This window comes from Micromonospora sp. SCSIO 07396 (assembly GCF_053667945.1).
The window spans coordinates 6,107,493-6,332,285 of sequence record NZ_CM132210.1 but is presented as its reverse complement, the minus strand read 5'-3'; the positions used below and the strand labels follow the sequence as shown (position 1 = coordinate 6,332,285).

At 72.0% G+C, this 224,793-nt stretch carries 212 protein-coding genes, 4 tRNA genes and 6 pseudogenes (1 of these 222 cut by a window edge); 107 read left to right on the top strand and 115 right to left on the bottom strand.

Features of this window, described 5'->3' with window-relative positions:
* Positions 1–1,708, bottom strand: the 5' portion of a protein-coding gene (locus ACWCHM_RS27885; protein WP_421489717.1) for an ABC transporter. It extends 146 nt beyond the left edge of the window; only the first 1,708 of its 1,854 coding nucleotides appear in the window; its start codon is at positions 1,706–1,708; its stop codon lies beyond the left edge, outside the window.
* A gap of 207 nt (positions 1,709–1,915) precedes the next feature.
* Here ACWCHM_RS27885 and dnaK point away from each other — a divergent pair, with 207 nt between their 5' ends.
* From dnaK to ACWCHM_RS27860, 5 genes are all read left to right on the top strand, one after another.
* Positions 1,916–3,778, top strand: a complete 1,863-nt coding sequence (gene dnaK / locus ACWCHM_RS27880; protein ID WP_204958472.1) for a molecular chaperone DnaK — start codon at positions 1,916–1,918, stop codon at positions 3,776–3,778.
* 36 nt (positions 3,779–3,814) lie between these two features.
* On the top strand, positions 3,815–4,558 hold the full coding sequence (grpE, locus tag ACWCHM_RS27875; protein WP_281901468.1) for a nucleotide exchange factor GrpE: 744 nt from the start codon (positions 3,815–3,817) through the stop codon (positions 4,556–4,558).
* An 81-nt stretch (positions 4,559–4,639) separates the two neighbouring features.
* On the top strand, positions 4,640–5,821 hold the full coding sequence (gene dnaJ / locus ACWCHM_RS27870) for a molecular chaperone DnaJ (protein WP_281901466.1): 1,182 nt from the start codon (positions 4,640–4,642) through the stop codon (positions 5,819–5,821).
* Positions 5,822–5,849: 28 nt separating this feature from the next.
* Positions 5,850–6,293, top strand: coding sequence for a heat shock protein transcriptional repressor HspR (locus ACWCHM_RS27865; protein ID WP_204958475.1), 444 nt, complete (start codon positions 5,850–5,852; stop codon positions 6,291–6,293).
* 153 nt (positions 6,294–6,446) lie between these two features.
* Positions 6,447–6,704 carry a hypothetical protein gene (locus tag ACWCHM_RS27860; protein WP_372445971.1) on the top strand — a complete coding sequence of 86 codons (258 nt, stop codon included), beginning with the start codon at positions 6,447–6,449 and terminating at the stop codon, positions 6,702–6,704.
* A gap of 85 nt (positions 6,705–6,789) precedes the next feature.
* On the opposite strand, the gene ACWCHM_RS27855 is transcribed toward ACWCHM_RS27860, so the two are convergent.
* From ACWCHM_RS27855 to ACWCHM_RS27840, 4 genes are all read right to left on the bottom strand, one after another.
* Complete coding sequence (locus ACWCHM_RS27855) at positions 6,790–7,221, bottom strand: hypothetical protein (protein ID WP_204958476.1); 432 nt, start codon at positions 7,219–7,221, stop codon at positions 6,790–6,792.
* A gap of 175 nt (positions 7,222–7,396) precedes the next feature.
* Positions 7,397–8,602, bottom strand: coding sequence for a cation:proton antiporter (locus tag ACWCHM_RS27850; RefSeq protein WP_421489716.1), 1,206 nt, complete (start codon positions 8,600–8,602; stop codon positions 7,397–7,399).
* A 5-nt stretch (positions 8,603–8,607) separates the two neighbouring features.
* The gene (locus ACWCHM_RS27845; RefSeq protein WP_088641912.1) at positions 8,608–9,108 is read right to left on the bottom strand and encodes a cation:proton antiporter regulatory subunit; all 501 of its coding nucleotides are present in this window, start codon (positions 9,106–9,108) and stop codon (positions 8,608–8,610) included.
* Between the two features lie 138 nt (positions 9,109–9,246).
* Positions 9,247–9,471 carry a winged helix-turn-helix domain-containing protein gene (locus ACWCHM_RS27840; protein ID WP_281901460.1) on the bottom strand — a complete coding sequence of 75 codons (225 nt, stop codon included), beginning with the start codon at positions 9,469–9,471 and terminating at the stop codon, positions 9,247–9,249.
* A gap of 437 nt (positions 9,472–9,908) precedes the next feature.
* Here ACWCHM_RS27840 and ACWCHM_RS27835 point away from each other — a divergent pair, with 437 nt between their 5' ends.
* Complete coding sequence (locus tag ACWCHM_RS27835) at positions 9,909–10,190, top strand: hypothetical protein (protein ID WP_454220442.1); 282 nt, start codon at positions 9,909–9,911, stop codon at positions 10,188–10,190.
* A 57-nt stretch (positions 10,191–10,247) separates the two neighbouring features.
* Here ACWCHM_RS27835 and ACWCHM_RS27830 read toward each other — a convergent pair whose 3' ends face one another.
* Positions 10,248–11,300: a Fic family protein gene (locus ACWCHM_RS27830; protein WP_454220441.1), complete on the bottom strand. Its 1,053-nt coding sequence runs from the start codon at positions 11,298–11,300 to the stop codon at positions 10,248–10,250.
* 194 nt (positions 11,301–11,494) lie between these two features.
* On the opposite strand from ACWCHM_RS27830, the gene clpB reads away from it, so the two are divergent.
* The 14 genes from clpB (at position 11,495) to ACWCHM_RS27760 (ending at position 24,329) form a co-directional block, all read left to right on the top strand.
* Complete coding sequence (gene clpB / locus ACWCHM_RS27825; RefSeq protein ID WP_454220440.1) at positions 11,495–14,086, top strand: ATP-dependent chaperone ClpB; 2,592 nt, start codon at positions 11,495–11,497, stop codon at positions 14,084–14,086.
* Between the two features lie 475 nt (positions 14,087–14,561).
* A complete protein-coding gene (locus ACWCHM_RS27820; protein WP_204958483.1) occupies positions 14,562–14,966 on the top strand; it encodes a hypothetical protein in 405 nt (134 codons plus the stop codon).
* Positions 14,967–15,062: 96 nt separating this feature from the next.
* Positions 15,063–15,689, top strand: coding sequence for a DUF4178 domain-containing protein (locus ACWCHM_RS27815; protein ID WP_204958484.1), 627 nt, complete (start codon positions 15,063–15,065; stop codon positions 15,687–15,689).
* A gap of 2 nt (positions 15,690–15,691) precedes the next feature.
* Positions 15,692–16,273, top strand: coding sequence for a DUF2617 family protein (locus ACWCHM_RS27810; protein WP_454220438.1), 582 nt, complete (start codon positions 15,692–15,694; stop codon positions 16,271–16,273).
* A 114-nt stretch (positions 16,274–16,387) separates the two neighbouring features.
* Complete coding sequence (locus ACWCHM_RS27805) at positions 16,388–16,813, top strand: DUF4247 domain-containing protein (RefSeq protein ID WP_204958486.1); 426 nt, start codon at positions 16,388–16,390, stop codon at positions 16,811–16,813.
* 40 nt (positions 16,814–16,853) lie between these two features.
* On the top strand, positions 16,854–17,276 hold the full coding sequence (locus ACWCHM_RS27800; RefSeq protein WP_204958487.1) for a DUF350 domain-containing protein: 423 nt from the start codon (positions 16,854–16,856) through the stop codon (positions 17,274–17,276).
* Positions 17,276–18,028, top strand: coding sequence for a hypothetical protein (locus tag ACWCHM_RS27795; RefSeq protein WP_454220437.1), 753 nt, complete (start codon positions 17,276–17,278; stop codon positions 18,026–18,028). Before ACWCHM_RS27800 ends, ACWCHM_RS27795 begins: the two co-directional genes overlap by 1 nt.
* Positions 18,025–19,602, top strand: a complete 1,578-nt coding sequence (locus ACWCHM_RS27790) for a polyamine aminopropyltransferase (protein ID WP_454220436.1) — start codon at positions 18,025–18,027, stop codon at positions 19,600–19,602. The genes ACWCHM_RS27795 and ACWCHM_RS27790 overlap by 4 nt, the downstream gene beginning before the upstream one ends.
* 35 nt (positions 19,603–19,637) lie before the next feature.
* Positions 19,638–20,621 (top strand): hypothetical protein, encoded by a 984-nt coding sequence (locus ACWCHM_RS27785; RefSeq protein ID WP_204958943.1) that lies wholly within the window; start codon positions 19,638–19,640, stop codon positions 20,619–20,621.
* A 106-nt stretch (positions 20,622–20,727) separates the two neighbouring features.
* Positions 20,728–21,570 (top strand): hypothetical protein, encoded by an 843-nt coding sequence (locus ACWCHM_RS27780; RefSeq protein ID WP_281901447.1) that lies wholly within the window; start codon positions 20,728–20,730, stop codon positions 21,568–21,570.
* Between the two features lie 73 nt (positions 21,571–21,643).
* The gene (locus ACWCHM_RS27775) at positions 21,644–22,381 is read left to right on the top strand and encodes a hypothetical protein (protein WP_454220434.1); all 738 of its coding nucleotides are present in this window, start codon (positions 21,644–21,646) and stop codon (positions 22,379–22,381) included.
* Positions 22,378–23,187, top strand: coding sequence for an SDR family NAD(P)-dependent oxidoreductase (locus ACWCHM_RS27770; RefSeq protein WP_454220433.1), 810 nt, complete (start codon positions 22,378–22,380; stop codon positions 23,185–23,187). Before ACWCHM_RS27775 ends, ACWCHM_RS27770 begins: the two co-directional genes overlap by 4 nt.
* A 167-nt stretch (positions 23,188–23,354) precedes the next feature.
* Positions 23,355–23,894 carry an orotate phosphoribosyltransferase gene (gene pyrE / locus ACWCHM_RS27765; RefSeq protein WP_088641922.1) on the top strand — a complete coding sequence of 180 codons (540 nt, stop codon included), beginning with the start codon at positions 23,355–23,357 and terminating at the stop codon, positions 23,892–23,894.
* A gap of 57 nt (positions 23,895–23,951) precedes the next feature.
* On the top strand, positions 23,952–24,329 hold the full coding sequence (locus ACWCHM_RS27760; RefSeq protein WP_007454255.1) for an ArsR/SmtB family transcription factor: 378 nt from the start codon (positions 23,952–23,954) through the stop codon (positions 24,327–24,329).
* A gap of 179 nt (positions 24,330–24,508) precedes the next feature.
* Here ACWCHM_RS27760 and ACWCHM_RS27755 read toward each other — a convergent pair whose 3' ends face one another.
* The 7 genes from ACWCHM_RS27755 to ACWCHM_RS27725 form a co-directional block, all read right to left on the bottom strand.
* A complete protein-coding gene (locus ACWCHM_RS27755) occupies positions 24,509–25,438 on the bottom strand; it encodes a DedA family protein (protein ID WP_372445972.1) in 930 nt (309 codons plus the stop codon).
* Between the two features lie 163 nt (positions 25,439–25,601).
* Positions 25,602–27,161 (bottom strand): LPXTG cell wall anchor domain-containing protein, encoded by a 1,560-nt coding sequence (locus ACWCHM_RS27750; protein ID WP_454220432.1) that lies wholly within the window; start codon positions 27,159–27,161, stop codon positions 25,602–25,604.
* Between the two features lie 178 nt (positions 27,162–27,339).
* Complete coding sequence (locus ACWCHM_RS27745; RefSeq protein ID WP_454220431.1) at positions 27,340–29,850, bottom strand: polynucleotide kinase-phosphatase; 2,511 nt, start codon at positions 29,848–29,850, stop codon at positions 27,340–27,342.
* The gene (locus ACWCHM_RS27740) at positions 29,847–31,298 is read right to left on the bottom strand and encodes a 3' terminal RNA ribose 2'-O-methyltransferase Hen1 (RefSeq protein ID WP_454220430.1); all 1,452 of its coding nucleotides are present in this window, start codon (positions 31,296–31,298) and stop codon (positions 29,847–29,849) included. The genes ACWCHM_RS27745 and ACWCHM_RS27740 overlap by 4 nt, the downstream gene beginning before the upstream one ends.
* A gap of 157 nt (positions 31,299–31,455) precedes the next feature.
* Positions 31,456–33,054 carry an LPXTG cell wall anchor domain-containing protein gene (locus ACWCHM_RS27735; RefSeq protein ID WP_454220429.1) on the bottom strand — a complete coding sequence of 533 codons (1,599 nt, stop codon included), beginning with the start codon at positions 33,052–33,054 and terminating at the stop codon, positions 31,456–31,458.
* A 199-nt stretch (positions 33,055–33,253) separates the two neighbouring features.
* Positions 33,254–34,804 (bottom strand): LPXTG cell wall anchor domain-containing protein, encoded by a 1,551-nt coding sequence (locus ACWCHM_RS27730; RefSeq protein WP_454220428.1) that lies wholly within the window; start codon positions 34,802–34,804, stop codon positions 33,254–33,256.
* A 103-nt stretch (positions 34,805–34,907) separates the two neighbouring features.
* Entirely contained in the window at positions 34,908–35,120 is a 213-nt protein-coding gene (locus ACWCHM_RS27725; RefSeq protein WP_204928469.1) for a hypothetical protein, read from the bottom strand.
* Positions 35,121–35,244: 124 nt separating this feature from the next.
* Between ACWCHM_RS27725 and ACWCHM_RS27720 the strand changes: the two genes are divergently transcribed.
* Together ACWCHM_RS27720 and fbaA are read left to right on the top strand one after the other, a co-directional pair.
* Complete coding sequence (locus ACWCHM_RS27720) at positions 35,245–35,628, top strand: phage holin family protein (RefSeq protein WP_281901436.1); 384 nt, start codon at positions 35,245–35,247, stop codon at positions 35,626–35,628.
* Positions 35,629–35,772: 144 nt separating this feature from the next.
* Positions 35,773–36,795 (top strand): class II fructose-bisphosphate aldolase, encoded by a 1,023-nt coding sequence (gene fbaA / locus ACWCHM_RS27715; protein ID WP_204958498.1) that lies wholly within the window; start codon positions 35,773–35,775, stop codon positions 36,793–36,795.
* Positions 36,796–36,876: 81 nt separating this feature from the next.
* Here fbaA and ACWCHM_RS27710 read toward each other — a convergent pair whose 3' ends face one another.
* Positions 36,877–38,082: an LOG family protein gene (locus ACWCHM_RS27710; protein WP_204958499.1), complete on the bottom strand. Its 1,206-nt coding sequence runs from the start codon at positions 38,080–38,082 to the stop codon at positions 36,877–36,879.
* 307 nt (positions 38,083–38,389) lie between these two features.
* Here ACWCHM_RS27710 and ACWCHM_RS27705 point away from each other — a divergent pair, with 307 nt between their 5' ends.
* Positions 38,390–38,818 carry a DUF3151 domain-containing protein gene (locus ACWCHM_RS27705; RefSeq protein WP_454220426.1) on the top strand — a complete coding sequence of 143 codons (429 nt, stop codon included), beginning with the start codon at positions 38,390–38,392 and terminating at the stop codon, positions 38,816–38,818.
* A 100-nt stretch (positions 38,819–38,918) separates the two neighbouring features.
* Here the strand turns inward: ACWCHM_RS27705 and ACWCHM_RS27700 are convergent, their stop codons facing one another.
* Together ACWCHM_RS27700 and ACWCHM_RS27695 are read right to left on the bottom strand one after the other, a co-directional pair.
* Positions 38,919–40,547, bottom strand: coding sequence for a chromosome partitioning protein (locus ACWCHM_RS27700; protein ID WP_454220425.1), 1,629 nt, complete (start codon positions 40,545–40,547; stop codon positions 38,919–38,921).
* A gap of 1,002 nt (positions 40,548–41,549) precedes the next feature.
* On the bottom strand, positions 41,550–42,563 hold the full coding sequence (locus tag ACWCHM_RS27695) for a hypothetical protein (protein WP_454220424.1): 1,014 nt from the start codon (positions 42,561–42,563) through the stop codon (positions 41,550–41,552).
* A 123-nt stretch (positions 42,564–42,686) separates the two neighbouring features.
* Here ACWCHM_RS27695 and ACWCHM_RS27690 point away from each other — a divergent pair, with 123 nt between their 5' ends.
* From ACWCHM_RS27690 to purD, 3 genes are all read left to right on the top strand, one after another.
* Entirely contained in the window at positions 42,687–43,976 is a 1,290-nt protein-coding gene (locus tag ACWCHM_RS27690; protein WP_204958502.1) for an adenylosuccinate synthase, read from the top strand.
* Positions 43,977–44,210: 234 nt separating this feature from the next.
* Positions 44,211–45,137: a type IV toxin-antitoxin system AbiEi family antitoxin domain-containing protein gene (locus ACWCHM_RS27685; RefSeq protein ID WP_454220422.1), complete on the top strand. Its 927-nt coding sequence runs from the start codon at positions 44,211–44,213 to the stop codon at positions 45,135–45,137.
* Positions 45,138–45,551: 414 nt separating this feature from the next.
* Complete coding sequence (purD, locus tag ACWCHM_RS27680) at positions 45,552–46,802, top strand: phosphoribosylamine--glycine ligase (RefSeq protein ID WP_204958504.1); 1,251 nt, start codon at positions 45,552–45,554, stop codon at positions 46,800–46,802.
* 109 nt (positions 46,803–46,911) lie between these two features.
* Here purD and ACWCHM_RS27675 read toward each other — a convergent pair whose 3' ends face one another.
* From ACWCHM_RS27675 to ACWCHM_RS27665, 3 genes are all read right to left on the bottom strand, one after another.
* Positions 46,912–48,477: an AMP-binding protein gene (locus ACWCHM_RS27675; RefSeq protein ID WP_454220421.1), complete on the bottom strand. Its 1,566-nt coding sequence runs from the start codon at positions 48,475–48,477 to the stop codon at positions 46,912–46,914.
* 242 nt (positions 48,478–48,719) lie between these two features.
* Positions 48,720–48,989, bottom strand: coding sequence for a hypothetical protein (locus tag ACWCHM_RS27670; RefSeq protein WP_454220419.1), 270 nt, complete (start codon positions 48,987–48,989; stop codon positions 48,720–48,722).
* Positions 48,986–49,162, bottom strand: a complete 177-nt coding sequence (locus ACWCHM_RS27665; RefSeq protein WP_357925095.1) for a hypothetical protein — start codon at positions 49,160–49,162, stop codon at positions 48,986–48,988. Before ACWCHM_RS27665 ends, ACWCHM_RS27670 begins: the two co-directional genes overlap by 4 nt.
* 225 nt (positions 49,163–49,387) lie before the next feature.
* On the opposite strand from ACWCHM_RS27665, the gene ACWCHM_RS27660 reads away from it, so the two are divergent.
* Positions 49,388–49,612 carry a helix-turn-helix transcriptional regulator gene (locus tag ACWCHM_RS27660; protein WP_357925098.1) on the top strand — a complete coding sequence of 75 codons (225 nt, stop codon included), beginning with the start codon at positions 49,388–49,390 and terminating at the stop codon, positions 49,610–49,612.
* A 699-nt stretch (positions 49,613–50,311) separates the two neighbouring features.
* Here the strand turns inward: ACWCHM_RS27660 and ACWCHM_RS27655 are convergent.
* Both ACWCHM_RS27655 and ACWCHM_RS27650 read right to left on the bottom strand, forming a co-directional pair.
* Entirely contained in the window at positions 50,312–51,526 is a 1,215-nt protein-coding gene (locus ACWCHM_RS27655) for an acyl-CoA dehydrogenase family protein (protein WP_204958506.1), read from the bottom strand.
* Positions 51,527–51,528: 2 nt separating this feature from the next.
* Entirely contained in the window at positions 51,529–51,981 is a 453-nt protein-coding gene (locus tag ACWCHM_RS27650) for an SCP2 sterol-binding domain-containing protein (RefSeq protein ID WP_204958507.1), read from the bottom strand.
* A 78-nt stretch (positions 51,982–52,059) separates the two neighbouring features.
* On the opposite strand from ACWCHM_RS27650, the gene ACWCHM_RS27645 reads away from it, so the two are divergent.
* On the top strand, positions 52,060–52,698 hold the full coding sequence (locus tag ACWCHM_RS27645) for a TetR/AcrR family transcriptional regulator (protein ID WP_204958508.1): 639 nt from the start codon (positions 52,060–52,062) through the stop codon (positions 52,696–52,698).
* 34 nt (positions 52,699–52,732) lie between these two features.
* On the opposite strand, the gene ACWCHM_RS27640 is transcribed toward ACWCHM_RS27645, so the two are convergent.
* The 7 genes from ACWCHM_RS27640 to ACWCHM_RS27610 form a co-directional block, all read right to left on the bottom strand.
* Positions 52,733–53,350 carry a DedA family protein gene (locus ACWCHM_RS27640; RefSeq protein WP_204958509.1) on the bottom strand — a complete coding sequence of 206 codons (618 nt, stop codon included), beginning with the start codon at positions 53,348–53,350 and terminating at the stop codon, positions 52,733–52,735.
* 48 nt (positions 53,351–53,398) lie between these two features.
* Entirely contained in the window at positions 53,399–54,712 is a 1,314-nt protein-coding gene (locus ACWCHM_RS27635) for an adenylosuccinate synthetase (protein WP_454220418.1), read from the bottom strand.
* Positions 54,709–55,668: a hypothetical protein gene (locus tag ACWCHM_RS27630; protein WP_454220417.1), complete on the bottom strand. Its 960-nt coding sequence runs from the start codon at positions 55,666–55,668 to the stop codon at positions 54,709–54,711. The genes ACWCHM_RS27635 and ACWCHM_RS27630 overlap by 4 nt, the downstream gene beginning before the upstream one ends.
* 10 nt (positions 55,669–55,678) lie before the next feature.
* Positions 55,679–56,722, bottom strand: coding sequence for a serine/threonine protein kinase (locus tag ACWCHM_RS27625; RefSeq protein WP_454220416.1), 1,044 nt, complete (start codon positions 56,720–56,722; stop codon positions 55,679–55,681).
* Positions 56,719–57,471 carry an NUDIX hydrolase gene (locus tag ACWCHM_RS27620; RefSeq protein WP_454220414.1) on the bottom strand — a complete coding sequence of 251 codons (753 nt, stop codon included), beginning with the start codon at positions 57,469–57,471 and terminating at the stop codon, positions 56,719–56,721. Before ACWCHM_RS27620 ends, ACWCHM_RS27625 begins: the two co-directional genes overlap by 4 nt.
* A gap of 82 nt (positions 57,472–57,553) precedes the next feature.
* The gene (locus ACWCHM_RS27615; protein WP_454220413.1) at positions 57,554–58,621 is read right to left on the bottom strand and encodes a MaoC/PaaZ C-terminal domain-containing protein; all 1,068 of its coding nucleotides are present in this window, start codon (positions 58,619–58,621) and stop codon (positions 57,554–57,556) included.
* On the bottom strand, positions 58,621–60,054 hold the full coding sequence (locus ACWCHM_RS27610; RefSeq protein ID WP_454220411.1) for a 3-oxoacyl-ACP reductase: 1,434 nt from the start codon (positions 60,052–60,054) through the stop codon (positions 58,621–58,623). The genes ACWCHM_RS27615 and ACWCHM_RS27610 overlap by 1 nt, the downstream gene beginning before the upstream one ends.
* A gap of 56 nt (positions 60,055–60,110) precedes the next feature.
* Here ACWCHM_RS27610 and ACWCHM_RS27605 point away from each other — a divergent pair, with 56 nt between their 5' ends.
* A complete protein-coding gene (locus ACWCHM_RS27605) occupies positions 60,111–61,403 on the top strand; it encodes an acetyl-CoA C-acetyltransferase (protein WP_454220410.1) in 1,293 nt (430 codons plus the stop codon).
* A gap of 27 nt (positions 61,404–61,430) precedes the next feature.
* On the opposite strand, the gene ACWCHM_RS27600 is transcribed toward ACWCHM_RS27605, so the two are convergent.
* The gene (locus ACWCHM_RS27600) at positions 61,431–61,895 is read right to left on the bottom strand and encodes a hypothetical protein (RefSeq protein ID WP_454220409.1); all 465 of its coding nucleotides are present in this window, start codon (positions 61,893–61,895) and stop codon (positions 61,431–61,433) included.
* A gap of 297 nt (positions 61,896–62,192) precedes the next feature.
* On the opposite strand from ACWCHM_RS27600, the gene ACWCHM_RS27595 reads away from it, so the two are divergent.
* From ACWCHM_RS27595 to purB, 4 genes are all read left to right on the top strand, one after another.
* The gene (locus ACWCHM_RS27595) at positions 62,193–62,705 is read left to right on the top strand and encodes a GntR family transcriptional regulator (RefSeq protein ID WP_454223195.1); all 513 of its coding nucleotides are present in this window, start codon (positions 62,193–62,195) and stop codon (positions 62,703–62,705) included.
* 19 nt (positions 62,706–62,724) lie between these two features.
* The gene (locus tag ACWCHM_RS27590; protein ID WP_454220408.1) at positions 62,725–63,438 is read left to right on the top strand and encodes a GntR family transcriptional regulator; all 714 of its coding nucleotides are present in this window, start codon (positions 62,725–62,727) and stop codon (positions 63,436–63,438) included.
* 179 nt (positions 63,439–63,617) lie between these two features.
* On the top strand, positions 63,618–64,223 hold the full coding sequence (locus ACWCHM_RS27585) for a hypothetical protein (protein WP_454220407.1): 606 nt from the start codon (positions 63,618–63,620) through the stop codon (positions 64,221–64,223).
* 123 nt (positions 64,224–64,346) lie between these two features.
* Positions 64,347–65,771, top strand: coding sequence for an adenylosuccinate lyase (purB, locus tag ACWCHM_RS27580; protein ID WP_454220406.1), 1,425 nt, complete (start codon positions 64,347–64,349; stop codon positions 65,769–65,771).
* 468 nt (positions 65,772–66,239) lie between these two features.
* On the opposite strand, the pseudogene ACWCHM_RS27575 reads toward purB, so the two are convergent.
* Positions 66,240–66,805, bottom strand: a pseudogene (locus ACWCHM_RS27575) (YbjQ family protein).
* Between the two features lie 24 nt (positions 66,806–66,829).
* On the bottom strand, positions 66,830–67,513 hold the full coding sequence (locus tag ACWCHM_RS27570) for a S1 family peptidase (RefSeq protein ID WP_088641950.1): 684 nt from the start codon (positions 67,511–67,513) through the stop codon (positions 66,830–66,832).
* 462 nt (positions 67,514–67,975) lie between these two features.
* Here ACWCHM_RS27570 and purS point away from each other — a divergent pair, with 462 nt between their 5' ends.
* From purS to ACWCHM_RS27550, 4 genes are all read left to right on the top strand, one after another.
* Positions 67,976–68,236, top strand: coding sequence for a phosphoribosylformylglycinamidine synthase subunit PurS (gene purS / locus ACWCHM_RS27565; protein WP_067303294.1), 261 nt, complete (start codon positions 67,976–67,978; stop codon positions 68,234–68,236).
* Complete coding sequence (gene purQ / locus ACWCHM_RS27560) at positions 68,233–68,916, top strand: phosphoribosylformylglycinamidine synthase subunit PurQ (RefSeq protein WP_281901397.1); 684 nt, start codon at positions 68,233–68,235, stop codon at positions 68,914–68,916. The genes purS and purQ overlap by 4 nt, the downstream gene beginning before the upstream one ends.
* 70 nt (positions 68,917–68,986) lie before the next feature.
* On the top strand, positions 68,987–71,788 hold the full coding sequence (purL, locus tag ACWCHM_RS27555; RefSeq protein ID WP_454220405.1) for a phosphoribosylformylglycinamidine synthase subunit PurL: 2,802 nt from the start codon (positions 68,987–68,989) through the stop codon (positions 71,786–71,788).
* A gap of 4 nt (positions 71,789–71,792) precedes the next feature.
* Positions 71,793–72,548, top strand: a complete 756-nt coding sequence (locus ACWCHM_RS27550; protein WP_454220404.1) for a 2-phosphosulfolactate phosphatase — start codon at positions 71,793–71,795, stop codon at positions 72,546–72,548.
* 74 nt (positions 72,549–72,622) lie between these two features.
* Here ACWCHM_RS27550 and ACWCHM_RS27545 read toward each other — a convergent pair whose 3' ends face one another.
* Positions 72,623–74,986, bottom strand: a complete 2,364-nt coding sequence (locus ACWCHM_RS27545; protein WP_454220402.1) for a carboxypeptidase regulatory-like domain-containing protein — start codon at positions 74,984–74,986, stop codon at positions 72,623–72,625.
* A 150-nt stretch (positions 74,987–75,136) separates the two neighbouring features.
* On the opposite strand from ACWCHM_RS27545, the gene ACWCHM_RS27540 reads away from it, so the two are divergent.
* The 5 genes from ACWCHM_RS27540 (at position 75,137) to amcA (ending at position 79,843) form a co-directional block, all read left to right on the top strand.
* The gene (locus ACWCHM_RS27540) at positions 75,137–75,490 is read left to right on the top strand and encodes a sterol carrier family protein (RefSeq protein WP_454220401.1); all 354 of its coding nucleotides are present in this window, start codon (positions 75,137–75,139) and stop codon (positions 75,488–75,490) included.
* A gap of 168 nt (positions 75,491–75,658) precedes the next feature.
* Positions 75,659–77,194 carry an amidophosphoribosyltransferase gene (purF, locus tag ACWCHM_RS27535; protein ID WP_454220400.1) on the top strand — a complete coding sequence of 512 codons (1,536 nt, stop codon included), beginning with the start codon at positions 75,659–75,661 and terminating at the stop codon, positions 77,192–77,194.
* 59 nt (positions 77,195–77,253) lie between these two features.
* A complete protein-coding gene (purM, locus tag ACWCHM_RS27530) occupies positions 77,254–78,408 on the top strand; it encodes a phosphoribosylformylglycinamidine cyclo-ligase (protein ID WP_204958528.1) in 1,155 nt (384 codons plus the stop codon).
* A 129-nt stretch (positions 78,409–78,537) separates the two neighbouring features.
* Positions 78,538–79,641 carry a cyclophane-forming radical SAM peptide maturase AmcB gene (gene amcB, locus ACWCHM_RS27525; RefSeq protein WP_454223194.1) on the top strand — a complete coding sequence of 368 codons (1,104 nt, stop codon included), beginning with the start codon at positions 78,538–78,540 and terminating at the stop codon, positions 79,639–79,641.
* Entirely contained in the window at positions 79,610–79,843 is a 234-nt protein-coding gene (amcA, locus tag ACWCHM_RS27520) for a multiple cyclophane-containing RiPP AmcA (RefSeq protein ID WP_204958530.1), read from the top strand. Before amcB ends, amcA begins: the two co-directional genes overlap by 32 nt.
* A 181-nt stretch (positions 79,844–80,024) precedes the next feature.
* Here amcA and ACWCHM_RS27515 read toward each other — a convergent pair whose 3' ends face one another.
* Together ACWCHM_RS27515 and ACWCHM_RS27510 are read right to left on the bottom strand one after the other, a co-directional pair.
* A complete protein-coding gene (locus tag ACWCHM_RS27515) occupies positions 80,025–80,243 on the bottom strand; it encodes a DUF3073 domain-containing protein (protein ID WP_088641959.1) in 219 nt (72 codons plus the stop codon).
* A 340-nt stretch (positions 80,244–80,583) separates the two neighbouring features.
* The gene (locus ACWCHM_RS27510; protein ID WP_204958531.1) at positions 80,584–81,666 is read right to left on the bottom strand and encodes a Glu/Leu/Phe/Val family dehydrogenase; all 1,083 of its coding nucleotides are present in this window, start codon (positions 81,664–81,666) and stop codon (positions 80,584–80,586) included.
* A gap of 211 nt (positions 81,667–81,877) precedes the next feature.
* On the opposite strand from ACWCHM_RS27510, the gene ACWCHM_RS27505 reads away from it, so the two are divergent.
* Positions 81,878–82,717 (top strand): hypothetical protein, encoded by an 840-nt coding sequence (locus ACWCHM_RS27505; RefSeq protein WP_204958532.1) that lies wholly within the window; start codon positions 81,878–81,880, stop codon positions 82,715–82,717.
* A gap of 251 nt (positions 82,718–82,968) precedes the next feature.
* The gene (locus ACWCHM_RS27500; RefSeq protein ID WP_007073996.1) at positions 82,969–83,178 is read left to right on the top strand and encodes a BldC family transcriptional regulator; all 210 of its coding nucleotides are present in this window, start codon (positions 82,969–82,971) and stop codon (positions 83,176–83,178) included.
* Between the two features lie 115 nt (positions 83,179–83,293).
* On the opposite strand, the gene ACWCHM_RS27495 is transcribed toward ACWCHM_RS27500, so the two are convergent.
* Positions 83,294–83,683, bottom strand: coding sequence for a PPOX class F420-dependent oxidoreductase (locus tag ACWCHM_RS27495; protein WP_204958533.1), 390 nt, complete (start codon positions 83,681–83,683; stop codon positions 83,294–83,296).
* A 43-nt stretch (positions 83,684–83,726) separates the two neighbouring features.
* Between ACWCHM_RS27495 and ACWCHM_RS27490 the strand changes: the two genes are divergently transcribed.
* Positions 83,727–84,509 (top strand): class I SAM-dependent methyltransferase, encoded by a 783-nt coding sequence (locus tag ACWCHM_RS27490; RefSeq protein WP_204958534.1) that lies wholly within the window; start codon positions 83,727–83,729, stop codon positions 84,507–84,509.
* A gap of 32 nt (positions 84,510–84,541) precedes the next feature.
* Here ACWCHM_RS27490 and ACWCHM_RS27485 read toward each other — a convergent pair whose 3' ends face one another.
* The gene (locus ACWCHM_RS27485) at positions 84,542–84,844 is read right to left on the bottom strand and encodes a hypothetical protein (RefSeq protein WP_204958535.1); all 303 of its coding nucleotides are present in this window, start codon (positions 84,842–84,844) and stop codon (positions 84,542–84,544) included.
* Between the two features lie 169 nt (positions 84,845–85,013).
* Here ACWCHM_RS27485 and ACWCHM_RS27480 point away from each other — a divergent pair, with 169 nt between their 5' ends.
* Together ACWCHM_RS27480 and ACWCHM_RS27475 are read left to right on the top strand one after the other, a co-directional pair.
* The gene (locus tag ACWCHM_RS27480) at positions 85,014–85,868 is read left to right on the top strand and encodes a 3-hydroxyacyl-CoA dehydrogenase family protein (RefSeq protein WP_204958947.1); all 855 of its coding nucleotides are present in this window, start codon (positions 85,014–85,016) and stop codon (positions 85,866–85,868) included.
* Positions 85,865–86,608: an enoyl-CoA hydratase/isomerase family protein gene (locus tag ACWCHM_RS27475; protein WP_281901381.1), complete on the top strand. Its 744-nt coding sequence runs from the start codon at positions 85,865–85,867 to the stop codon at positions 86,606–86,608. The genes ACWCHM_RS27480 and ACWCHM_RS27475 overlap by 4 nt, the downstream gene beginning before the upstream one ends.
* 45 nt (positions 86,609–86,653) lie before the next feature.
* On the opposite strand, the gene ACWCHM_RS27470 is transcribed toward ACWCHM_RS27475, so the two are convergent.
* The gene (locus ACWCHM_RS27470; protein ID WP_204958537.1) at positions 86,654–88,006 is read right to left on the bottom strand and encodes an ABC transporter substrate-binding protein; all 1,353 of its coding nucleotides are present in this window, start codon (positions 88,004–88,006) and stop codon (positions 86,654–86,656) included.
* Positions 88,007–88,189: 183 nt separating this feature from the next.
* Between ACWCHM_RS27470 and ACWCHM_RS27465 the strand changes: the two genes are divergently transcribed.
* The gene (locus ACWCHM_RS27465; RefSeq protein WP_281901378.1) at positions 88,190–88,579 is read left to right on the top strand and encodes a hypothetical protein; all 390 of its coding nucleotides are present in this window, start codon (positions 88,190–88,192) and stop codon (positions 88,577–88,579) included.
* A 51-nt stretch (positions 88,580–88,630) separates the two neighbouring features.
* On the opposite strand, the gene ACWCHM_RS27460 is transcribed toward ACWCHM_RS27465, so the two are convergent.
* Entirely contained in the window at positions 88,631–89,044 is a 414-nt protein-coding gene (locus ACWCHM_RS27460; protein ID WP_281901377.1) for a hypothetical protein, read from the bottom strand.
* A gap of 126 nt (positions 89,045–89,170) precedes the next feature.
* On the opposite strand from ACWCHM_RS27460, the gene ACWCHM_RS27455 reads away from it, so the two are divergent.
* On the top strand, positions 89,171–89,887 hold the full coding sequence (locus ACWCHM_RS27455; protein ID WP_421489689.1) for a DUF2786 domain-containing protein: 717 nt from the start codon (positions 89,171–89,173) through the stop codon (positions 89,885–89,887).
* A 52-nt stretch (positions 89,888–89,939) separates the two neighbouring features.
* Here the strand turns inward: ACWCHM_RS27455 and ACWCHM_RS27450 are convergent, their stop codons facing one another.
* The 9 genes from ACWCHM_RS27450 to ACWCHM_RS27410 all read right to left on the bottom strand — a co-directional run bounded on the left by ACWCHM_RS27450 (position 89,940) and on the right by ACWCHM_RS27410 (position 96,272).
* Positions 89,940–90,464 (bottom strand): SRPBCC family protein, encoded by a 525-nt coding sequence (locus ACWCHM_RS27450; protein WP_204958541.1) that lies wholly within the window; start codon positions 90,462–90,464, stop codon positions 89,940–89,942.
* Positions 90,465–90,676: 212 nt separating this feature from the next.
* A tRNA-Phe gene (locus ACWCHM_RS27445) sits at positions 90,677–90,750 on the bottom strand.
* A gap of 102 nt (positions 90,751–90,852) precedes the next feature.
* Positions 90,853–90,929 (bottom strand) — tRNA-Asp (locus ACWCHM_RS27440).
* 31 nt (positions 90,930–90,960) lie between these two features.
* Positions 90,961–91,033: transfer RNA gene (locus tag ACWCHM_RS27435), tRNA-Glu, on the bottom strand.
* A 143-nt stretch (positions 91,034–91,176) separates the two neighbouring features.
* Positions 91,177–91,962 (bottom strand): polysaccharide deacetylase family protein, encoded by a 786-nt coding sequence (locus ACWCHM_RS27430; RefSeq protein WP_204958542.1) that lies wholly within the window; start codon positions 91,960–91,962, stop codon positions 91,177–91,179.
* A gap of 62 nt (positions 91,963–92,024) precedes the next feature.
* Positions 92,025–92,978 (bottom strand): MerR family transcriptional regulator, encoded by a 954-nt coding sequence (locus tag ACWCHM_RS27425; protein WP_204958543.1) that lies wholly within the window; start codon positions 92,976–92,978, stop codon positions 92,025–92,027.
* Entirely contained in the window at positions 92,968–93,603 is a 636-nt protein-coding gene (idi, locus tag ACWCHM_RS27420) for an isopentenyl-diphosphate Delta-isomerase (protein WP_204958544.1), read from the bottom strand. The genes ACWCHM_RS27425 and idi overlap by 11 nt, the downstream gene beginning before the upstream one ends.
* A 4-nt stretch (positions 93,604–93,607) precedes the next feature.
* Positions 93,608–95,089 carry a phytoene desaturase family protein gene (gene crtI / locus ACWCHM_RS27415; RefSeq protein WP_454220398.1) on the bottom strand — a complete coding sequence of 494 codons (1,482 nt, stop codon included), beginning with the start codon at positions 95,087–95,089 and terminating at the stop codon, positions 93,608–93,610.
* A gap of 28 nt (positions 95,090–95,117) precedes the next feature.
* Positions 95,118–96,272 (bottom strand): polyprenyl synthetase family protein, encoded by a 1,155-nt coding sequence (locus ACWCHM_RS27410; RefSeq protein WP_204958546.1) that lies wholly within the window; start codon positions 96,270–96,272, stop codon positions 95,118–95,120.
* Positions 96,273–96,336: 64 nt separating this feature from the next.
* Here ACWCHM_RS27410 and ACWCHM_RS27405 point away from each other — a divergent pair, with 64 nt between their 5' ends.
* The 3 genes from ACWCHM_RS27405 to ACWCHM_RS27395 all read left to right on the top strand — a co-directional run bounded on the left by ACWCHM_RS27405 (position 96,337) and on the right by ACWCHM_RS27395 (position 100,189).
* On the top strand, positions 96,337–97,248 hold the full coding sequence (locus ACWCHM_RS27405; protein ID WP_281901369.1) for a phytoene/squalene synthase family protein: 912 nt from the start codon (positions 96,337–96,339) through the stop codon (positions 97,246–97,248).
* A complete protein-coding gene (locus tag ACWCHM_RS27400; protein WP_454220397.1) occupies positions 97,245–98,567 on the top strand; it encodes a cryptochrome/photolyase family protein in 1,323 nt (440 codons plus the stop codon). The genes ACWCHM_RS27405 and ACWCHM_RS27400 overlap by 4 nt, the downstream gene beginning before the upstream one ends.
* A 137-nt stretch (positions 98,568–98,704) precedes the next feature.
* Positions 98,705–100,189, top strand: coding sequence for a dihydrolipoyl dehydrogenase family protein (locus tag ACWCHM_RS27395; RefSeq protein WP_421489686.1), 1,485 nt, complete (start codon positions 98,705–98,707; stop codon positions 100,187–100,189).
* 134 nt (positions 100,190–100,323) lie between these two features.
* On the opposite strand, the gene ACWCHM_RS27390 is transcribed toward ACWCHM_RS27395, so the two are convergent.
* The 3 genes from ACWCHM_RS27390 to ACWCHM_RS27380 all read right to left on the bottom strand — a co-directional run bounded on the left by ACWCHM_RS27390 (position 100,324) and on the right by ACWCHM_RS27380 (position 102,184).
* Positions 100,324–101,079 carry a crotonase/enoyl-CoA hydratase family protein gene (locus ACWCHM_RS27390; RefSeq protein WP_454220395.1) on the bottom strand — a complete coding sequence of 252 codons (756 nt, stop codon included), beginning with the start codon at positions 101,077–101,079 and terminating at the stop codon, positions 100,324–100,326.
* 155 nt (positions 101,080–101,234) lie between these two features.
* Positions 101,235–101,426 carry a DUF397 domain-containing protein gene (locus tag ACWCHM_RS27385; protein WP_454220394.1) on the bottom strand — a complete coding sequence of 64 codons (192 nt, stop codon included), beginning with the start codon at positions 101,424–101,426 and terminating at the stop codon, positions 101,235–101,237.
* On the bottom strand, positions 101,417–102,184 hold the full coding sequence (locus tag ACWCHM_RS27380; RefSeq protein ID WP_281901360.1) for a helix-turn-helix domain-containing protein: 768 nt from the start codon (positions 102,182–102,184) through the stop codon (positions 101,417–101,419). Before ACWCHM_RS27380 ends, ACWCHM_RS27385 begins: the two co-directional genes overlap by 10 nt.
* A 436-nt stretch (positions 102,185–102,620) precedes the next feature.
* Here ACWCHM_RS27380 and ACWCHM_RS27375 point away from each other — a divergent pair, with 436 nt between their 5' ends.
* Together ACWCHM_RS27375 and ACWCHM_RS27370 are read left to right on the top strand one after the other, a co-directional pair.
* The gene (locus ACWCHM_RS27375) at positions 102,621–102,878 is read left to right on the top strand and encodes a flavin reductase (protein ID WP_308447882.1); all 258 of its coding nucleotides are present in this window, start codon (positions 102,621–102,623) and stop codon (positions 102,876–102,878) included.
* A 192-nt stretch (positions 102,879–103,070) separates the two neighbouring features.
* Positions 103,071–103,910, top strand: a complete 840-nt coding sequence (locus tag ACWCHM_RS27370) for a Rieske 2Fe-2S domain-containing protein (RefSeq protein ID WP_239485277.1) — start codon at positions 103,071–103,073, stop codon at positions 103,908–103,910.
* A gap of 234 nt (positions 103,911–104,144) precedes the next feature.
* Here ACWCHM_RS27370 and ACWCHM_RS27365 read toward each other — a convergent pair whose 3' ends face one another.
* The 13 genes from ACWCHM_RS27365 to ACWCHM_RS27305 all read right to left on the bottom strand — a co-directional run bounded on the left by ACWCHM_RS27365 (position 104,145) and on the right by ACWCHM_RS27305 (position 117,242).
* Positions 104,145–107,180: an NACHT domain-containing protein gene (locus tag ACWCHM_RS27365; protein ID WP_454220392.1), complete on the bottom strand. Its 3,036-nt coding sequence runs from the start codon at positions 107,178–107,180 to the stop codon at positions 104,145–104,147.
* Between the two features lie 554 nt (positions 107,181–107,734).
* On the bottom strand, positions 107,735–109,030 hold the full coding sequence (locus ACWCHM_RS27360; protein WP_454220391.1) for a LysM peptidoglycan-binding domain-containing protein: 1,296 nt from the start codon (positions 109,028–109,030) through the stop codon (positions 107,735–107,737).
* 76 nt (positions 109,031–109,106) lie between these two features.
* A complete protein-coding gene (locus ACWCHM_RS27355) occupies positions 109,107–109,481 on the bottom strand; it encodes a hypothetical protein (protein ID WP_239485392.1) in 375 nt (124 codons plus the stop codon).
* 53 nt (positions 109,482–109,534) lie between these two features.
* On the bottom strand, positions 109,535–110,005 hold the full coding sequence (locus tag ACWCHM_RS27350; RefSeq protein WP_307821229.1) for a TadE/TadG family type IV pilus assembly protein: 471 nt from the start codon (positions 110,003–110,005) through the stop codon (positions 109,535–109,537).
* 155 nt (positions 110,006–110,160) lie between these two features.
* Positions 110,161–110,583 (bottom strand): TadE family protein, encoded by a 423-nt coding sequence (locus tag ACWCHM_RS27345; protein ID WP_454223193.1) that lies wholly within the window; start codon positions 110,581–110,583, stop codon positions 110,161–110,163.
* A 95-nt stretch (positions 110,584–110,678) separates the two neighbouring features.
* Positions 110,679–110,870 (bottom strand): hypothetical protein, encoded by a 192-nt coding sequence (locus ACWCHM_RS27340; protein ID WP_204958555.1) that lies wholly within the window; start codon positions 110,868–110,870, stop codon positions 110,679–110,681.
* Between the two features lie 26 nt (positions 110,871–110,896).
* Complete coding sequence (locus tag ACWCHM_RS27335) at positions 110,897–111,760, bottom strand: type II secretion system F family protein (RefSeq protein WP_454220389.1); 864 nt, start codon at positions 111,758–111,760, stop codon at positions 110,897–110,899.
* Positions 111,757–112,656 carry a type II secretion system F family protein gene (locus ACWCHM_RS27330; RefSeq protein ID WP_454220388.1) on the bottom strand — a complete coding sequence of 300 codons (900 nt, stop codon included), beginning with the start codon at positions 112,654–112,656 and terminating at the stop codon, positions 111,757–111,759. Before ACWCHM_RS27330 ends, ACWCHM_RS27335 begins: the two co-directional genes overlap by 4 nt.
* Positions 112,653–114,200, bottom strand: a complete 1,548-nt coding sequence (locus ACWCHM_RS27325; protein ID WP_204958558.1) for a CpaF family protein — start codon at positions 114,198–114,200, stop codon at positions 112,653–112,655. The genes ACWCHM_RS27330 and ACWCHM_RS27325 overlap by 4 nt, the downstream gene beginning before the upstream one ends.
* Positions 114,190–114,993 carry an AAA family ATPase gene (locus ACWCHM_RS27320; RefSeq protein WP_422753838.1) on the bottom strand — a complete coding sequence of 268 codons (804 nt, stop codon included), beginning with the start codon at positions 114,991–114,993 and terminating at the stop codon, positions 114,190–114,192. Before ACWCHM_RS27320 ends, ACWCHM_RS27325 begins: the two co-directional genes overlap by 11 nt.
* 2 nt (positions 114,994–114,995) lie before the next feature.
* Positions 114,996–115,646 (bottom strand): SAF domain-containing protein, encoded by a 651-nt coding sequence (locus tag ACWCHM_RS27315; protein ID WP_281901349.1) that lies wholly within the window; start codon positions 115,644–115,646, stop codon positions 114,996–114,998.
* 55 nt (positions 115,647–115,701) lie between these two features.
* Complete coding sequence (locus ACWCHM_RS27310; protein WP_454223192.1) at positions 115,702–116,583, bottom strand: hypothetical protein; 882 nt, start codon at positions 116,581–116,583, stop codon at positions 115,702–115,704.
* A 98-nt stretch (positions 116,584–116,681) separates the two neighbouring features.
* The gene (locus ACWCHM_RS27305; protein WP_454220386.1) at positions 116,682–117,242 is read right to left on the bottom strand and encodes a hypothetical protein; all 561 of its coding nucleotides are present in this window, start codon (positions 117,240–117,242) and stop codon (positions 116,682–116,684) included.
* Between the two features lie 532 nt (positions 117,243–117,774).
* Between ACWCHM_RS27305 and ACWCHM_RS27300 the strand changes: the two genes are divergently transcribed.
* Complete coding sequence (locus ACWCHM_RS27300) at positions 117,775–118,503, top strand: prepilin peptidase (RefSeq protein ID WP_454220385.1); 729 nt, start codon at positions 117,775–117,777, stop codon at positions 118,501–118,503.
* A gap of 6 nt (positions 118,504–118,509) precedes the next feature.
* Here the strand turns inward: ACWCHM_RS27300 and ACWCHM_RS27295 are convergent, their stop codons facing one another.
* Positions 118,510–119,133 (bottom strand): phosphatase PAP2 family protein, encoded by a 624-nt coding sequence (locus tag ACWCHM_RS27295; RefSeq protein ID WP_454220384.1) that lies wholly within the window; start codon positions 119,131–119,133, stop codon positions 118,510–118,512.
* A 163-nt stretch (positions 119,134–119,296) separates the two neighbouring features.
* On the opposite strand from ACWCHM_RS27295, the gene ACWCHM_RS27290 reads away from it, so the two are divergent.
* Entirely contained in the window at positions 119,297–121,642 is a 2,346-nt protein-coding gene (locus ACWCHM_RS27290; RefSeq protein WP_454223191.1) for a glycoside hydrolase family 65 protein, read from the top strand.
* Here ACWCHM_RS27290 and ACWCHM_RS27285 read toward each other — a convergent pair.
* Entirely contained in the window at positions 121,607–122,092 is a 486-nt protein-coding gene (locus ACWCHM_RS27285) for a hypothetical protein (protein ID WP_454220383.1), read from the bottom strand. The two genes, ACWCHM_RS27290 and ACWCHM_RS27285, sit on opposite strands and share 36 nt — an antisense overlap.
* Positions 122,093–122,277: 185 nt before the next feature.
* On the opposite strand from ACWCHM_RS27285, the gene ACWCHM_RS27280 reads away from it, so the two are divergent.
* Positions 122,278–123,060 carry an SAM-dependent methyltransferase gene (locus tag ACWCHM_RS27280; protein WP_454220381.1) on the top strand — a complete coding sequence of 261 codons (783 nt, stop codon included), beginning with the start codon at positions 122,278–122,280 and terminating at the stop codon, positions 123,058–123,060.
* An 85-nt stretch (positions 123,061–123,145) separates the two neighbouring features.
* Here ACWCHM_RS27280 and ACWCHM_RS27275 read toward each other — a convergent pair whose 3' ends face one another.
* The 3 genes from ACWCHM_RS27275 to ACWCHM_RS27265 all read right to left on the bottom strand — a co-directional run bounded on the left by ACWCHM_RS27275 (position 123,146) and on the right by ACWCHM_RS27265 (position 125,482).
* A complete protein-coding gene (locus ACWCHM_RS27275) occupies positions 123,146–124,372 on the bottom strand; it encodes an MFS transporter (RefSeq protein ID WP_454220379.1) in 1,227 nt (408 codons plus the stop codon).
* Between the two features lie 187 nt (positions 124,373–124,559).
* Positions 124,560–125,033: an RrF2 family transcriptional regulator gene (locus ACWCHM_RS27270; RefSeq protein ID WP_204958567.1), complete on the bottom strand. Its 474-nt coding sequence runs from the start codon at positions 125,031–125,033 to the stop codon at positions 124,560–124,562.
* 29 nt (positions 125,034–125,062) lie between these two features.
* Positions 125,063–125,482 (bottom strand): glutamine amidotransferase-related protein, encoded by a 420-nt coding sequence (locus ACWCHM_RS27265; RefSeq protein ID WP_454220378.1) that lies wholly within the window; start codon positions 125,480–125,482, stop codon positions 125,063–125,065.
* A 103-nt stretch (positions 125,483–125,585) separates the two neighbouring features.
* Between ACWCHM_RS27265 and ACWCHM_RS27260 the strand changes: the two genes are divergently transcribed.
* Positions 125,586–125,978, top strand: coding sequence for a Fur family transcriptional regulator (locus tag ACWCHM_RS27260; protein WP_145917370.1), 393 nt, complete (start codon positions 125,586–125,588; stop codon positions 125,976–125,978).
* A 67-nt stretch (positions 125,979–126,045) separates the two neighbouring features.
* Here the strand turns inward: ACWCHM_RS27260 and ACWCHM_RS27255 are convergent, their stop codons facing one another.
* On the bottom strand, positions 126,046–126,438 hold the full coding sequence (locus tag ACWCHM_RS27255) for an SCO5389 family protein (RefSeq protein ID WP_088642005.1): 393 nt from the start codon (positions 126,436–126,438) through the stop codon (positions 126,046–126,048).
* Positions 126,439–126,617: 179 nt separating this feature from the next.
* On the opposite strand from ACWCHM_RS27255, the gene ACWCHM_RS27250 reads away from it, so the two are divergent.
* Positions 126,618–127,562 (top strand): RNA polymerase sigma-70 factor, encoded by a 945-nt coding sequence (locus ACWCHM_RS27250; RefSeq protein WP_454220377.1) that lies wholly within the window; start codon positions 126,618–126,620, stop codon positions 127,560–127,562.
* A gap of 81 nt (positions 127,563–127,643) precedes the next feature.
* Entirely contained in the window at positions 127,644–128,831 is a 1,188-nt protein-coding gene (locus tag ACWCHM_RS27245; protein ID WP_454220376.1) for an NAD(P)/FAD-dependent oxidoreductase, read from the top strand.
* A 119-nt stretch (positions 128,832–128,950) separates the two neighbouring features.
* Here ACWCHM_RS27245 and ACWCHM_RS27240 read toward each other — a convergent pair whose 3' ends face one another.
* Positions 128,951–129,076 (bottom strand): hypothetical protein, encoded by a 126-nt coding sequence (locus ACWCHM_RS27240; protein ID WP_454220375.1) that lies wholly within the window; start codon positions 129,074–129,076, stop codon positions 128,951–128,953.
* Positions 129,077–129,146: 70 nt separating this feature from the next.
* Entirely contained in the window at positions 129,147–130,109 is a 963-nt protein-coding gene (locus tag ACWCHM_RS27235) for an NAD(P)-dependent alcohol dehydrogenase (protein ID WP_454220374.1), read from the bottom strand.
* Between the two features lie 96 nt (positions 130,110–130,205).
* On the opposite strand from ACWCHM_RS27235, the gene ACWCHM_RS27230 reads away from it, so the two are divergent.
* The 4 genes from ACWCHM_RS27230 (at position 130,206) to ACWCHM_RS27215 (ending at position 134,451) form a co-directional block, all read left to right on the top strand.
* Positions 130,206–130,874: a TetR/AcrR family transcriptional regulator C-terminal domain-containing protein gene (locus ACWCHM_RS27230; RefSeq protein WP_454220373.1), complete on the top strand. Its 669-nt coding sequence runs from the start codon at positions 130,206–130,208 to the stop codon at positions 130,872–130,874.
* A gap of 276 nt (positions 130,875–131,150) precedes the next feature.
* Positions 131,151–131,570: a hypothetical protein gene (locus tag ACWCHM_RS27225; protein WP_454220372.1), complete on the top strand. Its 420-nt coding sequence runs from the start codon at positions 131,151–131,153 to the stop codon at positions 131,568–131,570.
* Entirely contained in the window at positions 131,567–132,250 is a 684-nt protein-coding gene (locus ACWCHM_RS27220) for a DUF2637 domain-containing protein (protein ID WP_454220371.1), read from the top strand. Before ACWCHM_RS27225 ends, ACWCHM_RS27220 begins: the two co-directional genes overlap by 4 nt.
* Positions 132,251–132,594: 344 nt before the next feature.
* Positions 132,595–134,451, top strand: a complete 1,857-nt coding sequence (locus ACWCHM_RS27215) for an ATP-dependent nuclease (protein ID WP_454220370.1) — start codon at positions 132,595–132,597, stop codon at positions 134,449–134,451.
* A gap of 9 nt (positions 134,452–134,460) precedes the next feature.
* On the opposite strand, the gene ACWCHM_RS27210 is transcribed toward ACWCHM_RS27215, so the two are convergent.
* The 4 genes from ACWCHM_RS27210 to ACWCHM_RS27195 are packed head-to-tail and all read right to left on the bottom strand — an operon-like array spanning position 134,461 to position 142,026.
* Positions 134,461–135,171, bottom strand: a complete 711-nt coding sequence (locus tag ACWCHM_RS27210; protein WP_454220368.1) for a M48 family metallopeptidase — start codon at positions 135,169–135,171, stop codon at positions 134,461–134,463.
* The gene (locus tag ACWCHM_RS27205) at positions 135,168–138,419 is read right to left on the bottom strand and encodes a type I restriction endonuclease subunit R (protein ID WP_454220366.1); all 3,252 of its coding nucleotides are present in this window, start codon (positions 138,417–138,419) and stop codon (positions 135,168–135,170) included. Before ACWCHM_RS27205 ends, ACWCHM_RS27210 begins: the two co-directional genes overlap by 4 nt.
* A gap of 3 nt (positions 138,420–138,422) precedes the next feature.
* Positions 138,423–139,655: a restriction endonuclease subunit S gene (locus ACWCHM_RS27200; protein ID WP_454220364.1), complete on the bottom strand. Its 1,233-nt coding sequence runs from the start codon at positions 139,653–139,655 to the stop codon at positions 138,423–138,425.
* A complete protein-coding gene (locus tag ACWCHM_RS27195) occupies positions 139,648–142,026 on the bottom strand; it encodes an N-6 DNA methylase (RefSeq protein ID WP_454220363.1) in 2,379 nt (792 codons plus the stop codon). The genes ACWCHM_RS27200 and ACWCHM_RS27195 overlap by 8 nt, the downstream gene beginning before the upstream one ends.
* 174 nt (positions 142,027–142,200) lie before the next feature.
* Between ACWCHM_RS27195 and ACWCHM_RS27190 the strand changes: the two are divergent.
* From ACWCHM_RS27190 to ACWCHM_RS27175, 4 genes and pseudogenes are all read left to right on the top strand, one after another.
* Positions 142,201–142,452: pseudogene (locus tag ACWCHM_RS27190) on the top strand (NAD-dependent epimerase/dehydratase family protein); the annotation flags it as partial.
* Positions 142,453–143,173: 721 nt separating this feature from the next.
* Positions 143,174–143,356 (top strand): annotated as a pseudogene (locus ACWCHM_RS27185) (replication initiation protein); the annotation flags it as partial.
* A pseudogene (locus ACWCHM_RS27180) lies at positions 143,353–143,535 on the top strand (helix-turn-helix transcriptional regulator). The pseudogenes ACWCHM_RS27185 and ACWCHM_RS27180, both read left to right, overlap by 4 nt.
* A 1-nt stretch (position 143,536) precedes the next feature.
* Positions 143,537–144,613: a tyrosine-type recombinase/integrase gene (locus tag ACWCHM_RS27175; RefSeq protein ID WP_454220362.1), complete on the top strand. Its 1,077-nt coding sequence runs from the start codon at positions 143,537–143,539 to the stop codon at positions 144,611–144,613.
* 227 nt (positions 144,614–144,840) lie between these two features.
* Here the strand turns inward: ACWCHM_RS27175 and ACWCHM_RS27170 are convergent.
* The 6 genes from ACWCHM_RS27170 to ACWCHM_RS27145 all read right to left on the bottom strand — a co-directional run bounded on the left by ACWCHM_RS27170 (position 144,841) and on the right by ACWCHM_RS27145 (position 149,754).
* Positions 144,841–144,912 (bottom strand) — tRNA-Lys (locus tag ACWCHM_RS27170).
* Positions 144,913–144,996: 84 nt separating this feature from the next.
* A complete protein-coding gene (locus tag ACWCHM_RS27165) occupies positions 144,997–145,794 on the bottom strand; it encodes an ABC transporter ATP-binding protein (protein ID WP_454223189.1) in 798 nt (265 codons plus the stop codon).
* Entirely contained in the window at positions 145,791–146,858 is a 1,068-nt protein-coding gene (locus ACWCHM_RS27160) for a FecCD family ABC transporter permease (RefSeq protein WP_454220360.1), read from the bottom strand. The genes ACWCHM_RS27165 and ACWCHM_RS27160 overlap by 4 nt, the downstream gene beginning before the upstream one ends.
* Positions 146,855–147,904 carry a FecCD family ABC transporter permease gene (locus tag ACWCHM_RS27155; RefSeq protein ID WP_454220358.1) on the bottom strand — a complete coding sequence of 350 codons (1,050 nt, stop codon included), beginning with the start codon at positions 147,902–147,904 and terminating at the stop codon, positions 146,855–146,857. The genes ACWCHM_RS27160 and ACWCHM_RS27155 overlap by 4 nt, the downstream gene beginning before the upstream one ends.
* Positions 147,901–148,839: an ABC transporter substrate-binding protein gene (locus ACWCHM_RS27150; RefSeq protein WP_454220357.1), complete on the bottom strand. Its 939-nt coding sequence runs from the start codon at positions 148,837–148,839 to the stop codon at positions 147,901–147,903. The genes ACWCHM_RS27155 and ACWCHM_RS27150 overlap by 4 nt, the downstream gene beginning before the upstream one ends.
* A 63-nt stretch (positions 148,840–148,902) precedes the next feature.
* Positions 148,903–149,754: a siderophore-interacting protein gene (locus ACWCHM_RS27145; RefSeq protein WP_454220355.1), complete on the bottom strand. Its 852-nt coding sequence runs from the start codon at positions 149,752–149,754 to the stop codon at positions 148,903–148,905.
* Between the two features lie 196 nt (positions 149,755–149,950).
* On the opposite strand from ACWCHM_RS27145, the gene ACWCHM_RS27140 reads away from it, so the two are divergent.
* A complete protein-coding gene (locus tag ACWCHM_RS27140) occupies positions 149,951–150,511 on the top strand; it encodes a carboxymuconolactone decarboxylase family protein (protein ID WP_204958574.1) in 561 nt (186 codons plus the stop codon).
* A gap of 48 nt (positions 150,512–150,559) precedes the next feature.
* Here the strand turns inward: ACWCHM_RS27140 and ACWCHM_RS27135 are convergent, their stop codons facing one another.
* Positions 150,560–151,873 (bottom strand): protein kinase domain-containing protein, encoded by a 1,314-nt coding sequence (locus ACWCHM_RS27135; RefSeq protein WP_454220354.1) that lies wholly within the window; start codon positions 151,871–151,873, stop codon positions 150,560–150,562.
* Positions 151,874–151,887: 14 nt separating this feature from the next.
* The gene (locus ACWCHM_RS27130; RefSeq protein ID WP_454220352.1) at positions 151,888–152,574 is read right to left on the bottom strand and encodes a DUF7019 family protein; all 687 of its coding nucleotides are present in this window, start codon (positions 152,572–152,574) and stop codon (positions 151,888–151,890) included.
* Between the two features lie 94 nt (positions 152,575–152,668).
* On the opposite strand from ACWCHM_RS27130, the gene ACWCHM_RS27125 reads away from it, so the two are divergent.
* The gene (locus ACWCHM_RS27125; protein ID WP_454220351.1) at positions 152,669–156,244 is read left to right on the top strand and encodes a protein kinase domain-containing protein; all 3,576 of its coding nucleotides are present in this window, start codon (positions 152,669–152,671) and stop codon (positions 156,242–156,244) included.
* Here ACWCHM_RS27125 and ACWCHM_RS27120 read toward each other — a convergent pair.
* A complete protein-coding gene (locus ACWCHM_RS27120; RefSeq protein ID WP_454220350.1) occupies positions 156,234–156,899 on the bottom strand; it encodes a hypothetical protein in 666 nt (221 codons plus the stop codon). The genes ACWCHM_RS27125 and ACWCHM_RS27120 overlap by 11 nt on opposite strands.
* Positions 156,900–157,291: 392 nt before the next feature.
* Between ACWCHM_RS27120 and ACWCHM_RS27115 the strand changes: the two genes are divergently transcribed.
* On the top strand, positions 157,292–158,383 hold the full coding sequence (locus tag ACWCHM_RS27115; RefSeq protein WP_454220348.1) for a tryptophan dimethylallyltransferase family protein: 1,092 nt from the start codon (positions 157,292–157,294) through the stop codon (positions 158,381–158,383).
* Between the two features lie 21 nt (positions 158,384–158,404).
* Positions 158,405–159,814 carry a tryptophanase gene (locus ACWCHM_RS27110; RefSeq protein WP_307821188.1) on the top strand — a complete coding sequence of 470 codons (1,410 nt, stop codon included), beginning with the start codon at positions 158,405–158,407 and terminating at the stop codon, positions 159,812–159,814.
* A 59-nt stretch (positions 159,815–159,873) separates the two neighbouring features.
* On the opposite strand, the gene ACWCHM_RS27105 is transcribed toward ACWCHM_RS27110, so the two are convergent.
* The 7 genes from ACWCHM_RS27105 to ACWCHM_RS27075 form a co-directional block, all read right to left on the bottom strand.
* A complete protein-coding gene (locus ACWCHM_RS27105) occupies positions 159,874–160,428 on the bottom strand; it encodes a GTP-binding protein (RefSeq protein WP_204958580.1) in 555 nt (184 codons plus the stop codon).
* Between the two features lie 17 nt (positions 160,429–160,445).
* Positions 160,446–160,811, bottom strand: coding sequence for a DUF742 domain-containing protein (locus ACWCHM_RS27100; protein ID WP_088642016.1), 366 nt, complete (start codon positions 160,809–160,811; stop codon positions 160,446–160,448).
* Complete coding sequence (locus tag ACWCHM_RS27095; RefSeq protein WP_204958581.1) at positions 160,808–161,239, bottom strand: roadblock/LC7 domain-containing protein; 432 nt, start codon at positions 161,237–161,239, stop codon at positions 160,808–160,810. Before ACWCHM_RS27095 ends, ACWCHM_RS27100 begins: the two co-directional genes overlap by 4 nt.
* Positions 161,236–163,644, bottom strand: coding sequence for a nitrate- and nitrite sensing domain-containing protein (locus ACWCHM_RS27090; protein ID WP_454220347.1), 2,409 nt, complete (start codon positions 163,642–163,644; stop codon positions 161,236–161,238). Before ACWCHM_RS27090 ends, ACWCHM_RS27095 begins: the two co-directional genes overlap by 4 nt.
* Before the next feature lie 336 nt (positions 163,645–163,980).
* On the bottom strand, positions 163,981–165,894 hold the full coding sequence (locus ACWCHM_RS27085) for an EAL domain-containing protein (protein ID WP_454220345.1): 1,914 nt from the start codon (positions 165,892–165,894) through the stop codon (positions 163,981–163,983).
* A complete protein-coding gene (locus tag ACWCHM_RS27080) occupies positions 165,881–166,504 on the bottom strand; it encodes an RNA polymerase sigma factor (protein WP_454220344.1) in 624 nt (207 codons plus the stop codon). Before ACWCHM_RS27080 ends, ACWCHM_RS27085 begins: the two co-directional genes overlap by 14 nt.
* Positions 166,501–166,794: a hypothetical protein gene (locus ACWCHM_RS27075; RefSeq protein WP_204958584.1), complete on the bottom strand. Its 294-nt coding sequence runs from the start codon at positions 166,792–166,794 to the stop codon at positions 166,501–166,503. The genes ACWCHM_RS27080 and ACWCHM_RS27075 overlap by 4 nt, the downstream gene beginning before the upstream one ends.
* A gap of 381 nt (positions 166,795–167,175) precedes the next feature.
* Here ACWCHM_RS27075 and ACWCHM_RS27070 point away from each other — a divergent pair, with 381 nt between their 5' ends.
* Together ACWCHM_RS27070 and ACWCHM_RS27065 are read left to right on the top strand one after the other, a co-directional pair.
* Complete coding sequence (locus ACWCHM_RS27070; RefSeq protein ID WP_454220342.1) at positions 167,176–167,868, top strand: hypothetical protein; 693 nt, start codon at positions 167,176–167,178, stop codon at positions 167,866–167,868.
* A gap of 55 nt (positions 167,869–167,923) precedes the next feature.
* A complete protein-coding gene (locus ACWCHM_RS27065) occupies positions 167,924–169,006 on the top strand; it encodes an NAD-dependent epimerase/dehydratase family protein (protein ID WP_454220341.1) in 1,083 nt (360 codons plus the stop codon).
* A gap of 40 nt (positions 169,007–169,046) precedes the next feature.
* On the opposite strand, the gene ACWCHM_RS27060 is transcribed toward ACWCHM_RS27065, so the two are convergent.
* The 3 genes from ACWCHM_RS27060 to ACWCHM_RS27050 all read right to left on the bottom strand — a co-directional run bounded on the left by ACWCHM_RS27060 (position 169,047) and on the right by ACWCHM_RS27050 (position 171,841).
* Positions 169,047–169,796: a ZIP family metal transporter gene (locus tag ACWCHM_RS27060; protein WP_454220339.1), complete on the bottom strand. Its 750-nt coding sequence runs from the start codon at positions 169,794–169,796 to the stop codon at positions 169,047–169,049.
* 66 nt (positions 169,797–169,862) lie between these two features.
* Positions 169,863–171,071: a GNAT family N-acetyltransferase gene (locus ACWCHM_RS27055; protein WP_454220338.1), complete on the bottom strand. Its 1,209-nt coding sequence runs from the start codon at positions 171,069–171,071 to the stop codon at positions 169,863–169,865.
* 50 nt (positions 171,072–171,121) lie between these two features.
* Positions 171,122–171,841 carry a PP2C family protein-serine/threonine phosphatase gene (locus ACWCHM_RS27050; RefSeq protein WP_204958589.1) on the bottom strand — a complete coding sequence of 240 codons (720 nt, stop codon included), beginning with the start codon at positions 171,839–171,841 and terminating at the stop codon, positions 171,122–171,124.
* Positions 171,842–171,904: 63 nt separating this feature from the next.
* Between ACWCHM_RS27050 and ACWCHM_RS27045 the strand changes: the two genes are divergently transcribed.
* Positions 171,905–172,939 (top strand): LuxR C-terminal-related transcriptional regulator, encoded by a 1,035-nt coding sequence (locus tag ACWCHM_RS27045; RefSeq protein WP_454220336.1) that lies wholly within the window; start codon positions 171,905–171,907, stop codon positions 172,937–172,939.
* Here ACWCHM_RS27045 and ACWCHM_RS27040 read toward each other — a convergent pair.
* Positions 172,924–173,484 (bottom strand): helix-turn-helix domain-containing protein, encoded by a 561-nt coding sequence (locus tag ACWCHM_RS27040; protein ID WP_204958591.1) that lies wholly within the window; start codon positions 173,482–173,484, stop codon positions 172,924–172,926. The genes ACWCHM_RS27045 and ACWCHM_RS27040 overlap by 16 nt on opposite strands.
* 73 nt (positions 173,485–173,557) lie before the next feature.
* Between ACWCHM_RS27040 and ACWCHM_RS27035 the strand changes: the two genes are divergently transcribed.
* Positions 173,558–174,769 (top strand): benzoate/H(+) symporter BenE family transporter, encoded by a 1,212-nt coding sequence (locus ACWCHM_RS27035; RefSeq protein ID WP_454220335.1) that lies wholly within the window; start codon positions 173,558–173,560, stop codon positions 174,767–174,769.
* A gap of 505 nt (positions 174,770–175,274) precedes the next feature.
* Here ACWCHM_RS27035 and ACWCHM_RS27030 read toward each other — a convergent pair.
* The 4 genes from ACWCHM_RS27030 to ACWCHM_RS27015 form a co-directional block, all read right to left on the bottom strand.
* On the bottom strand, positions 175,275–175,634 hold the full coding sequence (locus ACWCHM_RS27030; protein ID WP_204958593.1) for a hypothetical protein: 360 nt from the start codon (positions 175,632–175,634) through the stop codon (positions 175,275–175,277).
* Positions 175,635–175,678: 44 nt separating this feature from the next.
* Positions 175,679–175,927 carry a hypothetical protein gene (locus tag ACWCHM_RS27025; RefSeq protein WP_204958594.1) on the bottom strand — a complete coding sequence of 83 codons (249 nt, stop codon included), beginning with the start codon at positions 175,925–175,927 and terminating at the stop codon, positions 175,679–175,681.
* 79 nt (positions 175,928–176,006) lie between these two features.
* Positions 176,007–176,477 carry a large conductance mechanosensitive channel protein MscL gene (gene mscL, locus ACWCHM_RS27020; protein WP_422753791.1) on the bottom strand — a complete coding sequence of 157 codons (471 nt, stop codon included), beginning with the start codon at positions 176,475–176,477 and terminating at the stop codon, positions 176,007–176,009.
* A 39-nt stretch (positions 176,478–176,516) separates the two neighbouring features.
* On the bottom strand, positions 176,517–177,200 hold the full coding sequence (locus tag ACWCHM_RS27015) for a FadR/GntR family transcriptional regulator (protein ID WP_204958596.1): 684 nt from the start codon (positions 177,198–177,200) through the stop codon (positions 176,517–176,519).
* Between the two features lie 157 nt (positions 177,201–177,357).
* Here ACWCHM_RS27015 and ACWCHM_RS27010 point away from each other — a divergent pair, with 157 nt between their 5' ends.
* Positions 177,358–178,512: an MFS transporter gene (locus ACWCHM_RS27010; protein WP_281903282.1), complete on the top strand. Its 1,155-nt coding sequence runs from the start codon at positions 177,358–177,360 to the stop codon at positions 178,510–178,512.
* Positions 178,513–178,521: 9 nt separating this feature from the next.
* Here the strand turns inward: ACWCHM_RS27010 and ACWCHM_RS27005 are convergent, their stop codons facing one another.
* Positions 178,522–178,878 carry an STAS domain-containing protein gene (locus ACWCHM_RS27005; RefSeq protein ID WP_088642031.1) on the bottom strand — a complete coding sequence of 119 codons (357 nt, stop codon included), beginning with the start codon at positions 178,876–178,878 and terminating at the stop codon, positions 178,522–178,524.
* Positions 178,879–179,036: 158 nt separating this feature from the next.
* Between ACWCHM_RS27005 and ACWCHM_RS27000 the strand changes: the two genes are divergently transcribed.
* From ACWCHM_RS27000 to ACWCHM_RS26960, 9 genes are all read left to right on the top strand, one after another.
* Entirely contained in the window at positions 179,037–179,897 is an 861-nt protein-coding gene (locus ACWCHM_RS27000; protein WP_454220333.1) for an STAS domain-containing protein, read from the top strand.
* Positions 179,897–180,316 carry an STAS domain-containing protein gene (locus ACWCHM_RS26995; protein ID WP_454220332.1) on the top strand — a complete coding sequence of 140 codons (420 nt, stop codon included), beginning with the start codon at positions 179,897–179,899 and terminating at the stop codon, positions 180,314–180,316. The genes ACWCHM_RS27000 and ACWCHM_RS26995 overlap by 1 nt, the downstream gene beginning before the upstream one ends.
* Positions 180,313–180,729, top strand: coding sequence for an anti-sigma regulatory factor (locus tag ACWCHM_RS26990; protein WP_454220331.1), 417 nt, complete (start codon positions 180,313–180,315; stop codon positions 180,727–180,729). The genes ACWCHM_RS26995 and ACWCHM_RS26990 overlap by 4 nt, the downstream gene beginning before the upstream one ends.
* Positions 180,726–181,742 carry a SpoIIE family protein phosphatase gene (locus tag ACWCHM_RS26985; protein ID WP_281903280.1) on the top strand — a complete coding sequence of 339 codons (1,017 nt, stop codon included), beginning with the start codon at positions 180,726–180,728 and terminating at the stop codon, positions 181,740–181,742. Before ACWCHM_RS26990 ends, ACWCHM_RS26985 begins: the two co-directional genes overlap by 4 nt.
* 23 nt (positions 181,743–181,765) lie before the next feature.
* The gene (locus ACWCHM_RS26980) at positions 181,766–183,091 is read left to right on the top strand and encodes an ATP-binding protein (protein ID WP_204958958.1); all 1,326 of its coding nucleotides are present in this window, start codon (positions 181,766–181,768) and stop codon (positions 183,089–183,091) included.
* A 1-nt stretch (position 183,092) separates the two neighbouring features.
* Entirely contained in the window at positions 183,093–184,631 is a 1,539-nt protein-coding gene (locus ACWCHM_RS26975; protein ID WP_204958601.1) for a SpoIIE family protein phosphatase, read from the top strand.
* A 206-nt stretch (positions 184,632–184,837) separates the two neighbouring features.
* Positions 184,838–185,647, top strand: a complete 810-nt coding sequence (locus ACWCHM_RS26970; RefSeq protein WP_454220330.1) for a helix-turn-helix domain-containing protein — start codon at positions 184,838–184,840, stop codon at positions 185,645–185,647.
* The gene (locus tag ACWCHM_RS26965; protein ID WP_454220329.1) at positions 185,638–185,829 is read left to right on the top strand and encodes a DUF397 domain-containing protein; all 192 of its coding nucleotides are present in this window, start codon (positions 185,638–185,640) and stop codon (positions 185,827–185,829) included. Before ACWCHM_RS26970 ends, ACWCHM_RS26965 begins: the two co-directional genes overlap by 10 nt.
* 123 nt (positions 185,830–185,952) lie before the next feature.
* Complete coding sequence (locus tag ACWCHM_RS26960) at positions 185,953–186,702, top strand: hypothetical protein (RefSeq protein WP_454220328.1); 750 nt, start codon at positions 185,953–185,955, stop codon at positions 186,700–186,702.
* Positions 186,703–187,061: 359 nt separating this feature from the next.
* Here ACWCHM_RS26960 and ACWCHM_RS26955 read toward each other — a convergent pair whose 3' ends face one another.
* From ACWCHM_RS26955 to ACWCHM_RS26945, 3 genes are all read right to left on the bottom strand, one after another.
* A complete protein-coding gene (locus ACWCHM_RS26955) occupies positions 187,062–187,241 on the bottom strand; it encodes a hypothetical protein (RefSeq protein WP_454220326.1) in 180 nt (59 codons plus the stop codon).
* Between the two features lie 463 nt (positions 187,242–187,704).
* On the bottom strand, positions 187,705–187,884 hold the full coding sequence (locus ACWCHM_RS26950; RefSeq protein WP_454220325.1) for a hypothetical protein: 180 nt from the start codon (positions 187,882–187,884) through the stop codon (positions 187,705–187,707).
* Between the two features lie 103 nt (positions 187,885–187,987).
* Complete coding sequence (locus ACWCHM_RS26945) at positions 187,988–190,084, bottom strand: S9 family peptidase (RefSeq protein ID WP_454220323.1); 2,097 nt, start codon at positions 190,082–190,084, stop codon at positions 187,988–187,990.
* 74 nt (positions 190,085–190,158) lie between these two features.
* Here ACWCHM_RS26945 and ACWCHM_RS26940 point away from each other — a divergent pair, with 74 nt between their 5' ends.
* Positions 190,159–191,595, top strand: coding sequence for an FAD-binding oxidoreductase (locus tag ACWCHM_RS26940; protein ID WP_454220322.1), 1,437 nt, complete (start codon positions 190,159–190,161; stop codon positions 191,593–191,595).
* Positions 191,596–191,661: 66 nt separating this feature from the next.
* Here ACWCHM_RS26940 and ACWCHM_RS26935 read toward each other — a convergent pair whose 3' ends face one another.
* Complete coding sequence (locus ACWCHM_RS26935; protein WP_454220321.1) at positions 191,662–193,725, bottom strand: SpoIIE family protein phosphatase; 2,064 nt, start codon at positions 193,723–193,725, stop codon at positions 191,662–191,664.
* 302 nt (positions 193,726–194,027) lie between these two features.
* Here ACWCHM_RS26935 and ACWCHM_RS26930 point away from each other — a divergent pair, with 302 nt between their 5' ends.
* Together ACWCHM_RS26930 and ACWCHM_RS26925 are read left to right on the top strand one after the other, a co-directional pair.
* Positions 194,028–198,392 carry a HAMP domain-containing protein gene (locus tag ACWCHM_RS26930; RefSeq protein ID WP_421489659.1) on the top strand — a complete coding sequence of 1,455 codons (4,365 nt, stop codon included), beginning with the start codon at positions 194,028–194,030 and terminating at the stop codon, positions 198,390–198,392.
* On the top strand, positions 198,389–198,946 hold the full coding sequence (locus ACWCHM_RS26925; protein ID WP_421489658.1) for a response regulator: 558 nt from the start codon (positions 198,389–198,391) through the stop codon (positions 198,944–198,946). Before ACWCHM_RS26930 ends, ACWCHM_RS26925 begins: the two co-directional genes overlap by 4 nt.
* 3 nt (positions 198,947–198,949) lie before the next feature.
* Here ACWCHM_RS26925 and ACWCHM_RS26920 read toward each other — a convergent pair whose 3' ends face one another.
* Positions 198,950–199,456 (bottom strand): GbsR/MarR family transcriptional regulator, encoded by a 507-nt coding sequence (locus ACWCHM_RS26920; protein WP_454220319.1) that lies wholly within the window; start codon positions 199,454–199,456, stop codon positions 198,950–198,952.
* A 95-nt stretch (positions 199,457–199,551) separates the two neighbouring features.
* Between ACWCHM_RS26920 and ACWCHM_RS26915 the strand changes: the two genes are divergently transcribed.
* Together ACWCHM_RS26915 and ACWCHM_RS26910 are read left to right on the top strand one after the other, a co-directional pair.
* Positions 199,552–200,487 carry an ABC transporter ATP-binding protein gene (locus ACWCHM_RS26915; protein ID WP_454220317.1) on the top strand — a complete coding sequence of 312 codons (936 nt, stop codon included), beginning with the start codon at positions 199,552–199,554 and terminating at the stop codon, positions 200,485–200,487.
* Positions 200,484–202,076, top strand: coding sequence for an ABC transporter permease (locus ACWCHM_RS26910; protein WP_454220316.1), 1,593 nt, complete (start codon positions 200,484–200,486; stop codon positions 202,074–202,076). Before ACWCHM_RS26915 ends, ACWCHM_RS26910 begins: the two co-directional genes overlap by 4 nt.
* A 4-nt stretch (positions 202,077–202,080) precedes the next feature.
* On the opposite strand, the gene ACWCHM_RS26905 is transcribed toward ACWCHM_RS26910, so the two are convergent.
* Positions 202,081–202,416: an STAS domain-containing protein gene (locus ACWCHM_RS26905; protein ID WP_088642049.1), complete on the bottom strand. Its 336-nt coding sequence runs from the start codon at positions 202,414–202,416 to the stop codon at positions 202,081–202,083.
* Positions 202,417–202,585: 169 nt separating this feature from the next.
* Here ACWCHM_RS26905 and hemL point away from each other — a divergent pair, with 169 nt between their 5' ends.
* The 7 genes and pseudogenes from hemL to ccsB all read left to right on the top strand — a co-directional run.
* Entirely contained in the window at positions 202,586–203,923 is a 1,338-nt protein-coding gene (hemL, locus tag ACWCHM_RS26900; RefSeq protein ID WP_454220315.1) for a glutamate-1-semialdehyde 2,1-aminomutase, read from the top strand.
* 6 nt (positions 203,924–203,929) lie between these two features.
* A complete protein-coding gene (locus ACWCHM_RS26895; protein WP_204958615.1) occupies positions 203,930–204,577 on the top strand; it encodes a histidine phosphatase family protein in 648 nt (215 codons plus the stop codon).
* 1 nt (position 204,578) lies between these two features.
* The gene (locus ACWCHM_RS26890; protein ID WP_204958616.1) at positions 204,579–205,154 is read left to right on the top strand and encodes a TlpA family protein disulfide reductase; all 576 of its coding nucleotides are present in this window, start codon (positions 204,579–204,581) and stop codon (positions 205,152–205,154) included.
* On the top strand, positions 205,154–206,080 hold the full coding sequence (locus tag ACWCHM_RS26885; RefSeq protein ID WP_454220313.1) for a cytochrome c biogenesis CcdA family protein: 927 nt from the start codon (positions 205,154–205,156) through the stop codon (positions 206,078–206,080). The genes ACWCHM_RS26890 and ACWCHM_RS26885 overlap by 1 nt, the downstream gene beginning before the upstream one ends.
* Complete coding sequence (gene resB / locus ACWCHM_RS26880) at positions 206,080–207,702, top strand: cytochrome c biogenesis protein ResB (RefSeq protein WP_454220312.1); 1,623 nt, start codon at positions 206,080–206,082, stop codon at positions 207,700–207,702. Before ACWCHM_RS26885 ends, resB begins: the two co-directional genes overlap by 1 nt.
* A pseudogene (locus ACWCHM_RS26875) lies at positions 207,702–207,863 on the top strand (c-type cytochrome biogenesis protein CcsB); the annotation flags it as partial. The gene resB and the pseudogene ACWCHM_RS26875, both read left to right, overlap by 1 nt.
* Before the next feature lie 69 nt (positions 207,864–207,932).
* Positions 207,933–208,703 (top strand): annotated as a pseudogene (gene ccsB / locus ACWCHM_RS26870) (c-type cytochrome biogenesis protein CcsB); the annotation flags it as partial.
* On the opposite strand, the gene ACWCHM_RS26865 reads toward ccsB, so the two are convergent.
* On the bottom strand, positions 208,669–208,890 hold the full coding sequence (locus ACWCHM_RS26865; RefSeq protein WP_421489653.1) for a hypothetical protein: 222 nt from the start codon (positions 208,888–208,890) through the stop codon (positions 208,669–208,671). The pseudogene ccsB and the gene ACWCHM_RS26865 sit on opposite strands and share 35 nt — an antisense overlap.
* A 298-nt stretch (positions 208,891–209,188) precedes the next feature.
* Between ACWCHM_RS26865 and ACWCHM_RS26860 the strand changes: the two genes are divergently transcribed.
* Positions 209,189–209,995 (top strand): helix-turn-helix domain-containing protein, encoded by an 807-nt coding sequence (locus ACWCHM_RS26860; protein ID WP_454220310.1) that lies wholly within the window; start codon positions 209,189–209,191, stop codon positions 209,993–209,995.
* Positions 209,986–210,174, top strand: a complete 189-nt coding sequence (locus ACWCHM_RS26855) for a DUF397 domain-containing protein (RefSeq protein WP_088642057.1) — start codon at positions 209,986–209,988, stop codon at positions 210,172–210,174. The genes ACWCHM_RS26860 and ACWCHM_RS26855 overlap by 10 nt, the downstream gene beginning before the upstream one ends.
* A 110-nt stretch (positions 210,175–210,284) precedes the next feature.
* Here ACWCHM_RS26855 and ACWCHM_RS26850 read toward each other — a convergent pair whose 3' ends face one another.
* Positions 210,285–210,761: a MarR family winged helix-turn-helix transcriptional regulator gene (locus ACWCHM_RS26850; protein ID WP_454220308.1), complete on the bottom strand. Its 477-nt coding sequence runs from the start codon at positions 210,759–210,761 to the stop codon at positions 210,285–210,287.
* A 48-nt stretch (positions 210,762–210,809) separates the two neighbouring features.
* Between ACWCHM_RS26850 and ACWCHM_RS26845 the strand changes: the two genes are divergently transcribed.
* Both ACWCHM_RS26845 and ACWCHM_RS26840 read left to right on the top strand, forming a co-directional pair.
* A complete protein-coding gene (locus ACWCHM_RS26845) occupies positions 210,810–211,385 on the top strand; it encodes a carboxymuconolactone decarboxylase family protein (protein ID WP_454220307.1) in 576 nt (191 codons plus the stop codon).
* Positions 211,386–211,506: 121 nt separating this feature from the next.
* A complete protein-coding gene (locus ACWCHM_RS26840; RefSeq protein ID WP_204958624.1) occupies positions 211,507–212,091 on the top strand; it encodes a type IV toxin-antitoxin system AbiEi family antitoxin domain-containing protein in 585 nt (194 codons plus the stop codon).
* A gap of 196 nt (positions 212,092–212,287) precedes the next feature.
* Here the strand turns inward: ACWCHM_RS26840 and ACWCHM_RS26835 are convergent, their stop codons facing one another.
* Positions 212,288–213,160 carry an alpha/beta fold hydrolase gene (locus tag ACWCHM_RS26835; RefSeq protein WP_454220306.1) on the bottom strand — a complete coding sequence of 291 codons (873 nt, stop codon included), beginning with the start codon at positions 213,158–213,160 and terminating at the stop codon, positions 212,288–212,290.
* 143 nt (positions 213,161–213,303) lie between these two features.
* On the opposite strand from ACWCHM_RS26835, the gene ACWCHM_RS26830 reads away from it, so the two are divergent.
* Together ACWCHM_RS26830 and mqnP are read left to right on the top strand one after the other, a co-directional pair.
* The gene (locus ACWCHM_RS26830) at positions 213,304–214,764 is read left to right on the top strand and encodes a menaquinone biosynthesis decarboxylase (RefSeq protein WP_204958627.1); all 1,461 of its coding nucleotides are present in this window, start codon (positions 213,304–213,306) and stop codon (positions 214,762–214,764) included.
* Positions 214,764–215,675, top strand: coding sequence for a menaquinone biosynthesis prenyltransferase MqnP (mqnP, locus tag ACWCHM_RS26825; protein ID WP_204958628.1), 912 nt, complete (start codon positions 214,764–214,766; stop codon positions 215,673–215,675). Before ACWCHM_RS26830 ends, mqnP begins: the two co-directional genes overlap by 1 nt.
* A gap of 208 nt (positions 215,676–215,883) precedes the next feature.
* On the opposite strand, the gene ACWCHM_RS26820 is transcribed toward mqnP, so the two are convergent.
* Entirely contained in the window at positions 215,884–216,849 is a 966-nt protein-coding gene (locus tag ACWCHM_RS26820) for a terpene synthase family protein (protein ID WP_204958629.1), read from the bottom strand.
* 202 nt (positions 216,850–217,051) lie between these two features.
* Between ACWCHM_RS26820 and ACWCHM_RS26815 the strand changes: the two genes are divergently transcribed.
* Complete coding sequence (locus ACWCHM_RS26815) at positions 217,052–217,678, top strand: UbiX family flavin prenyltransferase (RefSeq protein ID WP_454220305.1); 627 nt, start codon at positions 217,052–217,054, stop codon at positions 217,676–217,678.
* Between the two features lie 177 nt (positions 217,679–217,855).
* Here ACWCHM_RS26815 and ACWCHM_RS26810 read toward each other — a convergent pair whose 3' ends face one another.
* Positions 217,856–218,122, bottom strand: a complete 267-nt coding sequence (locus ACWCHM_RS26810) for a BldC family transcriptional regulator (protein ID WP_084261470.1) — start codon at positions 218,120–218,122, stop codon at positions 217,856–217,858.
* Between the two features lie 268 nt (positions 218,123–218,390).
* Here ACWCHM_RS26810 and ACWCHM_RS26805 point away from each other — a divergent pair, with 268 nt between their 5' ends.
* Both ACWCHM_RS26805 and ACWCHM_RS26800 read left to right on the top strand, forming a co-directional pair.
* On the top strand, positions 218,391–218,849 hold the full coding sequence (locus ACWCHM_RS26805) for an Lrp/AsnC family transcriptional regulator (protein WP_204958631.1): 459 nt from the start codon (positions 218,391–218,393) through the stop codon (positions 218,847–218,849).
* Positions 218,850–218,921: 72 nt separating this feature from the next.
* On the top strand, positions 218,922–220,013 hold the full coding sequence (locus ACWCHM_RS26800; protein ID WP_454220304.1) for a PLP-dependent cysteine synthase family protein: 1,092 nt from the start codon (positions 218,922–218,924) through the stop codon (positions 220,011–220,013).
* 51 nt (positions 220,014–220,064) lie between these two features.
* On the opposite strand, the gene ACWCHM_RS26795 is transcribed toward ACWCHM_RS26800, so the two are convergent.
* The 4 genes from ACWCHM_RS26795 to ACWCHM_RS26780 all read right to left on the bottom strand — a co-directional run bounded on the left by ACWCHM_RS26795 (position 220,065) and on the right by ACWCHM_RS26780 (position 224,793).
* Positions 220,065–220,685, bottom strand: a complete 621-nt coding sequence (locus ACWCHM_RS26795) for a putative glycolipid-binding domain-containing protein (protein ID WP_421489646.1) — start codon at positions 220,683–220,685, stop codon at positions 220,065–220,067.
* Positions 220,686–220,808: 123 nt separating this feature from the next.
* The gene (locus ACWCHM_RS26790) at positions 220,809–222,830 is read right to left on the bottom strand and encodes a DEAD/DEAH box helicase (RefSeq protein ID WP_454220302.1); all 2,022 of its coding nucleotides are present in this window, start codon (positions 222,828–222,830) and stop codon (positions 220,809–220,811) included.
* Positions 222,831–223,073: 243 nt separating this feature from the next.
* On the bottom strand, positions 223,074–223,523 hold the full coding sequence (locus ACWCHM_RS26785; RefSeq protein ID WP_454220300.1) for a hypothetical protein: 450 nt from the start codon (positions 223,521–223,523) through the stop codon (positions 223,074–223,076).
* Entirely contained in the window at positions 223,480–224,793 is a 1,314-nt protein-coding gene (locus ACWCHM_RS26780) for a hypothetical protein (RefSeq protein WP_454220299.1), read from the bottom strand. The genes ACWCHM_RS26785 and ACWCHM_RS26780 overlap by 44 nt, the downstream gene beginning before the upstream one ends.

Below are 224,793 nucleotides of genomic sequence, written 5' to 3'. Positions count from 1 at the left end.
CGTCGGTGCGGCCCAGGTAGCGGGCCGCCTCCTCGTCGAGCAGCGCGCGGACCCGCTCCAGCAGGTCGCCGCGGGCCTTCGCGGCGAGGGTACGCACCGCCTGGTCGCCGAAGATCGCCTGGAGCACGGCCTGCGCGGCGACGGTGGTGCCCGCCCCGGTGGCCACCTCCAGACCGGTGGGGATGAACGCGGTGGAGGCGAAGACGGCGATCATCACGGCCAGCCCGGTGGCGTTGACCGCGTACGCGGCCGTACGGGCCACGAACCGCCTGTCGCCGCCCTCGTCGCGGACCAGCTCCAGCACGGCCCGCTGCCAGTCCCGGACCAGCCGTTCGGCCCGTTCGGGCAGGTCGGTCGCGGCGTGCGCCAGCGGCGGTTCGAGCAGTGCGGCCCCGGCCGGGTGCGCCTTCCAGGCGGTGTACGTGTGCTCCGCCGCCTCGGCGGCGACCCCGCGTAGCAGGGTGACCAGTTGCGACTCGATGGCGTTGCGCAGGTCGGTGGCGGGCGTGGCGGGCCGGCCGGTGACTGCGGCGACGAGCCGGTCGCGCAGCCGGCCGATCCGGGCCTCCAGCGTCCGGAAGAACTCCCCGGTGCCGACGAACTCCTGCCAGCGGGCGAGCACCTCGCCGCGCAGCAGCCGGCCGTCCTTCAGCCCCTCGCTCACGGTGCGGTGCGCGCCCTGGTAGGCGGCCCGGACCCGGTCGTCCAGCGCGTCGGCGGCGGCCACCTGCTCGTCGGCGGCGTCGGCGAGGGCCTCGACCGTGGGGTGCAGCGAGGCGAGCGCGCCGTCCAGGGTCTGCCGGACCACGGCGGCGCGGGCCTCGGCGTCGGCGGCGAGCCGGGCGAACCAGCCACCCAGTGGCGCGGTCACCCGGTCGGGCAGCAGGCCCTGGCCGTCGACCCAGGTCTCGGGCAGGACGAACAGCGGCGCCGCGCCCAGCTCCTGGGCGGCGAGCATCTCGGACAGGTGGGCGGCGATCTCGTCGGCGGCCTCGGGGGGCACCCGGTCGAGCACCATGGCGATCGAGGCCCCCCGGGAGCGGGCGGAGCGCAGCAGCTCCCACGGGACGGCGTCGGCGTACCGGGCGGCGGTGGTGACGAAGAGCCAGAGGTCGGCGGCGGCGAGCAACTGGCCGGCGAGGGCGCGGTTGGCGTCGACCACCGAGTCGATGTCGGGGGCGTCGAGGAAGGCCAGCCCCGGTGCGAGCGCGGGGGCGGTGACCAGGTGCAGGGTGCCCGGGTCCTCGCTGGGCTCGTTGGTGCGGGTCAGGCCGGGCAGCAGGTCGCCCTGACGGAACCAGGCGGCGTCGGCGGGGTTGCAGACCAGCACCGGGGAACGGGTGGTGGGGCGCAGCACCCCGGCGGCGCTCACCCGGGCCTGGACCAGGCTGTTGACCAGTGTGGACTTGCCCGCGCCGGTGGAGCCGCCGACGACCACGAGCAGCGGGGCGTCGAGCCGGGCCAGCCGGGGCAGCAGGTAGTCGTCGAGCTGGTCGGTCAGCGCCCGGCCGGTGTGCCGTGCCGGCTCGGCCGAGGGCAGCGCCAGCGGGAACCGGGCCGCGCCGATCGCGGCCCGCAGGCCGGTGAGGGCGGCGGGCAGGCCGTCCCCGGTGGGGCCGGGCGGCGTCTCGTCGGTCTCCGACGACCCGGTGCGGGCGGCGACGGTGGGCGCGCCGGACCGGGTGGCGGGATCGCCGTGCGTCGTCACCGCTAAAGCGTGCCCGACCGATGCAACAGAGACAACCGGAGGGTAGTAACGGTCAGGTTGCGTCGGGTCGGCTCAACTCGACTTGCGCTTTGGCGATCGCGTGGCACTATTGAGTCAAGTTCACTCAACTTGTGGTGCGGTCGCTGCGGGCGGCCCACCGGGCAGGCCCTCTGACCTGCCCACCCGTTACGAAGCGAGGAAGCGAAGATGGCACGTGCGGTCGGTATCGACCTCGGCACGACGAACTCCTGCGTCAGCGTTCTGGAGGGCGGTGAGCCCACCGTCATCGCCAACGCTGAGGGCTCGCGGACGACCCCGTCGATCGTCGCGTTCGCCCGCAACGGCGAGGTGCTCGTCGGTGAGGTCGCCAAGCGCCAGGCGGTGACCAACCCGGACCGGACCATCCGCTCGGTCAAGCGGGAGATCGGCACCAACTGGACCGTCGACATCGACGGCAAGAAGTACACCCCGCAGGAGATCTCGGCGCGCACGCTGATGAAGCTCAAGCGGGACGCCGAGGCCTACCTGGGTGAGCAGATCACCGACGCGGTGATCACCGTGCCCGCCTACTTCAACGACGGCCAGCGCCAGGCCACCAAGGAGGCCGGCGAGATCGCCGGCTTCAACGTGCTGCGGATCGTCAACGAGCCGACCGCGGCGGCCCTGGCGTACGGGCTGGACAAGGGCTCCAAGGAGCAGACCGTCCTGGTCTTCGACCTCGGTGGCGGCACCTTCGACGTGTCCCTGCTGGAGCTGGCCGAGGGCGTCGTCGAGGTCAAGTCGACCAGCGGTGACAACCAGCTCGGCGGCGACGACTGGGACCAGCGCATCATCGACCACCTGGTGAAGACGTTCCGGGGCGAGCACGGCATCGACCTGGGCCAGGACAAGATGGCGCTCCAGCGGCTGCGTGAGGCGGCCGAGAAGGCCAAGATCGAGCTGTCGGCGGCCACCACCACCAACATCAACCTGCCGTACATCACCGCCGGTTCGGCCGGCCCGCTGCACCTGGACGTGACGCTCAGCCGCGCCGAGTTCCAGCGGATGACGCAGGACCTGCTGGACCGCTGCAAGGGCCCGTTCGAGCAGGCCGTGAAGGACGCCGGCATCAAGGTCGCCGACGTCGACCACGTGATCCTGGTCGGCGGCTCCACCCGGATGCCGGCCGTGACCGACCTGGTCAAGCAGCTCACCGGCCGCGACCCGAACAAGGGCGTCAACCCGGACGAGGTCGTCGCCGTCGGCGCGGCCCTGCAGGCCGGTGTGCTCAAGGGCGAGGTCAAGGACGTCCTGCTGCTCGACGTGACCCCGCTGAGCCTGGGCATCGAGACCAAGGGCGGCATCTTCACCAAGCTCATCGAGCGCAACACCACCATCCCGACCAAGCGCTCCGAGGTCTTCACCACGGCCGACGACAACCAGCCGTCGGTGCTGATCCAGGTGTTCCAGGGCGAGCGGGAGATCGCGGCGTACAACAAGAAGCTCGGCACCTTCGAGCTGACCGGCCTCCCGCCGGCGCCGCGCGGCGTGCCGCAGGTCGAGGTCACCTTCGACATCGACGCCAACGGCATCGTCAACGTGCACGCCAAGGACCTGGGCACCGGCAAGGAACAGAAGATGACGATCACCGGCGGCTCCTCGCTGCCGAAGGACGACATCGAGCGGATGCGCCGCGACGCCGAGGAGCACGCCGACGACGACAAGCGTCGCCGGGAGGAGGCCGAGGCCCGCAACGTGGCCGAGGCGCTCCAGTGGCAGACCGAGAAGTTCCTCGCCGAGAGCGGCGACAAGCTGCCCACGGAGAACCGGGAGCAGCTCAACGAGGCCCTGGGCGAGCTGCGTGGCGCGCTCGGCGGCCAGGACATCGACAAGATCAAGGCGGCCCACGAGAAGCTCGCCCAGGTCTCCCAGCAGGCTGGTTCGCTGCTCTACGCGCAGCAGGCCGAGCAGGCTGAGCAGCCGGGCGCGGCCGGTGCGGGTGCCGGTGCCGCCGGTGCCGCCGGTGCACCGAAGGCGGGCGGCCCGGACGACGTGGTCGACGCGGAGATCGTGGACGAGGACAAGAAGTGACGGTCCACGCCACCGCACAGGGAACGAGGTAGTCGTATGACGGAGAAGCCACGAGCCGCCGACCCGGGCACCTCCGGGTCGACGCCGGGTGGCTCCGCGCCCACCGACGACGGGCCGCGGGTCGTCATCCGGGACAACCGCAAGCTCGGCAGGACCGAGGAGACGCCCGCCGCCGCCGACGCCGGGGCCGACGTCCCGGCCGAGGGGCTGGTCGAGGAGTCCGAGGTGGTGGTCGACGAGATCGAGGCCGAGGCCACCGCCCTCGACGGCCCGGCACCGACCGGTCCGCCGGTGGTGGACGCCCCCGCGCAGCCGGTCGACGGCAGCCCGACCGGTTCCCCGCTCGGCGCCGAGTTGGAAGCCCTCCGGGCCGAGCTGGACGAGCGGACCCGGGACCTGCAACGGGTGTCGGCGGAGTACGCCAACTACCGCAAGCGGGTGGACCGGGACCGGGGCGTGGTCCAGGAGCAGGCGACCGGCTCGGTGCTCGCCGCGCTGCTGCCCATCCTGGACGACCTGGACCGGGCCCGGGAACACGGTGACCTGGTCGGGCCGTTCGGCACGGTGGCCGAGCAGCTCACCACGGCGCTCGGCAAGTTCGGCCTGACGCCCTTCGGCGAGCAGGGCGACCCGTTCGATCCGACCCGGCACGAGGCGGTCGCGCACCAGACCTCACCGGACGTCGACGAGCCCACCTGCGTGCAGGTGATGCGTCGGGGCTACCTGCTCGGTGAGCGGCTGCTGCGGCCGGCCATGGTCGCGGTCGCCGACCCGGAATAGTGCACGGCCATCCGGTCGCCCCGCCCACCCCCAACGGTGGACGGGGCGACCGGGCCACATCTCACGGAAGGGGGTGGACCGGTGAGTTCCAAGGACTGGATCGAGAAGGACTTCTACGCCACGTTGGGCGTGGAGAAGTCCGCCTCCTCGGACGAGATCAAGAAGTCGTACCGGAAACTGGCCCGGGAGTCGCACCCGGACCACAACCCCGGTGACCCCAGGGCCGAGGAACGGTTCAAGGGCGTCTCCGAGGCGTACGCGGTGCTCGGCGACGACGCCAAACGCCGCGAGTACGACGAGATGCGCTCGCTGTTCGGCTCGGGCGCGTTCCGGCGGGGCGCGCGCGGCCCGGGTCAGCCCGGCGGGGCCCCGTTCGACGTCTCCGACCTGTTCGGCGGCGGTGGCGGGGACAACCGGTTCGGTGGCGGCGGCTTCACCGACCTGTTCAGTTCGATCTTCTCCGGCGGTGGCGGTGGTGCCGGCCCGACCCGGGCGCGTGGTCCGGCCCGGGGCCGGGACGTGGAGACCGAGGTTGCCCTCGACTTCGGCGACGCCGTCCGGGGTGTCACCCTGCCGTTGACGTTGCGCGCGCCGGGGGTCTGCGACACCTGCCACGGCAACGGCGCGAAGCCGGGCACCCAGCCGACCGCCTGCCCGGTCTGCCACGGTGCCGGGGTGACCACCCGGGACCAGGGCTCGTTCAGCTTCTCCGAGCCGTGCCGCAACTGCCAGGGTGTCGGGACGGTCGTCGAGGAGAAGTGCCCCGAGTGCCAGGGCACCGGCGGGGTCACCAAGGCCCGCACGCTCAACGTCCGGTTCCCCGCCGGGGTGGCCGACGGCCAGCGGATCAGACTGGCCGGGCGGGGCGAGCCGGGGCAGCGCGGCGGGCCGGCGGGCGACCTGTTCGTGCAGGTGAAGGTCCGCCCCGACGACCTGTTCGGGCGTACCGGTGACGACCTGACGCTGGCCGTGCCGATCACCTTCGCCGAGGCGGTGCTCGGCACCGACCTGCGGGTACCCACGCTGGACGGCGCGGTGACCCTGCGCGTCCCGCCGGGCACCCCGTCCGGGCGGGTGCTGCGGGCCCGGGGCAAGGGTGTCGTACGACGGGACGGGCGGGCCGGCGACCTGCTGGTCACGCTGGACGTGGTGGTGCCGGCGACGGTGTCGGACGAGGCGCGGGCGGCGCTGGAGTCGTTCGCCGGGGCGACGCCGCCGGCGGCCCGGGAACATCTCGACGCGCGGGTGCGTCGGGTCGGTTGACCGGTGGACGGGTGCGGAGGTGAGTGGGATGTCGGACGGGTTCGTCGGTTCGGGTGACCCTGCCTACGAGGCCAAGGTGCTGATGATCTCGGTTGCGGCACGGATGGCGGGGATGCACCCGCAGACGCTGCGCCAGTACGACCGGCTCGGCCTGGTGCAGGCCGGCCGGGCGGCCGGTGGCGGTCGCCGCTACAGCGTGCGGGACGTCGTCCTGCTGCGCGAGGTGCAGCGGCTCAGCCAGGACGAGGGCGTCAACCTGGCCGGGGTGAAGCGGATCATCGGGTTGGAACGCCTGGTGGAGCAGGCCCAGCAGCGGGTGGCCCGGCTGGAGGCGGAACTGGATGCCGCGTACCGGCGGATCGCCGAGCTGGAGACGCTGGCCAGCGGGTTCTCCCGGGGCGACCTGGTGCCCACGAACCGCACCTCGACGGCGCTGGTGGTCTGGCGTCCCCGCCGTGCCCCCGGCCGCTGATCCCTTCCGTTCCGTCCCGTCGCTCGGGGCGGGCCCGGCCTGCCCGGCCCGCCCCGCCTGGCCATCCGGGCAGGAGTTTCCCTCACGGTCGGCGGTGATCGCCGGTCGGGGGTCGGGGTTTTCCGGCGGCGGGGTTGTCGTTCCGGCTAGCCTGTGATCAGTCCCAACCAGGTCAATCCGGACTCCGACGGCGGGGGAATCGTGGCGGAATCGGCGAAGAAGGTGGCCCGGCAGGCGGAGGAACGGCTCAACCGGGTGGCCGAGAACGTACGGGAGAAGTTCGACCGGGTCACCCAGGGCAAGTTCTCCGACACGGTGAAGAACGGCAGGTTCGATGACCGGCCCGCCCCCGGCAAGGACCGGGAAAAGGCCGGGCCGAAACGCCGTGACCAGGGCGGATCGCAACACTGACGATCCGCCGACGTGCGGGCCGGGACCCACGGGGGGTCCCGGCCCGTTCGCCGTACGGGCGGGTCGGGCCCGGCGGACCGCGACGTCAGCCGAGGCGGCGGTTGTCCCGGACCAGGCCGCCCTCGCACCAGTCGTGGTAGGTGAAGAGTTCCTCCCGGGCCAGCAGCATCCGGCTGTTGTGCGCCCAGTTGCGTACCAACTCGTCGCCGTCGCGTTCGGCCTGCTCGACCAGCTTGCGGAACCGACGCCGGGGGTGGGCGCGGAACTTCGTCCGGATTCCGTCGGCGGCGTAGATGTAGAGGCAGTGCAGGGCGAACCGGCGGGCCGGGCAGGCCGGGTCCCGGGCCAGCTCGAAGAGGGTGAGCACCAGGTGGTCACCCGCCACCAGCAGGTCCCAGTCCTGGGGCAGTGAGGTCAACGGCACCGAGTCGGGCTGGTACGCCCAGGCCCGCAACTCCGCCGGTGACGGGTCGACAGGGTTGGCGAAGCCGCGGAACGTCGGACCGTGCGCGCTCACCCGGCAACCTTCCCGCTCACGCCCGCGGGATGCCTCCGTCCGCCCACGAGCCCCTGGCCTGCTGGGGCGCAACGCTAGCCGCCGCCCCCGGCCGGCGGAAGACCTGCCGGGAAGCAATTCGGCAACGGACGCCCTGGCCAGGCCGACCCGCGCGGTCGACCTGGCCAGGCGAAACTCAGTCCGTGGCCGGCACCGGCCGGGCCTGGCGGGCGGCGATCCGCCGCCGGACCCGCTGCTTGAACCAGGGCATGTCGGGCAGCCGGGCGAGCATCGGGCCGGTGACCACGGTGATCAGCACGTACGCCGTGGCGAGCGCGGCCAGCTTGGGTTCGACGGTGCCGGCGGCGACCGCCAGACCGGCGATGACGATGGAGAACTCACCACGGGGCATCAGGGCGAAACCGGCCCGCCACCGGCCGGGCTCGGCGATCCCGGCCCGCCGGGCCGCCAGGTAGCCGGTGACCAGCTTCGTCCCCATGGTGACCACGGCCAGCAGCAACGCGGGCAGCAGCACCGGCGGCATGTCCCGGGGGTCGGTGACCAGGCCGAAGAAGACGAAGAAGACGGCGGCGAACAGGTCCCGCAGCGGGGAGAGCAGTTCGGTGGCGTGGTGCGCCACCGGCCCGGACAGGGCGATGCCGACCAGGAACGCCCCGACGGCGGCGGAGACCTGGAGCCGGGCGGCGATCCCGGCCACCAGCAGGGTCAGACCGAGCACCCCGAGCAGCAGCGCCTCCGGGTCCTTCGCCGACAGGGCGGCGGAGATCAGGTGACCGAAGCGGATGGCGACGACCAGCACGACCACCACGGTGAGCACCGCGATGCCCAGCGCCACGCCGCCCTTGACCAGGCCCACGCCGGCCAGCAGCGCGGTCACCAGCGGCAGGTAGAGCGCCATCGCGAGATCCTCGATGACCAGCACGGAGAGGATGACCGGGGTTTCCCGGTTACCGACCCGGCCGAGGTCGCCGAGCACCTTGGCGATCACCCCGGAGGACGAGATCCAGGTGATGCCGCCGAGCACCACGGCCGCCACCCAGCCCCAGCCGAGCAGCAGCGCGAAGCCGAACCCGGGCAGGGCGTTGAGGACCGCGTCGATCAGGCCGGCCGGGGCCGCCGAGCGCAGGTTGCCGACCAGCTCGTTGGCGCTGTATTCCAGGCCGAGCATGACCAGCAGCAGGATGACGCCGATCTCGGCGCCGACGGCGAAGAACTCCTCGCTCGCGGCCAGCGGCAGCAGACCGCCGTGGCCGAACGCGAGGCCGGCGAGCAGGTAGAGCGGGATGGGGGAGACACCGAACCGGCGGCTGAGCCGACCGAGCAGCCCGAGTAGCAGCAGGAGAGCGCCGACCTCGACCAGTAGAGTTGTGGTTTCGTGCATCCGCCTCAGCCGTCCGGGTCACTGTCGGCGAGAATGGCGGTCACCCCGTCGAGACCCTGCCGGGTGCCGACCACGACCACCACGTCACCGGCCGCGAAGCGGAAGGTGGGATCGGGCGAGACGTTGACCTCGCCCTGCCGCAGCACCGCCACGATCGAGGCGCTGGTCCGGGTGCGTGCCTTGGTGTCACCGAGCCGCTTGTTGACGTACTTCGACCCCGCCGGGATGGCGATCTGCTCGGTGAGCAGCCCGGCCGCCTGCTCGCGCAGACCGGAGAGCTGACCCAGCATCAGCGACGCGCCGAGGATGTCGGCAAGCGCCTCGGCCTCGTCGTCGGTCAGCGGGATGTCGTGCTGACAGGAGTCGGGGTCGTCCGGGTCGTAGAGGACCAGGTCGCGGCGGCCATTGCGGTGGGAGACCACACCGAGCCGGCGGCCGGACTCCGTCATCAGGTCATGACGGACGCCGATTCCCGGAAGGGCGGTCTGTTCGACACGTACTCGCACGGACGAGAGGCTATACCCTGCGCCCAAGCTGGGCCTGCTGGACGTCTGTGCTGCTGGTGAGCGCTTTCCGGCCGGCACCGGCTGTGGTCGCCGGCTCGCCGGTCGGTAACCCTGCGGGGCCGGGCGGCCCGTTCAGGGTCAGGCCTCAGCGGGTGTGGCGACGAAGACTCCGACCCCTTCCAGGGTTTCGGTCAGGCCGGTGGCGCGCAGGATCATCATGGCCTTGCCGACCACGGTGTCCGACACGCCGTATTCCCTGCACAACTGCGACCTGCTCGGCAACTTGGTGCCGGGCGGCCACTCTCCCGAATCGATCTTGCTCTTGAGCTCGTCTGCGAGCACCTGGTACTGCTGCTTGGGCATGCGTCACTCCCCGGATGGCACGCCCATTCGATCACGCCCCGACCTCCAACCTCAAGCAATCGTGGGTGGATCGTTGACCTACAACTGGTACCGATTGTAGGTTCGTGGTGAACGCCCCCGGATGGCACTCGGGGCGCTCGAACGGTCGGGGCGGGCATCCCCCGTGGCCCGTCCCGACCGCGTCGTCGGCCCTGTCGTCGTACCGCCGGGGTGGGCTGCGACGGCAGGGCGGGCAGCCCGGCCGGGCTGCCTTTCCAGTACCGCGACACCGAACTGTCAAGACTGTCCAGCAAGGGAGCGTCCATGGGGTACGAGTCACCGCACCCACCACCGAACCTCGACCTTGGTCAACTCAGTTGGGGCGATATTGCGGTGTCCGAGCCATCGCAATATCGCCATTGGAGCGACATTGAGCCGGGTCGGGCGGGTGGGGAGGCGTGACCGGGCGGTACGTCGTACACCTGCCGGTCGTCGCCACCGATCTGGCGCGGGCCAAGGTGCTGGCCCGGACGGCGGCCCGCTCGCTGGTCTTCCTCGCTCATGTCGACCCCGGCGAGACCACCGTCTCCGCCGAGGACGATCAGGGGGTACGCCACCGCGTCTTCTGCGACAACCGGCTGGACAGTGGTCGGCGGTGCGTGCTCCGGGCCGACCACGAGACCCCCTGCACCTCTCGCCTGCCCCGTTGGCCACCGAACGCCGCCCGCCCGCCCCGTTGACCTGAGCTGACTGTGAGCCCCTGTCTGCCTCTCGACCGGCGGGCGCCTTCCGCCGGATCAGGACGGCAGGCACCGCCAAGCTGCCGCCCGGCCCAGCCCCTCCGAAGCGATCGCGCCCTCACGACGTAGGCGGTCCAGCACGACGCGGATCGTCGGATCACTGATGCCGGGCAGCGCCGTGCGGATGTCGGCGACCCGGAAGATGCGCGGAGCGTGGTGGAGCACGTAGTCGAGCACCCGGTCCTGCTTCGAACCGTCCGCCCGATCCGATGCAGCTCGTTCGGCGAACGTGCGGTAGGCGTTCGCCAGGATGTTGACGAAGTAGGTGAGCCACGGCCAGGGATCGGCCTCGCCGTCATGCCAGCCGTGGGTCGAGTCCAGCAGTGCCTGGTAGTAGCCGTCCGCGCTCACGGCGATCTGGTGCTCCAGGCTGACGTACCTCGACACCGAGTAGCCGGCATCCATCAGCAGCGCGTTGGTGAGTGCCCGGGTCACCCGGCCGTTGCCGTCCTCGAAGGGGTGCACGACGAGGAGATCGAGCACGAAGAGGCCGACGAGGAGCACCGGATGGTGACGTCGCGCTGTCCTCTCGGCGGTGTAACGCTCGATCAGTTCGGCCACGAAGTAGGGCGTGTCCGACGCTCGTACGGGGCGGAAGCGGACAGTCACTTCGCCGGTGGCGGTGCGGTCGACGACGACGTTGTCCTCAGTTTTGAACTGACCGCCTGGCGCGGCGGTGTGGGCGAAGAGCAACTTGTGCAGATGGAGCAGGAGGCCGGGATTCAGCGGTCGCCAGGCACCCTGGAAGAGGTAGTCCTGCGCGTCCCGGTAGCCGGCCAACTCCTGCTCGCTGCGACTTCTCAGGTTGGTTACCCGTCCGGCGAGGATGCGATCAGCCCGGGCGCTGTCGTTGACGACGATCCCCTCGATGGCTGACGAGGCGGTGATGCTCGCTACCCGGGCGCGGTCGGCCAACTGCTTGAGCAGCCCGGGTAGCTGGTCGCGGTAGAGATCCTCCGATCCTCGGCCGACGTCCACCGTGCCGAGTGCCGTTACGACCGGGCCGGGAACATGACCGATGCAGCGGTCCAGGTCGGCGAAGCTGAGCACGGCAGACTCCCGGAAAGTGCCTAATGAAGAAGCAGATTATTTAGTTTATTAGTTTCCTTGGGTACTTCGCCGGGCCGGGTCGGCGTGTCCGGTCCGGCTGGATGTGACCCACGCCACGTTGGCAGAGTTGAGTGGAATAGGCTCAACTCTGATGGTGTCTCTTACTAGTGGACACGCCGATCCCGGGGGAGCCCATGAACACGGAACGACTCACCACCAAGAGCCGCGAAACCATCACCGGTGCGGTCGCGCTGGCCAACCAGCGTGGTCACGCCACCGTGGAACCCTGGCACCTGCTGCTGGCCCTGCTCGACACCGACGGCTCCACCGCCGCCGGCCTGCTGCGCGCCGTGGGTGCCGACCCCGCTGAGCTGCGCCGGGTCGCGCAGCGCTCGGTCGACGCGCTGCCCGCCGCCCGGGGTTCCAGCATTGCCGAGCCCACCCTGGCCCGCGAGTTCGTCAACGCCATCGGCGCCGCCGAGCAGATCGCCCGGCCGCTCGGCGACGAGTACACCTCCACCGAGCACCTGCTCGCCGGCCTGGCCCGGGTGGGTGGCGCGGTGTCCAACGCGCTGAAGTCCGCCGGGGCCACCGAGGAGAACCTGGTCGCCGCGTTCCCGACCGTGCGCGGCGGCGACCGGCGGGTCACCACCGCCGACCCGGAGCAGACCTACCAGGCGCTGGCCAAGTACGGCGTCGACCTCACCGCCAGCGCCCGGGACGGCAAGATCGACCCGGTGATCGGCCGGGATTCGGAGATCCGTCGGGTGATCCAGGTGCTCTCCCGGCGTACCAAGAACAACCCGGTGCTGATCGGCGAGCCCGGCGTCGGCAAGACCGCGATCGTCGAGGGCCTGGCCCAGCGGATCGTGGCCGGCGACGTGCCCGAGTCGCTGCGGGACAAGAAACTGGTCTCGCTCGACCTCGGTGCGATGGTCGCCGGGGCGCAGTACCGGGGCCAGTTCGAGGAGCGGCTCAAGTCCGTCCTGGAGGAGATCAAGAACTCCAACGGCCAGGTCATCACCTTCCTCGACGAGCTGCACACCGTGGTCGGCGCGGGCAAGGGCGAAGGCTCGATGGACGCCGGCAACATGCTCAAGCCGATGCTCGCCCGGGGCGAGCTGCGGATGGTCGGCGCAACCACCCTCGACGAGTACCGCGAGCACATCGAGAAGGACCCGGCGCTGGAGCGTCGCTTCCAGCCGGTGCTGGTCGGCGAGCCGACCATCGAGGACACCATCGGCATCCTGCGCGGCCTCAAGGAACGCTACGAGGTGCACCACGGCGTCCGGATCACCGACGCCGCCCTGGTCGCCGCCGCGTCGCTGTCCGACCGGTACATCACCGACCGGTTCCTGCCGGACAAGGCGATCGACCTGGTCGACGAGTCCGCGTCCCGGCTCCGGATGGAGATCGACTCCCGGCCGGTCGAGGTGGACGAGATCGAGCGGGCGGTACGCCGGCTGGAGATCGAGGAGATGGCGCTGGCCAAGGAGCCCGACGCCGCCTCCGCCGAGCGGCTGGAGCGGCTGCGCAAGGAGTTGGCCGACAAGCGTGAGCAGCTCACCGCGCTGTCCGAGCGTTGGCAGACCGAGAAGAGCCACATCGCCAAGCTCTCCACCGCCAAGGAGGAGCTGGAACGGCTCGGCGGCGAGGCCGAGCGGGCCGAACGCGACGGCGAGCTGGAACGCGCCGCCGAGCTGCGCTACGGCCGGATTCCGGCGCTGAAGGCCGACCTGGCGACGGCGGAGGAGGAACTCGCCCGGCTCCAGGCCGACGGCGCGATGCTCAAGGAGGAGGTCGGCGCGGACGACATCGCCGCCGTCGTCGCCTCCTGGACCGGCATCCCCGCCGGCCGGCTGCTGGAGGGCGAGACCGCCAAGCTGCTGCGGATGGAGGAGTCGCTGGGCGGCCGGGTCGTCGGCCAGGCCGAGGCCGTCGGTGCCGTCTCCGACGCGGTACGCCGGGCGCGGGCCGGCGTCGCCGACCCGGACCGCCCCACCGGCAGCTTCCTGTTCCTCGGCCCTACCGGCGTCGGCAAGACCGAGCTGGCCAAGGCGCTCGCCGAGTTCCTCTTCGACGACGAGCGGGCCATGGTCCGCATCGACATGAGCGAGTACGGCGAGAAGCACTCCGTCGCCCGCCTGGTCGGTGCCCCGCCCGGCTACGTCGGCTACGAGGAGGGCGGGCAGCTCACCGAGGCGGTGCGTCGCCGCCCCTACTCGGTGATCCTGCTCGACGAGGTGGAGAAGGCCCACCCGGACGTCTTCGACATCCTGCTCCAGGTGCTCGACGACGGCCGGCTCACCGACGGCCAGGGCCGTACCGTCGACTTCCGCAACGCGATCCTGATCCTGACCTCCAACCTGGGGTCGTCGGTGATCAGCGATCTGACGCTCGCCGACGAGCAGCGCCGCGAGGGGGTGCTCGCGGTGGTCCGCTCGCACTTCAAGCCGGAGTTCCTCAACCGGCTCGACGACATCGTGGTCTTCGCCGCGCTGCGCGGGGACGACCTGCGGTCGATCGTCGACATCCAGCTCGACCGGCTACGTCGCCGGCTCGGCGACCGCCGGTTGGCGCTGGACGTCAGCGAAACCGCCCGGACCTGGCTCGCCGAGCACGGATACGACCCGATCTACGGTGCCCGGCCGCTGCGCCGGCTGGTCCAGTCGGCCATCGGCGACCAACTCGCCAAGGCCCTGCTGGGCGGCGTGGTCCGGGACGGCGACACGGTCCGGGTCGACCTGTCCGACGACAAGAACGCCCTCACCGTAACCGCCTCCTGACCCCGGCGGGCCGACCCCGCCACCCCGGCGGGGATCGGCCCGTCCCCCGCCGCCCCGCCGACCGCCCCGGGCGACGACCCCGGGCGACCGCCCCGCCGACGGCCCCGGGGCGACCGCCCCGGTGATCAAGAGGTTTGCGTCACGAGAGCGCTTTCCCCGTCCGCAAACCTCTTGATCGACCCCCGCTGGCCCTCCCGCGCCCGGTGATCAAGAGGTTGGCGTCACCGGAGAGCACTCCCGTGACGCAAACCTCTTGATCGACTCCGCGCGGGCCCTCCCCGCCCCGTGATCAAGAGGTTTACGTCATCGGAGAGCGCTCCCGGTGACGCAAACCTCTTGATCACCGGGGCGGTCGGCGGGGCAGTCACCGGGGCAGTCGGCGGGGCCGTCGGCGGGGCGGTCGGTGGGGCGGTTGGCGGGGGTTGAGTGGGGGCGCGGTGGGTGGTTAGGGGCGGGGCGGGGAAAGGAGAGGGGCATGTTCGGGATGCGGAAGAAGAGTGGCGATCCGGAGCTGGACGCCGCCGTGCGGGAACTCGCCGGGGCGGACACCGTCGCCTTCGGCGGGGTGGGGTTCGCCGGCACGCTGCTGCCGGCGACCGAGGCGTACCGGCGGGTCGGGGAGGCGTTCGCGCAGCGCCCCCGGCAGGCCCGCGAGCAGGTCGACTGGCTGCTGCGGCACGGGTCGCCGGCCGGCCGGGCGTACGCGGCGACGCTGCTGGAGCAGGTCGACCCGGCGGCGGCCCGGGCGGCCTGGACGGCGCTGGTCGACGACGACGCCGAGTTCACCACGTTCGCCGGCTGCACGATGGGCACCACCACGCTGCGTGGGTACGCGGCCGACCGGCTGGCCGGCAACCGCACCGACGACGACGCTCGGTAGCTGACCACTCACTCAGAATTCGCTGAGTTTCCCCAGGTGCGTGGGGTGCGCGGGGTTGTTACCGTCTCCGCCGACGCACTTGGGGAGGTGGTCGGGGTGAATGGTTCAGTCGCGTACGTCGTGGCGGCGTTGGGATGTCTGATCGGGGTCGCCGGGATCGTGGTGGCGGCGGTGGCTTTCAGCCGGAGCCGCAAACCGGCCCGGCCGACGCCGGTAAAGGACCCGTTCCGTGACACCGACTCCGACGCCCTGCGCGGTGACCCCCGCAAGCTCAAGCCCGGCGACATCGTCGAGATCCGTGGCGTGTCGTACGCGGTCCGCGGCTCGGTGCACCTGGTCGAGGGCGGCTGGAGCTGGGCCGAACATCTGCTGGACACCGTCGAGGGCGACAAGCGCTGGCTCTCCGTCGAGGAGGACCCGGACCTGGAACTGGTGCTATGGACGGCCGAGCCGGCCGCGACGGTCACCCCCGGCGCACCCACCCTCGACTTCGCCGGCCGCCGCTACTCCTGGGAGGAGTCCGGCCAGGCCCGCTACTCGGCCACCGGCAGCACCGGCCTCGACCCGTACGGCACCGTCCGCTACCAGGACTACCGGGGGCAGGGCGGTGAGCGGCTCTCCTTCGAGGCGTACGGGGATGCCGGCTGGGAGGTGGGCCGGGGCGAGCGGCTGCACCGTACGGACGTGATGGTGTATCCGCAGTCCGGCCCGGTGGGGTCCTGATCGTGCTGGTCAGCTTGAACACCCCGTACGTCGACACCTGCGCCGCCGACCTGAGCCTGGCGCTCGGCGGACCGGAACGTCCCGCCCTGCACGTCCGTGACCTGACCCTGCCCGGTGGCGTCCGGCTGCGGCTACGCCTGCTCGGTGCGTCCCACCAGGTCGTCCTCACCGTCCCGGCCGCCGGTGCCGACGCGCCCGCCCCCGACCGGCCCGGCGGGGCTGGCGGGCTGGTCGAGACGGTTGCCTGCCTGCCCGGCCGGCCCCCGCACCTACCCGGTGACCTGCACGACGAGGCGGGCGGCTACCGGTTCACCGCCACCGTGCTGCGCCCCGCCGAGGGGGAGCTGCACACCCGGATCGCCGCGCTCCGCGCCGACCTGGCCGACGACCCGTACGCCCTGGTGGGGGTCTTTCCCGGGGACCCGGACGCGGTCACCGCGCTGGCCGTCCGCCCCGACGCGCCGGGCGGGTCGGTGCGCTGGCGCACCTGGCACGCGTACCCGCAGACCAACGAACTGGTCCTGACCGAGACGGCGGTGGCCCTTCCGCGAGCCCCGCAGCCGCGAACGGAGGGAGACCTGTGAGCGCGAGGAGCGAGCCGGTTTTGCGAGCCCCGCAGTCGCGAGCGATGGAGGACCTGTGAGCGCGAGGAGCGAGCCGGTTTTGCGAGCCCCGCAGTCGCGAACGAAGGAGACACAGTGACGTACCGGCGCTGGTTCGTGGTGGGGGTGGCCTTCGCGGTCGTCGGCGCGTTGGTCGCCGCCTTCGCGATCTTCTACGGCAACTTCTCGCCCCGGGGCTACATCGAGGACCGCTACACCCGGGCGGCGAGCCGGGACATCGGGCGGGACGCCATCGCGTACACCTCGAACCGGACCCCGAGCCAGGTGGCGGACGACGTCACCGGCGCCTGGAAGCCGGCCGACCAGTACGTCGACGGTAGCGGCGTCTACCTGCGCTACGACGACGACTCGCTGGTGATCCTGCCGATCGCCGCCGGCTCGGTGATCCTGCTGGAACGGATGCGCACCGCGTACCCGCGTTACCACTCGACGGTGGGCAACCACTGGGGCTGGGGGCGGGGCAGCACGGTACGCGGCGGCGGCCCCGGCTCCGGCAAGTGACGCGTACCGACCCCGACCGAACGAACCCCTGGAGCACGCTGTGCAGAACCTGGTCACCGATCTGCTGGTCACCCTCGCCTACGGGGTGGTCGGCGTCGTCCTGATGGCCGTCGGCTACGTGCTGGTCGACGTGGCCACCCCGGGCAAGCTCCACGAGCTGATCTGGACCGAACGCAACCGTAACGCCGCGCTGCTGCTCGCCTCGAACCTGGCCGGCGTCGGCACCATCGTGGTGGCCGCCATCGCCGCGAGCGAGGACGACTTCCTGCTCGGCCTGGTCGGTGCCGCCGCGTACGGGATCGTCGGTCTGGTCATCATGGCCCTGGCGTTCGTGCTGCTCGACGCGCTGACCCCGGGCAAGTTGGGCACGCTGCTGGTCGACCCACAGCCGCATCCGGCGGTCTGGGTGTCGGCGGTGGTGCACCTCGCCACCGGCGCGATCATCGCCGCCGCCATCAGCTGATGACCACGGCGAAGCAGCCGGCGAAGCCGAAACAGAACGCGGGTGCCTGGGTCGTCTGGATCGTCCTCGGCCTGGTCGTGGTGGTCTGCGTGGGCAGCAGCATCTTCAACCGGGACTCCGGGGGCACCACCGTGCCCGCCCCGGCGGCCGACGAGCGCGCCGACACCGTGCCGCTGCTCGTGCAGGCGGCCGACAGTCAGGGCATCTGCTACGGCTGGCGGCTGGAGAGGTCGTCCGGCGCGGAGGTGAGCGTCGGCTCCAACCTCGGCGACGGGGTGCCGGTGACCGAGGACGCCCGCTGCCCCCGGTGGGTGGAGGTCCGGGCCCGGGTCATGTACACCGCAGAGAGCAGTGAGAGCAACGACTGGGCGACGGTCACCGTCTCCGGCTCGGGCGACTTCTCCCGGGCCGACCTCTACGCCGTGCAGAACGGTCTGACCCGGTTCGGCCTGCACGAGGACGTGTTCGTGGACGACCCGGGCTGGGCGATCTGCCGCGCCGCCGTGGCGTTGCCGCTGCTGGTCGCCGAGACGGGTGCGGCACCACCGGCGGCCACCCCGACCGCCGACCCCGGCGCGGCGGTGGCCCCGCTGCCGGACACCGGCAGCGACTTCTGGCGGGACCGCTGGGGTACGGTGCTGGCCGCCGCCGGCCTGCTGCTGGTCGCCGTGCTGCTGATCACCGTCGGGTTCGTCCAGCGTGGCCGGCAGCGGGCGGCGGCGTCGGCCGGGCGTCCCCGGGGGACACGGTGACCACTGTCGACGACACCCCGGCGGTCGGGCCGCGCTGGCGGTGGGCCCGCGCGTCGGTGCTGCTCGCGGTCTTCGTCTGCGCCGCCTGCGGCCTGGTGTACGAACTGGCCCTGGTCGCGCTCGGCAGCTACCTGATCGGTGACACGGTCGGGCAGGCGTCGATCGTGCTCGGCGTGATGGTCTTCGCGATGGGGGTTGGCGCGCTGGTCGCCAAACCGTTGCAGCCCCGGGCCGCCGCCGCGTTCGCGGTGATCGAGTTGACCCTGGCCCTGCTCGGTGGCCTGTCGGTGCTCGGCCTCTACGCCGCGTTCGCCTGGCTCGACCTGTACGGCCCGGCGCTGGTCGGCACCGCGTTCGTGCTGGGTCTGCTGATCGGCGCGGAGATCCCGCTGCTGATGGTGATGCTGCAACGCATCCGCGAGCAGGCGGCCGGCAGCGCGGTCGCCGACCTGTTCGCCGCCGACTACGTGGGCGCGCTGCTCGGCGGGCTGGCCTTCCCGTTCCTGCTGATTCCCGTCTTCGGCCAGCTCAAGGGCGCGCTGGTGGTCGGCGCGGTGAACGCGGTGGCCGGCCTGGCCCTGGTCTGCACGGTGTTCCGCGCCGAGCTGAGCCGCCGGGCCCGGCTCGTGCTGGGCGTCGGCTCCGTCGTGGTCGCCCTCTGCCTGGGGTACGCCTGGGTCACCGCCGCCGACTTCGAGGTGACCAGCCGCCAGCAGCTCTACCGGGACCCGGTGGTGCACGCCGAACGCTCCCGCTACCAGGAGATCGTGCTGACCAGGTCGGTACGCGAGATCGGCCACCCCGACACCGATCTGCGGCTGTTCCTCAACGGCGACCTCCAGTTCAGCTCGATCGACGAGTACCGCTACCACGAGGCGCTGGTGCACCCGGCGATGCGCGGCCCGCGCGGTGAGGTGCTGGTCCTCGGTGCCGGCGACGGCCTCGCGGTCCGGGAGATCCTGCGTTACCCGGACGTGCGCCGGGTGACCGTGGTCGACCTCGACCCGGCGGTGGTGGCGCTGGCCCGCTCCGAGCCGCAGCTACGCGCGCTCAACGGCGGCTCCCTCGACGACCCCCGGGTCCGGGTGCTCAACACCGACGCCTTCGGCTGGTTGCGGACCGCCGGCGAACGCTTCGACGTGGTCGTCGCCGACCTGCCCGACCCGGACGAGACGGCCACCGCCAAGCTCTACACCGTCGAGTTCTACGCCCTGATCCGTTCGGTGCTCGCCGAGGGGGCCCGGCTGGTGGTGCAGTCCGGGTCGCCGTACTTCGCGCCCCGGTCGTACTGGTCGATCGAGGCGTCGGTACGGGAGGCCGGCTTCGCCACCGTGCCGTACCACGTCGACGTGCCCTCGTTCGGTGACTGGGGCTTCGTGCTCGCCGCCCCGGGCGGGACCCCGCCGCCGCTGGAGTTGCCGGCCGACGCGCCCCGGCTGCGTTTCCTCGACCCGGCGGTGCTGCGGGCGGCGGCGGCCTTCCCCGCCGACCGGGGCCGCCTCGACGTGCCCGCCTCCACCCTGTTGCGGCCCAGGGTGCTCGACTACGCCCGCAGCGAGTGGCGCGGCTACTAGCCTCGGAGGCGATGTCACCGTCGCTGCGCCGCCGGCTGCCACCGCGCGCGGTGGACGCTGCCGCGTACCTCCAGGCGTTCGTGCTGTCCGGGGTGGCGACGGTGCTGGTCACCCGGGCGTTCCTGCACGCCACCGGCTACCCGCAGCTCGGCGGCGGCGGCCTGCACATCGCGCACGTGCTCTGGGGTGGGCTGCTGATGACCGTCGGGCTGGGTGTGGCGCTGGTGTTCCTCGGCGGGGCCGCCCGGATGACCGGCGCGGTGCTCGCCGGGATCGGCTTCGGGCTCTTCATCGACGAGGTGGGCAAGTTCGTCACCGCCGGCACCGACTACTTCTACCGGCCCGCCGCCGGCATCATCTACGCGGTCTTCGCCCTGCTGGTGGTGATCACCCAGGCGTTGCGCGAACGGCTGCGCCCGACTCCCGGCGAACGGGTGGCCAACGCGTTGGACGTGATCGTCGGCGGTGTCGGCCGGGGGCTCACCGACCGGCAGCGGGCGGCCACCCTGCGGCTGGTCCGGGGTGCCGGGCCGGAGGTCGAGTCGGGGGTGTCCGCGCTGCTGGACGTGGTGCCGCGCCGGGAGCCACCGCCGCGACGGTTCTGGCAGCCCTGGGTGGCCCGGCTGCGCGACGCGTTGGTCCGGCTGACCGCCCAGCGCTGGGTGGTCCTGCTGGTGGTGGCCTACCTGGTCGTCGAGCCGGTGGCGACGGTGGTGGTGGTGACCACCGAGGGGGTGACCGGCGAGTTGGACCAGCTCGGTGAGTGGGGGGCGGTGCTCGGGGTGTCCGCCTCGGCGGTGGTCGCCGGGGTGCTGAGCATCCGCGCCGCGTTCCTGCTCCGCAACGACCGGCGGGCCGCGTTCCGGCTGTTCAAGCTGGCGCTCCTGGTCGACCTGCTGTTCGGGCAGATCTTCAACTTCACGGTCAACCAGTTCGACGCGGTGACCGGGCTCGCGGTGGACCTGCTCCTGCTCGCCGTGGTGACCGCCGAACACCGCCGACTGGTCCGCCAGTCGTGACCGCGGCCGGTGATTCGGCGGTTCGACCAGCGGGTACGGCTCCGTCGTACCCGGTGCGACGGGACTGCGGACGTTACCGTGGTGCGGTGATCTAGGAAGGAGAATCATGGTCGATTCCCACAGCACGCCCGCCCGGACCCGTCCGGGTCTGGTGACGCTCTCCAGCTACCTGCTGATGTTCTTCGCGGTGCTCCAACTGATCGGGCTGATCCTGACCCTCGCGATCAGCGGGAAGCTGCGTCAGGCGTTCGAGGACGCCTTCGAGGGGACCGCGAGCGAGGTCGAGGGCCTCGGCACCGCCGTCGTGGTCTTCGCCGTCGGCGCGTCCGCCGTCCTGCTGCTGATCGCGCTCGCCCTCGTCGTCCTGGCGATCTTCAACAACCGGGGCAAGAACGGCAGCCGGATCGCCACCTGGGTGGTCGGCGGCATCATGGTCTGCTGCGTCGGCGGCGGGCTGATCAACGGTGCCGCCGGGTTCAGCGGCTCCACCGGCTCCACCTCCGGGGACGCGCCGAGCGCCGAGGAACTGGAACGCAGCATGAACGCCGTGCTGCCGTCCTGGTACAACCCGGTCAGCACCCTGCTCGGGGTGGTCAGCCTGCTCGCCCTGCTGGCGGCGCTGATCCTGCTCGCCCTGCCGCAGTCCAACGAGTTCTTCCGCAAGCCCAAGGCGGGCTGGGAGCCGCCGGTTCCGGGTGCCACCTACCCGGCCGCGCCCGGCTACCCGCCCACCCCCGGCTACCCGGCCACCCCGGACTACCTGCAACCCGGTGCCCCCGGCCCGTCGTCGACCCCGGGCCAGCCCGGCCCGTCGCCGGCCGCCCCCGGCGTGCCGGACCAGCCGCAGTCGTCCGACGGCCCGTCCTGGTCGCCGCCGTCGGGCGGCGAGCCCGACCGGCCCACCGGAGGCAGCGGCCCGGACGACCCGCAGCGTCCCGCCGGCAGCTGACGGGCGCGTAACAGCGACACCGACGATTCCCTCCGAGTAGGTTGCACACCGACGCCTACCGGAGGGAATCGTCGTGTCGTACCCGGATCAGGTGCCGGACCGCCGCCCGCCGGTCGTCACCGTGGCGGCGGCGCTGCTCGGGCTGATGGCGCTCGCCGCCGGGGTCTACGCCGTCACCAGCCTGCTCGCCCTGGGCGGCACGGTCGACAGGTTCCGGGGCGCCGCCGCCGGTACCGCAGCCGACCCGGGCGACGTCGACGGGGTGGTCCGGCTGCTGCGGCTCAGCACGATCGGCTCGGCGGTGGTGACGGTGCTGGTGGCGCTGCTGCTGGTCGGCCTCGCCGGCGGGCTGCTCGCCAGGCGTCGGGGGGCCCGGGTCGGCGTCTGGGTGGTCTGCGGGCTGGGTCTGCTCGCCGGAGGGTGCGCCCTGGCCGTGCTGGTCGGCCAGCGGGTCAGGCCACTGCGGCTGGGCAGCGGTGACCAGGGGGTGGCCGACCTCTTCGCCACCCTGGACGACGCCTATCCCTCGTGGTGGGTGCCGGTGAACGCGGGCGTCTCGGTGGCCCAGGGCCTCGGCTACCTCGTGGTGGCCGTGCTGCTGGCCCTGCGACCGGCGAACAGTTGGTTCACCGGCAGGTGGCCGGTGCGTCCCGGATACGGGCCCTCCTCGTTCACCGCCGCGCCCTACCAGTCCCCGCTGTCCGCGCCGGAGCCCGGCCCCGCCGCCGCCACACCGGTACCGCCCCAGCCTGAGCCCGGGTCCGCGTCCGGGCCCGACGTGATCCGCCGTCCCACCGAGGAGCAACCGTGACAGTCGACCGATCCGGGTCCGGCCGGTGCGCGTTGATCACGGGTGCCACCGCAGGGATCGGCGCGGCGTTCGCCAGACAACTCGCCGCCGAGGGCTGGGACCTGGTCCTGGTGGCCCGGGACACCGCCCGGCTCGACGCCGCCGCCGCCGAGCTGACCGGCCGGTACGGCAACCGGACGGAGGTCGTCTCCGCCGACCTGTCCACCGACGACGGTTGCGCGCTGGTGGAACGGCGACTGGCCACCGGTGACCCGGTGGATTTGCTGGTCAACAATGCCGGACTGAGCCTGAACCAGCCGTTTATGCGATCCACCGTCGCCGACGAGACACGGTTGCTCCGGTTGAACGTGCACGCGGTGCTGCGCCTCACCCATGCGGCGTTCGGGCCCATGACGAGGCGCGGTAATGGGACAGTGATAAATGTCTCTTCGGTCGCCGGCTTCGGCCCGGTGATGCCCGGCTCCACCTATCCGGCCAGCAAGGCATGGGTGACCAGCTTCAGTGAATCGATCGGGCAGACGGCCCGCTCAGCCGGGGTGCACGTGATGGCGCTCTGCCCCGGCTACACCCGTACCGGCTACCACGAACGTACCGGCATCGACATGTCAGGAATGCCGCGGTGGATCTGGCTCGAAGCCGACGACGTGGTTGCCGAGGCCCTGCGTGACCTGCGAAAAGGCAAAACCGTGAGCGTGCCCGACTGGAAGTACAAGCTGGCCGTGGCGAGCCTGCGGCACGTACCGCGTCGGCTGCTGCGCGGTGCCTTCCGGGACCGGCGCGGGCAGGCCGACCCGGCCGGGCAGTGACCGACAGGCGGTGCCGGTCGACCCGCCGGTGACCTGGAGCGGCAGCGAAACCCTGCCGATGTGGTCGCGCAGCGTAGCCGTCCATCGCCAGTCATCGAGCACCCGGATGGCCGCTCCGGGTGGGCCGCACACACGACCCACAGACTTGAGCAGTACCCTCTATCGCCATGGGGGACCACGACGACCTGCGTAAATTCATCACTGACCTGGCTGTGGTCCATGGCCGGGTCGTGCTCTCCTCGGGGCGGGAGGCGGAGTGGTACGTCGATCTGCGTCGCGTGACTCTCCATCACCGGGCCGCTCCCCTGGTCGGTCGGGTGATGCGGGAGCTGACCGCCGACTGGAATTACGACGCGGTCGGTGGGTTGACCCTGGGTGCCGATCCGATCGGCATCTCGATGTTGCACGCCGCCGCAGAGACCGATCGACCCCTGGACGCCTTCGTCGTCCGCAAGGCCGGCAAGGCGCACGGTCTCCAACGGCGGATCGAGGGTCCTGAGGTGGCCGGCCGGCGGGTACTGGCGGTGGAGGACACCTCGACGACGGGCGGCAGCGTGTTGACGGCCGTCGAAGCTCTACGCGAGGCCGGGGCGGAGGTCGTGGGCGTGGCGGTGATCGTCGACCGTGGCGCCAGCGACGTGGTACGTGCCGCCGGACTGCCGTATCGGGCGGCCTATACGTTGGCTGACCTCGGCCTTGTGGCGTAAAAATTTGCCGATTCGGATCTGCTGATATGCAGGCGGATCGATGCTGCTGGTGGAAGGATGGAATACGTGGGAACTGCGTTGGCTGAAATGACCATGCCTCAGATCTCGCCGCTTGCCGGCGAGCCGATCGAACGTGCCGACGCCGAGCGGCTGGCGGGGGTCCTCAAGGCCCTCGCCGACCCCGCCCGGCTGCGGCTGCTCAGCCTGATCCAGTCGGCGCCCGAGGGCGAAGCGTGCGTGTGTGACCTCACCGCGCCGCTCGGCCTCTCGCAGCCGACGGTCAGCCACCACCTCCGCATCCTCACCGAGGCCGGCTTGCTGGAGCGGGAGAAGCGTGGTGTGTGGGCCTACTACCGGCTGGTGCCGTCGGCGATCGCCACGATCGCCGACCTGCTCACGCCGCCGCGCAAGCGGGCCACCAAGAAGGCCCGCTGACTGAACCCGTTCGTCCCGTCCAGGGGCGACGTCCGATGACGGACCAGGGGTGGCGTCATCGGGTGGTGACGGCTGCCCGTCACCGGTCAGTTTGCTGATCCACCACCGTGCCCGCGGTGGCGTACGCGTACGCAACGGCCGGTCCTCTCCCCGAGGGCCGGCCGTTGGTCGTCCGCCGGTCAGTGGCCCTGCCCGTGTTCCGGGTACCGCCCGCCGTCCGACGGTGGGCGCTGCCCGTACGTCTGCGGGGGGAACCGCTGGTCGGGGCCGGGCTGCCCGCCGTACGGCTGCGCGCCGCCTGCGGGCTGCCCGGGGTGCGGCTGCGGGGGCTGGTCGTGGTGGTGGTGCTCGACGGCGTCCCGGACGGCCTCGACCGCCCCGACCGCGCTCGCGGCGGCGATCACGGCGACGGCCTCACCGCGCCGACGTGCCTTACGGTCGCGGAGGAACTCGAAGAAGATCGGCAGCACCGAGATCAGGATGATCAGTGCGACCACCGGCAGGATGTACCTGTCGATCTTGTCGCCGATGGCGCTGTAGATCTGGTCGGCGAGCAGGTAGCCGATCAGCAGGATGCCGTCCACCCAGAGGACCGCGCCGACGACGTTCCAGAGGAGGAACTGCTTCGCCGGCATGCCGAGCGCGCCCGCCACCGGGTTGAGGAACGTCCGCACGATCGGGATGAACCGGGCCAGCACCACGGCCTTGGCCGGGCCGAACTTCTGGAAGTAGAACTCCGCCTTCTCCACGTACTCCTTCTTGAAGAGCCGGGAGTTGGGGCGCTCGAACATCTTGCGGCCGTACCGGGCGCCGAGCCAGTGCCCGAGCTGGGCACCGGCGATCGCGCAGAGCGGACCGCCGATCAGCAGCCCGGCCAGGGAGAGCCGGGTGCCGCTGCCGAAGATCGCGTCGGCCACCGGCGACGCGGCCACCCCGGCCAGGAACAGCAACGAGTCGCCGGGGAAGAAGAACCCCACCAGCAGGCCGGTCTCGGCGAAGAGGATCACCCACACGCCGACCAGCCCGAAGGTCTGGAGCAGATCCTTGGGGTCGAGCGGGTTCAGCGCGACCGTCTCCGCGACCACCCGCGTCTTCTCACCTGTGTCCACGGCCACACACCATACCGAGCCCACGAACGCACGGTCGCGGCACGCGTCCCTCCGACCGGCAACTCACCCCACCGGACCCGCCCGGCCGGACCGCCGGGCGCGGGGCCGGGCGGGTCCGGGCCCGCCCGGCCCGGCGCTCCATGGCCCGGCCGGGCGGGCCCGATCAGGCCACGAAGTGCGACCGGCGGCGGCGGGCCGCCAGGTAGCTGCCGATCCCGGCCGCCAGGAGCAGGCCGCCGACGGTGGCCACCAGGCCGGACGGGGAACCGGTGATCGGCAACGAGCCGTCGTCGCCGCCCTGACCGCCCGAGGCGTGATTCACCAGGATCTTCGCGGTGTCGTTGCTCGGGTCGAGGTCCTTCGTGCCCACCGGGCCGCTTCTCAGCTGGACCGTGCCCGTCAGGGGGCCTGCCCGATCGATGCGGAACGAGAACGGCAGGGCGACCCTCCCGCCCTTGTGGATGACGTCGTACTGGTAGCAGAGGTAGGCGCGGGCACCCGGCCGGCCGCCCTCCTCGTCCTGGATGTCGGCGTCGAGGCAGTTCTTGGGCACCTTGACGGCGGTGACGCCCTTCGGCACGGTCATCTCGACGATCGTGTAGAAGTCGCGGCCGCCGTTGGACGACGAGGCCGGCCCCCGGTTGGTGTAACCGATCGTGACCGGCACGGTCTCGCCCACCTTGGCGGTGATGCGTACCTCGTCGGCCGCCAGGTCGGCCCGCTGGTTGCCGGTGACGGTCAACTCGACGGGCGTTTCGTTGTCGTTCGGCCTGACGTCGGTCTGCGCCGCCCGGGACGTGCCGCCGGGCAGTCGGGTGCCGACCTGCTCCAGCCGCAGCACACCGCCGCTGCCCTGCTGGTCGAGCGTGTAGCTGGGCTGCGCGTCCGCCCAGTCCTGCGGGGTGAACCAGGTGGCGGTGCCGGGCTGGACGTTCGGTGCCGAGACGTCCCGGGGCACGGTGACACCGAAGCCGCCGTCGACCCGGAACGCCCGGCCCGGCGCGATCTCGTCGTCGAAGGTGCAGGCGAACAGGTTCGGCGTGAAGTGCACCAACCCACCCTTGCTGCCGTATCGGCAGTTCTGGTAGCGCTTCGACGGGGTGAGCCCGTACGCGGCCGAGACGAGGAGCACCACGCCCCGCACGGTCTCCTGCCCCCGGTTGGCGACCGACAGGCCCACCGGCACCGTGGCACCGGGGCCGCCGGTCAGCGTCACCGCGGGACCCGCCACCAGGTCGACCCCCTCGCCGACGAGGACCGTCGACGTGGTGGTGCTCGTACCCGACCTGCCGGTGGTGACGGTGAACCGGAGCAGGCCCTGTCGACCCACCGTTGCACCCGCGCGCGGGCGTACCGACAACGAGAGCAGGTCCGGTGCGTCCTCCTGGTAGGCCAGGCAGGTCAGCACGGTGCCGGTACGGGTGCAGGCCGAGGCGGCGGAACCGCTCACCTCGACGAAGGCGTCGACCGCGCCGTAGTCGACGGTGATGGTGTAGCTGTCCTGGAGTTTCTCGCCCGGCACCCGGAGCACCACCGTCCTACCGGGCCCACCCGGAGCCAGGGTGACGTTGTTGGCGGACGTGGTGAACCCGGCCGTCACCACCTGGCCGGGGGAGGCCCCGGGGTTCGCGGGGGCGGCCGGGGCGGGAGTGGCGGAGGCGGCGACACACGCGCCCACCACCGCAAGTCCGGCCAGCCAACGACGCGTCGCGTGCTTGCGCATCAGCGGATCCTGTCCTGAGGAGGTGCTACGACGGTCGTCGCAGCCTAGGGAGTTCGTCCCCGTCCGAGTGCCCCGCGCCGACGGGTGGCGACAGAATGGGCCGAACAGCCGACGAATCCCCCCGGACGGCCCACCCCACCCACCCGGGCCGCCGTGGACCGCCCCACCCCGGGGAGGGTCAGAGCCGGGGGTCGACCGGCTCGGACTCGCAGGCGAGGATCGCGAAGACCAGCTCGTGCCGCCGCCACAGCGGGACGTCGGCGGCGTACCCGTCCAGGGCGGCCAGGCCGAGCGCGTGTTCACGCAGCGCCAGCCCCCGCTTGCGACCCAGCGAGCGGCGACGCAGCGCGGCGAGCTGGGCCGGGTCGGTGTAGCCGGGACCGTAGATGATCCGCAGGTACTCCCGGCCCCGGCACTTGATCCCCGGCTGGAGCAGCGAGCCCCGGGCCGAGCGGGCCGCCGGGCCGTCGTACGGCTTGACCACCATCCCCTCGCCGCCGGCCCCGGTCAGCGCCGACCACCACTCGGTGGCCGCCGCCACCGCCGCCTCGTCGGACAGCTCCACCACCTGTCGTCGGGTCGGGGTGAAGAACTCCGGATCGGCGGCGCAGAGCCGGTCGGCCAACGCCAGGTGCCAGCCGTGGTCCCGGTCGGTGAAGGTCACCGTCGCCCCGGCCAGCACCGCGAACGGCGCCAGGGTCACCCCGCGCAGCCCTTCGGTGGGTGCCACGTACGCGCGGTAGGCCGCCGAGTAGCCGTCGACCTCCGCCCGACGGGCCGTCATCCGGTCGCGCAGCGCGGCCACGGGCAGCCCCCGGGCCGCCGCCGCGTCCAGCGCGTCCAGCGCCGCCGGCAGCGCCGCCCGCCCGGCCGCCCCGACCCCGGCGTACTGCTCGCGGATCAACCCGTCCGCCTTCGCCGACCAGGGCAGCAGCTCACAGTCCAGCAGCAGCCGGTCGGTGCCCAACTCGTCCCACAGCCCGGCCGCGCCGACCGCCGCCCGGACCCGGTCCAGCAGCTCCCCGTCCAGCGGCGGGCCGAAGAACGGCCGACCCGTCCGGGTGTGCACCACCCCACCGCCGAACCGGCCGGGTTCCCGCTCGACCAGCACCACCGCCCGGGAACCCATGTGCTTCTCCTGGCACACCACCCGCTGCACGCCGGCCGACCGGTAGTCCGCGAACGCCTGCGTCGGGTGCTCCAGGAACCCCGGCACGGTCGACGTCGAACACGGGGCCATGGTCGGCGGCAACCAGACCAGCCGGCCCGGGTCCACCGCGAACCGGCTCATCACCTCCAGCGCGGCGGCGGCGTTCTCCGCCGGCACGGTCAGCGTGCCGTAGGCGTGCTCCAGGTGCCGCCGCCCGGTCACGTCGGCCAGGTCGAGCACCGTGTCCGGGCGGGTCGGGGCGAACAGCGGCCGGGCCGGGGCGTACCACTCCCGCCGGGCGTCGACCGCGACCAGCTCCCGCTCGGGGTAGCGCAGCGCGGTGAGCTTCCCGCCGAAGACGCAACCGGTGTCGACGCAGATCGTGTTGTTGACCCATTCCGGGTTCGGGGTCGGGGTGTGCCCGTACACGACCGTCGCCGCACCCCGGTAGTCGCGCGCCCACGGGTAGCGCACCGGCAGGCCGTACTCGTCGGTCTCGCCGGTGGTCTCGCCCCAGAGCGCGAACGAACGGACCCGGCCCGACGCGCGGCCGTGGTAGGCCTCCTTCAGACCGGCGTGCGCCACCACCAGTCGGCCGCCGTCCAGCACGAAGTGACTGACCAGGCCGTCGATGAAGGTCGTCACCCCGGCCACGAACGCCGGGTCCTCCGCGTCGAGCTGTGCCATCGTCTCGGCCAGGCCGTGGGTGAGCTTGACGTCCTGGCCACGCAGCTTGCGCAGCAGCTTGTGCTCGTGGTTGCCCGGCACGCAGATCGCGTGCCCGGCCGCCACCATGCCCATCACCAGGCGCAGCACGCCGGGGGAGTCCGGGCCGCGGTCCACCAGGTCACCCACGAAGACCGCGGTACGACCAGCCGGGTGCACCGCGTCCACCGGGCGACCCGCGTCGTCGCGGTGCAGCACGAAACCCAGCCGCCCCAGCAGCTCCTCCAGCTCCGCCCGGCACCCGTGCACGTCACCGACGATGTCGAACGGCCCGGTCAGCTCCCGCCGGTCGTTGAACAGCTTCTCCAGCCGGATCCGCGCGGCGTCGATCTCCTCGACCCCGCGCAACAGGTGCACCTTGCGGAACCCCTCCCGGGCCAACTGCCCGTACGACCGGCGCAGGTCCCGCTGCATCCGGGCCAGCACCTGCCGGCCGTGTGTGCGGTCGGCGCGGGACAGGGTCCGTTCCCAGGCCAACGCCTCCGGCACGTCCAGCACGATCGCCACCGGGAGCACGTCGTGCTCCCGGGCCACCCTGACCAGCCCGGCGCGGGCGTGCGGCTGGAGGTTCGTCGCGTCGACCACGGTGAGCCGGCCCCGCCGCAGCCGGACCCCCGCCACGTGGTGCAGCGCCCCGAACGCGTCGGCGGAGGCGGACTGGTCGTTCTCGTCGTCGGCGACCATCGCCCGGAACGCGTCCGAGGCGAGCACCTGACTGGGCGCGAAGTGCCGGGCGGCGAAGGTGGACTTGCCCGAGCCGGAGACGCCGACCAGCGCCACCAAGGCGAGTTCGGGAATGTCGAGAATGCTCATCGGGTCGTCTCCCGGCTGGCCACGGCGGTGAGGACGGCGAGCTGGGTGGGATGGCCCAGCTCGGGGTCGTGGTCGCCGACCCCGCTGACGGTGGCCGTGTAGCCGTGCTCGGCGGCCACCCGGTCGACCCACGCCGCGAACTCGGCCCGGGTCCACTCGAACCGGTGGTCGGGATGCCGGAACCGCCCCGCCGGTAGCCCCTCGTACCGCACGTTGTACTCCGCGTTCGGGGTGGTCACCACGAGTGTGCCCGGCCGGGCGTGACCCAGCACGGCGTCCTCCAACGCGGGCAGCCGGGCCGGGTCCAGGTGCTCGACGACCTCCATCAGCACTGCCGCGTCGAAGCCACGCAACCGGTCGTCCCGGTAGGTCAACGCCGACTGCCACAGCCGAACCCGGTCCTGCTGTCGCTGGGGCAGCCGGTCCAGCCGCAGCCGGCGGGCGGCCGTCGTCAGCGCCTGCGCGGAGACGTCCACCCCCACCACCTCGGTGTACCGCCGGTCGGCGAGCAGCCCGGTGAGCAGCGCGCCGCCGCCACACCCCAGATCCACCACCCGCTTCGCGCCGCTGGCCGCCAGCGCGGCGAGCACCGCCTCGCGCCGTCGGGCCGCCAGGGACGCCCGCCGGGGATCGGCCGCCGCCGCGCCTTCCGCCGGCCCGGTGGCCTCGTCGACACTGTCGTCCGGCACGGGTACGTCGGCCAGCCGCAACTCGGCCAGCCGGGCCAGCGCCCGCCCGGCCAGCGCCCGCCGGTGCGCCAGGTAGCGGCGGGTGATCAACGCCCGTTCCGGGTGGTCGGCCAACCAGCCCGCCCCGGCCCGCAGCAACTTGTCGATCTCGTCCGGGGCGACCCAGTAGTGCTTGGCGTCGTCCAGCACCGGCAGCAGGACGTACAGGTGGTTGAGGGCGTCGGCGAGCCGGACCGTGCCGGTCAGGCGGAGGTCGACGTACCGGCTGTCACCCCATTCGGGGTGCTGCTCGTCGAGCGGGAGCGGGGCTGCGGTCACCACCCAGCCGAGCGGGGCGAACAGCCGTACCGCCAGCTCCGCGCCGCCCCGGCAGCGCAGCACCGGCACCCGGACGCTCAGCGGGATCGCCACGCCGGCCAGCTCCGGGCGGTCCCGGGACACCCCGCGCAGCGCGGAACGGAACACCGTGGACAGCGCCGAGGAGAGCAGACTCGACGCAGCGTAGGCACGGTCGTTGACGTACTGCCCGAGGGTGAAGGTCTCCGGGGTGGACGCCGCCCGCCGCCGGCCCACCCCGAGGCGCTGCGGATCGACCTCGACCAGCAGGGCGGCCGTGCACCGACGCTCCGTCGCCTCCGGGTAGAACACGTGCGCGGTACCCGTGGGCAGGTCGAACTCCTGCACCCGGTCGGGGTGCTTGACCAGCAGGTAACCGAGGTCGGTCGCCGGTTCGTGGGTGGTGGTCAGGGTGAGCAGCACGCGCCCATGATCCCAGCGTGGTCGATCCGGCGTCGTCCTCATTTCTCCCCCGGTGCCGCCGCACCTCGGGGCCTCAGCGGTCCGGGTGCGCGGGCGGTGCAACGCGACGCCCCGCCGACCCGGGCGGGTCGGCGGGGCGTCAGAGATGCGGCGGAGATCAGGCCACGAAGCGGGTCCGGCGGCGGCGGGCCACCAGGTAGCCGGCGGCACCGGCGACGAGCAACAGTGCGCCGACCCCACCGACCAGGGCCGTCGAGCTACCGGTGATCGGGAGCGGGCCACCGTCACCGGCGCCCGTGCCACCGTCACCCCCGCCGGGGCCGTCCGTGCCGCCGTCGGTGCCGGTCGCGTTGACGAGCAGCTTCGTGACGTCGTTGGCCGCGTTGGTGTCCTCGGTGAAGCCGTCGCACTCGCACTTGGCGTTGATGGTCACGCTGCCTGCGGCGTCCGGGACGACCTTGTCGATCCGCAGGCCGAACGGGAAGGTCTGCTTCTCGTCCACGGCGAGGTAGATGTCCGGGAGGCAGCGGTACGCCTTGGCACCAGGCGTGCCGGCCTCCGACCAGTCCGCGTCGCCGTCGTCGAAGGGCACGCAGGTGTCGGGCACCTCGACGGCGGTGGTGCCGGTCGGCACGACGACGTCCACCTTCGTGACGGGGCTGCCGCTACGGCTGAAGTCCAGCGACGCCGGTCCGTCGTTACGGACGCCGACGGTGGCCCCGACCACCGCACCGGCCTTGCCCTTCACCGAGTCGCCGAGCGCGGCCAGGTCCGTCCCGTTCGTGCCGGTGGCCTTGACCACCACGCCGGACCAGTTGTTGTACGGGTCGGTGTCGGACTGGAGACCCCGCCGGTTGCCACCCTTGCCCAGGCTGAGGTCACCGCCGTCGCCGGGCTTGCCGATCGAGATGCCCAGATGCGTCAGGTACGTCGTGAAGTCCTCGAACTCCGCCACCGTCATCCAGTTGTGGTAGCCGTAGCTGCGGCCCGGGGCGTAGGCGTCCTTGCCGAGCAGGTACGGGACGTCAGCGGTCCAGCTCTCACCGGGAGCCGCGACCAGGTCGGTGAAGCTGCACGTGCGCAGCTGGTCACCCTCGTAGGTGCAGTTGCGGTACTTCTTGCCGGGGCGGATGGCCCGGTCGTGGTCGAAGACCGCCACGGCACCCTTGACGGTGCTCTGCCCGACGTTCTGCACCGTCAGCGGGGCGGTGAAACTCCCACCGGGGGCGGTGGACCGCGTCACCTCGGTGCCGCCGGCGAGGTCGACACCCTCGCCGACCCGGACCTTGGCGGTGTGGCTGGCCGACTTGGCACCGTCCGCGCTGACCGTCACCTTCAGTTCGCCGCTGTCGCCGTCCTGCGCGTCAGCGGTCGGTGCGATGACGACGCTGAAGTAGCCGCCGATGCCCCACTCGGCCAGCTCGACCTCGAACGGGTCGGTGCAGACCAGGACGCCCTGCTGCGGGGAGGTGCAGTCACCGCTCGCCCCGCTCTCCGGCTTGACCGTCACCTTGCCGCTCAGCCCGGCGAAGTCGTAACGCACGCTCAGGCCGCGCAGGACGACCGGCACGGAGCTGTGCAGCGTGGGCGAGTTCGTCTTGCCTTCGGAGCCGAGTGCGACGGTCGTGTCATCGAAGTAGATGCCAAGATCGACCTTTGCGCTCTCGGCCGATGCCGGGGTGGCCGAGGCGGCGACGAATGCTCCGGCCACGCTCAGCCCGGCGAGCCAGCGCCGGGTCGAGTGCTTGAGCATCATGGATTTCCTCCCGTGGATGAGCAGCGAAGCCTGCGAATCCTATGGATCTCGCGCTTCCCGTGCTGCCCGTGCTGCCGCGTGGGTCCAGAGATGGGCCGAACGGCCGGCTGAACCGACACAACGGCCGGGTCGGGTCCGTGGACGGTTGCCGCGACCAGCCGGACCGGGTCGCCGGCGGGACTCGGATGGTGGAGGAGGATCAGGCGACGAAGCGGGTCCTGTGACGGCGGGCCACCAGGTAGCCGCCGAGTCCGGCAACGAGCAGCCCTCCACCCAGTGCGGCGAGAGATGCGGCGGCGCTGCCGGTGATCGGCAGTGAACCGTCCCCGTCCGGTTCCCCGCCACCGGTGCCGTCGGCGGCCGGCAGGAACACGATCTCCGCCCGGTCGTTGCGGTGATCGGTGTCACCGTCAAGGGCGGTGGTCACCGTCCCGGCGGTCCGCCGGGTCAGTCGGTCGACGCGCAGCGTCAGTTCGTACGAGAAGGTCTCCCCGGGGCTGGCGAGGTCTCCGGGACCACCGCACCCGTAGGACCGGGCACCGGGCTCGCCTGGGGCGCCGCCGTTCCACTTCCCGTCGGTGACCGGGTAGCAGTTGTCGACGATGTCGACCACCGTCAGGCCGTCCGGGATATCGACCTGTATCAGGGGTTGTTCCCGCCACGTCTCCACGATCGTCGGCCCCAGGTTGCGGAAGCCGATCGTCATCCTCACCCGGTCACCGACCCGCACCCGGGCCTCGTCGCCCACGGCGGCGGCGTCCGCCTTCCGGTCACCGGTGATGGTCACCCGGACGTCGGTCCAGTTGTTGCGGACGGTGGGATCGGTCCGCGCTGCGGACGGTTGGGCGACCAGGCGCAGCTCGATGCCGTTGCCGGGAGTTTCGGGTGGTTTCGGTGCAGTCGGGTCCTTCTCGACCAGCGCCCAGTCGTCGGTGGTCCACCAATGCAGCCGGTTGGTCACCACCAGGCCGCTGCGGGCGATCCTGTTCACCCTGAACGGCAGCGGATCCGAGAGACGGTAGGTGACGCCCGGTTCGAGTTCCGTGTCGAAGTGGCAGACGAGCGGGGTGCCCTCCTGCCACCGGCAGTTCCGGAAGTTGTCGCGGTACGTCAACAGCCAGTCCGGATCCATGGTGAGCACGACACCCCGTTCGGGCCCGGGGCCGGCGTTGCGCACGGTGCCGGTGACGTCGAGCAGGTCGCCGGGCTCGACGCTCAGCTCCGCCTTCGGCGTGGTCTGGAGGTCGACTCCCTCGACGACGGTCACGGTGGCGGTCCGGGTGCCGTCGGCCTCGGGCGACGTCACGTGGAAGCGAAGCTCGACCCGGGTGTCCAACGGCGCGTCCGACCGGGCGTCGATCTGGAAGAACAGGGTGGGAAACACGTGTGAGTCGGCCGGCGTGCCCTTGTCGGCGGTGCAGCTGAGGTGCCTTGCGGGTCGGGCGCAACTCCAGCCGTCGCCCGAGGTGGTGAGGCGGCCCACGGTGTCCAGCTCGGACAGGTCCAGGGCGAGGTGGAGAGGCTTGCCCTGGGCATCGAACGGAAGCTCGACGCGGACCTGGCCCGAGGTGCTGTGCCCCGGAGCGACCAGCAGGTCCCGCGCCTCGATCCTCACCCCGCCGGCGGCGGCCGGCGCGGCGGCGGTGGGGACGGACGCGCCAGCGGCCAGGGCGGGGGTGGTGGTGGTGCCGACGAACGCGCCGACGGCGACGAAGGTGGCGAACCAGCGCCGCAGGTGGTGCCGAAGCATGAGGACTACCTTCCGGCGGGTGACGGAGCGTGGTCAGCCTCTCACGCTGACCATGTTCCGCGTCGCCCCGCCGCGCCGGGACGTGGTCGCTCGGCCCGCACCGTCAGCGGTAGTCGTCCTCGTCGGCGGTGACCACTCGGGCCTGCTCCATGGCGTCCCAGTCGGCGACCTCCAGGCCCCGGTGCGGCTCGGCGTCGGTCTCGTCCGGGCCGATCACGGCGGCCTGCTCGACCGCGTCGGCCGGCTCGGCCTCCAGGTCGCGTTCCTGCGGGTCGAGGTGGTCGCTCGGGGTGAAGTCCTCGTCGGGCTGACCCATCGTCCCTCCCTGGTTGCGGCGGCCTGTCCACCCCACCGTACGGGCTGGTGGCGCGGGTCGCCCGGTGGGCGCGGGAACGTGGGAACGCCCCTCCCGGGACGACCGCCGGTGTCAGGATGGATCGGTGGGCTTCCTGATCCGACTGGTGATCACGGCGATCGCGCTGTGGGTCACCACGCTGGTCGTGCCCGGGGTCGACGTCACCGGGCGCAACGGCGCGAACACCGCTCTCACCCTGCTGCTGGTGGCGTTGATCTTCGGTGTGGTCAACGCGGTTCTCAAACCGGTGATCAAGGTGGTCGGCTGCGTGTTCTACCTGCTCACCCTCGGGTTGTTCGCGCTGGTGGTGAACGCCCTGCTGTTCATGCTGACCGATTGGCTCGCGCGGGCGGTCGACCTGCCGTTCCGGGTGGACGGTTTCTGGGCCGCCTTCTGGGGGGCCATCGTGATGGCCGTGGTCACCTGGTTGATCAGCGTCGCCGTACCGGACCGGTGGGAGCGTCGGTGAGGCCGACGGGTGGACGGTCACCGGGGCGGTTGTGTCCGCCGTCGCCTCCTACGGGATACTGCCGACGGTGGACAGCGCGGTCCGGCGCACCCATGGAAGACAGCGGCCAGCGCGGCCGAGAGCGGTAAGTAAGGAGCGTTTCACATGCCCATCGCTTCCCCCGAGGCTTACGCGGAGATGCTGGACCGGGCCAAGGCCGGCCGGTACGCGTACCCCGCGATCAACGTGACCTCGTCGCAGACCCTGAACGCGGCGCTGAAGGGCTTCGCCGACGCGGAGAGCGACGGCATCATCCAGGTCTCCACCGGTGGTGCCGAGTACCTGTCCGGGCCGTCCGTCAAGGACATGGTGACCGGTGCGGTGGCGTTCGCCGCGTACGCGCACGAGGTGGCCAAGAAGTACCCGGTCAACATCGCGCTGCACACCGACCACTGCCCGAAGGACAAGCTGGACGGCTTCGTCCGGCCGCTGATGGCCATCTCCCAGGAGCGGGTGAAGGGCGGCCAGGAGCCGCTGTTCCAGTCGCACATGTGGGACGGCTCGGCCGTGCCGGTGGCGGAGAACCTGCAGATCGCCGCGCAGCTGCTCGACGAGGCCGCCAAGGGCAAGATCGTCCTGGAGATCGAGGTCGGCGTCGTCGGTGGCGAGGAGGACGGCGTCGAGAACGCCATCAACGACAAGCTCTACACCACCGTCGAGGACGGCCTGGCCATGGTCGAGGCGCTCGGCCTGGGCGAGAAGGGCCGCTACATGGCGGCGCTGACCTTCGGCAACGTGCACGGCGTCTACAAGCCGGGCAACGTCAAGCTCAAGCCGGAGATCCTCAACCAGATCCAGGAGGCGGTCGGCGCCAAGTACGGCAAGGACAAGCCGCTCAGCCTGGTCTTCCACGGCGGGTCCGGCTCCCTGCTGGAGGAGATCCGGGAGGCGCTCGACTACGGCGTGGTGAAGATGAACATCGACACCGACACCCAGTACGCCTTCACCCGGCCCGTCGCGGACCACATGCTCCGCAACTACGACGGCGTCCTCAAGATCGACGGCGAGGTCGGCAACAAGAAGCAGTACGACCCGCGTGCCTGGGGCAAGCTGGCCGAGGCCGGTCTCGCCGCCCGGGTCGTCGAGGCGTGCGAGCACCTGCGCTCCACCGGTACCCGGATGAAGTGACCCTGACGTACCCCGTCGACGGCCGGCTCCCCACCCGGGGGCCGGCCGTCGCCGTCGCGGCCCGGCCGGCCGGGCCGCACGTCAGGCGGTCGCGGTGAGCACCCGGACGGCCTCCCGTACGTCGTCGGTGAGATGGATGCTGCCGGACAGGTCACCGGCCGGCGACCCGGCGAACAACGGCCGCAGCAGCGACTCGATCGGCAACTCCCGGGTCCAGTACGCCCGGTCGAGGAAGACGTACGCCCCGCTCGCCCCGTCCGTGCCGTAGTACGTCTTCGTCGCCGCCTGGAACACCTCCTGCACGGTGCCGGCCCGGCCGGGCGCGAAGACGATCCCACCCCGGGCCAGCCGCAGGATGGTGTCCTCCCGGATGGCGTTGGAGAAGTACTTGGCGATCCGCCCGGCGAACAGGTTCGCCGGTTCGTGCCCGTACAGCCAGGTGGGGATGGCCAGCCCACCGGAACGGGCCCAGTCCAGCCCGGGGCCGCGCTGCTGCGGCACGGTCGCCGTGTAACGGTCCCGCACGGTCAGCGCGGCGGCCGTGTACCGGTCGTGGTCGGTGAAGTCGGGGGCCACCGCCAGCAGGTCGATCGCCGTGTTCAGCTCCTGCACCGGCCAGGCGGACAGGAACGCGCCCAGGTTGGCCGCCTCCATCACCCCGGGACCGCCGCCGGTCACCACCAGCCGGTCGGCCCGCGCCAGCTCCCAGCCCAGCACCGCCGCCATCCGGTACGGCACACTGCCGCGCGGCACCGCGTGCCCGCCCATCACCCCCACCACCGACTGTGGCCCGTGGGTGGCGAGCCAGGTCCGGGTGGCGTCGGCCAGGGCGTTGTCCACCCCGTGGTCGTGCAGCCGCTGGCCGAGCGCCTCCTTCACGTCCGGCAGCGCGCCACCGTGGGTGCGGAAGTGGTCGTAGACCCGGGTGTCGTACATACCGGCGAACCCGGCATCGGCGAACCCCTCGGCCAGGTCGGTCGGGGTGTAGAGGTGGGCCGGCTGGGTCGGGTACGGCAGGCCGGAGAAGGGCGGCACCACGTTCGCGCCGCGCCGGACCAGGTCCGCGCCGACCTCCCGGCCGGCGAACCGGCAGCCGACGAAGAGGGTGCCGGCCACGTCGGTGGCGGTCAGGTCGGGGACGGGGTCGAGGTCGAGGCGGAGCCCCTGCACGGTCAGCCCGGCGAGGCTGTCGGCGGCGAGGTGCCTGTCGAACTCGGCACGGGTCTCGATCTCGTCATGACTGGTGTCGTGCGGCGCGATGACGTCCGCGGGAGGTGGGGTGGGCACCCCGCCATCCTGCCCCCACCCCGCCACCGCGCGCCGGGGCAGGGGTACCGACGACAGGAGCCCGGCGACCGAGGCCGCCGGGCTCCTGCGTAACCGGGTCCTGGGGAGGCTCCGGACCAATAGTTGTAGTGGAAAATATCTTCGGGTGGCATGGGCCGCAGGGCCGGTACGGTCGGCCGAGGGTTCACCCGACGGGGCCGACGGTTCACCCGGTAGGGTCCCGACGTGACGTAGACCTCCACCGTTCAGCCAGCGTACCCACCCGACCCCCTCGCGCCCCGCAGGGCGAAGCGGGTTGAATGGGGCGATGCAGAACCTGTTGCCTGAGCCTCCGGCCACCCTCCTGCCCGCGCACGACGACGCGGACGCCGCGCTGGCCGCCGCCGCAGAGCAGGGCACCGACGAGGCGTACGCCGAGGTCGCGGCCCGCTTCCCGACCCACAGCGCGGCCTGGGCGGCGCTGGCCACCCGGGCCCTGGACGGTGGCCAGGTGGTCGCGGCGTACGCGTACGCCCGCACCGGCTACCACCGTGGCCTGGACCAGCTGCGGCGCAACGGCTGGAAGGGGCACGGCCCGGTCCCCTGGTCGCACACCCCGAACCGGGGCTTCCTGCGCTGCCTCTATGTGCTGTCCCGGGCGGCCGGGGAGATCGGCGAGGCGGACGAGGCCGCCCGCTGCGCCCAGTTCCTGCGCGACTGCGACCCGGCGGCCGGGGACGCCCTCGCCAGCGCCTGACCGGCCGGTCGACGCCGGCCCGCCCCGACAGTTCGTACGGGTGGGCCGGCGTCGCCGTTCCCTGCGTCGCCGTTTCCCGCGTCGCCGTTTCCTGCGCCGGTCAGAGCCCTTCGGCGACCGCCGCTGCGATCTTCAGCCAGGCGTCCCGGGTGGCCGAGGAGAGCCCGCCGTACCGGATCGGCTCGCCGGTGTCGATCAGCCGCTCGTACGGCGCGAGCAGCACCGCCCTCGTCCGGGCGGCGAAGTGCTCCTGGATGGCGGGCAGGTCGATCTCCTTGCGCGACGGGGGCATCGACACCACCGTGACGGCCTGCCGGACCAGCCGGTGCCGGCCGCTCTGCTCCAGGTGGTCGAGCATCCGGGCGGCCGTCTCCGCCGAGTCGTTACGGGCCGACATGGTGACCACCAACTGGTCGGTGGCGTCCATCGCGGCCTGCCAGTTCTGCGCCCGGACGTTGTTCCCGGTATCCACGAAGATCAACTTGTAGAACCGGCTCACCACCTCGCGGATCTCGGCGAACGCCGCCGCCGTCAGCATCTCGCCCCCGGTGGCCGACTCGTCCGAGGCGAGCACGTCGAACATCCCCTCGCCCTGCGAGCGGACGTACTGCGACAGGTCGCCGATCCGGCCGTGCGGGCCCTGGAACTGCCCCAGGTCCCGCAGCATGTCGCGCACCGTACGGGAGTGGAAGTCCTGCTGCGCCCGCATCCCGAGGGTGCCCTGGGTCTCGTTGTTGTCCCAGGCCAGCACGTAACCCCCACGCTTCTGCCCGAAGGTCATCGCGAGCAGCAGGATGGCCACCGTCTTGCCGGCCCCACCCTTGGGATTGACCACTGTCACCTGGCGCAGCCCGCCGAAGTTGCGGCGCACCATCTCGATGTCCCGCTTCACCTCCTGCTCGTGCTGTCCCGGTGGGAGCTTCACCAGGCCGATCCTGTTGACCATGGCCCGGACGCCCATCGTGGCGATCGGCTCGGCCGGCCGGATCTGCCGACGACGGGCGAAATCCTCGGCGGTCGGCGCGATCCCGCTCTCCGGCGACCACCCCATCTCGGGGTAGCCGGCCGGGGAGAGCGGGTCGGGATAGGCCGGCGCGGACGGGACCGCCGGGAGCGTCCCGCCGGAGGTCGACGGCTCCGGCCAGGACGGCCGATACCACCCGCCGGTCACCTGCTGCCCCGGTACGGGCTGCTCCGCCGCCGGCTGCGGCCCCGGAACCGACTGCCCCGGCGTCTGGTGCGCCTCGGCGTGCTGTTCCGGCGTCTGCTGTGGCCCGGTCTGCTGCCCAGGCGTCTGGTGTGGTCCGGCCTGCTGCCCCACGGCCGGCTGGGGTTCGGGGGACGGCTGGTCCGGCCCGGGTTGCAGCCCCGGTGCCCGGTACCCGTGCACCTGTTGCTCGGGCAGCGGCAGGTCAGGGTTCCACGGCTGGGGCAGCGACAGCCCGGGCTCCGGCGGATCCGGCGGTTCGGACCGTGAGAGCTGGGGCGTCGGCTGTTCGGGCGGTGGCGGGCCGGCTTCCCGCGACTCGGTCCAGCTCGGTGGAGTGGGGTCCGGCCGGTCCGGGCCGCTGTCCCCGGTGGCGGGCCGGAACTCTCCGGTGACAGCGGGGTCGGTGACGGCGGGCGGGAACGGTGGCGGTCCGGCAGGGGCCGGGTGGGGAGCCCCGTCGGCTGCGCTCGGATGCTGCGGGGGCGGCTGCGGGCCGACGGTGGCGCGGTCCACAGGCACCTGCTGTCCGTTGGGTACGTGCCCTGACCCGCTGGGCGTGTGCTCCGGCCCGCCGGGTCCGGGTGCGGCTGCCTGTGGGTGGTCGACCCCGCGCATCGGACCGGTGGCCCGGTCGGGCTCGTCGGTTACGGTCGAGAGCCGCTGGGGCGGCAACGCCCAGGGTGAATCGCCCCGCCCCGTGGACTGTGCCGGCACCGCCGCCACGACTGCCGGGCCGACCTCCTGGATCGTGGAGGATTTCGGCCCCCCGGAGGGCCCGAACTTTCCGAGATTCAACTCGGTCGGGTCGTCTCCGTGCGCCACGACGCTCCCGTTGCGCGGCGGGGACGGTGGGGCGGGGTGGGACGGGCTGTTCGGCGGGGGCGTCGCAGCAGCCGACGTGGACGGTCCGGCCCCGTGACCGGCCCCGGCCGGCGGTGTGACGTAGGTCGGTGGAGCGACCGGGGCCGGCGGTTCGACGGAGACCGGTGGACCGGCGAGCGACGGGTCCAACGTGAAGGGCAGGTCGAGATCCACCCGTCCGGCCCGGCCCGGACCTGCTCCACCGGCCGGTGCTGGCGGCCGGCCCGTACCGCCACGATCCGCCGGGACGGCGTTCCCAGCAGGGGGATAGCCGGGCAGGGGGTCGTAACCGGGGGAGCCGTTGTACTCCGGGGAACCGTCGTCCCTCGGAGGGAGACCGGTCGGGAGGGTCGGCTCGGGCAGGTCGGGCACCCAGCCGTCACCCGTCGGGGCCCAGCCGCCGTCGGGCGGCAGCGGCGCGACCTCCGCCGCGAGCGACGGGTACGCCGTCGGCGGGTAGACAGGTGTGGGCTCGGCGGCCCAGTGCGGCACCGGGGGGTCGGGCGGCCAGAGAGGTTCGACGTCCCGCTCCGGCCCCGGCTGTTGGCCTGGCTGTCCGGCCCGGCCGGTGTTGTCGTCCACCACGGATCCTCCCCACTCCTCCCGCCGAGGATAGGCCGTCCCGTTCCCGTTACGCCGGGTGACGGATGCGGGGAGCGGTCAGCCGGTGAAGACCGCCCAGGCCCCGGGCTCGGTCCACCAGGACCGCTTGCGGCTCAGCTCACCCTCGACGCCGTCGTCGAGGAAGGGCACCCGCTCGTCTCGGGGGATCACCGCCACCGCCCGGCCCCGGGCCCGTCGGACCTCGTACCGGATCTTCTTCTTCCTACCCAACGTCGGGCGGGTCGGCACGGGAACGGCCACCGCGACCTCCACCCGACCGTCGGCCGGGTCGCCGGCGGTGAGCAGCGGCAGCGAGTCGAGGGTGGCGTAACCGCCGGCGTTGCCGATCGCGCAGGCCAGGATCGGGTCCGCACCGTCGGAGAGCACCGCGTCGTCCACCTCGACCCGGCCACGCCAGTGCAGCGGCCGGCCCGCCTCGTCGGTGGCACCGAGCAGCGCCCCGTCCAGGGTCACCGAACCACCGTCGTTACGCAGTAGGTCGAGCCGGCGTACCCCGCCGTCGAGCACGGCCGCGGCCACCGCCGCCGGGTCCCGGGGCAGGCCGAGCTGCGCGGCCAGGTCCCGGTGCGGGCCACCCCGGGCCGGATCGAGCGGGAGTACGCCGATCGGCGGCAGGTCGGGCACCGTACGGTTGCCGGCCAACTCGGCGGGACGACGGCTCGGCGGTGGGGCGTACCGGCGGACGAGCCGACGCACGACGGCGCGCAACTGGGCGTCGCTGGCGACGGCGACGACCAGCCTGGTCTTGCTGTCCGGATCGGGCCAGGCGAGGCCGTCGGGGCGGGCCGGGGCGTCCAGCCGGACCAGCACCTCGTCGACCTCGGCGTCGGAGCGGGCGACGACGGTCTCCACCCGGGCACCCCGCGCGGTCAGCGCGTCCGCGCAGGCCAGCACCGGTACGCGCGGCGTCTCGCAGCGCTCCCCGCCCGGCGGTGTGGCCGGTTTCCCGGTGGCCTCCGGAGCACCGCCGCAGCAGGCGTCGCCGCCGCCGCAGCCCCCGCCGGGAGCGTCCCGCTCGGAGCCGAGGGTGAGCAGCACCACGTCGTACACTCCGGGCCTCCTGCCTTGCGACGTGAACCCCTGCCGGCCACGCCGTTTCTACTTGTTAGCCTGACACCCCGGGCTCGCCAACCGGTCGCCACCTGGCACCCGAGCCTTCTGGAGGCGGACAAGATGCCAGCGATCGTGCTCATCGGTGCTCAGTGGGGCGACGAGGGCAAGGGCAAGGTTACCGACCTGCTGGGTGAGCGGGTCGACTACGTCGTGCGCTACTCCGGCGGCAACAACGCCGGCCACACGGTGATCACGCCGGACGGGCAGAAGTACGCGCTGCACCTGATGCCGTCAGGCGCGCTCTCCCCGAGCGCGATGATCGTCATCGGCAACGGGGTGGTGGTCGACCCGAAGGTGCTGCTCGCCGAGATCGACGGGCTCGCCGAGCGCGGGGTGGACGTGTCCCGGCTGCGGATCTCCGGCGACGCGCACCTGATCATGCCGCACCACCGGGCGCTGGACCGGGTGGTGGAGCGCTACCTCGGCTCGGCCCGGATCGGCACCACCGGGCGCGGCATCGGCCCGGCGTACGGCGACAAGGTCGCCCGGATGGGCATCCGGCTCCAGGACCTGCTCGACCCGGGCATCCTGCGTAAGAAGCTGGAACTCGCGCTGCGCGAGAAGAACCAGCTGCTGTTCAAGGTCTACAACCGCAAGGCGATCGACGTCGAGGAGACCGTCGAGGAGTACCTGCGGTACGCGGAGCGGCTGCGGCCGTACATCGCCGAGACCCGGGTGATGCTCTGGGACGCCCTGGACCGGGGCGAGACGGTGCTGCTGGAGGGTGCCCAGGCCACCATGCTCGACATGGACCACGGCACGTACCCCTTCGTGACCTCGTCGAACCCGACGGCCGGTGGGGCGTGCGTGGGTGCCGGCATCCCGCCCACCGCGATCAACAAGGTGATCGCGGTGAGCAAGGCGTACACCACCCGGGTCGGGTCGGGCCCGTTCCCGACCGAGCTGTTCGACGACAACGGCCAGCACCTGCGCAAGGTCGGCCACGAGTACGGCACCACCACCGGCCGGGAACGCCGCTGCGGCTGGTTCGACGCCGTGGTGGCCCGGTACGCCTGCCGGCTCAACGGCGTCACCGACCTGGTCATCACCAAGCTGGACGTGCTCACCGGCCTGCCCAAGGTCCCGCTCTGCATCGGGTATGAGATCAACGGTGAGCGTTTCGACGACATGCCGATGACGCAGACCGACTTCCACCACGCCACCCCGATCTACGAAGAGCACGACGGTTGGTGGGAGGACATCAGCAAGGCCCGCACCGAGGACGAGCTGCCGGAGAACGCCCGCCGCTACATCGCCCGCATCGAGGAGATCACCGGTACCCGGGTCAGCGTGGTCGGTGTGGGCCCCGGCCGCGAGGAGAACGTCGTCCGCCACCCCCTCCTCCCCTGACAGTCCCCGCTGCCCCGCGCTGCGCTGCGCGCGGCCCCGCTGTGCCCGGTCCCGCTGTGCCCCGGTGATGCTGTGCCCGGTCCTGCTGTGCCCCGGTGATCAAGAGGTTTGCGTCACGGATTCGCCTTCCGGTGACGCAAACCTCTTGATCAGCTGTGGAAACCCGAGGGTTGTCCACAGGGTTATCCACAGGGGTGGAAGTGGGAGTGGGTGGGGCGTGAGGGTGGTGGGGTGATGCCGCTCGACATTCTCCGTCGGATCGCCCTCGGGCAGGACGGCATGATCACCATGACGCAGGCCCTCGCGGCCGGGCTGACCCGGAACCATGTCCGGCAACTCTGCCGCTCCGGGCGGTGGACGCGACTGTCCCGTGGCTGCTACGCCCCCGCCGGGCAACAACCGGACCCGGTCGCCTGGCGGGCCCGCATCCGGGCGGCGGTGACGAGCCTCGGCACCGGAGCCTTCGCCGTCCTCGACAGCGCCCTCGCGCTGCACGACATCGCCGGGCCGCGCCGACCCGCCGTCCACGTGTCGGTGCCGGTGGACCAGCCCCGGCCGCAACGGCACACCGACCCCACGCTCGTCGTCCACCAGTTCACCGTCGCCCCGGGTGACCTCGTCGACGTGGCAGGCATCCCCACGACCTCGCCGTTGCGCACGGTGACGGACATGATTCTCCGGCTCGACCGGTACCCGGCGGTGTCCGTGCTCGACTCGGCGTTGAACCGGGGGCTCGTCACCCCGGAAGACCTGGCCACCGTGCCGTCGCTCGTCCGAGGTCGCCGGGGCGCCCCCGCGGCCCGCAGCCACCTCGCCGAAGTTGACGGTCGCGCCCAGTCACCGCTGGAGACCTGGTCGCGGTTGCGCTGCGTCGACGGCGGTGTCCCGCCCGACGTGCTCCAACAGGAGGTCCGGGACGGGGACGGTCACCTGCTCGGCATCGGTGACCTCGGGTGGCGGGCGGCACGGTTGATCGCCGAGGCCGACGGGGTCGGCCCACACGGCACCCCGGAGGCGTTGTTCGCCGACCGCCGCCGGCAGAATCGCCTGGTCAACGCGGGTTGGCGGGTGCTCCGGTTCACCTGGTCCGACGCCCTGCGCCCGGACTACATCCCGCACACCGTCCGTCAGGCGATGGCCCTCACCCACTCCCGGCGCTAGGCCCTCACCCGCCCCGTCCCGGCGCCGCTCCGTCTCGGCATTGCCCCATCCCATCCCGCTCTGCCCCGTCTCGGCATAGCCCGGCCCGGCACCGCCCCGCCCCGGCATGCCGCCCCGCCCCAGCTCAACCCGCCTCCACCTCGCCTCACCCCTGACCCCTGACCCCTGACCCCTGACCCCTGACCCCTCGGACGGTGATCAAGAGGTTTGCGTCAGCTGATCAAGAGGTTTGCGTCAAAGTCGATCTTCAACGTGACGCAAACCTCTTGATCAGCGGGGCAGGGCGAGGCGGGACGGGGCGAGGCGGGACGAGGCGGGACGGGGCGAGGCGGGACGGGGCGAGTCGAGGTCAGGCGCGGGGCAGGGCGGGACGGCGCGGGGGCGGGGGCGGGGTGGTGGGTAGGATTCGTCGCCGTGCGCGTACTTCTTCTGGGTGGTGGCGGGCGGGAGCATGCGCTCGCGCTGGGGTTGGTCGAGGATCCGGCTGTCGAGGTCCTGTTCGCGGCGCCCGGTAACCCGGGGATTGCGGGTGTGGCGGAGCTGCGGCAGGTCGATCCGGTCGATCCGGCCGGGGTCGCCGGGTTGGCCGTGGAGGTCGGTGCCGACCTGGTGGTGATCGGGCCGGAGGCGCCGCTGGTAGCCGGGGTCGCCGACGCGGTACGCGCCAAGGGCGTCCCCGTCTTCGGCCCGTCGGCCGCGGCGGCCCGGCTGGAGGGTTCCAAGACCTTCGCCAAGGAGGTCATGACGGCGGCCGGGGTGCCGACCGCCCGCGCGTACACCTGCACCGATGCCGACAGTGTCGGGCGGGCGTTGGACGAGTTCGGCACGCCGTACGTGGTGAAGAACGACGGGCTGGCCGCCGGCAAGGGTGTGGTGGTCACCGACGACCGGGACGTCGCGCTGCGGCACGCGCAGGAGTGCGGCCGGGTGGTGATCGAGGAGTACCTGTCCGGCCCCGAGGTGTCCCTGTTCGTGGTGACCGACGGTGAGGCGGCCCTGCCGCTGCTGCCGGCGCAGGACTTCAAGCGGGCCGGCGACGGCGACAGCGGCCCGAACACCGGCGGCATGGGGGCGTACGCGCCGCTGCCGTGGGCGCCGCCGGGCCTGGTCGACGAGGTGCTGGCCGACGTGGTCCACCCGACGCTGGTCGAGATGCGCCGCCGGGGCACCCCGTTCTCCGGGTTGCTCTACGTCGGGCTGGCGCTCACCGCCGCCGGCCCCCGGGTGATCGAGTTCAACGCCCGCTTCGGCGACCCGGAGACCCAGGTGGTGCTGGCGCTGCTGGAGACCCCGTTGGCCGGGCTGCTGCACGCCGCCGCGACCGGCACGCTGGCCGCGCACCCGCCGCTGCGCTGGCGCGACGGTGCGGCGGTGACCGTCGTGGTCGCCGCCGAGGGCTACCCGGCCACTCCGCGTACCGGTGACGTGATCACCGGCGCCGACCACCCGGGTGTCATCCACTCCGGCACCGCCCGCCGGGCCGCCGACGGCGCGTTGCTCTCCGCCGGCGGCCGGGTGCTCTGCGGTACGGCCACCGGCCCGGACCTCACCGCCGCCCGCGACGCCGCCTACGCCCTGGTACGCGGCATCGAGCTGGCCGGTTCGCACCACCGCAACGACATCGCCGCCACCGCGATCGACGGCCGGATCACCGTTCCGGACTGACCGCCGTCGGTGTAATGGCCGGGGAGCCACCGACGCTGAGCGCGGCGGATCGTTCCCGGCGCAGTGGTCGGCCCACCGCGGACCGTCGCCCGACACGGTCAGGGACAGGTCAGCCGTAGTAGCGGCGGAGTTCGCGGGTGAGCACCTTGCCTGTGGCGTTGCGCGGCAGGTACTTCACGAAGATCACATCCCTGGGTACGGAGAACCGGGCCAGGTAGCGCCGGACGTACTCGCGTACCGCCTCGGGGTCGAGGGTCTCGCCGGGGTGCAGGGCGAGGAACGCGGCGAGCCGTTGCCCGTACTGTGGGTCGGGCACGCCGAGCACGGCGGCCTCGCGGACCTGCGGCAGCCGGGCGAGCAGGTCCTCCAGCTCGGACGGGAACACGTTCTCCCCACCCGAGACGATCATGTCGTCGGCCCGGCCGTCGACGAAGAGCAGCCCGTCGGCGTTGACCCGGCCGAGGTCACCGGTGTCGAGCAGCCCGTCGTGGGTCTCCCGGCGGGCCCCCGAGGTGTAGCCCTCGAACAGCATCTCGTTGCCGACGAGGATCCGGCCGACCCGCCCGGCCGGCACCGGCTTCCCGTCGTCGTCGACGATCTCCAGGCGGGTGCCGTGCGGGGGGCGACCGGCGGTGGTGGGGGCCTGGCGCAGCTCGGCGGGGCCGGCGATGGCGGCCCAGGAGACCTCCGTCGAGCCGTACAGGTTGTAGAGGACGTCGCCGTAGGTGTCCATGAACCGGGTGGTGAGGCCGCCGGGCAGCGCCGAGCCGCTGACCGCGACCACCTTCAGCGGTGGTCGGGGCTCCGGCGGCGGCACGTCGAGCAGGCGCTGCACCATCACCGGTACGGCGAACAGCGCCTGACACCGGTGGGTCACGAGCGCGTCCAGCGTGGCGGCCGGGTCGAACCGGCGGTGCAGCACGATCGTGGCGCGCAGCGCGAAGGCGACCTGGAGTGCCGCGTACCCCCAGGTGTGGAAGATCGGGGCGGCGATCAGCACGGTGTCGTGGGTGTGCAGCGGGATGCGGTCGATGATGGACACCAGTGGGCCGAAACCGTTCGGGACGGGCCGGCGGGCACCCTTGGGTGTGCCGGTGGTGCCGGAGGTCAGCACGATGGTCCGGCCGTCGTGGGCGGGCGGGGTGAGCCGGTCGGCGGGGAGCGCGGCGGCGATCAGGGCGTCGAGGCCGGGTTCGTCGACCCGCTGCACCTCGGCGGGGACGCCGAGGACCCGCTCGGCGAACTCGGTGTCGTGCACCAGCACCCGCAGCCGTTGCTCCTCGGCGACGGTGGCGAGCTGCGCGGCGGACAGTCCGGCGTTGACCAGCACCGCGTCGGCGCCGATCAGGGTGGCGGCGACGATGCCCTCGACGAGCCCGTGGTGGTTGCGGCACAGCAGCCCGACCCGGTCCCCGGCCTGTACGCCGAGCACGCTGCGCATCGACCGGGCGAGCCGTTCGGCCCGGTCGAGCAGTTGCCGGTAGGTGAGTTCGTGGCCGTGTTCGTCGACGACGGCGATGCGACCCGGGTCCCGGGCGGCGGCCTGCCGCAGTTCGCCGGCCATGCCCCAGCCCCACCGGCGCAGCGCGGCGAGTTGCGAGGCGACCCGGACGGGGCGTCCGGGGGTGAGCAGTCCCCGCCTGGTCAGTGTGGCCACGATGAACGGCAGGTCCATCCGACGACCTCCTTCGGGGTGCGTTCCGGGATCAGGCGTGTGGCCTCACCAGGGCTTCCTCTCTCGATCATGCTCCTGTTCCAATGGAGAGCCCACCCGGTGCCGGGTGGGAACCACACGTCCTGGACAGAGGGTGACCTGCTCGTCAATCGAACGTGACAGGCCGGGCGGGTCGACTGCGGACGGCAGCCCGACCGGTGGCCGACGGTGACATACCCCATATGGGGTGTACACGGGCCCGTTCAAGGTCGCTGCCACGCTCCGGACCGTCGCGGTGGTGCGGGGGTGGTGCGTTGGTGGATTACCAGCCCGGCCGGTTGAACGAAGATCGACCGGCGGGTCACCGCGTCGCCCTTGGCGTCAAGCCGGTAGCCGTCGAGCCAGACCCAGCCGTCGTAGGTGGGCCAGTTGAGCACGCGGATCACCCGGAACCGGATCGGTCTGAGGAACTGGACGCTGGCAGCGCGGGTTACCTCCAGCAGGTCGCCCGCGCTTGGCAGGGGCGCGGTCATGGCCTACCGAACACGACGCGGTACCTGCGCCAGGTCCGGATCCGGGTACGGGCAGCCTCCGCGACCGGGCAGAAGCCGGTCTCGGTGCACTTGTCGCAGTGCGCGTTGCGGTGCTGATCCAAGCAGCGCCAGGACAGCTCGACCAGATGCGGCACCTCTCGATGTCTGCGCATTCCGCCTCCGGGGCTCGGTGGGTCGGGGTCTTTGCGGCACCCCGCCCCACCGAGCCCCGCTCCACCAGGGCGGGGGCACCGCGTCACCGATTCCACACCGCCAGTGACCCATCTGTCAACTAAGGCAGGCCATGTAGGGCAGGCCCTGAAGGTTTCTAACCCTCATGGCGGGCCGTGTAAGGCAGGCCCTAAAGGGTAGGACTCACTGTGCATACCTTCGGGGTCATGGGCGAGGAAGAAGTTCCAGGTCCGCTCGTCGGAGCCGCCGAGATCCAGCAGATGCTGGGCGTGAGCAGGTCGCGATTCCGGCAGCTCATCCTGCTGCCCAAGTTCCCCGCGCCGTTTCAGAAGTTGATCGGCGGCTCGGTGTGGCTGCGGTCCGACGTCGAGGCGTACATCAGGGATCACCGCCCCCCTAGGCCGCCGGCGGACGAGGATGAACAGGGCTGACTTGGTGGCCCTGAGGCATGCAGGGCTGAGAGTGAGCCCGGGTCAGCTTCTGGAAGTTCGTTGGTTTGGCGGGCCGAGGGCGGTAGTCGGGTGGGACTAACAGTTCCACCCGACCACCGCAACAGCTCGCTACCCTATCGACGCCGAAACCTGACGTGGAACAGGTCTGCCAATGCCTTCAAGACTGAAGGGAGGCGATCGGCCGGGACCTTGTGCAATGCCACGTTGGCGATGATTAGCCTCGACACCATGCATACCGCGAGCACGACCGCCGCCCACGGGCAAGCAGTCAGAATTGTTTCGACAAGAGGGAACCCCACCAACGCATCCTTCCTCACAGTGATCGAGTGAGGCGCGCAGGACTCAACTCGATCAGCACGTCATTTGCGTACCGATGAAGCTGAGGTCCTGCGCCGACTGAGCAGGGTCCTCTTGTTGCTAGGCGCAATTTAGAATGCTGCCCGATTGGGCCGTTACCATCTTCAAGCCGTATATAAATTGAGTGAGCAGTCGTCCGTCGGCGGCGCCTGCCCTAAATTAACTGGCTTCCGAAGTTGGCTGAGTTGAGGTCCGACACGGTGGCCAAGTGAACGGCAGCCGTGCTGTGCCAGATTACCCTAACTGCACAAGCCTACGCGAACGCGAGTTGAAATCAGATAATTCGAGGTGCGATAGCGGTTCGTGGCGGGGAGTGTGCGGTCAGCGGATCTGGACGCCGGAGATGGCGCGGGAGATGACCAGCCGTTGGATCTCGGAGGTGCCCTCGAAGATGGTGTAGATCTTGGCGTCCCGGTACCAGCGTTCGACCGGGTGGTCGCGCAGGAAGCCGGCCCCGCCGAGGAGCTGCACGGCGCGGTCGGTCACCGCGACGGCCACCTCGCCCGCCTTGAGCTTGGACATCGAGCCCTCGCCGGCGGTGAACGGCCGGTTGTTGCGGCCCATCCAGGCAGCCCGCCAGACCAGCAGCCGGGCGGCGTCGATCTCCATCTTCATGTCGGCCAGGGCGAACGCGACGGCCTGGTTTTCGATGATCGGCCGGCCGAACTGGACCCGGTCCTTGGCGTAGTCGAGGGCGTACTCGTAGGCGGCGCGGGCGACACCGAGCGCCTGTGCGCCGACGGTCGGCCGGGACAGCTCGAAGGTGCGCATCGCGGCTTGGCCGCTGGCCCGTTGCCCGGACCGGGCGCGGGCCAGCCGCTCGTCCAGCGCGTCCTTGCCGCCGAGCAGGCAGCGGCCGGGCACCCGGACGTCGTCGAGGAAGACGTCGGCGGTGTGCGAGGCGCGCAGTCCGAGTTTCTTCAGCTTGCGGGTCGCGTGCAGCCCGGCCGTCCCCGGCGGTACGACGAACGCGGCCTGCCCACGGGAGCCCAGTTCGGGGTCGACGGAGGCGGTGACCACGTGCACGCCGGCGATCCCGCCGTTGGTGGCGTACGCCTTCTGCCCGCGCAGCACCCACTCGTCGGTGGCCTCGTCGTAGACGGCTCTGCTGCGCATGGCTGCGACGTCGGAGCCGGCTTCCGGTTCGGTGGTGCAGAACGCGGCGACTGCGGGTTCGTCGGCCGTGCCGAAGCACTGCGGCACCCATTCGACCATCTGGTCGGGGGTGCCGGTGCCGTAGATGGCGGCGACGGCGAGGGAGCTGCCGAAGATGCTGAGCCCGATGCCGGCGTCGCCCCAGAAGAGTTCCTCACTGGCGATCGGCAGGGACAGCCCGGTGGGGTCGGCCCAGCAGGTGGCGAGGAACTCGAAGCCGTACAGGCCGATCTTCGCCGCCTCCTGGATGACCGGCCAGGGGGTCTCCTCCCGGGCGTCCCACTCGGCGGCGGCCGGGCGCACGACCTCGGCGGCGAAGCCGTGCACCCAGTCCCGCAGGTCCCGCTGTTCCTCGTTCAGGTCGAGCGAGAACTCGGCCATCGTCAGGCCTTGGGGATGTCGAACAGGTTGGCGATGTTGGCGGCCAGGCCCAGGTCGCCCTTGGCCTTGAGCTTGCCGGTCATGAACATCATCACCGGGTTGGCCCCGCCGGAGACGATCCTCAGGAACTCGACCGGGCCCATGGTGAGGGCGAGCTTCGGGTCGCGGGTGGGGGTCTCCGAGACGGTGCAGGTGCCGTTCTCGATGACGATCTCGTAGGTGTCGCTGCCACCGTCGGGCCGGCCGGTGATGTTCCAGTGGATGACGGCGCTGGTGGCACCGGCGCGGTCGGCGCGGAAGATCTGCGGCATCCGACCGAAGACCTCGCTGAGCACCTTGCCGCGCAGGTCTCCGGACATCACCTCGGCGATCTTGTCATCCGGGGTGGACTTGACCAGCTGGGCGAACTCCTTCGGGCCGTAGTTGGCGAAGTTGGCCGGGTCGAAGTCAGTCATGGAAGTTGCACCTCTCGGGACGGGCCGGTTCTGGTTACTCCCGCGTAACCCTACGCACGAGTAGGTATGCTCGCAAGGGTGTCCAGCACGCCGAGCTTCAAGCGCCTCCCCCGGGCCGTCCGCGAGCAGCAGATGCTCGACGCGGCGGTCAAGGTCTTCTCCCGACGCGGCTTCCACGCCGCCAGCATGGATGAGATCGCCGAGGACGCGGGCATCTCCAAGCCGATGGTCTACGCCTACCTCGGCACCAAGGAGGAACTCTTCGTCGCCTGCCTGCACCGGGAGACCGCCCGGATGATGCTGGCCATCGCCGGGGCCGCCGCCCCCGACCTCCCACCCGACCAGCGGCTCTGGCGCGGCCTGCGGGCCTTCTTCGGCTTCGTCGGGGCGCACCGCGACGGCTGGGCCGTGCTCTACCGGCAGGCCCGGGGCTCCCAACCGTTCGCCGCCGAGCTGGCCGCGATGCGCGCCCGGCTCGTCGACGTCGTCGCCGGGATGCTCGACCACGCGCTGCGCGCCAGGGGCCGGGAGGTCGCCGGCACCGAACTGGAGGTCGTCGCGTACGCCCTGGTCGGCGCGAGCGAGTCGCTCGCCGACTGGCTCGCCGACCACCCGGAGGCCGAACCGGAGAAGACCGCCACCCGGATGATGAACGTCGCCTGGCTCGGCGCGGCCCAACTCCTCGACGGCGTCACCTGGCGACCCCCGGCGGACTGACCGCCCCCCGCCCGCCGGTCCCGGCTCCGAGGGGTCAGCGGTGGGCGGCGGCGCGGCGACGGGCCCGCAGACGCCACCAGCGGACCAGCTCCAACACCCCGGTGACGGCCAGCGAGAGCCCGACGCCGACGAGCAGCCCCCGGAGCGGATCGCGTTCGAAGGCCAGCCCACCGAAGTAGCCGAGCAGCCCGCAGTACAGGCTCCAGACGGTGGCGGCAACGGCATCGAACACCAGGAAGCGCAGGAGCGGATACCGGACGGCACCCATGGTCAGGGTGACGGCCGTCCGGCCGCCCGGCACGAAGCGGGAGGTGGTCAGGATCGAACCGCCCCGCCGGTCCACCGCCCGGCGGGCCCAGTCCGAGCCACTGCGGCGGCGGCTGCCGTCGGGCAGCCGGGCCAACCGCTCCGCGCCGCCGCCCCGGCCGATGCCGTACGACACGTGGTCGCCGGCGAGCGCGCCGAGGGCCGCCACCGCGATCACGGCCACCAGGTTCGGGTGGCCGCTGGCCGCGAACACCCCGGCGGTGATCAGGACGGTTTCGCCGGGCACCGCCGGGAAGAACGCGTCGACCGCGGTCACCACGAAGATCACCAGGTACACCCAGGGCGAGGTGACGGTGTGGTGGAGCAGGTCGAGCACCGACTGCATGCCCTCATGCTCGACGCTGGGCCCCCGGCCGGGGGCCCAGTCGCCGGATCAGGCCACCCGCCGGGAAACCGGCAGCGGATCGGCGGCCGACCTGCCGTGCTCCCGCTTGTCGGCGGCGGTGGGGCCGTGCGAGGTGAGCACCACCGGGGCGGCCAGCGCCTCGGACACCGCCGCCGGCCAGTCGGTCGGTGGGGCGTCGTACACCGGGCGGGTGGTCAGCAGGCGGGCGGTGAGGTCCGCCTGCCGCTCCAGGTCACCGGGCGGGCCGGGGCGCAACCGGTCGGTCCCGTCGTAGCGGCGGCACAGCTTCAGCGCCGGGCGGGCCGGGTCGGGGCGGGTCAGGTCGAGGTGGGTGAGGGCGAGGCCGTCCACCCCGCCGGCCACGTCCAGGGCGTACCGGTGGGCGACGGCGTCGAAGTGGCCGAACCGGAACCGGCCCTGCCACGGGTTGGTCGGGTTGCGTGGGTCGGTCAACGGCAGGGTCCGGTCCTCGGTGACCAGCGGACCGGGCCCGTGCCGGGTGGTCACCGTCCGCACCACCCCCAGCCGGTACGCCGACCCGGCCGCCCCCGCCTCGGCGAGCAGCGTCTCGGCGTTGGCGAAGGTGGTGGTGCTCCACGTGGTGTACGGGTGGAAGCCGTGCCACTCGTCCAGCAGCACCCCCTGCGCCCCCTCGAAGACGCAGGTCCCCGCCCGCAACACCCCGGCCAGGTACGACCGGTCGACGATCGCCACCCGGTCGGCGAAGCCGGTGAACGCCGGCAGGCAGTCCGCCACCGGCGGGGCGTCCAGCGGGCCGAGTTCGGCGGTGAGCCGCTCCCGGAGCACGGTGAGCCGGTGGCGCAGCAGCTCCGGATCCCGGCAGTCGGCCACCCGGGGGGCCTCGTCGGGGTGGGCGAGCCCGTACCTGACGGACTCGCCCACCCCCAGCCCGCAGGAGCCGTGCCGGGCGGCCCCCCGGGCGATCTCCCGGAGCCGGTTCGCGGCCCGGTGGTACGGCGTGGCCAGCAGCGCCTCCCCGTCGACGGTGAGCCGGTCGAGGGCGTCGGGCACCCCGACCGAGGCCAGGTGGTCGGCCTCGGCGGCCAGCGCCAGCGGGTCCACCACCTGCTGCCGGGCCAGGTGGGTGCGTACCCCGGGGTGGAACGTCCCCGCCCCGAACTGGGCGAACGTGTGGTGCCTGCCGTCGGGCAGCAGCACGTTGTGGGCGGCCTGCGCACCCCCGTTGAACCGCACCACGGTGTGCACGTGGCGGATCGCGCAGAGCCAGTCCACGACGGTGCCCTTGCCGGCGTCGCCGTAACCGAGGTCGACCACGATCACGTGCCGGCCGGCCTGTCCGGGGTCGGGGAGGGCGGTCACAGCCGGGTCACCCCACCGGCCCGGCGGGACGTGGCCGGCAGCGTGGAGACCTCGGCCCGCCGGCCGCCGCCCAGCGGGGCCAGCGCCTTGGACACGGTACGGCCGGCGGTGGAACCGGCCCGGTCCAGGTCGCGCAGCCCCTCGTCCAGGTCGATGGCCTGCTCGCCGAGGCCGACGGTGAGCGCGATGGTCTCGCAGACCGCGTCCAGGTCGTCGAGCACGACGGCACGCTGCCCGAGCAGGTCCCGCCAGAAGTCGAGCACCGTGGCGTTGCCGGCGTAGTGGCTGCCGGCGGGGAGCAGGTAGTAGGTGTCCCAGCGCCGGGTCACCTCGTCGACGATCTGCCGCAGCGGCACGTCCTCGCCGAGGTCGTCGCCGATCAGCCGGCGCACCTCCCGCCGGTTCACCCGGGGGTACGCCAGCTCGTCGCCGATGATGAACAGGTAGCCGCGCCGCCCGCGCTTCTCCCAGCTGTCGGTGACCGTGTGCCGGGCCATGAAGTACATCGCCAGCTCGTACGACTCGGTCATCTGACCGCCGCCGCCGCCCTCCAGCACGATCCGGCCGAGGTCGTCGTCCATCCGGTTGTCCGACTCGAACTGCCCCACCTGCAACGGCACCCGGTCGCAGGTGGCGTCGCCGATCGCGCCGAACAGCACCTGCGGGTCGCGGGCGTAGCCCTGGCGCAGCAGCAGCCCGAGCAGTTGCGGCAGCTTGGCCTGGAGGGTGCGGGGCACGTGTCCCATCGAGCCGGTCACGTCGAACAGCACCGCGATGGGTGTCGACTGCGGGTGCTCGGCCGAGTCCCGGCTCTCCCGGACCGCGTCGCGCGGGTCGAGCGCCGGGTGCACGGTCCGCGCCCCGCCGTCGCTGTAGGAGAACGCGCTCTTGCCCTTCTTCTTCCGGTAGCGGTCGGCGGCGTCGTACACGTCGGTGGACCAGATTCCGCTGCCCATGGCAGCCTCCCTAGGGGTTGAGGGTGAACGGTCGGAAGGTGCGCGGCCCGTAGAGCCGGTCGAGCACCTCGTCGAGTTCGCCGAGCAGTCGCCAGGCGTCGTCGGGTCGGGCGGCCAGCGCCGGGCGGCGGCAGCCGTCGGCGAAGGCGCGCAGTTCACGGGGGGCGCGGTCGCCCATCAGCCAGCTCATGCACGTCGCGGCCATCGCCAGGTCGGTGCCGGGGCCGGCGGGCCGCCGCGCGGTGACCTCCGGCGGGTACCAGTCCTCGTGGCCGGGGACCAGCGCCGGGACGGTGCCGCCGTCGACGGCGGAGAAGCACCAGTCGACGAGGACCACGCCGTGCGCGTCCGGCTCGATCAGCACGTGCCGGGGGAGCACCGCGCCGTGCACCACGCCGGCCCGGTGGGCCAGGCCGAGGGCGACCAGCAGCCGCCGCCACATCCAGGCCGCGTCCCGGGCGTCCAGCCCGTCGGGGTACGCCCGGCGTACCGCGTCGAGGTCGTGCAGCCCGGGTACGGCGGCGAGCACGCTGATCCGGCGTTCCGCCCCGCTGGCGGCGTCGCGGTGCCGGAAGCTGTCCACCAGCCGGGGCACGTACGGCAGGTGGCGCGGGTCGCCCCGGTCCTCGATCTGCCGCAGCGCGTACGCCTCGCGGGCCATCAGGTCGTTGTCGGCCGGGTCGCGGGGCAGCTTGAGCAGCCGCTCCGCCCCGACGTCGTAGAGGTCGGCGAGGTCACCGGCGTGGGCGAGCGCCCCGAGCCGGTACCCGCCGAGCACGACGGTGGCGGGGTCGGTGCCGCCGTCCGGTGCCGGCCGACCGGCGGTGGTCGTCGGGTCGCCGGGGGCGGGGGTACGGGTGGCCTGCCAGCGGGTGGTGACCTGGACGAACGCGTCGGTGGCGGCGGCGCGTACCCGATGGTCGAGGGTGCCCAGCCGGTCGGGGTGCAGGGCCGCGACCAGCTCGCGGTAGCGCCGGGCCGGGGTGTCGACGCCGAACAGGTCGGCGTCGGTGCGGGCTGCGGCGACCAGTCGGATCGCCTCGTCGGTCCTCACCTGATGGTCTCCTCCCGGGCGGGGCGCAGCAGCGCCGGGTGCAGCAGCCGGGCGTCGCCGGCCCGGTAGAGGCGGGCGCGCGGACCGCCCCGGGCACCGCCGCGTTCGGTGTTGACGCCGGTGCTCTCGACGAAGCCGGGGACGGAGAGCACCTTGCGGTGGAAGTTGCCGGCGTGCAGCGGGTGGCCCCAGACCGTCTCGTAGACGCCGCGCAGCTCGGCGATGGTGAACTCGGGGCCGAGGAAGCGGGTGGCCAGCGGGGTGTATTCGAGCTTGGAGCGGGCCCGTTCCAGCCCGTCGTCGACGATCCGGGCGTGGTCGAAGGCGAGCTGCCGGCTGGGCAGGGCGGTGACCGGCAGCCAGCCGGCCTCGTCGGCGTCGCTGTCGGCGACCGGGTCGGGCAGGTCGGGGGCGAAGGCGAGGTGGGCGACGGAGACGATCCGCATCCTGGGGTCCCGCTCCGGCGCGCCGTAGCTGGCGAGCTGTTCCAGGTGGACGCGGCGCAGCCGGTCGCCGCCGAGGCCGGTCTCCTCGGCGAGTTCGCGGCGGGCCCCGGTGGCGAGGTCCTCGTCGGGCTGGACGAACCCGCCGGGCAGCGCCCAGTGCCCCTGGTAGGGGGGCTGGCCACGCCGGATCAGCAGCAGGTGCAGCGCGCCCTCGCGGATGGTCAGCGCCACCACGTCCACGGTGATCGCGGTCGCGGGGTAGGCGCTGGGGTCGTATCCGGCGAGGAATTCCTGCTCGTTCACGGCGTCCCTCTCAGGTTGAGAATTACTCGATCTGAGAACAACTTAGCTCACGAAGCGGCGGTGGGCAACCGCCGTGCGTCGTTCAGCGGACGGTGCCCACCAGGTGCGGGCGGCCGGTCCGGGCATCGTGCAGGGCGAAGTCCCAGCCCGGGACGGCGCTGAACGCCACCGTCGAGGGCAACGGCACCGGCAGCTTGAACGCCACCTCCACCGTGTACGCCTCCGGCAGCCGGCTCTCCACCGCGGCCAGACAACGTGCCTTGCTCCACATGCCGTGCGCGATCGGTCGGGGGAAACCGAACAGCCGCGCCCCCAGTCGGGAGGTGTGGATCGGGTTGTGGTCCCCGGAGACCCGCGCGTAGTCCGTACCCACCCGGGGGGTGAGCCGCCAGTGCGCGGTGGCGGCCGGCGGCGCGGGCCGCTCACCCGGATCCCGCCCGACACCTCCGGCCCCGCGCTCCCGACCCAGGTACGTCGACACCCCGCGCCACACCTCCGCACCGCCGACCGAGCCGACCAGGACGACGTCGACCTGGCGGCCCCGGGCGTGCGGCCGGAGATTCTCGGCGTACGCGACGAAGTCCCACGGCACGTCGGCCGGAACCGGCCGGCGCACGGTGATCCGGTTGCCCACGTGCACCACCCCGGCCAGCGGGAACGGGAACTCCGGCAGGGTCATCAACCGCAGCGCCAGTGGGAACCCCAGCACGTGCGGGTAGGTCGCCGGCAGCGCGTCGGCCAACCGGAAACCACACACCCGGTCGTACTCGGCCAGGTGGGCCCGATCGACGGCGACGCCGGCGACGGCCAGCTCGACCGGGGGTGCGGCGTCCGGCCGGCGGGACCGGCCGATGCCGGGCAGCGCATCGCGCAACGCCCGCCGGTAGAGCACGCCGGGCCTGGGCAGACCGGGCAACTCCACCCGGGCCCGCCCGGTCCGCGCCACCGGGTCCCCGCCGGTCGGGCCCGCCGGCCCTCCGGTGGCGTACGCCGACAGGTCGTGGGTCTCGTCGACGCTGCGGTCCGGGCCGGCGGCGCGGGCGGCGGCCAGCGCGGCCGGTGAGATGACCTCGGTCGGCCCGTCGATCAGGTCGTTGACCGACAGTTCGCCGTCGCCCGACTCCTCGGGCCGGTTCCTGCGCCGTGCCATCACGCCCCCAGCAGACTCTGGCCGCAGACCCGGACCACGTTACCGCTGACCGCCGCCGAGGCCGGCCAGGCCAACCAGCCGATCGTCTCGGCGACGTCCACCGGCAGGCCGCCCTGCGCGAGGCTGTTCATCCGGCGGCCCGCCTCCCGGATCACCAGCGGAATGCGGGCGGTCAGCCGGGTCTCGATGAACCCGGGGGCGACCGCGTTGACGCTGATTCCCCGCCCGGCCAGCGCCGGGGCGAGCGCGTCGACCAGGCCGATCACCCCGGCCTTGCTGGTCGCGTAGTTGGTCTGCCCCCGGTTACCGGCGATCCCGGCGATCGACGAGACGGCGACCAGCCGTCCGCCCCCGGGGATCAGCCCCCGCTCCAGCAGCACGTCGTTGATCCGTTCCTGGCTGGAGAGGTTGACGTCGAGCACCGCGTCCCACCGGTCGGCGTCCATCCGACCCAGCGTCCGGTCCCGGGTGATGCCGGCGTTGTGCACCACCACGTCGACCCGGCCGTGCCGGTCGGCCAGGTGGTCGGCGAGCCGGGTGGGGGCGTCCGCGCCGGTCAGGTCGAGCTGTACGGCGGTGCCGCCGATCTCGTTGGCGACCGCCGCGAGGGCGTCGCCGGCCGCCGGGACGTCCAGCGCGACGACCTGCGCGCCGTCGCGGGCCAGCACCCGGGCCACCGCCGCGCCGATGCCCCGGGCTGCGCCGGTGACCAGCACCACCTGCCCGGCCAGCGGCCGGTCCCAGTCCGCCGGTACGGCGGCCGGCCCGGTGCCGACCCGGACCACCTGCCCCGAGACGTACGCGGAACGGCCGGACAGCAGGAACCGCAGGGTCGCCTCCAGGCTGGTCGGGGTGCCGGCGTCCCCGTCCGGGGTGACGTACACCAGTTGGGCGGTGACGCCGCGACCGAACTCCTTGCCGATGCTGCGGGTCAACCCCTCCAGGGCCCGCTGGGCGGTGGCCTCCCGGGGCGAGCCGCACCCGGCCGGCGGGGTGCCCAGCACGATCACCCGACCGCTGGGCAGCACCGAGCGGGCCTGCGGGTGGAAGAAGTCGTAGAGCTGACGCAGGCCGGTGGAGTCGGTGATGCCGGTGGCGTCGTAGACCAGCGCGCCGAACCGGGCGGCCGGTGCGCCGCCGTTCCCCGCCCGCTCGTCCCGGCCGGCGGGCCCGTCGGCTACGGCGTCGTCGTGCCCGGCGGCGGGTGGCGTGGTGCCGGTGCCGGTGCGCACGTCGACCCCGGCGGCGGTGAGGATGGCGGTGACCGGCTCGGTGAGCCGTCCGCCGGTGGCCGCGCCGAGCAGGACCGGGCCGGGCAGCAACGGGTCGCCGGGGGTGTGCCGGCGCAGTCGCGGCGGGTCGGGCAGCCCGAGGCGCTTGACCAGCGCGCGGCCGGCCCCCGATTGGACGAAGCTCGCGTACCTGTCGGTCATGGGCGTAGCCTACTGGTCAGTAGGTTGTGGGCAAGTCCTGAAACGGAGGCGGGATCGTGCAGAGCATCCGGCGGGTCGCGGTCATCGGCGGCAACCGCATCCCCTTCGCCCGGTCCAACTCCCGCTACGCCAGCGCATCCAACGCCGACCTGCTCGGCGCGGCGCTGGACGGGCTGGTCGCCCGGTTCGGGCTGGCCGGGCAGCGGGTCGGCGAGGTGGTGGCCGGGGCGGTGCTCAAGCACGCGAAGGACTTCAACCTGACCCGGGAGGTGGTGCTCGGCTCGAAGCTCGACCCGCACACCCCCGCGTACGACATCCAGCAGGCCTGCGGCACCGGCCTGGAAGCGGCGATCCTGGTCGCCAACAAGATCGCCCTCGGGCAGCTCGACGTGGGCATCGCCGGTGGCGTCGACACCACCTCCGACGCGCCGCTGGCGATCAACGAGGACATGCGCCGCACCCTGCTGAAGCTCAACAGCGCCCGGAACCTCGGCGAGCGGCTGAAGATCGCCGCGAAGCTCCGCCCGCACCAGCCGTTCCGGCCCGAGCTGCCGCGCAACGCCGAGCCCCGTACCGGACTGTCGATGGGCGAGCACGCCGCCCGGACGGCGCTGCGCTGGCAGATCGACAGGCAGGCCCAGGACGAGCTGGCGCTCCGCTCGCACCAGCGCCTCGCCGCCGCGTACGAGAGAGGGTTCTTCGACGACCTGATGACGCCCTACCTGGGGCTGACCCGGGACCAGAACCTCCGCCCCGACACCAGCCTGGACAAGCTCGGCGCGCTCCGGCCGGTCTTCGGCACCCGGGGCCCGGACGCCGAGCAGGCCACCATGACCGCCGGCAACTCCTCTCCGCTGACCGACGGCGCGTCCACCGTGCTGCTCGCCTCCGAGCAGTGGGCGCGCGAGCACCAGCTGCCCGTACTGGCCCGGTTCTCCTGGTCGGAGACGGCGGCGGTCGACTTCGTGCACGGCGACGAGGGGCTGCTGATGGCCCCCGCCTACGCGGTGCCCCGGATGCTGGACCGGGCCGGGCTGACCCTCCAGGACTTCGACTTCTACGAGATCCACGAGGCGTTCGCGTCGCAGGTGCTGGCCACCCTGGCGGCCTGGGAGTCGCCGGAGTTCGGCAAGGACCGGCTGGGGCGGGACGTCCCGCTGGGCGCGATCGACCGGGACCGGCTCAACGTCACCGGCTCGTCGCTGGCCGCCGGGCACCCGTTCGCCGCCACGGGTGGCCGGATCGTGGCGACCCTGGCGAAGCTGCTCGCCGAGAAGGGCAGCGGCCGGGGGTTGATCTCGATCTGCGCGGCCGGCGGGCAGGGCGTCACCGCCATCCTGGAACGCTGAGTGGGCGCTGCCCGCTGCCGTACCGGCTCACCTCGTTCGCAGCCAGCCGAGGAATCGGGTGTGCAGGTCGCCGGCCGGCTGCCGGCTCAGGTCCGTCAACGCCTCGACCAGTTGCAGGCCGAGGTAGACGCCGAGGGCGGCGCGATCGTCCGCGTACTCGCTGAGTAGTCGGTCGCGTCGGACCCGGCAGGGCCAGGACTCGCCGCATCCGGTGCACTGCCAGCCGGGACGGGCTGGCAGGTGAGCGACCAGGGCAGGCACCAGCTGGACCCGGATCGCCTCCAGCCGGGCGAGCACCCGCCGCTGCTGTGCCCCGGATGGATGACCCAGTTCGATGCCGCGCAGACGGATCCACAGACCGTCGCTGTGTTGTTCCCGGCGACCCACCTCCACGATCCGTAGGGTCAGGGTGCCGAGCCCGTAGCAGTAGTGCTGCTCGGCCACCGTCACCACGTCGCCGATCCCGAACGGGACCACCGGCCGGACGGTCATGACGACACCGGGGAGTGCGGCCCGGTGGCGGCTGCGCACAGCCGGAACATCCAGGCGAAGGTCAATAGTGGTGCCTGCCGGGGCGTGCCCTGGCTGTTCGTCGACCGATAGACGCCCATCTTCCACTCCTGTCGTTCGCGGATGCACGCAGGGCAGCTTCACTGGCGTCGACAACCTTACTGCCTATCCAATAAAGCATTAAGGATGGATGGGTAGATCGTTTCTGCTGAACTACCCTTGGTCAGTGCCGGTGCAGAGGAGTCGAAGGTGAGTCGCCCCGAGTGGATCAGTGTCTCGATGCCCTACGTGACGCCCCGATCGCGCGCAGGTGGGGACGCGTGGGCCGCCGAGGCGGCGCAGCAGGGTGGGGTCGGCAGTCAGAGCCTGTTGGAGGTGGCGGAGATGCCGCCAGCGGCTGAGGTGGCGGAAGCGCTGCTGGTGGATGCCGACACACCGGTCATCGTTCGACGGCGGCTCATGATGTTCGACGGGAAACCGGTCGAGTTGACCGACTCGTACTACCCGGCCTCGATCGCTCGTGGCACCGCCTTGAGCGAGCCCCGCAAGATTCGGGGAGGAGCGGTCAGCCTGCTCGCCGAACTGGGCTATCGTCCCGGGCGGGTCACGGAGGACGTCTACACCCGGCAGCCCACCGAATCCCAGCGGAGCGCCCTCGGGCTGGCGGCCGGAGAGTGGGTGCTCGGGCTGACCCGGCTACTCAGCACCGCCGAGGGCGTGCCTGTCGAGTTGAGCGTCATGACGATGGTGCCGCAGGGCCGGCGCCTACGGTACGAACTGATCGTCGAATAGCGGATCGAGGGAGCGGCACATGGCCAGCGAAGGCGACGGCCGTCCTCGGCATGAACAGATCGCGGCCGACCTTCGGGCCCGCATCATGTCTGGCGATCTTCCTGCCGGCTCTCAACTGCCGTCGATCCCCACCTTGACGACGCGGTATGCCGCTGCCACGGCAACTGTCCAACGGGCGCTTGCCGCATTGAAGGCGGAGGGAGCGGTGCGCAGTGAGATGGGCAGAGGCGTCTACGTACGTGACCGCCAGCCTCTTGTCATGGAGGCTTCGGCATACCTCGCGCCGCAGCCGAGCGGGATCAGCTACCGCCTGCTCGCCGTCGAGGAGGTGGAGCCCTCCCCGGAGGTGGCGCGGCTACTGGCGCTGGGCAGCGACGACAAGGTGGTGCTCCGACAGCGGCTGATGCTGCACGGCGGAGAGCCGACGGAGTTGTGCTGGTCGTACTACCCGGCCTCGATCGCGCGGGGCACCGAACTCGCCGAACGCCGCAAGATCAGCGGTGGGGCCGCCCGGGTCCTGGCGGACCTCGGCCATCCGGAGTATGAGGTGGTCGATCACGTGTCGGCCCGAATGCCGACCTCCGAGGAAGTGGAGAGGTTGGCGCTGCCGCCGTACGTGCCTGTGCTGCGCCAACTGCGGGTGGTTCTTACCGCGACGAAACAGCCCGTCGAGGTGTCGGTGCTGATCAAGGGCAGTCATCTGCACGAGCTTCGTTACGGTTTCCATATCTGACAGTCGTCGGATTCACCGGGCCAGGCGCAGTTGGTGCGCCCACGCCACCACTCGAATCCCTGACCGCCCGCTGTGACCTACTGAGTGTTCGCGCAGTTCGGGGCGGTGTTGTCGGGGCTTCCTACCGTGGTGTCAGCCCGCCCGGACGTCCTGGTGGCGGTGCCCCGTCGAGGAGTGTCATGCCCGGTCGTGCCCTGCTGCGTACCGCTGCCGTTGCCGTTGCCGTCGTGCTCGCGGCCGGCGGTTGTGCCCCCACCACGAGGGATGTCGAGGGACCCCCGGCGGTCGGGTCGGCCGGCGGTCCGGCGGGGTCGGGCCACGCGGGGACCGGCTCCGGCGACACCGGCACGGTCACCGACGGCGGGGCCCCGGGCGTGGGGATCAAGGAGGCCGACCCCACCGGCAGCCCTTCGACCGGCGGTGGCGGGGACACCGAGGGCGTCCCGTCCGGTACGAAGGCGAACGGCCCCACCATCAGCTCCTTCCGGGTCACCCGCAAGCCGAGCTGCCCGGCCGGCACCAGCGTCAACCCGATCCCCGGCAGCGGGGTGCGGATGGAGTGGCGGGTCGGCGACGCGACCTCGGTGGCCCTGTCGGTCGACGGCCCCGGCGTCTACCGGGACGACTACCCGTCGACCGGTAGTGAGGAGCTCACCTTCCCGTGCTCGGGTCGCGAGGGTGACACCCAGCGGCACACGTACACGTTGACGGCGCGCAACGCGCACGGCAAGCAGACGAGGACCCTCGTGGTCACCGCGCCGGTGCACGACATTCCGAAGGTCTGACGCCGAACTGCGTGGCCCGCGCGGTCCGGCTGGCCCCGCCGGCCGCTGCCAGCAGGGCCTGCCGCTCCGCCCCTGGTCGGCCCGACCAGGCCACCGGCCGTTGGGTAGGCGAGAATGAGGTACGTGACGACGATCCCGAACGTGCTCGCCCACCGGTACGCCTCACCCGAACTGGTCGCCCTCTGGTCCCCGGAGGAGAAGGTCCGGATGGAACGGCGGCTCTGGCTCGCCGTGCTCCGCGCCCAGCGGGACCTCGGCGTGGCGGTCCCCGACGGTGTGGTCGAGGCGTACGAGCGGGTGGTCGACCAGGTCGACCTGGCGTCGATCGCCGAGCGGGAGCGGGTCACCCGGCATGACGTGAAGGCCCGGATCGAGGAGTTCAGCGCGCTCGCCGGGCACGAGCACGTGCACAAGGGGATGACCTCACGCGACCTCACCGAGAACGTCGAGCAGCTCCAGGTGCGCGCCTCGCTGGAGCTGATCCGGGACCGGGTGGTCGCCGCGCTGGCCCGGCTGGCCTGGCTCGCCCACGAGCACTCCGGCCTGGTGCTGACCGGCCGGTCGCACAACGTCGCCGCGCAGGCCACCACACTGGGCAAGCGCTTCGCCTCGGCGGCTGAGGAACTGCTCATCGCGTACGAGCGGCTGGAAGACCTGATCGGCCGCTACCCGCTGCGCGGCATCAAGGGCCCGGTCGGCACCGCCGCCGACCAGCTCGACCTCTTCGACGGGGACGCGGAGAAGGTCGCCGAGCTGGAGCGTCGGGTCGCCGGTCACCTCGGTTTCGCCCGGGTGCTGGACAGCGTCGGGCAGGTCTACCCGCGTTCGCTGGACTTCGACGTGCTCTCCGCGCTCGCGCAGGTGGCTGCCGCGCCGTCGTCGCTGGCCACCACGATCCGGCTGATGGTCGGTCAGGAGCTGGCCACCGAGGGCTTCAAGCCGGGCCAGGTCGGCTCCAGCGCGATGCCGCACAAGATGAACACCCGGTCGTCGGAGCGGGTGAACGGCTTCGCGGTGATCATCCGCGGTTACCTGTCGATGGTCGGCGAGCTGGCCGGCGACCAGTGGAACGAGGGGGACGTCTCCTGCTCGGTGGTCCGCCGGGTGGCCCTGCCGGACGCCTTCTTCGCCGCCGATGGGCTGTTCCAGACCTTCCTCACCGTGCTCGACGAGTTCGGGGCGTACCCGGCGGTGATCAGCCGCGAGCTGGAGCGCTTCCTACCCTTCCTGGCCACCACCAGGATCCTGGTCGCTGCGGTACGCCGGGGCGTCGGCCGGGAGGTCGCCCACGAGGTGATCAAGGAGCACGCGGTCGCCGTGGCGCTCGCGATGCGGGAGAAGGGCACCCCCGACAACGACCTGTTCGACAGGCTGGCCGCCGACTCCCGCCTCGGCCTTACCCGCAGCGAGATCGACACCCTGGTCGCCGATCCCGCCACCTTCACCGGTGCCGCCCAGGCCCAGGTGGACGCGATCACCCGACGCATCACCACGGTCGTCACCGCCCACCCCGAAGCCGCCACCTACTCCCCACCCCCCATCCTCTAACCCCTCCCGCCCTCCGCCCTCCCCCCTCCCGCCACTCCCTCCCCCACCCGACCTCCCCACCCGACCTCTCCCGTGATCAAGAGCTTTACGTCACCACCCAAGCCCAACCAGCCCCAAACCTCTTGATCACGCCCCCAAGCCCCGGGCGGTTGTCGCCTCTCCCCGGTGATCAAGAGCTTTACGTCACCGCTGGAGATCGAATTGGCGTAAACCTCTTGATCACGCCCCCAAGCCCGGCGGGGGCGGGGTGTTCTCACCGGTGATCAAGAGGTTTGCGTCACTGCCAGCGCTGAACCTGCCCCAAACCTCTTGATCACGTCACTCCGGCCTGGGCGGCCGTCGGCTCTGGCCGGTGATCAAGAAGTTTGCGTCAGCTTTGAAGATCGAATTGGCGTAAACCTCTTGATCACCGGGGCCGGGCCGGGCGGGGCGGGGGACCGGGGGACCAGGGGACCCGGAGCGGGTGGGTCAGGAGTCTCGGGTGGGGGTTTCGGCGGCGGAGGAGAGGTTGGGGGCGCTCGCCGGTTCGGCGATGCCGCCGGGGGCCTCGGCGAACCCGGGGTCGTGGGCGGTCTCGGCGGCGACCAGGGGCTGGTCGTGCGGCATGACGTCGGGGACCTTGGGCACCACGATCACCGCCGTGCCGTAGGCGCAGATCTCCATCCACATCTCGCCGCAGTCCCGGCTGTCGAAGCGCATCCCCACCACGGCGTTCGCACCGATGCGCAGGGCCTCCTCGCCGAGCCGGGCCACCGAGTCGGTACGCCAGCGGGTGAGGTTGTCCGGGGCCATCGGGTCGTACGCGCCGCCGCGCAGGTTCTTGACCCCCTCGCGGTACGGGTTCCGGGTCCGCGCCATCGACGACACCACTTCGCCGAGGATCTGGCGGATCTCGTAGCCGGGCAGTTGATCCGTCGTCACGACCAGCACGGTTCGATGCTGTCAGTAGCCGTGCGGTGTCGAAGCGTGCCGTCGGCACCTGGTCGGATGCTGCAAAACGAGGCGGCGCGGACGGCCGGCACGCGACCGGCCATCCGCGCCGCCCGGGGTGGTAACCGTCAGACACCGGCCGTGGAGGTGATCCAGGCCCGGTTGTACGCGACGCTGCCGTAGTTCTGGATGCTCGACCCGTCGGCGGTGGAGGCGACGCCGACCTGCCGGCCGTTGTAGAACTGCGGGCCGCCGGAGTCGCCGCGCCAGGCGTTGCCGTTGATCCGGGTGCTGCGGATCGCCTGGCCGCCGTACGCGTCGGTGGCGTTGGTGCTGGTCACCTGCACCGAGGCGGTCTTGAGCTGGCTGGACGCCCCGCAGCCGCTGTAGCAGGTCATGCCCCAGCCGTAGATGGTGTTGGTGGAGCCGACCGGCGGGTTGCTGCTGGCCAGGCTGACCGCAGTGGTGCTGACCGTGCTGGACAGCCGGAGCAGGGCGAGGTCGTTGCGGGTGTAGGAGGCGCTGACGGTGCGGGTGGTGCCGCCGGAGGCGTAGTAGACGCTGCCGACTCGGACGGACATGGTGCCGCTGACGCAGTGTCGGGCGGTGAGCACCCACTGCGCGGAGATGACGCTGCCGGAGCAGGTGAACGACCCGTTGCTGAAGACCGCGGCGGCCCAGGGGGCGGAGGAGACGGTGCTGCCGCCGATGATCGGCTGCGGGCCGGCCGGGGCGGCGGTGGCCCCGGAGGCGGCGACGAGGACGCCGGCGAGGGCGGTGGTGAGCACCGCGAGCGTGGAGCGGAGACGCATCGGGGGGGACTCCTTCGGGTCGGGCCCGGGGTCGCCGGGCGGGTCGGGCGTCGGGGCGGGGGTGGCCCCTCGTTGACGTCGACCAGGCATCGATATCTGGCGATTGAGGCTAGGGGGCGGTGAGCGGCTTCACAAGACTGTCATCGAGATCGACCAATGTGACAGGAATGACCCGGGATGTGCTCGTCCCTGTTTGTCGGATACCGGTCGCAAATCTGGCGTTGAGCCGCGTATTGCCTGCTCAGGTAGGGTGTGTCGGGGCGACGCGACGACGATCGGCAACAATCCCGTATCAGAGCGGCAACGAACGGATCTCGACCACACGTCCCGGCGTCCGGTAATGTCGATCACTGCCTGAACTGCGCCCGGCCGGTGCGTCCGGACCGGAATCTGCCAGGTACGCTGGCTGCGCTCGCCCGTAGTGGGCCGGCACCCAACTGCGTACACAGTCAGGAGTGCCCAGTGCCTCGCGTCGTCGTCGACGTCATGCTCAAGCCCGAGATCCTCGATCCTCAGGGCCAGGCCGTCGCAAACGCGCTGCCGCGGCTCGGCGTCGGTGACGTCGCCTCCGTCCGCATCGGCAGGCGGATCGAGATCGAGTTCACCGGCGAACCGGACCTGGACCGGGCCCGGGAGATCGCCGACAAGCTGCTCGCCAACCCCGTCATCGAGGACTTCACGGTCCGGGTCGAGGCCGACGAGACCGCGGACGCGCACTCGTGACCGCCCGCGTCGGTGTGGTGACCTTTCCCGGCTCGCTGGACGACGGGGACGCCGCCCGCGCCGTGCGGATCGCCGGCGCGGAGCCGGTCCGGCTCTGGCACGGCGACCCGGAGCTGCACGGGGTGGACGCCGTCGTCCTCCCCGGTGGTTTCTCCTACGGCGACTACCTGCGCTGTGGCGCCATCGCCCGGTTCGCCCCGGTGATGGAGACCCTGGTCGACGCTGCCCGGGGCGGCCTGCCGGTGCTCGGCATCTGCAACGGCTTCCAGATCCTCTGCGAGGCCCACCTGCTGCCCGGCGCGCTCACCCGCAACCAGCACCTGCACTTCCGTAACCGGGACCAGGTCCTGCGCGTCGAGTCCGCCGGTACCGCCTGGACGAACACCTTCCAGCCCGGCCAGGAGATCCTCATCCCGGTCAAGAACGGCGAGGGCTGCTACGTGGCGGACACCGCCACCCTCGACGCGCTGGAGGCCGAGGGGCGGATCGTCGCCCGCTACGTCGGCGGCAACCCGAACGGCTCGCAGCGGGACATCGCCGCGATCACCAACGCCGCCGGCAACGTGGTCGGCATCATGCCCCACCCGGAGCACGCGGTCGAGGCGCTCACCGGCCCCTCCCTGGACGGCCTCGGCTTCTTCACCTCGGTGCTCAAGCACCTGGTGGGGACGCCGGCGTGACGGTGCGCGGCGGCAACATCGGTCGGCTCCACCGCCCCACCGGCGGGTACGAGCGCAGCGAGGAGAGGTCATGACCACCCACCAGGACCCGGTCGTTCGGGCAGCCGCGGGCGTCGCCCCGGCGGAACCGCACGCGGCCGTCGCGCCGCCGGCCACCTCCCGGCCCGACGGTCCGACGCCGGTCACCGACTGGGCCGACGGCGTGGACACCGTGCAGCGGGCCACCGCCACCGGCGACGAGCTCCAGCCGTACGCCGAGCTGGGCCTGCGTGACGACGAGTACGACCGGATCCGGCACATCCTCGGCCGCCGCCCCACCCAGGCCGAGCTGGCCATGTACTCGATCATGTGGAGCGAGCACTGCTCCTACAAGTCGAGCAAGGTGCACCTGCGCCAGTTCGGCGAGAAGGCCCCGCCCAGCGACCGGCTGCTCGCCGGCATCGGGGAGAACGCGGGCGTCGTCCGGGTCTCCGACACGCTGGCCGTCACCTTCAAGGTCGAGTCGCACAACCACCCGAGCTTCGTCGAGCCCTACCAGGGTGCGGCGACCGGTGTCGGTGGCATCGTCCGGGACATCCTCGCGATGGGCGCCCGCCCGGTCGCGGTGATGGACCCGCTGCGGTTCGGCGCGGCCGACCACCCGGACACCGCCCGGGTGCTGCCCGGCGTGGTGGCCGGCGTCGGCGGCTACGGCAACTGCCTCGGCCTGCCCAACATCGGCGGCGAGCTGGTCTTCGACCCCTGCTACCAGGGCAACCCGCTGCTCAACGCGCTCTGCCTCGGTGTGCTGCCGGTCGACCGGTTGCAGAAGAAGGATGCCGCCGGCCCCGGCAACGTCGTGGTGCTGCTCGGCGCGAAGACCGGCCGGGACGGCATCGGCGGCGTGTCGGTGCTGGCCAGCGCCACCTTCGACGAGGGCAGCGAGCAGCGCCGCCCGTCGGTGCAGGTCGGTGACCCGTTCATCGAGAAGCTGCTGATCGAGGCGTGCCTGGAGCTGTACGACGCCGAGCTGGTCGTCGGCATCCAGGATCTCGGCGGCGCGGGCCTGACCTGCGCGCTCACCGAGACCGCCGCGTCCGCCGGCACTGGGATGCGGGTCTGGCTGGAGCGGGTCCCGCTGCGCGAGCCGTCGATGGAGCCGCACGAGATCCTGGCCAGCGAGTCCCAGGAGCGGATGCTGCTGGTGGTCACCCCGGACAAGCTGGAGGCGGTGCTCAAGACCGCCGAGAAGTGGGGCGTGCTGGCCACCGCGATCGGTGAGGTCACCCCGCCCGCGCCCGACGGCCGGCCGGGCCGGCTGCTGGTCACCTGGAACGACCACGTGGTGGTCGACGTGCCGCCGGGCTCGCTGGTCGACGACGGCCCCGTCTACGCCCGCCCGATGCGGGAGCCGGCCGACCTGATCCTGCTCCAGGCCGACCGGGCCGAGACGCTGCCCCGGCCGAGCAACCCGGACGCGCTGCGGGAGACCCTGCTGCGCATGATCGCCTCGCCGAACCTGGCCGACAAGACCTGGGTCACCGAGCAGTACGACAGGTACGTGCTGGGCAACACCGTGCTGGCCCAGCCGGAGGACTCCGGCGTGATCCGGATCGACGAGAGCACCGGCCTCGGGGTCGCCCTCTCGGTCGACGGCAACGGCCGGTACGCCCGCCTCGACCCCTACCAGGGGACCAAGCTGGCGCTCGCCGAGGCGTACCGGAACGTGGCGGTGACCGGCGCGAAGCCGATCGCCGTGACCAACTGCCTCAACTTCGGCTCGCCTGAGGACCCGGGCGTGATGTGGCAGTTCGCCGAGGCCGTCCGTGGCCTGGCGGACGGCTGCCTGGAACTGGGCATCCCGGTGACCGGCGGCAACGTCAGCTTCTACAACCAGACAGGTGCCGCCGCGATCCACCCGACCCCGGTGGTCGGCGTGCTGGGCGTGCTGGACAACGTGGCCGACCGGGTGCCGATGGGCTTCGTGCCCCGGGCCAACGGCGACCACGACCAGGTCTACCTGCTCGGCGACACGCACGTGGAGCTGTCCGGCTCGGAGTGGGCCTGGGTGACGCACGAGCACCTCGGCGGCATGCCGCCGCAGGTCGACCTGGGCCGGGAGCGCCAGCTCGCCGAGCTGATGGCCGAGGCGGCCCGGGTGGGTCACCTCAGCTCCGCGCACGACCTGTCCGACGGCGGCCTGGCGCAGAGCCTGGTCGAGTCGAGCCTGCGCCGGGGCGTCGGGGTCCGGATCGGCGTGCCGGAGCGGTTCGCCGACGGTTCGCTGCCGTTCGTCTTCCTGTTCAGCGAGTCGGCCGGTCGGGCGCTGGTGACCGTGCCCCGGGGGCACGAGAAGGCGTTCACCGCCCTCTGCGACGAGCGGGGCGTGCCGTGGGAGCAGATCGGCGTGACCGACCCGGCGAGCGGTGTCCTGGACGTGCACGGCCAGTTCCGGATCGGCCTGGACGAGCTGCGGGCGGCGCACACCGCGACCCTGCCCCGGCTCTTCGGCGGCCCGGAGGCGGCCCAGGTGCAGGTCGAGGCGGTCCGCACGGGCACCACCACGATCGCGCCGGCCACCGCCACGCAGCCGGTGGACGTGCCGCAGCGGCAGCAGCCGGCGGACGCGGACGACCCGGCCGCCGAGGTGGTGGCCGCTCCGACGACCGACGCCCCGGTGTCGGGCGGGCCGACGTCGACCGACCCGGTGTCGGACGACCCGGCGGACGACGCCGCCTCGTCGGACGACGTCGCGGGCTCCGTGCCGGCACCGGCGGGCACCGCGCCGACGTCGGACGCTCCCGCCGCCCCGACGACCGGGTCCACCCCGCAGGCCGACGCGGCGACCTCCGAGGCCGGCGACGGGCAGCGCCCGACGCCCGATCAGCGCTGAGGCGGTGGCCTCGGCCGTCCACGTCCAACCCGGGTCGGGTGCCCGCTTCGACTGGGGGCTGACCGGGGCGGCGGAACTCGGCCGGGTCTGTGCCGTACTGGTGGTGGTGGACGTCCTGTCGTTCACCACCGCCGTCGAGGTCGCGGTCGCCCGGGGGGTGCGGGTCCACCCGTTCCCCTGGGGCGAGCAGGCGGCCGACTACGCGCGACGGGTCGGCGCGGTGGCGGCGGTGGGTCGTCGGCAGACCACCACCGCGCACCCGTGGTCGCTGTCCCCGGCGGCCCTGGGTAGCGCGCCCGCCGTCGCCGACCTGGTGCTGCCGTCGCCGAACGGCTCCGCGATCAGCGCCGCCGCCAGCGCCACCGGCCGACCGGTGGTCGCGGCCTGCCTGCGCAACGCCCGCGCCGTCGGACGGTGGCTGCACCACCAGGGGTACGGCACGACGGACGCCCCGGTCGGGGTGATCGCCGCCGGTGAACGCTGGCCGGACGGCACCCTGCGCCCCTCGGTGGAGGACCTGCTGGGTGCGGCCAGTGTGCTGGACGCCGTCTCCGGGGTGCCCGGTGGGTTGTCCGTGGAGGCGGCGATGACGCTCGCTGCCCTGGCCAGCACCCCGGACGTGCCGGCGGCGGTACGTGGCTGCGTCTCCGGCCGGGAGCTGATCGAGAGCGGCTTCGCCGGGGACGTCGAGGCGGCCGTCCAGCGGGACGTCTCGACCGTGGTGCCGGTGCTCCGCCAGGGTGTCTTCTCGGCCGGCTGACCCCGACCGGAAACGACAGTGGGCCGCCCCGATCCGTGTCGGGGCGGCCCACTGTCGTCGTTGTCGCCTGTGGGTCAGTCGTCCAGCCAGTCGAGGCGGCGTCCGCCCCGCTCCGGGGGCGGGCCGTCCGGCCGGGCCCGACCTGACGGCGGCTGGTCACGACCCGGCTGGCCCTGCTCGCCGTAGTAGCCGGCCTGCTGCTGGTCGTAGCCCTGCTGGTCGTACCCGCCGCCGCGCTGCTGCGGGGGTTCCTGGCCGTAGCCGCCCTGCTGCTGCTCGGCACCGTAGCCGCCGGCTTGGCCGTAGCCGCCGCCCTGCGGCGAGCCGTAGCCGGGCTGCTGGTCGTAGCCCCCGCCGCGCTGGTCGTAGCCGCCCTGCTGGTCGTACCCGCCCTGGTGGGTGCCGCCGCGCTGGTCGTACCCGCCGCCGCGCTGGTCGTAGCCACCCTGGTGGGCGCCCGTCGGCTGGTCGTACCCGGTCGGCTGGTCGTACCCGGTCGGCTGGTCGTAGCCACCGTGCTGGCCGCCCTGGTGGGCACCGGTCGGCTGGTCGTAGCCGCCGCGCTGGCCGCCGCCGTAACCCTGGGCCGGGCCGGCGTCGTAACCGGCCTGCTGACCGTAGCCGCCGCCGGGGTAACCACCTGTCGGTTCGGCACCCCGCCCGTAGCCGCCCTGCTCGGATTGGCCGTAGCCCCCACCCGCGCCCGGCTGGCCGTACGCGTCGGGCTCCGGCTGGTAGGTGCTCGTCGGGTACGGGTCGGCAGCCGGCGCGTACGCGGTGCTGTCGCCGGTGTACCGGCCGGTGGGCTCGTCGTAACGCTGGTCGCCGCCGTAGCCGCCGGCCTGCTCCTGCGCCGGGTAGCCGGCACCGGCCGTCGCCCCGTAGTCCCGACCGCCGTAACCGCCGCCGGAGGCGGGGGCGTTGCCGTAGCCGCCCCCGGAGGCGGGCGCGTTGCCGTAACCGCCGCCCGACGCGGGGGCGTTGCCGTAGCCGCCCCCGGAGGCGGGGGCGTTGTCGAAGCCACCGCCCGAGGCGGGGGCGGCACCGTAGCCACTCCCGGAGGACGGCGCGTTGCCGTAGCCACCGGCCGGGGGGTTCGCCGCGCCGTACGCGCCTGCGGCGGCACCCGCCGCGCCGGCCGCACCGTAGCCGCCACCGGAGGCGGGTGCGGCACCGTAGCCGCCCGGCTGGCCGCCGTAGCCGCCCTGGCCGCCGGGCTCGTCGCCGTAGCCGCCGGCACCGGCCCAGTTGTCCTGCGGTGCACCGTAGGGCTGCGGTGGCGCGCCATACGGGTCCGGCGGGACGTCGTCGACGACCGGCCGCTGCAACATCGTCGGCGCGTCGCTGAGCGCGGAACTGCCGACCATCGTCGGGTCGGGGCCGCCGCCGACCCGGTTGACCACCCGGGTCTGGTCGTCGGTGCCGCGTGGGCTCCGGGGGCCGGGGACGTCGCCCGCCGCAGCGGCGCCGGCCGGTCCGTTGCCGTCGTCGTCGGCGTTCTTGCGGCGGATCCAGAGCAGCACGATGGTGCCGACGCCGGCCGCCACCAGCAGACCGCCGAGCAGGATGATCAGGAAGGAGCCGAATCCGCTGTCGTCGTCCTGCGACGCGGCCTGCTGCTGCCCGCCTGTCGGTTCGGTGGACTCCTCGGTGGTCTCCTCGGTCGTCTCCTCCGAGGGGGTCGCCTCGACGGTGGTCGACGGGGTGGCGCTCGGGCTCACCTCGACCTTCAACGCCAGGCTGATCCGCTGGTTGCTCAGGCTCTGCCCGGCCCCCGCGCTGATCGGCTTGGTGGCGACGACGCCGTCCTTGCTGGCCCCGAGCACCATCGAGCCGGGCGCGATCGGGTTGGCGCTCGACCCGGTGATCCGGAAGTTGCCGCTGCCGTCGCTGGTGGTGTTGAACTGCTTGCCTGTCGAGTCCTCCAGGCCCACCACCGCGTTGGGCACCGCGTCGCCGGTGGCCGCCACGACCACCTTGCCGGAGATCGACTTCACAGTCGGCTTGTCCTGCGGCGGGGTGGTCTGCGGCGCGGCCTTGGCCACCAGGGTCACGGTGGTGCTGCCCGAATCTTCGCCGTTGGCATCGACGGCTCGGACAGTAATTTGGGCGGAGCCGTTGGACGCGTCGTCGGCGAGGGTGAAGCCGGCGCTGAAGTTGCCGCTCTGGTTGACCTTGCTGCGGTTGCAGCCGTTCACGCAGCGCAGCTTGCCATTGCTGGAGGTCACCGAGATGTCAACCGAAGCATCATCACTGACGGTGACTGAGAAGTTGACCTGGGTGGTCTTCCCTGCTTCGACGGAACTCGGGGACGCCGACACGTTGTTGACGCTCGGAGCGGCGAAAGCGGGTGTGGCGGGGACGGTGAGCAGGGCGCCGGCCACCAGCGCTACGACCACACCGGCCCGCTGCGTCCAGGCACGTCGGTGTGTTGACACGTCCACCGCCTTCCGGTCTGACTTCCCCGGCGGGGGCCGGGGATCATCACGGTACGAATACGCCGTCGGCAACTATGCCTTGTCTGACCGGATCGGCGCGACCCAGGGGCCAGCGTCACCCACTTCGACCTCGGGTCGTATCGTCCCGTCGTGTCCTCTCCGCACATTAAGTCCGCCGTGGTGCTGGCGGCGCTGACGGCGCTCGATGAGGGGCGTACGCCCGAACGTCAGGTGTACCGCGAGGCGGTCCGTACCCTTCTGACCGCCCTCGCGGAGCGTGCCCCCGGCCGATCGGTGGAGGTGCGTGTCCCACCTTACGGTGCAGTTCAATGCGTTCCTGGGCCTCGACACACCCGGGGCACCCCGCCCAACGTGGTGGAGATGGCGGCGGACACCTGGCTGGCGCTGGCCACCGGACGGCTGTCGTGGGGGCAGGCGGTCACGGACGGTCGCATACAGGTGAGCGGAAACCGGGCGGATCTCTCCGACCATCTGCCGCTCTAGCTGCGCCGTTCCGCCGGATGAGGTGACGGGGTGGAGGTGGATCGTGACTTTCTGTATCGACTCGTGTTCGCGTACACTGTCAGGCGACGACAGTGGTCCAGGGCCGAAAGGCGCGGAGCAGCCCCCCGGCTCCGCCAGGCCAGTCCAGACCAGCATGAGGGAGCGGCAGTGCCCCGAGGCGATGGCCGGCTGAGCCACGACCTTGACCCCCAGCGACCCGGCCCCCAGGACGCCTGCGGCGTCTTCGGCGTCTGGGCCCCGGGTGAAGAGGTCGCCAATCTCACTTATTTCGGTCTCTACGCACTCCAGCACCGGGGCCAGGAGGCCGCCGGCATCGCGGTGAGCGACGGCTCGGGTGTGGTGGTCTACAAGGACCTGGGCCTGGTGGCCCAGGTGTTCGACGAGCCGACGCTGAAGAGCCTGCGCGGCCACCTGGCGATCGGGCACGCGCGTTACTCCACCACCGGCGGCTCGACCTGGGAAAATGCCCAGCCGACCATCCGGTCGACGACCTCCGGCACCACGATCGCCCTGGCGCACAACGGCAACCTGGTCAACACCGCCGAGTTGCAGAAGGAGGTCGCCGAGCGCGGCCTGCTCGACGACGGGGCCACCAACGACACCTCCCTGGTGACCATGCTGCTGGCCAGCCGCCCCGACCTGTCGGTGGAGGCCGCCGCGCTGGAGGTGCTGCCGCAGCTACGCGGCGCGTTCAGCTTCGTCTTCATGGACGAGTCGACCCTCTACGCCGCCCGCGACCCGCACGGCGTCCGCCCGCTGGTGCTCGGCCGGTTGGAACGCGGCTGGGTGGTGGCCAGCGAGACCGCCGCGCTGGACATCGTCGGCGCGAGCGTGGTGCGCGAGGTCGAGCCGGGTGAGCTGATCGCGATCGACGAGGAGGGGCTGCGCTCCAGCCGGTTCGCCGCGCCGGAGCCCAAGGGCTGTCTCTTCGAGTACGTCTACATCGCCCGCCCGGACGCCACCATCGCCGGCCGCAACGTGCACGCCGCCCGGGTGCAGATCGGCCGGCAACTCGCCAAGGAGCACCCGGTCGAGGCGGACCTGGTGATCCCGGTGCCCGAATCGGGCACGCCGGCCGCCATCGGGTACGCCGAGGCGTCCGGCATCACCTACGGCGCCGGCCTGATGAAGAACCCGTACGTGGGGCGGACCTTCATCCAGCCGTCGCAGACCCTGCGCCAGCTCGGCGTACGACTCAAGCTCAACCCGCTGCGGGAGAACGTGCGGGGCAAGCGGCTGGTCGTGGTCGACGACTCGATCGTGCGCGGCAACACCCAGCGGGCGATCGTCCGGATGCTCCGCGAGGCGGGCGCGCTGGAGGTCCACGTCCGGATCTCCTCCCCGCCGGTGAACTGGCCGTGCTTCTACGGCATCGACTTCGCCACCCGGGCCGAACTGCTGGCCAACGGGTTGGACAACGAGGGCATCCGACGCTCGATCGGCGCCGACACCCTCGGTTACGTCTCGCTCCCCGGTCTCATCGCCGCGACCGAACAGCCCAGGAGCAGGCTCTGCCGGGCCTGTTTCGACGGGGAGTACCCGATCGACCTGCCGGCCGGGAACCTGATCGGCAAGCACGTGCTCGAAGGGGTGGGCCGGCGGGTCGCCGACGCCCCGGACACCCCGGAGCACCACACACCGCTCGTCGCCACTCCGGGCGGCGCGACCGCCCACCGCCCGTAGTACACCGGGGTCGCCCGGCCACCGTCGGCGCGGCACCGAGAACCACAAAGGGGAGAACCGTGACCTACGTGTCCGAGCGCAGCGGCGCAGGAAGCAGCCCGAGCGGCGCCGGTGGCGACCGTCAGCCCTGGACGGCGGGGACCGGCCGCACCACCCGCAAACGCTCGGTCTCGTACGCCGACGCCGGGGTGTCGATCGAGGCGGGCGACCGGGCGGTCGAGCTGCTCAAGTCGAAGGTGAAGGAGACCCGGCGGCCGGAGGTCATGGGTGACCTGGGCGGCTTCGCCGGCCTGTTCCGGCTGGACACCAAGAAGTACAAGAACCCGATTCTGGCGTCCTCCACCGACGGGGTGGGCACCAAGCTGGTCATCGCCCAGCAGCTCGACATCCACGACACGATCGGCATCGACCTGGTCGCGATGGTCGTCGACGACCTGGTGGCGTGCGGGGCCGAGCCGCTGTTCCTGCTCGACTACATCGCCACCGGCGAGGTCGTGCCGGACCGGGTCGCCGAGATCGGCGCGGGCATCGCCGACGGCTGCCGGTACGCCGGCTGCGCGCTGCTCGGCGGCGAGACCGCCGAGCACCCGGGCGTGCTGCGTCCCGACGAGTACGACGTCTCCGCGACCGGGGTCGGCGTGGTCGAGGAGAGCGAGATCCTCAGCCCGGACCGGGTCGAGGTGGGCGACGTGGTGATCGCGATGCGCTCGTCCGGCCTGCACTCCAACGGCTACTCCCTGGTCCGGCACGTGCTGCTCGGGGCCGGCCGGATGCGGCTGGACGTGGTGATCGACGACTTCGGCCGGCAGCGCACCCTCGGCGAGGAGCTGCTCACCCCGACCAAGATCTACGCGCAGGACTGCCTGAAGCTGATCACCGAGGCGGAGGTGCGCTCGATCGCCCACGTCACCGGCGGCGGCATCCCCGGCAACCTGGTCCGGGTGCTGCCCGAGCACGTCGACGCGGTGGTCAACCGGGCCACCTGGAAGCCGCAGCCGATCTTCGACCTGATCCAGTCCAAGGGCCGGATCGACGACCCGGAGATGGAGTCGACGTTCAACATGGGCGTCGGCATGTTCGCCATCGTCTCCGCCGAGGACGCCGACCGCGCGCTGGCCACCCTGGCCGGCCGGGGTGTGGACGCCTGGCAGGCCGGCGAGATCATCGAGGGCACCGGCAACGTGCAGATGATCGGCCAGCACACCCGGGGCTGACCGGCGGGGCTGCTCGGCCGGACGCCTGGTCGGGGGTTCACCCGAGCGGCCGTCGCCGCCTAGCCTGAAGGACACTTCGGGCATGGGGGAGGAGGGTCGATGGCTGCTCGGTGCCGGTCCGTGACGGGCATGCAGGGGATCGCGGCGATCCCGTCGTACGTGGTGATGCAGCCGACGACGCTGTGCAACCTCGACTGCGCGTACTGCTATCTGCCGCACCGGTCGGCCGACCGGCGGATGCCGCTCGCGGTGGCCGAGGCGGTCGCCGCCGCGGTGACCCCGTGGGTGGCGCGGGGGCGGTTCTCGGTGGTCTGGCACGGTGGTGAGCCGCTCGCCGCCGGCCGGGAGCACCTGGCGGCGCTGATCGCCGCGTTCCCCGCCGGGGTGGAGCACCACGTGCAGACCAACGCCACCCTGATCGACGACGCCTGGTGCGCGTTCTTCGCCGCGCACGGGGTGCGGGTGAGCGTGAGCGTGGACGGTCCGGCCGCCCGCAACGGCGACCGGGTGACCCGGGCCGGCCGGCCGGCGTACGACCGGATCGTCCGGGGGGTCGCGGCGCTGCGCCGGTACGGTCTGCCGTTCTCGGCGCTGGCGGTGGTGAGCCGGCCGACGCCGGGGCTCGCCACCGAGCTGTACGACTACTTTCTCGACCTGGGGTGTGACGTGCTCGGGTTGAACATCGAGGAGACCGAGGGGGTCAACACCCGCAGCAACGCGCACGACGCGGCGGCGGTGACCGCGTTCTGGGCGGAGCTGGTGGCGGCCTGGCGGCGGGCACCGAGGGTGCACCTGCGTGAGGTCGAGTGGTCGCTGCGATATGCGGCGGCGGTGCTGGCCGGCGCGGAGGGCGACCTGCTGCCCCGGCAGCTCGACCCGATCCCGACGATCGGCCACGACGGCTCGGTGACCGTGCTCTCCCCCGAGCTGGCCGGCTTCACCGACGCCCGGTACGGCGACTTCAGCAGCGGTAACGTGCTGGCCACCCCGCTGGCCGAGATCCTGGCCGGGGCGGCGGGAACGGGCTGGGTGGGTGAGTTCCTCACCGGCGTCGAGGCGTGCCGGTCGTCCTGCCCGTACTTCGGCTTCTGCGGCGGTGGCCACGCGGCCAACCGCTACTTCGAGCAGGGGCGGTTCGACGGTACGGAGACCGAGCACTGCCGCAACAGCAAGATCCGCCTATTGGAGGGAGTGTTGGAGCATGCCCGAGACCACGAGTCACCAGCCGGCTGAGCGGGTCGGGGTCGGCCCGGACCAGGTCGCCGACCGGGTGCGGGAGGCCGCTTCGGGGCTCTCCGCCCTGCTCCACGAGGCCGAGGCCGCGCGTCGCCACCGGGCGGAGGTGTCGGACCCGGAGGGTGCCGGCGCGGTCTGCGCCTGGAACCACTTCGAGAACATTCCGACCTTCTACAACTGGAACAACCGGCCGCGCTGAGCGGTGGTGACCGGCCTCGCCGTACGGCGACGGGCCCCGGCCACCCCGATCAGGGACCGCGCCTACCTGCCGGAGCGTGTTCCGGGGGTGGCGGGTCCCTGATCGTCGGTGGTGACGCTGCTCTGGTCGGGCACATGCGTGAGCACGCGGAAAGTTGCCGCGTGCTCAGTGTGACCGGAGGTCAGCGGGTCGGAGGAGCCCAGGGGTCCGGGTCGTCGTCCGCATGATCCTCATCGTCGTCGTCGACATACTCTTTGTAGTCGTCGTCGAAGTGCTGCTCAGACTTCCCACCAGCACCCGCCAGTTCGCGCTGCAAGGCGGTGAGGTCGGTGTTCGGGGAGTGGTACTTCAACTCCCGCGCCACCTTCGTCTGCTTGGCCTTAGCACGGCCGCGCCCCATGGCTCGACCCCCTCGCACAGAATGCGGGGCAGCCCGAAGGCGGGCCCCGATGACGTCAGGCATCTCTCGTGGCTCTTACGGTACATGGGGATGCCACCGTTCGGCACCTCGGGTTACCGTCTGCCGGCCCTGCGCGTCGCAGTCACCCACCCGTCACCGAGTGTACCCGGTAAGGGGTCAGTGGCGAACCGCCCATGACGCCGGTCAAGCAGCCCCAAAAGCCGCGAAACGCCATGCTAGCGCGTGGTCCACCCGCCGGGGCCGACAGCCGCACGGAAACCGGGCCGGTACGGGTGGTCGCCTCCCGGGCGCGGACCGTCACCGCGCCCGGGACGCGCGCTCAGCCCAGGTGGATGGCGCGCAGCCGACCCACGTCGGCCATCCGGCGCTCGGCCAGCCGGTCGGCGGCCACCGCCGGCGGCACCCCCTCGTCGTCGGCCAACCGGAGGATCTGCCGGGTGGTGTCGAAGATCCGGGTGGCCCGCAGCTTGGCCCGGTCGAAGTTGAAGCCCTCGATCTCGTCCGCGACCTGGATGACCCCACCGGCGTTGACCACGTAGTCGGGGGCATAGAGGATGCCCCGGTCGGCGAGGAGCTTCTCGATGCCGGGATGGGCGAGCTGGTTGTTGGCCGCGCCGGCGACCACCCGGGCCCGCAGGGCCGGCACGGTGTCGTCGTTCAGGGCGCCGCCCAGCGCGCACGGGGCGTACACGTCGATGTCGGCGGCGACCAGCGCGGAGGCGTCGGCGACCAGGGCGACCCCGGGGTGGTTGGTCCGCGCCCACTCCAGCGCCCGCGGGTCGACGTCGGTCGCCACCACCTCGGCCCCGTCGTCGACCAGGTGCCCGGTCAGGTGCCTGCCGACCTTGCCCAGCCCGGCCACCCCGACCCGGCGTCCGCGCAGGCTCGGGGTGCCCCAGACGTGCTCGGCGGCGGCCCGCATCCCCTGGAAGACGCCCCAGGCGGTGAGGACCGAGGAGTCGCCCGCCCCGCCGTGCTCCACGCTGCGCCCGGTGACGTACCGGGTCTCCCGCGCGATCACGTCCATGTCGGCCACGTAGGTGCCCACGTCACAGGCGGTGTAGTAGCGCCCGGCCAGGGACTGCACGAACCGTCCGTACGCGCGCAGCAGCGCCTCGCTCTTGACCTGGTTCGGATCGCCCCAGATGACCGCCTTGCCACCGCCCAGGTCCAGCCCCGCCAGCGCGTTCTTGTACGCCATCCCGCGCGACAGGTCCAGCACGTCGGCCAGCGCCGCCTCCTCGCTGGCGTACGGGTAGAACCGGGTGCCGCCGAGCGCGGGCCCCAGCGCGGTCGAGTAGATGCCGATGATCGCCTTGAGGCCGCTCTGCCTGTCCTGACAGAAGACGACCTGCTCGTGGCCGGCCGGTCCGGGGTCGTCGGTGCTCACGAATACGCCCATGGCTCGCTCCTGTGTCGGTGTACGCCCTTGTGGGGCGTGGACCCGGTCGCCGGCGGGGATGCTGCCGGCGCTGGTCAGCCTAATATCGGTCGGGAACCGGGCCGTCGTCCACGTCGTGCGCCACCGGGCCGGCCGGGAGCCGCCCGCCGGGTGTTCCGGTCGCGCACGACGGCAGCGGCACCGGTACCGGGTTTCGTGAAAGGATCGCGCGGTGCCGTCGCTCTTCGCTTCTTACCTGCGCGTGTACGAGCCGCTGACCGCCTTCGACCGGGACCGTCAGTCGTACTGGCGACGCTACGTTCGGGAGGGGCGGGCGGTGGCCCCGTTGGAGGGTCCGGGCCGGCAACGGACCGCGGTCATCGCGGCCCTCGGCGCGGGCTGGACCCGGCTGCCCGACCTGCCTGACGAGGCGTACGTGCTGGAGGTCGACGACGCGCTGCTGGTCTGCCCGTGGAACCTGCGGGTCCGGGTGGCCGAGGCGGCCCTGAGCGCCCGGGAAGGGGTGCCGTCGGTGATCGCCGACGCGTTCGTCCCACCGATTCTGGCCGGGCAGGCCAAGACGGTGGTGGAGGACTGGCGCAGCGGCGCCCGGGTGCTGGAGCACGGGGTGCCCCGGCTGCACGAGCAGATCGCGACCTGGGGCGTGCCGCTGCGGTGGTTCGTGCTCGTCGAGGCGGGCGAGCGGGAGCTGGTCACCCGGCCGGAGCGGCGGACGCTGCGCTACCGCACGGAGATCTCCAAGGCCCGGCGGCGGGCCTCGCGGGCGCTGTCGGTGCTCAAGAAGTCGGTCGGGGCCGCGCCGATCACCGAGGCGGTCGAGGAGGCCGCCCGCTGGCTGGAGGAGTTCCATCCCCGCTCGGTGGTCGAGTTGGACTACGGCGGCCTGGTGCAGTTGCTCTCCGACGAGACGCTCGCCGCTGACGATTCGCCGGAGTTGGTGGCAGGCGGCCTGGCCGGGCTCTCCCGGGGCGAGACCGACGAGGCGTCGGCGGCGTACGACCGGTTGGTGGCCAGGTGGCGCGCGATCCAGCTGCTGGAGCGGTGCAATTAACCAGATATCGCCCATTCCTCCTGTCAATTATGAGTCATACTCGTAGTTGACGCATCACGAACCGTGATCATGAGTCCGAATAAGGTACTTTCTGCCGTGTAAAAGTCAGATAAATCGGGCATGGTTCATCCGTCCGTCTAGGGACCTTCGGCCGTTCGGCCCATGTCGGACATCGGGGACTAGCCGGACCATGGGAGACGCGTCGGCCGGCGGGACCCCGGCCGATGTCTATCCATGTGGAGGAGTGACCGATGGCATCGCGAACGCACGAACCAGAGCCGCTACTCACGCCGGCCGAGGTGGCGTCGATGTTCCGTGTCGACCCGAAGACGGTGACCCGGTGGGCCAAGGCGGGGAAGCTCAGCGCGATCCGAACCCTGGGCGGACACCGTCGGTACCGTGAGTCGGAGGTGCGGGCGTTGCTACAGGGCCAGATCCCCCAGCAGCGCCAGGGGGACTGACCCGGTCAGAACGTTACGGACCTCAGGGGCGGGCGGACGTCGCAGCAGCGACGTACCACCGCCCCTGAGTCGTTCTCCACCCCCGGGCAGTGCCACCGGCGTGGCCGGCACCCGGTCACCCGGGCGGAGCGGTCAGGCTGATCCGGATGCCGACGGTGCCCGCCTCGCCCCGGCGCAGCCGGCTGCCGAGCAGGGTCAACCGCCCCAGCAGCCGGTACTTGCGCTTGAGCAGGTCGCGTACCCGGCCGCTCTCCTGCGGGCCGCAGAGCACCGCGTGACCCGGCACCGCCTCACCCAGCGGACGGCCGCGCACGTCGCACGGGGCCACCGTCACCGTGCCGTCCCGCCTGATCCGCTTGACCTTGCCCGAGTCGGCGACCGTCCAGACCGCCAGCGTGTCGTCGTCGCGGACCGCCCAGACCGGGGTGGACACCGCACGGCCGTCCTTGCGGAACGTCGTCAGCAGGACGTACTTCTCCGCCGCCAGGCGGTCCAGGTCGGTCACGCCGCCCAGGATACGGCGGCCGGACCCGGATAGCGTGCAGGCCGTGAGCGGAGAACCTCGACTCGGCGACGTGTTCGGCGAACTGCTGCGCGACGCGTACGCGGTGCACACCGGGATCGGCCCCCGGCCGCTGGTCGGCGGACGGCTGCCCCGACCGGTCATCGAGATCATCGAACGGGACGACGGACTGGTCAACGGGGCCCCCGCCGCGCACTACCTGGACGGGCCGGAACACTGGCAGCCGTACGACCACCGGGCCGTGGACCGGACCCGGGGTGCCACCCTGGACGTCGGGGTGGGCGGCGGGCGGATCGCGCTGCTGCTCCAGGAGCGCGGCATCCCGGTGACCGGGCTGGACACCTCGCCGGGGGCGCTGCGGGTCAGCCGGCACCGGGGGGTCCGGGACCTCGTCCTCGGCACCGTCGACGAGCACGTCGCCGACGGCCGGCGCTACGACACGTTCCTGCTGCTCGGCAACAACCTGGGGCTGTTCGAGGGGCGGGAGCGGGCCCCGGCGTTCCTCGCCGCGCTGGCCGCCCTGGCCCGGCCCGGCGCGCAGGTCATCGCGCACGGCACCGACCCGTACGGCACCACGGATCCGGTGCACACCGGCTACCACGAGCGGAACCGGCGGCGGGGTCGACTCGGCGGGCAACTGCGGCTGCGGCTGCGCTACCGCGAACTGGGCACCGAGTGGTTCGACTACCTGGTGTGCTCCGCCGAGGAACTGGCCGAGCTGGTCCGGGGCACCCCGTGGCAGCTGACCGACGTGGACGACCGCGACGCCCCGTACTACCTGGCCACCCTTCGGTTGCGTGGCAGGTGAGCGGGGGCCCGGTCGGGCCCCCCGCCCTCCGGTCAGACCTGGACGGTCGGCGGGAGCTGCTCCGGGGGGAGGCCACCGTCGCCGTCGACCACCTCGTCCGGGGTGCCGTCCTCGTCGAGGTCGACCATGGTGATGTCGACCTTGCCGTCGCCGTCGGTGTCGAACTGGAACAGGTCCGCCCGGCCGTCGCCGTCGGTGTCCACCACCCACACGTCGGTCTTGCCGTCGTTGTTGGTGTCGGCGCGGAGCAGGTCGACGCGCTCGTCGCCGCGCGTCTCCACGACCGCCGTGCCGTCGGTGGTGCCGCTGTCCACGGTCTCCGGTGCCTGGCTCATGTCGACTGGTTCCTTCCCTTGACGTTGGGCCGTCAGTACCCGGTGCGGCGGTCCCCCACGCATGCCGCCGGGAACGGTGCTGCATAGGGTCGCACCCATGAGCCAGCGGAGCGAGCGGCAGGGCGTGCCGGAGACCCCGCACGCCGCCGTACGCAGTGAGGGAGCGTCCATGAGTCGTCTTGTCGTCGTCGGGGCCGGCACGATGGGGCTCGGCATCGCCTACGTGGCGGCCGGCGCGGGCTACCCGGTCGAACTGGTCGAGGTGGACCGGGGGCGGGCCGAGGCCGCCGCCGTCCGCCTCGACGAGCTGTGTGAACGGGCGGTGCAGCGCGGGAAGCTCGCTGCCGACGAGGCTGCCGCGCAGCGGGCCCGGATCACCCTGCGCGGCGCGCTCGCCGAGGTCGCCCCGGCGCCGGAGGTGATCGTCGAGGCGGTGCCCGAGCGGCCCGACCTGAAGCGGTCGGTGCTCGCCGAGGCCGAACGGCTGCGCCCGGCGCTGCTGGGCAGCAACACCTCCAGCATCCCCATCGGTGAGCTGGCGCAGGGGCTGGCCCGGCCGGAGTCCTTCCTCGGGTTGCACTTCTTCAACCCGGTCTGGGCGATGACCCTGCTGGAGGTGGTGGTCGGCGCGGCCACCGCGCCGGAGACCACCGCGGCGGCGGTCGCGCTCGCCGGTCGGCTGGGCAAGGACCCCGTCGTCGTACGCGACCTGCCCGGCTTCGCCACCTCCCGGCTCGGGGTGACCCTCGGCCTGGAGGCGATCCGGATGGTCGCCGACGGGGTGGCCGCACCGGCCGACGTGGACAAGGCGATGGTGCTCGGCTACCGGCACCCGGTCGGCCCGTTGGAGCTGACCGACCTGGTCGGGCTCGACGTGCGGCTGGACATCGCCCGGACCCTCCAGGCCGCCTACGGTGACCGGTTCGCCCCGCCCCCGCTGCTGGTCGAGATGGTCGCCGCCGGAAAACTCGGCAAGAAGTCCGGCCAGGGCTTCTACGTGTGGAAGGACGGTCGCCGGCAGTGAGCGGGCTACGGGTGGAGGAACTGCCCGACCGGGTGGTGGTGACGCTGGACCGGCCGGAGAAACGCAACGCCATCGACGCCGACCTGATCGGCGCGTTGCACGACGTCTGCGCCGCGCTGGAGGCCCGGCCCCGGCTGCTGCTGCTCACCGGCGGCACCGACGGGCTCTTCGCCGGTGGGGCCGACATCGGTCAACTCCGCGAGCGGGGCCGGCTGGACGCGCTCGCCGCGATCAACTCGGCCGCCTTCGCCCGGCTGCGGGCGCTGCCGATGCCGAGCGTGGCGGCCGTGGACGGCCCCGCGCTGGGCGGCGGCGCGGAACTGGCGTACGCCTGCGACCTGCGGGTGTGCACGGCACGGGCGGTCTTCGGCCAGCCGGAGGTGCGGCTGGGCATCCTGGCCGGCGCGGGGGCGACCCACCGGTTGCCGGCCCTGGTCGGTGAGGGCCGGGCCAAGGAACTGCTCTTCACCGGCCGCCGGGTGGACGCCGACGAGGCGCTGCGGATCGGCCTGGTCAACCGGGTGGTGGCCGAGCCGGCCGAGCTGCTGCCCACGGCACACGGGCTGCTCGACGAGATGGCGAAGGGTTCCGCGCTGGCGCTGCGGCTGACCAAGCTCGCGGTGGACGCCCCGCCCGGTGCCCACCCGCAGCTCGACCTGGTCAGCCAGGCGGTGCTCTTCGAGGACGAGGAGAAGCACCGCCGGATGACCGAGTTCCTGGAGCGTCGCCGGCCCCGGTGAGCCGGGAGCGGGGGCGGCACCGGACCGGTGCCGCCCCCGCCGGTGTCAGTGGCGGATCGGCACGCCCGCGTCGGCCAGCGCCTTGATCAGCCCGGCGGACTCACCGAAGCCGATGACCAGGACCGCCTCCGGCTGGTAGTTCTTGATCTCGCCGGCCAGGCTGCCGAAGTCGACGGGCGGGGCCTTGGCGTCGGCCGGCGGCTCGTAGGTGAGCAGCTTCACCCGGTCGTTGCCGAAGCCGGCCCGCTCCAGCTCGGCGCGGACGGTCTCCTGGAGGCCCTCGCCGTAGGAGTCCTTACGGGCGACCACCACGATCTTGTGCGGGCCGTCGCGGAGGATCACGTCGGCCAGCGCCCGGCCCTGGAGGCTGTCCGGCGGCGCGGTCCGGAAGTAGAGGCCCTTGTCGTCGGCCTGGCTCAACCCCGCATCGGTGTTGGACGGCGAGAAGAGGATCTTGCCGGCCGCCACCACGTCAGGCAACACGGCGGCGGAGATCCCGGACGCGGCGGCCCCGATGATGACCTGCACCTTGTTCTTGACGTGCGAGGCCACGGTGGCCTTGGCCACGGCCGGGTTGGTGCCGTCGTCACCGTCGAACCAGGTCACCGGATCACCGAGCACCCCACCCGCGGCGTTGATCTCCTTGATCGCCAGCGCCACGCCGGCGGCCAGCGGCGGATAGGCCAGGGCCAGGTCGCCGGTCTTGGGCAGCAGGCCGCCGATGATCAGCGGGGAGCCGTCGCTGCGGTCGTTGCCCCCGCCCCGCTGCTTCTTCGCCTTCGGTGCGGCCTTGGTGCTGACCCCGGACTCGTCCCCGGCACCGACGAACTCGGTCTTCGCGTCGTTGATCTTCTGGTTGTCGAAGTGCAGGGTGGCGTAGCTGGCGGTGGCCGGCTCCCCGAGATCGGTGAAGCCGGCCCGGTTCAGCGACGGGCCACGGTATTCGATGTCCTGACCGTCCCGGGCCAGGGCCAGGCAGCTCGCCGCGTCGGTGCAGCGCTGGCCGTTGGTGGTCACCCCGACGATCTGCTTGGCGATGTCGGCCGGATCGGTGCTGCCGGCGAGCTGGGCGGCCAGCGCGCTGATCATGACCGCGTCGTACGACTCCGCCGCATAGAGGTAGTCGGTCAGCTTCGAGTCGACGGTACGGAGCCGCTGCTTGAAGTCGTCGCTGAGCGGCGTGAGCGGGGTGGTGCCCTTCATGCCGTCGACGAGGTCGGCCCGGTCCTTCAACTCGGCGGCGAAGGAGTTCTGCATGTTGCCGTCGGTGCCGTACAGACGCACCTGCGGAGTGGCCGCCTCCTCGGGCTTGTCGGTCGTTCCACACGCGCTGACGGCGAGCAGCAACGACGCACAGGCCGCCAGGATGGCCGCGCGCGGGCCGCGGGTTACGAGCATGGTGGTCCTTCCTCCGGCGCAGGTCCGGTGCGCACCATAGCGTGCCGGCAGGGGCCGTGGGAGCAGGGAGGCGGCCCCCGTCGCCGGCCCGACAGTGCAACGCACGCTCCGTCACGCTGTGCCGGCAGGTGGTCACCGTTTCCGGGGTCCGCCCGCTTGACCTGGCGTCCTACTGTGCCGCAGGTGACCGACGTACCGGATCAGACGCTCGCCGACGCTACCGCCGTACTCCATTCGGCGCTGAACGGGGACGGCGACGCCGTGGTCGGCACATTCGACGCCGTGGTGGACCGGTCGGGGCTCGCCGGGGCCTACACGGTCGCCTGGACCCTGGCCGCGACGATGGTCGGTGACCCGCCGCCGCCCGGCAGCTGCGCGTTGGACTTCCCCGGCATCGACGAGGCAGGGTACGACACCCGCTGGGTGGCCCGGTTCGTCAGCGCGTACGCCAACCACGACGCCGACACCGGCGAGGCGCTGTTCGGGGCGGCGGTCGCCGACGGGCAACTGCCGGACTGCCTGCTCACCCTCGCCGGCTCGGCGGTGGCGACGCTGCGCAGCCGGGCCGGCTGACCCACCCGGCCCCACCGCCCGTCCCCACGGCGGCAGGGCCGACGGCAGGGTTCAGTACGCGTGGTACGCCACCAGCGGCTCGTACTCGTAGCGCAGGTTGGAGAAGCGGACCTTGAAGTTCGCGCCGTCGCGCACGTTGGTGGCGACGGTGATCCAGTCCGACTTCGCCGGCAGGTAGGTGAGGTAGTTGCACTTGCTGGTCTTGTCGATGAAGACCACGCACGCCTCGGTGCCGAACTCGCTGCTGTTCTTGACGTTGACGTCCTGGCACCTGGTGCTCGCCTTGTAGGGCCCGGCGTCTCCACCCCACCCGCCGACCTGGAAGTACGAGCGGACCGCCCCGCCGTAGCAGGTGGCGGCCGACGCGAAGAGGTTCGCCTCCGGCGCGGCGTGCGCGGGTGCGCCGTACCAGAGCAGGGGCAGGGTGGCGACGATCGCTGTCAGGCGGGCGGTCCGGGATGCCATGGTGGTGCCTCCAGGGAAGAGGACGGACCCTGTGTCGTGGACAGGGCGCGGTGAGTGGCGATGATATCTGTCGATCTCCGATCCCGCTGTGACAGACCGGTGAACCTTCTGTGGTACCAGTGACGCATGTCCGAGGCGATGCTCAGCAAGGTGCGCAAGCTCCTGGCCCAGGCCGAGGACCCGGCCTGCACCCCCGCCGAGTCGGCCGCGTTCACCGCCAAGGCCACCGAGTTGATCGCCCGGTACGGCGTCGACCGGGCCCTGCTGGCCGCCCGCGACCCGACCACCGACCCGGTCGGCGACCGGGTGGTCGACGTCGTCGCCCCGTACGCCAGGGACAAGGCCGGGCTGCTCGCCGCGGTGGCCGACCCGCTGCGCTGCCGCTGCGTACGCCGACCCGACGGCAGCGGGTTCGTGCTGCACCTGTTCGGCTTCGCCAGCGACCTGGAACGGGTCGACCTGCTCTTCACCTCGTTGCTGGTGCAGGCCGCGCACGGGCTCGCCGGCACCGTGGTCCCCTCCGGCGAACACCCGGCCGCGTTCCGCCGCTCCTGGCTGGCCGGCTTCGCCCGGGTGGTCGCCGAACGGCTCCGGGCCGCCGAGGCGGGTGCGGCGGCCGAACGCGGCACGCCCTCGGTCGCGCTGGTGCTGGCCGACCGCTCGGACCGGGTGGCCCGCCGGGTCGCCGAGGTCTATCCCCGGCTACGGACCGCGCCGACCCGCCGGCTCGCCGGCTCCGGGTTCGGCGCGGGCGCGGCGGCCGGCCACCGGGCCGACCTCGGCGGTCCCGATCCGGTCGGCCGCCCGACCGGTCGGACACCCCTCGGTGGCCCGCCCCGCTGACCGGCCTGGTTCTCCCGGGTCGGGCCGGCGGACCTCGGCCGCGTGGCGTCGCTCAGCGCGGGTCGGGGACGGCCCGGGTGAGGGTGTCCAGGTAGCGGCCGAGCAACTCGTGCCAGCCGGCGGTCAACGCCGCGCGGTAGCCCTCGGCGGCCTCACCGTGCCTGTCGAAGTGGCGGTGCTCCAGCTCGATGCGGGTCCGCCCCGACTCGTCCGGCAGGAACAGCACCTCCACCTCGCTGGCCCGCGCCGGATCGGGCACCGGCACCCGGTCGGGGCCGAGCTGCCAGGTGAAGACGAGCCGCCGCGGCGGGTCCCAGGTGAGCACCCGTCCCCAGTCGCCCCGGAAGCCGTACGGGCCGATCTCGTAGAGCATGCCGCCGGCCCGGGGTTCCATCCCTAGCTCGGCCAGGGCCGCCGGCCCCGACCAGGTGTACTCACGGACCCACCAGTCGGCCAACGAGCCGGTGAAGACCGCGAACGCCCGCTCGGCGGGGGCGGGGACGAGGAGCGTGGAGCGCAGCGAGTACCGGTCGACGTCCTGACGGACGCCTTCCGGATTCACGTTCTCCTGCCCCATAGGCCCGGACCATACCGGCTGGGGGTGCGCTCTGCAGCGCCCCTTACCGGCTCTTTTCGGTCAGTGGGCAGCCAGCGACCCAACGAGGGTGCTGGATCTTCCGGGGTGGGTCGCCTGCTGCGGTGGTCGATGCCGGGGCAGGGCCGGATACACGAAAACGGTGACCGCGTTTCCGCAGGTCACCGTTTTCTGTAGCCCGGCGAAAGGCTATGTGGCCAGGGGCGGGGTCGAACCGCCGACCTTCCGATTTTCAGTCGGACGCTCGTACCAACTGAGCTACCTGGCCTGGTGCTTCGGGACATGGTACCCGGAGGGCGGGTTATCCGCCGACAGGGTGCCTCGCCCCGATACGCAGAACGCCGCGCACTGGTACACGCGGCGTCGGCGCTGGCGGTCCTGACGGGACTTGAACCCGCGACCTCCGCCTTGACAGGGCGGCGAGCACTCCAACTGCTCCACAGGACCTTGCTCTGTTGCCTCCGGCTGAGCCGGACCGTGCCCCCAACGGGATTCGAACCCGTGCTACCGCCTTGAAAGGGCGGCGTCCTGGGCCGCTAGACGATGAGGGCGGCCCCGCCATCATTGCACACTCGCAACTTCAAGCGGACTTGCTCCCATCCGGCCCCGCCGGAGGCATGAGAAGCATATGCCATGCCCCGGCGGTCGACCAAACCGGTATGCCCGCCGGGGTGCGGCCCGGCAAAGCAGCAGGTCAGCGAGGTGGAGCGATGCCGAAACGGCGCTTGAGGTCGCCGATGACCTGCGGCACGGCACCCAGGGTGCGGCTCCGGTCGCCCCCGCCGTCGTGCATCAGCACCACCGCACCGGGGCGGGAGGCACTCCTGATCCGCCCGGAGATCACCCCGGACGTGGGCTTCGCCCAGTCCTGGGGGTCGACGGTCCAGTGCAGCGACCGCATGCCGAGTTCCTTGGCGACCTGCACCACCTCCGGCGTCCACCGGCCACCCGGCTGGCGGTAGAACGGCACCTTCGCGCCCGGGACCGCCTTGGTGATGGCCTGGTTGGTGCGCACCAGGTCGGCCCGGATGTCGGCGACCGGCCGGCGGCCCAGGTCGACGTCGTGGTGCCAGCTGTGGTTGCAGAGCTGGTGCCCCTCCCGGACGATCCGGGCCACCAGCTCCGGGTGCTTGCGCACCTGGGTGCCGACCACGCAGAACGTCGCCTTCACCTTGTTCGCCCGCAGCTGGTTGAGCACCCGGGGCGTCCAGGTCGGGTCGGGGCCGTCGTCGAAGGTCAACGCCACCGCGCGTACCCCGGTCGCCTTGCGCAGCCCGGCGGGGAGCGTCTTGGGCTTAGGCCGGAGCCGGGGCTTCGGCTTGGTGGGCGACGGCTTCGGGGACGGGGTGTGGGCCGGCTCCGGTGCGGTGGTGGTCGGGGCGGGCGCCGCTGCCGGCCGGACGTTCCGGTGCTGGTCGCCGCAGCCGGCGACCAGCAGGAGCAGGCCGAGGGCGACCGCCAGAACGGGGCGTGAACGCATCGTCACTCCGGGGGATGGGGTACGCGGACGGCCCCGACGGTAGTTCACGAAAGCGAAATATGTCAGGCCCGGTCGGCCCCCGTCGACTGGTCCAGCGAGTCCCGTACGGCCAGCGCGAGCGAGACCGCCTCGGCCAGGTCGACCGGGCGGACCACCCCGGCGGGCAGCGTGTCGGCCCGCCAGCCCGGCCCGGCGGCGAGCACCAGCAGCGGCCGGCGGGGCACCGCGAGCAGTGCGGACAACTGCGCCGGATCGGCGGTCGGCCGGGTGTGCGACCAGACCACCACCGCCGCCGGCCCGGTCCGGTTGACCGCCTCGACGAGTGCCGCCGCCGGCACCCGGGCACCGAGCATCCGGTAGGCCACCCCCGCCTCGGCCAGCGCTGCGGCGAGCGCCTCCAGCGGCAGGGTGTGCTGCTCCTCGTCGGCGCAGGAGAGCAGGATGCGGGCCGGTCCGGTGGCCCGGCCGGACCGGGCGACCGCCGCGAACGCCTCGGAGACGCACCGGGACACCAGGTGCTCCACGTCGATCAGGCCGGCGGTGGCGACGTGCCGTTCCCCGATGCCGGCCAGCACCGGCCGGAGCAACCCCTCCCAGGTGGCGACGACCCCGTCGGCGGCCAGGGCGTGCGAGATCGTGTCGCTGATCACTTCCGCGTCCAGCCGCATGGCGGCGCGGGCCAGTCCCCGGGCCGCCGGTCCGGCCCGGCCGACCGGGATGGTCTGCCCGCCGCCGTCCCGGCCGTTGCCGGCCCGTAGCCGGGAGGTGACCCCGGGGCCGGGGACGACCGGCCCCTGTTTCGCCCAGCGGGCCGCCTCCGCCGGGGTTACCCCCTCGGCGGTGAGCTTGCGCATGATCTCCAGGCGGGCCAGGTCGGCAGGCGTGTAGCGCCGGTGGTGGCCCGGGACGTGCTGGCTGGGGCCGAGGCCGTAGCGCTGGTGCCAGGTGCGCAGCGTGGTGACCGCCACACCCAGGCGGCGTGCCACGGCCCCTGCGCTCAGCGGCTCATCGGCCACCCGACCGCTCCGACGCGTGGTCCACCCGGTGGCCGGACGGGGTGGCGGAGGCGGCACGGGGGCCGCCTGCGGGGGCGTCGGGGCCGGCCGGAGCCGGGTGGAGCAGCCGGCTCACCACCCCGCCGAGCCAGGGGGCGTACGCGCGCGGATCGGCGTCGATCTCGGCCAGCAACCGGGTCGGGTCAGCCCAGCGCAGCTCGGCCACCTCGTCCGGATCGGGTGCGAGAGGCAGGTCGACGGGCACGTCGGCCCGGAGCACGTGGTCGTACTCGAACTCGACCCGACCGGTGGCCGGGTCCTCGGCGTAGTAGAGGTAGACACCGACCCCGGTCAGCGACACCGGCCCGGTGCCCAGTTCCTCGGCGAGCCGGCGGTTGGCCGCCTCGGCCAGGGACTCGCCCGGCAGCGGGTGCCCGCAGCAGGAGTTGGCCCAGCGCAGCGGGAACCGGGTCTTCACCTCGGCCCGTCGTTGCAGGAGCACCCGGCCGTCCGGGTCGACCAGCAGCACCGAGAAGGCCCGGTGCAGCTGGCCGGGCGCCTGGTGGGCGGCGGCGACGGTGGCCTCACCGAGCACCTGACCGGTGTCGTCGACCAACTCGACGAGGTGGCCCTCCCGGGATTTCACGTGGTCACCGACCCGCGCCGGTGATGCGGTTGGCGGCCAGCTTGCCGGAGATCAGCACCATCGGCACGCCCACGCCCGGCTGGGTGCCGGAACCGGTGAAGACCACGTTGGGTAGGCCGCGGTGCAGGTTGGACGGGCGGAACGGCCCGGTCTGGAAGAGGCTGTGCGCGGCGGCGAACGGCGTACCGGCGGCCATTCCCTGCTCCTCCCACTCGGCGGGGGTGATCGTACGCAACACCTCGATGCCGGCGCCGAACCCGACGTACCCGCGTTCCTCCAGGGTGGTGACGAGCTGGTCGGCGTAGCGCCGGCTCAGGTCACCCCGCCAGTCGAACGGGGCCCGGTCGAGGTTGGGCACCGGGGCCAGCACGTAGTAGGTGTGCCGGCCGGCCGGGGCGACCGACGGGTCGGTCCGGCTCGGGTTGGTGACCAGCAGCGAGGGGTCGGTCATCAGCTCGCCGCGCCCGATCACCTCGTCGAAGGTGCCCTTCCACGACCGTCCGAAATGGATGTTGTGATGAGCGATCTTCCCATACCCCTGGGTCGATCCGACGTGCAGGACGACGCAGGATGGCGAGTAGGTCAGCTTCCGCTGCCGACCCTCGGGCAGCAGGTCGCGGTAGGCGACCGGCAGGTCCGGGTTGAGCACCACCACGTCGGCCGGGACCAGTTCGCCGTCGGCGGTGACCACGCCGGTGGCGCGGCCGTTGGCGGTCTCCACCCGGGCGACAGTGGTGTCGTAGCGGATCTGGACGCCGTGCTTCTCGGCCGCGCCGGCCATCCCCCTGGCGACGGCGTGGATGCCGCCGCGCGGGAAGTAGACCCCGGCCACCGAGTCGAGGTACGCGATGACGCTGTAGATGGCCAGCGCGTCGTGCGGCGCGAGCCCGGCGTACATCGCCTGGAAGGAGAAGATCCGCTGGGTGCGGGGATCGGAGAAGAACTGGTTGATCTTGGTCTGGAGGCGGCGGAACGCCCCGTTCGCCAGCAACTTCAGCAGGTTGCCGGTGAGCAGGTCGGTCGGGGCGTCCAGGTTGCGGTCGATGAAGTCGGCCCGCTCCCAGTTCCACAGGTTGCGGGCGTAGTCGACGAACCGCAGGTAGCCGTCGGCCTCGCGGGGTCCGCAGACCCGGGAGATCTCGGCCGCCATCCGCGCGGTGTCGGTGATCACGTCCAGGGTGGAACCGTCCGGGTAGTAGGCCCGGTAGGCGGGGTCCAGCGGGGTCAGGTCGAGCCAGTCGTGCAGTTCCTCGCCGACCGCGCCGAGCGCCTCGGCGATCAGGTCGGGCATGGTGAGCACGGTGGGGCCGGTGTCGAACTCGTACCCGTCGACGCTGAGCCGCCCGGCCCGGCCGCCCGGCACCGGTTCGCGTTCCAGCACGGTCACCTGCCGGCCGCTGCCGGCCAGGTGCAGCGCGCACGCCAGCCCACCCAGGCCCGCGCCCACGACCACCACCCGGTCCGTACGTCCCGTCACGGTCCGCACGCGACCACCTCCTTCACGAAGTTGCCCATCATGCCCGCCGCGTGGTGGCGGCGGTGGCGAGACCGGTCAGCGCGGTGCGCGCGGTCTCGTCGATCGACGCGGTCTCCAGCGCGGCCAGCGCGTCGGCGACCCGGTCGGAGATCATCAGTTCCACCCGGGCGACCGCCCCGGTGTCGGCGACGAGTTCGGCCAGCCGGGCCAGCTCCCGGCCGCCGGTGACGCCGCCGGCCCGCTCCAACGCCCGCCGCTGGCTGCCGGTGGCGAGTTGCCGGGCGAGCATCAGCAGCGTGGTCGGCTTGCCGGTACGCAGGTCGTCGCCGGCCGGTTTGCCGGTGGCGGCCGGGTCGCCGTAGACGCCGAGCAGGTCGTCGCGGAGCTGGAACGCCTCGCCGACCGCCAGCCCGTAGCGGGTGTACGCGGCGATCAGCGGCGTGTCGGCGTCGGTGCCGGCCAGGCAGGCGCCGAACAGCAGCGGACGCTGCACGGTGTAGCTGGCCGTCTTGTAGCGGGCCACCCGCAGCGCCCGGTCCACCGACCAGTTCGCCGCGTCGTTCTCGCCGAGCACGTCGAGGTACTGCCCGGCGATGGTCTCGACCCGCATCTGGTCGTAGCAGCGCCGCACCTCCATGAGCCGGGACGGCGGCACGGTGGCGTGGGCGAGCAGCCGGTCGGCCCAGACCAGGCAGAGATCGCCGATGAGGACGGCGACCGACTCGCCGAACCGGTGCGGGTCGCCGGTGTGGCCGGCGGTGACGTGCCGCTCGGCGGCGGCCCGGTGCGCGGTGGGCAGGCCGCGCCGGGTGTCGGAGGCGTCCATCACGTCGTCGTGCACCAGAGCGAAGGTGTGCAGGAGTTCCAGTGCGGCGAGCGCGGGCAGCACGGCGGGCAGCGGCTCGTCGCTGCCCACCACCCCCCGCCAGCCCCAGTAGGCGAAGGTCGGGCGGACCCGCTTGCCGCCGGCCAGCACGCAGTCACGTGCCGTCGCGGCGAAACCGCCCATCGCTGCGTCGATCTCGGTCAGCGCGTCGACCTCACGGGCGAGGAACGCCGACAGCGTGTCGTCGACGCTGTTGACCAGGTCGCGGGCGTAAGCGGCCAGTACGCCGCGGACCGGATCGTCCGTCGCTTCCGGCTGTGCCGGTGCGACGCGGAGCGCATTACCCGCAACTGCGTCGTTGGCCATGTGGGGGAGCGTACCCTAGGGTTACGAGTTGCGTCGATTGCTGCGTCGAATCCGAGGAGGCCCGGTGGACACCGATCTCACCGCTGCCTATGCCCGCTCCCAGGAGCTGCACCGACACCACGGCCGCACCTACTATCTCGCCACCCGGCTGCTGCCCGCTTGGAAACGGCGGCACGTGCACGCCCTGTACGGATTCACCCGCTACGCCGACGAGATCGTCGACCGCACCGAGGACCTGCCGCCCGCCGAACGCGCCGCCCGGCTGGACGCCTGGGGTGCCCGTTTCGTCGCCGGCCTGCACGGCGAACCGGTCGACGACCCGCTGCTGCCGGCGGTGCTGCACACCATCGCCGTGTTCGACCTGGACCGCGCCGACTTCGCGTCGTTCCTGCGCAGCATGGCGATGGACCTGACCGTCATGTCGTACCCGACCTACGACGACCTGCTCGACTACATGGAAGGGTCGGCCGCGGTCATCGGGACCATGATGCTGCCCATCCTCGGCAGCTCCGATCCGGCCGCCGCCCGGGAACCGGCCCGGCAGCTCGGGTTCGCCTTCCAGCTCACCAACTTCATCCGGGACGTCGCCGAGGACCTCGACCGGGGCCGCACCTACCTGCCCGACGAGGACCTGGCCAAGTTCAACGTCACCCGCGAGGACCTGCTCGCCGCGCGGGCCGCCGGCCGCAGCACCGACCGGATCCGCGACCTCGTCGAGTACGAGGTCACCCGCGCCCAGGCCCACTACGCCGCCGCCGCACCGGGCATCACCCTGCTCGCCCCCGCCTCCCAGGCGTGCATGCGCACCGCCTACGCCCTCTACGGCGGCATCCTCGACGAGGTCGCCGCCCAGGACTACGACGTGTTCGTCCAGCGGGCCGTGGTGCCCCAGCGGCGACGGCTGGCGGTGGCCGCGAAGGCGCTGCTCACCCGTACCGGCACCCCGGTCGTGGTGCCCGGCCCGGCGGTGTCGTGAGCGGCCGTACGGCGGTCGTGCTGTTCACCCGCGACCTGCGGGTGCACGACCACCCGGCACTGGCGACGGCCTGCGCCGCCTTCGACCGGGTGGTGCCGCTGTACGTCCTCGACCCGGCCCTGGCCGGCCACTCGCCCAACCGCAACCGGTTCCTGCACCAGTGCCTCGCCGAACTGCGGGACACCCTGCGCGGGCTCGGCGGCGACCTGGTGATCCGCCGGGGCGACCCGGTGGCCGAGACGATCCGGCTCGCCCGCGAGGTCGACGCCGAAGGGATCGGCCTCTCCGCCGACGTCAGCCGCTACGCCCGCCGTCGGGAACGCCGGCTGCGCGCCGAATGCGACAGGCACCGGCTGTTCCTGCGGTTGTTCCCCGGCGTCACCGTCGTCGAACCGGGGGAGCTGCGGCCCGGCGGCGGCGACCACTACCGGGTGTTCACCCCGTACCACCGGGTCTGGTCGGGGGCGCGGTGGCGGGAGGAGCTGGCCGCGCCCCGGCGGGTCACGCTGCCGGACGGGATCGCCGTCGGTCGGCTCCCGGCGGCACCGAAGGGCGAGTCGCCGGACGCCGCGGTCGGCGGCGAGTCCGTCGGGCGACGCCGGCTCACCAGGTGGTTACCCACCCTTCCCCGGTACGACGACATCCACGACGACCTGGCCGCCGACGAGACCTCCCGACTCAGCCCGTACCTGCGGTTCGGCTGTCTGTCTCCGCTGACGGTGGCGAACCGGGCCGACGACCGGGGGCACTCGTTCGTCAGGCAGCTCTGCTGGCGGGACTTCTACCACCAGGTCACCGCCGCCTTCCCGGAGATCGCGGTCAAGGCGTACCGGCGCGGGGCCACCGAGCAGTGGCGGTACGACGCGGCGGCGCTGGACGCCTGGGCCGACGGCCGCACCGGCATGCCGATCGTCGACGCCGGGATGCGCCAACTGCACGCCGAGGGCTGGATGCACAACCGGGCCCGGCTGATCACCGCCGGCTACCTGACCAAGGTGCTCGGCCTCGACTGGCGGCCCGGCCTCGCGGTCTTCTCCCGGTGGCTGCTCGACGGCGACGTGCCCGACAACTCAGGCAACTGGCAGTGGGTGGCCGGCACCGGCAACGACAGCCGCCCCTACCGGGGCCTCAACCCCGTCCGCCAGGCCGAACGCTACGACCCCGACGGCGGGTACGTGCGCCGCTGGGTGCCGGAGCTGGCGACGGTCGCCGGCAAGGCCGTGCACCAGCCGTGGCGGCTGCCCCCCGAGGTACGCCGCACCATCGACTACCCGCCGCCGCTGGAGGTGCCCGGCGCCGACCCGGTCTGGCTGCGCTGATCCGGGCCGGCCCCGCTGCCCGGTCCGGTCCCGCCGGCCGTCGTCGGCTCCGCCGGCCCGGGGCGGTCGGCGCACCGGGGCGGGAATTCCGGGGTGGACCGGTGGCCGGGGGCGGGGCGGTGCGGAATGCTGGCGGGATGGCAGAGCCGGAACTGGTGGACGTGGTCGTGGTCGGGCTCGGCGTGGGCGGCGAGGAGGTGGCCGGGCGACTCGCCGAGGCCGGCCTCAGCGTCGTCGGCGTCGAACGGGACCTGGTCGGCGGGGAGTGCCCGTACTGGGGCTGCGTCCCCAGCAAGATGATGATCCGGGCGGCGAACGCCCTGGCCGAGGCCCGCCGGGTCGACGGGCTGGCCGGGTCGGCGCAGGTCCGCGCCGACTGGGCCCCGGTGGCGAAGCGCATCCGGGAGGAGGCCACCGACACCTGGAACGACCGGGCCGCGGTGGACCGGTTCACCGGCAAGGGCGGCCGGTTCCTGCGCGGCAGCGGCCGACTCGACGGCCCCGGCCGGGTCCGGGTCGGCGACCAGGTGTTCCAGGCCCGGCACGGCATCGTCCTCGGCACCGGCACCCGCCCGTCGATCGCGCCGATCGACGGGCTGGCCGGCACGCCGTACTGGACGAACCACCAGGCGATCGAGGTGGCGGAACTGCCGGCGAGCCTGCTGGTCCTCGGCGGTGGGGCGATCGGGGCGGAACTGGCGCAGGTCTTCGCCCGGTTCGGGGTCGCGGTGACCGTGCTGGAGGCGTCCGGCCGGATCCTCGCCCTGGAGGAACCGGAATCGTCCGAGGTGGCCGCCGCCGCGCTGCGCGCCGACGGGGTGGAGATCGCCACCGAGGTCCGGGCCGACCGGGTCGAGCACGACGGCGACACGTTCACCGTGCACGCCGGTGACCGGTCGTTCAGCGCCGAGAAACTGCTGGTGGTCACCGGCCGCCGGGCCCACCTGGACGAACTGGGGCTGGACACCGTCGGGATCGACGCCGGGCAGCGTTACCTGCCCGTTGACGACCGGATGCACGTCACCGACGGGATCTGGGCGGTCGGCGACGTGACAGGCGAGGGCGCGTTCACCCACATCGCCATGTACCAGGCGTCGATCGTGGTCGCCGACGTGCTCGACCGGGTCCGGCGGGCCGAGGCCGGCCCCGACGCCAGCGGCACCGCCAGCGTGGTCGGTGGCGCCATGGGCGCGGCCAGCGCCGTCGGGGGTTCGATGGGCGCGGCCGGCCCGAGCGGCGCAGCCGGCACCGTGCCCCGCGCCGACTACCGGGCACTGCCCCGGGTCACCTTCACCGACCCCGAGGTGGGCGCGGTCGGGCTCACCGAACGGCAGGCCCGCGAGCGGGGCATCAACGTGCAGGTCGGGTTCACCGAGCTGTCGTCGTCCACCCGGGGCTGGATCCACAAGAGCGAGCCGGGCGGCTTCATCAAGGTGATCGCCGACGCCGACCAGGGGGTGCTGATCGGGGCGACCTCGGTCGGCCCCGCCGGGGGCGAGGTGCTCTCGGCGCTGGTGGTGGCGGTGCACGCGGCCGTACCGGTCAGCCAGCTCCGGCACATGATCTACGCGTACCCGACGTTCCACCGGGCCATCCAGAGCGCCCTGGACGATCTGAGCTGAACCCGGCGCACCGGCCGGCCCGGCTCACCGCCGCGCCGGCCGGCCCGCCCGCATCCGGTGCCCCCGCCCGGCGGTACGCCCGGCCGGGACCGCTGCGTGGCCCCTGATCGCGCGGTGGCCGGGGGCGGGCCGACTCACTCGCCGTGGCGGCCGGCACCGGCAGCGAAGCGGGCCGCGCCGGCCGGCGCGTCGGACGCGAGCGAGTCCATCCCGTAGGCGAGCTCGATGGCGAGCGCCTCCGGTTCGGGCCGGCCCTCCCCGGCCAGCACCGACGCCCGGTCGTTGCGCAGGCAGGTCTGCGGATGCCCGGCGATCTCGGCGGCCAGCCGTTCGGCCGCCGTCCGTGCCTCACCCGGCGCGACCACCCGGTTCACCAACCCCATCGCGTACGCCTCGTCGGCGGGCACCGGACGGCCGGTGAGGATCAGGTCCATCGCCCGGCTCCGGCCGATCAGCCGGGGCAGCCGTACGGTGCCGCCATCGATCAGCGGCACCCCCCAGCGTCGGCAGAACACCCCGAACACCGCGTCCGACTCGGCGACCCGCAGATCGCACCAGAGCGCCAGCTCCAGGCCGCCGGCCACCGCGTACCCGGAGATCGCCGCGATGACCGGCTTGGACAGTGCCATCCGGGTCGGACCCATCGGGCCGTCGCCGTCGGGCTCGACCCGGTTGCCGCTCGGCGTGCCGATGGCCTTGAGGTCGGCGCCCGAGCAGAACGTGCCGCCCGCGCCCCACAGCACCGCGACCCGGGCTTCGGGGTCGGCCTCGAACGCGCGGAACGCGTCGGCGAGCGCCCGCGCGGTCGGCCCGTCGACGGCGTTGCGGGACGCCGCCCGGTCGAGGATCACCGTGGTCACCGCCCCGTCCCGGACAACATGCACCGCCATCCGCCCAGCATCCCGCACGCACGGGGTTGGCGGGGGGCTGGCGTGCGGTGTCCGGGGCAGGGTGATGCCGCTACCTGGCCGCCGTTGAGTGGATCTCCGAGTGACCGGGCGACGGGCGCGACGGTGGGGGTCGGGTGGGTCAGGGCCGGGGTGGGTCAGGGGCGGTCGGCGACCCGGGTGAGGAAGGAGCGCCAGGCGGTGGGGGTGAAGGTCAGGGCGGGGCCGGCGGGGTCCTTGGAGTCGCGTACGGCGATCATCCCGGGCAGGTTGTCGGCCACCTCGACGCAGTTTCCGCCGTTGCCGCTGCTGCGGGTGCTCTTGCGCCAGCGGGCGTGGTTCAGTTCCATGTCTGGGCCACCTTCGTGATCAGATCGACGGACTGCCGGTGGGACAACGCCTCGCCGCGCACGTTCTCCCACGCTGTCATCATGGCGGCGAGGTCATCGAGATCGCTAATCACCTGCCCCTGTAGCTGGTTGTCGAGGTAGCCGGCCATCCGGTGCTCGGGGTTGGTGGCGATCACGAAGGGCCCGTTGAGGCCGGCGTACTCGCCGACGGTGGCCGGCACGACGTGCACCCGGACGTGCGGTTGGTCGCAGGCCGTGGCGAGGGCGAGCAGTTGTTCGTGCATGGTCTGCCGGCCGCCGACCGGCCGGTGCAGGACCGTCTCGTCGAGCACCACCGTGAGCTGCGGCGGATCGTCGCGTTTCAGGATGGACTGGCGGGCCAGCCGGGCCGTGAGGTGCCGGTCGACGTCGCCCCGGGGCAGGGTGCCGGCCCCCAGCAGGACGGCCCGGGCGTACGCCTCGGTCTGGAGAAGACCGGGGACCACGGTGGACTCGAATGAGCGCAGCGACAGCGCGTCGCGTTCGATCTCCTGCCAGGGACGGAACCACACCGGCTCACGACGTCTCGAAGTGTCCGGCCAAATGTCTACGATGTCCCGCCGCAGTGCCTCCGCTGCGGCCACCCGGTGCCGGGCATGTGGTATCCGCCCCTCACTCAGCCAGCGACCCACCGTCTTGGGATCGACACCGACCCGCTCGGCGAGAGATTCGGCGGTGTAGCCGGTTTCGTTGAGTGCCGCGCGCAGCGCATCGTTCACGACTCCTCCATTGGACGTCTCAGATTTCCGCTTACCATACGCCTACGCGGTGTATCTGTCCGACCACGAAGAGACAAGCTGTGGCGGAGGGCGGCGCGACCGGTGGAGGTGAGGGAACCCGGTGGTCGACGTCCAGCCCGGGGCCGCCCCACCGAGGACGGGTGGGGCGGCCCCGATCCACCCGGAAGGAGACCACAGTGCGACACCGCTGCCCGCACCACAGCCGACCACACCGCCGACCGGACGCCCCGACCCGTCGCCCGTCCGGACGGCCTCCGTCCTGCCTGGACCCGTCCGGGCGGCCCTTGTTCTGGCGGTCCCTGTCCGGGCGGTCCCTGTCCGGGCGGTCGTCATCCGGGTGGCTTCCGTCCTGGTGGCTGCTGTTGCGGCGGGGCCTGCGGCTGTTCCGGCTGGGCCTGCGGCGTGGGGTGTCGGCGTGAGCCGGGCGGGCCGACCGCACCTGCCGATGCGCCCGCTGTGGCGGTGCCGGGGCTGCGGCGCGGAGTGGCCGTGCCAACCCGCCCGGCTCGCCCTGCTGGTGGAGTACCGCGAGGACCGGACCGGCCTGCTCGTCTACCTGAGCACCCTGATGGCGGAGGCAGGTGCGCAACTCTCCCAGCTCAACGGGCACGTCGTCCCCGAGAACCTGACGGCCCGGTTTCTCGGCTGGGCCCGAGCGCGGGGATCGTCCTGACCCCGTCCGCTGGGCCGCGGCCTCCCCGGGTCCGTCCGTCGGCGCTGGTGGGGCGATGGTGCGGTGTCCGGGAGGCGTTTGTACCGCTACCTGGCCGTCGTTGGGTCGATCGAGCCGGGGAGCACCGGATTGGTGCCGGTCGCCCGGTTTGCGACCCGGTCAGCCGGGAAGTCGGACAGGGTGCGAGCGTTGATGACGAAACTCGAACAGGCCACCGCACTGGACCGTACCGGCGACCGGTTGCAGCGTGCCGTCCAGGCGACCCTGCGCCCGCAGCGGGTACGCGATCTGCTGCACGGCGTCTTCCTGGGCCATCCGCTGCACCCGGCGATGGTGCAGGTGCCGGTCGGGGCCTGGATCAGCGCCGCAGTGGTCGACCTGCTCCCCGGCCAGCGTCGGGCGGCCACCACGCTGGTCGCGCTGGGCACCGTGAGCGCGGTTCCCGCCGCCGTGGCCGGGCTCAACGACTGGGCGGAACTCTCCCGGGACCAGCGCCGGGTGGGGCTGGTCCACGCCGCCGCCAACACCGTCGGCCTGACCCTCTACGCCGGTTCCCTCGCGGCCCGGTTGACCGGCCGGCACGGCGTCGGGCGGGCGCTGGCCTACCTGGGGCTGGGCGCGGCGAGCGCCGGGGCGTACCTCGGCGGGCACCTGGCGTACAAGCAGGGGGCGCAGGTCAGTCAGAGCGTCTCCGAGCTGCACCGGATGGGCGACGGGTGGCGGCCGGTGGCCGACCTGGCCGGGCTGCCGCAACGCAAGCTGGTGACCCGCGAGGTGGACGACGTCTCGGTGATCCTCTACCGGCACGGCGACGAGGTCACCGTCATGTTGGAGCGCTGCCCGCACCAGAGCGGCCCGCTCGGCGAGGGCGAGGTGCAGGAGATCGACGGGCACGCCTGCGTGGTCTGCCCCTGGCACGGCTCAGCGTTCCGGCTCAACGGCGGCGAGGTCGTTCACGGCCCCTCCGCCACCGACCAGCAGATCCTCCCCACCCGCGTGGTCGACGGCACCCTCCAAACCCGCCTCCCCTAGCCGTCTGCCCAGGTGTGAAAGCTCGTAGCGGGGGATGGAAACCCTGAAGTGTTCGTGCGGGCTCTGTCGATGACCGGGGCGAGTGGTGGTAGCGGATCACGCCGGACGGCTGAGCGAAGGACCCGGCGAAGCTCTGCCGGGCGATGTGGTGCTGACGTCCGCCCCGGGCCAGCCGGCCCTGGGTAGCGCGGCATACTTCAAACCAACAATGGCAAATACACGATGTGGTCCATTCTAGCCGGCACGCCTAACGAGCCGCCAAAACTCGCGGACGCGATCGTCTTCGTTGTCACTATCCAGCAGGAGAGCAGGCGGTCGAAGGAAGCGCAAGCGAGACTTGGAGGGCCCACCTGCCTGTAACGATTCAAGCTCAACGACTTCGGCCTGCTTCATCGCCCTCACGAAGTCAGCCCACGTGCCGGTGCCAAATATGCGACTCCAGCGCTCCTTGTCGGTGTTGTGCTGCAGGGTGGCATCGGTTATAACGATCGAATCGACGCGGTCCTCCATTTTTCGCAGAAAGAAGCGGACTGCTTCGACGAGTTGACTGTCTTGCTGTTCTTCTTGCTGCACGGGTAGTGCAACACCCAGCCGGTGAAGTGCTGCCACGACATCTCGTGGTGCCTCCGCAAATGTCTCGGCCGTTAGGATTTGTGAGACGTGTTCAGGGTTGATACCTGATAGTGAGGCCAGCACCTCGCCAGTTCCCTGAACTTTTAGGGTATCGATGGTCGTGTCCTGAATTGCCAGACGCCACGGACCGGCGGGCGGCAGACTCAGGATGCCGAAGTGGCACCGCACGAGCTTTGTGGATTCGCATGAGACACCGCGAAGGTCCAGTGTGTCGAACACTGCCTCTTCTATGATCTCGTTGTCCAGCCGGCCGGATTCGCGGGCAAGTTCTGCCCACAAAGATCCGATATTTGACCTAAAAGCGGTCACTCGATCTGTTGATAGCTGCGCTGACCGGCCGCCCGCCGAACGCAGCAAATCTCGTATCTCAGACTGCGCCGTTCGGACAACACTGGCTACTGTGGCGGCACGCCACTGGGCTTTGCTCAGTGTCTGGTAGACGGTCTCAACTCCGCCGTCGGTTAGCTGACGCAGGATTGCTCCTGCGAGGAACTCATCGTAGAACAGCTCATGCTGGAAGGCGAAGCGGCGCTCCTTCATATCTGAATTGGTCGATACGGCCAATCCGCACAAGACGGAAAGGCGATTCGTCAAGCCTCGGCGGCTCTCTAGGTCATCGTTATTGATGGCGATCTGGGTTGCATAGCGGAGCTCTTCTATCGTTACCTCGCGCTCGTGTTGCTCCGCCATCAGGTCGGCAAGGTTCTCGAACATTTGCCTTAGCTCGTCGCGGCTAAGGAGCGCGTCTCGGGCACCCGCCGGACCCAAAAGCTTAGCTTCCTCCCGAATCAGATACTGCTCCAAAAGTCGCTCGGGAAGTGGCCTGGATAGAGCGCCGGCCCGAGAAATTCGTCGGTCTTCAACGAACACGCGGGCAAAGAAGGGCAGGCGCAGGAGCTTCTTGTCGTTTTCGCCCAGTCCGAGTAGGTCACGCGGACTGAGTCCGTGAGACTGCAGGTAATCCAGGACCTGCCCGGTGCTCCACCTTTGCAGTTCAGCGACGTGATGCGCCACCGCTAGGTCGGAAATCCCCGAGTTTTGTCTCAGGCTAGATCGATACTGATTCAGATAGTACGAGGACCGCGCGGATACAACAATTGCCCCACGTCCCCTAAGGCTCTCGATCCACCACCTCAGGGAACCCAGGGCATCCTGGTAGCCGACGCCGCCAAGCAACTCATCGAAACCATCGATCAGAAGCACCATCAACCCATTGCGACTCAGTGTGCGCACGGTGGCTTCTGTAAGATTTTTTGTCGCCGCAACCGCAGCCTGAACAACCGTCTGCAGGCTGTCGAGTACCTGCCCCGTGGAGCGGACGTAGAGGAACAAGGGGAGATGGTCGATTGGCCCAGAGTCGTCTTCGACCTGGCGAGCACGTTCTAGTGCTGCCTTGACGAGGGTGCGTGTTTTGCCAATGCCTGCCTCTCCCGTCATGAAATAGATATGCGTCTGCCCGGAGACCGTCTTGATTCCGTCGTCAAGGCGCTGCCGTAGCTGTTCGAAGTTCAGTCGCTCCGGCTGTTGTGTTCCGTGCAGATCTGCTAGGCGGATTTCAGGCTCGATGGAAGTCTCGATTTCTTGTGACCAGCCCAGCGTCGTTGCTTCCTCCGTTGAAAGCCGTGCCTCAAATTCTTCGAGCTGCTGCCGAATCCGCCTGGCGACCATTGGCCAATTCGCAAGCTCGCGTAAGAAGTAGGAGTAGGGCTGCCAGGTTCCGTCCGCAGAACGCCATTGGCGTTGTCCGTCGACTTCAATACGGAAGCTGTCAATTCTCTCTTCGTTGCTGTCGGCTACCTCTCGGAGCCAGATGAAGGTCACGCTACCATTGGTGTCGAAGTGATGATGAGGCTCGAAGTCGCGGTCCCGGAATCCGGATAGGTCTTCCCGTAGTTCTGAAATGAAATTCGAGACTGTCCGGTCTTCGCGCACGGTAGACAGTGAGGTCGATAGCGCCAAGATGAGGTGCTCGTCCCTTAGGTCCAATCGGACCGGGTGGGGGCCCGGTCGAATGAAGACTGGAACCCCGCCCGTGTACTGCGCGTAGAAGCACCAATTTCCGGAAGCGTCCACGCATATGAATGGCCATAAGGTTAGTTTGACGTCGGGCCATACGAAATTCAGTTCCGTGTAGGAGTGTTCGCCGCTTTGTGTCGACTCGGCTGCGTCGGAAAGGAAGCTGTATATTGCGGCAGAAGTGGATTTGGTTGCCGCTTGAGTTTGCATGAGGAGTTCGTCAGCATGAATTCCGACCGGCACTGGTCCGCCGTGACTCAAGTGGTTGCGCAGCCTTTCCAGTGTATGAAAGGCTGTGGATGGGTCCTTGTAACTCTGTTGCACCTGGAGTACTTGTGACACTAGATCGAAGATCTTGCGTTCGGCTTTTCCTCTGCCCCCTGAGCGGATCTCGGTACCAAGTAAGGACGCGGTGCGACGGAGAAAGGCAATCCAGGTGCCAAATCCGGGCGCGCGGCTGAGGTTGACTTGCTCCGGGTCTGCGCCACGCAGGAGGCTGGCCGCGCATAGCGTCACGAACCGAAGCTGAAAGTCGAGCAGGGCGAGATCTTCGTGGAGGCTGGGCTGTTCTCGATGGTAATGCGCTTCGACGACGCGGTACCGCTCGATGCACGACTGCATGCCGCTGCACGCTCCAAGGGAAGTTGGCGAAGACTACGGATGCTCTTCGGTCGACCCGGCGCTCTGGCCGAACCAGTTGGGTTTAGCGGGAGGCGAAATAAAGAACTTACCTACTGAGCGACCATGGTCGCAACGGTCCGCACGGCCCGAGCCGTGTCGGGAAAAGGGCTAGGCGCTGTATTTTCGATCATGATTTCGCCCGTTAAGCATTCTCTAGGCGCGAGGTGATCTCGCGAGCGCCTGAGCGGGCTGTGCTGGCAGCGTTGTTCCCGTCGCAGCTAGCTGCTGGCCGTTTGCCAACGGCGATCGTCGGCACCCTCCAGGCCACCTTCCCCGACCCACCCGCTCCCGCCTTAAACCGCCCGCCCCCGCAATTTGACGGTTGATCAAGAGGTTTGCGTCAAAGTTGATCTCCAACTTGACGCAAACCTCTTGATCACTTGACGCAAAGCTCTTGATCGCCGGGGCGAGCCTGCCGGGGCGGCCCTGCCGGGGGGAGACGGGTCGGACCGGGGTGGGCCGGGGTGGAGCGCGGGGGGCGAGGGGGAGTCGGGTCAGTCGCGGCGGTGGCGGCCGGTTACCAGGTCTCGGGCGGCGGAGGCGCGGCTGCCCATCGAACGGCCCGGGGTACGACCGGTGGTGGTGCGGCTGGTGGACATCCGGGCGGCGGCGATCCGGGCGGCCGAGGTGCGGCCGGCGGTCACCCGGACGGGGCGGCGACGCAGGCCGAGCACCGCACCGATCTGTGCGCCGACGATGCTTGCCACGGCCAGTACCGCCGACACGGCCAGCGGCCTGTTGATCGCGTCGGCCGGGGTGGCCCGGGACGCCCCGGCGGCCATCGCCGGTGGCACGCCGACCGGCCGTTCGGCCGGGGGCTGGGCGGTCTGCGGGGTGGCCGTCCGTGGGGTGGCCGGCCCGATCTTCCCCGGCTTCGGGGTGGCCGGACCGGTCGGCTTCGAGGCGGCGGGCCCGGTCGGCTTGCCCGGGGTGGAAGGCGCACCCTGGTGCTGCGGGTCGGCCTGGCCACCGGGGGTGGTGGCGGACGGGCGCGGGGACGGCTTGCGGGGCGTGTTCGGGACCAGGTGGCCGCTGGCGTGCCGACGGGCACCCGTGTCGTCGGCCTCGGTGGGGAGCTTGATGAGCTGACCCGGCCGGATCCGGTCGGCGTCGTGCAGGTCGTTGAGTCGGGCCACCTCGGGGTAGCGGTCGAAGTCGTCCAGGTAGCGTTCGGCGACCTCACCCAGGTAGTCGCCCCGGGCCACCCGGTACACCGGCTTCGCGGCCGGCTTCTCGGCACCGGGGACAGGACCGAGGCCGGTACCGGGGACGGCACCGAGGACGGCGCCACCGATGCCGGCGCTGGGGGCGGCGCCCAGGCCGGTACGGGAGGTGTCCAGCGTCGTCGCCACCCCGGTGCCGGCGGCGGCCGGCATCGGCTGGGTCAGGGTCACCGCCGCGCTCGCCGCCGGGCTGGCCGCGATGATCAGCGCGACCGAGCCCAGCAGGGCCGCCGCCGCCCGCTGCTGCCGGCGCATACCGGGCAGCCGGGGCGTCTGCCGGCGGGTCAGCTGGGCACCGATCTCCACCAGTACCGAGAAGGTGAACGTCGCCCAGCCGAACCAGCCGACCAGCGCGAGCGCCCGGATGAAGAGCTGCCCGTCGTCCCGGCTGGTCAGTACGGTGCCGACCTCGGTGAGGGTGGGCAGGTGGTCGGGCAGCGGGTTGCCGGCGAAGGCGAGCAGCGCCACCGGTGCGCCGACCAGCAACGCCATCAGGACCACCAGTGATCCGAAGCCGGTGAGCAACTGGCCGGTACGTCGGGCGGTGGAGCCACGCGGTGTGGTCATGCTGCCCTCCTTCCTACGGTCGGCCGGTGCGGGGGCACCGGGTGCGTGGGCCGACGGGTCCGCCGGGCCAGCGGGTTCATGGTCGGTCGGTGAGGGTGCGGGCGGTCGCCTCGCCGGCGACGGTGACGGTGCGGTCCATGCCGATCAGACCGAGCAGGTGCCGGCGGTAGACGACGGTGACGCGTACCCTGATCTGCTTCTCGCCGGCGACCACCGGGAAGCTGACCTGCTGGCCGGTCACGTCGGAGTTGCCCCGCAGGTACTGCGCGACGGCCGCGCGGGCACCCGGCTCGTCGATCACCTTGGGCCGGCCTTCGATGGCGGCGGCCCGGTCGATCACCTGGCCGCCGCTGCGGGCCGCCTCGGCGGCCAGGTCGTCGGCGCGTTGCAGGGTACGCAGTTGGCCCGCGCCGTCGTACGCGACACCGATGATCGCCAGCACGCCGATCATGGTGACGGCCAGGAACAGGCTGATCCGGCCCTCGTCACCGGTGGGGCGGGCGGTCACTGCCGGCTCCGGTAACGGTCCAGTGGGGAGCCGAAGGTGGCCTCGACCCGCTTGTCGCCCATCGGCAGGCCGGGGAAGCGCATCCCGGCGAAGGAGACCGTGCAGCTCACCCGGACCCAGATGCTCACCGGTTCGCCGAGTTGCTGCCGGAACGCCGTGCTCAGCGACGTGTGGTCGGAGTTGCGGGTGGAACCCCAGACCGTGACCTGGGGTGCGCTGGCGCAGTTGAGGCCCCGCCAGTCGAGCTGACGGCGGGCGGCCGACCGGGCGGCGCTCTCCGCCGTGCCGGCGTCGCGGGCGATCGAGGCGGCCCGCGCGGCGTCGTGCGCCGCCGCCTCCACCGCCTCGTCGGCCACCGCGACCCGGCCGGCCACCCCGGCCAGCATCAGCAGCGCCAGGAAGGCCGGGGCCAGCACCGCCACCTCCACCGACACCGATCCCCGGGTACGCCCCGCCGCCCGGTCCACCGACACGTCGTCCCGGTGACGCCCGGCGGGCCGCCCGATTATCCCGTCGGGGTAGCCGGGTCGCGGGGTGGGGACGACGGCCCGGTCGCCCCGGACCCGCCGTCGGGCGGGTCGGGTCAGCACGTCGCGCCAGGTGCGCCGGGGCGGGTGGGCGGTCACGGGGTGGTCCACCGTTCGACGGTGCCGTGGGCGGTCTGCCGGACGTCGAACCGGACGGCCGGGATGACGCTCAGGGACTTCCCGGTGACCGTGCAGGTCACCTCGGTCGCGGTGGTGGCGCAGGTGGTCTTCGCGCCGACCAGCCAGTCCCCGGCGGCACCCAGGAAGTGTTTGGCGCGGGCCTCACCCGCCCCGGCCGGCGCCTCCAGGACCCGCTGCGCGTTCACCCCGCTCTGGGCGGCGTGCATCGCCGTCGACCGGGCCACGAACCAGGCGGCGATCTGGACGGAGCCGAAGAGCAGCACCAGCACCGCCGGCATCACCACGGCCAGCTCCACGGGGTTGGCCCCCCGGTCCGTACCCCCGGCGGTGAGCCGGCGGTGGGCGGCCCGGCCGGTGGCACGCAGCCGGGCCGGCACGGCACGCCCGGCGTCGGGTGCACGCCGGGGTGCGCGCCGGGACCGGGCGGTGGGGGCCGTCCGGTCCCGGCGCGAGATGGCCAGGGGGATGCGGGTCACGGGTTCGCGATGCTGTTCATCCAGTTGGTGGCCTTGGTCAACACGATGCCGGTGACGGCGGCCCCGGCCACCACCAGACCGGCGATGATCACGGCGGTCGGGACGGGGCTGTCGCCCCGATCCGCCTCGCGGCGTAGCTCGGCCAGGCGGGCCACGGTGGCCACGTAGAGGAAGGTGACGAGGTGCATGGCGGGACTCCTTGGGGAGGGTTTGATCAGAGGCGGGCGATGAACGGATAGAGGACGAAGGCCAGCAGTACGAAGACGAGCAGCGAGCCGGGAATGTCCAGCTGGCTGGTGACGCCCTCGGCGCGGGCCAGGTTGTCGGTGCGGATCTGGTCCCGGAGCGACTCGGCGCGGCTGCGCAGCGTCTCGTGCACCTGGGCGCCCTCGCTGCCGGAGGACCGCATGATCGCCCCGACGTCGCCCAGCTCCGGAATACCGATCTTCTCGGCCAGCTCCTGCAACTCGTCCCAGGGCGAGTGCATCTGCATCTGGGCGATCCGCAACGACTCCCGGATGCGGGCGAAGACCCAGCCGTCGCAGACCGCCGCCGCGCGTTCCAGCGACTGCACCGGGCCGTGTGCCGCCGACAGCTGCAACGCCACCAGGTCCAGGTAGGTGCAGACCGCGGCGCGGAACTCCTCCCGGGCGGTGTCCGCCTTGGCCAGCACCGACCGGTGCGCGAGCAGCGCGCAGACCAGCGCGAACCCCAGACTGCCCAGCACCGGTACGACCACCGGCATGCCCACCCCGGCCAGGAAGAGCAGCGCCCCCGCCACCGTCGGGGTGGCCAACCCGACCAGGGCGGAGAGCAGGATCGACATCGTGTACTGCTCGGGCGTCTGGTCGAGCAGGGCGAGCTGGCGGTGCGGCGGGCGTAGCCAGCGGGAGAAGCCCCCCAACCAGTCCGGCCCCCGCCCGGCGGCGATGGCGGTGCCCGCTGGCTGGTGCAGCCGGCGCAGCGCCGGGCCGAGCGCCGGGGAGGCCGGCAGCGCCTCCCGGACCAGCAGGAACAGGCCGAGCCCGATGGCCGCCCCGCCCAGCACCGCGATGGTGAGCTGCCAGTTGAGCGTCACGCGATCACCTCCGCCGGGTCGGGCCTGGGCAGGAACCGGGGCGGCGGTGGGGGCTGGCTCATCGCGCGTACCCAGGCCAGCAGGGCGATGAACGCTGCGGCGAGCACCGCCATCAGCACCTGACCGAAGAACGTCCCGTACGGCCTGACGTACTCGGTGTTGACCAGCCCGTACGCCAGCACGGCCAGGGTCATCCCGGTGAGGAAGCGGACCGCGAACCGGGGCTGGGTGCGTTTGGCCTCCACCTCGCGCCGGGTGGCCACCTCGGCGGAGGCGGCCGACGCGATGGAGCCGAGCACGTCGCCGAGGCGCTCGCCCCGGTCGGTCAGGTGCAGGATCAGCGCGGCGACCACCTGGTCGCAGACCGGGTCGCCGATCTCGTCGGCGAACGCCAGCAGGGCGGACCGGGCCGTCCAGCCGGCCTGGAGGCGGGCGGCGAGCAGCCGTACCTCCTCCTGGATCTCCTCCGGGACGGTGGCGATGGTGGTGACGATCGCCTGCTGGAGGCCCTGTCCGGTGTTGGAGACGTCCTTGAGTCGGCGGGTCCACTCGCCTACCGCCTCGATCCGGGTGATCGCCCGCTCCTCGGCCCGACCCACCGCGAACAGCCAGGGCACGCCCGGCACCGCCACCGCCACGATCAGCCCCACCACCGGCAGCCCGGTCAGCAGGAACGCCAGCGCCCCCGCCACCGCCGCCGCGCCGAGGGTCATCTGGTGCGCCCGCTGGTCCCGCCGGTTGGTGCCGGAGCCGAGCCAGAGCCGGCTCAGCCCGGTGGTCGAGCTCCGGGCCGGTCGGGTCGGTTTGGTGGTGCCGAACAGCGCCACCACGGCCAGCACGATCCCGCCGACGCAGGCCGCGCCGGAGACCACCGCGAGTAGTTCGATGGTGCTCATCGGCGTACCGCCGGGGCGAGGCGGCTGTGCCGGGGCCGACGCCACGCGCCCGCGCCGGCCTCGATGAAACGGGACAGCAGCCGGGCGTCGTAGCCGACCCGCAGCAGTTGCCCACGGACCCGTTCCGGCAGGTGGCGGGGGATGGCCCGACCGTCGGGGCCAGGCCCGAAGACGGTGGTGGTGGTGATCCGGTTGGCGTCGCCGACGCCGATCACCTCCTCCACGTGGGAGACGAACCGGTGCTTGCGTCCGCCGATCGCGGTCTCGTCCTCGACGGTGACGTAGACGATCAGGTCGAGGGCGTTGCCGGCCATCCGGCGGGCCTGGTCGACGGTCATCTCCCGGCCGTGGGCCAGGGCCAGCTCGATGATCCGTTCGCTGACCCCGGCCGGGGTACGGGCGTGGATGGTGCACATCGACCCACGGCTGGTGGTCATCGCCTGGAGCATCGGCACGATTTCCCGGGACCGGACCTCACCGACGATGATCCGCAGCACGCCCATCCGCAGCGACAGCGGGATCAGGTCGGCGATGCTCACCTCACCGGCGGGCCGACCGTCCAGGCCGCGTTCGCCGTGCCCCTCCCGGGCCTCGAAGCTCATCACCGCCCGGTGCTTGTCGCCGCGCCGGGCCGGCAGCAACTCCCGGCTCTCCTCCAGCAGCACGTACGGCTCGTCGGGCGGGATCTCGTCCATCAACGCCCGGATGACCGTGGTCTTGCCGGCCCCGGCCAGCCCGGCGACCATGATGTTCAACCCGGCCCGCATGGACGCCCGGAGGAAGTCGCGCAGCAGCGGGTCGATCATCTCGTCCAGGTCGGGGCGGCTGCCGGCCAGGTCGTCGAGGCTGACGTCGAGCGTGTTGTGCTTACGGATCACCGCATACGGGCGGTGGCTGACCAGGAACACCGCCGCCAACCGGCTGCCGTCGGGCAGTTGCAGGTCCAGCGTCGGCTTCGAGGTGGACAGTGACCGCTCGGTGGCCCCGGCCCGGCGGGCCGCCGCCTGGAGGATCTCCACCAGCTCGTCGTCGCTGTCGGCGATCGGCTCACCCCAGTCGACGCCGCCGCCGTGCCGGGTGATGCGCACCTGGTCACAGCCGAGGATGTGCACCTCCTCGATGGTGTCGTCGACCAGCAGGGTCTGTAGCCGGCCCAGCCCGACCAGTTCGGCGGTCACCTGGTCGAGCAGGGTGCGTTCCTCGTCGGCGCTGAGCGGGGTGCCGGCCCGGCGTACCGCGTCGGCGTAGCCGGAGACCACGGCGACGGCGAGCCGGGCCCGCTCGACCTCCTCGGCGTCGGCGTCGAACTCCCGGCCGCGCTGCCACTGGGTGAGCCGTTCGCTCAGCTCCCGGCGCAGCTCGCGGACCACCGCGAAGTCCACCTTCGGCCGGGGTGGCACGACCGGCGCGGGCGTCGGCGGGGCGGCGGCCGGCGGTGGCGCGGGGGTGTGGTGCCGGCCGTTCACCGGGGCCAGCGGCGGCATCGTGGAGGTGACCCCGGGCGGCGGGGTTCGCGGGTCGTGGGAGACCGGCTCAAACCGCATCCGGCACCCCCTGCGCCGGGGCCGGCCAGGCCAACCGGGCCCGCCGTTGCTCCAGCAGTTCCCGTACCGGGGCCTCCAACCCGGCCGCCGCGCGCATCAGCGGCCGTCCGGCGCGGACGGTGCCGCCGAAGCTGAGCGCCTGCGCGGTACGCGGGTCCTCCGGCAGCCGGGCGATCACCGGTACCCCCAACGCCTTGCCGATCTCGGCCTTGCCGTGCCCGTCGCCGACGACCACCAGCCGCAGCGTGCCCGGGGGCACCCGGTGGTGGGTGAAGTCCCGTTCGATGGCCCGGATCATCGACCGGGTGCCGGAGAGCCCGGGAAGCTGCGCCCGGGTCACCAGCAGCACCACGTCGGCGGCGCGCAGCAGCGGCCAGGGCGGCCCGAAGACCTGGAGACGTCCACAGTCGACGATCACGTCGTAGCCGGGGCGGCCCTTCTCCAGGGTGCGGAAGAAGTCGGCGAACCGTTGCCACAGCGGGGCGACACTGCCGGCCTGCGCCGGGTCCACCACCCCGGGCAGCAGCAGCCGTTCCCGCCGCGGCGCGTCCAGGTCGACCAGTTGCGACCAGAACGTCGACTCCAGGCTGCCGTCGCGCAGCTCACCCACGGCCAGCTCGCCGATGCCGCGCGGCCCGTCGAGCTGGCCGCCCAGGTACCCGGCGAGCACCGAGCCGCCGGCCGGGTCGCACTCGGCGAGCACCAGCCGCCGGTGCCAGCTCAGGGTGCAGGCCAGCGCCGTGGTGGTGACGCCGGGCGACCCCTTCGCCGAGACCAGCGCGATGATGGCCATGGTCAGGCCGCCTCGGTCAGCACGAGGGCGATCCGCTCCTGCGCGGCCAGCACCACCACCGCCGGGACGTCCCGGACCGCGAGCGCCAGGTAGATCACCACGTCGTCGTTCTCCGGGGTGAGGGTATCGATCACCGTGGCGGTGAACCGGGTGGACGACGGCGAGCTGTCGGAGTCCTCGTCCGGGGTGCTGACCAGCAGCACCTTGTCACCGGGGTGCAGCTTGCGGGCCGGCACCCTGCTCGGCTCCAGGCCGAGCGCGATCTGCTGCTGCCCCTGGCCGAGCAGCGGGGCGTCGGTGAGCTGCGCCATGGTGAGCAGCGAGCCGGGGACCAACGACACGGCGGCCCGCTTGCCGACCACCTCGTCGCGCTTCTTCGCCGGCACCGGGGACAGCCCGGCACCCCCGGAGACCTGCACGCTGACCAGGTCGTCGGCGGTCAGGATGCGACCCACCTCGACCGGGCGGGCGATCGCCAGGTAGCTGCCGGTGGCCCGTACCGAGGTGACCGCGAAGGCCGCGCCGAGGCCGCCCAACGCGATCAGCAGCACGGCGAGCCCGAGCAGGCCGGGCCGGGTACGGCGCTGCCGGACCACCTTGGGCGGGGCGATCGGCGCGTCCACCGGGGCGCCATCGCGGGTGGCCAGACTCACTGGTACGTCTCCGTTCGCGACTGAGGGTCTCGCAAGATCAGCTCGGCACGGGCGCTCATCGGGTCACCACCTGAAGTTCCTTGATCTGAATGTCGACGACACCGCTGGTGCGGGTCTGCGCGATGTCGCCGCTGCGGCCGCCGCCGACCCAGTGCACGTTCCAGAACGTGGTGGCGCTGACCCGGTAGTTGCCGACCTTGGCGTAACCGTCGTAGCCGCAGGTCGGCGACTTCTTGCCGGCGTTCGGACCGGTCGCCTTGTACGGCGTGCCGGGGCCCCTACAGGTGATCTTCCTGCCGTTGCCCATGTCCCACACGATCCGTTGGACCCGCGCGGTGATCTCCACGGTCAGACCCCGGTCGCTGGCCGAGGCGCGCAGCGGGCCGAAGTAGTTCTCGCCGCTGCTGGCCCACATCCAGACCGGCAGGCCGACCAGGCCGGGGCCGAGGCTGCGCCGGGGGGCGACCGACGCCCGGGGCGGTAGCAGGCTGATCGAGGCGAGCGCCCGACGGGCCAACTCCTCCGGGTCGGGCGGGGTGCCGAACCCGGGCGGCGGCCCGTCGAGCAGCACCATCGACTGCGCGCCCAGGTCACCCCCGTTGCAGGTCCGGACGTACCACACCTGACCCTCGGGGGCCTCCTCCTGCGGCTCGGCGACCTTGTAGTAGCAGCCGCTGGAGTTGTCGAACCAGCCGAGGTTCGGGTTGTAGCAGGGCAGCGGCTTGCCGTTCCACTGGCACTTCGGGGCCGCGCCGGGGCTGTTCGGGCTGCCCGGTCCGGTGCCACCGCCCGGGTCGCCGGGGGTGCCCGGGTCGTCGTCCCAGACGCTGCAGTCGTTCTGGCCCGGTGGGCACTCCACCCCCGGGCCGGCCGCCTGCACCGGGGCGGGTGGCACGGCCACCGCCACCAGTACGGCGAGCAGCAGGCCGGCGAGCATCCGGCGGGGCAGGCCGGGTGGGAGCGGACGGCGCGCGGCGGGCGCGGGGGCGGCCGGGACGGTGGCGGAATGGGTCGGCACGGGCGTTCCTTCCCGGGTCAACATGGCTGGTCCTCGTGGGCGGCACCGGAGTTGATCAGCCAGCGGCCGTCCGGGTAGCGGGTCGCGGTGGCGGTCGCCAGGTGCCGGGTGCCGGCCGAGCCGGGCACCACCCGTTTGTCCTTGCGGTAGACCAGCCGGTAGCCGGTGGCGTCCAGGCAGTCCTGGATCTCCACGGTCGGCGGGTCGCTGTCAAGGCTGACCGAGGTGACGGAGGGCTCCGACGTCAACGTCCCGGTGCGGACCGCGCCGTGCCGGCGGGCGTCGTCGATCGCCACCCGGACCCGGGTGAGCAGCGGGTCGCCCAGGAACCGGGTCAGCTTCGGATGGCGGGGGTCGCTGTCCCGGCTCGCCTCCCGGGAGGCTTCCAGATATCCGGCGTACGCGGCCAGCGCGGCCCGCTCGGCGGCCTGCTCCGCCTCGGTGGGCCGGCGGTCGTCGCTGGCCGGTCGGGGGGCGGGGGCGGAGGTCGTCTCCGGCGGGTCGGCGCAGCCGGCGAGGGCGGCCACCACGGCGACGACCAGGCAGCTGGTCCAGTGGCGGGATCGCCCTGTACGCATTGCCGTGCCCTCCTCGGTAGCGCCCGGTGGCGACGATCGTGGCGGCTTCCGGGCCTGCGGCGGTACTCCGGGATGATGTCGATCGGACAGTTCCGGGTGCTGCGGCATTTACCTGTGTGGATCTTGCGTGAACGGGTGGGTGTGGCGTCCGACGCGGCTGCGCGGGGTTGCGTCGTACCCAAGGGGGGAGCATAGGCTGACGTGCGCCGATGCAACAGAGGCAATTCATCCGAGCACTCACCGTGACGGACAGGAGTGACCGAAGGTGGGCGATGTCCAGGGTGTCCAGCCGGTGGCACAGGTGCCCGCCGATCGTGGGGCGGTGCCCGCCGATCGGGTCGGCCCGGCCGGCGAACCGCCAGCGTCGCCGGAGGATATGGGACGGGTGGAGCGGGCTGGTCCGATCCGTTCCGGGAAGGTCACTGTCGATGCCCCGCAGACGCCCGGCGGGGTGGGGGACGCTCAGTTCTCCACTACGGACACCGACCTGATATCGGACCGTTACGTCGCCCCCATCCGGACGTCACGCTCCGTGTCTGTCGTTCGAAGGCTGGCCGGGGTGCTGACGGTTGCCCCGGTGCTGCGGCTCGCGGTCGCCAGGTACGCCGTACCCCCGGGGGTGGCCGACCGGACCGGGTGCGACGGTTGCGGCGCGCCGGTCGGGCTGGACCGGCCGCTGCCGGCGCTCGGGCCGACGGCCCGCTGCCCGGCCTGCGCGGGCCGGATCGGTGCCGCGCCGTTCGCGGTCGAGGCGCTGCTGGTGGTGGCCGTGGCGGTGCTGGCGCTGGTCGACGGCCCGGTGGCCGAACGGGTCGCGCTGGCCTGGTGGCTCGGCTGGGCGGTCCCGCTCGTGCTGGTGGATCTGGCGGTGCACCGGCTGCCGGACCGGCTCACCTGGCCCGCCGCCGTCGGCACCTGGGCATTGCTCGGGGTGGCGGCCGTGACCGGGGCGGGTGCCGGGGCGTGGCTGCGGGCGGTGACCGCCGGGGTGGCGCTGGGCCTGGCCTTCGCCACCACCACGCTGCTGCTCGGCCGGCGGGGCTTCGGCCTCGGCGACGCCAAACTCGCGCTCGGGATGGGGGCGTTGCTCGGCTGGCAGGGGTGGGGGGTGCCGGTCACCGGGCTGGTGCTGACCTTCCTGTTGTCGGCGCTGGTCGGGGTGGTGCTGCTGGCCAGTCGCCGGGTCGGGTGGTCGAGTCACCTGCCGTTCGGGCCGTTCCTGGTCGCCGGCACCTGCGCGACGTTCCTGCTGACCGGCTGAGCGGGCTCAGCCGACCCGCTGACCCTGGTCGACCTCCCGGGTAGCCGGGCCGGAGTGCCGGCGCAGCATCCCGGCGAGGTACCGGGCCGCGGGGAGGGTGACCAGCAGGGTCACCGCCAGACCGAGCAGCAGGCCGGCGAGGACGTCGTGCGGGTAGTGCACGCCCACGAAGACCCGGGAGAACGCGGCGAGCAGCGCCAGCGGGGCGGCCAGCAGACCCCACCGGGGGGACAGCAGCAGGACGGCGGTGGCCAGCGCCGCGGCGATCGTGGCGTGGTTGCTCGGGAAGGACCAGTCACCTGTCGGCGGGCAGGGCGCGGCCAGGATGGTGACCGCTCCCCGACAGGGCCGCTCCTCGTCGACCAGCGACTTGAGCAGTTCGCTGCACCCGTACGCCAGGACGACGGTGGCCGGCGCGACCAGAGCGAGTGCCCGGCTCCACGGGTCGGCACGGCGCAGCCGGGGCACGGCGACGGCCACCAGCAGCAGGCCGAGCAGCAGGATCACCGCCTCGGTGAAGTGCACCGCGAACCACTGCACCGGGGTCGGGGCGGCGTCGGCCACGTCGACGACGTCGCGGTACCACTCCTCGCTGATATCGGGAATGTCCGTGGTAATCATCTGAATCATTGCTCACCTCACCAAAGTGTCATACCCCTTTTAGTCCCATCGAGGTGTGGACCGGTCACATGGTGCGTGACACCGCGGCGGGTCCCCGCCCCCGTCACAGCGAGTTCACAGCGGTCCCCGCGATTGGCCGCCCACCACCGCCGGGTACCTCCCCGCCGTGCAGATGGACCAGACCTGGCAGATCCGGCGGACCGCCACCGACCTGGACCGGCTCGGCGAGACCGAGTCGGTCTTCGCCCTGGCCAACGGCTGGGTGGGCTGGCGGGGCACGCTCGACGAGGGCCAGCCCTACGGCATGCCGGGCAGCTACCTCAACGGGTTCCACGAACGGCGGCGACAGAGCTACCCCGAGGACGGGTACGCCTTCCCGCAGGAGAGCGACACCGTGATCAGCGCGCCCAACGCCGCCCTGATCCGGCTCTGGGTGGCCGGCGAGCCCCTCGACCTGCGCACCGGCACCGTCCGCGCCCACGAGCGCACCCTCGACCTGCGGGCCGGCGTGGTACGCCGGTGCACCGAGTGGATCTCACCGGCCGGGCACGGGGTACGGGTCCGCAGCACCCGGCTGGTCTCCCTGCCCCGGCACGCCGTCGCCGCCGTCCGCTACGAGGTCGAACCGCTCGACGACCGTCCGGTCGAGATCCGGGTCTGCTCGGACGTGCTCGCCAACGAGCGGGTGCCCGAACGCGCCGACGATCCCCGGGCGGCCTCGATCGTGCCCGACCCGCTCGACGCCGAACTGCACCGCCCCGACGGCCACCGGGGCGTGCTGGTGCACCGCACCGACCGCAGCGCCCAACGGGTCGCCGTCGCGGTCACCCACGACACGGACGCGCCGGCCGGGTTCACCGACGGCGACGACCACACCCCGGACCGGCTGCGCACGACCGTCGAGGGGCGGCTCGCCCCCGGGCAGCGGCTCCGACTGACCAAGTACGCCGCGTACGAGTGCGCGCCGGTCGACGACGGCACCCCCGACGAGCTGGCCGACCTGGTCACCGCCGAGGCCGACGCCGCCCGCCGGCACGGGTTCGACGCGCTGCTGGCCGACCAGCGGGCCACCCTCGACGAGCGGTGGCGCACCGCCGACGTGGAGATCGACGGCGACCCGGAACTCCAGCAGGCCGTCCGGTTCTCCGTGTTCCACCTGCTCCAGGCCGGCCGGGTCGACGGCGACCGGACCATCGCGGCGAAGGGACTCACCGGCAACGGCTACGACGGGCACGTGCTGTGGGACACCGAGAGCTACGTGCTGCCGGTGCTGACGTACCTGCTGCCCGGGGCGGCCCGGGGCGCGCTGCGCTGGCGGCACGCCCACCTGCCGCAGGCCCGGGAACGCGCCGCCGAGCTGCGGCTCACCGGGGCCACCTTCCCCTGGCGCACCATCGGCGGCCGGGAGTGCTCCGGCTACTGGCCGGCCGGCACCGCCGCCCTGCACGTCAACGCCGACATCGCCGACGCGGTGCTGCGCTACGTCACGGTCACCGGCGACCAGGAGTTCCTCGCCGACACCGGGCTGGAACTGCTGGTCGAGACGGCCCGGCTGTGGGCCGGCTACGGCCACTGGTCCGACGACGGCGCGTTCCACGTCACCGGCATCACCGGCCCCGACGAGTACGCCGCCCTGGTCGACGACAACGTCTTCACCAACCTGATGGTCCGACGCAACCTGCGGGGCGCCGCCGACGCCGCCGAGGGGCACCCGGAGCGGGCCGCCGCGCTCGGCGTCGACCCGGCGGAGATCGCCGGCTGGCGGGCCGCCGCCGACGCCGTGCACCTGCCCTACGACCGCAAGCGCGGGGTGCACCAGCAGGCGGCCGGCTTCACCGAGCAACCCGAGTGGGACTTCGCGGCGATGACCGACGACGACTACCCGCTGCTGCTGCACTACCCCTACCTGGAGCTGTACCGGCGGCAGGTGGTCAAGCAGGCCGACCTGGTGCTGGCCATGCAACGCTGCCCGGGGGAGTTCACCGCCGAGGACAAGGCCCGCAACTTCGCCTACTACCAGGCCCGCACCGTCCGCGACTCGTCACTGTCCGCCGGCTCGCAGGCGGTGCTCGCCGCCGAACTGGGCCATCTCGACCTGGCGTACGACCTGTTCGCCGAGGCGGCCCTGCACGACCTCGCCGACCTCGGCGACAAGACGAGCGACGGGCTGCACCTGGCGGCCCTGGCCGGGACGTGGACGGCGGTGGTGGAGGGCTTCGGCGGGCTGCGCGACGACACCGGCGAGCTGTCGTTCGACCCCCGGCTGCCCGCCCGGATCGACCGGCTCGCGTTCCACCTGCGCTGGCACGGGCAGCGGCTGCGGGTCACGCTGACCCGCGACGGGGCCCGTTACGAGCTGCCCGACGCCGACCCGGAGACGACAGTCGCGCTGCGGCACGCCGGGGAGCCGGTCACGGTCACCGGCACGGCGGCGGTCACCCGGCCGCTGCCGCAGGTGCCCGACCCGGGGCCGGAACCGCCGTCACCGCACGGTCGGCGGCCCGCCCGCCGGGCCTGACCCGCTGCGCATCCGCTCCCGCACCACCGCCAGCTCCTCGAAGGCGTACGCCCAGTTGTGGCACTTGAAGCTGCGCAGGCCGGTGACCGGGGTGTGACAGTCGAGGCAGTGCACCCCGGCGATCGCGTCCGGGATCTCGGTGTTGACGTAGCGGCGTTCACCGAGGATCACGGTGGCGATCATCAGCGGGTCGTGCACCCCCTTGAGGGCCGAGGCGACGATGTCCAGCCAGGTGGCCCGGCGTCCGCACTTGGGGCAGTCCGGCTCGTCGCCGCTGACCCACAGGGGCGCGCCGATGCTCTGCGCCGGCATCCCGAGCAGCTTCTCCAGCCGGCGTACGTCGTGTTCCGGGGTGGTCCAGCGGTGCCGCCCCGGCAGCGAGGCGGGTGAGTCGTACACGGCCCGGAACAGGGCCGGGTCCACCTCCACGGTCTCCCGGGCAGTGTTCATCGGTTGCCTCCTCGCCGACAGTCGGTGTCACCGTCATACCGGCAGGTGACGGTCGGGTGCTGCCGGCTCGCCGACACGGGGGGTCAACATGTCGTCGCCCCGGGTGCTAGACATCAGGGCGCGGGGTGCCCGCCGCCCGTCGGTGGCCGTCCCGCAGCGACGACGCGAGTGGAGGGAGAGGGCCGGTGACCGCGCCGACCGACGCCGAGCAGGGACCGAACGTGGCCCGGATGTACGACTACTACCTCGGCGGGTGCCACAACTTCGCCGCCGACCGGGCCGCCGCCGAACAGATCCTGCGGATCTTCCCGGACACCGGGATCGCCGCCCAGGCCAACCGGCACTTCCTGCGCCGGGCCGTCCGGCACGCCGCCGAGCTGGGCGTACGCCAGTTCCTCGACATCGGTGCCGGGCTGCCCACCCAGGGCAACGTGCACGAGATCGTCCGTCAGGTCGCCCCCGACTCGACGGTGGTCTACGTCGACTACGACGAGGTCGCCGTCACGCACGCCCGACGGCTGCTGCCGGCCGACGGGCGGACCACCGTCGTCCACGGCGACCTGCGCCGGCCCGACGAACTGCTGGCCCACCCCGACGTGCGGGCGGCGATCGACTTCGACCGCCCGGTGGCCGTGCTGCTGGTGGCGGTGCTGCACTTCGTCACCGACGCCGAGCAGCCGTGGGCCGCCGTCGCCCGGCTGCGCGACGCGACCGTCCCCGGTAGCCCGCTGGTGGTCTCCCACCTCACCACCGACGGGGCCCCGCCGCTGCCCACCCGGCAGGGGCAGGCGGTCTACCAACGCAGCAGCGCCCCGCTGGTGCCCCGCCCGCGCGCCGACGTGCTGCGCTTCTTCGACGGGTACGACCTCGTCGACCCGGGGCTGGTCCGGGTGGCCGAGTGGCGGCCCGACGGGGAACCCCGGGAGCGGATCTCCCACGGCTACGCCGGGATGGGCCTGCGCCGCTGACCGCCGGGCCGCCCCGCCCGACGCCCGGCCGGGCTGCCGCCCCACCCGGCCCTCCGGTGGTGGTCAGGGTGGGGTGGGCAGCAGGTCACGACGGCACCGCCGGGGTGCGCCCGGTGATCCGCCGTCCGAGGTGGAGCACCAGCAGGGCCAGCACCGCCCCGGCCGCGCCGAGGGCGTACATGGTGGGCACGCCGGAGGCGAGGGCCGCCCCACCGGCGGTGGTGCCCAGGCCGATGCCGAGGTAGATGGCCGACGAGTTCAGCGACACCACCAGCGGGGCCTGCTGCGGCGCGGCGGCGATCAACCGGTGCTGCTGCGCCGGGGTCTGGCACCAGCTCGCCGCGCCCCACCCGCCGACCAGCAGCCCGACCAGTGGCATCGGCGCGGACCCGACGGTGCTGAGCGCGCCGAGCGCGCCCAACGAGACGACCATCGCGGCGTACCCGACGACCAGCACCGGCACCGGGCCCCACCGGTCGGTGGCGTAGCCGGAAGCGACGTTGCCGACGACCGCGCCCGCCCCGTAGAGCAGCAGCATCAGGTTGACCTGGTACGCGCTCACGCCGAGCGTGCCGAGGGTGGGCACCGCGAAGGCGTACACCGTGTAGCAGGCGGCCATGCCGATCACGGTGAGCGGCAGCACGGCGAGCACGGCCGGCCGGCGCAGCGCGGTCAACCGGGCGCGCAGCGGCACCGCCGCGGCACCGGGCAGCGCGGGCATCGCCAGCCGTACGGCCACCGCGACGGCGAGCGCCAGCAGGGCCACCGCGACGAGCGCGGCCCGCCAGCCGAGCCACCGGCCGGTCAGCCCGCCCAGCGGGACGCCCAGCGCGGTGGCGACGGTGAGCCCGCCGATCACCACGGCCAGGGCCCGCCCACGGAGCGCCGGTGGGACCAGGGAGGCGCCTGCCGCACCCGCGTTCGGGGTGTACGCGGCGGCACCTGCGGCGGCGACGATCCGCCCGACGATCAGTACCGGCAGCGTGTCGGCGGCGGCCGAGACCAGGTTGCCGGCGGCGAGCACCAGCAGCGCGGCGACGAGCAGGGTACGGCGCGGCAGCCGGGCGGTCAGGGTGGACAGCACCGGGGCGAGGACCGCGTACGAGATGGCGAAGACCGTCACCGACTGCCCGGCGGCGGCGGTGGAGACCCGCAGCGCGGCGGCCATGTCGGGCAGCAGCCCGGCGACCACGAACGCGTCGGTGCCGACGGCGAAGGTGCCGGCCGCGAGGATCAGGGTGAAGCGCAGGCCCCGGCCGGGCCCGGCGGCGGTGTCCGGCCCCGGGCCGGTACGGGTGTGCAGGTGGGACATGAGGTCTCCGGATGCGGGACGGCATGCGGCGGCGCGGCGGGGCACGCCGGGCACGGATTCGGGTGTGGACGACCGCCGGGTGCGGGCGGTGGGGGGATCCGCCCGGACCCGGCGGTCGGGTGCGGGTGGACCGGTGACCGGCGGTTGGGCGGGCCGGTCGACGGTCGTGCCGGTGGCTGGCGGTTCGTCAGCCGCGCAGCAGCGCGTAGCGGCGGCGGGTGCGTTCGGCCGCCTCCGCCGGTGCCGAGGCGAGCAGGTCGGCCAGGGTGTGGCCGGCCAGCTCGCGTCGCCAGGCCAGGTCGGCGCGGTGCATGACGGTGCTGATGGCGCACGGGGTGCGGAACTCCGGCGCGGAGGGGTCGACCCCCGCGCCGCGCTGGCGGATCTCGGTGCACCGGAACGGGTTGTCGGCGCCCTCGATCGCCACCGTCACGTCCATCACGGTCACGTCCGCCGGCTGGCGGGCCAGCCGGAACCCGCCGCGCGCGCCGGGCACCGACTGGAGGATGCCGGCCCTGGTGAGGGCCTGGAGACACTTGGTGAGGTAGGCCGGGGGCAGCTCGAACCACTCGGCGAGCCGGACGGCGGGCATCGGGTGTTCGCCGCCGATCCAGGCGAGGGTGAGGCAGCAGTGCAGCCCCCACTCGACCTGCTCGCTCATCCGCATAACCAGGATATTACACGTCCTGGTTAGCTTCGCAGCCGTACCCGCGGATCGGCCCCGTCGCGCGGGTCACCCGGGCCGGGTCCCGACACCACCAGGTCGTACGCGTCGACGGTGAACGGCTCGTCGTGCCGGCGTACCGTCACGTCCAGCCCCAGCGAACGCAGTTGCTGGCCGAGCATGACGGCGAAGCTGTCCTCGGCGTCCACCACCAGCACCCGCCGGCCGTCGAGCACCGGATCGACGTCGCCGCCCGGGTACGACGCCCCGGGGCCGGGCTGGTCGGAGGCCAACCAGAACCGGCCGACCCGTTCGTTGCTTCGCCGCAGCGCCCGCAGCACCCCCGGATGGGTTTCGCCGCCACCGAACAGATGCGCAGCGGACTGCTCGCCGTCCGCGCCGCCCGGGCCCGCACGGGTCGTGGGGTGCCCGTATCCGCAGCGCATAATGGGTACGGCCTCCGCGTGGACCGGTGGGGGTGGGGAGCAGCGACGGCCGCCGGGCGGGGCCGGGGCGACGAGCGGAGACGGCGGTACGGTGACCCAGGCGATGCCGAACGTGACCCGGAACACGCGTCAGCGCGGCGAGGTGCTGGCGTTGCTGCGCGAGGTCGACGGTTTCCACACCGCGCAGCAGCTCCACCAGATGCTGCTGGCCCGCAAGGCCCGGGTCGGGTTGACCACGGTCTACCGCACCCTCCAGCTGCTCGTCGACGCCCAGGAGATCGACTCCACCCGGCTGCCCGGCGGCGAGCAGTTGTTCCGGCGGTGCAGCCAGAGCCGCCACCACCACCATCTGGTCTGCCGCCGGTGCGGCAGCACCGTCGAGGTGGCCGGGCCGGCGGTCGAGCGGTGGGCCGACCAGGTCGCCGCCCAGCACGGTTTCACCGAGGTCGGGCACACCTTCGAGATCTTCGGCACCTGCGCGGAGTGCGCCCGCTGACGACCAGGGCCGCCGGGTGCGCCGGACCGGGAGGGTTCTTCCCGCTCCGGCGCACCCGGGCGACGGGTCAGCAGTTGCGCAGCTCGGGCGACTGGTTCAGGAGCTGACCCCGGGTGGAGACGAACCGGCGGTAGGGCTCCGAGTCGACAGCCGCCGGCCGGAACGCGGCGACCCGGTGGCAGTTCTGGAACGCCAGCTTCACCCCGAAGTGGCGCTCCAGGCTGGCCCGGATGGCGTCGCTGGCCATCGCGCGCAGCAACTGCCCCCGCTCCGCGTCACCGGGCGGCGGTACGACGTTGTCCGCCCGGTCCGCGCCTGACGACTCCAGGTCGGCGACGACCCGACTCACGGTCTGCCAGGCGTACGGCAGCGATTCCCGTACGCAGGCGACGAAGTCCCGGTCGTCGACGGGGCCCGCCTCGGCGGCTTCCAGCAGGGCGGATGGCACGGTGAGAGACATGGGTGCTCCTCAGCTGATAACGATTATGATTGTCGTTAGCGCTAACGTGGTGAGCACACCACGACACCCCGTCCGCGTCAACCGCGACACTCCCTGCCGCCCCGGGTCCCCGCCGCGCCCCCGCCGGCTGCCGGCTCGCATCTCCCGCACCCTCGGGTGTGGATGGTTGACTGGGGGCCATGCCGGTGGGGGAGCACGAGGTCGAGGTTTTCGAGGAAGCCAGGGCCCGGTTGGAGGCGCTCGCGTACCGCATGCTGGGGTCGACGAGCGACGCCGAGGACGCGGTGCAGGACACGTTCCTGCGCTGGCAGTCCGCCGACAGGCAGTTGATCGAGACGCCCCAGGCGTGGCTGACGAAGGTGCTCACCAACATCTGCCTCAACCGGCTCACCTCGGCACGGGCCCGGCGCGAGACCTATGTGGGTCAGTGGCTGCCCGAGCCGGTCTTCGCCGGTGACCGGATGCTCGGCCCGTCCGACACCGTCGAGCAGCGGGAGTCGGTGTCGATCGCGATGCTCACGCTGCTGGAGCGGCTTTCGGCCAGGGAACGGGTCGTCTACGTCCTGCGCGAGGCGTTCGGATACCCGCACGCCGAGATCGCCGAGGTGCTCGACCTCACCGAGGCGAACTGTCAGCAGATCTACCGGCGGGCGAAGCAGCACGTGGCCGACGGCCGACGCCGGGTGGCGGTCGACGCGGACGCGGCCCGCAAGGTCGTCGAGGAGTTCCTGGCCGCCGCGCTCAGCGGCAGGACCGACTCGCTCGTACGGATGCTGACCGACGACGCGGTCAGCATCGGCGACGGCGGCGGCACGGTCCTCGCGGTGCGCCAGCCGATCACCGGTGGCCTGCGGGTGGCGAGGTTCCTGCGCACGCTGTTCACGCCCGGCGAGGCCAAGTGGAAGTTGGTGGGTGGTCGCCCCGACGTGTTCGCCGCGCTCGCCAACGGTGTGCCCGCGCTCGTGATGGTGGTCGACGACCGGGTCGTCGGGATCCTGTCGCTGGACGTGACCACCGACGGCATCGCGGCGGTCCACGCCCAGGTGAACCCGGAGAAGCTCCAGCGGGCGACCCGTCAGTGGGCCCTGGCCCGGCCCGGGGAGCCGTTGACCGGCGACTGGTGACCGGGGTCACGTACGGCAGCTGTCAGGTTTCGCCCCGCCGTCCGGTTCAGGAAGCAACACCGACCGGACAGGAGCGGAACCATGAAGCACCGCATCGTCGTTCTCGGAGCCGGGTACGCCGGAGCCAACGCCGCAGCACGCCTGGCGAAGCGGCTGCACCCCTCCGACACCCAGATAACCCTGGTCAACGCGGACGCCGAGTTCGTCGAGCGGGTCCGCATGCACCAGCTGGCGACCGGCCAGCACCTGAGGCCCCGCCGGCTGACCGACGTCTTCGCTGGCACCGGCGTGCAGGTGCGGATCGCACAGGTCACGGCCGTCGACGCCGAGCGCGGGACCGTCGCCCTCGTCGAGGCCGACGGTCCCGGCGAGATCGCCTACGACCAGCTCGTGTACGCCCTCGGCAGCACCGCCACGGACCACGGAGTTCCCGGGGTCGCCGAGAACGCCCACTTCGTCGCGGACAGGCAAGCCGCGCTCCGACTGCGTGGCCGCCTCGGTGAGCTCCCCGCGGGCGTCACCGTGCTGGTCGTCGGTGGTGGTCTCACCGGCATCGAAACCGTCACCGAGATCGCCGAGGCCCGGCCGGATCTCGAGGTCTCCCTCGCCACCCGGGCCGGCCTCGGCGACTGGCTGAGCGACAAGGCCCGCAACCACCTGCGTACGGTCGTCGACCGGCTCGGGATCACCGTGCACGAGCACACCGACGTCGTCGGCGTCGAGCCGACCGGCGTCGTCACCGACGGCGGCCGGACGATCCCGGCCCGGGTGACCGTCTGGACCGCCGGATTCGGCGTCCACCCCATCGCCGCGGCCACGACCCTGGAGGTCTCCGCGACCGGGCAGATCGTCGTCGACGACACCATGCGGTCGGTTTCCCACCCCGACGTGTACGCCGTGGGTGACGCCGCATCCGCACGTGGCGTCAGCGGCGCACCACTGCGGATGTCCTGCGCTTCGGGGATTCCGTCCGCCCAGTTGGCGGCCGACGTCATTGCCGCGCGACTGACCGGTCGCCGGGTCCCCCCGAACACGATCCACTATGCCGGGCAGTGCGTCAGCCTCGGCCGCCGCGACGCGGTCGTGCAATGGGTGACCCCGGACGACCGGCCCAAACCGTCGGCGCTCACCGGCCGGCCGGCCGCACGCGTCAAGGAACTGATCTGTCGGGGCGCTGCCTGGAGCATGTCGCACCCGACCTGGATGTTGCCGAGCCGTCGCCGCCACGTGGTTCCCGGCGAAGCGTCCCTCAGCCGGAGGCCCGCCTGAACGGGTGCCGACGGCGTCGTGGGACGTCAGGTGACGACATGCGTGACGCCAGGACCCACCTGTCGCGCGTCATCGAACGGGTGGAGCGCGGCCGGCCGGGCCGGTGTCGCACGGCCGGCCTATCGGTCGGTGCGGGTGGTCCCGTCGGGGATCCAGCCGAGGTGCCGGGCCGTGTTGGTCAGGATCTCGGCGAGTTGCGCGTCGATGCCGAACCGCTCGAGGCTCTTGGTTCCGGGTCTCCCCAACGGCAGGCCTCACGCCGGTGGCGGATCGGAGTCGTCCGGCCAGCGGTCGGTAGGATCCCCGTACGACGAACTACCGGATCGACAACACCGTCTTGCCACGGGCGTGGCCCGAGCCGTAGTGGCGCAGTGCGTCGACGACGTCTTCCAGCGGGAATACGCGGTCGATCACGGGGGTGACCTGCCCGGCCTCTACCAAGTCGCGGAGGGCGTCGAGGTCGGCGGCGTTCGGTCGTGCGTCGAGAGCCGCCATCGTGCAGCTCACGAGTGGTGACAGAACGAGTGCGGCGAGCCGGCGGCGCAGCCACGGCGCTGGCGGGCCAGCGGAGAGCACCAGTCGGCCGTCCGGGGTGAGCACCCGGCGGCATTGTGCCAGCGAGTGGCTGCCGACCAGGTCGAACACCACGTCGTATCGCCGGGTGCCGGCGGTGAAGTCCTCTCGGGTGTAGTCGACGACGTGGTCGGCACCGAGAGAACGGACCAGCTCGGCCGCGTTCGGCGCGCAAACCGCGGTGACCTCCGCGCCCAGCGCCTTGGCGATCTGCACCGCGAACGTGCCGACCCCACCCGCCGCGCCATTGACCAGTACGTGTTGGCCGGCCCGCAGACGGCCGGTGTCGCGCAGGCCCTGCAGTGCGGTAGTCGCCGATATCGGGATGGCGGCGGCCTGCTCGAAGGTCAGGTTCGCTGGCTTCCTGGCCAGCATCCGTTCGGCGACGACCGTGTACTCCGCAAAGGCGCCGAGCCCTTCGGCGTAGACATCCTCACCCGCGCGGAAGCGGGTGACCTGCGCACCGACCACCTCGACCCGGCCGGCCAGAGCCCCTCCAGGCACCGTGTGCCGCGGCCTGCGGATGCCCGCCGCGGCACGGACCAACCACGGCCGGCCGGTCAGGAAGAACCAGACGCCGGGGTCGACGCCGGCCGCGTACACCCGGATGCGCACCTCGTCCGGGCCGACGGCGGCGGGAAGGCCGAGGTCGGCGTGGCGGAGGACGTCGGGCGGCCCGTACTCGCGATGGATGACGGCTTTCATGGTGGGCCTCGGTGCTCTTTCCATGGTGGCTTCCCTCCAGATCGAGCTTACTTTGTAAGCTAAGGCCTACTAAGTAAGCTGTCAATGGAGGTGGGTATGCCGATCCGAACCGACACCGGACAGCGTCGGCCGTTGAGCCGGGAGCGGGTCCTGCTGGCCGCTCTCACTCTCGCCGACCGGGACGGCCTCGGCGCGCTGACGATGCGCCGGCTGGGGCAGGAGTTGGGCGTCGAGGCGATGTCGCTGTACAAGCACGTGGCCCACAAGAACGAGGTGCTCGATGGCATAGCCGAGCTCGTGCTGAGTGAGTTCGAACTGCCGACCGAGGACATGGATTGGCAGGAGGGCATGCGCAGACGTGCGGTCTCAGCCCGCGCCGCGCTGGCCCGCCACCCGTGCTGGACCGTTCTGCTCAGCCGCAGCCGCCCCGGGCCGGCGATGCTACGAAACCTTGACTCGGTCATCGGCAGCCTGTGCCGGGCGGGCTTCTCGCTGGACCTGGCCGCCCGCGCTCTGTCGCTGCTGGACAGCTACATCTACGGCTTTGCGGCGCAGGAGGTCAGCATGCCGTTCAACACCCCCGGCGAACTGATCGAGCTGACCGGCTCGATCATGGAACAGTTCCGTCCCGAGGACTACCCGCATCTGGCCAAGCTCGGCAGCGACGTCATCCTGCGGCCTGGCTACGACCACTCCGCCCAATTCACCTACGGCCTGGAACTGATCTTGGATGGCCTGGAACGTGCCCGAAACGCGACGGACTGACCCGGCACAACGTCCACGACGCTCGGCCGTACAGTGTGGGGCAGCATGACAATGCTACGGGGTCCACGCGCCAGACCACCCCCGGCATGAAACTTGCCCGGGCATGGCAGCGCGGCGAGAGCCGGCCTTGAACTGCGCCTTCGCGGCTCGCGGCCCCTCCCTTCGGGTATCCGCTTCGAGTGGGCCGGACGCGTCGCTGCGAACACCGCACATCACGGTCGCCGGTAACCCGCTCCCGGCACGTCTGACCAGGTCACGGGCGCGAGGCGGTGCCCGATGAACACCATCCGCCGCCGGCCGGAAGATCCGGTAACCCTCGCCTCGGCTCCGCCGACCCGGTTCGACGACGCCGAGAAGATCAACGCCTTCCAAGCCCTCATCGACCTCCACGACCACGCGACAGGGCATCCGCTGCGGCCGTCCCGCGACGAGGCGCTGACTGATTTGGCGCTGTCCGCCGCCGTGGTGGCGTGGTGGAGTCGGTGGCAGCCATCCATGATCCACACTGCGCTGCGAGTAGGTGCTGCCGTCGCGGACATCGCCGCCGCGACCGGACTGGACACCGACGAGGTGGTCCGCCGATGGGAGCGATGGAGCGATGTCCAGACCCGCATGGTCATCGGCGGACGTCCCCTGCTCGACCCAGACGAGGTCCGGACCATCCGACAGCGGATCGGAGAGGAGGTGAACCTATGAACCCGACTCGCTTCGCACGGGATGCCAGCACGGTGGCGGTGGCGTCCATTGCGGCCTGGTCGTCCTGGAGCCACATGGTCCACGTCGCGTTGAGATTCGGCGAGCGTCCGGAAGTTGCGTACGTCCTGCCGATCTCGGTCGACGGGATGCTGATCGTCGCTTCCACCGCGATGGTGGACGACAAGCGCGCGGGACGCCCGGTGCGCTGGTCGGCCAGGATTGCCTTCCTCGCTGGCGTCGGCGCGAGCGTCGCGGCGAACATCGCCGCAGCTCAACCTACCCTCGGCGCCCGCATCGTCGCGGCCTGGCCCGCCGTGGCCCTACTCCTGGTGGTGGAGATGCTCTCTCGCGCTCGGCGAGCACCAGTGTCCAAGGCGCCGGCCGGCGATGTCGGCAAGGCTGGCGGCGCGGCCACCGTCGTGGCCGCTGAGGAGGTGCAGGCAACGCCTGACCCAACTCCAGCGACCGACATGTCCATGACGATGGGGGCATCGGACGCCCTCCGGCGATCAGGCACACCCGGACGTCGACGTCAACGCGTTGGGCGGACATCCGAGGTCGTACGGAGGATGCGGGCGGAGCGTCCGGACGCGAGCGCCGCGGACATCGCTGCGCACATTGGAGTCACCGAACGACATGTCCGCAGGCTCTTGACCTCCGCCCGGGCAGAGACGGGTTAGGCCGGCACGACGAGGTCAACCGGCATCGGCGGCGACTGCTGAAGATGGACAACTCGCAGGGGCAGACGAACGGTCCGTCCCTGCTCCCGTTCGGGAGACCCAATTGCTACTGATGGAGCCGGGGCGATTTCGAACTCGCCTGGGGCTTGCCTGACGACCGGCTCGGTATCCGGGAGGAGGATGCCGACCCTGGTGCCGCGAAGATGAACAAGGGGGGCGCCCGCGCTTCTCACCCACTGTCGGCTCCTCCCGTTCATGATTCACCCTCAATTCTTGTCGGTGGTAGCCGCTACGCTGCGTGCGCAGCCGCCACAAAGATCGACTAGGGAGTGAGAGGTCACCGAATGCGCGTCACCAAGGCGCAGATCACGAAGTACAAGAGCATCACCGATTCGGGTGCGTTCGCCGTCGACGAGCGCATCACCGCGCTGGTGGGCAAGAACGAGGCCGGCAAGACCGCAACCTTGGAGGCGATCTACCGCTTCAAGCCGCTGCCCAGCGGTCACCCGACGACGTTCGAGCCGCTGCGGGACTACCCTCGCAGCAGCTACGCCCGAGACAAGGCGAAGGTCGGCACGGTCAAGCCCATCGAGTTGACCTTCGCGCTCGGTGCCGACGATATCGCCGCGGTGGAGGCCCGGTTCGGCAAGTCATCGGTGATCGCCACGCACGTGACGGTTTCCCGCCACTACGGCAGCGCGAAGACCTGGTGGTCAGATTCGATCATCAGCGAGGCCAAGGCGATCGGGCACCTGGTGGAGAAGGCCGGCCTCGATCGCGGCAAGTACGCGAAGAAGACTCTGGAGGAGACGGTCGAGGCGTTGCGCGCCGAGAGCGAGCCGCCACCTGCAGCCGCCGAACTCGCCGGCGACTTGGAGGAGCGGGACCTCGTTGCCGAGGCCCGCAGCATCCTTATCGGCCGTCTCCCGAAGATCCAGTACTTCGACGAGTACAGCGTGCTCCCAGGCTCCGTCTCGATCGAGCGCCTGCAGAACTCTCAGGAGGACCTGGAGCCTGGTGAACGCACTGCGTTGGCGCTGCTGCGGCTGGCAGGCGTGGCTAGCGAGGAGTTCGCGGAATCGGACTACGAGGCGCGCAAGGCCGCCCTGGAAGCGGCGGCGAACTCGCTCACCGACGAGCTGTTCGAGTACTGGACGCAGAACAACGGCCTGTCGGTCGAGCTAGACATCGAGTGGCGCCCTCGCCCTGATCGGCCTCACCAGCCGGAGCCGTGGCTGCAGATCCGGGTCCGCAACGAGACGCACCGGGTCACGTTGAACATGGCGGAGCGGTCGAAGGGCTTCATTTGGTTCTTCTCGTTTCTCGCCGCGTTCTCCGAATACGCCGACGAGGACCGGCGGATCATCCTGCTCGACGAGCCGGGCCTGAACCTGCACGCCAAGGCCCAGAACGACCTGCTGCGCTACATCGACGAACGGCTGGCCGAGGACCACCAAGTCATCTACACGACCCACTCGCTGTTCATGATCCAGCCACGGCACCTGGAACGGTGCCGCACCGTCGAGGACCTCCCTCGGCAGGGCACCAAGATCAGCGATGACGTGTGGGCTGCCCGGCCCGAGACCGTCTTCCCGCTGCTTGGCGCGCTCGGGGTGGACATGTCGCAGGCATTGATCATCGGCCCGGACCAGCTGGCGGTCGAAGGGCCTGCCGACGTCGCCTACCTGACCGTGATGAGCGACCTGGCACGGGAGAAGGGCAAGATAGCCCTCGACCCCCGATGGACGATCACTCCGGTCGGCGGCCTCGACAAGATCCCTACATTCGTCGCGCTGCTCGGCGGCAGCGACCTGAATGTCACCGTGCTCATGGACGTCGCCGCCGGCGGCAACCAGAAGCTGACGAACATGGTCCAACGTGGACTGCTGCCAAAGGAGCAGCTCATCCCACTTACGGACATCACCGGCACCGCCGAAGCGGACATCGAGGACCTTTTCGAGACCGGCTGGTATCTAAAGCTGCTCAAGGAGAGCAAGGTCGGCACCCTGGCCAGGACCAAGCTGACCGGCGGAGGACGGATCGTCAAGCAGGTCGAGGTGGCTCTCGGCAGCCGGTTCGACCACTACCAGCCCGCCAGCTACCTGATGCGCTCGGCCACGAAGCTGCGCGACGAGGTCGACGAGGCAACCATCGAGCGGTTCGCCCAACTCTTCAGCCGGATCAACAGCTTGCTCAGTTAGAACGATCAGTCAACCCAGCCAAAGGCCGGCACCGGCGACGAGCAAATCCTGCTTGCGGCGTTCGTAGTCCGGGAGGGCGCGCTCAACGGTGGCCCAGAACGCGGGTGTGTGCTGGGGGTGGGCGATGTGGGCGAGTTCGTGGACGAGCACGTAATCGACAAGGCTGGGCGGAAGTTGGAGGGTGGCCCAGTGGATGTTGAGCCGGCCCTGGCTCCCGAGCGAGCCCCACCGGTAGCCCAAGTCGCGGACGTCGAGGGCTGACGGGTGCAGGTCCATCCGTTCGGCCCAGGGACGCAGCCGTCCGGGCAGCCACTGCCGTCCGCGGTCGCGATACCACCCGATTAAAGCCGTGCGAGCCTGCCCGGTGCCCGTTCGCGGTAGGACGATGCGCCCGCGTTCCATCCGGACTCGGTCGCTGTCCCCGATCAGCAGGCGGTGGCTGCGGCCGAGGTAGGCGAAGCCTTCCCCGTTGACGAACTCTTTCGCTGGCTTGGCGGACAACAGCAGGTCTTTCTCGGCAAGCCTGCGGTAGACCCACATGCGTTTGGAGTGCGCCCAGGCGGCGAGCGCGTCGGCTGGGCAGCCGGCCGGGACGTGGAGTTGCAGGGAACCGTCGCGGTCGACGGTGATCCCGACCGTGGCGCGTCGCGGTGACTCGGTGACCTCGAACTGGAGGTCCCCGATGAGCATCGTGTCGGGCAGCGCCTCGGCCACGGTCACGGCGAGGACACCAATCGATGGTGGTTGTGTTTGGCCAGTTCCAGGAGCTGATCGGCAAGCGGGCGCAGCCAGGCGTAGTCGAACAGGTCGCTGCCGTCTTCCAGGCGGGTATCGTCCAGCCGTTGGATGACCTTGCGACGCAGCTGTTCGCGTTTGTGCGGGTTGTCCCAGAAGCCGACCAGTCGTATGTCATCCCTGATGACGTGCACGACGTCGATGGTCGCCTGCCGCAGCGGGCCGGCGCGTTCGGCGGTGACCGGCAGGTCGTGCTCGGCGAGCGCTTGGGCGATCAGGTCGCGGAAGGGCGCTTCCGTGTTGCGGTCCAGGCCGTCGGTGGCCTCTGTTCGGCCGGCAGTGACCACCGGCAGGAAGTCGGCCAGGGCCAAGGCGAGCTGCTCCCACTGGTCTTTCAGCTCGGTCAGGACATGTTCCAGATGTTCGGACAGCCGCTGGTAGTGCGCGGGGTCGCTGTCCATGTGCTCGCTGATGTGGTGGCGGATCGCGTGTTCCATCTCCGACGCCTTGGCGCGCGGGCTGGTCAGCCCGCTCACCTTCTCGGCGTAGTCGGCGGCGGTGATGGAGATCGGCGGGATCTTCTGCTCGATGCCCAGCGCCTGGACGTGGGCGTCGATGAGCGCCCGTACCTTTTCGCCGTACACCCGCACGTCGAACAGGGTGTGGTCGCGGAAGCGGCGGCGGGCCAGGTGGGCGATGGTGCCGAACGCCTTCGCGTCGGCCACGTACGGCAGGGCCTTCTCTGACGGCAGCACAATCTCCATGCTGCGTGTGAACGCCTTCAGCGCGGTCTCGAACCGGGCTCGTAGCCGCTCATCGGCCAGGGCTTCCACACAGGCGTCCTGCGCAGCCGCGGTGCTGAAACCGCGCATCGGCGCGAAGAGTTGGCGTACGGCTTCGTGCGCGGCAGCCAGCCGGGGCACCTCGTCGTTGAGGCTGGTCAGCGCCCCTTCGATGTCGTCCGCGGCGTACGCCTCCAGCGCCTGCGCCAGGTGGTGGGAGACTCCGTAGTAGTCCACCACGTAGCCCACCTGCTTGCCCGGCGCTGTCCGGTTGACCCGGGCGATGGCTTGCAGCAGGTCGGCCTCGCGGATTGCCTTGTCTAAATAGAGCACCTGTTCGCGGGGGGCGTCGAAGCCAGTCAGCAGCATCGCGTTGACGATCAGCATGGCGACCGGGCTGGTCTGCACGGCCGGCACGCCGGCCATCGGCAGTTTTCTGGTCTTGAAGTCCTCGATGACCTGGTCGTGGCCGCTGGTCCACTGCGCGATGTCGGACTCGTCGTTCTGCGTCGCGGAGATCACCGGGACGAAATCGAGCTGTGCGATGACGTCGCGGTACGGCCACGCCCGCACCATCTCGGCCCGCTTTGCGGGCAGCCGGTCGATGCGCTCCAACGCGTCCGGAGATTTCCACACCGGATCGAGGGCGTCCAAGTCGGCGACGAGGGCGTCGCGGGCCGCCAGCAGCGCGGTGCGGTAGCGGACCGTGGCCCTCCGGCTGGTGGCAACCACCTGCGCCTTGAGCCCGTTGGGCAGCACCGTGCCGACGTAGTGCCGCAGCATGTTCTTCGCCTTGGCGGCGATGAGCTGTTCGGCCTCGGCGACGTGCCGCTTGGTGGCGTACCGCTGCTTGAGCTGCTCGGTCTGCTCCGGGGTCAACCCGTACAGGTCGATGAACTCGTCGATGTCGTCGGCGTCGGTGACGCCGCCGCGGGTGGTGCGGCCCTCGTACACGATCGGCACGGTCGCGCCGTCGGCCTCGGACTGGCGGATGTCGTACCGATCCAGGTAGTCCCCGAAGATCGCGTGGGTTTTGGGCTTATCACCCATGATGATCGGCGTGCCGGTGAAGCCCACCCGGGCGGCGTTGGGCAGCGCCTTGCGCAGCGCCGCGTGCAGAGTGCTGGCGTGCGACCGGTGCGCCTCGTCGACCAGCACCAACACCTCGGTGGACGGGTCCAGCTCGCCGATGTTCTTCAGTAGGGCGTCGTCGGTCTTCTTCGCCTCCGGGTTGCGGTACTTCTGGATCATCACGAAAACTAGCGCCTTGCCCGGCGTGCCCAGCATCTGCTTGGCCCCGGCCACCCGCGTCGCGGTCCGTACCGTCTCGCCGGTCAGTTCGGCGGTCGCGGCGAGCTGTTTCTGCAGGTCCTTGCGGTCGGTCACCACGACGACCTTGAACCCGACCAGGGCAGGGTGCGAGCGCATCGCTCGAACCAGGAACACCATCGTCAGGCTCTTGCCAGACCCCTGGGTGTGCCAGATGATCCCGCCGCGCCGGTCGTGCTCTCCGTCCTGGGCACGGGTCGGTCCGGTGACGAGACGGTCGATGGTCGCGCCTACCGCCCGGTACTGCTGGTAGCGCGCGATCACCTTGATCTTGTGCTCCTCGGGCTGCATGAACAGCGTGAAATGCCGTACCAGATCCAGCAGCCGAGCCGGGTGCAACATGCCCGCGACCAGGCGCTGCTGCGGCGACAGCCGCGCCACACCGAGCTCGGCCTCGACATCCTTTTCTGGTACCGGTGCGGTCGTCTTCCACTCCGCGTAGTGCTCGGCCAGCGAGGTGAACGTGCCGACCTTGGCCTCCTCGAAGGAGGTCGCCACCACGAACTGGTTGGTGTGGAACAGTCGCTCGCTGCCCTCCGGCTCGACTGAGCCGCGCTGGTTGGCGTAGCGGCGCAGCTGCTCAACCGCGTCACCAACCGGGTTTGGCTTGGTGGGCGACTTCGCCTCGATCACGACCAGCGGGATGCCGTTGACGAACAGGACAGCGTCGAGATAGATCGGCGTACGGCTGCCGGGCGGATCGACCCGGAACTGGTTGACGACCATGAAGTCGTTGCGGTCTTCGCTCTTCCAGTCGATGAAGTGGACGGTACGGGCGCGCCCGCCGTCCCAACCGTCCACACCCTCCACCGTTACGCCGAGCAGGAGCTTCTCGGTCAGCTCCTCGTTGACCTCCAGTAGGGAGGTGGCCTGGGGCCGGGTGATCTGCGAGATCACCTGGTTGATCCGGCCATCGTCGAGCCATTCGTTGCCGTCGTCGTCCAGGTTGATCCGGCGCAGCGCGGCACCGAGTCGGCCGAGCAGGAGTACATCGCGGAAGCTTTCCCGCCCTGTAACGCCCGGCGGGGACGACTGCGTGCACTCGACGTGCCGCCAGCCCATCCCGCGAAGCTGCGTGACCAGCGGCAGTTCGACCCGCTCGTACTCCGACCCCGAACTCACGTCCTACGCCTCCGCCGCCTTCACCCGTACTCGCCCGGTCAGCAGGTCCTCCATCATTCCCTGCTTGAGCACCCGCAACTTTGCCAGGTGCCGCCGCCCTGTTTCGACCCGTTCGTTAACCGCCGCCAGACGCGTGACGATAGCCCGTTGCTCCTTCACGGAAGGACAAGGCACGGCAAGTGATCGGATTTCCTCCTGGCTGATATTCTTCATACTCCCGCTGCTGCCGGTGCCACTGCTCTCGATCTGACGACGCAAGAATGGCATGGCGAGTGTGCGGGCGAGGTACAGCGCGTTAGCCTTGTCCGACTTGACAATTAGCCTCAAAGTTTTGTCGCTCAGCATTAAATTCGGACGGACCTCGGCGACATGACAGGCGAGACCAACGAGTTCTGGCGTGTTTGCGCGACTAATCAGAAGGTCCCCCGGCCGAACTTCGATTCGTTTATCGAAGTAGCGCCGATCGGTTACGACCTTGTTTTCGTTTGCCTCGAAACCGTAGCTTCGTATGGCGCTTACCTTTAGCACTCCCCACTCGTCGTGTTTAGCGGGTCGGTCGGGAACGTTCGGACTCCTGCCGGCCTCAATATCGAAGAGCAGGTCACCTAATGGGCGTAGTCTCCACCGGGCTCCCCCTTCTCCAATCAGTTCATGTGCGAGAGCCTTCTCGACCTGACACACCTTAACGATCTGCCGCTCGGTGGAGCGGACCGATTCGTCCACCGAGTCCAAGATCTCCGCGATCCGCCGCTGCTCTGGGTGCGGTGGCACGGGAACGGGAAGAGCCTTTAGCTGGCGCGAATTGATCGTATATAGACCTGAGCTTGTGGCACACATTCTCGACCAGTATTGCTGGACATCATTTGAATTCATCCAGGCGGAAGCGAAATTTGGATCGAGCGAACGGGAACGAAGCCTAAAGAGGTGATTCTGATACAGGAGCCCACTGGCGGCATTGTCCACCATTGCGCACCGTCCGATTTCCTTCGGATTGGCGTGACCCTCCACGATCAGGAGATCGCCTGTCTTGGTGGCGCGATTACGCGCCTCTCCCGGCGAGGATTCGAGATGCGACACCTCAGAAAGGTCGATTCGGCCGCGTTGCACGTTGCCGACACGGAGGTATGGGGTGGCATTCTTGCGTGGCGCGCGATGGGGGCCAAGTGCTATCCCGGGATACACATCAAATAATGCGGAAACGTTCGACCAGTACCAGGGCGGCGGCAAGCTACGCATATCCCAAGTCCTTGAAGTAGGTGTTCAGCTGAGCGGTGGCCGCATTTCGTTGCGCCTCGACCTGGTCGAAAGAGATGGCGTACTTGTCCCACCAATTTTCTAGACATGCGACGAGTGTCCGACTGTGGGCCGCGACGCATCGGTCGAGGTGGGTGGCCAGGTGCTCCCACCAGATGCCGAGAACGAGGTCTTGTTCTTCGATGTCAGTGAGAGCGGTACGGGCCTTCTCGAGTTTCGCAGTCAAGGCTGCCTGGAGTTCCTTGTGCCGGCGCTTCACCCTGGTTAGGTCAGCCCGGAGGCGTTTCAGTTCAGCTGGGCTGAGCATCTCTTCGACATCACTCGCGTCACTGTCGTCACCAATAGACCTGGCTGCCGCGATCTGAGACTCCAGTGATTGCTGTTCCAACTCCACCGATGACAGCTCTTCCAGGTACTCCGGGACCAGCCGTAGCGGAAGCGAGTGACTGTACGGGGCGTCGGCGCCGAGAGAACTTTCGATAGTGATCATCCAGCTATCAACCACGCCTCCGAAGCCATGGCTGACGAGCGTGCGCAAGTTGTATTGGTCCTCGTCCCACCAGCGGACGATGACGCCGGCGATCTGGAAGCGGTCGAGCAGACCGACCGGCAGTAGCGCGGTCGTGAACGACTCGATGAGTTCGGTACGGGCCGCCATCAGCCGCTTGGTCGACGGCAGCTCGATGACGAGCTTGCGGTGCTCCTCCCACCACGCCCCTTGGGCGGCAGCCAGTTCGGCTTCGCGGGAGCGTACCCCGGCATGGTCGGTGACCAGCGCGGCAAGCGCGGCGTGGTCGACATCGGGGGCGAAGTCGTAGTAGGCGTTGTCGCGGTCGACGAAGACCGCCTCGGGGGTGAATCCGTGCGCGGCGAACAGGTCGGCCTTGTTGGCGACCTCGGCCTTCGGCACGCCGCCGTGCAGGTGGGCGCGAACGTCGTGCGGCTCTGGCGGCGGGGCGTTGTCGGCGTACCGGCGGATGTTGAGGTTGTCGTCGTTGTCGCGCAGCTCGTCGCGCATCACCACCCGGGCGTAGCCGGGGATCTCGGCGAACGCCTCGTAGGCGTACACAATCTTCTCGATGTGCTCGGGCAGCAGGTAGTTCTGCGCGCGGCCGGCGCTGTATTCGTGGTCGGCGTTGATGAACAGCACCCTGCCAGCCCGCTCGGCCGGTTTGGATCCGGGGGCGCGCAGCACGAGCACGCAGGCGGGGATGCCGGTGCCGTAGAACAAGTTCGGCGCCAGGCCGATGACCGCCTCGATGATGTCGTCGTCGAGCAGGTTGGTACGGATCTCCCGCTCGGCGCCGCCCCGGAACAACACCCCGTGCGGCATGACGGTGGCAGCGACACCCTTGGCCTTCAGCACGGCCACCATGTGCTGCACAAACATCAGGTCGGCCTTCTTGCCCCCCTCGGGGGCCCAGCCCCAGCGGAAGCGGTTGCTGTAGCGCATGCCGTCCTGCGAGTAGTTCAGCGAGAACGGTGGGTTGGACAGCACCCGGTCGAACAGGTCGAGTTGCCCGCCGTGCGCGTGGCGGGGGTTGGCTAGGGTGTCGTCGTTCTCGATCTTCGCGTCGGGGATGCCATGTAGCAGCAGGTTCATTTTCGAGATGGACCAGACGCTGCCAGCGTTCTCCTGCCCGGCGAGGACCAGGTTGCGCGGGTTGCCGCCGTGCTCCTCCACATACTCCTTGGTGTGGATCAGCATGCCGCCGGAGCCGGAGCACGGGTCGTAGACGCTCATACCCTCTTCAGGCTTCACCAGCCGGACCATCATGCGGACCACGGCGCGCGGGGTGTAGAACTCGCCGCCCTTCTTGCCGGCCGAGTCGGCGAACTCCTTGATCAGATACTCGTACGCCGCGCCGAGCAGGTCGGGGAACTCGAAGTCCTCGGTCCGCAGCCGGTACCGGCTGAAATGCGTAATCAGGTCCCGTAGCCGTTTGTCCGGGATGCGCGAGTTGCCGACCTGCCGGTTGAAGTCAATGTGCTGGACCACCCCTTCGAGGGACTCCGGGTTGGCATGCTCTAGCGCGGCGAGCGCCTTGTTGATCTGGTCGCCGACGTTGTCGTGCAGCCGGCGCAGATGGTCCCAGCGGGCGATGGACGGGACAAAAAACGCCTCACGGTACGACTCGGGCTGTTCGGCCCGGTGCTCGGCCTCGGCTTGCCCACGGGACTTAAAGCGCTCCAGAACGCGTTCCCGCTCGGCGTCGAACATGTCCGACGCGCGCTTGAGGAACAGCATCCCGAAGATGTACTCCTTGAACTCGGAAGCATCCATCTTGCCGCGCAAGATGTCCGCCGCCGCGTACAGGTGCCGCTCCAGCTGGGGCAAGGTCAACTTCCGCACGTGTCTTCTCTCCATCCGCGCACGATCGCCAGCGCGCGACCCAGCCTAGGGCTGCCGTGCGGCGCACGGGTGGACCGCACCCCCACCTCGGCGCGCTACGCTGCTCCGCCGCAGCGCGAACCAGGAACGCGGGTGGCGCTGCCGATACCGGCCGGAGCGGACAGCGGGCACGATATGTGCGTGCGGATGCTGGTTCTGGGCGGCTCGTGGTTCGTGGGCCGGGTAGTGGTGGAGGACGCGGTCCAGCGCGGACCTGAGGTGACCGTGTTCCACCGCGGCCTGTCCAATGCGCCTCCCGCTGGCGTGCGGGTGATCCGAAGGGACCGTGAGAACACCGACGACCTACGGCGGCTGGCTCGGCAGGGGCCGTGGGACGTCGTGGTCGACGTGGCCGGCAGCGTTCCGGCGGTCGTGAGCGCCTCGGCGAAGATCCTGGCCGACGTGGTGGAGCGGGTGGTGTTCGTTTCGACGATCTCGGCGTACCGGGACTGGCCGCACGCACCGGTGGACGAGGGCTCGGCATTGTGGGATTGCGATCCGGATCTGGACCCGGGTACCCGTGCCTGGAATCCGGACGCGTACGGCCCACTGAAGGTCGGGTGCGAGCTCGCGTGCCGCCGCGCCTTCGGCGACGATCGGCTACTGATCCTGCGCCCGCATGTTGTGCTCGGCCGCTACGAATACGTGGGACGCTTGCCGTGGTGGCTGAGCCGGATGCGACGTGGCGGTCGGGTCCTCGCACCCGACCCGGACCGGTCGATCCAGCCGGTTGACGTACGCGACCTGTCCCGCTTCCTGCTCGACCTGGTCGACGCTGGGGCGGCCGGCGTCTTCAACGTCGCGGCGCCTCCGGGCGGGGAGACCTATGGTGACCTGCTGCGCGCCTGCGCACGCGCCGTAGCCGACGAGGCGGTGGAGCCTGCCGAGTTGGTGTGGGTGGATGAGGACTGGTTGGTCGCCCAGGGGGTGAGGCAGTGGACCGAGTTGCCGCTGTGGCGGAACGCGGCTGCGCCGTGGGGCATGAACGTCGACCGGGCGGTGGCGGCGGGGCTTCGTACCCGGTCGTTGATGGAGACGGTGGCTGACACGTGGGAGTGGCTCGCCGGTGGTGGTGAGCCGGTGGCGCATGAGCGCTTCGCGGAGCATGGCCCACCAGCTCCGTACGGCGTTGGCCGATGCCGGGCTGCCCGAGGACACCGACGTCCTGGTCGCCAACGACTGGCAGATCCTCGGCATCGGCTACGACACCCCCGAGCAACTCGAACTCGCCTCCGCGATCGGTGATCGCATCCGCACGACCCGACAGCAAGCCAGGAAGGAACCCCGATGAACGCCACCCCCGAACGGCTGTGGAGCGTCACCGACGTCTCAGCGTTCCTTTGAATCCCGGTCGGCACCCTCTACCAGTGGCGGCACCGCCGGATCGGTCCCCGCGCCTCCCGGGTCGGCCGGCACCTCCGATACGACCCTGCCGATGTCCGCGCCTGGTTTGACCAGAGGGCGGCCTGACATGCCTATTGATGACCTGTGGTATCTGACCAAGCGCGGGCCGGACAAGAAGCGGCTCCCGTCGAAGCGACACGGCCGGGGCAAGCGGTGGCGGGTGCGCTACGCCGACGGTGGCGGTGAGCCTCGGGAGCGCCTGTTTGAGCGCAAGGTCGACGCGGAAGCCTTCGACCTCGAATGCCGTTCGGGCGTGGCGGCGGAGGTAAAGACCAGGCGTGAGACGGAGCGGCTGACCTTCGCCGAGTACGCGCAGCGGTGGAGGGAAGCGCGGGAGTCGGGCTGGGCCACGGAGACGCGACGGCGCATCCCGCAGAACCTGCGCAAGCACCTTTTGCCCGTCTTCGGTGCGAGGCCGATACGCTCCATCAACCTGACTGACGTGCTGGCATGGCTCAGCCGCCTACTCGATGACGGAACGCCGAAGTCGTCGGTCAGCCTGTACTTCGGCCTGTTCAAGACCATCATGAACGCCGCTGTTGTCGACAAGGTGATCCCCGACAACCCGTGCAACGGCGTGAAGCTTGCCCAGATCCTGCGCGGTCTGTCGCGGGCACCGAAGTGGGTCCCGACCGGTGATCAGGTGCTCAAGCTCGTCGAGGTGGTCCCGCGCCGGTACCGGGCCGCCATCTGGCTGGGAGCGGGGGAAGGGCTTCGCCTCGGTGAGGTACTGGGCATGGAACACGGCCCGCGCTGCGCGGACTTCGACCGTGGAGAGTTGCATGTCGTCCAGCAGCTGCGGCACTCTCCGGAGCACTTTGGCGGCTTCTACCTCTCGACACCTAAGAGCGGTTCCACCGGCACCGTCGACCTGGACGCGGTCGTCGCCGAGGAACTAACCGCCCACGTCAGCGACGTCGGCCCCGTCGAGTTCGTCCTTCCCGACATCACTGCGGGGGAGCGGCGGACTCGTTCGGTCGCCCTTCTGTTCACCTCGTCCCGGGGGAAGCTGCTGACCGACACCTACTGGTCGGAGCTGTGGGCGGGCTGGCGCGAATCCGCCGGCTGGCCGAAGGAGGGCACCTTTCACTGCCTGCGCCACTTCTTCGCCACCACCCTGATGAGTAATGGTGTCGAGCCCTAGGAGGTGCAGAACGCGCTCCGACACGCCAACCTGCGGATCACGCTGGAAACCTACGTCCACTGGATGCCAAAGAAGGACCGGCCGCGTGGCCTGGTCGGTGGCCTCCTGCGGAACGCAGACAGCACACGGCGGGAACCTCGCGCCGACCAACATTCGAGCTGAGTTGTGCCCTGGCTGTGCCCGATGATCTTTGTTTGGCGCGTTCCCAGCTCAGAGGCGGTCAAGAGTGGGCCGCCAGGGACTCGAACCCTGAACCTAAGGATTAAAAGTCCTCAGCTCTGCCATTGAGCTAGCGGCCCGTTCGCCCACAGGTTACCCGACCACGCCCTCCCGGTCGGGTACGCCTGCGGGCAGCCCTGACGGCCGGGCTCCCGTCGCCCACCTCACCCGGCAGCCGGTTCCCGGGTGTCGGCCGGTACGACCATGGGCGCTCCGGTGACCGGGTCGGGGACGACCTGGTTCGACATCCCGAACACCTCGGCGACGAGCCCGGCGTCGACCGTCGACGCCGGATGTCCCTCGGCCACGATCCGGCCGTCGCGCATCGCCACCAGGTGGTTGGCGTACCGGGCGGCGTGGTTGAGGTCGTGCAGCACGGCCACCACGGTGCGTCCCCGGGTGACCAGGCGGTGCAGCACGTTGAGCACGTCGATTTGGTGTGCCACGTCCAGGTAGGTGGTGGGCTCGTCGAGCAGGACGAGGGGCGTCTCCTGGGCGAGCACCATGGCGATCCAGGCCCGTTGGCGTTGCCCGCCGGAGAGTTCATCGACCCGCCGGTCGGCCAGGTCGTTGGTGCCGGTGGCGTCGAGCGCCGACTCGACGGCCTCCTCGTCGGCGTGGGAGAAGCGGCGCAGCACCCGCTGGTGGGCGTAGCGGCCCCGGCCGACCAGTTCGCGGACGGTGATCCCCTCGGGCGCGGTCATGGTCTGCGGCAGCAGCGCGATCCGCCGGGCACGTTCCTTGGCCGGCAGGGTGACCAGGTCCGATCCGTCGAGCGTGACCCGGCCCCCGGCGGGGCGGAGCAGCCCGGACAGCGCCCGCAGGAGCGTCGACTTGCCGCACGCGTTGGGCCCGATGAGCACGGTGAACGAGCCGTCGGGCACGGCGAACGACAGGTCGGCGCTGACGGTCCGTTGGTCGTACCGGAGGGTGACGTTCTCGGCCCGTAGCCGCGCGGTCAGCTGGTCGACCATCGGGTCCTCCTGATCTCGTGGACGAGCAGCCAGAGCAGGTACGCGCCGCCGAGGGTGACCGTGACCACCCCCACCGGCACGGTCAGCGGGATCACGTGCTGGGCGATCAGGTCGGCGCCGAGCAGCAGCAGCGCCCCCACCCCGGCGGTGGTGGCGAGCGGTAGGCCGGGTGCCCGGACGAGCCGGCGGGCGATCTGCGGGGCGGCCAGGGCGACGAAGGAGATCGGGCCGGCCACTGTGGTGACGGCGCTGACCAGGGCGACCGCGATGACCACCAGGAGGGCGCGGTTGCGCTCGACCGCGACTCCGCTGGCGGCGGCGACGTCGTCGCCCAGTTCGAGCTGGGCCAGGGCCGCCGCCCACAGCGGGGTGACCGCCAGCAGCACCAGGATGATCGCGGCGGCCGGCCAGACCACGTCGGCGGTGGCGGTGTTGAGCGAGCCGGCACCCCAGGCGGCGGCGAAGAGTGCCGTCTCCAGGTCGGCGCGCAGCAGCAGCCAGGTGTTGGTGGCGGCGAGCATCGAGGAGACGCCGACCCCGACGACGATGAACCGGAACCCGGAGAGCCCGTCCCGGTAGGCGAGCAGGTAGATCGCCAGCGCGGCGAGCAGGCCACCGGCCAGGGAACCGAGCATCAGCAGGTGCCAGCCGCCGCCGAGCAGCAGCAGGGCGATCAGCATGCCGGTGAACGAGCCGTTGGCCAGGCCGATGATGTCCGGGCTGGCCAGCGGGTTGCGGGTGATGGTCTGGAAGATCGCCCCGGCGACGCCGAGCGCCGCGCCGAAGGCGACGGCGGCGGCGATGCGGGGCAGCCGCCACTCCAGCACGACGGTACGGGTCAGGCCGTCGATCCGGCCGCCGAGCACGCCGAGCACCTCGTCGAGGCGCAGCGGGAAGTCGCCCAGCCAGAGGCCGACCACCGCCAGCGCCGCGACGACGAGCGCGGCGGCGGCGCAGACGGCGGCTTCGCGTACGCCGATGGTCACGTGCCGGTGGTCGGCGCCGAGCAGCAGCCGGCGACCTCCGGCGGTGCGGCGGACCGGCCGGTTCACAGCGCGGTCGCCCGTCGGCGTCGGGCCAGCGCGATCAGCATCGGCGCGCCGACGAACGCGGTGACGATGCCGACGGGCATCTCGCTGGGCAGCACGGCGATCCGGCCGAGCACGTCGGCCAGCAGCACCAGCATCCCGCCGGCCAGCAGCGACCCGGCGAGGATGCGGCGCTGGTCGGTGCCGACGCCCCAGCGCACCAGGTGCGGCACCACGAGCCCGACGAACGAGATGGGGCCGGCGATGGCGCTGGCCCCGCCGGCGAGCAGGGTCACCGCGCCGAGCACGAGCAGCCGGGTCCGGACCAGGCTGACGCCCTGGGCGGCGGCCAGGTCGGGGCCGAGCGTCAGCGCGTTGAGGCTGCGGGCGGCGACGAGCGCGGCGAGCAGCCCGGCCACGATCAGCGGCAGCACCGGCAGCACCACTGCGGTGTCGCGTTCGAGCAGGCTGCCGGCGTTCCAGCCGCGCATCCGGTCGAAGGTGTCCGGGTGGGTGAGGGTGATCCCGGTGGTCAGGCCGGCCAGCACGGCACCGGTCGCCACCCCGGTCACCAGCAGCCGGGTCGGGGTGGCCCGCAGGTCGGCGGCACCGCCGACGGCGTACACGGCGACGGCGACCAGGAGCGCGCCGAGCAGGGCGAGCCACATGTAGCCGGCCGGCGAGGTGATCCCGAAGAAGGCGATGCCGGCGGCGACGAACGCGGCGGCGCCGGCGTTGACGCCGAGGATGCCCGGTTCGGCGAGCGCGTTGCGGGTGAACGCCTGCATCAGCGCGCCCGCGACGCCGAGACCGGCACCGACCAGCAGCCCGGCGAGGGTGCGCGGGAGGCGCTGCCCCCAGACGACGTACTGCGCGGTGTCGCTGCCCGCGCCCCGCAGCGCCGCCCAGACGTCCGCCGGGGGCACCGGGTTCGCGCCCACGAAGACCGACAACACCACCGACCCCACGAGTACGACGACCGCGCCCACCAGCCACCGCCGGGTGGTACGACGACGCGCGGTACGGCCGCTGTCCGGCCGTACCGCGCGGGCGGGTGTGGTGGCGGTCAACGCGACGCGGTGAGGATGCGTTCGAGGTCGTCGAGGACGGCCTGCCCACCGACCGTGCCGACCCCGGTGATCCAGAACGACTGGTCGACGAGGTGCAGGCGGGGGAAGGCGGCGGCGTTGGCGGTGACCGAGGCGGGGATGGTGCTGCGGTCGTTGACGTCGACGGTGGTGACGAAGACGTGGTCGGCCTTGGCCTCCAGCACCCGTTCCGGGGAGACGTCGACCGAGATGGAGTTCTCCCAGTCGCGCTTCGGGGTGGTGAAGCCGACGCACTCCAGCGCGCTGCCGGCGAACGAGGTGGGCCCGTAGAGGGTGAGGACGCCGTCGCGGGGACGGATGAGCTGCGCGGTCTTCCCGGCGGTGCCGAACTTCTCGGCGATCTCCGCGCACCGCTGCCGGAAGCTGGTGAGGAGCTTGTCGGCGGAGTCCGCGCCGCCGAGCGCGGTGGCGGTGAACTTCACGTTGTCCTGCCACGGGTCGGCCTGGGACGCCATGAACACGGTCGGCGCGACGTCGGTGAGCTGGTCGTAGAGGGCGGAGTGCCGGGACTCGGTGCCGATGATCAGGTCGGGTTTGAGGGCCGCGATCTTCTGCACGTTGGGTTCCTGGACGGTGCCGACGGTGCTGATGCCGGCGGCCTTGTCGCCGAGGTACTTGGGCACGCCGGCGGCCTCGCTGAGCACGGCCGCGCCGACCGGGGTGAGCTCCAGGGCGACGGCGGTGTCGAGCTGGACCGGTTCGAGGACGACGACCCGGGTCGGCTTGTCCGGCACGGTGGTCTTGCCGCGTGCGTGTTCGACGGTTCGGGTGTCGCCGACGCTGCCCGCCGGGTCGGAGTCGTCGGAGCCGCAGGCGGCCACGGCGAGCACGGCCGCCGAGGCGACGGTGAGGGCGAGGAGACGTCGGCGGATTGTTCGAGGGGTCGGCGTACGCATGGTGCAGGTTCCCGTCTGGCTACTGACAGTGACTAATCACGGCGATTTTTAGGTTAGCATTACCTAATCATCGATCTCTTCGCGGGCCGGTCGGTCATGCCAGTAGCCCTGGGTGTGCACCTGATCCGGATCGATGTGCGCTTCGGTGAACAGTCGGCGCAACACGGCAATATTGCTACTCTCCGTAGCTGCCCAGGCGTAGAAGTCCGTTCCCGCCGTCGCCGCCGTACGGCCGTCGTCGGCCAGCCAGTCGGCCACCAGCCCGGTCAGCGTCGTCCCGCCCCGGGCGTCGCCCCGCAGCCGCACCTCGACCCGGTGGCCGGCGGTCACGTCGTCGAGGGTGCCGGCGTCCGCCGCGTCGCCGGCCTCCAGCAGGACCGTCGCCCGTACCCCCGGGCCGAGGCCGGACAGGATGCCGCGCACCGCCGGGTACGCCGTCTCGTCCGCCGCGACCAGCACCCGCGTCGCCGGCCCCGGCTCCCACTGCACGCCGTACCCGGGTTGGCCGGCCGCCACGTGCGGGCCCGACAGGAGCAGCCGGTCACCCGGCCGGGCCGCCGCCGCCCAGCCGCTCGCCGGGCCGTGCGGCCGATGCAGGTAGAAGTCCAGGTCCAGCTCGCCCGCCGCCGGCCGGGTCCGGTACGCGGTGTAGCTGCGCAGCCTCGGGCGCACATCGCCGGGAATGGACCGCCACTCGCGTCGCCACGTCTGCTCGGGCAGCCCCGCCCGCAGCTCGGCCGGATAGCCGCCGTCGACCGGCAGCATGATCTTGATGCGCTGGTCGAGGTGGTGCGGGGCCATCTCCCGCAGCCGCGCGTCGCCGAGCGTCACCCGGACGAACCCGGGCGACAGCCGCCGGGTCGCCGTCACCGTCGTCGCGAACAGGACGTTGGGCGAGTTGCCGAATGCTGACATGCCGGCAGAGGCTAGCGTGCCTGATCCGGGCAGCTCACCGCCCCGTCACACCCCCGGGGGCTGCGGCGTTTCCGGTACTCGGCCAGCCGATCGGCAAGAATCCGCACAACATTGACGGTGACCATGGCGATGGCTCAATCTGACGCCGGCCGGGTCGAAAGATCCGGGCTTTCCCCGCGTCGGCGAAGGAGTTCAGATGCCACACATCACGCTCAATACCGATGAACCCGGAATTCGCGGTCTGTTCCGCTTCCGGCCAGAGACGGCGTTGCCGCTGAACGGCCTGGTGGAGGCGCTGCTGTGTGGCCCGGGCACCCTGACCCGGGGTGAAAGGGAACTCATCGCAGCCTATGTGTCGGGCCTCAACGAGTGCCGGTACTGCTACTCGGCTCACGCGGCGTACGCGGCGGCGCAACTCCCCGAGGGCATGCCCCTGGTCGAGCAGGTGCACGACGACGTCGACAGCGCGCCGGTGTCGGCCAAGATGCGCAGGTTGCTGGACGTGGCCGGCGCGGTGCAGCGCGGTGGCCGGGAGGTCACCGCAGACCTGGTGGCCGCAGCCCGGGCCGAAGGGGCCACCGACGTGGAGATCCACGACACCGTGCTGATCGCGGCGGCGTTCTGCATGTTCAACCGCTACGTCGACGGGCTGGCCACCGTCCTGCCTGACGACCCGGACTTCTACACCGACCGCGCGCAGCGGATCGCCGCCCACGGCTACCTCGGCGTGCTGCAACAGGAGGTCATCCACGAGTGACCGGCCCGGCGGGCCCGGCAGGTCGGTGGGTGCCGCCACGGCGGACCGTCACCGGGCCTGCCGGAGCGCGTCGGCGAGTTCGGTGGCCGTCGTCGCGGTGACCCGGGGTTGGTCGACGAGCATCTCGTCGATCACCTCGGCCAGCCGCGCCGGAACGGCCCCGGTCCGCTGCCGGACGGGCACCGGCCGGGTCCGCAGGACCACCGCGACCGGGTCGGCCCCGGCGGGGAAGTCCCGGGGCGTCGCCCCCGTCAGCATCCAGTAGAGACAGGCGGCGACCGCCCAGAGGTCCACCTCCGGGCGGGCGTACCGGTAGTCGACCAGTTGGGCGCGGGGCTGGAAGGCGAGGCTGCCGCCGGTCGCACCGGTCCCGGTGTGCCCGGACAGGCCCGCCTTCTCGAACGCCTTCGCCAGCCCGAAGTCGGCGACCTTGGTGACGGTCCCACCTGCGGGCCCGGTGCCGAGCAGGAGGTTGTGCGGGGTGACGTCCCGGTGCACCAGCCCATGGGCGGTCCGGGTCCGGCCGTCGGCCAGCACGACCGCGAGCTCCGCCCGGTGGGCGTAGGCCAGCGCGTCCAGCGCGTCGAGCGTGATCGGCAGCGCCTCGTCGACGGTGAGCCGGCCACCACGCCGGGTCACGAACTCGGCGACACTGCCACCCGGGCAGTACTCACAGGTGAAGAAGAACGCGGAGTCGGCCGCGCCGCTGCCGTGCAGGGCGACGATGTTGGGGTGCCGCAGCCCGCGGGTGCAGGCGATCTCGCGGCGGAAGGCGTCCCGCGCGGCGGGGTCCACCGCCCGGTCGGCGAGCAGCGTCTTCAGGGCGACGAGCCGGCCGGACGGCTCGTGTCGGGCCAGGTAGACGACGCCGTGACCGCCGCGTCCGAGCTCCCGCAGCACCCGGTGGTCGGTGAACCCCTCCATGTCGGGGGCCCCGTGCGCGGCGGCCGCCGCCAGCGCCGGCAGCGCCAGGTCCTGGTCCTGCCCGGCGGGCCCCCACGACCCGTCGTCGGTCGGGTCGACGGTCAACGTCGCCAGCCCGATCCGCACCTCGGCACCGGCCGCCAGGAGCCGCGCACCGTCGACGGGTCGGCCGTCGAGCCAGGTGCCGTGCCGACTGCCGAGGTCCCGTACCCACACGTGCGGCGGGTCGACGTCGAGCCGGCAGTGCCGGCGGGAGACCCGCCGTTGCCCGTCGTCCACCCGGATCCCGCAGTCGGCGGCCCGCCCCACCACGACCGAGACGGGCCGGGGGAAGACGTACGTGTCGACGGTTGACCCGGCCCGGACGGTCACCGTGACCGGTGGCGGAACCGGTGCCGACCCGGTGGGTCGCCCGGCCGCTGCGTCGTCGGTGTCCACGCCCGGCTCCCCGGTCAGTCGACCAGCGCCACGTACAGCGGGCTGCCCAGCAGCACGGTCATGCCGGGCCGCCCGTCGAGTTCCGGGTACGGGCTGGGTCCGTGGAGCAGCCGTTTGGCGAGGAACTCGACGTTCTGGGTGGGCCCGCGCAGGCGGCTGCCGGCCTGGTGCACCGAGGCCAGCGCCGCCACCTCGGCCGGGTCCGGCCCGTCCACCGTGTCGTGCGGGGTGTCAGGCACCGGTTCGGCCCCCTCGTCGACGAGCCCGGCGAGCAGCGCCGGCATCGTGGACGATCCCGCGAACCCGCGTGCGGTGGACTCGGCCGTCGCGCTCCCGCCGACGAGGTGGAACGGTGACCCGCCGAGCCCGACGACGGTGTCGTCGGTGCGGCCACCGAAGTAGACCAGCGACTGCTCGCCCGTGGTCGGGACGACTCCCCACCGCATCGGCAGCAACCCCCTGAAGAACTGCCCCGGCTCGTCCACGGAGCCGACGTCGGCGTGCTCGTCCAGGTAGCGGGTGACCCGTTCCAGGCGGGCCAACCGGTCGGTGCCGGGGTTCTCGACGCTGCGTTTCACCCCGACGACGGTGAGGTTCACACTGAACTCGGCGGCCCGCCTGCGCTGGTGACCCGGGTCGATCTGGGACAGCAGCATGTCCACCTTGGCGTCGCTGACGTAGAGGTAGTAACGAAAACTCACGGTCACTCCCTGACGACGCGGTCCGACCCCCGAGGTTACCGTCCGCGACCAACCGACAGTTGTCCCGTACGCCGGCGGGTGCCAGGCTCAGACCATGCCGTGGCGTCCCGGGGACCGGATTCTGGATCTCTACGAGGTGCTCGACGAGCCCCTCGCCGGTGGCATGGGCCTGGTCTACCGGGTCCGGCACCCCGGCTGGGACATCGACCTCGCGGTCAAGGTGCCGCGCCCCGGGCGACTGTCCACCGAGGCGCACCGTGCCCGGTTCGAGGCCGAGGCGGGCACCTGGGTCGGGCTGGGCCTGCACCCCCACGTGGTCAGCTGCGCCTACGTGCGCCGGGTCGACGGGCTGCCCTGCGTGTTCGCCGAGTGGGTCGCCGGTGGGTCACTGGACCATCTGGTCCGGGCCGGGCGGCTGCACGAGGGACCGGACGCCCCCGACGGCGGGTTCCTCGCCCGTGCCCTCGACCTCGCCGTGCAGTCGGCGTGGGGCATCGACCACGCCCACCGGCAGGGCGTGATCCACCAGGACGTCAAACCCGCGAACATCATGGTCGGCCTCGACGGCGACTGGACCGCGAAGGTCACCGACTTCGGGTTGGCCGGTGCCCACGCCGCCGCCGACGGGGCCGCCGGCACGGCGGTGGACGCCAGCCTGGGCGCGAGTTTCGGCGGCATGACCCCCGCCTACTGCTCGCCCGAGCAGGCCGAGGCGGCGGCCGGCGCGCGGGTCACCCTCACCCGGGCCACCGACGTCTGGTCGTGGGCGCTGTGCGTGTGGGAGATGTTCGCCGGCCGCCGCCCCTGCCGCTACGGTCAGGCGGCGCGGGAGGCGTTCGCCGACTACCTGGCGGCGGACCGGACCGGGCCGGCGGCGCAGCCGATGCCGCAGGGGGTCGTCGACCTGCTCCGGGAGTGCTTCGACGTCGACCCGTCGACCCGTCCGCACAGCCTCGCCGACCTGGCCACGACTCTCGTCGGAACGTACGCCGACGTCCTCGGCGTCCGCTATCCACGGGTGCCGCCGTCGGCGGCGGGCCTGCTCGCCGGCAGCCTCTCCAACCAGGCGCTCTCGCTGCTCGACCTCGACCGGCCGGCGGAGTCGGAACACCTGTGGCGCTCCGCCGTCGACGTCGACCCGCACCATCCTGCCGCCGTCTACAACTGGGCGCTGTACCGGTGGCGGCACGGCCGGATCACCGACGAACAGGTGCTCGGGGAGTTGCAGGCGGCGCGGGAGATCGCGGGGGAGGACTGGCGGGCCGACCACCTGCTGGGGTTGGTGCACGCCGAACGGGGTGACGACGAGGCGGCCCGGCCGTTGCTGGCCGCCGCGCCCGCCGGACCCGAGGTCGCCGAGGTGGCCGCCGCCGTGGCCCGGCGCGGCACGGAACCCGGATCGCGGCGGCTGTCCGGCCACCGCGGCACAGTGGCAGCCGTCGCCGTCGACCACGCCGGTCGGGTGATCGTCAGCGGCGGCGCGGACGGCAGCCTCCGGGTGTGGTCGCCGACCGGGCGGCCCGGGGTCCGCGAACTCGGTGCGGACGGGGCGGGTGCCGCCGTCACGGCCCTGACCGTCGACCGGGACGGCCGGGCCGCGCTCGTCGTCCGCGAGAGGGACCGGGTCGAGTGCTGGGACCTGGCGCGGGCCGGGTGCGTCCGGGTGCCGTCCGACCAGCGGGCCGCGGTGACCGCGGTGGCGCTCACCGCGGCGGGCACGGCCGCCATCGGGTACGACAACGGCCGGATCGAGATCCGGGACACGGCTGACGGGCGGCTGCGGCGCACCCTGGAACATCCGCCGAGCACCCACCAGAACCTGGATGCGGCGGGCCGGATCCTGCCGGAGATCCGGGAGAGCCCCGCCAGGGTCACCGTGCTGGGCCTGAGCGAGGACGGCGCGGTAGCGGTGTCGGCGGCGCCAGGTGACGGCAGTGTGGTGGTCTGGGAGGTCGACACCGGGCGCTGGATGCACCGCCTGGTCAAGGCCGCCGACATGCGGATGACCGGGGTCAACCAGGTGGCGTTGGGCGGGTCCGGCCGGTACGCCCTGCTGATCGGGCACCAGTCGCGGATGGTGCACCTGTGGGAGACCCGGCCCAACCGGGTGCGGGGGCCGGTGCCGAACAACCTGAACCGGCACGCGGAGATCGTGCTCAGCGGGGATGGTGAGCGGGCGGTCTCCGGCGGGTTCGGCACCCCCGACCAACCGGCCCGGGTCTGGGAGACGGTTTCCGGCCGGTGCCTGCGTACCGTCGCCATGCGCACCGACGGGCTACCCCCGGAATTGGCCGGTCTCGTGTGGCCCACCCGCGTGGCGATCAGCGGGGACGGCGCGCTGGCCGTCGTCGGTGACGAGTACGGGGGGCTGCACGTCCACCGGCTGCCCCGCCCCGACCTGCGTGCCCCGTGGAGCTACGAGCGGCCCCTGGCGGCGGGAGCGGTGCTGGCGGCCGAGGCGCAGGTCCGGCAGCGGATCGCCGGTGCGGAGGCGCTCGCCCACCAGGGCCGGACGGCCGACGCGGCCGCTGAGGTGCGGGCCGCCCGCGAGCTGGTCGGGTTCGAGCGTCACCCGCAGCTGCGGGAACTGTGGGAGCGGTTGGGGCGGACGGCGGGCGGGCGGACCGCGCCCCTGGGCATCTGGCAACGGTACGAACTGCGCGGTGGCCAGTTCACCTTCGTGGCCGGATTGGCCCCGGCGCTGAGCGTCGACGGCGACCTGGCGGTGACAGCTGGCACCGACGGCCTGCTCCGGGTGTGGGAGCTGCGGACCGGCAGGCAACGGCACACCTTCGCGGAGCGGGTGGGCAACACGCACACCATCGTGTTGTCCACCGATGCCCGGTTCGCCGTCAGCGCGGACTGGGCCGGAACCGCCCACCTGTGGGACCTGACGACCGGACGACGGCGGGCCGAACTGCACGGCGACCGGGGCGCGGTGCGGGCGGTCGCGATGGACGGCGCGGGCCGGTACGCGGTCGTCGGTGACGCCGAGGGGAACCTGTGCCTGTGGAACCTGGAGCAGGCCCACCTGATCCGCACGATGGTGGCGCACCGGGGGCCGGTGTGGACGGTCCGACTCAGTGACGACGGCCGGTACGCCGCGTCGGTCGGTGCCGAGGACGGGACGTGTCGGTTGTGGCGGACGGGCACCGGCAGGCCGGTGCTCACCATCTCCGTCGAGTTCGGCGACCGGGTGCCGGTGCGGTTCACCCCGGACAGCCGGCAGCTCCTGGTCAACTCGACGGGGGAGCTGACCGCGTGGGACGTGCACACCGGCCGGCAGCGGTACGCCGTACCGGGCCGGGGCGACGCCATGGCGCTAAGCCGGGACGGACGGATCGGGCTCGTCCGGGCGTACGACGGGTCGTACGACCGGGTGGTGTCGGTGTGGGAGGCGGCGACCGGGCGGGTGGTGTGCACACTCGACTCGGAGGCGGACGTGTTCGACGTGAGCCCGGACGGGCGGCACGCGGTGACCGCCGACGCGGACCGTACGCTGCGCATCTGGGACGTCCGGACGGGACGACGCCTGCACACCTGCGACGGCCATCCGGAGCCGGTGTCGTCGGTGGCCTTCACGGCGGACGGCCGCAGTCTGGTGTCGACGGACAACCGACCGGCGATCCGGCGGTGGGAGCTGGACTGGGACTACGACTTCACGGGCTGATCCGCAGCCGGGCCGAGCCGAGCCGGGTGCTGAGCCCACCGCCGGCCATCGGCTCGATCACCTGGTCGGTGTACGCCGCCGCGCGCAGCGCGTCGTCGTGGGCGGCCCGCTGCTTGCGGGAGAACCGGCGGCGGTCGACCGCGAGGTCGGCCACGACCGGCGGGATGAGCTCGTGGAACTCCGCCGGCACCCCGGCGATGTTGCGTTCGTAGTGGGGATCGTCCGGATAGGTCAGGGTCAGCGTGACGGGTGGCTCGCCGCGCAGCCGCCCGTTCAGGGCGCGCAGGGACCCGGCGAGGAACTCCAGGGCGATGTTCACGTCGCTCGACAGCCCGACGTTGTTCGCGTCCGGCTGGTAGCCGAGCGGGGCGTCCTCGGGCACCACGAACCGCACGGAGACCTGCTTGGCGGGCAACTCCAGCAGCAGGCGGGGCCATGGTCCGCCGCCCTCGATGGTGACGTCCACCCGCTGGGGGTCGAGGGACAGCCGCAGGCTGAGCCGGTCGATCATCGCCAGGGCCTCGGGCGGCAGGTCGTCCTGCCGGTACGGGCCCCGGCTGCGGGTCCGCAGCGCGTCCGCGTGCATGGTGGCCAGCACGTGTGCACCGGCGTGGTCGATCGTCAGGGCGAGCGGGTGGACCGCCAGGTCCCTCATGACCCGGACGACCGCGCCGATCAGCACTGAGGGTGCCGCAGCGGTGGCCATCGCCTGCCCTTCCGTCAGGTGTGGGCACAGTGACCGCCAGTGTCGCACATGAATGTGTCGGGTCCTGCCGTCCGATGGGGTGCCGTCGGCCGGGGTCGGACCGCAACGGTGACCTCGCCGACGGACGTCAACTCGGTGTGACGTATCCTGTACGCGACTCTGAGTGATCAATCAGGGCGATTTGCCAGTCTCGATCCTGTTATGTCATTGCAAGTTGTGATCAATCTTGACCTTATTGATTAATGCTTCTTAAGGTCTATTTTGGTCGCCGGCATGATCAGGAGAGAGAACTGATGGATGAGGTTTCCCTTTCCGATCGTCTGAGTGACCAGCTGAGGCGATTGTGCGAGGCCAGCGGAATCAGTGCGGCAGAACCGCTGGAACTGCTGGAAAGCCTGCTCGGGCCGGCCGGCCCGCAGCCGTTGTCGGCCCCACCACGCTGGCCGTCCAACATTGCCGACGACCACACTCCGGTGGAGTTCTCCGTCGCTTTCAGCGGCACCGAACCGCCGACGGTGCGGATTCTCGGCGAGACGTTGGGAACGCCACCCGGCCGCCTGACCAACATGTTCGCCACCCAGCGGTTCCTCGACCGGCAGGCGCACCGCGCCGGCCTGTCCACCTCCCGGCTGGACTCGGTACGCGACCTGTTCGCCACGTACGACCCGCAGGGTGCCTTTGCCGTCTGGTGCTCGTTGGTGTTCCGCAACGGTAGGCGACCCGAGTTCAAGGTCTACCTCAATCCGGAACTGCGGGGGGTCGACCGGGCGTCGGGCCTCGTCGCCGAGGCGCTGCACCGGCTCGGCCTGGGTCGGTCCTACCGGGCGATGCTCGACCACGGCATCCGGCCGGGCGAACTGGGCCGCCGGGACCGGCTGACGTTCTTCGCCCTCGACCTGCACGACAGCGTCCAGGCGCGGGTCAAGGTCTACCTGACCCACCACGACGCCGGGGTGGCCGACGTCGTCCGGGCGGCCGGGGTGGTCGACGGTGTGGACACCACCCGGCTCGCCGAGTTCGCCAGGCTGGCCGGTGGCGGTCGGACCCGGTTCGCCGGCCTCCCGCTGGTGGGCAGCTACACCCTCGTCGAGGGGGCGGGCCGACCGGTCGGCTACAGCCTCTACGTGCCGATCCGCGGCTACGTCGACGACGACGAGGAGGCGTACGACCGGGTGGTGGCGGTGCTGGACCGCTACGGCTTCGGTCGTTCGGTGCTGGACCGGGCACTCGCCGCGGTGGCCCGGCGGCCGCTGCGCGACGGCGTCGGGCTGATCCCGCACCTGTCGCTGCGGCTGGGCGCCCCCCGCCCGGGGGTGACCGTCTACCTGTCCGCCGAGGCGTACCAGGTGACCCCGCCGGCACGCCGCCCGGTGACCGTCGACCGCACCGCGCTGGCGACCCCGACCGGCCGGGCCGGCGCGGGACACCCCTGACCGTCCATCGAGGAGCGAACAGTGCCCGTCGACGCCTACGCGATGCTGCCCCCGTACCGGATCAAGGTGGTCGAACCGATCCCCTTCCTCGACCCGCAGGAACGGCGGGCGGCCCTCGCGGACGCCGGATACAACCCGTTCGAGCTGCGCGCCGACCAGATCACCATCGACCTGCTGTCGGACTCCGGCACCGGGGCCACCTCGGCCGCGCAGGAGGCCGCCGCCGCGCTCGGCGACGAGTCCTACGCCGGGGCACGCTCCTGGTTCCGGTTCCGCGACGAGGTACGCGACCTCACCGGATATCCGCACCTGCTCCCCGTGCACCAGGGGCGGGCCGGCGAACGGGTGCTCTTCACCAGCCTGCTCCGACCCGGCCAGCTCTGCCTCAGCAACACCCACTTCGACACCACCCGCGCCAACGTCACGCTGGCCGGCGCGGAGGCCCGGGACCTGCCCTGCCCGGCCGCGTTCGACCTCGACAGCGCGGAGCCGTTCAAGGGCGACATCGACCTCGACGCGTTGGCCGCCACGCTCACCGGGCCGGAACGCGACCGGGTCGGGCTGGTCCTCATCACGATCACCAACAACGGCCTCGGCGGGCAACCGGTGTCGATGGCCAACCTCACCGCCGTCCGCGACCTGTGCCGGGCGCACCGGGTGCCGTTCTTCCTGGACGCGGCGCGGTTCGCCGAGAACGCCTGGCTGGTCGGGCAGCGCGAGTCCGGCTACCGGGACTGGACGCCCCGGCAGATCGCCAGCCACGCCTTCGGGCTCGCCGACGGCTGCGTGGTGAGCCTCAAGAAGGACGGCCTGTCGGCCATCGGCGGGCTCATCGGGCTGCGCGACGACGACCTGTTCGCCAGGTGCGAGGCCAACCTGATCGCCACCGAAGGGTTCTCCACCTACGGCGGGCTGGCCGGCCACGACCTGGAACGGCTCGCCCAGGGGCTGCGCGAGGTGGTCGACCCCGCGTACCTGCGGGCGCGGGCCGCCTCCACCGACCGACTGGCCCGGCTGATCAACGAGGCCGGGGTGGACACCGTGCAACCCGCCGGCATCCACGCCCTCTACCTCAACGCCGGCCGGTTGCTGCCCCACCTGTCCCCGGCGCAGTTCCCCGGGCACGCCCTCGGCTGCCAGCTCTACCTCGACGGGGGCATCCGCTGCGCCGAGCTGGGCTCGCTCTATCTCGGCGGGATGGACGACCGGCACCGACTGGTCACCCCGGCCCCCTTCGAACTGGTGCGCCTGGCCATCCCGCGTCGCGTCTACACCGACACCCACTTCGAGTACGTGGCCGCCGTGCTCGCCGACATCGCCAAGGAACCCGGCCGGGTCCCCGGCTACCGGGTGGTCTCGTCGCCGCCCCTGCTCCGCCACTTCAAGGTGCGGTTGGCGCAGCTCCCGACGGGAGGCGGCGGCACCGACTGAACCGGTACGTCCGGCTCCGGTCCGCCCGGCCGGAGCCGGCCGGCACGCCGCCGGGTCGCTCAGGCGGTGGCGGGCAGCCGGGACAGGGCGTGCCGCACCAGTTCGATCAGCGCCTGCTTGCTGGAGGCCCGGTCCCGGGCGTCGCACCACAGCAGCGGAACGGTCTCGTCCAGCTCCAGCGCGGCGCGGATCTCCTCCTCGGTGTAGGGGCACTCACCGAAGAACCGGTTGACGGCGGCGACGAACGGGATGCCCCGCCGCTCGAAGTAGTCGACCGCCGGGAAACTGGTGCCGAGCCGGCGGGTGTCGACGAGCACGATCGCCCCCACCGCGCCCTGGGCCAACTCGTCCCAGATGAACCAGAACCGGTCCTGCCCCGGGGTGCCGAACAGGTAGAGCACCACGTCGTTGCTGATGGTGATCCGCCCGAAGTCCAGGGCGACGGTCGTGCTGGACTTGCCCTCCACGCCGGTGAGGTCGTCCACCCCGATGCTGGCCTGGGTGAGGACCTCCTCGGTGACCAGTGGCGGAATCTCGCTGACCGATCCGACCAGGGTGGTCTTGCCGGTGCCGAAGCCGCCCGCCACGACGACCTTCACCGATTTCCGATCCACGTGTATCAGTCCCTCTTCTATATCCGCTGAAGGCCGGCGAGAACCGTTTCCAGCAGCCACCGGTCGGCGATCTTCTCCTGTGCCGGTGAGCCGATGTCCAGAAACCCCTGCTCGTGGAGCACGTCGACCATCACCTTGGTGATGGCGAGCGGCCGGTGCAGGTAGGCGCCGATCTCGGCGATGGAGATCCACCCCGTGCACTGGTGCAGGATCTCCCGGTACTCCAGCTCCAGCCGGGTCTGGTCGGCCGGTAGGGCGATGACCTGGGTGGCCAGGTCGAGGCTGGTGTTGCGGGGACTCGTCCGCCCGTTGACGAGGATGTACAACGGCACCAGCCGGCCGGCCTCCGCCTCGTCGTCGCCGTCCCACACGTCGTGACTCATGGTTTCGACCCGGGTCGGTCGGCGAGCAGCGCGCCGTCGAGGCGGACCTCGGAGCCGAGATAGTCGCCGATGCGGGTCACCAGGCGGCTCATCTCGTACGCGACGGTGCCCATGTCGACTGACTGTTCGCAGAGCACCGCCAGCCGCGCGTTCTGCCCGGCGGCGGCCACGAACAACGTCCGCCCCTCGTACTCGATGATGACCTGTTGGACCGGGCCGCTGTCGAACCGGCGGCCCATCCCCGCGGCGATGCTGTGCAGGGACGACGCGCCGGCGGCCAACAGCTCCCCGGCGTCCTGCGGGAGTGAGGTGGATTTCTGCACGATCAGCCCGTCGGTGGACAGGACAACCGCGTAGACCACGTCAGGGACCTCCACCAGATCGTCGAGGATCCAGGTCAGATCGTTCTGCGATGCGGAGTGGGTCATACGTTCCTGCCTTGGTCGTCTCTGCTGGCGGAGTCCCCGTTTTTCGCCGCCCGGCCGGCGGCCCAGGCCTTCTGGTACCTGCTGAACCGGTCCCGGGCCTCCTCGGGTGACCTGGCGGGAGCCGGCGTGGCGTCGGGCTGCTGCCCGGGCAGACTGTCGTCGCGCAACTCGGGGGCGAGGTGCTGCTGCGGCCGGCGGTGCGGCAGCGGCGGCCGGTCGGCGACCTGCGGGCCGGACGAACCGCCGCGCACCGCGCCACGCTGCGCCGGAACTTCGGTCATGATGCCCCCGCTGCGGTCGGAGTGTCGCTCCCCGGTGGGACCGGCCGGCACCCGCCCGGCACCGCCCGGTGCCGTGGTCGCCACGGCGGTGGGCCGGGCCCCGGCCGCGGGGTGCAACTCCTGCCGGCCGCCGCCGACCGGCAGCACCGCACCGACGCCGGGCCGCGACATCGCGGTGGCGACGGAGCCGAGCGGAAGGATGCCGGGGTCGGTACGGTCCAGTTCGGCGGCGTACGACTCGGTGACGATCACCCGGTCGGGCAGCAGCACGATCGCCAGCAGGCCGCCGTACGCCGACGCGCGCAGGCTCACCTGGACGCCGTCCCGCTTGGCCAGCTCCGCCACCACGTGCAGGCCGACCTGTGCGCCGTCCCTCAGTGCCGTCACGTCCGGGGTGGGCGCGGTGGCGAGCAGGTCGTTCGCCCGCTCCAACGCGTCCGCCCGCATCCCCACGCCGGCGTCCTCGATCTCCACCGCGATGCCGCGCTTGACCTCGATGCAGGTCACCCAGACCGTGGTCTCCGGCGGTGAGAACGCCAACGCGTTGTCCAGCAACTCGGCGATCAGGTGGACGGTGCCGGCCACCGCCGGCCCGGCGACCGCCACGTCCGGCGCGCTGCGCAGGGTGATCCGCTGGTACTGCTGGGCCTCCGCGAAGGCCGCCAGCAGCACCCGGCGTACCGGCACCGGGTTCTGGAAGCGGCGGCCGATCTGACCGCCGGCCAGGATGACCAGGTTCTCCAGGAACCGGCGGGTCTGGGTGAGCTGGTGGTTGATGTCGAACAGTTCGGCCAGCAGCTGCTCGTCGCCGATCCGGTTCTGCAGGTCCTCGATGACCTTCAGGCCGCGTTGCAGGGGGCGTTGCGGGCGGCGGGCCACACCCATCAGCATCGCGATACCCGCCGCCCGGGTCTTCGCCTCGTCGACCGCGGCCCCCGCCGCCGCCTGCAACGACCTGTTGATCACCTCGGCCACCCGGCCGATCTCGTCGCTGCCGTAGTCGGGCAGGGGCAGCTCGGAGGCGAGGTCGACCTTCTCCCGTCGGCGCAGCCGGTCCATCATCGCCGGCAGCTGCTTGTCGACCACCGCCTCGGCGTCCCGGCCGAGCTGGGCCAGGCGTACCGACAACGCCCGGTCCACCAGGATCTGCGACTGCCGGATCGCCCAGATGATCGCGGCGATGACGACGAGCAGGGCGACCAGACTGCCCAGCGAGGCGGTGAGCAGCTGGGTGTTGCCGGTGCGCAGGGTGCGCGCCGAGACCGTGTCGGCCTGCACCACGGTCAGGTTGATCAGATCGTCGGACACCTGCCGGGTGAGCGCTTCCCACCGGGCCCGGTTGAACGACAGGGCACGCGGGGTGCCGGAACGCCACGGCCCATTACTGACCAGGGCACTCTCCGCCGCGACGAGTTCCTTCCAGGAGTCGCTCGCGGTGATGGCGGCGAAGCGTTCCCGGGCCTGCGGTTCGAGGTGCGGGGCCACGTTGGTGAGGTCGGCGTGATAGGCCCCGACCAGGTTGGTGAAGTCGAGATGGTCCTGCGGGCTGAGGGTGCGGGCACCGAAAGCGCCGTCGATGGTGGAACCGGCCCGGGACATCAGGTCGCTGGCGCGGAAAGCCTCCGTCGCCGCGATGCCGCCCTGGGCCGCGGTGGCGTCCGGGACGATTCTCGCCTGGGTGTCGAAGAGGTCGGTCGCGGCGTCGAGCAGGCGGTTGTAGAAATCGTAGACACCCGTCCCGTTGGCCGACCGGGAATCGATGGTGCTCCGCACGCTGGGCAGTTCGTCGAGCATGCCGGCGAGCGTCTCCCACCGGGTCACGATCGAGTCCGGGGCGCCGGCCAGCGCTGAGGCTGCGGCGGGACGCAGGGCGGCCACCCGCTGGTCGGTCTGCTGCCGCTGCTCGATGAGCCGGCTGAGATCCCGGGACGGCTGGGTGAGGTAGCTGACGCTCAGCCGTCGTTCCTGCTGGATCGAGGACAACGCGGAGACCGCCGGGATCGACACCTGCCGGACGCTGTTGGCGACCTGGCGGTTGTAGAAACCCTGGAAGATGAGGTAGCCGGAGGCGACGAGCCAGACGACCAGGGCGACGACGCTGGGAATGAGCACCAGCCTGATCACGCGTCGTTTGATCGACTGCGGTCGACCGGCGCGACCCGGTGTCGTCGGTGCGGCCTGGTCGTCTGAGGCGCGGCGCGGTTCTTCGCGGTCGGCCTGTTTGTGCGCCAAAGTCGTCGTATCCAATCCTGGTCAAGCCATAGACAGCAGCGGTCCTACGCCACTGGTCGACGCCGATGTGTGCCAACCCTACCGTCTATCCGGACCCCGTACCCGACCACGATTCGACGACTGTGGACAGATCCCTATGCTCGTGCAGGTCAGCGATCGAGAAGGGAGATGGTCGACACACCGACGCCACGCCCGAGGCGGTCGGGTGGTCTCCCGCCGGCCCCGGGCTCAGCCCATTGCGGTGTGTTGCGGTGGTAGCACGAGTTCGAGTTCGATCGACTGAGCCTGCGGCTTGGGGCTCGCCGGGATGGGCTCGGGCCGCCCGGTCCCGTAGCCCTGGGCGAAGTCGACCTCCCAGCTCCGTAGGAGTTCGAGGGTCCCCTCGTCCTGCACGTACTCGGCGGCGACGTGGATGCCGAGGCTGTGGCACAGCTCCGCCAGTTTCGACACGACCGCCTGATCGGCCGGTGACCGGCAGAGGTTGACGACGAACATTCCGTCGATCTTCACCAGGTCCACCGGAAGATATTTCAGATGGGCGAGGGCCCCGTATCCGGTACCGAAGTCGTCGAGCGCCAGGCGGCAGCCGGCCTGCCTGATCCCGCTGGCGAACGCCAGCGCTTCGTTACGGTTCTCGATCAGGGCGGTTTCGGTGATCTCGAAGGTCAGGCACTCCGGCTTGACCCGGTGCCGACGGATCGCCTCCTTCACATAGTTGAGCAGGCCCGGATCGGCGATTGACTTTCCGGAAACATTTATCTGGTAATGGGAAGTCTGAGCACCCCGGCCGATCAGTGCCAGGGCGTGGTCGATGACCCACTTGTCCACGGCGAGGATCTCACCGACGCGCTCGGCCATGTCGAGGAAGGCCCAGGGTGCGGTGGGCTCACCGATGTCGTTACGCACCCGGAGCAGGATCTCGTGGCGGGTGACCTGGTTGAGGCGCAGGTCGACGATGGGTTGGGCGTAGAGGGCGAACCTGTTGGCCGACACCGCGCGCCTTACCCGGGACCGACACCGGGCGGTCCGGTCGTCGGCGGCGACCGGCTGATCGAGGACCGTGACCGTGGTGCCGTTGCGGCGCGCGTCCCGGGCCGCGTGCTCACCGTCGACGAGGAGGTCGAACCCGGTGTCGGGGATGCCACTGCCGAAGTGCACCAGGCCCGCCCAGGTGTTGAGGCGCAGGGTTTTCCGGCGGACGACGAACAGGTGGCTGCGGAACGTGTCCACGAGTTGGTCCGCGAGTGACTCGGCGGCCTCCGGGAGACCGTCGACGCAGCCGAGGAGCACCCCCCACAGGCCGGAGCCGACCAGACCCAGTGTCGCGTCGTCGCCGACGGTCGTGCGCAGCAGTTGGGCGATCGCCGCCGCCAGTTCGTCGTGGTCGTCGTCGGTGAGGGCGTCGGGCAGCCGGGTGGCCGGTTCGGTCGCCACGACCACGAGCGTTCCACCGCCGATCCGACGGGCGCGGTCCACCTCGTCGATGAGATAGCCACGCGTCGGCAGCCCGGTCACGGTGTCCGGCACGGCCAGGTCGGCACAGAGCATTGCGCTGCGGATGGCGAGCCGACGGCGCTCCTGCCGGGCCAGTTCCGCTGCGGTGACGTCCTCTCCCGTGGCGATGATCCCCGCCGGCCCGTCGGCGGTGCTGAAGACTTCGAGGTGACAACGTACGTGGCGGACGCTGCCACCGGGGTGGACGACCCGGAAGCCGATGTCGTCAGGCATGCTCCGCTCCCATGCCGTCCGGACGGCATGGCGGACCCGTTCCACGTCTGCGGGATGGACGAGCCGCAGGAGGGTTTCCGGGGTCAGGTGGACCGTCCCCGGGGCCTGTCCGAAGATCATCGCCATCTCGTCCGACCAGCAGAGACGTCCGGCCCCCTGTGCCCGGACCCGGTCGGCCGTCCAGGTGACCGTGCCCTGCTTGGCCAACTGCGCGGCGCGGGCGACCCGGGTCACCTCGTCGACGTCTTCGCTCAGCGGGTCATAGAGGTCGCTGTCGACGAATATCTGGTAGCCGCCCGCGACCGCGGCGTCATAGCGTTCCTGCGCCGCGCGTGCGACGCGGCGAGCGCGGGCGAGTTCGAGAGGACTGGGTCGGCTCGTCTCGGCCAGCGCCAGGACGTCATCGAGATCCACGGCTTCCTCCCTGCCGCCGGTTGCCGTCCGGGCCCGGGTAGCCGGCCTCCTCGGCCAGCTCACGCAACCTCCGCCGGGCGGCGACCTTGTAGGAGCGAACGCTGTTCTCGGTCAGCCCGAGGAGGCGGGCGATCTCCGGATTGGTGAAACCCTCGCGTGCCAGCTGGAACACCTCGGCGTGCCGCGCGGGAAGCTGGTGCAACCAGGTCCGCAGCGCGTCCTGGGCCTCCCACACATCGGCGATGTCGGGATGTGGCGTGGGGGGCAGGTCTTCCGGCGCGACCGCAGCCTCACGTTGACGTCGCTGGCGATCCTTGCGGATCTTGTTCCGGGCCGTGGCGATCACCCAGCCGGTCGGCCTGGTGTAGCTGCGGAGCTTGTGCCACTGGACGCGCCCGTGCAGGTACGCCTCGTTGAGCGCGTCCTCGACCACCTCACGGTCCCGGCACTCCGCGCGGAGGACACGCTCCACGGTGTGGTAGGAGTCCTCCGCGAAGGCGGCGAACTCCCTGTCGTGCTCCGCCTTCACGCGGGCGGCGTCCGCCTGACGCAGCGCCCTCCTGTCGGCCGGCTCGGGCGTCAGGGCGGCAGTGCCCTCGACCTCGATCATGCGGTCTCCCCCGGGGTCTCGCACCGCTGCACGCCGCAGGCGCCGAGCTCCACCTCGCGGTGCCCGTCACGATCACGTTCCACGATCCGTACCAGGTCGTGCCCCGTTGCCGCGAGCCTGACCAGCCCGCTCATCCGGGCGGCGGTGCGTGTCGACGCCTCACGTTCCTCCTGCAACCGCGTCCGGTGCGTGACACAGGCCCGGATCAGCCCCGCCGCCGTCCCGGCGACGACCAGGGCCGCCGCCATCGCCTCGGAGCCGGAGAACATCTCCGCCAGCGCTTCGTTCATCGTTCTCCCCAGTCGCCTCACTCTGTCAATTACTATCCGTGGCGGCTGGCGAATGTAGATACCGCACTGTCCACAATCTTTCTAGAGATCGATGATCAAGCGTTTGAGCAGCTCGTACAGCAAAAAGTCATGCAGATGGCACGCTGGGCGACGAGATTCGGGCGGCCGGTCGGGGTTACTCTCCGATAGCGACAGTCACTTATGGTGACTCACTGATCACCTGTACGTCGGGTTGTCGACGGTCATCCCCACTTCCTCGGTCATGACGAAACCGGCGGGTGGTCGTGGGCGTCCAGTCCGCGTTGGGCTTGATCACCGCCGGTGGCAAGCTCAGCGGACAACCCGCGGACACCCGCGGGAACGCCGGCCGAGGAGCACAGCATGTCGAAGTTGAAGTGGATCACCGGGGTCGCGGTGCTGGCGTGCTCCGGGGCGCTGATGGCCTGCGGGGACGGTGGCGGGACACCAGCCGGGTCGGGCACGGCCACGCCGTCGGGGCCGGCGACGCCCTCCGACGCCGCGACGCCCACCGCCACGACGGTGCCCGACCCGACCGCGCCCCCGGCGAGCCCGTCCCGGCCCGCCGGAAAGCCGTCTGCCACGGCCGGTGCCGGCGGGGTGCTGTCCGGCAAGCGGGAGGTCACCATCGTCCGGGTGCAGGCCGCCGAGTCCGGGGTGGCCCTGGACGGCGGCTCGCTCGTCGAGGTCGACGACGACAGCGGACGCCAACTGTTCGTCCCGACGCCGGCCGGCGGCGGCAAATACCTGATCAAGGCGTACGGCCGGCGCGACGGCCACCCCGCCAACGACGACCCGGCCTGCTGGCAGGTGGTCAACCCCGGCGACGGCACGCCGCTCACCGTCGAGGGGACGGCCTGCGACAAGCGGAAGCCGACGCAGCTGTTCAGCATCGTCGGCAAGGGGAGTGGCGCGTACGCGATCAGCAACGACTCGGCGTTCCTCCAGTTCTCGCCCAGCCGGGGCCTGATCCTCGAAGAGCTGGGCGACGCGCCGTTGCGCAGCACCTTCCGGCTGGTCGACAACGGTCCGGCCCGTACCCCGGCCGGCGGCTGACCCACGATCCGTCCCGGCGGGGTTGGCGGGCGGCCCAGCGGGTACCGGACCCGGCATGCGGATCGTGATCGTGGGGGCCACCGGCAACGTGGGCACGGCGGTGCTGCGCCGGCTGGGTCGGGAACCGGGACTCGACCTGGTCGGCGTCGCCCGCCGGCTGCCCGGCCCCGACGCCGGCGCGCCCTACGCCGGGGTGCGGTGGCACTCCTGCGACATCGGCGCGCCGGGCGCGGTCGACCAGCTCACCGCGATCTTCGCGGGGGCCGCAGCAGTGGTGCACCTGGCCTGGCAGATCCAGCCCAGCCACGACCAGCGCACCCTGCACCGGACCAACGTCGGCGGCAGCCGCGCGGTGATCTCGGCGACCGTCCGGGCCGGGGTGCCCGCCCTGGTGTACGCCTCGTCGGTCGGCACCTACGCGCCCGGCCCGAAGGACCACCCGGTCAGCGAACGGTGGCCGGCGACCGGGGTGCCCGGCTCCTCGTACAGCCGGGACAAGGCCGAGGTCGAGGCGATGCTGGACACCGTCGAGGCCGCCCATCCGCAGCTCCGGGTGGTCCGGCTGCGCCCCGGACTGATCTTCCAACGGGACGCCGGCACCGAGATCACCAGGTACTTCCTCGGACCACTGGCCCCGGTACGACTGCTGCGGCACGGCCGGATCCCGCTCGTACCGGCCAACCGGCGGCTGCGGATGCAGGCGGTGCACGCCGACGACGTCGCCGACGCGTACGCCCGCGCGGTCCTCGGTGAGGCGCGCGGCGCGTTCAACGTCGCCGCGGACCCGGTGCTGACCCCGGAACTGGTGGCCCGGCACTTCAAGGGCTGGACGGTGCCGGTGGCCGCCCCGGTGCTACGTGCCGCTGCCGCGCTGACCTGGCGGTGCCGGCTGCAACCGGTGGACGCCGGCTGGGTGGAGCTGGGGCTCGCCGCGCCGCTGATGTCCAGCGCCCGTGCCGAGACCGAACTCGGCTGGCAGCCGCAGGTCGACGCGGCGACCGCGCTGCGGGAACTGTTCGCCGGGATGGCCGACGGCGCGCACACCGCCGGCCCGCCGATGTCCGGTGTCGCCGACCTGCCCGGCCGGGCCGCCGGCCTGCTCCGGGGCCGCGTCCCCGGCCAGGGCGACCCCTACTGACCCGCGCCACCGGCCGCCGGGTCGTCAGGCATGGGGTCCGTCAGGCGTGGGAGAGGGCGAACGCGGTCAGGAAGCCCAGGACGGTGATCAGGCCGACCAGCAGGTGGGCGTCCTCGAACGCCTCCGGGACCATGGTGTCGGTGATCATCGCGAGGATCGCCCCGGCGGCCAGCGCGGTGATGGTGGCCAGCAGCTCCGGCGGCGCGCCACCCAGCAGGGTGTTGCCGAACAGCGAGGCGACCCCGCTGACCAGGGTGATCGCCGTCCACAGCCCGAAGACGTACCGGCGGGAACGGCCGGCCCGGCGCATGCCGGCGGCGCTCGACAGGCCCTCCGGCACGTTGCTGAGGAAGACCGCGACGACGGTGACCAGGCTGACCGGGCCGCCGGTCAACAGGCTCGCGCCGATCACCACCGACTCGGGTACGCCGTCGAGCAACGCGCCCACCGCGATCGCCGAGCCCGAACCGGGCTGCTCCCGCTCGGAGGGTTGCTCCCCGCCGGAGCGTTTCCGGTGCCGGGCACCCCGTCGGGCGAGGAGCAGGTTGGCCCCGGTATACGCCAACGCCCCGCCCGCAGCGCCGATCGCGGTCGGCAGCAGCCCACCCTGCTCGTGCGCCTCGGCGATCAACTCGAACGAGACGGCGGAGAGCAGCACCCCCGCACCGAACGCCATGATCGACGCGACGACCTTGCGGGGCACCGGCAGGAAGAACCCGACGGCCGCCCCGACCAGGAGAGCGGACCCGGCCAACAGGCCCCACGCCCCGGCTTGCAACCACTGCGGCATTCCGGGGACCGTACCCGCCCCCGCACCGCGTCAACCAGACCCGGCAGCCCCGCCGGGGCCGGCCGCTCAGAAGTCGGCGAACAGGTAGGGCAGCGCGCGGGGAAACAGCCGACGCAACTCGTTCGCCGCCTCCGGGCCGACCTCGCCCAGCCCCCGGATGTGCACCTCGGCCGGGTCGAGCACCCCGTACGCCAGCGCGGACACCCCGGCAGCGGTGAGCGTCGCCGTGGGCACCGGGCCGCCGCCGGTCACCGCCGACCTGCCGCCGGGGGCCAACGCCAGCCGGCCGTCGACGCCGTCGAGCAGGTGGGTGCCGGCGAGCCACCTGTCGTCGACCAGGTCCACCCGTACCCGGCCCGGCCCGGCGGGCAGCCCGGCGAGGGCGTCCACGCTGAGCAGGCGGGCCATCGGTGCCGGCGAGCCGGGCCGGGACACCCGGGCCTCGACGTGCACGGCAAGGTCGGTCAGCCACAACTCGGGCAGGTCGTCGGCGGGGACCCGGAGGCTGATCCGCTCCACCTGGTCGACGTGCCGGGCGAGGAACTGCAACAGCAGGGCGCGGGCGTACGGGTCGGCGGCGAGCAGGTCGTCGCCGACCAGTTCGCCCCCGTGGTCGTCGATCCGGTAGGTGAGCGCACCGACCACGCTGCCGTCGACGGTCGCGGTGATCAGCCATCTGTCGTCCCGGTCCCGCAGGCCCACGTCCCGGAAGTCGGGAAAGATCGCGAAACCGTGCCGCTCCCGCAGGCACCGCTCGGTGAACGAGCGGTAGTGCGGGTAGCCGACGCCGATCCGTTCCCAGCCCACCGTGCCGGGCAGCTCGGCGCGCAGCAGCGGGGCCAGGTCGGCCGGGGAGAACCGGACGGTACGCGCCCGGGGCAGCCCCACGTAGCCGAACCGCTCGTAGAAGCTGGCCCGGAACGGATACAGCGCGGTCACCGGGTGCCCGCCGTCGCGCATCTCGTCGAGGAGCTGGCAGAGCAGCGCGCGCACGTACCCCTGCCGGCGGGCCAGCGGGTGGGTGGCGATCCCGGCGATCCCGGCCATCGGCAGCACCGCGCCGCGCAGGTTCTGCCGCATCGGCACCGCGCTGGCGGTGGCCTGCGCCTCGCCGCCCTCCTCGACGACCAGGGTCCGGTTGCCCTTGTTGTACGGCAGGTAGCGGTGGAACGCCTCGACCCGCTCCCGGCTCAGCGGGGTCGCCTCGAAGGCGTACGCCTGGAGCGGGAAGCTGGTGGTCAGTCGTTCCTCGGCGGCCAGGCGACGGATGAGCATCCGTCCATCCCAACCCGGCCGGCGGTCGGCCGCAACCCGGTTGGCCGGGTTCAGCCCTCGGTCACGTCGGAGACGACCACGGTGACGTTGTCCGGTGCGCCGGCCTGGTGGGCCAGCTTCACCAGTTGCTCACCGCAGTGCCGGCGGTCCTGGTAGCTGACCAGCGCCCCGTGGATCGCCTCGTCGGCCACGTAGTCGGAGAGCCCGTCGCTGCACAGCAGCACCCGGTCCCCGGCGAACACGGTCAGCACGCCGATCGCCGGGGGCGCGTCGGCCCCCTGCACCGCCCGGGTGACCAGGGAACGCTGCGGGTGGTGGCGGGCCTGGTCGGGGGAGAGCGCCCCCTGGTCGACAAGCGCCTGGACGAAGGTGTCGTCCCGGGTGAGCTGGGTCAGCTCCCCGTCGCGCAGCAGGTAGCACCGGGAGTCACCGACCTGGGCGAGGACCAGGGTGTCCCCGGCGAGCAGGGCGGCGGTCAGCGTCGTACCCATGCCCTCGCGGGCCGGGTCGGCGGAGATCGCCGCCCGGATGCGCCGGTTGGCGGTGGAGACCACGGCCCGCAGCGCCTCGGCGGCCTCGTCGGTGCCGGTGGGCGGGACCAGCTCGTCCAGGATGCGGATGACGATCTCGCTGGCCACCTCGCCGGCGGGGAGCCCACCCATGCCGTCCGCCACCGCGACCAGGCGTTCACCGGCGAGGGCCGAGTCCTCGTTGTTGGTGCGGACCAGGCCGACGTCGTTGAGGATGGCCGAGCGGAGGATCAGCGTCATGGGACAAGCTTGCCGGATACACCCTCGCTCCGTCTCTACGCACTAGTACGTAGGGTGGGAGAAATGATCCCGGTGTCCATGGTGGGTCGCGTCGGAGAGCTCGCCGAGCTCGACCGGGCGTGGTCCACCGTGGCCGGTACGGGCCGGTCGGCACCCGCCGTCACGGTTATTACCGGAGCTGCCGGGGTGGGCAAGAGCCGGCTGGTCGCGGCGGCCGTCGAGGGTCTCTCCCCGCGGCCGGCGGTGATCCTCACCGGGACGGCACGGGTGCACGATCCGGCCCCCTACGACTGGCTGGCGGCGGTGCTCAGCGTCCGCGACGTCGGCGTGCTCGACCTGCCGTCCGATGCGCTCGCCTGGTTGGCCCAGCACCCGGCCGCGCCGCGCGAGCGGTACGCCCCCGGCACGCTGCTCCGGCTCGCCGTGCGTACCGTCAGATCGTTGGTGGGTGCGGGCCCGGCCGTGCTGGTGGTGGAGGACCTGCACGACCTCGACCCGGCCAGCCTCAACCTGGTCGTCGAGCTGGCCACCGCGCCGCAGTTGCCGGCGCTGCTGGTGGTGGCGAGCCGGCCGCCGGCCGACGCGGTCGCACCGGATCTCACCCGCCGCGTCCTGGCCCGCCTCTGCGGGGTACGCGGCGCGGTGCGCCAGCACCTCGGCCCGCTCGGCGTCGCCGAGGTGGCCGAGATCCTCACCCAGGTGTACGGCGACAGCCCACTCCCGGCGCGGGTCTGTGCCGGCGTCTGGCAACGCACCGGCGGCAACCCGTACGCGCTCACCGAGCTGTTGGCGGTGCACGCCGGCCGGGGGCTGGAGGCGCTGGTCCGGGAACCGTTGCCGGAGCACCTGCGGATGCCGTCGCCCCGGGCCACCGCCCCACCCGAGGCCGAGCTGACCGGCCGGGAGGTCGAGGTGCTGGGCTGCCTGGTCGCCGGGATGTCCAACAAGCAGGCCGCGCGGGCGCTGGGCATCTCGGTGCGGACGGTGACCGTGCACGTGTCGAACCTGCTGCGCAAGACCGGTTCGGCGTCGCGTACCGAGGCGGCGATCTGGGCGGTGCAGCACCGGGTGCCCGGCGCGGGTCAGGTGCGGGGGTAGCGCAGCAGCAGGCTGGCGGCGACCTCCTCGTCGCCGAGGGCGGCGTAGCCGTGCGGTACGTCGGAGGTCCAGCGTAGGTGGCCACCGGCGGCGGCGGTCAGCGGGGCGTCGAGCGGGCCGGCGCGGAGCACCCCGGCGAAGACCGTCACGTGTTCGGTGACCCCGGGCTGGTGGGCTGGGGAGACCTGTTCCCCGCCGGGGCGGACCCGCAGCCGGTACAGCTCGTAACTGGCGTCGGTGTCGGTGAACGACTCCAGCAGGGTGGCGACGACCGTGGTGCCCCGCACGGTCGGGGTGGCGGCGGGCCCGGCGAGTACGGCCGCCAGCGGTACGCCGAGCTGGGCGGTGATCGCGTAGAGCGTCTCCAGGGTGGGGTTGCGGGTGCCGTTCTCCAGCGCCGAGAGGGTGGCCTTCCCGACCCCGGCGCTTCGGGCCAGCGTGGAGAGGGAGACCCCGCGTTCGATCCGCAGCGCGCGCAGCCGGTGGCCGACCGCCCCGGCGTCGGTGTCGGGCGCGGGCCGGCGGGCTGGGCGGGACGGGGTCATCCGGCTATGGTGCTACACGCCGCTGTTCCGTAAACGGAACGATGGGCGGCGGCCGGGTGCGAGGGGGAGTGTGGTGGGGGATCGGTTGCAACCGGTGCTGGCCGGCGTGGTGACCGCCGTGGTCGGCTTCGCCAGCTCGTTCACCGTCGTGCTCGCCGGGCTGCGGGCGGTCGGCGCCAGCGAGGCGCAGGCCGCCTCCGGGCTGCTCACGGTGAGCGTCGCCGCCGGGATCTGCGCGACCTGGCTCGGCCTGCGGCACCGGATGCCGATCGCGATAGCCTGGTCCACGCCGGGCGCGGCGCTGCTGGTCGCCACCGGGCCGGTCCCCGGCGGGTGGCCCGCCGCAGTGGGCGCTTTCGCGCTGTGCGGGCTGCTCATCGTCACCGCCGGCCTCTTCCCCGCGCTGGGCCGGGCGGTGGCCGCCATCCCCGCCCCGGTGGCGGCGGCGATGCTGGCCGGGGTGCTGCTGCCGCTGTGCACCGCCCCGGTACGCGCGTTGGTCGAGGTGCCGGTCCTGGCCGCCCCGGTGATCCTGACCTGGCTGGTGCTGCACCGGTTCGCCCCCCGGTGGGCGGTCCCCGCCGCGCTGGTGGCGGCGGCGGTGGTGATCGCCCTGACCACGACCGGCGTGGGGGTCAGCCCCGGTGACCTGCGCCCGGTGGTGTCGCCGACCGTGCCGACGTTCACCCTGCCCGCCGTGGTCGGCCTGGCGCTGCCCCTGTTCCTGGTCACCATGGCCGCGCAGAACGTGCCAGGCACGGCGGTGCTGCGCGGCTTCGGCTACCGGCCGCCGCTCGCCCCGGCGCTGCGCGCCACCGGGCTGGCCAGTGCGCTCGGTGCCGCCACCGGCGGGCACGCGGTCAACCTCGCCGCGATCACCGCCGCCCTCGCCGCCGGCCCCGACGCCCACCCCGATCCGGACCGGCGCTGGATCGCCTCGGTGACCGCCGGCATCGGCCTGGCGCTGCTCGGGCTCGGCGCGGGCGCGGCGACCACGCTGGTGCTGCTCTCCCCGCCGGTGCTCATCGAGGCGGTCGCCGGGCTCGCGCTGCTCGGCGCATTGGCCGGCGCCCTCTCTGCAGCCCTGACCAGCACCGGGAAGTCGGTGAACCCGGCGTCGTCGGTCGTTCCGGATCCCCGCAGCCGGGAGGCCGCCGTGGTCACCTTCGTGGTCACCGCCTCAGGGGTGAGCCTGCTCGGCGTGGGCGGGGCGTTCTGGGGACTGCTCGCCGGCTGCCTGATGCTGCTGCTCTTCCACCGCCGCAGGCCCGTTCCCGCCGCCTGACGGTCCGGTCGACTGGTCCGACCGCCCACCGCCGCGCCTCCACCCGGGATGGCGGGACGCGACGCGGTTCCGCCCGCCTTTCCGGCACCCGCTCCCGCGTCAGGAGGGCATCGCACCGAACCTCCTCGGCCACCGTTCAGCCAGGGGGAACTACCTCTGCGCGTCCTTTCGACCTGACGGCGTCAACGACTCGTTCGCATCCATGCTGGCTGCCGGCTCGTCTCCTGGCCGTGCGTTTATCCGTTCGCCGGCTCGTCTCCCGGTTGTCCGTTTATCCGTTCGCCGGCTCGTCTCCTGGCCGTGCGTTCACCCGGTCGCCCGGGCTACCGGTCTCGGCTTCGCTGCCGGGCCGTGCCTCAGGCCGGTGATTCGTTGACGCCGTCAGCTCGAAAGGGAGCGCAACAGGTACTGGTGCCCTGGTGGCACCGCTGCCGAGGTGCGGGCTCCGCGCCCACAGCGGATGCCGCCGGCGCGTCGGTGCCACGGCGGGTGGGGAACGGGTGGGTCACTCCTCCGGGGGCAGGTCGCCGACGGGGACGTGCAGGCGTACCTGGTTGTCGGTGACCGTGGCGATCTGGTCGGCCAGCACGTACACCGCGCCGGTGCGGGCCAGTCCGGTGGAGACCTTGAGGTAGCCGGTGCGCAGCAGGCGGGCGGCGAGGTCGGCCGGGACGTCCGGCTCCTCGACGGCCACCGACTCGATCAGCTCGTCCAGGCTGCCACCCGGGTCGGCGGTGGACGCCTGCACGGTCACCGCGTTGGGATCCCCCCGCTGGACGAGGTCGACGGTGCCGATCTCGACCCCGACCGTGTCCACCACCCGCATGCCGGTGGTGATCTGGGAGATGACCGCCTGCTCTGCCATGCCCTGCTGCTCCATCCCCGGGCGGTTCCCTGCCCCACCCACCGCTAAACCGCCGGGCCCCAGGCACCGGGCGGACGCGGGGACAACTCCCGCCAGGCATCAGTCCCCTCCAGCAGGGCCCGGACGGTCTCCTCGGCCTCGTCGGCGCTGCCGTACTCGTAGAACTGGGAGACGCCCTCCGCGCCGCCGGCCCGCTGCTCGACGTGCCACCGGTCGGCGTCGACGCGGAGGAAGATGTCCCGCCGCGCCAGTCGTCCCCATTTGCCGTTCCACCAGTGCCTACGCTGCTCCATGGCCGGACTCTATCGAACATGTGTACGACAAAAAGCGGCCCCTGCGGGAATCCGCAGGGGCCGATGTGCGCCGGTCGGGTCAGCGCGGGGCGGGCGGCTCCGGGTGGCGGCCCAGCACGTCGTCCAGCGCGCCGCGCTGCCCCGGGGTGGCGTGCCCGCCGGCGAGCAGCGCGTCGCGGATCTCGGTGAGCAGCTTGACCTCCTCGCTCGGCGCGGCGGGCGGCGGCTCCTCGCCCCGCTTGCGCCGCTCGGCGAGCCGGTTCATCGGGTAGACGACCAGGAAATACAGCGCCGCTGCCGTCAGCGCGAAGGTGATCGCCGCGTTGACGAAGGCCACCCAGTCGAACGGGACGCCCCGGAACGTCGGCGTCGAACCGCTGAGGCCGTTCTTGTTGCCGGTGATCAGCACGATCATGACCCGGACCAGTGGTTCGAGGAACGACTTGGTCAGCTGGGTGACCACGCCCGTGAACGCGGCGCCGATGACGACACCGACCGCCAGGTCGACGACGTTGCCGCGCATGATGAAGTCTTTGAAGCCCTTGAGCATCCCTACTCCTGTGCCGTCCGATTCTCCGTCGGGGACAACCTATGCCCCGGACAGGGGCTCCAGAAAAGCACCGGCCTCGATCGCCGCCCGCTCCGGATCGCCGTCCCGGATCGCCGCCACCAGCCGGCTGTGGTCGACGTACCGCTGGGGTTGCAGGGAGTCACCCGTCACGTAGGCGACGGTGCTGCGCAGCGCCGCGCCGACCGAGGCGTACAACTCGGCCAGCATGGCGTTGTGGGCGGCGGCGACCACCGCCGTGTGCAGCGCGACGTCGGCCTCCACGAACTCGGCGACCCGGCCCGACCGCCAGGCGGCCTCCCGGGCGGCGAGCGCATCGTCGAGCGCCGCCAGGTCCTCCGGGGTACGCCGCAGCGCGGCCAACCGGGCCGCCTCGACCTCGAACGCCCGGCGGACCTCGACCACCTCGGCCATCCGGTCGTCGGTGAGCCGACGGGCCACCACCGGGGCCAGCTCGTCGGTCGACACCACGTACGTCCCGGAGCCCTGCCGGCACTCCAGCACCCCGGCGTGCACCAGCGCCCGGACCGCCTCGCGGACGGTGTTGCGCCCCACCCCGAGCGCCGTCACCAGTTGCGGCTCGGTGGGGATGCGCCCGCCGACCGGCCACTCGCCGCCGAGGATCCGCCCCCGGAGCTGCTCGATGGTCTGCTGCACCCGCTGACCGCGCGGGGGCACGGGTGGGGAATCGACCGACGGTGTCACCGGTTACACCAGCTGCCGAAATTCATCCCATGATTGTAGGTTCGAGGTCATGACCCCGCCAACCGCTCCCGCCGTCGAGGCACCCGAGCCGCTCGCCCACCGGCCGGCCCACCGCACCCCGTCGCCGGTCACCGGTGGCGCGCTGGTGCTGGTCGGGATGCTGCTGGTCGCGCTCAACCTGCGGGCCGCGGTGACCAGCCTCGGTGCCCTGCTGGACGAGGTGCGCACCGGACTCGGGCTCTCCGGCGCGATGGCCGGGTTCGTCACCACCCTGCCCACCATCGCGTTCGCCGGCCTCGGCGCGCTCACCCCGTGGCTGATCCGGCGCTGGCCGGCCGCCCGAGTGCTGGTGGTGGCGATGCTCGCGCTCACCGTCGGTCAACTGCTGCGGGTGCTCACCGACTCGGCGACGGTCTTCGTGCTCACCAGCGCGCTCGCCCTGGCCGGCATCGCGGTGGCGAACATCCTGCTGCCGATGCTGGTCAAGCAGCACTTCCCGCACCGGACCGGGCTGGTCACCGGGGCGTACACGATGGCGCTGACCACCGGCACGACGGTGGCCGCCGCCTCCGCCGTGCCGGTGGCGCACGCCTTCGGCTCCTGGCGGGCCGGGCTCGGCGTGTGGGCGGCGTTGGCGGCGGTGGCCGTACTCCCGTGGGTGCCGCTGGCGCTGCGGGCCCGCGCCGCCCGACGGGCCGCCACCCCGACGGCGGTCCCGGCCGCCCGCGCCCGGGTCCGGCCGGCGCGCACCCGGCTCGGCTGGGCGATGGCCGTCTACTTCGGCGCGCAGTCACTGAGCGGGTACGCGGTGATGGGCTGGCTGGCGCAGCTCTTCCGGGACGCCGGCTTCCGGCCGGAGAGCGCCGGCCTGCTGCTCGCCGGGGTCACCGCGCTCGGGGTGCCGGTGGCCCTGCTGATGCCGACGCTGGCCGGCCGGCTCCGGACGCTGCGCCCGCTGGTGTTCGGACTGACCGCCTTCTCCGCGGCGGCCTACCTGGGGTTGGCGTTCGCGCCCCGGGGCGGGGCGCTGCTGTGGGTGCTGCTGCTCGCCTTCGGCCAGGGCGCGTTCCCGCTGATCCTGACCACCATCGGGCTGCGGGCCCGCACGGCCGACGGCACGGTGGCGCTGTCCGCCTTCGCGCAGAGCACCGGTTACGTGATCGCCGCGCTCGGCCCGCTGCTCGTCGGGGTGCTCTACGAGGCGACCGGCGGCTGGACCGCGCCGATGGGTTTCCTGCTCGGCGCGCTGGCGGTGCAGACGACCGCGGGCATGGTGATCGCCCGTCCCCGATTCATCGAGGACGAGCGCTGAGGAAACCGGTCAGGACGACGCAGGGGTGGGGTCACCCGCGACGGCCTGCTCGACCGTCGGATAGGTGTGCAGCACCTCGACCAGGCCGCTGACCTCCAGGATGCGCAGCACGCCACGCTGCGGGGCGGCCAACCGGACCACGCCGCCGGCCTCGTCGCAGCTGTTCTTGGCCCGGACGAAGACCGACAACCCGGTCGAGTCGCAGAACGACACCTCGGCCAGGTCGAACACCAACCGGCTGCGACCCTTGTCGAGCAGGTCGGTGATCTGGTCCTGGAGCTGCGGTGCGGTCGCCATGTCGAGTTCGCCCGCGACCGACACGACGACCACGTCGCCGCGCTGTTCCGTGTGCACCGTCAGGGACATTCAGACCTCCTGTTATCGGTGGAACGGTATCCCACGAACGGGGGGACACGCAGAACGGGAGCGGTTCCGGTGGGAGCGATCATTCCTTTGCCGCGCGGCAACTACCGGGTCTGCCTCCGGTGATAGAGTCCGGCCGGCCCAGCTCACAGGAGGTAACCATGGCGTTGACCGCAGACGGGGGCGACCGGCTCGTCGGGCTGCTGAGTGAGCACGGTGAGCGGGTCGTGCAGCGGTGGACCGAACTCGTCACCGCCTCGCTGCGCGGTCGGCTGAGCCAGGCCGAGCTGCGCCTCCAGGTGCAGGAACTGCACGCTAGCATTGTCAACGCCGGCGGTGCGGGCCTGGCCGACCTCCAGACGCCCGAGGCGGGCGAGCTGCGGGCGGTGCTCGCCGACCTGTCCCGCAGCCGGGCCCGGCAGAGCTTCACCGCCACCGAGACCGCGATCAGCATCTACGCCCTCAAGGACGTCCTGGTCGAGCTGGCCGAGACCGACGGCGTCGAGCTGTCGCTGCGGGACGTCCTGGACTTCACCGGCCTGGTCGACCGGATGGGGCTGCTCACCTTCGAGACCTACGTGCAGACCCGCGAGGGGCTGATCGCCGACCAGGCCGAGCAACTGCTCGAACTCTCCACCCCGGTGGTGAAGATCTGGGACGGCGTGGTCGCCGTGCCGCTGGTCGGCACCCTCGACTCGGCGCGCGCCCAAGTCGTGATGGAGCGGCTGCTCCAGACCCTGGTGGACACCGGCTCGCCGTACGCGATCATCGACATCACCGGGGTGCCGGCGGTCGACACCCAGGTCGCCCAGCACATCCTCAAGACGGTGGTCGCTGCCCGGCTGATGGGCGCCGACTGCATCATCTCCGGCATCCGCCCGCAGATCGCGCAGACCATCGTCGCGCTCGGCATCGAGTTCGGCGACATCGCCACCAAGGCGAGCCTGGCCGACGCCCTGCGGCACGTGCTGCGCCTCACCGGGGTCGAGACGTCCCGCCGCCACCCGCGCCGGGAGGTGTGATGGAACGGGTGCCGATCCTGAAGATCGGCGACATCCTGCTGGTCTCCATCCAAATCGACATGTCCGACCAGACCGCGGTCACCCTCCAGGAGGACCTGGCCGAGCGGATCGTGGCGACCGGCTGCCACGGCGTCATCATCGACATCACCGCGCTGGACATCGTCGACTCGTTCGTCGGCCGGATGCTCTCCACCATCGCCTCGATCTCGAAGGTCCTCGACGCCGAGACGGTCGTCGTCGGGATGCGTCCCGCGGTCGCCATCACCCTCGTCGAGCTGGGCCTGTCGCTCAACGGCATCCGTACCGCGCTGAACGTGGAGCGGGGCATGGAGCTGATCGCGGCGACCCGCGACGACGACCTCGGGTACGACGACGACCCCGAGGACGCGGAGTCCGGGACGGCGGCGACATCGCCATGACCGCGGGAGTCGACCTGGGCCCGAAGACCCAGGCGATCGGCAGCGACGAGGACGTCGTCCGGGTCCGCCAGTTGGTGCGTACCGTGGCGGTGGCGGCGAAGCTCTCCCTCGTCGACCAGACGAAGCTGGTCACCGCCGCGAGTGAGCTGGCCCGTAACACCCTCATCTACGGTGGCGGCGGCACGGCCGAGGTGACGGTCGTCGAGGATGGCCGGCGACGCGGGGTGCGGATCGTCTTCGCCGACTCCGGGCCGGGCATCGTCGACCTGGACCTCGCCCTCACCGACGGTTACACCACCGGTGGCGGCCTCGGCCTCGGCCTGAGCGGCTCCCGCCGGCTGGTCGACGACTTCGACATCAAGACCGCCCCCGGCGAGGGCACCCGGATCACCATCACCAAGTGGTCCCGATGACCCACGACGTGGTGCCGGACGCGGGCCACTGGTACCGGGTGGAGAGCGGCAGCGCCGCCAGCACCGTGCGGCGCGCGGCGGAACGCCTCGGCGGGCAGCTCGGCCTCGGCGAGAACCGGGTCGCGGAACTGGCCATCGTCGCCGCCGAGCTGACCAGCAACCTGGTCAAGCACGCCCAGGAGGGCGTCCTGCTGCTGCGACCGGTGCGCACCGCCGACGCCGCCGGGGTGGAACTGGTCGCCGTCGACTCCGGCCCCGGCATGGCCGACCTGACCGTGTCCTCCCGCGACGGCCACTCCACCACCGGCACGCTGGGTATCGGGCTGGGTGCCATCACCCGGCAGGCCAGCTGGTACGACGCCTGGTCCCGGCCGGGACGCGGCACCGTGTTCGCGGTGCAGGTGTGGGCGAAGGAGGTCGCGGCCACCCCGGCCTGGGCGGCGGGGTTGACCCGCCCGATCACCGGCGAGCAGGTCAGCGGCGACAGCCACGCGGTGCGTACCGGGGACGGCCGGCACCAGGTGCTCGTCTGCGACGGGCTGGGGCACGGGCCGCTGGCCAACGTCGCCGCCGAGGCGGCCGTGGCCGCCTTCCGGTCCGCGCCGGACGGGCCGCCCGCCGCGGTGGTGACGCACCTGCACCGGGCGATGTCGCACACCCGGGGGGCCGCGTTGGCGGTGGCGGAGCTGGATCCGGCGGCGGGCCTGCTGCGCTACGCCGGCCTGGGCAACATCACCGGGACCGTACTGGCCCCGGACGGCACCCGGCGGGGGCTGGTCTCGCTGCCCGGCATCGCCGGTCACCAGCGCCCGACGGTACGCGGGTACGACTACCCGTTCCCGCCCGGCGCGACGCTGGTGATGCAGAGCGACGGGGTGGTGGACCGGTGGCGCGCCGAGGACTATCCGGGGCTGTTCGGGCGCGCGCCGGTCGTCGTCGCGGCGACCCTGTTGCGCGACGCCGGGGTACGCCGCGACGACGCCTGCGTGCTGGTCGCGAGAATCCCGTCGTGACCGCCGGTGAACCCCTGCTGCGGATGGCGTTGCGGGTGGAACAGGACATCTTCGGCGTACGCCAGCGGGGTCGGGAGGTCGCCGCCGCGGTCGGGCTGGAGCACCAGGACCAGGTCCGGTTCGCCACCGCGCTCAGCGAGGTGGCCCGGGACCTGCTGCGCGCGGTGGACGGGGCGGACGTCACCTTCTCCTGCGTGACGGAGCCGGACGGTCGGCGGCTGCTCAGCGTCGACCTCGCCCCGCTGCGCCCGTTGCCGGGCAACCGGTACGAGCCGCAGTCCGGTGCGGTGGCGCGGTTGGTGGACACCCTGGGACTGGCGGACGTGCAGGGGGATACCGTCGTGAGGATGTCCCGACGTGTCCCGACCGCAGCCGCGGCGCTGACTCCGCAGCGCCTGGCGGAGCTGCGGGCCGAACTGGGCGTCAGCGCGCCGGCCAGCGCCCTGGACGAGTTGGCCACCCAGAACGGGCAGCTCATCGCCGCGCTCGACGAGGTACGCCGCCAGCGGGACGAGCTGGCCGTGCTGAATGCCGAGCTGGAGGAGACCAACCGGGGTGTGATGGCGCTCTACACCCAGCTCTCCGAGGAGCTGGAGGAGACCAACCGGGGCGTGGTGGCGCTCTACGCCGAGTTGGACGAGAAGTCGGCCCAGCTGCGCGCGGCGAGCGAGTCGAAGAGCCGGTTCCTGGCCAACGTCAGCCACGAGCTGCGGGCCCCGGTGACCGCGATCATCGGGCTGGGGCGGCTGCTGACCGACTCGGCGTCGGACCCGCTCACCGCCGAGCAGGCCCAGCAGGTCGAGCTGATCCGGTCCTCGGCCGCCGATCTGCTCTCCCTGGTCAACGACCTGCTCGACCTGGCCAAGGCGGAGGCGGGCCGGATCGAGCCGGAGTGGGCACAGGTCGACCTGCGGGCGGTCTTCGGGCAGCTGCGCGGGACACTGCGGGCGCTCACCCTGCGTTCCGAGGTGGAGCTGGTGGTGGAGGAGCCGCCCCCGGGCACGGTGCTCCGCTCGGACGAGGTGCTGCTGGCCCAGGTGCTGCGCAACCTGCTGCACAACGCGGTGAAGTTCACCGAGCGGGGTGAGGTGCGGATGCGTGCCGAACGTGCCGGCGACCGGGTCCGCGTCCGCGTCTCGGACACCGGGCCGGGTATCCCCGCCGAGCTGCACGAACGGGTCTTCGAGGAGTTCTACCAGGTGCCCGGGACCAGCCGGCGCAGCGGCACCGGCCTCGGCCTGCCGTACGCGCGGCGGTTGGTCACGCTGCTCGGCGGCACCCTGGAGCTGGCCAGCGAGCCGGGCCGGGGCAGCAGCTTCACGGTGGACCTACCTGTGGCGGGAGTGTGAGGTGGCCGGCGCCCCGGCGACGATCCTGGTGGTCGATGACAGTCCCACCAAGCGCTACCTGCTGGTGAGTTGGCTGACCCGGGCGGGTTTCACCGTGCGGGAGGCGGAGAACGGCACCGAGGCGCTGGCCCGGGTCGGGGTGGACCCGATCGACCTGGTGGTGCTCGACGTCCGGCTGCCTGATCTGAGCGGTTTCGAGGTCTGCGAGCGGATCAAGGCGGACCACCCGGCGATCCCGGTGATCCACGTGTCCGCGCACGCGGTCGACGTGGTGGACCGGACCCAGGGATTGACCCGGGGCGCGGACGCCTACCTGGCCGAGCCGATCGAGCCGGAGGAACTGGTCGCCACCGCGCACGCGGTGCTGCGCTACTACCAGGCGCGGCAACGGGCCGAGCTGCTCGCCGAGCGGCTCACCGGGCTGGCCGACACCACCGTGGCGGTGCACGCCGCGTCCACCTTCGCCCGCCTGTTGCAGGAGGCGGCGGCGGGTGCGGCGCAGATCTTCCGCAGTCCGGCGGCGGTGGTCGCGGAGACCTTCGACGGGGAGTGCCTGGCCGGGATCGCCGCCGGTCCGGGGGCGGCGGCGCAGATCGTGCCGTGGGTGGTCGACGACACCGGCGTGCCGACCGGCGCGACCGTCCGGGTGGACGCCCCCGACGGGTGGGGGCTGGTGCGGTGGCCGGCCGACGACACGGTGACCGTGGCCGCGGCCAAGCTGCGGGAGGACCGCGCCCCGCTGTACGTGGTGGTGCCCACCGCCACCCAGACCGCCCGGACGCCGGTGCTGGTGCAGCTCGCCCAGGCGGTCGCCTCGGCGGTGGAGGCGCAGCGCTCCCACGACGAGGAGCACCGGATCGCGGTCACCCTCCAGCGGAGCCTGCTGCCCCGCCGGCTGCCCGACGTGGCGGGCCTCGACCTGGCGGTCCGCTACGAGCCGGCCAGCGCGCAGACCGAGGTGGGCGGGGACTTCTACGAGCTGGTGATGCTCGACGGGCACCTGCTGGTGGCGATCGGCGACGTCGCGGGCCACTCGCTGCACGCGGCGACGGTGATGGCCGAGCTGCGGCACGCGATGCGGGCGTACGCGGTGGAGGGGCACCAGCCGGGGGTGATCGTGGACCGGCTCAACGTGCTGATGCGTACGCTGCTGCGCAACGAGCTGGCGACCCTGTGCATCCTGCTGCTGCACCCGTCGACGGGTCGGATCAGGCTGGCCAGTGCCGGGCACCTGCCGGCGTTGGTGACGGTGGACGGCCGGGTGGAGTTCGTCCAGCAGTCGGCCCCGCTGCTCGGGGTACGCGCGGACCGCCCCGAGGACCTGGAGTTCATCCTGCCGGCGGGGGCGACGCTGGTGCTCTACACCGACGGGCTGATCGAGCGGCGGGACACCACCATCGACGACGGCCTGGCCGCGCTGGCGGCCTGCGCGACGGTGGTCGACGCCGACCTGGACGGCTTCTGCCAGCGGCTCCTGGTCGAGCTGGCCCCGCCGGAGATCCACGACGACGTCGCGGTGGTGGCGGTCCGCCGCCGCTGACACGTGCCGCCGCCGCGCTGGCATGGTCCGCCGCCGCTGGCGGGGTCTGTCACCGCCTCCGGTTTGGAAACAGCCCGGAACACTGTCGCGCGGGTCGACCGGGGTCACATTGTGCTGATGTGGCGACTACTGTGTGAACGGCCGTCGCGCGGGCAGGTCCAGCGTCGCGGCCTTCCGCAGGTCCCGAGGGTGCACGGAGGTTGCCCGTGGAGACATCGCCGCTGCTCGACTACTTCGCCGAGGAGCTGCGGCTGGCCCGGTCGGCGGCCGAGCTGTCCCAGTCGGCGCTGGCCGAGGCGGTGAGCTATTCACCCGCCCTGATCGCCAAGATCGAGACCGGCGAGCGTCGACCCAGCGCCGACCTGGCCCGACGCTGCGACGCGGTGTTCGGGGGAGGTGACCGGTTCGCCCGTATCCAGCGCCGGATCAGCCGGGAGACCGTGGTGCCGTACTTCCGCGAGTGGGCGGGGATCGAGCAGGAGGCGACCGCGCTGCGTGGGTACGAACCGCTCTACGTCCCCGGCCTGCTCCAGACCGAGCGGTACGCCCGCGCGGTCCTCTCCGGAAGCGGGCTGCTCTCGGCGGAGGAGGTCGAGCGGCAGGTCGCCCTCCGGCTGGAACGCCAGGAGATCCTGACCCGGGACCGGCCGCCGACGCTGACCGTGGTGGTCGACGAGTCGGTGCTGCGCCGGCCGGTGGGCGGCCCGGAGGTGCTGCCGGAGCAGCTTCGCCACCTGGTCAAGGTGGGCGAGGGGCTGCCCCGGGTGCGGATTCACGTGGTGCCGTTCGCGGTGGGTGCCTACGCCGGGCTGGAGGGTCCGTTCGTCATCGCCACGCCGCCGCTCGGCGAGGATATGGTCTATGTGGAGACTCAGCTCGGCGGTCAGGTGAGCGACCGACCGGCGGACCTGCGCCGGGCGGTCGACGTCTGGGAGTCCCTCCGGGGCGAGGCCCTGCCCCACCAGCGGTCGATCGAGCTGATCGCGGAGACGACGGAGGCAGAACCATGGAGTTGAGCACTGCCCGGTGGCGCACCAGCAGCCGCAGCAACGGCACCGGCGGCAACTGCGTCGAGGTGGCCGGCAACCTGCCCGGCGTGGTCGTCGTACGCGACTCGAAGGACCGCACCGGCCCGGTGCTGGCCTTCCCCCCGACCTCCTGGCGGTCGTTCCTCACCCGCTTCACCCCCGCCGACTGACGACCGGGCCGCTGACCGACCCGCGACGCGGGGCGGGCTTCCCAGATGACCACGTTTCATACACCGGCTGAGCCGACGAGGTGGAAGATGGGTTGATCGTATTGACCCGCTACTCTGATCCCCATGGACTTCCTCGCTGGCTCGTTCGCGCGGTTTGCGACCGTGTGGTCAGTCAGCGACGTGGACGTCACAACACTTCTGGCTCAGCCCGAGGTGGCCGACAGGGTCTCTAGCAAGCTGACCAAGTACTACGACAAGATCACGGGCGCTGCGGTAGATGGTTACGTCTCACCGATGCAGCCCATTGATCTGCTGGTCCAAGCCTTGGGGCGGTTGAATCGGCCCTCCGCCAAGTCCACTAGTAATTCTTTCAAGATCGACTTTGCTGACGATGGTGCTGGGGTGGACGTCCTCCCGGCATTTGGTGACTCGAATCAACAAAGGTGGCTCGCCGGGACCGACGGGCTGCATCAGGACCTTTACCGATCGCTTCCAAAGAAGCTGTCGCGCGCTGAGCGAGACCTGGCTGAGTTCGCAACCGTGGAGCAGCTTCGCGGCAACATCGCGAGGCGCAGTGTCATGTCGAGCAGTGTCGGTGCCGGCAAGTCCCGGCTCCTCATTGTCGATCATGGTGCGGCAGAGATTCGTGCGGAATGGGCGAGACTCTGGTCTCGCCTCGACATCGAACGCATGCTGGCGCGGCACATCAAGATCGTTATCCGGCGGATCCTCGGCTTGCCGAAGCCGAGGATTGTTCGGGCTGAGCAAGCTTCTACCGAGGTGGTTCGTTCTATAGAAAGCCATCGCAGTCGAGCCCCAGGTGGCTTGCGGACATTCGTTGATCTTGTCCGCTGGGAGCCCTTGACCCTCTAACCCAGGGCGCTCCCGCCTCTTTTAGGGAGCTGTCCGGTGTGGTCTTGGGTGCCGACTGACCCAGTTGTCATTGCGACCATTTTGGGAATGCCCACTTTGGGTTATCTGACGAGGAAGTGTGCTGATCCGGTCTTCCTGTGTGCGGTCGTGGCTGTCCTGCACCGTGACAAGGCTCGTCGTGATGATGCGCGGGAGACCATGCGTGATCTCCTTAGTGCCCCTCGCGCTCGACGTCGGGCGTTACCTTCCTCGAAGCCGCCGAAGGAAGAGCCCTGATGTAACGCCGACAGAGGCGGCCGGGGTAGGTGCCCGCCGCGAACAACCTCGTGGCGGGCGAGCGCATCACGCAGCGCTAACCGTCATCGACGCCATCTGAACAGCTCGGCTACCGCTTTGATGATGCCGGGCCGGTCCTTGGGCTCGGTGCCGCGAAGGGCCAAGGCGGTGATGATGATCTTCCCCGCGACCGTTACGGCGACAGCGGCAGCCGCCACCCACGGGCCAGCGCCGACGAACGGCTCAAGGTTCCCGAGCCCCACCGCATACCCCCTCCCTGGTCGGGCGAGGGCGCGTCAACCCAGCCCGGCCAGTGCGTGAACACTGGTCTGGCTGAATCCGCGTTCCGGCGATCGTGGATCTCAGTGCCGAGAAGTACTCGCCTCTCGGGGCTTGCTGATGGTGCTACTTATAGTGCTTATGGGTAGAAATTTGGCTGCTCTGCCGCCGGAGCACAGAGAGCCAACCCAGCCCGGCGTCCTGAGTAAGAACGCTGGCTGAGAGTTAATGCCTCCCTGACGCAGGCCAGGGTGTTCGGCGACGTGACAGGAGCGTACCCGACCGCCACCAACGGACGCGACGACCGCGCGTAGAGGCGCCCAAGACCGCCGCAGAGGTGCGGACGGGTGCGGACCGGGGTGTCCGCGCGACGACGCCCCGGCGGACCTGGCGGCGGGTGGGGCGGCCGGCGACGTGTGGGGTGGCGGATCCGGTGTGACCCGTCAGTCAGCGGGGGTGGAACAGGCCCGTCGACCAGGCCAGGCCCAGTCCGGCGACGGCCGAGCAGCAGCAGATCAGCAGAGCGACGGCGACCACGCCGAGGATCAGCCAGGTCGGCCCGTGCCGGCCCACCGAGAAGCCCGGCTCCGGTGGCACATCGAGGTTGGGCGGATCGTCGTCTGGCATGTCTGGTACGTCTGGGCCGGGCAGGTCATCGTATGGCAGATCGGCCGGGCGGGTCGTTGTCCGCCCGGCCCTCGTCGGTCGTGGTCATCGGGCCTGGCCCAGGTCAGGCCCGGCCCAGCCGGTCGAGGATCCAGGCGTTGACGAACGCCTCCTCGCGCCAGGCGTCGTACCGGCCGCTGGGGCCGCCGTGGCCGGCACCCATCTCGGTCTTGAGCAGGTAGTCGCCCTGCGGGGCCACCGCCCGCAGCCGGGCGATCCACTTGGCCGGCTCGTGATAGAGCACCCGGGTGTCGTTGAGGCTGGTCACCGCCAGGATCGCCGGATAGTCCACGGCGGCGACGTTCTCGTACGGGGTGTACGACTTCATGTACGCGTACACCTCCGGGTCGGCGAGCGGGTTGCCCCACTCCTCCCACTCGGTGACGGTCAACGGCAGCGACGGGTCGAGGATCGAGGTGAGCGCGTCCACGAAGGGCACCTGCGCGACGATCCCGGTGAACGCGTCCGGGGCGATGTTGGCCACCGCGCCCATCAGCAGTCCGCCGGCCGAGGCACCCCGGGCGACCAGCCGGTCGGCCGCCGTCCAGCCGGATTTGACCAGGTGCCGGGCGCAGGCGACGAAGTCGGTGAAGGTGTTCTTCTTGGCCAGCAGCTTGCCCTCGTCGTACCAGCGGCGACCCAGTTCACCGCCACCCCGGATGTGCGCCACGGCGAACACCACGCCCCGGTCGAGCAGGCTGAGCCGGGCGATCGAGAACCACGGGTCCATGCTGGCCTCGTACGAGCCGTACCCGTAGATGACGGCGGGTGCGGAGCCGTCGCGCGGGGTGTCCCGGCGGCAGACCAGCGAGATCGGCACCCGGGTGCCGTCGTCGGCGAGCGCCCACTCGCGGTGCTGCTCGTAGTCGGCCGGGTCGTATTCGCGGCCGTCCGGCCCGGGGAGCACCGGCTTGCGGCGGCGCAGCGTCAGCTCCCGGGTGACCAGGTCGTAGTCGTAGACCGAGTCGGGGGTGACCAGCGAGGTGTAGCGGAAGCGGAGCTGCCGGGTGCGGTATTCCGGGTTGGCGTCCAGCCCGACACTGTGGATCGGCTCGGGAAACTCGATGTCGTGCCCGTCGCCGCCGCCGACGGGGAGCACCCGTAGCCCGGTCAGGCCGTTGCTGCGCAGCGAGACGACCAGGTGGTCGGCGAACGCGTCGACCGACTCCAGCCGGGTGCCGGGGCTGTGCGGGATCAGCGGAACCCAGTCGCCGGGGGTGTCCGCCGAGGTGTACGCCAGCGCGAAGTCCTCCGCGCCGTTGTTGTGCAGGATCAGGAACCGGTGGCCGTGGTGCTCGACGCTGTATTCGACGCCCTGCCGGCGCGGGGCGATCACCGCCGGCTCACCTGTCGGGTTGTCGGCCGGGATGACCCGGACCTCGCTGGTGACCTTGCTGGTGCTGTCGATCAGCACGAACCGTTCGGAGCGGGTCAGCTCGACGCCCACCCAGAACCGCTCGTCCTCCTCCAGGTGCACCACCACGTCCTCGCCCGACGGGGTGCCGACGGTGTGCCGCCACACCCGGTTGGGCCGCCACGCCTCGTCGACGGTGATGTAGAACAGCACGCTGGCGTCGGCCGACCAGGCGGTGCCGTAGAACGTGTCGGGCACCTCGTCGCCGAGCAACTCGCCGGTGCTCAGGTCCTTGATCCGCAGGGTGAACCGTTCGTCGCCGGAGAAGTCCGTCGAGTAGGCCAGCCACCGCCCGTCGGGGCTGACGTCGAACGCGCCGAGGGAGAAGAAGTCGTGTCCTTCGGCGAGCTGGTTGCCGTCGAGCAGCACCTCCTCGCCGTCGAGCGGGGCACCGTCCACGCTGACCGGCGGATCGGTCTCGCCGTCGCGCACGGGGCGGCGGCAGTGCACGCCGTACTGCTGGCCCTCGACGGTGCGGGTGTAGTACCAGTGGCCGCCCTTGCGGGTGGGCACCGACAGGTCGGTCTCCTGGGTGCGCTGCTTCGTCTCGGCGAACAGGGTGCCGCGCAGCGCTTCCAGGTGCGCGGTGCGCTGCTCGGTCCAGGCGTTCTCGGCGGTGAGGTGGGCGATGGTCGCCGGGTCGTCCTTGGCGGCCAGCCAGGCGTACTCGTCGACGACGGTGTCGCCGTGGTGGGTGCGCTCCGCGGGGACCTGTCGGGCGACGGGCGGGGTGGTCTCGGTGGTCACGCCGCCACGTTACCGGCCCGTCGCGCGGCGCGGCGCGGACGAACCACCACGCGCCGCATTAGAACATGTGTACGATGACTGCCATGTCGACGCCAGCGGGTTCGGTCGGTGCAACGGAGATCACCCGGCGGTTGGCCGGGATCTGCGGTCCCTCCTTCGCCCGGTTCGCGGGCGCGGCCGACGAGGTCGCCGGCCGGCTCGCCCGGTGGGTGGCCGTCCCGGGTGGGCCGCGGGCGGCGGCCGAGGTGCTGCGGCTCGCCGCCCGGCACGATCTGTCGGTGGTGCCCCGGGGCGCCGGCACGAAGATCGACTGGGGTGCCGCACCGGCCCGGGTCGACATCATGCTCGACACCGGCCGGCTCGCCGGGGTCGGCCACCGACCGGCGTCCTCCCCGGTGGTCGAGGTGGGTGCCGGCACCCCGCTGCGGGCCGTGCAGGCCACCCTGGCACGCTCCGGCCGCCGGCTGGCCCTCGACCCGCCGTCACCCGGGGCCACCCTCGGCGGGGTGCTCGCCGCCGACGAGTCCGGCCCGCTGCGGCACCGGCACGGCACCGCCTGCGAGCAGCTCGTCGGCCTGCGCTGGCTGGACGCCGACGGTGAGCTGGTCAGCGCCGGGCGCAGTGCGGCCGAGCTGGCCGGGGTGGCCGCCCCGGTCGGCCTCGACCTGGGCCGGCTGCTCTGCGGCTCGCAGGGCGGGCTGGGCGTGCTCGTCTCCGCGACGCTGCGCGCGCACACCCTGCCGCCGGCCCGGGTGTGGGTGACCCGGCCGGTGTGGAGCCCGTTGGAGGTGCACGACCTGGTCCGGGCGGTGCTCGCGGCCGACCTCGATCCGGCGGCCGTCGAGTTGGACCTGCCGGCCGCCGGGTCACCGCCACGTCCGGCCGCCGCGCCGGCGGCGGGCGCGACCTCGGGGCCGGGTGGCCGCCCGATGTCGGCGGCCGAGGCGTCGGCCCGCGCCAACCATCCCGCGATGGCCGGCCGCCGGGCCGCTGTGCCACCTCCCCGGGGCAACGCCGGTGAGCTGGCCGTTCTGCTGGAGGGCGGCCGGTCCGAGGTGGCCGGGCGGGCCGACCGCCTGCTGGCCCTGCTCGGCGGCACGGCAAGTCTCGCCCCGGACGCCCCGGTCTGGTGGCGGCGCTACCCGTTCGCTCCGGGCGACACCGCGCTACGGGTCGAGGCGCCGGCCGCCGACCTGCACGCCGCCGTCTACGCGCTGCGCGACGCCGCCGGTACCCCGCTGTCGGTGCGCGGCTCCGCCGGGCTGGGCATGGTGCACGCCGCGCTGCCCGGGTCGCTCCCGGTCGACCGGGTGGCCGGCATCCTCGCCGCCGTCCGGGGGGTGCTGTTCACCCGCCGGGGCCGGTGCGTGGTGGTCGCCGCGCCCCCGGCGGTGCGTCGTGAGATCGACGTGTGGGGCGAGGCGGCGGTGATCCCCCGGCTACGCGAGGCGAAGGAACACCTCGACCCGCACGGCCGGCTCGCCCCCGGCCGCCTGCCCGGCGGCCTCTGACCGGTCTCCCGCGCCCCCGGGTGGGCCGGGGGAGCGGGGGCGAGGGGGAACGGGCCGGGGGCGTACTCAGAGGGCGTCGTTGCGCAGCACCAGGATGGCGATGTCGTCGCGGGGCGACTCGACCGAGAAGTTGATCGCGGCGGACCGCAGCCGGGCCGCGACCACGTCGGCGGAGTAGCCGGCCAGCGGGGCGGCGGCCTCCCGGAGCCGTTCGGTGCCGAAGAGCTCCCGGCCGCGCCGCCGCTCGGTCACCCCGTCGGTATAGAAGATCAGCGCATCGCCCGGCGCGAGCACGATCTCCGCCGCCGGGGAGGTGATCGCGTCGAGCAGACCGAGCGCCGTGCCACCGATGCCGACGAAGTTGGCCCCACCGGCCCCGTGCAGCAGGACCGGCCGGTCGTGCCCGGCCAGGTGCAGCGAGACGTCGAGCCGGTCGCCGTCGCCCGGCCCGACCGCCGCCAGCGCCAACGTGCAGTACCGCCCGCCACCCCGCTCGACGAGCGTGTCGTTGAGCCGGGCCAGCGCCTCGGGCAACGGCTTGCCGTCCCCGACCAGCACCCGGATCACGTCCCGGACCAGCCCGGTCACCGCCGCTGCCTGCACGCCCTTGCCGGACACGTCGCCGACCACCACCAGCCAGCGGCCGTCCGGCAGCGGCACCACGTCGTAGAAGTCGCCGCCGACCTCGGCCTCGTCACCGGTCGGGACGTACTCGGCGGCGAAGCCGATGCGCTCGACGACCGGAAGCACCGGCGGCAGCAGCGACTGCTGGAGGGTCTGCGCCACCCGACGCCGTTCGGCGTGGATGCGGGCGTTCTCGATGGCGAGGCCGGCCCGCCGGGCCACGTCCTCCAACACCGCGACCTCGTCCGGGTCGTGCCGGTGCCGCTGGTGCCGTCCCACGGCCAGGGTGCCGAGGCGCTGGCTGCGGGCGACCAGCGGTACGGCGAAACCCTCCATCGGCCCGCCGAGCGGCACCTGGGAGCCGGTCCGCGACGCCTCCCGCAGCCGGGCCTGGACCGAATCCGGCCCGGACTCCTCAAGCACCTTGTGCAGTTGGGGCAGGACGGACTCGTCGGCGTGACTGGACGCGGCGAGCCTGAGCCGGCCCCACTCGTCGGTGGTGTGCACCGCGCACCACTGGCCGAGCCGGGGCACCACCAGCTGCGGGATCAGCGCCATGGTCAGGTCGACGTCGAGTGACTGGGCGAGTAGTTCGCTGGCCTCGGCGAGGAAGGTCAGCCAGGCCGAGCGGCGGACGTCGGCCCGGCGCAGCCTGTCGTTCTCCAGGTGCAGGGCGAGCCGTTCGGCGGCGAGGACGGCCAACGGCCTGGCGTACGCCGACGGTGCCGCGTCCAGCTCCAGCTCCCCGACGTACGGCCGGTGCACGGCCAGCGGCACCCGGAGCAGCTCGTTGCCGGGGCGGGGGTGCCGGCCGTAGCGGGCCAGCACCTGCGGGCCCTCCCCCTCGCCCCGGTCCAGCCGGATCACCCCGCCGGCCGCGCCCACCATCTCGGCGACCCGGGTGAGCAGATCGGTGGCGAAGTCGGTGAGCGGCTCGTCGGCGTACGGGTCGGGGCGGGTCTGGGTGAGTTCGCTCATCGCGGCGGCGCTCGGCGCGGTGGTCCCCGGTTCGCTGTCGGTCCGCCCGGGTGGCGGGTAGGTGGCGCGTGGCGCGTCGCCGTGGTCGCCGTGCCGGTCGAGCCGGAACCACACCCCCTTACCGGTGGGCAGGTAGGTGGTGCCCCAGCGGCTGGCGAAGTGGTCGACCAGGAGCAGTCCCCGCCCCCGCGCGGAGACCTCGCCGATCTGGTCGGTGTCGTTGCGGATGCCGACGACCAGTTCGTCGACCGGCCCGGCGGCGAAGTCGGAAACCGTGACGGTCAGGCCGATCTGGTCGGCGACGACCTCGATGTCCAGTTCGGTGCGGGCGTGTTCGACGGCGTTGGTGGAGAGTTCGGTGGTCAGCAGCAGCGCCTCGTTGAGTAGTTCGTCGAGGTCGGCTTCGGCGAGCACGGAGCGGACCACGGCGCGGGCGGCGGCCGGGGTGCGGTTGTCGGCGGGCAGCCGGACGCGCCGGACGTGCTCGTCCCGTCCCGCGTCTGTCCCGGCCCCCGGCTCCGCTGACACCCCCGTATCCTCTACCGCCACCGGCCGGGTGCCAAGCCGCACCACGTACCGTCACACCCGCCGCGCCGACCAGGTCGGTGGTGGTCACCCTCCGCCACCTGGCCGGTCCGGCCTGTGGGCTGGCGGTCGGTGGGCTGGCGGGCCGGGCCACGTCGGCGCGCGGCGGGGGCGGACGCCGCGTCGTCGCTCGGCGCGGCCGTATCCGGGGCACGTCGTATCCAGGGCCCGGCGGCGACCCGGGCACAATGAGGGGAAGTCGGCGTGTCGGCACGTCGGGAGCCCTCCGAGTCGAGCGAGGAAAGATGACCGCGAAACAGTCGGTGACGGCGGACGGGTCCGCCTCCGAGCATGACGCGCTCCTCGGTGAGCTGTCGGAGGCGCTGCGACGGGTCGGCCGGGGCGACTTCAAGGTACGGCTGCCCCGGCGGGCGGGTGCGGCCGGCGAGGTGGCGGACGCCTTCAACGAGGTGGTGTCGCTCCAGGAGCGGCAGCACCTGGACCTGCGCCGGATCAGCCGGGTGGTGGGCCGCGACGGTCGGCTGACCGAACGCCTCGACGAGGAGGGCCTGGACGGCTCCTGGGCGGAGGGCCAGCGGGCGGTCAACTCGCTGATCGACGACCTGGGCCGGCCGACCACCGAGATCGCCCGGGTGATCATGGCGGTGGCCGACGGTGACCTCTCCCAGCACATGGAGCTGGAGATCGACGGTCGCCCGCTGCGCGGTGAGTACCTGCGGATCGGCCGGACCGTCAACACGATGGTCGGGCAGCTCTCGTCGTTCTCCAACGAGGTGACCCGGGTGGCCCGGGAGGTGGGCACCGAGGGCAAGTTGGGTGGTCAGGCGGACGTGCGGGGCGTCGCCGGCACCTGGAAGGACCTCACCGACTCGGTGAACACCATGGCGTCGAACCTGACCGGCCAGGTGCGGTCGATCTCCCAGGTGGCGACGGCGGTGGCCCGGGGCGACCTGTCGCAGAAGATCACGGTCGGGGCGCGGGGCGAGGTCGCCGAGCTGGCCGACACGATGAACTCGCTGACCGACACGCTGCGCCTGTTCGCCGAGCAGGTGACCCGGGTGGCGCGCGAGGTGGGCACCGAGGGCAAGCTCGGTGGGCAGGCCGACGTGCCGAACGTGGCGGGCACCTGGAAGGACCTCACCGACAGCGTCAACTCGATGGCGTCGAACCTGACCTCCCAGGTGCGTAATATCGCGCAGGTCTCCACGGCGGTGGCCCGGGGTGACCTGAGCCAGAAGATCACCGTGGCGGCGCAGGGTGAGATCCTGGAGCTGAAGGACACCGTGAACACGATGGTGGACCAGCTCTCCTCGTTCGCGGACGAGGTGACCCGGGTGGCCCGTGAGGTCGGCATCGAGGGCAAGCTCGGCGGCCAGGCCCAGGTACGCGGCGTCTCCGGCACCTGGCGGGACCTGACAGAGAACGTCAACCAGCTCGCCGGCAACCTGACCAGCCAGGTCCGCAACATCTCCCAGGTCTCGACGGCGGTGGCGAAGGGTGACCTGTCGCAGAAGATCACGGTCGACGCGCAGGGCGAGATCCTGGAGCTGAAGAACACGGTCAACACGATGGTGGACCAGCTCTCGTCGTTCGCCGACGAGGTGACCCGGGTGGCCCGTGAGGTGGGCACCGAGGGCAAGCTCGGCGGTCAGGCGCAGGTCAAGGGCGTGAGCGGCACCTGGCGGGACCTGACCGACAACGTGAACTCGATGGCGTCGAACCTGACCTCCCAGGTGCGCAACATCGCCTCGGTGACCACGGCGGTGGCCAAGGGCGACCTCAGCCAGAAGATCACCGTCGACGCCCGGGGCGAGATCCTGGAGCTGAAGTCGACCGTCAACACGATGGTGGACCAGTTGTCGTCGTTCGCCGACGAGGTGACCCGGGTGGCCCGTGAGGTGGGCACCGAGGGCAAGCTCGGCGGGCAGGCCCAGGTACGCGGGGTCGCCGGCACGTGGCGGGATCTGACCGACAACGTGAACTCGATGGCGTCGAACCTGACCAGTCAGGTGCGCAACATCGCGCAGGTCTCGACGGCGGTGGCGAAGGGCGACCTGTCGCAGAAGATCACCGTGGACGCGCAGGGCGAGATCCTGGAACTGAAGAACACGGTCAACACGATGGTCGACCAGTTGAGTTCGTTCGCGGACGAGGTGACCCGGGTGGCGCGTGAGGTGGGTACCGAGGGCAAGCTGGGCGGTCAGGCGCAGGTGAAGGGTGTGTCCGGCACCTGGCGGGATCTGACCGACAACGTGAACTCGATGGCGTCGAACCTGACCTCCCAGGTGCGCAACATCGCCTCGGTGACCACGGCGGTGGCCAAGGGCGACCTCGGCCAGAAGATCACCGTGGACGCGCAGGGCGAGATCCTGGAACTGAAGAACACCGTGAACACGATGGTGGACCAGCTCTCCTCGTTCGCCGACGAGGTGACCCGGGTCGGCCGCGAGGTCGGCATCGAGGGCAAGCTCGGCGGTCAGGCCCAGGTGAAGGGCGTGAGCGGCACCTGGCGGGACCTCACCGAGAACGTGAACCAGCTCGCCTCCACCCTGACCACCCAGCTCCGGGCGATCTCCCAGGTCTCCACGTCGGTGACCCGGGGCGACCTGACCCAGCGAATCGCGGTCAAGGCGCAGGGTGAGGTCGCCGAGCTGAAGGACAACATCAACCAGATGATCGTCACCCTGCGGGAGACGACCAAGAAGAACGCCGAGCAGGGCTGGCTCGACTCCAACCTGGCCCGCATCGGTGGCCTGCTCCAGGGTCAGCGGGACCTGGGCGAGGTCTGTCGCATGATCATGATGGAGGTGACCCCGCTGGTCGACGCGCAGCTCGGCGCGTTCTTCCTGGCGGACACCTCCGAGGGGGTGATGCGGCTGCGGCTGACCGCGTCGTACGGCTATGTGGCGCGGGGGCACGACGTGACCTTCGGGCCCGGCGAGGGGCTGGTCGGCCAGGCGGCGCTCTCCCGCCGGACGATCCGGCTCAACGCGCTGCCCGACGGGCGGATCACCCTGCGCTCCGGGCTGGCCGACACGCTCCCGTCCGACCTGGTGGTGTTGCCGATCCTGTTCGAGGGCGAACTGCTCGGGGTGATCGAGTTCGCCAGCGTGGCCCGCTTCTCGGAGCTGCACCTGGGGTTCCTGGAGCGGCTGGTGCTCACCATCGGCATCGCGGTCAACACCATCCAGGCCAACCGGCGTACGGAGGAACTGCTGGCCCAGTCGCAGCGGCTGGCGCTGGAGTTGCAGGACCAGTCGGCGGAGTTGCAGCGCACCAACGCCGAACTGGAGGACAAGGCGAAGCTGCTCAGCGAGCAGAAGGGCAACATCGAGACCAAGAACCGGGAGATCGAGCTGGCCCGGCTGGGGCTGGAGGAGAAGGCCCAGCAGCTCACCCGGGCGTCGGCGTACAAGTCGGAGTTCCTGGCGAACATGAGCCACGAGCTGCGGACGCCGTTGAACTCGCTGCTGCTGCTGGCCCGGCTGCTGGTGGAGAACTCGGAGCGCAACCTCACCCCGAAGCAGATCGAGTTCGCCCGGACGATCCACGGCTCCGGCTCGGACCTGCTGCGCCTGATCGACGACATCCTGGACCTGTCCAAGATCGAGGCAGGGCGGATGGACGTCGAGCCGACGGAGATCCGGTTCGCCGAGATCCGCAACTACGTGGAGCAGGCGTTCGCCCCGCAGGCGGAGGAGAAGAACCTCGACTTCCAGGTGCGGGTGGCCAAGGAGTTGCCGCCGGCCCTGGTGACCGACGCCCAACGGTTGCAGCAGATCCTGCGCAACATGCTCTCCAACGCGGTGAAGTTCACCGACAACGGCGCGGTCACCCTGCGGATCGCCCCGGCGGCGGAGAACGCGGTCTTCGACGTGCCGGCGCTGACCAACGCCCGGCAGGTGATCGCCTTCACCGTGATCGACACCGGCATCGGCATCTCCGACGACAAGCTGAGCATCATCTTCGAGGCGTTCCAGCAGGCCGACGGCACCACCAGCCGGCGGTACGGCGGCACCGGGCTGGGCCTGTCGATCAGCCGGGACCTGGCCCGGCTGATCGGCGGCACGATCACGGTGACCTCCGCGCCGGGGCAGGGTTCGACGTTCACCCTCTTCGTCCCGGACGTGCTGGCACCGGACGCGGTGGTGGCCCCGCAGACGCCGTCGCCGGAGCGGGCGGGCCTGCCGTCGTCGCTGCTGATGCCGCCGATGGAGTTGCTGGCCGCGCCGGAGGCCCCGGCCACCCGGCAGTTGGACGGCGCCACCGTACTCATCGTCGACGACGACGTACGCAACGTGTTCGCGTTGACCAGCGCGTTGGAACTGCACGGGATGACCGTGCTGTACTCGGACAACGGCGCGGACGGGGTTCGCGTGCTGGCCGAGCATCCGGAGGTGGACATCGTGCTGATGGACGCCATGATGCCCGACCAGGACGGTTACGAGACGACCCGGCAGATCCGCCGCAACCACCGCTTCGCCGACCTGCCGATCGTCTTCCTCACCGCGAAGGCGATGCCCGGTGACCGGGAGTCGGCGTTGGCCGCCGGGGGTAGCGACTACATCACCAAGCCGGTGGACCTGGACGGGCTGATCGAGCGGATGGCGTCCTGGATCAGTGGCCGCCGAGACAGGGAGAATTCGTGACGCAGACGGCCAAGGCGCTGCTGGTCGACGACCGCCGGGAGAACCTGATGGCTCTGGAGGCGATCCTCCAGGGGCTCCCGGTCCAGTCGGTGGCCGTGGAGAGCGGTGAGGCGGCGCTGAAGCAACTGCTGGTGGACGACTTCGCGGTGATCCTGCTGGACGCCCAGATGCCCGACATGGACGGTTTCGAGACGGCCAGTCACATCAAGCGTCGGGAACGGACCCGGCACGTGCCGATCATCTTCCTCACCGCCGCCGACCGGGACGCCCAGTTGGCGCTGCGCGGCTACGCGGTCGGGGCGGTGGACTACCTGACCAAACCGTTCGACCCGTGGGTGCTGCGGGCCAAGGTGTCGGTCTTCGTGGAGCTGTGGGTGAAGACCCGGCAGTTGGCGGCGCAGTCCGACGTGGTGCGGGAGCGCGACGCCCAGTGGCGGGTGCTCACCGACGCGGTGGACGAGGCGAGCGCGCTGCTGCGGGTCGAGGACGATCCGGAGGCCCGGCAGCGTGCCCTGGACGTCCTGGAGCAGGCCCGCTGGGGCAACACCGCCTGACGGTCAGGCGGCGGGTGGCTCGGCGTGGCCGGTGGCGGCCCGGCGGGCCCGCCAGCGTTCGCCGAGCGAGTCGAGTTCCTCCTGGATGAAATGGAAGAAGTCCCGCATCTCGGCCACCCGTTCGCCGCCCGGGGTGGCGGTGCCGCCCAGTGCGGTGACGCCCGCGTCGGCGATGTCGATGAAGTTCTTGTAGAGGCCGGTCTTGGTGATGGTGCCCTCGTACCAGGGGTTGTCCGGTAGCCGGTAGTGGTCCCGGCGCGAGCGCGGGACCGGTTCGCGGACCAGCATGCTGACCTGGGTCAGGTGGCGTACCGCGCCGGAGACGGCTGCCGCGCTGACGCCGAGCCGTTCGCCGATCTGGGCGGCGGTCAGCGGGCCGTCGGCGCTCATCACGGCGAACAGGACCCGGGCGGACATCCGGGGGAAGCCGACGTCCGCGAAGGCCATCGCCATCCGTTCGACGAAGAGGTGGACCTCGTCGTCGTGGCCGGGTCGACGGTCGTCAGGCATCGGACGCTGCTCCTCGGGCTCGGGACGGTTCAGGCGATGGTGCCGCACCGAACAGAGTCTTCACAACTTTGTGAAACGAGTGTAGCTTCCGAATTGTGGAAACCCCGATAGCGGTGACCGGCCTGGTGAAGACCTTCGGCCGCACCCGGGCCCTCGACGGGCTCGACCTGACCGTGCGGGCCGGCGAGGTGCACGGCTTCCTCGGCCCGAACGGCGCCGGCAAGTCGACAGCCATCCGGGTCCTGCTCGGGCTGCTGCGGGCCGACGCGGGGGCCGTCCGACTGCTCGGTGGTGACCCGTGGCGCGACGCCGTCACGCTGCACCGCCGCCTGGCGTACGTGCCGGGTGACGTCACCCTCTGGCCGCAGCTCTCCGGCGGCGAGGTGATCGACCTGCTCGGGCGGATGCGCGGCGGGCTCGACCCGAAGCGCCGCGCCGAGCTGCTGGAATCGTTCGAGCTGGACCCCCGCAAGAAGGGGCGCACCTACTCCAAGGGCAACCGGCAGAAGGTCGGCCTGGTCGCCGCGCTCGCCTCCGACGTCGAACTGCTCATCCTCGACGAGCCCACCTCCGGGCTGGACCCGCTGATGGAGGAGGTGTTCCAGCACTGGATCGACCGGGCCCGGCGCGACGGCCGCACGGTGCTGCTGTCCAGCCACATCCTCGCCGAGGTGGAGGCGCTCTGCGACCGGGTGACGATCATCCGCAACGGTCGCCACGTCGAGACCGGCACCCTGACCGAGCTGCGCCACCTGCACCGCACCGCGATCGACGCCGAACTGGCCGGCCCGGCCGACGGCCTGGCCGACCTGCCCGGCGTGCACGACCTGCGGGTCGACGGCGACCGGGTCCGCTTCGCCGTCGACACCGTCGCGCTGGACACCGCGCTGCGCCGGCTCACCGAGATCGGCGTCCGCAGCCTGGTCAGTCAGCCGCCGACGCTGGAGGAGCTGTTCCTGCGCCACTACGAGACGCCCCCGGCCCCCGCCGCCGCGTCGGACGCCGACCAGCCGACCGGGGTACGGCGATGAGCTCCCTCACCGGCACCGGTCACCTGGCCCGGCTGATCCTGCGCCGGGACCGGATCGTCCTGCCGCTGTGGGTGCTGCCGCTGGCCGTCCTGCCGGTGTCGTACGCGGGCAGCTTCCTCGCGCTGTTTCCCACCGCCGCCGAGCGGGCCGCGTACGTCACCGGCACCGCCAGCAACCCGTCGGTGGTGGCCCTGCTCGGCCCGGTCTACGGCGACAGTATCGGCGCGCTGACCGCCCAGCGGGGCGGCTTCCTCCAGGTGATCGTCGCACTGGCCGCCCTGCTCACCGTCATCCGGCACACCCGCACCGAGGAGGAGGCCGGCCGGCGGGAACTACTCGGCGCGACAGTGCTCGGCCGGCACGCCGGGCTCACCGCCGCGCTGCTGGTGACGTACGCGGCCAGCCTGGTGCTCGGCCTGCTCACCGCCGCCGGGCTGGCCGCCACCGGCCTGCCGGCGACCGGCTCGCTGGCGTACGGGCTGTCGGTGGCGCTGGTGGGGACGGTCTTCGCCACGGTGGGCGGGGTGGCCGCCCAACTCGCCCAGAGCGCCGGTGGGGCACGCGGGATCGCCGCCGGGGTGCTCGGGGTGGCGTTCGCGCTCCGGCTGGTCGGCGACACCTCCGACCAGGAGTGGCCGAGCTGGCTCTCCCCGCTGGGCTGGGCCGCGCGCGTCCGCGCGTACGCGGGGGAGCGCTGGTGGGTGCTGGCGCTGCCGGTCGCGTTGACCGTGCTGCTGGCGGTGGTGGCGTACCCGGTGTCGGTGCGCCGGGACCTCGGGGCCGGCGTGCTGCCGTCGCGACCGGGCCCGGCGCGGGCCGGACGGGGGTTGTCCGGGCCGTTCGGGCTGGCCTGGCGGCTGCACCGGGGGCCGCTGCTGGGCTGGTCGGTGGGGTTCTTCCTGCTCGGGTCGGTGGTCGGTGGCGCCGCCGAGGCGGCCGGCCGGTCGGTCGCCGGCAACGCCGCGTTGGAGCAGGTGATGGCCCGGCTGGGTGGCGCGTCGGGGCTGGCCGAGGCGTACCTGGGGGTGTCGTTGGGGGTGGCCGGGTTGGCCGCCGCCGGCTACGGCGTCCAGGTGGCGTTGCGGATGCGGTCGGAGGAGGCCGCCGGGCGGGCCGAGCCGGTGCTGGCCACCGGGGTACACCGGTCGACCTGGCTCGCCTCACACCTGGTGTTCGCCCTGGCCGGGCCGGTGCTGGTGCTGGCATTGGCGGGGCTGGCGGCCGGCCTGACCTACGGGCTGAGCATCGGTGACGTGCCGGGCCAGCTGCCCCGGATGCTGGGTGCCGGCCTGGCGCAGGTGCCGGCGGCCTGGGTGCTGGCCGGTCTGGCGGTGCTGCTGTCCGGGCTGCTGCCCCGGCTCGCCCCGGCGGCCTGGGCGGTGCTCGCGGTGGTGGTGCTGCTCGGTCAGCTCGGCGCGGTGCTGGAGCTGAGCCAGTGGCTGCTGGACCTGTCGCCGTTCACGCACACCCCGCAGGTGTTGCGGGCGGGCTGGAGCGTGACCCCGCTGCTGGTCCTGACCGGGCTGGCCGGGGTGCTCTGCGCGGTCGGCTTCGCGTCCTTGCGCCGTCGCGACGTCCCGGTCGGCTGACCGGTCAGCCGGAGGGGGTCTCGTTACGGATCATCAGGGCGGAACGGAGGCCGGTGATGTCGAGGACGCGGAGCAGGAAGTCGCCCACGTTGCTCAACATCAACAGGCACTGGGAGTGGCTGGCCTTGCGACTGAGCACCACCAGCGTGCCCAGCCCCTGCGAGTCGCAGAAGGTCACCCCGGCCAGGTCGAGCACGATGCGCGGCGGAGGATCGGCGAGCACCTCGTTCACGACCGTCGACAGCTGGGCGGCGGTGAGCATGTCGATCTCACCGGCCAGGCGCAGCACCACTTCGTCGCCCGTCCGGTGTACCGTGATGGACAGCTCGGCACGATCCACGCCGTCAGCCTATCGCGATCCCGCCAACCCGGCCCGGTGAGACGATCCGCCGTGCCGACCACCGCGCGGGCGGCAGCTCCGCCACCGGCTCCGGGTGGGGTGAGCCGGGTAACCCGGCCCCGGGGTGGCTGCGGATTCTCCGGCCGGCGCTGACACAATGGGCCGCATCGTGACCGATACCTTTTCCGCCGGCACCGGCCGTTACCCCGCCGACGCGCCGGCCTCCGAGGCCCTGTTCGACCGCGCCCGGGCCATCGTGCCGGGCGGGGTCAACTCCCCCGTGCGCGCGTTCCGTGCCGTCGGTGGCACCCCGCGCTTCATGGTCCGGGGGGAGGGTCCCTGGCTGTACGACGCCGACGGGCGACGCTACGTCGACCTGGTCTGCTCGTGGGGGCCGCTGATCCTGGGCCACGCCCACCCCGAGGTGGTCGAGGCGGTGCGGGAGGCGGCCACCCTCGGCACCAGCTTCGGCACCCCCACCCCGGGTGAGGTGGAGCTGGCCGCCGAGATCGTCGAGCGCACCCCGGTCGAGCAGGTCCGGCTGGTCAACTCGGGCACCGAGGCGACCATGTCGGCGATCCGGCTGGCCCGCGGCTTCACCGGTCGCTCCAAGATCATCAAGTTCGCCGGCTGCTACCACGGTCACTCCGACGGGCTGCTCGCCGCCGCCGGCTCCGGCGTCGCCACCCTCGGCCTGCCCGACTCGCCCGGGGTCACCGGCGCGGCGGCCGGCGACACCATCGTGCTGCCCTACAACGACCTCACCGCCGTCGAGGCGGCGTTCGCCGCGCAGGGTCCGCACATCGCGGCGGTCATCACCGAGGCCGCCGCCGGCAACATGGGCGTGGTCGCCCCCCGCGACGGCTTCAACTCCCGGCTCGCCGCGATCGCCCACGCGCACGGCGCGCTGCTCATCGTCGACGAGGTGATGACCGGGTTCCGGGTCTCCCGCGCCGGCTGGCACGGCCTCGACCCGTCGGATGCCGACCTGTGGACGTACGGGAAGGTGATGGGGGGCGGGCTGCCCGCTGCGGCCTTTGGCGGGCGCACGGAGATCATGTCCCGGCTCGCCCCGGCCGGCCCGGTCTACCAGGCCGGAACGCTCTCCGGTAACCCGCTGGCCTGCGCCGCCGGCCTGGCCACCCTGCGGCTCGCCGACGACGCGCTCTACCGCCGGCTCGACGACACGGCCGCCGTCGTGGGCAAGCTCGCCGCCGACGCGCTGGCCGCCGCCGGGGTCCCGCACCGCCTGTCGTACGCGGGCAGCATGTTCTCGATCTTCTTCACCGCCGCCGACGTGGTCGACTACGACAGCGCCCGCACCCAGCAGGTGCCCGCGTTCAAGGCGTTCTTCCACGCGATGCTCGCCGCCGGCGTCTACCTGCCGCCGAGCGCGTTCGAGTCGTGGTTCGTGTCGGCGGCGCTCGACGACGCCGCCCTGGAGCACATCGCCGCCGCCCTGCCCGGCGCGGCGACAGCAGCGGCAGCGGCAGGCAGCGGGGGGTAAACACCAATGACCAAGACCGTCGTCCACGTGCTGCGGCACGGCGAGGTGCACAACCCGGACCAGATCCTCTACGGCCGGCTGCCCGGCTTCCGGCTGTCGGAACTGGGCGTGCAGATGGCCAAGGCCGCCGCCCAGGCCGTCGCCGAACGGGAGATCGTGCACGTGGTGGCCAGCCCGCTGGAACGCGCCCAGCAGACCGCCGAGCCGATCGCCGGCCAGTTCGGGCTCCCGGTCGGGGTGGACGAACGGCTGATCGAGAGCGCCAACTGGTTCGAGGGCAAGAAGGTCTCGCCCGGCGACGGCTCGTTCCGCGACCCGCGCAACTGGTGGGTGCTGCGCGACCCGGTGACCCCGAGCTGGGGTGAGGCGTACCGGGCCATCGCCGAGCGGATGTTCGCCGGGCTGCACGCCGCCCGGGTGGCCGCCGAGGGGCGCGAAGCGGTCATCGTCTCCCACCAACTGCCCATCTGGACGCTGCGCCGCTACGTCGAACGCAAGCGGCTCTGGCACGACCCGCGCCGCCGGCAGTGCGGGCTGGCCAGCCTCACCTCCTTCCACTTCGACGGGGCGAAGGTGGTCGGGATCGGGTACTCCGAGCCGGCTGCGCACCTGATCGCGATGTCCGCGACAGCCCGGACGGCCAAGGGGGCCTGAGATGCGTTCCCGGAGGCCGCTGGCCGTCCTGCTCGCCGCCGTCACCGCCGGGGCGGCGCTGGCCGGCTGCTCCTCCGGCACCGAGGAGAGCCGGTGCGCCAACAACGGCGGCATCGTCGAGTGCGCCCCCGACCAACGCTCCGCCGCCCCGACGATCGCCGGTGACCTGCTCACCGGTGGCCGGTACGACACCTCCCAGGCCCGGGGGCAGGTGGTGGTGGTCAACTTCTGGGGTTCCTGGTGCGCGCCCTGCCGGGCCGAGGCCGACGACCTGGAGGCCACCTACCAGGCCACCAGGGCGTCCGGGGTGACCTTCCTCGGCATCAACGTGCAGGACAGCCGGGACAAGGCGATCGCCTTCGAGGAGGGTCGGGTCACCTATCCGAGCCTGTTCGACCCGGCGAGCCGGCTGGCGCTGGCCCTGGACATCCCGCCGAACACCATCCCGGCCACCGTCGTGCTCGACCGGCAGGGCCGGATCGCCACCGTGATCCGGGCCGCCGTCACCACCGACGGGCTGCGCCCGATCGTCGAGCGGATCGCCGCCGAAGAGCCGGCGTCGACCGGTTCCCGCTGATGGGCGAGACGTTCCGCGAACTCGCCCAGTCCGGCCCGCTGCTGCTGGCCATCGGCGCGGCGGCGCTCGCCGGGCTGGTCAGCTTCCTGTCCCCGTGCGTACTGCCGCTGATGCCCGGCTACCTGTCGTACGTGACCGGCCTGGCCGGCACCGACCTGGAGGGCCGCGCCCGGCCGACCACCCCGCCCGACGCGGACCCCACCCCGGGCGGCGGCCCGGCACCCGGTGGCGACCCGGCCACCGAGGGCGGCTCGGCACCCGGCGGCGGTTCGGCACCCGGCGGCGGTTCGGCATCCGGCGGCACGGTGGCGGTGGCGACCCGGGCGGCGGCCCGTCCGGTGGCGGCGGTCAAGGGCCGGGTGCTGGCCGGGACGTTGCTGTTCATCGCCGGCTTCACCGTCGTCTTCACCGCCACCGCGATCCTCTTCGCCGGGTTCGGCCGGATCTTCTTCGACTACGAGCGCACCTTCCAGGTCGTCATCGGCGCGCTGATCGTCCTGCTCGGGCTGAGCTACCTGGGGGTGCTCCCCGGGATGCAGCGGGAACTGCGCATCCGTCGGCTGCCCGCCGCCGGGCTGCTCGGTGCGCCGGTGCTCGGCGCGGTGTTCGCGCTGAGCTGGATGCCGTGCACCGGGCCGACGCTGGGCGCGGTGCTCGGGATGGCCGCCACCGGTGGGCAGACCGACCGTGCCGTGGTGCTGGCGGTGGCGTACTGCCTCGGGTTGGGGTTGCCGTTCGTGGTCTTCGGGTTGGGCTTCCACCGGCTGCTCGGGGTGTTCCGTGCGGTCCGACGCAACAGCCGCTGGGTGACCCGGATCGGCGGGGTGCTGCTGATCCTGATCGGTCTGGCGCTGGTCACCGGCGGTTGGCAGAACTTCGTGATCTGGTTGCAGACGACGGTGGGCCCCGGCGAGGTGAGCATCTGATGACGACCGTCGACGACCGCCCGGCCAGCCCGCCCGCCGAGGCTCCCCGCCGCCGGCCGAATCCGCTGCTGGCCCTGCTGCGCAACTCGTGGCGGCAGCTCACCAGCATGCGTACCGCGTTGATCCTGCTGTTCCTGCTCGCGGTCGCGGCCATTCCCGGCTCGGTGCTGCCGCAGCGCGGGGTCAACCCGGAGAACGTCGACAGGTACTTCGTCGAGCATCCGGAGCTGGCCCCGCAGCTGGACCGGATCGGCGCGTTCGAGGTGTTCGGCTCGGTCTGGTTCTCCGCCATCTACCTGTTGCTGTTCACCTCGCTGGTGGGCTGCATCCTGCCCCGGATGCGTGAGCACGTGCGGGCGTTGCGGGCCCGGCCGCCGGCCGCGCCCAAGCGGATGGAGCGGCTGCCGCAGCACACCGTGCTGGAGTCGCCGGGCGCCGCCGACCCGCAGGCCATCGCCGCGGTGCTGCGTCGCCGCCGGTGGCGGGTGCAGGTGCGCGGCAACGAGGTCTCCGCCGAGAAGGGCTACCTCAAGGAGACCGGCAACCTGCTGTTCCACACCTCGCTGGTCGCCGTGCTGCTCGGGGTCGCGCTCGGCTCGTGGTACGGCTGGCACGGCAACAAGCTGCTGGTGGCCGGCGCGGACAACGCGTTCTGCAACACCCGCCAGCAGTACGCCGAGGCGAAGCTCGGCCCGCGCGTCGACAGCGCCGACCTGCCGCCGTTCTGCCTGACCCTCGACCGGTTCGACGCCCGGTTCCTGCCGTCCGGGCAGCCGGAGAGCTACCGCGCCACGGTGACCGTCGACCGCCCCGACGGCTCGGACCGGCGGACCGCCACCTTCTCGGTCAACTCGCCGCTACGGCTGGGCTCCGCCAACGTCTACCTGCTGGGTCACGGCTACGCCCCGATCCTCAGGTACACCGACCGGTACGGCCGTAGCCAGACCAGCACGGTGCCGTTCCTGACCAGCGGCGACGCCAACCTCACCAGCGAGGGGGTGGCCGCCTTCCCGGACGCCAACGTCGACCCGGCGACCGGCCGGCGGGACGCCAACCAGCAGGTCGCCTTCGAAGGGCTGTATCTGCCGACCGCCCCGGACACCGGGCCGTTCGCGTCGTCGCGGTTCCCCGAGGAGCGCAACCCGGCCGTGGTGCTGGCCGCCTACCGGGGCAACCTGGGGCTGGACGCCGGCATCCCCGGCTCGGTCTACCAGCTCGACCAGCGCCAGGTGACCAACGGCAAGCTCAAGCAGGTGGGCGACAGGAAGCTGGCCCCGGGCGAGACGTGGACCCTGGACGACGGCAGCAAGCTGGAGTTCCTCGGCACCAGGAGCTACATCACCCTCTCCGTCCGGCACGACCCGGGCGAGAAGCTGATGCTGGGTGCCTGCGTGGTGCTGCTGGTCGGGCTGATGGGGTCGCTGTTCGGCCGTCGGCGGCGGGTCTGGTTCCGGGTGACGCCCCCCGACAGTGGATCTCCGACGGGCGGTAGTAGCTTGGTGTCGGCCGGTGGGCTGCCGCGCACCGATCATCCGGGGTTCGCCGAGGAGTTCGCGTCTCTCGTCGCGGCGGTACGCGACGACGGGCGGCCCGACCGGCCGGCGCGAGAGGGAGTCGAGTGATGTCCGCAGTCTCCGACCAGTTGGTGACGTTCGCGATCCTGGTGTACCTGATCGCGATGATCAGCCACGCCGTCGAGTACGCCCTGGGCAACGTCCGTGCCGTCGCCGCCCGGGTCACCCCGGCGCGGGAACTGGTCGGCGCGGGCGTGGGTCGCGCGGGAGTCGACAAGGTCGACGGGCCGGCGGCCGACGCGCCCCCTGCGGGCACGCCCTCGTCGACCCGGCCGAGTCGTTCGGCCGGTCGGGCCCGGCTCGCCGGGCGGATCGCCGCCGGGCTGACCGTGCTCGCCGCCGCGCTGCACCTCGGCGCGCTGGTCACCCGGGGCATCGCCGCCGACCGGATGCCCTGGGGCAACATGTACGAGTTCGTGCTGACGGTCACCTGGATCGGGACCGCCGCCTGGCTCGTGGTGCTCGGGAAGCGGCCGTCACTGCGCCGGCTCGGGCTGTTCCTCACCCTGGTCATGGTGCTGCTGCTGGCGTTCGCCGAGCTGAAGCTCTACGTCCCGGTGGTGCCGCTGATGCCGGCGCTCCAGTCGTACTGGTTCATCATCCACGTGTCGACGATCGTCTTCTCCTCAGGCATCTTCCTGCTGGGCGTGGTGCCGGCGGTGTCGTTCCTGCTGCGCAACGGCTACGAGCAGGGGCGGCGCAGCTTCCCGTACACGCTGGCCCGGCGGCTGCCCGGAGCGGCCGACCTGGAGCGGCTGACCTTCGCGCTGCATGCCTTCTCGTTCCCGATCTTCACGTTCGCGGTGATCGCGGGCGCGATCTGGGCCGAGGCGGCGTGGGGCCGGGCCTGGGGCTGGGACCCGAAGGAGACCTGGGCGTTCATCTCCTGGGTGGTCTACGCCGGTTACCTGCACGCCCGCGCCACGCCCAGCGTCCGGCGCAACGTGGCGACCTGGATCGCGGTGCTGGGCTTCCTGACCGTGCTGATGAACCTGTTCGGGGTGAACTTCTTCTTCACCGGCCTGCACTCGTACGCCGGGGTGGAGTGAGCCGGCCGGTGAGCACCCGGTCGACGCCCAGGGTCACCTGGTAGGCGACCTCCGGGACGTCGGCCAGGTCGAGGTGCTCGGCCCGTAGGGCGAGCTGGGCGTGCAGCTCCCGGGCCACCGCGTCGCGGATCTCCCGTTGGAGCGGGGAGAGGCCGTCCGGATCGCCCACGGTGTACGCGTCATCCATGCGCCCATCCTCCGCCGGAGAAGCGGGCTGTGTCGACGCCCCACGGCCTGCGGAACGTATAACTACAGTTCTTAGAAGTGTAGTTATACGAATTGCAGAGCCCGGAATTGGTGAGGGGGCGTCGCCGGACCTCCCCTGGATGCCGGGGATTCGGGAGCGGTGCTGGAGTGGGGCCGGGGAACACCGGCGGGACTGTGGAGCGGCGGGGTCTGACAGGGCGCTTCCTGATGACTACTCTGCGACACGGTGATTCCGTCCGCTGCCGGGTGGACGGTCGCCGTCCCGATAGGAGTGCCGGATGAGCGAGCGGGTGTCGACGGCGGAGCTGATCCGGGCCCAGTTGCGCCGGTCGCGGGCGACTGCCGGCCTGACCCAGGAGGAGTTCGGCCGCCGGGTGCACTACTCCCCGTCGACGGTGTCGGCGGTGGAGCTGGGGCAGGTCGTGCCGAACCACTCCTATCTCAAGCGCGCCGACGACGTCCTCGACAGTGGCGGCCTCTTCGTCGCGCTGCGCGAGTTGGGGCGGCGCGACGGTGAGCCGGTGTGGTTCCGCCCGTGGCTGGAGGCCGAGCGGACGGCGACCCAGCTGCGCTGCTTCGGCGCGACCATGGTGCCGGGCCTGTTGCAGACCGCCGACTACGCGCGGGCAGGCTTCCGACTTGATCTCAGTTACACCGCGGAGCGGATCGAGGAGTTGGTGGCGGCCCGACTCGCCCGGCAGGAGATCCTCGACCGGGAGCACGCGCCGCAGCTCACCGCCGTGATCGACGAGACCGCGCTCCGCCGGTTCGCCGAGGGCTGCGCCGAGGTGATGGCCGGTCAGCTCCGGCACCTGATCGAGTGCGCCCGCCGGCCGCACGTCAACGTGCACGTCCTGCCGGCTACGGTCGGATTGCATGCGGGCCTTTTCGGGCCGTTCATTCTCGGCTGCTCGGCCGACGGCGACTGGGTGGGCTTTCTCGACACGCAGACCGGCGGCACGGTGGTGGACGACATCGACGGGGTGGCGACGCTGCTGGGAAGATGGGAAACTCTGCGCAGTGAGGCGCTGCCCCGACAGCAGTCGATCGACCTGCTTGAGGAGATCGTGAGGCCATGGATCTGACCGACGCCCGGTGGCGCAAGGCCACCCGCAGCGGCAACGACTCCGGCGCCTGCGTCGAGGTCGCCGACAACCTGCCCGGTCGGGTGCACGTCCGGGACTCCAAGGACCGCGACGGCGGGGTGCTGACCTTCGCCCCGGCCGCCTGGCGGGCCTTCGTCGCGCAGACCCGCCGCCACTGACCGCCCGCCGGCCGGCGGGCACTCCCGTCGCACAGGCTGGGCCACTGGTGACTCCGGGCGCGTTCCTGACGTCCGCGTCGGTCGCCGGGCAGGTGTGCCCGGAGGGCGTTTCAGCTGCCGAACCAGCAGGGGACGTCGAGGCGGAAGGTGTCCGGCGGGGTGACCGCGCGCAGGTCGTCCTCCAGGGCGGCCACCCGCTCCGCGCCGAGCCGGCCAACCCACTGCTCCCGTAGCGCGTCGAAGATCGTCGCCGAGCGGCGCAGCCCGTCGACGCCCTTAGCCGTCATCCGGATCAGCTTGCGGCGGGCGTCGGCCGGGTCGTCGGCGCGTTCCAGGTAACCGAGGGCGACCAGCCGGTCGACGGTCTTTCCGGCGGCCTGCTTCGAAATGCCGAGGCGGTGGCCCAGCTCGGACGCCGTGGTGCCGTCGACCCCGACGGCCTGGAGCGCGAAGCCGTGCGCCGGCCGCAGTTCGGGGTGGCCCTGCCGGGCCAATTCGGCGTGCAGGTCGTCGATCAGGCTGCGGAAGCCGGCGAGCAGCAGCAGCGGCAGCACGAAACCGGGGCGCTGGGGGTCACCCGTCGACATGTTCGACAACCTGGTTTACTGTTTCGACAACCACGTTGACTATCGTACGTGAGGGGTACCGCCATGTCCCGACCCGGCTTCACCACCCACACCGTCGACACCGCGCCCGACGCCGCCCGGCCGACCATGGCCGGCGTACAGCGGAAACTCGGCCACCTGCCCGGCGCGGTCGGGCTGATGGCCGAGTCCCCCGAGCTGCTCAAGGGGTTCCTCGCCGCCTCCGCGACCTTCGAGACCACCGACCTCGCGCCCGTCGAACGGGAGGTGGTGGTGCTGACCGTCGCCACCCGCAACCGGTGCCACCTCTGCGTGGCGATGCACACCGCCACCCTGCACCGGCTGGATGCCGCCCCCGCCCTCGTCGCCGCGTTGCGCAACAGCACCGAACTGCCCGAACCCCGGCTGGCGGCGCTGCGCCGGTTCACCCGCGCCGTCCTCGACCACGCCGGTGACGTGCCGGACGACGAGCTGACCGCCTTCCTTGACGCCGGCTACCGGCCCCGGCACGCCCTGGACGTGGTGCTCGGGGTCGGGACGTACACCATCTCGACCCTCGCCAACCGGCTCACCCGCGCCCCGCTCGACCCGCCCCTCGCCGCGTACGCCTGGGAGCCGGCGGCCTGACCGACCGGCCGCCGTCGAGGACGGACACCTTGCGCTGGCACGAAAGTAAAAAACAACTTTAGTTCTTCGGCTTCACCTGAACGGAACCTAAAGCTTTTCTTTAGGTTGGTAGCCTTGGCGAGTGTCAACATCGAACCGGCGAGCGCTGTTCCAGCTTGCTGCCCGTCAGCACGGCTACGTCACCGCCGCGCAGGCTCGGGAAATTGGATACTCGTATCAGGCGCAGAAACACCACGTTGATCACGGCAACTGGGTGCGGGTCGACCGGGGAGTTTTCCGGCTGATGGATTGGCCGGCGCATCCGGCGGACCATCTCGTCCGTTGGGTGCTGTGGAGCGGGGCGGTGGGCGTGGTGAGTCATGCCAGCGCGCTCTCCGTGCACGACCTTGGTGATCTCGACCCGGCCAGGGTGCATCTGTCGGTTCCCGCGCGGTTCCGACGCTCGGCTCCGGAGATCGTCCTGCACCGACCGCTTCCCCCCGAGGCGGACATCGAAGATCGAGAAGGGTTCCGGGTGACGACCCCGAGTCGCGCACTTGCCGAGTGCGCACAGGCAAGGATCGAGCAACAGTGGCTCGACGGTGCTGTCGCCGAGGCGCTCAGCCGGGGCCTCACCACTGCACGGCGTCTGCGTGCCGCCGCCACGGAGTTGGGTCCGACGGCGGAGCTGGGTGCGCATATCGCCCTGGCGGCGGCAGGTCGATGAGCAGGAGATACTCGACGGCTTCCGCGCTGCGTGCTGCCGTCGACAACCGCATCCTCGAACGTGCGCGACTGCTCGGCAGGGACCCCAACTGGCTCCGTCGTCGCCTTGCCTTCACCCGGCTCCTGGTGCGCCTCGTTCACCAGAACACCGATGCCTGGGTGCTCAAGGGCGGGCAGTTCCCGCCGGACCGGGGCTGTCAGTCGTGCAGGAAGGGGAGTAGCAGGGCGGTCAGCTCGGCCGGGCGCTCCTCGAACAGCCAGTGGCCGCAGTCGGCGACCACCCGGCCGTCGACCGTGTGGGCGTAGCGGCGTACCTGGTCGGCGACCTGACCGCCGAGGCTGGCCGCCGCGCCGACGGCCAGCACCGGCATCGGCAGCGGATTCTTCCGGTACGCGGTGTTGTCCTTGACGTCCTGCGCGAAGGCCCGGAAATAGTTGAAGCTGGCCCGCAGGTGCCCCGGGTCGGTCAGGTGCCGGGCGTACTCCTCGATGTCGTCCGCGCCGATGCTGCCCTTGTGCACCATGATCGAGTCGGTGAAGCGGTCCACCCAGCGCGCCTCCCGGCCGGTGACCAGCTCCTCCGGCAGGCCGTTGGTGAGGTTGAAGAAGCCGAAGTTCCACACCGCCGGCCCGGCCTCGGTCAGCGCGGGAAACGTGTAGATGCCCTCGTCCGGGATCGGTGCCTCGGACAGCACCAGCCGGGACACCGCGTCCGGGTGGGCGGCGGCGTAGGCGTACGCGACCATGGTGCCCACGTCGTGGCCGACCAGCCGGATGTCGTCGGCCAGGCCCAGCCCGGTCAGCAGCCCGTGCAGGTCGGTGGCGACGGTCTTCTTGTCGTACCCGTCGGGTGGGGCGTCGCTGTCGCCGAAACCGCGCAGGTCGGGGGCGACCACGTGGTACGTCGCGGCCAGCTCCGGCAGCAGCCCCCGCCACATCCGCCAGCACTGCGGATAGCCGTGCAGCAGCACCAGGGTCGGTCCACGGCCGCCCCGGACATAGTTGATCGCCACGTCACCGACCTGCGCCCGCTGTTCGGTGAAGCCCGCCGGAACCCGTCCGTCGCCCATCCCCGCCCCCGTCCCGACGTCGCCGGCCCGACCAGCCGCCCCACCGTCACCCGTGCAACGAGCAGCTGCCGGGTGGGGAGACGCACACCGCCGGGTCCCACCCGGCGTGGGCGGGGCCGGCGGGGGTGCGGGAGACTGGCCGTATGGCGGCTCGTGGCTTCCCGTACACCGATCTCAAGGACTTTCTCGCGGCGCTGGAGCGGGCGGGCGAGCTGCGGCGGGTGACCGTCCCGGTGGACCCCACGCTGGAGATCAGCGAGGTGGTCACCCGGACGGTCCGGGCCGGCGGGCCGGCGCTGCTGTTCGAGCGGCCCACCCGGGGTGAGATGCCGGTGGCGATCAACCTGTTCGGCACCGAGAAGCGGATGGCGATGGCGCTCGGCGTCGACTCGCTCGACGAGATCGGCGACCGGATCGGCGCGTTGATCAAGCCGGAGCTGCCGGTCGGCTGGTCCGGCATCCGCGAGGGCCTGGGCAAAGTCATGCAGCTCAAGTCGGTGCCGCCGCGCAAGGTGAAGACCGCGCCCTGCCAGGAGGTGGTCTACTCCGGTGACGACGTCGACCTGGGCCGGCTGCCCGGCCTCCAGGTCTGGCCCGGCGACGGCGGGATCTTCCACAACTACGGGCTGACCCACACCAAGCACCCGGAGACCGGCAAGCGCAACCTCGGGCTCTACCGCCTCCAGCAGCACTCCCGCAACACCCTCGGCATGCACTGGCAGATCCACAAGGATTCCACCGCCCACCACGCGGTCGCCGAACGGCTCGGGCAGCGGCTCCCGGTGGCCATCGCCATCGGCTGCGACCCGGTGGTCAGCTACGCCGCCTCCGCGCCGCTCCCCGGAGACATCGACGAATATCTGTTCGCCGGGTTCCTGCGCGGCGAACGGGTCGAGATGGTCGACTGCCTGACCGTGCCGTTGCAGGTGCCGGCACACGCGCAGATCGTGCTGGAGGGCTACCTGGAACCCGGCGAGCGGCTGCCCGAAGGGCCGTTCGGCGACCACACCGGTTTCTACACCCCGGTCGAACCGTTCCCGGTGCTGCACGTCGAGACGATGACCACGCAGCGCAACCCGGTCTACCACTCGATCGTCACGTCCAAGCCGCCGCAGGAGGACCACGGCCTCGGCAAGGCCACCGAGCGGATCTTCCAACCGCTGCTCAAGCTGCTGATCCCGGACATCGTCGACTACGACCTGCCGGCCGCCGGAGTGTTCCACAACTGCGCGATCGTGTCGATCAACAAGCGCTACCCCAAGCACGCGCAGAAGGTGATGAACGCCATCTGGGGCGCGCACCTGATGTCGCTGACCAAGCTGATCGTGATCGTCGACGCCGACTGCGACGTGCACGACTACAACGAGGTCGCGTTCCGCGCCTTCGGCAACGTCGACTACGCCCGCGACCTGCTGCTCACCGAAGGGCCGGTGGACCACCTCGACCATGCCTCCTACCAGCAGTTCTGGGGCGGCAAGGTCGGTGTCGACGCCACCCGTAAACTGCCCGCCGAGGGCTACACCCGGGGCTGGCCCGAGGAGATGACGATGTCGCCGGAGGTCACCTCCCTGGTCGACAAACGCTGGAAGGAGTACGGCATCTGATGGCCACCGCCGTCGCCCCGGCCCCCCGCCCCGGCCGGGTCAAATCCTTCCTCAAGCTCGTCGCGATCGAGCACTCCGTCTTCGCGCTGCCGTTCGCGTACCTGTCGGCGCTGACCGCGATGCAGGTCAACGGCGGTCGGGTGCGGTGGGGAGACCTGCTGCTGATCACCGTGGCGATGGTCGGTGCACGCACGTTCGCGATGGCCGCCAACCGCATCCTCGACCGGCGGATCGACGCCCGGAACCCGCGTACCGCCGGGCGGGAACTGGTCACCGGGGCGGTGAGCGTGCGGACGGCCTGGACCGGCGCGGCCGTCGCCCTAGTGGTCTTCCTCGCCGCCGCCGCCCTGCTCAACCCGCTCTGCCTGGTGCTCGCCCCGCTCGCCGTGATCCCGCTGGTCGTCTACCCCTACGGCAAGCGGTTCACCGACTGGCCGCACGCCATCCTGGCCGTCGCCCAGGCGGTCGGCCCCGTCGGCGCCTGGCTCGCCGTCACCGGCACCTTCGCCGGGTCCGGGCCGGCCTGGCTGCTCGGCGCGGCCGTCGGCCTGTGGATCGGCGGCTTCGACCTGATCTACGCCTGCCAGGACGACGAGGTCGACAGGCAGATCGGGGTACGCAGCGTTCCCGCCCGCTACGGCCGGCGCTTCGCCCTGCACGCCTCCACCGGGGCGCACGTGGTGACGTTCGCGCTGTTCATCTGGTTCGGCGCGCTGGTCGGCTTCGGTTGGCCCTGGTGGATCGGGCTGGCGTTCACCGCGGTCGCGTTCGGCTACCAGCACGTGGTGGTCACCCCGACCGACCTGAGCCGGGTCAACCGGGCGTTCTTCACGGCGAACGGTTTCGTCGGCATCGCCCTGTTCGTCTTCGCCCTGCTCGACCTGGTGATCCGCCTCGACCTGCGCCCCTGATCCCGCCTCCTTCCGGCTGCTCATCTCCGGCGCTGCACCGTCCTGCGCCCCGCTCTGCCCCGCCCCGCCCGTTGTCCTTGATGATCAAGAAGTTTGCGTCAGTTGATCAAGAGGTTCAGGTCAACTCGAAGATCAAACTTGACGCAAACTTCTTGATCACCGGGGCGGGGTGGGCGTCGGTGGGGCGGGGGTCGGTGGGGGTGGGGGGTTAGGGGTGGGGGTGGACGGGGTAGCGGGCGCTTTCCAGGGTCCAGTCGATGGTGCCCCGGACGGCGTTCGCGATGCCGTCGAGGTGGGCGGCGACGGCACCGTCAAGCGCCGGGCCGAACGACGGGACCGCGGCGCACTGCACCTGGAACCGGGTCATCGTGTCCCGCCAGCGGTCGGCGACCAGTTCGGCGGCCCGTTCCACCGGCACGGCCTGTTCGTCGGCGAGCGCCAGCACCAGGTTGTGCCCGCCCGAGGTGGTCCGGTCCCGTTCCATCGAGGCAAGGTCGTTGTACCAGGAGAGCAGGTCGTTGCCGAGGTCACCGATCCGGCGTAGCAGCGGATGGTGGTAGACCGCGTCCGGTAGCGTCCGACCCCCGACGAACTCGATCAGCGGGTACGACACGTACGCCGCCGAGGTGGCCCGGCGCAGCGTCACGTACTCGGCCACGTTGGGCGGCCGGCCGCTCTCCTTCGCCACCGCCTCCCGCCAGTTGCCGTCCAGGTGGTCGCCGACCGCGTCGGCGAACCGCAGCCGCCAGCGCGCCGGCATCCGGCGGCGGGGCACCCGCCACGCCTCGACCAGCAGCCGGCGCAGCGGCCCCCCGAATCCCGGGTGCCGCCGTCGGGGCCCGTCGTGCAGCAGGGTCAGCGTCCCGCGTCGCAGTGCCCGGATCTGCTCCGAGGGCAGCCGGTCCGGCCCGTCGCAGGCGTCGTCGACCAGGAAGAACCAGGTGAAAAGGGCCGACACGGTACGCAGGTCCGGCTCGCTGGCGTCCGGGTAGAGGCGGCCCGCGTACCTGGCGAAGCCGGCCCGGTCGAGCCGGTGCAACGCCTCGACGCTCAACGGCAGACCCAGCCGGGGTAGCAGTTCCAGCAACCACTCCTGCACGCCGTCGGCGTACGGGGAGAGCCGGGGCGGGATCGGGCACGTCGACCGTAACGACCAGAGGATCTTGTCGACCATTATCGATGTCTCCCCCGTGCCGTGTGGATCTTTAGTCCGCAGCATCGCAGGTCGAGCGCTGACCTGTCGGCCGGGCCCGCCGTCGGAGGCGCGGCCCACCGGTACGGCGACGGTGGGTCGACCGGCCGGTCCCGCACCGTGCCGACGGGGCGATCACGGGGGTGGGCGTCGGCGGTCGGCGTACACCAGGCAGGCTGGGCGTATGCGCGAACCATGGGTGGTGGGGGTTTCCGGGGCGTCCGGCACCCCCTACGCGGCGGCCGTCGTCCGGGGCCTGCTCGACGCCGGGCAGCCGGTGGACCTGATCGTGTCCCGGGCCGCCCGGCTGACCGTCCTGGACGAGACCGGCCGGCCGTTCCGGGACGGCCGCTGGGCCGAGGACCTCGCCGGTTGGCTGGGCCGCGACCTCACCGGCGACGACGTGCGGCACTGGCCGGCCGGTGACATCGCCGCCGGCCCGAGCAGCGGCTCCTACCGGGTACGCGGCATGGCGGTCGTGCCGGCCAGCACGGCGGCCTGCGCCGGCATCGCCATCGGCCTGTCGAAGGACCTGCTGCAACGCGCCGCCGAGGTCAACCTCAAGGAACGACGCCCGGTGGTGCTGGTGCCCCGGGAGACCCCGGTGACCCGCAGCCACCTGGAACACCTGATCGCGCTGCACGACGCCGGCGCGGTGGTGCTGCCGGCCAGCCCCGGCTTCTACGGCGCGGGTGCGTCCGCCACCGCCCAACAACTTGTCGACTTCGTCGCCGGCAAGGTGCTGGACGCCCTGGGCGTGCCGCACACCCTGTTCCGCCGCTGGTCGGGCGAGCTGGCCGCCGACCGCTGACCCGCCCCCGACCGCTGGCCGGCCCGACCGCTGGCCGGCCCGTGCTCAGCCCATGCGGGTCGCTGCCCGCCGGCCCTGGCGCAGGGCCCGGACGGCGGGCAGGTGGCGCTGCCCGGGGCCGTTCAAGCGGCGACGGGCCGGCCTCGTCGGCCGGCCCGTGCGTCCGTCTCGCACCATTCAGTACATCCCGGCATTGGCCGGACCCGGCCCGGTCGAGGCGGCCGGGCCCACGTTGCGTGGCTTGCCCATGTCGTCCGCCTCGTCCAACATGCCCTCCCCTTCCAGCAGGGCCCGCACCTCGGATTCCCGAAACCGGCGATGCCCGCCTGGAGTCCGGATGCTGCCTATCCGGCCGGCCGCCGCCCACCGCGTCACAGTCTTCGGGTCCACCCGAAACAGTGCGGCGACCTCACCCGGTGTCAGCAGGCGATCTCCAGTGTCCACAGCCCCCTCCTCGCGTCGACGAAGCCCTCGGCTGAACACACTGCCCCCGGCCGGTGCGAGCCCAGAGCCGTCATGAGGGACGTATGGCAATTACAGCACCAGCGAACTGGCCTGTCCGCCAAACGCGAAAAACGCACGGAGTGGGAAGTTAGTAAATGGTACCGGCGCGGGACTCCCTTGACCGTCGGTCTGCGAACTGTCACCTGCTGTCAGATCCAACGGATGCCGGTCGCCGGACGTTACGCCCCAACGGATAGGCTCACCCTCCGTGGACGCGATCGACCGGAGCCTCGTCGAACTACTGCGGAGTAACGCCCGCCTGTCGTACGCCGAGCTGGCCCGGCAGGTCGGCCTCTCCGCGCCGGCCGTGCACGAACGGGTCGGCAAGCTGGAGTCCAGCGGCGTCATCCGGGCCTACCGGGCCGAGGTCGAGCCGGAGGCGATCGGCCTCGGCGTGACCGCGCTCATCGGCATCGTCGAGGACTCCGGCGGGGACACCGACGACGTGCTGGAGACGTTCCGGCAGATGCCCGAGATCGAATCCTGCTACTTCATGGCCGGCGTCGAGTCCTTCCTGCTCAAGGCTCGGGTGGGCACCATCGCTGAGCTGGAACAGCTGATCGTACGGCTGAGCCGTACCCCCGGGGTGGCCTCCACCCGTACCGGCATCGCCCTGTCGACCAAGTGGGAGAACCGGCCCCAGCCGATCGAGCCGTCGGCCTCCTGACCGGCTGGTGCGAGCGGCGACGACGCCGGGTCGGCCCGAACCCGAGCCGACCTCGCTTGTACCGTTGCCGACGTGACTCATCTCGACCGGTGCGACGAGGCCAGCCGGGTGTGGGTGACCGAGGCGATCGCCGCCGTGGAGGCCGACGCCAACCGGTCCGCCGACACCCACCTGCTGCCGTTCCCGCTGCCCCGGCAGTGGGGGATCGACCTCTACCTCAAGGACGAGTCGGTGCACCCCACCGGCTCGCTCAAGCACCGGCTGGCCCGCTCGCTGTTCCTGTACGGGCTGTGCAACGGCTGGATCGGGCCGGAGACCACGGTGATCGAGGCGTCCTCCGGCTCGACGGCGGTCTCCGAGGCGTACTTCGCCCGGATGCTCGGGCTGCCGTTCGTCGCCGTGATGCCCGCCTCCACCTCACCCGAGAAGATCGCCCAGATCGAGTTCCACGGCGGGCGCTGCCACCTGGTCGACGACCCGGCCAAGGTGGTGGTCGAGGCGCGCTGGCTCGCCGAGGACAGCGGCGGGCACTTCATGGACCAGTTCACCTACGCCGAACGGGCCACCGACTGGCGGGGCAACAACAACATCGCCGAGTCGATCTACGCCCAGCTCTCCCTGGAACGGCACCCGGTGCCCGCCTGGATCGTGGTCGGCGCCGGCACCGGCGGCACCAGCGCCACCATCGGCCGGTACGCCCGCTACCAGCGGCTGCCCACCAAACTCTGCGTGGTCGACCCGGAGAACTCGGCGTTCTACCCGGCGTGGCAGGCCGCCGACTGGTCGGTACGCACCGGCCGGGGCTCCCGGATCGAGGGGATCGGCCGACCCACCGTCGAGGCGTCCTTCCTCCCCTCGGTGGTCGACCGGATGACCCAGGTGCCCGACGCCGCCTCGCTGGCCGCCATGCGGGCCGGATCGGCGGTGCTCGGCCGGCAGGTCGGCGGCTCCACCGGCACCAACCTGTGGGGGGCGTTCGGGCTGATCGCCGAACTGCTCGCCCAGGGGCGACCCGGCTCGGTGGTGACGCTGATCTGCGACGCCGGGGACCGGTACGCCGACACCTACTACGACGACGGCTGGGTGGCCGCACAGGGCCTCGACCTCGCCCCGTACCTGGCCACCATCGACCGGTTCCTCAGCACCGGGAGCTGGCCCGGCTGACCCCCGGAGCCGGCCGGGCCGACACCCGGCCCTGCCCGCCCGGTTCCGCCGTCAGCCCAGGTCGGCCCGGTCGGCCAGCCCGGGGTAGTGCCGGACCAGCCCCTCGCCGTCCACCTCCAGCTCGGTGCGGAACGTGTCACTGGTGAACCCCACCCGCCCCGGCCCGAGCGCGGTGTAGACCTGCTCGCCGGCCACCACCTCCAGGCTGGGCACCAGCACCCACGCCACGGTGATCCGGTGCTCGGTGCTGGACGCGGCCCCCGCCAGCCCCAGCCGACGGATCGGCAGGCTGTTGAACAGGGCCGAGCCGCCCAGGTCGACGTCGAGCGCCGGGTGCAACCGGTCGGTGTCCTCGATGCCGGGTAGGCCGGCCGGTGGCTGCCCGGCCGCCCGCAGCGCCGCGTCCAGGTCACCCTGCTCGCCGGTACGCACCCGCCACCCGTCCGCGCCGCGTTCCAGCCGTACGCTCCGCGACCAGCCGGCCCCCTCCACCTCCACGGCGAGCGAGGTGGTGGCCCCGTCCGAGCCGGTCTCCAACCGGTAGCGGCAGGTGTAGGGGATCGGGTCGACCGCCAGTTGGGTGCCGTGCGCGGCGAATCCGGCCCCGTCGTCGAGGACGGCGTGCTCGGCCCCGGCGGTGTCGGTCCGGCTCCAGAAAAGTGACCTCGGCATGGTCCGGACGTTACGCCAGCAGGGCGTCGACGGCAGCGCATGCGCGAACGCCGCCCCGCAGCGGGCGGGGCGGCGTCGGAAACCGCAGGGGATCGTGGCCGGGGCGGCCCGCTCCCGATCCGATCAGTGGGTACGCGCCGGCGGCCGGCCGCCGAAGCCCCGCCGGTCGTCACGCGGCCGGTCGTCACGGACCCGTCCCTCGGTGCGGAACCCGCCCCGACGGTCGGTGCCCCGCGGGTCGCCGCCGCCGAACCGGCGCTCACCGGACCGCTGCTCGCCCCGGGCGTCCCGGTCGCCGAACCGCGGCTCGCTGCGCTCGCCGAACCGCCGGTCGCCGTAACCCCGGTCGCCGTGGTCGCCGTAGCTCCGGTCGGTCCGGGGCCGCTCGGCGTAGCCGCGCTCACCGCTCGGCCGCTCCCGGTAACCCCCGCCGGTCCGCTCGCCGTACCCCTGACCGGCGGCGGTCCGGTCGCCGTAGCCGCCGGTGGGGCGGTCACGGTGGCCCCGCTCGCCCCCGCTGTGGTCGCGGTAGCCGCCGGTGCGCTCGCGGTAGCCCCGGTCGCCGCCCCCGGTCCGGTCGCCGTAGCCCCGGTCGCCGGTGGGGCGGTCGTCCCGGGCGGCGCGGTCACCGAACGGGCGGTCGCCGTAACGGCGGTCCCCGGTCTGCCGGTCGCCGCCCTGGTCGCCGTAGCTCCGCTCCCGGGCCGGTCGCTCCGCGCCGTAGCTGCCGCGCGGCCGTTCCGCGCCGTAGCTGCCGCGCGGCCGTTCCCCGCCGTAGCCGCCACGGCCGTCCCGGCTGCCGCCGTGGCCCCGGTCGCCGCCGTAGCCCCGGGCGTCCCGGTCGCCGAAGCGGCGCGGGCGGTCGCCGTGCCGACGCGGCTCGGGCTCGTCACGGACCGGGACACCGCTGGGCTCGCGGGCACCGGTCAGCTCGGCGAGCACCGCGTCGCCGACCCGCACCCGGGTCTCGGCCGGCTCCACGCCCGCCTTCTCCAACATCGCCAGCGTGGTCCGCCGCTGCTTGGGCAGCACCAACGTGGCCACCGCGCCGGACTCGCCGGCCCGCGCGGTACGCCCCGCCCGGTGCAGGTAGTCCTTCGGGTCCTTCGGCGGGTCGATGTGCAGCACCAGGGAGACCCCGTCGACGTGGATGCCCCGGGCCGCCACGTCCGTGGCGACCAGCACGTTCATCCGGCCCTCCTTGAACTCGGCGAGGGTCTTGGTGCGCATCCGCTGGGTCTTGCCGCCGTGCAGCCCACCGGCCCGGACGCCCACCGCGCCGAGCTGCTCCACCAGCCGGTCCACCCCGAGCTGGGTACGGGCGAAGAGCATCGTCCGACCGGACCGGGCCGCGATCGACGCCGCCACGGCGAACTTGTCGTGCGGCGGGATCAGCAGCAGGTGGTGGTCCATCGTGGACACCGATGCGGTCGACGGCGCGGTCGAGTGCGTCACCGGGTCGGTCATGAACCGCTTGACCAGGGCGTCGACGTCACCGTCCAGAGTGGCCGAGAACAGCAGCCGCTGGGCACCCGCCGGGGTCTTGGCGAGCAGCTCGGTGACCTCGGGAAGGAAGCCCATGTCGGCCATCTGGTCGGCCTCGTCGAGGACTGTCACCTCGACGTCGTCCAGGACGCAGACGCCCCGGCTGATCAGGTCGCCGAGCCGGCCCGGGGTGGCCACGACGATCTCGACGCCCCGGCGCAGCGCGTCGATCTGCCGGTCGTACGGCACGCCGCCGACGGCGGTCTTGAGGAAGATCCCGACGGCCTTGCCCAGCGGCAGCAGCGCGTCGTTCACCTGCATCGCCAGCTCGCGGGTGGGGACGAGGACCAGGGCGCGCGGGTGCAGCGGCCGGGCCCGGTTCAGCTCGGCCAGCCGGGCGACGATGGGCAGGCCGAAGGCGAGAGTCTTGCCGGAGCCGGTCTGGCCCCGGCCGAGGACGTCCCGGCCGGCGAGGGCGTCGGGCAGGGTGGCCCGCTGGATCTCGAACGGGGTGGTGATGCCCTGCCGGGCGAGGGCGTCGACGAGCTGCCGGGGCAGCCCCAGGTCGGCGAAGCCGACGGGGGTGGCCGGGACGGCGAGGTCGTCGGTCGGGAGGTCGTGGGCGGACGGACTGGTGCCGGGGTCAACGGAGGTGGTCAAGAAAAGCCTTTCGAGCGGGGCGCATCTTCGCGATGGCCCGCCGCAGCATGGAATACGCCGCCGAATCGCCCGCAAGATCGCCCAGGGGCACGCCACGCGTGCCGGGTCAGTGATCCCGACAAGTGTACGGCGATCCGGTGACGTCGCCAGTGGGCCCCGAGCCGGTAGTGGGCGGACTCACCCGTTCCGGGCCGTCAGCCACCTGCCGGTGCCCCCTCCACCGGCGTCACCCGCCGCCCGGCCTCACTGGGACAGCATGCCGCCGACCAGCCCGTCCATCACGTCGTTGGCGAGCAGGACGACCAGCACGCTGATCGCCACCAGCAGCCCCAGCGAGGCGGCGAGCACGATCACCACCCGGGTGGTCCTGGATCGCGGTGCCGGCGTGTCGGACCAGCCCTGGGCCAGGATGTGCCCGGTCAGCGAGCCGGAGTTCTCCACCGGGTTGGCGGCCGGGAAGGCGACCGTGGCGTGCCCCGGGCCGTCGGTGCCGCCGTAGCCGACGCTGGCCAGGTTCGGGCCGCCCCGGTAGGGCGTACCGGAGGAGGGACGGGCGGCGTCGCCGGCCGTGCGGCGCGGCGCGGATGCGGACGCCGGCCAGGTGGGCAGCGCCGGGGCCGGCACCACCGGCAGCACCGAGGTCGCGCCGTCACCCACCGGATCGGGTACGACCGGGGCCCGGAACGTCGGCATGGCCGTACCTGCTGCTCCCGCGCTGCCGGCTCCGGTGCGGCTTGGTTCCGCGCTGCCTGCGCTGACGCCGGCGGCACCCGTTCCACCGGTACCCGCCGGGGGTGCGGAGGTCGGCGGAGCGAAGGCGGCGGGGGCCGGGGGTGCGGAAGTCGGTGGGGTCGACCCGGAGGGGGCCGTGGCCGGGGGTGCGGAGGCGGGCGGCCTGAAGACGGGGGAGGTGGCGGCCGGGGGTGTGGCAGCCGCAGGCGTCGGGAGGCTGCCGGCCGGGGGTGCCGAGGTGGGCGGGGCGACGGTGCCGCCGGTCGTGGGCGCGGTGACGGAGGCGCTGGCCCGGAACGCCGTCGGGGCGTCCGGCATGGCCGGCGGCGGGGGGAACGGGGGTGTCGGCATCGGGCCGGGCGGCGGTGGGGGCGGGGGCACCGCCGGGCCCGGGGGCGGCAGCGGCGGCCCCGGTACGGGTGGGACCGGGCCGGGAGGAACCGGAACGGGGCCCGGCGGTGGACCGGGCAGCGGCGGGACCGGTGCGGGGAACGGACCGGGGGCCGGCGGCTCGGGAGTGCCCGGCGTCGAGGGCTCGGGCGTGGGGGCCGGCGACGGTTCGGGGGCGGGCTCCGGCTGCGGTGTCGGCGGGGGTGGGGGGCTGTGCCGGCTCCCGGGGCTGCGCGGGCTCGGGCGGCTCCGGGTTGACCGGCGTCGACCGGTACACCCCGGGGGCCGCGTCGCCGGGCCGGGTGCCCGCGTCCGCTGCGGCGTCCTCGGCCTCGGCGGCGGAGACCCGGCTGAGCCCGGGGACGGAGACGCTGGCCCGTGCCGGGCCGCCGTCCGAGCCGTCACGCTGCCCGGGGACACTCGCCGGGCCGGCCGGACTGCCGGCGGTGTCCGGGTCGGATGTTCGGGAGGTCGGGACGGTGACCGGACCGCCCGGAATGGGGTCGCCGCCGGCGGAGCCGTCCGGTTCGGGTGTTCGGGAGGCCGGGACGGCCGGCTCGGCGGCGGTCGGGGTGCCGGCCCGGTAGGTGGTCGCGGTGCCCGGCCCTGCCGGCAGGTCGCCACCCCCGGGCGGGGCGGTCACGGTACGTACGCTGGCCGTGGCGCGGGCCGTGCCTTCCACGGCCGGGCCGGGCCGGACCGGGGTGCTGGTGACCCGGCCGGGGCGGGGCGGGGCGTCGCCGGGTGCCGGGGTGGCCTCGTCGGCGCGAGCGGTGGGGCCGGCCGGGTCGGGCACCGGTCCCTGGTCCACGTGCCCCACCGGAACCTCTTGCTCACCCAT

Excerpts from the sequence above, each read along its gene's own strand:
- ACWCHM_RS27865 (WP_204958475.1), top strand. The coding sequence starts at position 5,850 with ATGTCGGACGGGTTCGTCGGTTCGGGTGACCCTGCCTACGAGGCCAAG.
- ACWCHM_RS27600 (WP_454220409.1), bottom strand. The coding sequence starts at position 61,895 with ATGACCGTCCGGCCGGTGGTCCCGTTCGGGATCGGCGACGTGGTGACG.
- ACWCHM_RS26895 (WP_204958615.1), top strand. The coding sequence starts at position 203,930 with ATGACCAAGACCGTCGTCCACGTGCTGCGGCACGGCGAGGTGCACAAC.
- pyrE (WP_088641922.1), top strand. The coding sequence starts at position 23,355 with ATGGGGGACCACGACGACCTGCGTAAATTCATCACTGACCTGGCTGTG.
- ACWCHM_RS26890 (WP_204958616.1), top strand. The coding sequence starts at position 204,579 with ATGCGTTCCCGGAGGCCGCTGGCCGTCCTGCTCGCCGCCGTCACCGCC.
- mqnP (WP_204958628.1), top strand. The coding sequence starts at position 214,764 with ATGGCCACCGCCGTCGCCCCGGCCCCCCGCCCCGGCCGGGTCAAATCC.
- ACWCHM_RS27010 (WP_281903282.1), top strand. The coding sequence starts at position 177,358 with ATGCTGCTGGTCGCGCTCAACCTGCGGGCCGCGGTGACCAGCCTCGGT.
- ACWCHM_RS26885 (WP_454220313.1), top strand. The coding sequence starts at position 205,154 with ATGGGCGAGACGTTCCGCGAACTCGCCCAGTCCGGCCCGCTGCTGCTG.
- ACWCHM_RS27795 (WP_454220437.1), top strand. The coding sequence starts at position 17,276 with ATGACCACGGCGAAGCAGCCGGCGAAGCCGAAACAGAACGCGGGTGCC.
- ACWCHM_RS26910 (WP_454220316.1), top strand. The coding sequence starts at position 200,484 with ATGAGCTCCCTCACCGGCACCGGTCACCTGGCCCGGCTGATCCTGCGC.
- ACWCHM_RS27595 (WP_454223195.1), top strand. The coding sequence starts at position 62,193 with ATGCCCTACGTGACGCCCCGATCGCGCGCAGGTGGGGACGCGTGGGCC.
- ACWCHM_RS27615 (WP_454220413.1), bottom strand. The coding sequence starts at position 58,621 with ATGGCACGGCGCAGGAACCGGCCCGAGGAGTCGGGCGACGGCGAACTG.
- ACWCHM_RS27570 (WP_088641950.1), bottom strand. The coding sequence starts at position 67,513 with ATGCGTCTCCGCTCCACGCTCGCGGTGCTCACCACCGCCCTCGCCGGC.
- ACWCHM_RS26920 (WP_454220319.1), bottom strand. The coding sequence starts at position 199,456 with ATGCCTGACGACCGTCGACCCGGCCACGACGACGAGGTCCACCTCTTC.
- ACWCHM_RS27850 (WP_421489716.1), bottom strand. The coding sequence starts at position 8,602 with ATGCACGAAACCACAACTCTACTGGTCGAGGTCGGCGCTCTCCTGCTG.
- ACWCHM_RS27500 (WP_007073996.1), top strand. The coding sequence starts at position 82,969 with ATGGCATCGCGAACGCACGAACCAGAGCCGCTACTCACGCCGGCCGAG.
- ACWCHM_RS27215 (WP_454220370.1), top strand. The coding sequence starts at position 132,595 with ATGCGCGTCACCAAGGCGCAGATCACGAAGTACAAGAGCATCACCGAT.
- ACWCHM_RS26815 (WP_454220305.1), top strand. The coding sequence starts at position 217,052 with ATGCGCGAACCATGGGTGGTGGGGGTTTCCGGGGCGTCCGGCACCCCC.
- ACWCHM_RS27255 (WP_088642005.1), bottom strand. The coding sequence starts at position 126,438 with ATGTCTCTCACCGTGCCATCCGCCCTGCTGGAAGCCGCCGAGGCGGGC.
- ACWCHM_RS27705 (WP_454220426.1), top strand. The coding sequence starts at position 38,390 with ATGCAGAACCTGTTGCCTGAGCCTCCGGCCACCCTCCTGCCCGCGCAC.
- ACWCHM_RS27095 (WP_204958581.1), bottom strand. The coding sequence starts at position 161,239 with ATGACCCACTCCGCATCGCAGAACGATCTGACCTGGATCCTCGACGAT.
- ACWCHM_RS27675 (WP_454220421.1), bottom strand. The coding sequence starts at position 48,477 with ATGGACCTGCCGTTCATCGTGGCCACACTGACCAGGCGGGGACTGCTC.
- ACWCHM_RS26835 (WP_454220306.1), bottom strand. The coding sequence starts at position 213,160 with ATGGGCGACGGACGGGTTCCGGCGGGCTTCACCGAACAGCGGGCGCAG.
- ACWCHM_RS27070 (WP_454220342.1), top strand. The coding sequence starts at position 167,176 with ATGTCGAAGTTGAAGTGGATCACCGGGGTCGCGGTGCTGGCGTGCTCC.
- ACWCHM_RS27610 (WP_454220411.1), bottom strand. The coding sequence starts at position 60,054 with ATGACCGACAGGTACGCGAGCTTCGTCCAATCGGGGGCCGGCCGCGCG.
- ACWCHM_RS27260 (WP_145917370.1), top strand. The coding sequence starts at position 125,586 with ATGCCGAACGTGACCCGGAACACGCGTCAGCGCGGCGAGGTGCTGGCG.
- ACWCHM_RS27370 (WP_239485277.1), top strand. The coding sequence starts at position 103,071 with ATGACGAAACTCGAACAGGCCACCGCACTGGACCGTACCGGCGACCGG.
- ACWCHM_RS27025 (WP_204958594.1), bottom strand. The coding sequence starts at position 175,927 with ATGGAGCAGCGTAGGCACTGGTGGAACGGCAAATGGGGACGACTGGCG.
- ACWCHM_RS26965 (WP_454220329.1), top strand. The coding sequence starts at position 185,638 with ATGGAGTTGAGCACTGCCCGGTGGCGCACCAGCAGCCGCAGCAACGGC.
- ACWCHM_RS27485 (WP_204958535.1), bottom strand. The coding sequence starts at position 84,844 with ATGAGCCAGGCACCGGAGACCGTGGACAGCGGCACCACCGACGGCACG.
- ACWCHM_RS27225 (WP_454220372.1), top strand. The coding sequence starts at position 131,151 with ATGAACACCATCCGCCGCCGGCCGGAAGATCCGGTAACCCTCGCCTCG.
- ACWCHM_RS26865 (WP_421489653.1), bottom strand. The coding sequence starts at position 208,890 with ATGGATGACGCGTACACCGTGGGCGATCCGGACGGCCTCTCCCCGCTC.
- ACWCHM_RS27100 (WP_088642016.1), bottom strand. The coding sequence starts at position 160,811 with ATGAGTCACGACGTGTGGGACGGCGACGACGAGGCGGAGGCCGGCCGG.
- ACWCHM_RS27275 (WP_454220379.1), bottom strand. The coding sequence starts at position 124,372 with ATGTCCCACCTGCACACCCGTACCGGCCCGGGGCCGGACACCGCCGCC.
- ACWCHM_RS26820 (WP_204958629.1), bottom strand. The coding sequence starts at position 216,849 with ATGGTCGACAAGATCCTCTGGTCGTTACGGTCGACGTGCCCGATCCCG.
- ACWCHM_RS27325 (WP_204958558.1), bottom strand. The coding sequence starts at position 114,200 with ATGCGGTTTGAGCCGGTCTCCCACGACCCGCGAACCCCGCCGCCCGGG.
- ACWCHM_RS27590 (WP_454220408.1), top strand. The coding sequence starts at position 62,725 with ATGGCCAGCGAAGGCGACGGCCGTCCTCGGCATGAACAGATCGCGGCC.
- ACWCHM_RS27510 (WP_204958531.1), bottom strand. The coding sequence starts at position 81,666 with ATGGGCGTATTCGTGAGCACCGACGACCCCGGACCGGCCGGCCACGAG.
- ACWCHM_RS27330 (WP_454220388.1), bottom strand. The coding sequence starts at position 112,656 with ATGAGCACCATCGAACTACTCGCGGTGGTCTCCGGCGCGGCCTGCGTC.
- ACWCHM_RS27005 (WP_088642031.1), bottom strand. The coding sequence starts at position 178,878 with ATGTCCCTGACGGTGCACACGGAACAGCGCGGCGACGTGGTCGTCGTG.
- ACWCHM_RS27080 (WP_454220344.1), bottom strand. The coding sequence starts at position 166,504 with ATGATCGAGGTCGAGGGCACTGCCGCCCTGACGCCCGAGCCGGCCGAC.
- ACWCHM_RS27655 (WP_204958506.1), bottom strand. The coding sequence starts at position 51,526 with ATGGCCGAGTTCTCGCTCGACCTGAACGAGGAACAGCGGGACCTGCGG.
- ACWCHM_RS27480 (WP_204958947.1), top strand. The coding sequence starts at position 85,014 with ATGAGTCGTCTTGTCGTCGTCGGGGCCGGCACGATGGGGCTCGGCATC.
- ACWCHM_RS27055 (WP_454220338.1), bottom strand. The coding sequence starts at position 171,071 with ATGCTCATCCGTCGCCTGGCCGCCGAGGAACGACTGACCACCAGCTTC.
- mscL (WP_422753791.1), bottom strand. The coding sequence starts at position 176,477 with ATGCTCAAGGGCTTCAAAGACTTCATCATGCGCGGCAACGTCGTCGAC.
- ACWCHM_RS27360 (WP_454220391.1), bottom strand. The coding sequence starts at position 109,030 with ATGACCACACCGCGTGGCTCCACCGCCCGACGTACCGGCCAGTTGCTC.
- ACWCHM_RS27820 (WP_204958483.1), top strand. The coding sequence starts at position 14,562 with ATGTTCGGGATGCGGAAGAAGAGTGGCGATCCGGAGCTGGACGCCGCC.
- ACWCHM_RS27285 (WP_454220383.1), bottom strand. The coding sequence starts at position 122,092 with ATGAACACTGCCCGGGAGACCGTGGAGGTGGACCCGGCCCTGTTCCGG.
- ACWCHM_RS27150 (WP_454220357.1), bottom strand. The coding sequence starts at position 148,839 with ATGCGTACGCCGACCCCTCGAACAATCCGCCGACGTCTCCTCGCCCTC.
- ACWCHM_RS27125 (WP_454220351.1), top strand. The coding sequence starts at position 152,669 with ATGCCGTGGCGTCCCGGGGACCGGATTCTGGATCTCTACGAGGTGCTC.
- ACWCHM_RS27515 (WP_088641959.1), bottom strand. The coding sequence starts at position 80,243 with ATGGGGCGCGGCCGTGCTAAGGCCAAGCAGACGAAGGTGGCGCGGGAG.
- ACWCHM_RS27295 (WP_454220384.1), bottom strand. The coding sequence starts at position 119,133 with ATGATTCAGATGATTACCACGGACATTCCCGATATCAGCGAGGAGTGG.
- ACWCHM_RS27460 (WP_281901377.1), bottom strand. The coding sequence starts at position 89,044 with ATGGCATCCCGGACCGCCCGCCTGACAGCGATCGTCGCCACCCTGCCC.
- ACWCHM_RS27040 (WP_204958591.1), bottom strand. The coding sequence starts at position 173,484 with ATGACCCCGTCCCGCCCAGCCCGCCGGCCCGCGCCCGACACCGACGCC.
- ACWCHM_RS26940 (WP_454220322.1), top strand. The coding sequence starts at position 190,159 with ATGACTGCCATGTCGACGCCAGCGGGTTCGGTCGGTGCAACGGAGATC.
- ACWCHM_RS27120 (WP_454220350.1), bottom strand. The coding sequence starts at position 156,899 with ATGAGGGACCTGGCGGTCCACCCGCTCGCCCTGACGATCGACCACGCC.
- ACWCHM_RS27245 (WP_454220376.1), top strand. The coding sequence starts at position 127,644 with ATGAAGCACCGCATCGTCGTTCTCGGAGCCGGGTACGCCGGAGCCAAC.
- fbaA (WP_204958498.1), top strand. The coding sequence starts at position 35,773 with ATGCCCATCGCTTCCCCCGAGGCTTACGCGGAGATGCTGGACCGGGCC.
- ACWCHM_RS27840 (WP_281901460.1), bottom strand. The coding sequence starts at position 9,471 with ATGCCCAAGCAGCAGTACCAGGTGCTCGCAGACGAGCTCAAGAGCAAG.
- ACWCHM_RS27385 (WP_454220394.1), bottom strand. The coding sequence starts at position 101,426 with ATGGAACTGAACCACGCCCGCTGGCGCAAGAGCACCCGCAGCAGCGGC.
- ACWCHM_RS27265 (WP_454220378.1), bottom strand. The coding sequence starts at position 125,482 with ATGCGCTGCGGATACGGGCACCCCACGACCCGTGCGGGCCCGGGCGGC.
- ACWCHM_RS27310 (WP_454223192.1), bottom strand. The coding sequence starts at position 116,583 with ATGCTCGCCGGCCTGCTGCTCGCCGTACTGGTGGCGGTGGCCGTGCCA.
- ACWCHM_RS26830 (WP_204958627.1), top strand. The coding sequence starts at position 213,304 with ATGGCGGCTCGTGGCTTCCCGTACACCGATCTCAAGGACTTTCTCGCG.
- ACWCHM_RS26850 (WP_454220308.1), bottom strand. The coding sequence starts at position 210,761 with ATGTCGACGGGTGACCCCCAGCGCCCCGGTTTCGTGCTGCCGCTGCTG.
- ACWCHM_RS27355 (WP_239485392.1), bottom strand. The coding sequence starts at position 109,481 with ATGATCGGCGTGCTGGCGATCATCGGTGTCGCGTACGACGGCGCGGGC.
- ACWCHM_RS27250 (WP_454220377.1), top strand. The coding sequence starts at position 126,618 with ATGCCGGTGGGGGAGCACGAGGTCGAGGTTTTCGAGGAAGCCAGGGCC.
- ACWCHM_RS26860 (WP_454220310.1), top strand. The coding sequence starts at position 209,189 with ATGAGCGAGCGGGTGTCGACGGCGGAGCTGATCCGGGCCCAGTTGCGC.
- ACWCHM_RS27750 (WP_454220432.1), bottom strand. The coding sequence starts at position 27,161 with ATGCGCAAGCACGCGACGCGTCGTTGGCTGGCCGGACTTGCGGTGGTG.
- ACWCHM_RS27075 (WP_204958584.1), bottom strand. The coding sequence starts at position 166,794 with ATGAACGAAGCGCTGGCGGAGATGTTCTCCGGCTCCGAGGCGATGGCG.
- ACWCHM_RS26990 (WP_454220331.1), top strand. The coding sequence starts at position 180,313 with ATGACCGCGGGAGTCGACCTGGGCCCGAAGACCCAGGCGATCGGCAGC.
- ACWCHM_RS27430 (WP_204958542.1), bottom strand. The coding sequence starts at position 91,962 with ATGCGTTCACGCCCCGTTCTGGCGGTCGCCCTCGGCCTGCTCCTGCTG.
- amcA (WP_204958530.1), top strand. The coding sequence starts at position 79,610 with ATGCCCGAGACCACGAGTCACCAGCCGGCTGAGCGGGTCGGGGTCGGC.
- ACWCHM_RS26780 (WP_454220299.1), bottom strand. The coding sequence starts at position 224,793 with ATGGGTGAGCAAGAGGTTCCGGTGGGGCACGTGGACCAGGGACCGGTG.
- ACWCHM_RS27660 (WP_357925098.1), top strand. The coding sequence starts at position 49,388 with ATGGGCGAGGAAGAAGTTCCAGGTCCGCTCGTCGGAGCCGCCGAGATC.
- dnaK (WP_204958472.1), top strand. The coding sequence starts at position 1,916 with ATGGCACGTGCGGTCGGTATCGACCTCGGCACGACGAACTCCTGCGTC.
- ACWCHM_RS27030 (WP_204958593.1), bottom strand. The coding sequence starts at position 175,634 with ATGGCAGAGCAGGCGGTCATCTCCCAGATCACCACCGGCATGCGGGTG.
- ACWCHM_RS27200 (WP_454220364.1), bottom strand. The coding sequence starts at position 139,655 with ATGCGTAGCTTGCCGCCGCCCTGGTACTGGTCGAACGTTTCCGCATTA.
- ACWCHM_RS27220 (WP_454220371.1), top strand. The coding sequence starts at position 131,567 with ATGAACCCGACTCGCTTCGCACGGGATGCCAGCACGGTGGCGGTGGCG.
- ACWCHM_RS27670 (WP_454220419.1), bottom strand. The coding sequence starts at position 48,989 with ATGACCGCGCCCCTGCCAAGCGCGGGCGACCTGCTGGAGGTAACCCGC.
- ACWCHM_RS27000 (WP_454220333.1), top strand. The coding sequence starts at position 179,037 with ATGGCGTTGACCGCAGACGGGGGCGACCGGCTCGTCGGGCTGCTGAGT.
- ACWCHM_RS27060 (WP_454220339.1), bottom strand. The coding sequence starts at position 169,796 with ATGCCGCAGTGGTTGCAAGCCGGGGCGTGGGGCCTGTTGGCCGGGTCC.
- ACWCHM_RS27390 (WP_454220395.1), bottom strand. The coding sequence starts at position 101,079 with ATGGCGGTGCATGTTGTCCGGGACGGGGCGGTGACCACGGTGATCCTC.
- ACWCHM_RS27050 (WP_204958589.1), bottom strand. The coding sequence starts at position 171,841 with ATGACGCTGATCCTCCGCTCGGCCATCCTCAACGACGTCGGCCTGGTC.
- ACWCHM_RS27175 (WP_454220362.1), top strand. The coding sequence starts at position 143,537 with ATGCCTATTGATGACCTGTGGTATCTGACCAAGCGCGGGCCGGACAAG.
- ACWCHM_RS27685 (WP_454220422.1), top strand. The coding sequence starts at position 44,211 with ATGCCGCTCGACATTCTCCGTCGGATCGCCCTCGGGCAGGACGGCATG.
- ACWCHM_RS27470 (WP_204958537.1), bottom strand. The coding sequence starts at position 88,006 with ATGCTCGTAACCCGCGGCCCGCGCGCGGCCATCCTGGCGGCCTGTGCG.
- ACWCHM_RS27235 (WP_454220374.1), bottom strand. The coding sequence starts at position 130,109 with ATGAAAGCCGTCATCCATCGCGAGTACGGGCCGCCCGACGTCCTCCGC.
- ACWCHM_RS27395 (WP_421489686.1), top strand. The coding sequence starts at position 98,705 with ATGGCAGAGCCGGAACTGGTGGACGTGGTCGTGGTCGGGCTCGGCGTG.
- ACWCHM_RS26980 (WP_204958958.1), top strand. The coding sequence starts at position 181,766 with ATGGCGTTGCGGGTGGAACAGGACATCTTCGGCGTACGCCAGCGGGGT.
- ACWCHM_RS26960 (WP_454220328.1), top strand. The coding sequence starts at position 185,953 with ATGGACTTCCTCGCTGGCTCGTTCGCGCGGTTTGCGACCGTGTGGTCA.
- ACWCHM_RS27320 (WP_422753838.1), bottom strand. The coding sequence starts at position 114,993 with ATGGCCATCATCGCGCTGGTCTCGGCGAAGGGGTCGCCCGGCGTCACC.
- ACWCHM_RS27745 (WP_454220431.1), bottom strand. The coding sequence starts at position 29,850 with ATGAGCATTCTCGACATTCCCGAACTCGCCTTGGTGGCGCTGGTCGGC.
- ACWCHM_RS26795 (WP_421489646.1), bottom strand. The coding sequence starts at position 220,685 with ATGCCGAGGTCACTTTTCTGGAGCCGGACCGACACCGCCGGGGCCGAG.
- ACWCHM_RS26995 (WP_454220332.1), top strand. The coding sequence starts at position 179,897 with ATGGAACGGGTGCCGATCCTGAAGATCGGCGACATCCTGCTGGTCTCC.
- ACWCHM_RS27630 (WP_454220417.1), bottom strand. The coding sequence starts at position 55,668 with ATGGGCAGCGGAATCTGGTCCACCGACGTGTACGACGCCGCCGACCGC.
- ACWCHM_RS27270 (WP_204958567.1), bottom strand. The coding sequence starts at position 125,033 with ATGAGCGAGCAGGTCGAGTGGGGGCTGCACTGCTGCCTCACCCTCGCC.
- resB (WP_454220312.1), top strand. The coding sequence starts at position 206,080 with ATGACGACCGTCGACGACCGCCCGGCCAGCCCGCCCGCCGAGGCTCCC.
- ACWCHM_RS27650 (WP_204958507.1), bottom strand. The coding sequence starts at position 51,981 with ATGACTGACTTCGACCCGGCCAACTTCGCCAACTACGGCCCGAAGGAG.
- ACWCHM_RS26785 (WP_454220300.1), bottom strand. The coding sequence starts at position 223,523 with ATGCCGACGTTCCGGGCCCCGGTCGTACCCGATCCGGTGGGTGACGGC.
- ACWCHM_RS26985 (WP_281903280.1), top strand. The coding sequence starts at position 180,726 with ATGACCCACGACGTGGTGCCGGACGCGGGCCACTGGTACCGGGTGGAG.
- ACWCHM_RS27735 (WP_454220429.1), bottom strand. The coding sequence starts at position 33,054 with ATGATGCTCAAGCACTCGACCCGGCGCTGGCTCGCCGGGCTGAGCGTG.
- ACWCHM_RS27725 (WP_204928469.1), bottom strand. The coding sequence starts at position 35,120 with ATGGGTCAGCCCGACGAGGACTTCACCCCGAGCGACCACCTCGACCCG.
- ACWCHM_RS27365 (WP_454220392.1), bottom strand. The coding sequence starts at position 107,180 with ATGCAGTCGTGCATCGAGCGGTACCGCGTCGTCGAAGCGCATTACCAT.
- ACWCHM_RS26950 (WP_454220325.1), bottom strand. The coding sequence starts at position 187,884 with ATGCCAGACGACGATCCGCCCAACCTCGATGTGCCACCGGAGCCGGGC.
- ACWCHM_RS26855 (WP_088642057.1), top strand. The coding sequence starts at position 209,986 with ATGGATCTGACCGACGCCCGGTGGCGCAAGGCCACCCGCAGCGGCAAC.
- ACWCHM_RS27340 (WP_204958555.1), bottom strand. The coding sequence starts at position 110,870 with ATGCACCTCGTCACCTTCCTCTACGTGGCCACCGTGGCCCGCCTGGCC.
- ACWCHM_RS26930 (WP_421489659.1), top strand. The coding sequence starts at position 194,028 with ATGACCGCGAAACAGTCGGTGACGGCGGACGGGTCCGCCTCCGAGCAT.
- clpB (WP_454220440.1), top strand. The coding sequence starts at position 11,495 with ATGAACACGGAACGACTCACCACCAAGAGCCGCGAAACCATCACCGGT.
- ACWCHM_RS27690 (WP_204958502.1), top strand. The coding sequence starts at position 42,687 with ATGCCAGCGATCGTGCTCATCGGTGCTCAGTGGGGCGACGAGGGCAAG.
- ACWCHM_RS27455 (WP_421489689.1), top strand. The coding sequence starts at position 89,171 with ATGTCCGAGGCGATGCTCAGCAAGGTGCGCAAGCTCCTGGCCCAGGCC.
- ACWCHM_RS27760 (WP_007454255.1), top strand. The coding sequence starts at position 23,952 with ATGGAATACGTGGGAACTGCGTTGGCTGAAATGACCATGCCTCAGATC.
- ACWCHM_RS27290 (WP_454223191.1), top strand. The coding sequence starts at position 119,297 with ATGGACCAGACCTGGCAGATCCGGCGGACCGCCACCGACCTGGACCGG.
- ACWCHM_RS27450 (WP_204958541.1), bottom strand. The coding sequence starts at position 90,464 with ATGGGGCAGGAGAACGTGAATCCGGAAGGCGTCCGTCAGGACGTCGAC.
- ACWCHM_RS27045 (WP_454220336.1), top strand. The coding sequence starts at position 171,905 with ATGATCCCGGTGTCCATGGTGGGTCGCGTCGGAGAGCTCGCCGAGCTC.
- ACWCHM_RS27730 (WP_454220428.1), bottom strand. The coding sequence starts at position 34,804 with ATGCTTCGGCACCACCTGCGGCGCTGGTTCGCCACCTTCGTCGCCGTC.
- ACWCHM_RS27585 (WP_454220407.1), top strand. The coding sequence starts at position 63,618 with ATGCCCGGTCGTGCCCTGCTGCGTACCGCTGCCGTTGCCGTTGCCGTC.
- ACWCHM_RS27410 (WP_204958546.1), bottom strand. The coding sequence starts at position 96,272 with ATGGCCAACGACGCAGTTGCGGGTAATGCGCTCCGCGTCGCACCGGCA.
- ACWCHM_RS27665 (WP_357925095.1), bottom strand. The coding sequence starts at position 49,162 with ATGCGCAGACATCGAGAGGTGCCGCATCTGGTCGAGCTGTCCTGGCGC.
- purL (WP_454220405.1), top strand. The coding sequence starts at position 68,987 with ATGACCACCCACCAGGACCCGGTCGTTCGGGCAGCCGCGGGCGTCGCC.
- ACWCHM_RS27145 (WP_454220355.1), bottom strand. The coding sequence starts at position 149,754 with ATGTCAGCATTCGGCAACTCGCCCAACGTCCTGTTCGCGACGACGGTG.
- ACWCHM_RS27065 (WP_454220341.1), top strand. The coding sequence starts at position 167,924 with ATGCGGATCGTGATCGTGGGGGCCACCGGCAACGTGGGCACGGCGGTG.
- grpE (WP_281901468.1), top strand. The coding sequence starts at position 3,815 with ATGACGGAGAAGCCACGAGCCGCCGACCCGGGCACCTCCGGGTCGACG.
- ACWCHM_RS27230 (WP_454220373.1), top strand. The coding sequence starts at position 130,206 with ATGCCGATCCGAACCGACACCGGACAGCGTCGGCCGTTGAGCCGGGAG.
- ACWCHM_RS27305 (WP_454220386.1), bottom strand. The coding sequence starts at position 117,242 with ATGCGTACAGGGCGATCCCGCCACTGGACCAGCTGCCTGGTCGTCGCC.
- amcB (WP_454223194.1), top strand. The coding sequence starts at position 78,538 with ATGCAGGGGATCGCGGCGATCCCGTCGTACGTGGTGATGCAGCCGACG.
- ACWCHM_RS27140 (WP_204958574.1), top strand. The coding sequence starts at position 149,951 with ATGCCACACATCACGCTCAATACCGATGAACCCGGAATTCGCGGTCTG.
- ACWCHM_RS27780 (WP_281901447.1), top strand. The coding sequence starts at position 20,728 with ATGGTCGATTCCCACAGCACGCCCGCCCGGACCCGTCCGGGTCTGGTG.
- ACWCHM_RS27640 (WP_204958509.1), bottom strand. The coding sequence starts at position 53,350 with ATGCAGTCGGTGCTCGACCTGCTCCACCACACCGTCACCTCGCCCTGG.